Origin of the sequence: Ramlibacter rhizophilus, from assembly GCF_004681965.1 — a bacterium.
Classification (GTDB): domain Bacteria; phylum Pseudomonadota; class Gammaproteobacteria; order Burkholderiales; family Burkholderiaceae_C; genus Ramlibacter; species Ramlibacter rhizophilus.
Genome location: NZ_SMLL01000001.1, coordinates 386,302 through 609,199, shown reverse-complemented (window position 1 = coordinate 609,199; position 222,898 = coordinate 386,302). Strand labels below are relative to the sequence as shown.

Below are 222,898 nucleotides of genomic sequence, written 5' to 3'. Positions count from 1 at the left end.
CGCTTCGCGGGCCGCGGCAACGATCTTGCCCGCGTTGCCGGCCATGTCGCCCACCATGAGATTGAGTTGGGCGCAGCAGATGTTGAGAGCCATAGCCGCAGTGAAAAAAGACTCGAAAGATTATGTCATCCGCGTGTCGGACAGCCCCGCGGGCATCCCGCGCACGGCCTGGAACTCGTTGCTGCAGTCGCAGGGTGACGCCACCCCCTTCATGCGGCACGAGTACCTCGACGCGCTGCACGCGAGCGGCAGCGCCACGCCAGAGAGCGGCTGGACACCGGCCTTCATTGGCTTGTGGCGCGGTGACGAGCTGCACGGCGCCTGCGCGCTGTACCTCAAGGACCATTCCTACGGCGAGTACGTCTTCGACTGGGCCTGGGCCAATGCCTACGAGCAGCATGGCCTGGCCTACTACCCCAAGGCCCTGGTGGCAGTGCCCTTCACGCCCGTGCCGGGGCCGCGCCTGCTGGCGCGCAGCGACGCCGCGCGCGACGCGCTGGTGCAGGGGCTGCTGTCATGGTGCCGGCGCCAGCCGCTGTCCTCGCTGCACCTGCTGTTCCTCTCGGAGCAGGACGCCGCCGCCTGCGATCGCGCCGGGCTGATGGCGCGCCACACGGTGCAGTTCCACTGGCTCAACGCCGCGCCGGGATCGGGCCGCCCCTATGCGGACTTCGACGAGTTCCTTGCCTCGCTCGCGCAGGACAAGCGCAAGAAGATCCGCCAGGAGCGGCGCAAGGTCGCCGAGGCCGGCGTGGAGTTCCGCGTGCTGGCCGGGGCGCAGATCACGCCGGCCGACTGGGACTTCTTCTACCGCTGCTATGCGCGCACCTACCGCGAACACGGCAACGCGCCCTACCTCACGCGCGACTTCTTCCGGCGCGTCGCGCACGACATGCCCGGGGAATGGGTGCTCTTCGTCGCCACGCGCGAAGGCCGGCCCATCGCCTGCAGCCTGGTCGCAGTCGATGGCCAGGCGGCCTATGGCCGCTACTGGGGTGCCCTGGAGCGGGTCGATTGCCTGCACTTCGACACTTGCTACTACCAGCCGATCGAGTGGTGCATCGCCCAGGGCCTCGCGCGCTTCGAGGGCGGCGCGCAGGGCGAGCACAAGATGGCGCGCGCCCTGATGCCGGTGCGCACCACCAGCGCCCACTGGCTCGCGCACCCGGCTTTCAGCGACGCCGTCGAGCGCTTCCTGGAGCGTGAAGACAAGGGCATCGGCCAGTACCTGGAGCACCTGGCGCTGCGCAGCCCGTTTCGCAGGCAGGATGACGGGGAGCCGGGGGCGACCTGAGCCCGCTAGAACGAACGCCCGGACCATGCCGGGCGTTTCTGCATGAGCCGCGGCGTTCAGCCGTGCTGCTTCGCGTACGCGGCAATCCCGTCGGCAACTTCCTTCTTGGCCGATTCCGGGCCTTCCCAGCCCAGCACCTTCACCCACTTGCCTGCTTCCAGGTCCTTGTAGTGCTCGAAGAAGTGCGCGATGGTCTTCAGGCGCAGCGGGTTCATGTCCTCGGGCTTTTGCCAGTGGGTGTAGATGGGCAGGATCTTGTCGATGGGAACGGCCAGTACCTTGGCGTCGTCGCCGGCCTCGTCCTGCATCTTGAGGATGCCGATGGGGCGGCAGGGCACCACCACGCCGGGGATCAGGGGCACCGGCGTGATGACCAGCACGTCCACCGGGTCGCCGTCGCCGCTCAAGGTCTTGGGCACGTAGCCGTAGTTGGTCGGGTAGTGCATGGCCGTGCTCATGAAACGGTCCACGAAGATGGCGCCCGACTCCTTGTCGACCTCGTACTTCACGGGATCGGCGTTCATCGGGATCTCGATGATCACGTTGAACGCATCGGGAGCATGCTTGCCGGGGGAAACGAGGTCGAGGGACATGGGTTTGTGGTTCGAATGACTTCGGAGAAACCCTGATTTTAGTTTCCGCACCGCATCAAACCCGAACCAGGCTCGTCGGTTCCGGCGGCTTCGCTTGTATATTGCGCCGGTTGGCCAATCGTCTCCCGTCCGGTGGGGAGCCACGAGGAAGCAACGCAGCGGGGGTGCCGCTTGCGTTGCCCCCTCCAAGCTCAACAAGACGTAGGAGAAGAAACATGACTGGCAACTCGGCGCTGATCCTGGCGCTGGTCTGTGGGCTGGCCGCCGTGGTGTACGGCATCTGGGCCCGCGGCTGGATTCTCAAGCAAGACCCGGGCAACGCCCGCATGCAGGAAATCGCCTCGGCCATCCAGGCCGGCGCGGCGGCCTATCTCGCGCGGCAGTACAAGACCATTGCGGCGGTAGGCATCGTGCTGGCCATCCTGATCGGCATCTTCCTCGGCCTGAGCTCTGCCATCGGCTTCATCATCGGCGCCGTCCTCTCGGGCGCCTGCGGCTTCATCGGCATGAACGTCTCGGTTCGCGCCAACGTGCGCACGGCGCAGGCGGCCACGCGCGGCATCGGCCCGGCGCTGGACGTGGCCTTCCGCGGCGGCGCCATCACCGGCATGCTGGTGGTCGGCCTGGGCCTGCTGGGCGTCACGGCCTTCTACTGGTTCCTGGTGGGCAACGGCAACCTCACGCCCGACCGGCGGCTGGACACCCTGCTCAACCCGCTGATCGGTTTCGCCTTCGGCTCCTCGCTCATCTCCATCTTCGCGCGCCTGGGTGGCGGCATCTTCACCAAGGGCGCCGACGTGGGCGCCGACCTGGTGGGCAAGGTGGAGGCCGGCATCCCCGAGGACGACCCGCGCAACCCGGCGGTGATTGCCGACAACGTGGGCGACAACGTCGGCGACTGCGCCGGCATGGCCGCCGACCTGTTCGAGACCTACGCCGTCACGCTCATCGCCACCATGGTGCTGGGCTCGCTGCTGGTGGCGGCCGCGCCGGTGAACGCGGTGCTCTATCCCCTGGTGCTGGGGGGCGTGTCCATCCTCGCGTCCATCGTCGGCTGCTTCTTCGTGCGCGCCAGGCCGGGCATGACCAACGTGATGCCGGCCCTCTACCGAGGCCTGGCCGTTGCCGGCGTCCTGTCGCTGATCGCCTTCTACTTCGTGACCATCGCGGTCATCCCGGACAACGCCATCACGCAGACCGGCTCGCAGCTTCGCCTGTGGGGCGCCTGTGCCGTCGGCCTCATCCTCACCGGCGTGCTGGTCTGGATCACCGAGTACTACACCGGCACGCAGTACAAGCCGGTGCGCCACATCGCCCAGGCCTCCACCACCGGGCACGGCACCAACATCATCGCGGGCCTGGGCGTGTCCATGCGCTCCACCGCCTGGCCGGTGCTGTTCGTGTGCGCGGCCATCTACGCGGCCTACGCGCTGGCGGGCCTGTACGGCGTGGCGATCGCCGCCACCGCCATGCTGAGCATGGCGGGCATCGTGGTCGCCCTGGACGCCTACGGCCCCATCACCGACAACGCCGGCGGCATCGCCGAAATGTCCGAAATGCCGGCCTCCGTGCGTGCCGTCACCGACCCGCTCGACGCCGTGGGCAACACCACCAAGGCCGTGACCAAGGGCTATGCCATCGGCTCCGCGGGCCTGGCGGCCCTGGTGCTGTTCGCCGACTACACGCACAAGCTGGAGTCCTACGGCAGCGTGATCCGCTTCGACCTGTCCGACCCCATGGTCATCATCGGCCTGTTCATCGGCGGCCTGGTGCCCTACCTGTTCGGCGCCATGGCCATGGAAGCCGTGGGCCGCGCGGCCGGCGCCGTGGTGGTGGAGGTTCGGCGCCAGTTCAGCACCATCCAGGGCATCATGGAAGGCACGGCCAAGCCCGAGTACGGCAGGGCGGTGGACATGCTGACCACGGCCGCCATCAAGGAGATGATCATCCCCTCGCTGCTGCCGGTGGTCGTTCCCATCCTCGTGGGCCTGATCCTCGGCCCGGCGGCGCTCGGCGGCGTGCTGCTCGGCACCATCGTCACCGGCCTGTTCGTCGCGCTGTCCATGTGCACGGGCGGCGGCGCCTGGGACAACGCCAAGAAGTACATCGAAGACGGCCACCACGGCGGCAAGGGCTCCGAGGCGCACAAGGCTGCCGTCACCGGCGACACCGTGGGCGACCCCTACAAGGACACCGCCGGCCCTGCGGTCAACCCGCTGATCAAGATCATCAACATCGTGGCCCTGCTGATCGCGCCGCTGGTGGTGCAGTTCCACGGCACGGGCGTGGCTTCGCCGATGCCCACCACACCCGACGTGCTGATCGTGGTGCCGCCGGCCCGCTGACCGACGCCCGCGCTTCGTGAAAGGCAAGGCCCGCCCCCGGCGGGCCTTGTCGCTTTTCGAGGGGACGCGGTCTTATCATCGATCGACCCATGACCGCCCTCGCCGTCCGCCGCCTCCTCATCGACCTCGATGCGCCCATCGCGCGCCACTGGTGCGCGGGGGACGCTTTCCGCACGGCTTTGTTCAACGCGCTCTCCATGAGCTTTCCCGTGGGCGAGCAGTTCTTCATCGACGCGGTGCGTGACGGCTTCGAGGCGCTCCCCGCGGCGCTCAAGCCGCGCTTTGCCGAGGAGGTGCGCGGCTTCGTGGGCCAGGAGGCCACGCACCGGCGCGTGCACGGTCTCTTCAACGCCCACCTGGAGCGGCAGGGCCTGCGCAACACCTGGGGACCGCGGGCAGCCGAGCGACAGAAGCTGCTCAAGGGCGAGGACCTGCGCCATCGCCTGGCGGTCACCGCCGCCTACGAACACTTCACCGCCATCCTGGCCGACTGGCTGCTGCACCACCCCGAGGTGTTGGGCACGGAGGATGCACGCCTGGCCACGCTCTGGCTCTGGCACAGCGCCGAGGAGAGCGAGCACAAGAGCACGGCCTTCGACCTGTACCAGGCCCTCGACGGCAATCACGCCTGGCGCCTGAAGTGGTTCCGGCGCGTGACGATCATGTTCGTCGGCGACACGCTGCGGCAGACCGTGCGCAACCTGCATCACGATGGCACCCTCTGGCGCTGGTCCACCTGGCGCAGCGCCGCGGCTCATCTTTTCGGGCGGAGCGGCCTGGTGATCGAGACCCTGGACCCCTGGCGCGCCTACCGCCGCGCCGACTTCCATCCCCGGCAGCTGGACACGGACCTGGCCGAGCGCTGGCTGCGGGAGAACGCCGGGCAGTTCCGCATCGTCTGACCCGGCAGCGGCGCACAATCGGGCGCCATGCAGTACCACTTCATCGCCAACGCAGCGCAGGAAGGCTCCTCGGGCCGCACCCTGCCGGTCATCGATCCTTCGGACGGCCAGCCTTTCGACGAACTCCAGCGCGGCACCGCGCAGGACATCGACCGGGCCGTGCAGGCGGCAAGGCACTGCTTCGACACGGAGTGGTCGAAGCTCGCGGCCGCCGAGCGCGGGCGCCTGCTGATGCGCCTGGCCGCCACCCTGTCCGAACACGTGGAGGAACTCGCGGCCATCGAGCAGCGCGACTGCGGCAAGCCCACCAAGCAGGCGCGCGCCGATGCCATGGCGCTGGTGCGCTACTTCGAGTTCTACGCCGGCGCCTGCGACAAGCTGCACGGCGACACGCTGCCCTACCAGGAGGGCTACACCGTGCTCACCTGGCGCGAACCACACGGCGTCACCGGGCACATCATCCCCTGGAACTACCCCATGCAGATCTTCGGCCGCAGCGTGGGAGGCGCGCTGGCGGCCGGCAACGCCTGCGTGGTCAAGCCCTCGGAGGACGCCTGCCTGTCGCTGCTGCGCGTGGCGCAGCTCGCGGCGGACTGCGGCTTTCCGCCGGGCGCCATCAACATCGTCACGGGCTACGGGCACGAAGTGGGCGACGCGCTGGCGCGGCATCCGGGCATCGACCACATCAGCTTCACCGGCAGCCCGCGCGTGGGCACGCTGATCCAGCAGGTGGCCGCCGAGCGGCACTGCCCGGTCACGCTGGAGCTGGGCGGCAAGAGCCCGCAGATCGTCTTCGACGACGCGGATCTCGACGCCGTGATGCCGGCCGTGGTCAATGCCATCGTGCAGAACGCCGGGCAGACCTGCTCGGCCGGCTCGCGCCTGCTGGTGCAGCGCTCCATCTACGAGCCGGTGCTGGACCGGCTGGGCGCCATCTTCTCGGCCCTGCGCGTCGGGCCGGCCGCCATGGACCTGGAGGTGGGCCCCTTGATCCGCGCGAGCCAGCAGCAGCGGGTGTGGGACTTCCTCTCCGACGCCCACGCCGCGAACATCCCCACGGTGGCCCAGGGCGAGGTCGTGGACGAGGCGCCCGACACCGGCTTCTACCAGGCCCCTACCCTGCTGCGCGACGTGCCGGTCTCGCACCGGCTCGCTCAGGAGGAAGTCTTCGGCCCCGTGCTCGCCGCCATGAGCTTCCGGGACGAGGACCATGCGGTCGAACTGGCCAATGCCACGCAATTCGGCCTGGTCGCCGGCGTCTGGACCCGCGACGGCGGCCGCCAGCTGCGCATGGCCCGGCGCGTGCGCAGCGGCCAGGTCTTCATCAACAACTACGGCGCGGGCGGCGGGGTGGAGCTGCCCTTCGGCGGGGTGAAGTCCTCGGGCTACGGGAGAGAGAAGGGCTTCGAGGCGCTGCTGGGGTTCACCACGCTCAAGACGGTGGCGATACGGCACGGGTGATCGGCGGTCCGAGTTCCACGGCGACATGACCACCTAACACCTTCGTATCGCTCACACCGTCTCCGCCACAATCGCGCCCCAGGAGACAAGCATGCGAGTTCAGAACAAATCCATCATCGTCACCGGCGCCGGCGGCGGCATCGGTGAAGGCATCGCGCGCCGCCTGGCCGAAGAAGGCGCGCTCGTCGTCGTCAACGACATCGACGCGGTCAAGGGCCAGGCGGTGACGCAGGCCATCGTCGCGGCCGGTGGCCAAGCCTCCTTCTTCCAGGCCGACGTCACCCGCTCGGCCGACATGCAGGCCCTGGTCGCGGCCGCCGTCGAGCGCCACGGCAAGCTCGACGTCATGGTCAACAACGCCGGCTGGACGCACCGCAACCGGCCGGCGCTGGAAGTGAGCGAGGACGAGTTCGACCGCTGCTACGCCATCAACGTCAAGAGCATCTACCTGGCCACCATCCACGCCGTACCGGCCTTCCGTGCCAACGGAGGCGGCAGCTTCATCAACATCGCCTCCACCGCCGGCATCCGGCCCCGCCCCGGGCTCGCCTGGTACAACGGCTCCAAGGGCGCGGTCATCACCACCAGCAAGTCGCTGGCCGCCGAGTTCGGGCCGGAGAACATCCGGGTCAACTGCATCAACCCGGTGTTCAATCCCGACACGGGCCTCGCGGCCGAGTTCGCGGGCGGCCCGCTCGACGAGGCCCGGCGCGCGAAGTTCCTGGCCACCATTCCGCTCGGCCGTTTCTCCACGGCGCTGGACGTGGCCAACGCCGCGCTGTACCTCGCCAGCGACGAGGCAGCGTTCATCTCGGGCGTGTGCATCGAGGTGGACGGCGCGCGCTGCGTGTGATGCGTGCCCCCACCCCCGGCCCCACATTCCTTTCGGCACGACAATCGGCCCATGGCTGAACGCGTCATTCCCCTGGTGGCCCACCGCCCCGCCGCACGGCAGGTCGCCATTCCGGCGCAGCCGCAGCCACCCGCAGGGCTGCTGCAGGACACCCTGGCGCGCCCCCTGCGCGACCTGCGCATCAGCGTCACCGACCGCTGCAACTTCCGCTGCAGCTACTGCATGCCCAAGGAGGTGTTCGACAAGAACTACCCCTACCTGCCGCATGCCTCGCTGCTCAGCTTCGAGGAGATCACCCGGCTCGCACGGCAGTTCGTCGCCCACGGCGTGCGCAAGATCCGCCTGACCGGCGGCGAGCCGCTGCTGCGCAAGAACATCGAGGTGCTGATCGAGCAGCTCGCGGCCCTGCGCACGCCCGAGGGGCAGCCGCTGGACCTGACCCTCACCACCAACGGTTCGCTGCTCGCGCGCAAGGCCGCCAGCCTCAAGGCCGCCGGCCTGCAGCGCGTCACTGTGAGCCTGGACGGGCTGGACGACGTGGTCTTCCGCCGCATGAACGACGTGGACTTCCCGGTGGCCGAGGTGCTGGCCGGCATCGACGCCGCCAAGGCCGCGGGCCTGGGGCCCATCAAGGTCAACATGGTGGTCAAGCGCGGCACCAACGAGCACGAGATCGTGCCCATGGCGCGCCACTTCCGCGGCACGGGCCACGTGCTGCGCTTCATCGAATACATGGACGTGGGCGCCACCAACGGCTGGCGCATGGACGAAGTGCTGCCCTCGGCCGAGGTGGTGCGCCTGATCGATCGCGAACTCCCCCTGGTGCCTCTGGAAGCCGCCGCGCCCGGCGAGACCGCGCAGCGCTGGGCCTATGCGGACGGCAGCGGCGAGGTCGGCGTCATCAGCAGCGTGACGCAGGCTTTCTGCGGCGACTGCAATCGCGCGCGCCTGTCCACCGAGGGGCAGCTGTACCTGTGCCTCTTCGCCAGCCAGGGCCATGACCTGCGCGCGCTGCTGCGCGGCGACGCAACGGACGAACAGATCGCCGCGGCCATCGCGGGCATCTGGCAGGGTCGCACGGACCGCTACTCGCAGCTGCGCGGCCTGCAGGCGCCGGACAGCAGCGCCCCGGGTCCGCGGCGCGTCGAAATGAGCTACATCGGAGGCTGATTCTTGGATCCGCACGACATCACCGGCCTGATCCTCGCCGGCGGCCGCGGCAGCCGCATGGGCGGCGTGGACAAGGGCCTGCAGAACTTCAACGGCCTGCCGCTGGCGGCGCACACGCTGATGGGCCTGGCCCCGCAGGTCGGCGAAGTCATGATCAACGCCAACCGCAACCTGGCCGCCTACGAGTCCATGGGCGTGCCGGTCTGGCCCGACGCCCTGCCCGACTTCGCCGGCCCGCTGGCCGGCTTTCTCACCGGGCTGGAGCACTGCGAAACGGCCTTCCTCGCCACCGTGCCCTGCGACACGCCGAACTTCCCGGCCGACCTGGTGCAGCGCCTGGGCGAGGCCCTGCTGGCCCAGGACGCGGAAATCGCCATGGCCACGGCCCCCGAGGACGACGGCCAGCTTCGCCCCCAGCCCGTCTTCTGCCTGATGCGGCGCGAGCTGCTGGAGAGCCTGGTGCGCTTCACGCACGAGGGCGGCCGCAAGATCGACGCCTGGACCGCGCGCCACCGCACGGTGCTCGTCCCCTTCGACCGCGAGGGCGACGACCCGCGCGCCTTCTTCAACGCCAACACGCTGGACGAGCTGCGCCGGCTGCAGATGCGATGAACTCGCTGGACGAGATCGCGGCGCGGCTGCAGGGCTATGACCCGCAGTCGCTCAGTGCGGACGCCGTGGGCGAGTTCCTCGCGCACCTGGTGGACCCGGTGGCGGACACAGAAACCGTGGCCCTGGCGGATGCCCTGGGCCGCGTGCTCGCCCGGGACCTGGTCTCGCCCTTGAGCGTGCCGCCGCACGACAACTCCGCGATGGACGGCTTCGCCTTCGACGGGGCGCAGTTGCGCGAAGACGCGCCGCTGTCGCTGGAGGTCGTCGGCACCGCGCTGGCCGGCGCCGCCTGGCAGGGCACCGTGGGCCCGGGCCAGGCGGTGAAGATCATGACCGGCGCCATCATGCCCGCCGGCCTGGACACGGTCGTGCCGCAGGAGGTGACCACGCAGGATGCCGATGGCCGCGTGATCGTGCCCGGCGGCGTGCTGCGCCGCGGCGACAACCGGCGCCTCAAGGGCGAGGACCTGGCCGAAGGACGCCCCGCCCTCCTGGCCGGCGAGCGCCTCGGCCCCGCCGCCTGCGGCCTGGTGGCCAGCCTGGGCATCGGTGAGCTGCCGGTCGTGCGGCGCCTGAAGGTCGCGTACTTCTCCACCGGCGACGAGATCCTGTCCCTGGGCGAGCCCCCGCGCGAAGGCGCGGTGTACGACAGCAACCGCTACACCGTGCGGGCGCTGCTCGCGCGCCTGGGCTGCGAGGTGCTGGACCTGGGCGTGGTCCGCGACGACCCCGCGCTGCTCGAAGCGGCCTTCATCCGCGCGGCGGACCAGGCCGACGCCATCATCACCAGCGGCGGCGTGAGCGTGGGCGAGGCCGACTTCACCAAGGCCATGATGAAGAAGCTGGGCGACGTGGCCTTCTGGCGCATCGCCATGCGCCCAGGCCGACCCATGGCCGTAGGCCGCATCCGCCGCCCGGATCGCAGCTCGGTTCTTTTCGGGCTGCCGGGCAACCCCGTGGCGGTGATGGTCACCTTCCTGGCCTTCGTGCGCCCGGCCCTCTTGCGCATGATGGGCGCACACCCGGAGCCCACGCTGTACCTGCGGGCCCGCAGCACCGAGGCCCTGCGCAAGAAGCCCGGCCGCACCGAGTACCAGCGCGGCATCGTCACCCGCCGCGCGGACGGCGTTCTGGAGGTGCGCACCACCGGCAACCAGGGCTCGGGCGTGCTCAGCTCCATGGTGCAGGCCAATGGCCTCATCGTCCTGCACCACGGGCAGGCGGGCGTGGCGCCTGGCGACGAGGTGGACGTGATGATGTTCGAGGGCGCGTTGTAGGTCTAGCCTCCGCTCGTCCTGCGCCCGGGGAAGGGCTTTGGCAGGCTCTCGACAAGCGGCGGATCCACGGACTCCGTCGGGGCCTCCACCGTTCGGCCTGAGCCCTGTCGAAGCCCATCGCGCGAGACCGCCACGCGAGCCCTTCGACAGGCTCAGGGCGAACGGATGTTCAGTGTGAACAGGCCCTAGTCCAGGCCCGCGCTCCACCGGTCTCCCCAGCCTCTGCGCACCTGCTCCAGGTCGCGCCGGTCGCGCTTGGTGGGGCGCCCCTGCTCGATGGACAGCGAGGGCTCGCGTGCGAGGCGCCGCTGCTCGGCGGCTCGCTCCCGGCCGGCCATGCTGTCGGCGGTCTCCTCGTAGAGCTGCTGCGCGACGGGGGCGGGGCCGCGCTGGGCGGACAGGCCGCGGACCACCACGGTGCGCGTGACCGCCTCGTGCCGGATCGACACCGTGTCGCCCGCCTTCACTTCCCGTGCGGCCTTGGCCTGCTGGCCGTTGACCTCCACCCGTCCCTTGCCGATCTCCTCAGCGGCGAGCGACCGCGTCTTGTAGAAGCGTGCAGCCCACAGCCATTTGTCGATTCGAAGTCTGTCCATTCCTGTTCGGTTGCCTGGCGATAGGCCATTGTCAACCAGCGACGCGCGGCCGGATAGCGCGAGCGCAGCCCGGAAGCGGCGTGGCCCGTGCTGTGTCGAACTTTGCCGACAGCGATGCCAGCATTTGCCGACTCTGGCACGCACCCGAACCCCACGAGCAAATGGCGCGGCGCGGTCCAGCATGGAAGCGGTCACCTCGCGACTGCCGCCGGGAGCCGCCATGAACGCCCTCGCTCGAAAACTGACCCTGTCCCTGCTCACCGTCGCCCTCACCGGCGCCGTCGGCCTCACCTGTGCGCCCGATGTTCAAGCTGCAGGTGGCGGTGGCGGTGGAGGCGGCGGAGGGGGTGGTGGCGGAGGGGGCGGGGGCGGTGGAGGAGGCGGCGGCGGTGATGGCGGTGGCGGCCCCGGTGACGGCTCGGCCGGCGGCCCCGTAGGCATGTCGCTGGGCTTCGCGCCGAGCCGGGTGGAACGCGCCACGGTTGTGACGCCGCCGGCGCGCTCACCGGCCATCGTCACACCCGCGGTGGTCGCGGTGCCCGCCGCCGTCGTCGTGCCGCGCTCACCCGCTGCCGTGGTCGCCGCGCCGCGCGCCGCCAGCACGATGAGGTCCGCCGTGGGCGCTGCGGCCGCCGGCACCGTGGCGGCCGCCGACAGCGCCCGCATGGGCGCAGCGCCGGATGCGGCGTCCGCACAGCGCATCGTCATCCCCGATTCCGGCGGCCTGCCTGTGGCGGCCACGCCCTTTCCGGTCGAACCGCTGGACCAGCGCGCCATCGGGCGCCCCCTGCCGCCCCTGGAGTAGGCCGCCCGCGCTCGGCGTACCATCGGCCGATGGCACCCGAAGACACCCTGCCGCGCGACGGCCAGAGCATCCTCGCCCTGGCCGCGCGCTCGATGTTCCAGCTGTTTTCCAACATCAGCCAAGGCATGTTCCTGGTCGATCGCAGCGGCACCGTTGTCTGGGTCAACGAGGGCTACAAGCGTTTCCTTCCGGCACTCGGCTTCAGCTCGGTGGAGCAGTTCGTGGGCCACAAGGTCGAAGACGTGGTCCCCAACACCCAGATGCGCCGCGTCTTGGAGACCGGCGAGCCGATCCTCGTCGACCTGCTCACCAACCGCGCCGGCACCTTCGTGGTCAGCCGCATCCCCCTGCGTGACGAGGCCGACGGCAAGATCATCGGGGCCATCGGCATCGTGCTCTTCGACCACCCGGAGACCACCCTGCAGCCGCTGATCCAGAAGTTCGCGCACCTGCAAAGCGACCTGGACGATGCCCGGCGCGAGCTCGCGCGCCAGCGGCGCAACAAGTACACCCTGGCGAGCTTCGTCGGCGGCAGCGCCGCCGCGGTGGAGGTCAAGCGGCAGGCGCGGCGCGCGGCGCAGTCGGCCAGCCCCGTGCTGCTGCTGGGGGAGACCGGCACCGGCAAGGAGCTGCTCGCCCATGCCATCCACGCGCTGTCCGCGCGCTCCTCGGGGCCGCTGGTCAGCATCAACATCGCGGCCGTGCCCGAAACCCTCCTGGAGGCCGAATTCTTCGGCGTGGCGCCCGGCGCCTACACCGGCGCCGAGCGCAAGGGCCGGGACGGCAAGTTCAAGCTGGCCGACGGGGGCACCCTGTTCCTGGACGAAATCGGCGACATGCCGCCCAGCCTGCAGCCCAAGCTGCTGCGGGCCCTGCAGGAGGGCGAGATCGAGCCCCTGGGCTCCAACAAGCTGCTGCGCTTCGACGCCCGCGTGATCGCCGCGACCTCGCGCGACCTCGGCCAGCTGGTGCGCGAAGGCAAGTTCCGCGAAGACCTCTACTACCGGCTTAACGTGCTGCCGGTCCGGGTGCCGCCCCTGCGCGAGCGGCAGGCCGACATTCCCGCGCTGGTCGAGGCGCTGGGCGAGGAGATCGCGCTGCGCAACGGCATGCCGCCGCCCGAGCTCGATCCCGCCGCCCTGGCCTTGCTGGCTGCGCAGCCCTGGCGCGGCAACATCCGCGAGCTGCGCAATGTGCTGGAACAGGCCGCCCTGCGCTGCGACGCCGACCGCATCGGCACCGCGGACCTGATGAGCGTGTTGCGCGAATCGGGCCTGCCCGGGGTGGTCACGACCGGGGCGCCACCGCCGTCCATGCCTGTGCCGTCCGCGGATGCGCCGGCCGGCACCCTGCGGCCCCTGTGCGAGCAGGTCGCCGCAGTGGAACAGCAGGCCATCCAGACCGCCCTCCTCCACACCGGCGGCAACAAGCTGGCGGCTGCACGGCTGCTCGGGATCTCGCGGGCGACGCTCTACGAACGCCTGATGAAAATGCCTGAAATTCAGACATTGCCTGAGATTCAGACACTCCAACTGTCTGATAACGAGACACTTCGCCCGCACTGACCGGACCGTCTCCTTGTAAATCAAGGACTTGCGCGTTGGCACGATGAATGCAATAGCAGCGCGGGTCCGAACATATTCACACAGGAGACATCCATGCAACGCCGCACCCTGATCGCACTGGCCGCCCTCGCCGCGAGCACCTTCGCCTCGCCCTTCGCGCTGGCCCAATCCGGCAACGAGATCAAGATCGCCCACGTGTACAGCCGCACCGGCCCCCTGGAGGCCTACGGCAAGCAGACGCAGGCCGGCCTGCTGATGGGCCTGGAGTACGCCACCGGCGGCACCATGGCCGTCAATGGCAAGAAGATCACCGTGATCGAGAAGGACGACCAGGGCAAGCCCGACCTGGGCAAGTCGCTGCTGGCCACCGCCTACTCGGACGACAAGGCGGACCTCGCCGTCGGCCCCACCTCCTCCGGCGTCGCGCTGGCCATGCTGCCCGTGGCCGAGGAATACAAGAAGATCCTGCTGGTCGAGCCGGCCGTGGCCGACTCCATCACCGGCGACAAGTGGAACAAGTACGTCTTCCGCACCGGCCGCAACAGCTCGCAGGACGCCATCTCCAACGCCGTCGCGCTGGACAAGCCCGGCACCGTCATCGCCACTCTGGGCCAGGACTACGCCTTCGGCCGTGACGGCGTGAAGGCCTTCAAGGAGTCGATCAAGAACGCCAAGATCGTCCACGAGGAGTACCTGCCGGCCAACACCACCGACTTCACCGCCGGTGCGCAGCGCCTGATCGACAAGCTCAAGGACCAGCCGGGCAAGAAGGTGATCTGGATCATCTGGGCCGGCGCCGGCAACCCCTTCAAGATCGCCGACCTGGACCTCAAGCGCCACGGCATCGAGATCGCCACCGGCGGCAACATCCTGCCGGCCATGGTCGCCTACAACCAGTTCCCCGGCATGGAAGGCGCCACCTACTACTACCACCAGTTCCCGAAGAACGCGGCCAACGACTGGCTGGTCAAGGAACACCAGAGCCGCTTCAGCAGCCCGCCCGACTTCTTCACCGCAGGCGGCTTCTCCGCCGCCATGGCGATCGTGAGCGCGCTCAAGAAGACCAACGGCGACACCGGCACCAACAAGCTGATCTCGGCCATGGAAGGCATGACCTTCGACACGCCCAAGGGTCCCATGACCTTCCGCAAGGAAGCCCACCAGGCCATGCAGTCCATGTACCACTTCAAGGTCTCGCCCAACGCCAAGCCGGGCGGCGCCGTGGACCTGCAGCTGGTCAAGGAACTCAAGCCGTCCGAGATGGACGTGCCGGTGCGCACCAAGCCGCAGTAAGGCCTGCCGCTGCATGAACCCTCCCCCTGGGGGAGGGCTGGTTGGGGGCTTCGCGCGCCGGCCACGCCGCTTCACGCGCGGCCCCCATCCCTGCCTTCCCCCAGAGGGGAAGGAGTCTTCTTCCTCCTCCTCACAGGCTGTGGCCATGAGCCTTCTCGCCACCCAGGACCTCACCATCCGCTTCGGCGGTCACGTGGCGGTCGATGCGGTGACCTGCTCGTTCGAGCCGGGCACCCTCACGGCAATCGTCGGACCCAACGGGGCCGGCAAGACCACCTACTTCAACCTGATCTCGGGCCAGCTCAAGGCATCGGCGGGCCGCGTGTCGCTCAATGGCCGCGACCTGTCGGGCCTGTCGGCTTCGCAGCGCACGCGTGCCGGACTGGGCCGGGCCTTCCAGCTCACGAATCTCTTTCCGCGCCTGTCGGTGCTGGAGAACGTGCGCCTGGCCGTGCAGGCCAGCCGCGAGGGAAGCCACCGGCGCGGGCTGAACCTGCTGTCCATCTGGAGCGACCACGAAGCGCTCACCGCCCGGGCCCGCGAGATCCTGGAACAGGTGGCGCTTTTGCCCAAGCAGGACGAGCTCGTTTCGGCCCTGCCGCACGGCGACCAGCGCAAGCTGGAAGTGGCCCTGCTCATGGCCCTGGAGCCGCAGGTCTTCATGTTCGACGAGCCCACGGCCGGCATGAACGCCGCCGAGGCCCCCGTGATCCTGGACCTGATCCGGCGCCTGAAGGCCGACAAGCGCAAGACCATCCTGCTGGTGGAACACAAGATGGACGTGGTGCGGGAACTCGCCGACCGCATCATCGTGCTGCACAACGGCGCGCTGGTGGCCGACGGCAAGCCGGCCGAGGTGATCGCGCTGCCCGTGGTGCAGGAGGCCTACCTGGGGGCGAGCAGCCCCTCGGCCGAAGGAGCCCACCCATGAGCGCCAACCTCCTGACCCTCTCCGGCGTCCACACCCACATCGCCGCCTACCACATCCTGCACGGCGTGGACCTGGTCGTGCCGCGCGGCCAGCTCACCATGCTGCTCGGGCGCAATGGCGCGGGCAAGACCACCACGCTGCGCACCGTCATGGGCCTGTGGCAGGCCTCGGCCGGGCGCATCACGCTGGGCGACCAGGACATCACGCGCCTGTCCACGCCGCAGATCGCCTCGCTGGGCGTGGCCTACGTGCCCGAGAACATGGGCATCTTCGCGGACCTCACCGTCAAGGAAAACATGCTGCTGGCGGCCCGCTCGGCGCAGCGCGCCAGCCAGATCGACGAGGCCCGGCTGCAGTGGATCTTCAAGCTCTTTCCCGCCGTGGAGAAGTTCTGGAACCACCCGGCGGGCAAGCTCTCGGGCGGGCAGAAGCAGATGCTGGCCGTCTCGCGGGCCATCGTCGAGCCGCGCGAGCTGCTGATCGTGGACGAGCCGAGCAAGGGCCTCGCGCCCGCCATCATCAACAACATGATCGAGGCCTTCGGCCAGCTCAAGGCCAGCGGCGTGACCATCCTGCTGGTGGAGCAGAACTTCAACTTCGCCAAGCGCCTGGGCGACCGGGTGGCGGTGATGGACAACGGACAGATCGTCCATGCCGGCGCCATGAAGGAGCTGGCCGAGGACGAATCGCTGCAGCAGAAGCTGCTGGGACTCGCGCTATGAAGCTCGCCGAATTCGACTGGAAACCCCTGGCCCTGGTGCCGGCCCTCGCCGCCCTGGTGCTGCCCTTCATCGGCTCGGGCTCGACCTGGCTCACGCTCACGGTGGCGGGCCTGGCCATGGGCATGATCATCTTCATCATCGCCTCGGGCCTCACGCTGGTGTTCGGCCTCATGGACGTGCTGAACTTCGGCCACGGCGTGTTCATCGCGCTGGGCGCCTTCGTGGCCACCAGCGTGCTGGGCGCCATGGGCGACTACACCGCCTCGGGCAGCCTCTGGGTCAACATGATGGCGGTGTTCCCCGCCATGCTGGTGGCCATGCTGGTGGCCGGCGTGCTGGGCCTGGCCTTCGAGCGCTTCATCGTGCGGCCGGTGTACGGCAACCACCTCAAGCAGATCCTCATCACCATGGGCGGCCTCATCATCGGCGAGGAGCTGATCAAGGTGATCTGGGGGCCGCTGCAGATCCCGCTGCCCCTGCCCGAAGGCATGCGCGGTGCCATTCTGGTGGGCGATGCGGCGGTGGAGAAGTACCGTGTCATCGCCGTGGTCGTCGGCGTGGCCGTCTTCGCGGCGCTGCTGTGGACGCTCACGCGCACCAAGATCGGCCTCCTGATCCGCGCCGGCGTGCAGGACCGCGAGATGGTCGAGTCGATGGGCTACGGCATCCGCAAGCTGTTCATCGGCGTGTTCGTGATGGGCAGCGCGCTCGCCGGCCTGGGCGGCGTGATGTGGGGCCTGTACCAGCAGAACGTGGTGCCGCAGATGGGCGCGCAGGTCAACGTGCTGATCTTCATCGTGCTGATCATCGGCGGCCTGGGCTCCACCACCGGCGCGCTGGTGGGCGCCCTGCTGGTGGGCCTGATGGCCAACTACACCGGCTTCCTGGTGCCCAAGGTGGCTCTGTTTTCCAACATCGCGCTCATGATGGCCATCCTGCTGTGGCGGCCGCAGGGCGTCTATGCCTTGAACCGCTGAAGGAGCCGACATGCTGACCCGACTCCTCTCCCGCGACCTGCCCCGCAGCCGGCCCCTGGCCTTCATCCTGCTGGCGATCGTGGTCGCCCTGGCCTTCGCGCCCTTCCTCTTTCCCGGGGTCAAGGCGCTGAACGTGGCGGCCAAGGTGCTGATCTTCATCGTGCTGGTCGCCAGCTTCGACCTGCTCCTGGGCTACACCGGCATCGTGAGCTTCGCGCACACCATGTTCTTCGGCATCGGCGCCTACGGCGTGGCCATCGCTTCCACGCGGCTGGGGGCGGGCTGGGGCTCGCTGGGCATGGGCATCGGCGCGGCGCTGGCGCTGTCATTCGTGCTGGCGCTGGCCATCGGCCTCTTTTCGCTGCGGGTGCGGGCGATCTTCTTTTCCATGATCACGCTGGCCTTCGCCGCGGCCTTCCAGACCCTGGCCTCGCAGCTGTCGGAGTTCACCGGCGGCGAGGACGGCCTGAGCTTCAAGGTGCCGGCGCTGCTGTCGCCGAGCTTCGAGCCCTTCGAGAACCCGGTCTTCGGCGTGATGATCGACGGGCGGCTCCTGTGCTACTGGCTCCTCTTCGCGGTGGCACTGGGCCTGTTCCTCCTGATGCTGCGCATCGTGAATTCGCCCTTCGGCCGCGTGCTGCAGGCCATTCGCGAGAACGAGTTCCGCGCCGAGGCCATCGGCTACCGGGTGGTGGTGTACCGCACGGTCTCCAGCATTCTCTCGGCCCTCTTCGCCACGCTGGCCGGCACCATGCTGGCGCTCTGGCTTCGCTACAACGGGCCGGACACCTCGCTGTCCTTCGAGATCATGGTGGACGTGCTGCTGATCGTCGTCATCGGCGGCATGGGCACGCTGTACGGTGCGGTGATCGGCTCGGCCCTCTTCGTCGTCGCGCAAAGCTACCTGCAGGACCTGCTCCGCCTGGGGCACGAGGCCGCCGCCAGCGTGCCGGCCCTGGCCGCCCTGCTCTCGCCCGACCGCTGGCTGCTCTGGCTGGGCGTGCTCTTCGTGCTGTCGGTGTACTACTTCCCCACCGGCGTGGTGGGCCGGCTGCGCGCGCTGGCCGTGAGCCGCGCGGGCGTGAAGCCGCCGCCCCCGAACTCCAGCGCCACGAACACCGCCAACGCCACGCCGGCGCGCGCGAGGTGAGCATGCGCCCGAGCTCGCACTACCTCACCTGCGCCGGCCGCCAGATCCACTACACGCTCTGGGGCGCCTCGAACCCGGAGACCGTCATCGCCTGGCACGGCCTCGCGCGCACGGGTCGCGACATGGACGAACTGGCCGAGTCGCTCTCGGACCGCTGGCGCGTCATCTGCCCGGACACCATCGGGCGCGGCCTGTCGCAGTGGAGCCCGGACCCCACCGGCGAGTACCAGCTCGCCTTCTATGCGCGCATCGCCGCGGAGCTGATGGACCGGCTGGAGATCGCGCAGGCCCACTGGGTCGGCACGTCCATGGGCGGGGCCATCGGCACCGTGTGCGCCGGCGGCCTCGCGCAGCCGCAACTGGCCGGCCGCATCCGCAGCCTGGTCCTCAACGACAACGCGCCGCGCCTGGCGCAGCCGGCCATCGAGCGCATCCGCCAGTACGCCGGCAACCCGCCCGCCTTCGACACGGTGACCGAGCTGGAGGCCTTCTTCCGGCAGGTGTACAAGCCCTATGGGTGGCTCAGCGACGCGCAGTGGCGGCGCCTGACGGAAACCTCCACCCGCCGCCTGCCCGACGGGCGCGTCACGCCGCACTACGACCCGGCCATGGTGCGCCAGTTCATCGACCACCCGAACGACTACGAACTCTGGACGCACTACGACGCCATCCGCGTGCCCGTGCTGTGCCTGCGCGGCGCCGAGTCGGACCTGGTGCTGCCGGACGCCACCGAGGAAATGCTGCGCCGCGGCCCCGGTGCGCTGGGCCTGGCCAAGGTGGTGGAGATCCCGGGCTGCGGGCATGCGCCGGCGCTGAACGTGCCGGAGCAACTGCGGCTGGTGCGGGGGTTCATCGACGCGGCGGCGGGGTGAAGAGCGATCTGGTCGTGGCAAACTCCTGGCATGGCGCCGCTCGACATCGTCCCGAGCGGCAGACCGCCCGCCTGGAGGCCCCACATGACAACCGTGCAGATCACCTTGCCTGACCAGCTCGCGCAGGAGGCTCAGCGCGCGGGCCTGCTGTCGCCGGCGAATCTGGAGCGCTGGCTGCGCGATCAGCTCAAGACGCAGCGGGTCGATGAATTCTTCGCGGCCATGGACCGCATGGCCGAAGTCAATGATCCCGCGGTCATGTCTCCCGACGAAGTCGCCCAGGAAATCGCCGCCATGCGCGCCGAACGGCGCGCGAGAAACGCAAACTGAAGCGCCGCTCGGTGCGGGTCGTGCTCGATACGAACGTCGTGGCCTCGGCCATCCTGTGGGGCGGCACGCCGCGCCTGCTGCTGCAGGCCGCGCGCGAGGAGCGCGTTCAGCTTTTCACCAGCCCGCCGATGCTGGCCGAACTCACGGACATCCTCGCCCGGAGCAAGTTCGCTGAGAAGATCGCTGCCTCCAAGCTCACCATCGATCAGATCGTCGACGGGTATGCGCAGCTCACGGCGCTCGTGCGGCCAGCGGCGACGCCTCGGATAGCGCCCGATCCCGATGACGATGTGGTCATCGGGACGGCCATCGCGGCGCGCGCCGACTTGCTCGTCACCGGGGACAAGCCGCTGCTCAGAGTCACCGAGCATCAGGGCGTCAGGGTCGTCGGAGTTCCCCAGGCCATCGCCCACATCGGAACGGCCGCGGCCTGAAGACCAAGGCCCCGACGCCCGCGTCACGAGACCGGAACATTGAACGGCCACACTGCGCTCCATTCATGGAGGCCCGATGTGAACGACCGCAACAAGACATCCTCGATGCTGCAGCGAACCGCGGTGATCCTCGCCGTGACCGCGGCGTCCTACGGGCTGCAGGTGCCGCAGCCGGCCCAGCGCTGGAGCGCCCGCAGCGCCGCGGCGGACTTCCCGCGCGCGCCCGCGCCGGGCCTGGGCCTGTCCCTCAACGCCCCGGCGCGCCCGCGTACTCCGGACTTCCCTTGACCTGCTCGCGCGTGAGGTTCACGTAGAGCTTGCGTTCGCCCCAGTCCACGCGGTGCAGGGTGCGCGCGTCGAGGGCGACATGCTTGCCGGGCAGCCAGTTGCGCGTGTCCACCACCAGCTGCTCGATGCGCCAGGAGCCGCCCTCGAAGAGCAGGTCGGACAGGTGGCCGATGGCGCCGTCCACCGCCTCGATGTGGTAGCCCGTGACCTCGTGGGCGCTGCGCAGGTGCGGATCGGCCGCGTCGCGCTCGGCCTGCAGGCGCTCGCGCTGCACCGGGTCGCTCGTGGCGCCATCGCTCGCCTCGGCCGCGTACCCGCCCGCGACGCCTGCCGCCGACGCGGGCGTGGCATAGGCCAGCGGGTAGGCCATGGATCCCCACAAGCCGAAGCCGGTCCAGTAGTAGGGGTACTGGTAGTAGTCGTAGTGCTCGATCTCCTGCTGGCGCGAGACCGGTTTGTCGGTGTCCACGCCGGGGGCCTTCTCGACCTGCTCGCGCGTGAGGTTCGCGACCAGGCGGCGTGCGTCGCGGTCGAGCTGCTCCACGGCGTGCGGCGACACCAGCACGCGCCGGCCTGAGATCCAGCCACCGGTGTCCACCACCAGGTGGCGCACGGCGAGGCGCTCGTCGTCGAAGTAGAGGTCGTGGACGCGGCCGATCTTCCCGTCGCGCGCGTGCACGTCGTAGCCGGACAATTCCTTGGCACTCATCAGCATGGCTTGTTCTCCTTGAGGGTTTTCCTCTTGGAGGCGATGGCGCCGGGGCCGTTCGCGTCCAGTTGTCACCCCAGGTACAGCCGCGACGTGCTCTTGACCTCTTCCATGACCGCGTAGGTGCGCGTCTCGCGCACGCCCGGCAGCTGCCACAGCACCGCGCCGGCGAAGCGGCGGTAGGCGTCCATGTCGGCCGCGCGGGTCTTGAGCAGGTAGTCGAAGCCGCCCGCCACCATGTGGCACTCCAGGATGGCCGGCTGGGCCTGGACCGCGGCCTTGAAGGCCTCGAAGACATTGGGGGTCGTGCGGTCCAGCAGCACCTCCACGAACACCAGCAGGCCCGCGCCGAGCAGGTTCGGGTCCAGCCGCGCCTCGTAGCCCCGGATGTAGCCCTCGCGCGTGAGCCGCTGCACGCGGGCCAGCACGGCCGTGGGCGACAGCGCCACCGTCTCGGCCAGCTTGAGGTTGCTGATGCGGCCATCCTCCTGCAAGGTCGTGAGGATGCGAAGGTCGATTCGGTCCAGGGTGGCGGGCATGCCGTGAATCATTCGGTGAAACCGTGAAAAAACCGAACGATAAACCAGGAGACGCGCGCGACCATCGCATTCATCTCGGCTACATCCACACCCCCTTCGTGACCTGCTCGCCTGCTCCCTTCGCCGGCTTCCACCCGGCCGCTCCGTTCACGTCGGCCTTGCGCGAGGCCATCACGCGCGCCACCCGTCGCCCCGAGCCGCAGGCCGTGGCCGAGGTGCTGGACGCCGCGCGGCTGGACGAGGCCACGGCGGCCGCGGTCCAGCGCCTGGGCCGCCGCATCGCCGAGGGCGTGCGCCGGCGCCAGCGCGAGGCCGGAAGCGGTGCCCTGGTGCAGGGCCTGCTGCAGGAGTACGCCCTGTCCTCGCAGGAAGGCGTGGCCCTGATGTGCCTGGCCGAGGCCCTGCTGCGCATCCCGGATGCGGCCACGCGCGATGCGCTGATCCGCGACAAGCTCGCGCAGGGCGACTGGGGCCGGCACCTGGGCCGAAGCCCCTCGCTCTTCGTCAACGCCGCCACCTGGGGCCTGCTGGTGACCGGCCGGCTCACCGCCACCCACAGCGAATCGGGCCTGGGCGCCGCGCTGGGCAAGCTGCTGGCGCGCGGCGGCGAGCCCCTGATCCGCAAGGGCGTGGACCTGGCCATGCGCCTCATGGGCGAGCAGTTCGTCACCGGAGAGACCATCGAGGAGGCGCTGCGCCGCGCCGCACCGCGCGAAGCCGAGGGTTTTCGCTACTCCTTCGACATGCTGGGCGAAGCCGCGCTCACCGAGGCCGACGCGCAGCGCTACCTGCTCGCCTACGAGCACGCGATCCACGCCATCGGCCGGGCCGCGCGCGGCCGCGGCGTGCTGGACGGGCCCGGCATCTCGATCAAGCTCTCGGCCCTGCACCCGCGCTACAGCCGCGCGCAGCAGGCACGCGTGATGGGCGAGCTGTACCCGCGCCTGCTCGGTCTGTGCCGGCTTGCGCGGGGCTACGACATCGGCCTGAACATCGACGCCGAGGAAGCCGAGCGCCTGTCGCTGTCGCTGGACCTGCTGGAGCGGCTCTGCCAGGAGCCGGACCTGGCCGGCTGGACGGGGCTGGGCTTCGTGGTGCAGGCCTACCAGAAGCGCTGCCCGGCGGTCATCGACTGGCTGGTGGACCTCGCGCGGCGCAGCGGGCGGCGCCTGATGGTGCGCCTGGTCAAGGGTGCCTACTGGGACGCGGAGATCAAGCGCGCGCAGCTCGACGGCCTGGACGACTACCCGGTGTACACGCGCAAGGTCCACACCGACGCGGCCTACCTCGCCTGTGCGCGCCAGCTGCTGGCCGCGCCGGACGCCGTGTTCCCGCAGTTCGCCACGCACAACGCGCACACCCTGGCCGCGGTGTATGAGCTGGCCGGGCCGGCGCGCTACGAACCCGGCCAGTACGAGTTCCAGTGCCTGCACGGCATGGGCGAGCCGCTGTACGAGCAGGTGGTCGGCCGGCAGGCCCAGGGCGGCCTGGGGCGTGCCTGCCGCATCTACGCGCCCGTGGGCACGCACGAAACCCTGCTGGCCTACCTGGTGCGCCGCCTGCTGGAAAACGGCGCCAACAGCTCCTTCGTGCACCGCATCGCGGACCCGGCCCTGAGCCTGGACGAGCTGCTGCGCGAGCCAGCCGCGCAGATCGACGAGAGCGCCGCGCGCGAGGGTGCGCCCGGCCTGCCCCACCCGGCCATTCCCCTGCCGCGCGCGCTCTTCGGGCCCACGCGCCTGAACTCGCGCGGGCTGGACCTCGCCGACGAACATACGCTGGATCGCCTGCAGGCGTGCTTCCAGGGCACCGTCGCCCAGGGCTGGAGCGCGCCGCCCCTGCTCGCCGCCGACACCCGCCCGGCCACCGACGCGGTGCGCAACCCCGCCGCGCACGCGGACGTCGTGGGCCACACCCGCGAAGCGGACGATGACGAGGTCGAACGCGCGCTCGCCGAAGCGGACCGTGCCGCCCCCTCGTGGTCGGCCGTTCCCGCGAGCGAACGGGCGAGCCTCCTGGAGCGCGCCGCGGACCGCCTGGAGGACGACATGCCCCGCCTCATGGCGCTCCTGGTCCGCGAAGCCGGCAAGACCGCCGCCAACGCGGTCGCCGAGGTGCGCGAGGCGGTGGACTTCCTGCGCTACTACGCCGGGCAGGCCCGCGACCACCTGGGGGAAGGCGAGGTGCGCCCGCTCGGCGCCGTGGTGTGCATCAGCCCCTGGAACTTCCCGCTGGCCATCTTCTGCGGCCAGGTCGCGGCGGCGCTCGCGGCCGGCAACACGGTGCTGGCCAAGCCGGCGGAACAGACGCCGCTCATCGCGGCCGAAGCGGTGCGCGCGCTGTGGGATGCGGGTGTCCCGCGCGCAGCGGTGCAGCTGCTGCCCGGACGCGGGGAGACCGTGGGCGCGCGGCTGGTGGGCGACGCGCGGGTGCAGGGCGTGCTCTTCACCGGATCGACCGAGGTGGCGCGGCTGCTGCAGCGGCAGCTCGCCGGGCGACTGGGCCCGCAGGGACGGCCCGTTCCCCTGGTCGCCGAGACCGGCGGCCAGAACGCGATGATCGTGGACTCCTCGGCCCTGCCCGAGCAGGTGGTGGCCGACGTGATCGGCTCGGCCTTCGACAGCGCCGGCCAGCGCTGCTCGGCGCTGCGCGTGCTGTGCGTGCAGCGCGAGCTGGCACCGCGGGTGCGCGACATGCTGCTCGGGGCCATGGCCGAACTGCAGCTCGGCCGCACCGACCGATTGGCGGTGGACGTGGGCCCGGTCATTGACGAGGACGCGCGACGCGGCATCGAGGCGCACCTGGCGCGCATGCGGGCCCAGGGCCGGGCGGTGCACCAGGTCGCGCGCGCCGGGCAGGATGCGGCGGGCGGCAGCTTCGTCACGCCCGCGCTGGTCGAACTGGACCGCCTCGACACGCTGGACCGCGAGGTCTTCGGCCCGGTGCTGCACCTCCTGAGCTTCGAGCGCGAGCGCCTGGGCGAGCTGCTCGCGCAGATCGAGCGCACCGGCTATGCGCTCACCCTGGGCCTGCACACCCGCATCGACGAAACGGTGGCCCAGGTGCTCGCCGCCGCGCGCGCGGGCAACGTCTACGTGAACCGCAACATGGTCGGCGCCGTGGTCGGCGTGCAGCCCTTCGGTGGCGAAGGCCTCTCGGGCACCGGGCCGAAGGCCGGCGGGCCGTTGTACCTGTACCGGCTGCTCGCGCAGGCGCCACGGGACGTGCTCGGGCGCGCCCTGGCGCAGCCCGGCGTGCGGACCGCGGCGGTGCCCTCCCCCGCGCGCCCGGCCCTCGCCTCGCTCACCGCCTGGGCCGCCGGCCACCCGCGCCTGGAGGCGGCCTGCCGCCGCTTCGCGCAGGCGGCGGTGGCCGATGGCGGCATCGTCCTGCCCGGCCCGACCGGCGAACGCAACGCGTACCGGATCGCCCCGCGGGACGCGGTGCTGTGCCTGGCCGAGGATGACGCGGACCGCCTGGTGCAACTCGCCGCCGTCCTCGCAGTCGGAAGCCGCGCGGTCTGGCCCGGGTCCTCGCACGCCCTCGCCTCCCGGTTTCCGGCCGCGGTGCGGGCCTGCATCGACCTCGTGGAGGACTGGGCCGCCCCGGATGCGCCCTTCGACGCCGTGCTGTTCCACGGTGATGCCCCGGGTGTGCAGGCCGTGCAGCAGGTCCTGGCCGATCGCCCGGGCCCGATCGTGAACGTGGAGCGCCTTGCACCGGGCGAGGATGAAGTCCGCCTGGAGCGGCTGGTGGTGGAGCGCAGCACCAGCATCAACACCGCGGCCGCGGGCGGCAATGCGACGCTGATGTCGCTGGAGACGTGAAGCGAGGAAACCCGCTGACATACAGCTGGGCGGGCCGCCCCGACGTGCGCGCTGTGGCTTCCTACGGCGCCACGCGCCCCGGCCGGTCAGGCGGCAGCGTGCGGATGTGGACGATGTCGGGACGGGCCAGCGCAACCGCCGGCCACCCATTCAAGGAGATTCGACATGGTCCCCATCATCCTCTGGCTGCTCGGCGTGCCACTGGTTCTGATCGTCTTGTTGATGCTGTTCGGCGTGCTGTGAGCAGCGTACACCGTTCGCATTGAGGCCCCTTCCCCCTCTGGGGGAAGGCTGGGATGGGGGCTGCGCGAAAAGCAGCGCAGTCGGCGCACGCGGCCCCCGCCCCCACCCTCCCCCAGAGGGGGAGGGGGTCGATCAGTCCGCCACGCGACCGCGCCAGAACTGCAGGATCTCCCGGCCCAGGGCCTGCGCATCCGGCGCACCGGTGTCGAACTGCGCCACCACGGACATGTGGTTGTGCCCTTCGCACTGCACCACGCGCGGCGCAGCGCCGTCGCGCGCGGCCAGCGCCTCGGCGAAGGCCAGGCCATAGAGGTCCAGCAGCGGGTTTTCGTATTGGGCGATCACCACCATCGCCGGCACCGGGCAACGCTGCGCGTGCGTGAGGGGCGAGCGGGCTTCGTACAGCGAGGCGTCCTCGCCGAAATAGGCACGCACGCCGTGCGCGTTCGGGTTCACCGGCAGCACGTCGGCCTTCAGCCGCGCCGACACCAGCACCAGCGCGCGCGCGCGGCAGCCCGTGAGTGGCAGCGCCGGGTCCATGGCGTAGCTGGCCACGTGCGTGCCGCCGGCCGAATGACCGATCAGGAGGATGCGCCGCGCGTCGCCGCCGTGCCCCTCGATGTTCCGCGCCACCCATTCCAGGGCGGCGGCCACGTCCAGTGCGCCTTGCGGATACGCCGCGCGCGGGGCCGGCCGGTACTCCACGTTCACGCCCACGAATCCCTGCCGCGCAAACCACAGCAGCACGTTGTCGTACACGCCCTCCGGTGCCGACTTGTCGCCCCGCACGAAGGCGCCGCCATGCACGAACACGACGACATCGGCGCCCGCCGCGCCCCGCGGTGCGAAGACGTCCAGGACCTGCCGGGGGTCGTCCCCATAGGCCAGGTCGCGGCAGACGCGGATGCCCTCGCGCGGCTGCGCGAGCAGCACGGGTGCGTAGAGTTCCTTGACTTCCTGGCTGTGGCGCCCGATGTCCTGGGCCCAGCGCGGACCGATGCGGTCCAGGGCCGCGCGAATGTGTTGCTGCGCCTGCGCTGCGGCGGACTCGTTCCTCATGCCTTCCATGCAATGGCCTCGACTTCGACCTGCCATTGTGGCCGGGCCAGGGCGGCCACCACCACGAGGGTCGAAGCGGGCCGCGCGTCGCCCAGGAACTTCGCGCGCACGGGACCGAGCCGGGCGACCTGCGCCGCGTCGGTGAGGAAGGTGCTGACCTTGACCAGGTCCTGCACGCCCATGCCGGCTTCGGACAGCAGCGCCACGAGGTTCTGCCAGCAGACTTCCGCCTGGCCCTCGAAGTGCTCGGGGATGCTGCCGTCCGGCCGCACGCCGACCTGGCCCGACACATGCAGCCAGCGCCCGCCCGAGGGTGCCAGCACCGCCTGGCTGTACGGGCCGCCCGGCGCGGCGACGCTGGGCGGGTTGAGCGCCTTCAGGCCGTCGCTCATTTCACCAGCCCGGCCTTCTGCACCACGCCGGTCCACTTGTCCGCCTCGGCGCGGACGAACGTGCCGTAGTCCTGCACGCTGCCCGTCTCGGGCTCGGCGCCCATGTCACGCAGGCGCTTCTGGATGTCGGGCGACTTGAGGATGGCGGTGAGCTCGGTGTTGAGCTTCTGGACCACCGGCGCCGGCGTGGCGGCCGGCGCGAAGATGCCGAACCAGGCCGTGACCTCGTAGTCCGGCAGGCCGCTCTCGCGGGCGGTGGGCACCTCGGGCAGCAAGGCGCTGCGCTCGCGCGAGGTCACCGCCAGCGGCTTGAGCTTGCCCGACTGCACGTTGGGCAAGGCGGTGGCCAGCAGGTCGAACATCAGCGGCACGTGGCCGGACAGCACGTCGTTGAGCGCCGGGGCGCTGCCCTTGTAGGGGACGTGCAGCAGGTCCACCTTGCCTGCGCTGGCCATCAGCTCGCCGGCCAGGTGATTGGACGTGCCCGGCCCCGCCGAGGCATACCCGATCTTGCCGGGCTGCGCACGGGCCATGCCCAGCACGTCGTTCACGTTCTTCACCGGCACCGAGGGATGCGCGACCAGCACGAAGGGAATGGCCGCCACCGGCGAGACCGCCGCGAAGTCCTTCACCGGGTCGTAGCCCACCTTGTTCATGGCGGGGTTGATGGCCTGCGAGCTCACCGTGCCGAGCAGCAGGGTGTATCCGTCGGCCGGCGAACTGGCCACCGCCTTGGCGCCGATGGCGGTGCCGGCGCCCGGCTTGTTCTCCACGATCACGTTCTGGCCGATGCGCTCGCCCAGCTTCTGTCCCAGCGTGCGCGCCAGGATGTCGGCCGAGCCGCCCGGCGGATACGGCACGACCAGGGTGACCGGCTTGGCCGGCCAGGTCTGCGCATGCAGCGCGGGTGCGACCAGGGCCGCGGTGGCGATCAGGGCCGAAGACACGAAGGCAGGGAACATGGCGATCTCCTGGGTTGCATCAATGCATGCGGGCGGCCTGGTCCACTTCAGGCACCGCCGGGATCTCGACCCCGTAGGGCGCGACGTCCTCGCGGATCTGCTCCAGCGCGCGGCGGATGATCGCCACCTCCTCGTCCGGATGGGTCGCGCCCAGGCCGTGCTCGGAGGCCAGGGCCCGATTGCGACCGGCGCGGCGGCGCTCCTCCTCGGGCAGGTTGACCACCGCGTACACGCCGTTGAGCAGGCTGCCGCGCAGCTTCTTGGCCACCTTGGCGCCCAGGAGCTGCTTTTCCTCCACCGGCAGGTCGCTGAAGAAGCGCCGCATGATGATGCGCCCGAACTGGATGTGCCGCGCCTCGTCGCGCAGGATGAGCTGGCAGGCGCCGCGGATCGAGCGGAAGCGTGCGTTCTCGTAGCGCGCCTGCAGCAGCTCGCCCGAGAGCTGCTCGAAGAGCGTGTTCACGGCCAGGCCGGCGAAGAAGCTCATGGCCTTTTCGTCGCGCTCGTCGTGGAAGCGCGGGATCACGGCCTTGAAATAGTCGGCGCGCGGCTCGGTCTGGTAGCCGCCCAGGGCCTGCGCCACGCGCACCGAGGCCTCGTGGTGGCGCAGTTCCTCGGCGATGAAGTTGACGATGTGCTGTTTGATCTCCAGCGGCTGGTGGTCGAAGATGGCATCGCGCAGTCGCTCGGCGCCATAGGGCAAGGCGCCGTGCTCCATCCAGGCGCGAAGGCTCCACCACTCGGCGCCCGCCTGCCGCAGCTCGGGAGATAGGTCGGCTTCCTGCAGGTCCGAGAAGTCGATGTCGGCCGGCGACCAGGCCAGCTCGCGCGCCTGGTCGCACAGGCGCTGCACCTCGGGAAATTCCGTGACCCAGCGGATGGGGTACGGGTTCGGAACGGGGGCGATCTCTTCCAGCATGGAAGCCTGCATACGGGGGTCCTCTCGGTAGGGCTTGCGAAGCCATGGTGCGGTGCCTGCCGGGGTGGCGTCCAATACCGTTGGCGGGCCGGCGTGATAGCTTTGGCGAATCACGAGCTTTTCCGGGAGTGCCATGGACCTGCGCCAGCTTCGACAGTTCGTTGCCGTCGCCGAGGAGCGCAGCTTCCGCCGCGCCGCCGAGCGCCTGCACGTCTCGCAGCCACCGCTGAGCGTGGCCGTGCAGCGCCTGGAGGACGACGTCGGCGCCCGGCTGCTGGACCGCGACCGGCAGGGCGTGCGGCTCACGCCGGCCGGCGAGGCCTTCCTGCTCGAAGCGCGCCGCACCCTCGCGCACGCCCAGGTGGCGGTGGAGATCGCGCAGCGCGCCGCCAGCGGCAAGCTGGGAACGCTGCGCCTGTCCTTCGTTCCCAGCGCCGGGCTGAACGTGCTGCCCCAGCTGCTGCGGGCCTTCCGGCGCACCCACCCGGACGTGAAGCTGATCCTCTCGGGCGACACCACCGCCGCGCAGATGGCCGCGCTGGCGCAAGGCAGCACGGACCTGGGTATCGTCGTGCCGCCGCTGAACGAAGCGCGCGGGCTGAAGATGGAGGTGTTGCGGCAGGAGGAGCTGGTGCTGGCCGTGCCCCTGGAGCACGCCCTGGCCGGGCAGGAGCGCGTGCAGCTCAAGGACCTGGCGCAGGAGGACTTCGTGGGCTTCCCGACCAAGGAAGGCCCGGGCTTCGAAAGCGCCGTGATGGCCGCCTGCCAGGAATGCGGCTTCATCCCCCGCTTCGTGCAGACGGCCTCGCAGATGCAGGCCATCCTGGCGCTGGTGGCGGCGGGCCTCGGCGTGGCCCTGGTGCCCCAGGCCCTGTGCGCCGTGCACATGGACGGGGTGCGTTTCCTGCGCGTTCGCAAGCGGCAGGCGGCGCTTCGCTATGCGCTCGGCCTGGCCTACAGCCCGGACAACCCCAATCCGGCGCTGGCGGCGTTCCTGGGCGTGGCGCGGCGGTCCGAGGTCCGCGTCGGGCGTTGAAGAGCGACGGTGCGCCTCAGGCGCCGCGCGCCCGGTAGCGCTGCGCCAGCCGGGGCAGCAGCAGCACCATCAGCACCACCACCAGCAGCGTGAGCGACATGGGCCGCTGCAGGAAGACCAGCGGGCTGCCCTCGCCGATGGAGATGGCGTTGCGAAGCTGCGCCTCGGCCAGCGGGCCCAGGATCATGCCCACCACCACGGGCGCGGTGGGGAAGTCGAAGCGGCGCATGACCAGGCCCAGCAGGCCGATGCCCCAGAGCAGGTACAGGTCGAAGGCGCTCTGGCGCATGCCGTAGGCCCCCACGGTCGCGAAGATCAGGATGCCGGCGTACAGCTGCGGGCGCGGGATCTTGAGCAGCTTGACCCACAGGCCCACCATCGGCAGGTTCAGCACCAGCAGCATGAGGTTGCCGATATAGAGCGAGGCGATCAGCGCCCACACCAGGGCCGCCGAGGACGTGAACAGCTGCGGCCCGGGCTGGATGCCGTAGTTCTGGAAGGCGCCCAGGAGCACCGCCGTGGTGTTGGAGGTGGGGATGCCCAGCGTCAGCAGCGGAATGAGCGCCGCGGTCACGCTGGCGTTGTTGGCGGCCTCGGGCCCCGCCACGCCTTCGATCGCGCCGCGCCCACCGAACTCGGCCCGGTGTTCGCCCTTGGCCAGCTTCTTCTCCGTGGCGTAGCTGAGGAAGGTGGGAATCTCGGTGCCGCCGGCCGGGATGCAGCCGAAGGGCGTGCCGATGGCGGTGCCGCGCAGCCAGGCCGGAACCGAACGCCGCCAGTCGCTCGCGCTCATGTGCACACGGCTCATGGGGTTGCGCTTTTCGATCACGCGACCTTCGAAGAGCGCCACGTGCAGCACCTCGGCCACGGCGAAGAGGCCCACGGCCACCAGCACGATCTCGATGCCGTCCAGCAGCTCGGGCGTGTTCAGCGTGTAGCGCGGCTGGCCGGAGATCTGGTCCAGGCCCACGGTGCCGATGGCCAGGCCGAGGATCAGCGCCGTGATCCCGCGCAGCGTGCTCTGGCCGAGCACCGCGCTCACCGTCGTGAAGGCCAGCACCATCAGCATGAAGTACTCGGGCGGGCCGAGCCGCACCGCGAAGTTGGCCACCCAGGGCGCGAACAGCGTGACGATGACCGTGGCGATGGTGCCCGCGACGAAGGAGCCGATGGCCGAGGTGGCCAGGGCGGCACCCGCGCGGCCGCTCTTGGCCATGCGGTTGCCTTCCATGGCCGTGACCATGGTGCCGGTCTCGCCCGGCGTGTTCAGCAGGATGGAGGTGGTCGAGCCGCCGTACATCGCGCCGTAGTAGATGCCGGCGAAGAAGATCATCGACGAGGCCACCTCCACCTTGGTGGTGATGGGCAGCAGCATGGCCACGGCGACGGCCGGACCGATGCCCGGGAGCACGCCCACGGCCGTGCCGAGCGCGCAGCCCACCAGGGCCCACAGCAGGTTGGCCGGCGTGGCCGCGACCGCGAAGCCGGCCCACAGGGCGTTGAGCAGTTCGGCCATCAGATCCACCCCGTCGCGGTCAGGCCTGGCAGGCTGATGCCGAGGAATTGCGTGAAGGCCCAGTACACCGGCCCGGCGACCGCCGCGCCGCCGGCCAGGTCCACTGCCCAGGTGCGGGCGCCGACGGCCTGTCCCGCCGCACGCCGCAAGCCCTGCGCCGCGAGGAGGTAGCACAGGGTGCAGGCGAGCACGAAGCCGATGGTGGTGATGAGCGCCGCGCTGGCGAGCAGCCCCGCCGACACCCAGGCCAGGCCCGGCCACCAGGGCCGCGCCGCCACGGGATCGTCGGGCAGCTCACGGAAGCCGCCGGTGAAGGCCTCGCGCAGCAGCATGAGGCCGCAGACGACCAGCCCCACCGACACCAGCCAGGGCAGGAAGTTGGGGCCCACGCCGCCATAGCCGGCCGAGGAGGAGATGCCGATCGCACCCACCGCCAGGGCCAGCCCCAGCAGGACGATGCCGCCGGCGACGACGGCCTGGGCGCGGCGCCCGGACGCTGCCGGGCCGGCACCCGCGGGCGCCGTCTCAGTGCCCGGCGTTCCTGCCGCGGCCAGCACGCGGTCGCTCGTGGCCCGCGGATGCTCGGCGCCCACCTCAGACCATCCCGGACTTGACCATGGTGGCGCGCAGGCTGGCGAATTCGTCGTCCACGAACTTCTCGAAGGCCGGGCCGGCGAGCACGGCCGGCGTCCAGTTGTTCTTCTCCAGGGCCTCCTGCCAGGCCTTGGTCTTGACGGCGGCCAGGACCATGTCGGTGACCTGCTTGCGCTGGGCCTCGCTGAGGTTGGGCGCGCCGTAGACGCCGCGCCAGTTGCCGATCTCCACGTTGATGCCCTGCTCCTTGAGCGTGGGCACGTTCACGCCCTTCAGGCGCGCACCCGAGGTGACGGCGATGGGCTTCATCTTGCCGGCCGCGATGTGCTCGGCGAACTCGCTGTAGCCGCTGCCGCCCACGGTGACGTTGCCGCCCAGGATGGCGGCCACGGCCTCGCCGCCGCCCCGGAAGGCGACGTAGTTGATCTTCGCCGGATCGACGCCCACGTCGCGCGCGATCATGGCCGCGGCGATATGCTCGGTGGAGCCGCGCGAGCCGCCGCCCCACTTGACGCTGCCCGGGTCCTTCTTGAGCTGGGCCACCACGTCGGCCATGGTCTTGAACGGCGAGTTGGCCGGCAGCACGAAGACGTTGTATTCGCTGGTCAGGCGCGCGATGGGCGTGGCCTGCGACAGGCTCACCGGCGGCTTGCCGGTGATGATGCCGCCCAGCATCACCGCGCCCATGACCATCAGCGCGTTCGGGTCGCCCTTGTTCGCATTGACGAACTGCGCCAGGCCCAGCGCGCCGGCGGCGCCGCCCTTGTTCTCGAAGTTCACGCTGTCGGCGACCTTGGCGTCCTGCAGGGCGCGGCCCAGGGCGCGGCCGGTGGTGTCCCAGCCGCCGCCGGGGTTGGCCGGGATCATCATCTTCACGTTCGCCGCCGCCCGCGCGGACAGCGGCAGGGCACCGGCGGCGGCCAGCGCGGCCAGGGACTTGAGGAAGGTGTCTCGACGCATGGATGTCTCCTGAGGTTGTGGGGCGAGGCGATGGTGTGCCCCCCCGCTGTCATTCGGCTGTCGCGGATGCCTAGGGAAAACACCAGCTGCCGCCTCGCGACAATCGGCTCGCCATGCACCTGCTCCTGGTCGAAGACGATCCCTCGATGCGCCAGACGCTGGACCGCGCGCTCAGCCGGCGCGGCCTGCGGGTCAGCGCCTGCGAGGACGGGCACGAGGCCTTGCAGGCCTGGCAGGGCCTCGCACCCGACGTGGTGGTGCTGGACCTCAGCCTGCCCGGGCTCGACGGGCTGCAGGTGCTGGAGCGCGGGCGGCAGGCGGGCCTGGACACACCCGTGCTGATCCTCACCGCCCGGGGCACCGTGGGCGACCGCATCCTGGGACTGAACGCCGGCGCGGACGACTACCTGCCCAAGCCCTTCGACCTGGACGAGCTGGAGGCGCGCGTGCGGGCCCTCGCCCGCCGCCGCGCCGGCCCGCCAGCCCCGGACGCGGGCCGCAGCGCGGTGGGCTCGCTCGTGCTGGACAAGGCCAGCGGCGCCGTGCACCACGAGGGCCGCGTGCTCGAACTCACCCCGCGGGAGACCGCGCTGCTGCAGGCGCTCATGGTCCGGCCGGGCCATGCGGTCCCGAAGGAACGCCTGTTCGAGCTGGTCTTCCCGGGTCAGTCCGAGGTGCAGTACGAAGCCGTGGAAGTGGTCGTCTATCGCCTGCGCAAGAAGCTCGCGCCCACCGGGGTCACGCTCATGACGCTGCGCGGCCTGGGCTACCTGCTCAAGGCGTCCTGAGGCGCCGATGCCCATGCGCTCCGCCTCCCTGCGCCGCCGGCTGCTGGTAGGCATCCTCGTGCCGCTGGTGCTGCTTTTGGCGCTCAACGGCGCCATGCTCTATGCGCGGGCCCTGGCGGCCGTCAACACCGCCTACGACCGCACCTTGCTGGCCTCGGCCAAGACCATCGGCGAGCAGCTGGAGGTGGTGGGCTACGACGGCGCGGCGCGCCTGCGGGCCACCGTGCCCTACTCCGCCCTGGAAGCCTTCGAGGCGGACAACCGCAGCCGCATGGTGTACCGGGTTTCCGACCTGCAGGGCGAGTGGGTGTCGGGCTACGACGAGCTGCCCTTCTGGCGCGGCACCCTGCCCGCCCGACCGCCCTACGCGGCGCTGGTGGACTTCTACGACGCGCGCTACCAGGGCCTGCCGGTGCGCATGGCCGTGCTGCTGCAACCCGTGTCCAGCGCGCAGGGCCGGGCCATGGCCGTGGTGCAGGTGGCCGAGACGCTGGAGCTGCGCCAGGCGCTGGCGCAGCAGATCCTGATCGACACCCTCTGGCGGCAGGCGGTGGTCCTGGCGGTGGTGGCCGCCGTGGTGGTGCTGGTCGTGCAGCGCACGACGCGCCCCGTGCGCCAGCTCTCGCAGCAGCTGCGCGAGCGGCCCGAAGGCGACCTGCGCCCGCTGGTGGCGGGCGATGCGCCGCGCGAACTGCAGCCCCTGGTGGAAGCCACGAATTCCGTGATGGCCCGGCTGACCCAGCTGCTGGACAACCAGAAGCGCTTCGTGCGCGACACCGCGCACCAGCTGCGCACGCCCCTGGCCGTGCTGCGCACGCAGCTGCAGTCGGCCCTGCGCGGCGACGTCGAACCGCAGCGCGCGCTGGCGGAGATCAACGCCACCGTGGACCGCGCGACGGCCCTGGCCAACCAGATGCTCTCGCTGGCGAAGGTGGAGCAGCTGCGCCAGCGGCCCGATGCCGGCGTGAACGACCTGGCCGCCCTGGTGCGCGCCGTGGCCCTGGAGCTCTCGCCGCTCATTGCCGACAAGGACATCGACTTCGCCATCGAGACCGAGCCCGCTCCCGTGGCGGCGCACGAATGGATGCTCAGCGAGCTGGCCCGCAACCTGCTGCACAACGCCGTCCGCCACAGCCCCGCGCAGGGCATGCTGGTGGTGCGCGTGGAGGCCGAGCCCGGCTGGGCCGTGCTGCAGGTGTGCGACAGCGGCCCGGGCCTGCCGCCGGGACTGCGCGAGCGCCTCTTCCAGCCCTTCTCGCCGGGCGACGCCCGCGCGGGCTCCGGCCTGGGCCTTGCGATCTGCCACGAGATCGTGCAGGCGCTCGGCGGCACGATCAGCCTGGTGGACCGTGCCGAGGGCGGGCGCACCCAAGGCCTGGACGCGACGGTGCGGCTGCCGCTGGCCGAAGTCCGCGCCGCCTGAACGGCCGCGTCATCCGGGGGCGCCCGGACGCCCGGCACCCCGGCTGCGGCGCCAGTGCTCGCGCTGCTCGGGCGTGAGCACCTCCTCCATCTGCCGGCGGGCCTGCAGCGAGTTCTCGAACATCTGGCGATGCAGCGCGGCGAGCGCGTCGTAGTTGCCGCGTTCCTGCTGCTCACTGGCGGCGCCGCCGCCGGCCCCCATGAGCTGCTGCGCGCGTTCCATCAGCGGCCACTGCCGCTGCGCCAGGTCCTGCTGGATGGCCGCCATGCGCTTGCGTTGATCTTCGCTGAGCGTGGCCGCGATCGCGTCGAGGCCAGGACCGCCGCCACCCATCATTCCCGGACCCATGCCCCCGCTGGGGCCACCCATCATTCCCGGACCCATGCCCCCGCCGGGGCCGGCCATCATTCCTGCGCCCATGCCGTATCCGGGTCCGTAGGCGCCCATCACGCCAGGGCCCATGCCGCCAGGGCCCATGCCGGGAGCCATCACGCCAGGGCCCATCACGGCGGGGCCGATGCGCGCCTGCGGGCCAGGCCCGGCGGCCTGCGGCGCGCTGCAGCCGGCAGCCATCACAGCCGCGGCGGTCAGAATCGCTGAGAGTGCACGTTCCATGAGAGTCTCCTGATGGCTGCGACGCATGCACCCTAGCCAGCCCGAGGCCAACGCGATTTGACGGCGATCAAGCGCGGGGAAGTCCGTCGGTCGCCGCACCGCTGCGCAGTAATCGTGCGGCCGATCAGATCAGCGCCACCGACGCGGCACACGCGGCGGCCACGCCTCCCATGAGCACGCCCTGCGTCATGCGCGCGGGCGATTCGATCCACCCCCACGCCACCACGACCGTGGCCGCCAGGGCCCCCGCAGCGATGGCGACGGGGGACCGAAGCATTGTGGCGCCGAGATGCTGATTCGCAAGCAGCCCCAGGCCACCGATCAGCGCTGCGGCGACCAGCGGCACCAGCGCCTTGGCGCCAGGCGAGGCTCGTGCCGGGCTGCGGCCACCCGGCGTCGGCGCAGGCAGTGCGGACCATGCGGAAGTGCACATCCGATTCACCTGCGCAGGGTGGCTTCATCCGGACTGGAGGGCTGCCCCGGAAAAACGATTGCTTCTGACACGATGCACTCCTGTTCGCCTTGAAGAAGCATGCATCGTCAACATTGACATCGTGTCAATGTCAATCCCGGAAGTGAAAGCAACCGCACGGCGCGTGCGGGATTGGCACTGCCCCGGAGCCCGGCCCGGCGTGCGCACCGGCCTACTTGCGCGTGTAGATCTGGTCGAAGCTGCCGCCGTCCGCGAAATGCCGCCCGGACGCCTGCTCCCAGCCGCCGAAGGCCTGATCCACCGTGAACAGCTCCAGCGTCGGGAACTGCCTGGCGTACCGGGCCTGCGCCTGCCGCGAAGCGGCCGGGCGGTAGAAGTGGCGGGCCACGATGTCCTGCCCTTCTTCGGAATACAGGTACCTGAGGTAAGCCTCGGCCACGGCACGCGTGCCCTTCCTGTCCACGACGCGGTCCACGACCGCGACCGCGGGTTCGGCGAGGATGCCGAGTGACGGCGTCAGCAGTTCGAACCTGCCGGGGAACTCCTTCGCGAGCAGGTGGGCCTCGTTCTCCCAAGCAATGAGCACGTCGCCCATGCGGCGCTGCGCAAACGTGATGGAGGCGCCGCGCGCACCCGTATCCAGCACGGGCACGTTGCCATAGAGCCGGCTCACGAACTCCCTGGCCTGCGCATCGCCCCCGTGGCGGCGGCGGGCGTACTCCCAGGCGGCGAGATAGTTCCAGCGTGCACCGCCGGAGGTCTTGGGATTGGGCGTGATCACGCCGATGCCGGGCCGGGCCAGGTCCTCCCAGTCCTTGATGCCCTTGGGGTTGCCGGCCCGGACCACCAGGACGACGGTGGACGTGTAGGGCGAGGCATTGTTCGGCAAGCGCTTCTGCCAGCCGGGCTGGACGAAGCCCCCATGCCGCACCAACGCCTCGGTGTCCCCCGCCAGCGCCAGCGTTGCCACGTCCGCCTCCAGCCCGTCGAGGATGGATCGCGCCTGCTTGCCCGAGCCCCCGTGCGACTGCTTGACGACCACCACCTGCCCCGTGCGTGCCTTCCACTCGCGGGCGAAGGCGGCATTGAACTCGGCGTACAGCTCGCGCGTGGGGTCGTAGGAGACGTTGAGCAGTTCGATGCGTTGTTGCGCCGTGGCAATGCCAACGCCCGCCGGGAGAAGGAATGCCGCAGGAAAGCGGACGATGGCGCGCCGAGAAAGCATGAGGAATCCGTGCGTTGTCGAAGGGAAGCCGATTGTGTGAAGCCCAGCGGGAAAAAGAGAACGATGGATTTCTCACATGCTCATTCGGATATGCATATCGGAATTCCCGGCCCGGTCGCATCAGAATGGACCCGTGCCCTCCAGGCCCCATGCAGCAGCAACTTCCCGCGGAGTACGGCAATGCGACAGATCGAGTTCTGGCTGGAATACGCGAGCACCTGCTCGTACCTGACCGTATGACCGTGGACTCCACGGCAGGGAGCTCACCATCACGCGGCGAATGAATTTCACTGCCGTTTCGGGTGCCGTGGTGCTGGCGCTGGCCGCGGGGCCGACCTGCGCGGCATCCGGGCAGGTCGGCGCGCAGGCGGCGCCGGCGTCTGCCTCCGGCGCTGGCGAAGCGGCTCCCGTGGAGACTCGGGCCACGGTGCGCTCATGGATCGAAGACGAGGGCGGACGCCTGTACGTGCACCTCAAGATCGTGCCCCGCGCGAAGCTGCCCTTCACGACCCTGCGCTTTCGCGTGCGCGACCGGCGCCTGCTCGACGATCTGCGCGAGGGCACCAGCGTGAAGTTCCGGGCCGAGCGCATCGAGGGGGAGAACACGCTCGTGACGATCCGCGCCGTTCCTCCCTGCGAACGGTTCCAGCGCTGCGATTGATTCGGGGCGCTGAGCTGATGGGGCGCGAGGCCCGGGCGCTTGCGTCGCGCACCCCACGCAGGAGCGGCCCGCGTTGCTACAGTCGGCCGATGCTCCGACCCGTGGCCGCCCTGCTCCTGGCACTTGCATGGGGAGGTCCGGCCGCTGCACAGACGCAGCACCGCCCGCCCCTGCCGGAACTGCTGCAGCGCGCGGGCGCGGCGAACGAGCGCGGCGCGCCTGATTCGACCCGGCTCGACGCCGCCGCCACGCGCAGCCAGCAGCTGCCCTTCTTCCGGTCGGTGATGGCCGCCCCGCTGGAGGCGCCCTACCGCCTTGGCGTGCTGGGCGACGCAGTGCGCGCTGCCGCGGCCTCGCCGCACCAGTCGATCAGCCTGGTGGGCCCGCTGGCGGGCCTGCAGGTGCAACGCGGCGTGGACGCCGTGACGCCGGCGATTGACGCGCAGTTGGCGCGCGCCGCCGATCCACTCGCGGCCAGCCTGGCCTGGATGGCCGACACGCCCGCCGCAGCCGGATGGGTTCCGACGCTGCCGGACGCGGCCGTGTTGCCGAATCCCTTGCGCCACGAGCTCGCCCGCGTGATCGCTGCCATGTCGCAGGCCTACCGCTTCCAGCAGCGCGCCTTCGAGCGCCTTGCGCCGGGCGTGTCGGCGCAGCTGCTTCGGCAGCAGGCGCTGGAAGACCGGCTCGCCCTCTTCGAGACCCCCGACTTCCGGCAGCTGCTGCCGCTCGTCGAACGCGAAGCGCTCCTGGCCGGCATGCTCGACCTGGTGGCCGCGGTCGAACGCCTGCAGGCCTTCGTGAAGGACCAGGCCGCGCTGCCCGCGGTGGCCTGGTCGCTGCAGACGCCCTTGGGCTGGATCGTGGTGGACACCACGGGCCGCGACAACCGACACGTTCTCGAGGACGCCTTGCTGGTGCTGGACGTGGGCGGCGACGATGACTACGAGTTCCTCGCGCGCAGCGACACGCACCGCCTCAGCGTGCTCCTGGACCATGGCGGCAAGGACCGCTACGTGAGCGTCGCGCCAGGCGCCGATCCGTCGAGCGCGACGCTCGGCTACGGCATCCTCTGGGACACCGAAGGCGACGACCGCTACCAGGGCACCCGGCAGGCACAGGCCGCGGCGCTTTTCGGCGCAGCCCTGCTCGTCGATGGCGGTGGCGACAACCGCTTCGTGGCCGGCAGCCGTTCGCAGGCCTATGCGCTCGGCGGCTTCGCGGTCCTGCTCACCGGCGGCGGCAAGGACAGCTTCGAGGCACAGACCTATTCCCAGGCGACGGGCGGGCCGCTCGGCGTGGCGCTGCTGGTGGACACGGGGGGCAACGATCGCTACGCCCTCACGAACGAACCGCTGGTGCGCCCTTCGCCGCAGTTGCCGGATCGGAACGCCTCCATGGGACAAGGCGCTGGCTATGGCATGCGCGGGGTGTTCTTCGACGGCCGCTCGCTCGCCGGCGGCATCGGGCTGTTGCTCGACCTGGCCGGCAACGACCGCTACGAGGCGCAGGTGTTCGCGCAGGGCGTGGGCTACTACCAGGGCCTGGGCATGCTGCTGGACGACGGCGGCGACGACCAGTTCGAAGCGGCCTGGTACGCCATGGGTGCCGCGGCCCACGAAGCGGCCGGGGTGTTGCTCAAGCGCGGCACGGGCAAGGATGCCTACCGCACCAGTCACCCGATCACGCTGGGCTCCGCGCACGACCTGTCGGTCGGCGTGTTCGTGGACGAGGGCGGGGACGACGACTACGCCGCCGGCACGATGAGCCTGGGCGTCGCGCACGCCAACAGCACCGGCCTCTTCGTCGATGCTGCGGGCAAGGACCACTACCGCCTTGCCACGCCCGACTGCCGCGCGCTGGGCGCCGCCTACCAGCCGGCGTGGGGCAACGTTCGCGAGAGCCTGCCGAACCTGGGCCTCTTCCTGGACCTTGGCGGCATCGACCGCTACCCCGCGCATTGCGCCCGCGCGGCGAACGACGGCCTCTGGCCCGGCCCGCGCGCATGGCCGCAGCTGGACCTGCCCAGCGAAGCCGCAGCCGGCATGGACGGCGACTGGCCGCTTCCATTCGCGCTGCGTCTGCGCACGCGGCCACGCCCCGAAGCGGCCGAGTGAGTTCGGCCACCAGGCCGCGACACCACGCGCCTTGTCAGGGCGCCGGAACCCGCAGCGCTATCCCAGCGTGAGCAGCCACTCGTGCGCCGCATCGGCCACCTGCTGGTGGCGGTCGGTGTAGATGTGGTCGCAGTCCTCGACCATCACGCGCCGCACCGAAGGCGCGTTGGACAACGCGCGCTCGAAGTCGATGGAAAAGGACAGCTGCGGCTTCTCATGGTCACCGGCGAGCAGGAAGACCGGCACGCGGATGCGGTCCGCATAGCGCAGCGCCGTCGTGGCCGCATCCGGTCCGTACTTGTTGATGTAGGTCCGAAAGCACATCAGCCCCTTCATCGCGGGCGTGTTGGTGGGCATGTCCACGTGCATCAGCTCCTCGCCCCGGCCTTGCGCCACCATCTCCTGGCAGCGCGCCAGGAGGCGCTGGTGCGCCGGCCAGTCCCAGACCTTTTCGTCGGGCAGGCGCGGCGAGGAGAACATCGCCAGCGCGACGACCTCGTCGGCGGGGGCATGGGCCTGCGTGTACGCCGCCTTCAGGCCGCCCAGGCTGTGGCCGGCGATCACGATGCGCCGGTGCCCCCGTTCGCGCAGCCAGCGCTGGCCGGCCTGGAAGTCCAGCACGCAGTCCTCGATGGTCTCGTAGGCCGCGCCGACCCAGCGGCGATCGCCCGGGTTCATGGCCACCCAGTCGTGGCCCCGGTTGTTGATCATCGCCACGCCCCAGCCGCGCGCCGCGACGCGCTGCAGCGCGCCCCAGAGGCCCGAGAGGGTGAAGGAGTTGCCCACCCCGTGGGTGGCCAGCAGCACCGGCGCCTGCGGGTCGCGCGGCGGCAGCCAGGCGAGCTGCAGCGTGACCGCGTCCTCGGTGAGGAGGGTGTGGATCTCCACCTGCACGGCGTCAGTCCGCCTTGATGTCCGCGGCCTTGACCACCTTGGCCCAGCGGGCCAGGTCATCGCTCGTGAGCTTGGCCAGGTCCTGCGGCGAGCCGGTGAGCGTGGACAGGCCCTGCTTGGACAGCACCTCCTTCAGCTCGGGCGAGGCCAGCAGCGCATTCACGTCGCGATTGAGCTGCGACACGACCGCGGGCGGCGTGCCGGCCGGGGCGTACATGCCGTACCAGATGTCGGCGTCGAAGTCCTTCACGCCACTGGCCTCGGCCACCGAGGGCACGTCCGGCGTGGTCTCGGCGCGCTGCTTGCCCCCGGAGGCCAGCATGACCAGCCGGCCCGCCTTCACCTGCGCCTGCGCCACGTGGATCGGCAGGAACATCAGCTTGACCTGGCCGCCCAGCACGTCCTTCACGGCGCCCGGGGTGCCGCTGTAGGGGATGTGGGTGAGGTTCACGCCCGTGCCCTGCTTGAACAGCTCCATCGCCAAGTGGTGCGGCGTGCCGTTGCCGGGCGAGGCGTAGTTGATCTCGCCGGGCTTGGCCTTGGCCATGGCCAGCAGCTCGGCCACGTTCTTGACGCCCAGGCTCGGGTGCGCCACCAGCGCCAGCCGACCGATGGCCAGCGGCGCGATGGGCTGCAGGTCCTTGACCGGGTCGTAGTTGGCGTTGGGACGCAGTGCCTTGTTCAGCACCAGCGTGTTGGCCGTGACCATGATGGTGTGGCCGTCCGCGGGCGAGGCGGCGACGTGCTGCGTGCCGATGGCGGAACTGGCACCGTTGCGGTTGTCCACCACCACCGGCTGGCCCCACTTGTCGGCCAGCTTCTGGCCGATGGTGCGGCCCAGGATGTCCGGTCCCGTGCCGGGCCCGAAGGGGACCACCAGCTTGACGGCCGTGGAGGGGTACTTGTCCTGCGCCGATGCCGGCAGGACGGCGCCGGCCAGCAGGGCGGCGCCTGCGATGGCCGCGGTCAGTCGCAGGGCCGAGCGGCGTGCGGCGGAAGGGGTGTGGATCAGGTTCATCTTCGTCTCCGTTAAATAGGTCGTATGGACATGCCGCGCGGGTGCGCGGATGGCGGCTCGGACGGCTAGCCAGCGCGGCCCTGGGCCAGGGCCAGCACGCGGCGCGCCTGGTCGATCGAGCAAGTGGGTTCATGGCCGACCCAGGCCACGAAGTGGTCCGGCCGTACCAGCACCCACTGCGCGCCGTAGCGATCTGCTTCACCGCCGGCGGCTTCCTGCACCAGCTGCAGTGGCAGGCCCTGTTCGGCCGCCGCGTCCCGGAAAGCCTGGGTGGCCTGGGCATCGGCACCCAGCGCGAGCAAGGTGAAGCCGGGGCCGAGCGTTTCGAACACATTGCGCCCATCGGCCAGCACGGCCGGCGCCAGGTGGTGCCCGGCACGGGCCTCGAAGCGGTGCGAGCCCTTGGCGCTGCAGCGGGCCTCGCCCGTACCGGGCCACACCACGGGCGAGCCCTCGTAGTGCGGCTCGAAGGCGTTCACCTCGCCCACCGCGCCCTGCGCGCGCGCCTGCCAGGCGGCCTCGAAGCCGGCGCGATCGCGCGCCGGGTCGTGGGCCTCCAGGAACTGCTTGTCGTCGGCGATGGACTTGGCGATGAAGTCGTCGATGGTGGAGGCGAACACCGGACGCCGCTCGGCGTCGTAGGTGTCCAGCAGCGCCTGCGCGCCCCAGCCCTGCAGCGTGGCGGCCAGCTTCCAGCCCAGGTTGCGCGCGTCCTCCAGCCCGGAGTTGACGCCGTAGCCACCATAAGGCGGGTGGCTGTGCGCGGCGTCGCCGGCGATGAACACCCGGCCGGCCCGGTAGCGGTCGGCGATGGCGAAGCGCAGGTCCCAGAAGCCGATGTGCTCGAAGTCCACCTCGAAGTCCGCACCCACCGCCTCGTTCAGGAAGCGCTTGAAGTCGAAGTTCTCGGCCGTGGTGCCGACGGGCACCGGCGCGTGGAAGAACCAGGTGCTGCCCAGGTCCACCCGGCCCAGGAACTTCCAGTAGCCCTCCAGCTCGGGCTGCAGCACGTTGTAGTAGCTCTTGCCCGGGTAGCGCTGCAGCAGCTCGTGCAGCTGGCGCGACTTGAACACCAGCAGCACCATCACGCGGTCGTGGTCGGTGCGCGTCTGGGTGATGCCGGCCTGCTCGCGCACGCTGGAACGCGCGCCGTCGCAGCCCACCGCATAGGCCGCACGCAGCGTGCGCCGGCCCTCGCCGCGGCGTTCGCGGACGTTCACCGTCACGCCCTCGGCGTCCTGCGACAGCGTCTCGGCGTCCCAGCCGTAGAGGGTCTCCACGCTGGGCAGTTGCGCCGCGCGCGCGCGCAGCACCGCCTCGGTGGCGTACTGCGGCAGGCGCTCGTTGGCAGTGAAGTAGAAGGGCTTGACCAGCTCCCGCTGCAGCCAATCGTAGTGGTAGGGCCCCAGCAGGCTGCCGTAGGCGGTCAGGCCGCCGATGCCGTACTCCGCGGGAATGGTGCGCGCGGCGCGCAAGGCCTTTTCCGCACCCCAGAAGTGGAAGTGCTCCATGGTGCGCTGCGTGAGGTTCTGCCCCTTCGGGATGGGCTGCGGCTGCGCGTAGCGCTCCACCACCGTGCAGCGGATGCCGCGCTGGCCCAGTTCGATCGCAAGGCCCATGCCGACGGGGCCGCCGCCGACGATCACCACGCCGGCGTCCTGCTGGCCGGCCGTTGTCCTGTCCGTAGTCATCTTGCTCCAAGTCCGGTGCAACCGGCGCCCACGGCGCCGCGCTGCCACACAATTGGAAGCCGTTCCTTGACATGAATCAAACGGAACATTCTGATGAACTATTCAGGGAAGTTGATGAATGTGAGCAGCCGCCAGCTGCTCGCCTTCCTGGAAATCTGCCGGCTGCAGAGCTTCGCCCGCGCGGCCGAAACCATTCCGCTGTCGCCTTCCGGCGTGAGCATGCTGGTCAAGGAACTGGAGGAGCAGGTGGGCGCGCGCCTGTTCGAGCGGACCACCCGTTCGGTCACGCTGACCGAGGCGGGCCGCCGCCTGCAACCCGTGGCCGAACGCATCGTCGGCGAGCTGCGCAGCCTGGAGGCCGTGATCGGCGGCGCGCAGGAGGCGGTGCGCTCGCGCCTTGACGTGGCGGCCACGCCCATGGTGGCGGCAACCCTGCTGCCGGCCGTGGTGCGCCGCTTCGCCGAGACCCATCGCAACGTCCGGGTACGGCTGGCCGACGTGGACGTGAACATGGTGCGCCGCCGGGTGCTGGAGGAAGAGGCGGACATCGGCCTGGGCTTCTTCATCAAGCCGGCCGCGGGCCTGGTGCGCGAGCCGGTGTGCCGCTTCAGGCTGATGCGCATCAGCCCGCCCGGCACGCAGCCCCCCGGCCTGGGCCCGAGCCGCCCCTGGAGCAGCCTCAAGGGCCTGCCGCTGGTGAGCCTGCCCACGGACAACCCGATCCAGGCGCTGATCGAGAAGCACCTGGGCCGCCTGGGCAGCCAGCCGCAGGACCGCCCGCGCATGAACCTCATCAGCACGCTCATCGGCATGGTGCAGGCCGGGCACGGACATGCCATCGTCCCGTCCTTCGTGCTGGACGAGTGCGTGCGCCACGGGCTGAGCGTGGCCATGCTCGTGGAGCCGGCGGTGCACCTGGACCTGTTCCTCGTCTCGCGGCGGGGCGCGGCGGGCAAGCCGGCGGCGGCGGACTTCGCGCAGGCCCTGAAGGCGGCTGCAGCCCGGCTGGCCGGCTAGCCGGTACATTGGACCGCCCTGTCCTGGAGGTCCTTATGCATCGGGTGATCGTCGTCGCATTGGCGAGTGTTCTCGTGAGCGGCTGTGGCTGGTTCGAGCGGAAGTTCACGGCCAACCTCACCGGCTACGCCGTCTCCTGCGTGGACGGCGTGGCCTACCTTCAGTTCCCGAGCGGCGTGACGGTGCAGTACGACCGCAGCGGGCGCATCAAGACCTGCTGAGCCCCAAGCCGTGTTCTCGCACGTCTTCCATCGACGGGAAGCGGCGCGCGTACCACGCGCACGGATACGGCGTACTGCAGGAACACGAAGGGCAACCAGCTCTGCGGGGTCTGCCACGCCGGGCCGGCATGAGAAGTGGGGGAGTGAGTTCAGGACGCCTTTCCGCGAAGCGACGGCAGTGTGCTGCTGTCCTTGGGGAGGGTCCTGGCGGAAACGGAGGGATTCGAACCCTCGATGCGGCTCTACACCGCATACTCCCTTAGCAGGGGAGCACCTTCGGCCTCTCGGTCACGTTTCCTGTGCAGGGGCTGGATGATAACCCAAGCCCGGGGCAGTTCAGCTCTCCGGCTGGTCGAGATCGAAGGCGCGGTGCAGGGCGCGCACGGCCAGCTCCATGTACTTCTCGTCGATGACGACCGAAGTCTTGATCTCGCTGGTGGAGATCATCTGGATGTTGATGCCCTCCTCCGACAGCGCGCGGAACATCTTGCTGGCGATGCCCACGTGGCTGCGCATGCCGATGCCCACGATGCTGACCTTGCAGATGCGGGTGTCGCCCTCGATCTGGTCCGTGCCCAGGCTGGGCAGCACCTTGGTCTTGAGCAGGTCCACGGTGCGCGCGTAGTCGTTGCGGTGCACCGTGAAGCTGAAGTCGGTTTTGCCGTCCTTGGAGATGTTCTGGATGATGACGTCCACCTCGATGTTGGCGTCGGCCACCGCACCCAGGATGGTGTAGGCGATGCCGGGCTTGTCGGGCACGCCCAGCACGGAGATCTTGGCCTCGTCGCGGTTGAACGCGATGCCGGAGACAACGGCTTGTTCCATTTGTTCGTCTTCCTCAAAAGTGATCAAGGTGCCGGAGTGGGCTTCTTCCTCGATCGGGATGTCCCAGGGTGTGAAGCTGGACAGCACGCGCAGGGGCACGCGGTACTTGCCCGCGAACTCCACTGAGCGGATCTGCAGCACCTTGGAGCCCATGGAGGCCATCTCGAGCATTTCCTCGAAGCTGACCGACGACAGGCGCCGTGCCTCGGGCACCACGCGCGGATCGGTGGTGTAGACGCCGTCCACGTCCGTGTAGATCAGGCATTCGGCCGCCTGCATGGCAGCGGCCACCGCCACCGCCGAGGTGTCGCTGCCGCCACGGCCGAGCGTGGTGATGTTGCCCTTCTCGTCCACGCCCTGGAAGCCCGTGATGACGACGACCTTGCCGGCGGCAAGATCAGCGCGGACCTTCTTGTCCTCGATGGATTCGATGCGGGCCTTGGTGTAGGCGCTGTTGGTGCGCACCGGCACCTGCCAGCCCGCGTAGCTCACCGCCTCCAGGCCCTCGGCCTGCAGGGCGATGGCCAGCAGGCCGACCGAGACCTGCTCGCCCGTGGAGGCCAGCATGTCCAGCTCGCGCAGCAGGGCATCGGAGGAGCGCGCGGGCGACAGCTCCTTGGCCAGGCCGAGCAGGCGGTTGGTCTCGCCGCTCATGGCGCTGGGCACCACGACCATCTGGTGGCCTGCCCGCGCCCACTTGGCCACGCGCTTGGCGACGTTGCGGATGCGCTCGGTCGAGCCCATCGACGTGCCGCCGTATTTGTGAACGATCAATGCCATGGAAAAGAAGAGAAAGGCGCGCGGGCGGCAAGGCTGGAAGTCGCTGGCCGCAAGGACGGGGCGTCCTGCGCAAAAGCGGCGAAATTATATCGCCGGGTGCCAGGCCAGCCGCGGGCCTTCGCGTTCGACGCGGCCGGAGGCGACCTTGATGCGGATGCCATGGCCGCGCGTGCGGCAGGCCTGCACCTGGTCCAGCAGTTCCTCCAGTTGCGCGCTGCTGCAGGCCACGCCGTGGCCGGCAGCGAGCCAATGGCGCAGCAGGTTGGCCTGGCGCTCGCGGGGCAGGCGCTGCAGGGCCGCGATGTCCGGGTCGCCCTGCATGGCGGACAGGTCGTCCTGCGCCAGCGCGTGCAGCAGCCGCTGCGCCTGCGCCGCGTGCCGGGCCGAGCGCGCGAAGGTGTCGCGAAAGGCCGGGAAGGCCGCTTCCAGCGCGGGCATGAGCCCGTGGCGGATGCGGTTGCGCGTGAGGCCGGTGTCGGCGTTGCTCGGGTCCTCGATCCAGCCCTGTCCCTGGGTTCGCAGCCATTCCCGCAGCACCGGCCCGGGCAGGCGCAGCAGGGGGCGCAGGAAGGTGACGCCGTCGCGTTCGAAGGACGGCGCCATGCCGGCCAGGCCGGGCAGGCCCGCGCCGCGGCTCAGCGCCAGCAGCAGCGTCTCCACCTGGTCGTCCGCGTGCTGGCCGAGCAGCACCGTGCGCAGGCCATGGGCCTGCGCCACGCGCGCGAGGGCTTCGTAGCGGGCACGGCGGGCGGCATCCTCGGGGCTGTCGCCGGGCGCGTGGCGCGCATCGACGCGCTCGACGTGGATCGGCACGCCCAGGCATTCGCAGACCTGCGCGCAATGGCGCTCGAAGTCGTCGGCCGCGGCCTGCAGGCCATGGTGGACATGCAGGGCCTGCACCTGGCCGGGCCGCAGCCGCGCGGCGGCGAGGAGAAGCGCCGTGGAATCGGCACCGCCGCTGTAGGCCACGCCCAGCGGCACGCCCACGGGCACGTCGGCGAGCGCGGCCTCCACGGGCCCGCGCGCCGGGGAGGACGACTCAGAGGGCTTCGGCCTTGGTGTCGTTGAAGCGGCCATAGCTTTGCAGCCGCTCGTAGCGCCGGTCCAGCAGCTCGCGCGGCTTGAGGTCGGCCACCTGGCGCCAGGCGTCGTTGAGGGCGCGCTTGAGGAGCGCGGCCATGTGGCGGTGGTCGCGGTGGGCACCGCCCACCGGCTCGCTCACGATCTTGTCGACCAGGCCCAGGGCCTTGAGGCGATGCGCCGTGATGCCCATGGCATCGGCCGCGTCCTGGGCCTTGTCGGCGGTCTTCCAGAGGATGGAGGCGCAGCCTTCGGGGCTGATGACCGAATACACGGAGTACTGCAGCATGAGCACCTGGTCGGCCACCGAGATGGCCAGCGCGCCGCCGGAGCCGCCCTCGCCGATGATGGTGGTGATGATGGGCACCTGCAGCTGCGCCATCTCGAAGATGTTGCGGCCGATGGCTTCCGACTGGCCGCGTTCCTCGGCGTCGATGCCGGGGTAGGCGCCGGGCGTGTCCACGAAGGTGAAGACCGGCAGCTTGAACTTCTCGGCGGTCTTCATGAGGCGCAGCGCCTTGCGGTAGCCCTCGGGCCGGCTCATGCCGAAGTTGCGGGCGGCGCGCTCGCGCGTGTCACGCCCCTTCTGGTGGCCCAGCACCATGCAGGCGTGGCCGTTGAAGCGGGCCAGGCCGCCGACGATGGACTTGTCGTCGGCGAAATGGCGGTCGCCGTGCATCTCGACGAACTGCGTGAAGATTTCGCCCACGTAGTCCAGCGTGTACGGCCGTTCGGGATGGCGCGCGATCTTGGTGATCTGCCAGGGGGTGAGCTCGCTGTAGATGTCCTTGGTCAGCTGCTGGCTCTTCTTGGAGAGCTGGTCGATCTCCTCGGAGATGTCCACCGCCGACTCGGTCTGCACGTAGCGCAGTTCTTCGATCTTGGTTTCGAGCTCGGCGATGGGCTGCTCGAAATCGAGAAAGGTTCGTTTGGCCAAGAGGACCTCGATTGTTTTCTGGGGAGCCGCGCGCGGGGGCTCCGGACCCTAATACTCGACCGGCAGCGGATCGAGCGACCGCCAAATATACCAAGTGGCCACGCTGCAAAAAGGGGCCCAGGCGGCCGCCACCTCGCGGGCGTCGCTGCGGCTGACGGCCTCGCCGGAGAAATAGTTCTTGCTGATGCCGTTGATGAGGCCGATGTCGTCCAGCGGCAGCACGTTGGGGCGCATGAGGTGGAAGATGAGGAACATCTCCGCCGTCCAGCGGCCGATGCCGCGGATGTCCACCAGCTCCGCGATGACGGCCTCGTCGTCCATGTCGTCCCAGGCGCTGGCCTTGATGGCGCCGGAGTCGAAGTGCAGGGCCAGGTCCACCAGGTACTCGATCTTGCGCGCCGACAGGCCCGCCGCGCGCATGTCGTCCACCTTCAGGCGCAGCACGTCCGCCGGGGCCATCTTGCGCGGCAGCAGCGCGAAGCGGTCCCAGACGCTCTGCGCCGCCTTCACGGAAATCTGCTGGCCGACGATGCTGCGCGCCAGCGTGGTGAAGGCGTCGCCGCGCGAACGCAGGCAGGCGTCGCCGAACTGCGGGATGAGGCGCTTCATCACGCGGTCCTTGCGCGCCAGGTGCTTGCAGGCCTCCTGCCAGTAGGGAGGCTGCACGACCTCCACGGGGCTGCCGGTCGCGTCGCTCATGGCGCGGCCTCCCAGGTGGTGCCGGTGGGCGAGTCCTTGAGCACGATGCCCTGCGCGAGCAGCTCGGAGCGGATGCGGTCGGCGGTGGCGAAGTCCCGGGCCTGCTTGGCGGCGGCACGCTCGGCGATGCGCTGCTCGATGCCGCCGGCGTCCAGCGCCGCCCCGCCCTGCAGGAACGCACGCGGCTCGCCCTGCAGCAGCCCCAGGCAGCCGCCCAGTGCCTTGAGCAGGCCCGCGAGCGGTGCCGAGCGCGTGCGATTGACCTCGCCCGCCAGCTCGAAGAGCACCGCCACCGCCTCGGGCGTGCCGAAGTCGTTGTCCATGGCGGCCTTGAAGCGCGCGGCATGGGGCTCCTGCCAGTCGATGGCCAGCATCGGTGCCGGTGCCACCGCGTCCAGCGCGGTGTAGAGGCGCCGCAGCGCATTGCGCGCGTCGTCCAGGTGCACGTCGCTGTAGTTCAGCGGGCTGCGGTAGTCCGCGCGCACGATGAAGAAGCGCAGCGTTTCGGCGTCGAACTTCTGCAGCACCTCGCGGATGGTGAAGAAGTTGCCCAGCGACTTGGACATCTTCTCGTTGTCGATGTTGACGAAGCCGTTGTGCATCCACACGCGCGCGAGGGCCTTGCCGTGCGCGCCTTCGCTCTGCGCGATCTCGTTCTCGTGGTGCGGGAAGATGAGGTCGGCCCCGCCGGCATGGATGTCGAAGGTTTCGCCGAGCAGCGCGCAGGACATGGCCGAGCATTCGATGTGCCACCCGGGGCGGCCGCGGCCGTAGGGGCTGTCCCACTGCGCGTCCTGCGGCTCGGTGGGCTTGGCGGACTTCCAGAGCACGAAGTCCAGCGGGTCTTCCTTGCCGTCCAGCACGGCCACGCGCTCGCCGGCGTGCAGCTCGTCCAGCGACTTGCCCGAGAGCTTGCCGTAGCCGGGGAAGCGGCGCACGGCGTAGTTGACGTCGCCGGAGGTGGCGCGGTAGGCGAGCTTGCGCTGTTCCAGGGAGCGCACGATGTCCAGCATCTGGGGCACGTAGTCGGTGGCGCGCGGCTCGTGGTCCGGGCGGGCGATGCCCAGCGCGTCGAAGTCGCGGTGCATCTCGCCGATCATCCGGTCGGTGAGTGCGCGCACGGGCTCGCCGTTCTCCACCGCGCGGCGGATGATCTTGTCGTCGATGTCGGTGATGTTGCGAACGTAGGTGACGCGCAGCCCGCTGGCCTGCAGCCAGCGCCGCACCACGTCGAAGGCCACGTTGGCGCGGGCATGGCCGACATGGCACAGGTCGTAGACGGTGATGCCGCACAGGTACATGCGCACATGCCCGGGGTCGATCGGAGCGAAGTCCTCGGCCGCCCGCGAGAGCGTGTTGTGGATGCGCAGACTCATGAATGCTCACGGCCGCTGCACGCGGGCAGGGCCGATGGATACGGTGGGTTCGGGTGTTCTTGTTCGGGCCGCAGCGGGTGCCGGCGCTGCATGGCGCAAGGCAGCCCGTGGCTACAATCCGCCGCAGTATATAACCCCCCGCGGCTTGCAAAGGCGCGGTTTTCGCGCGATGCCCCACGGCCTGCCCCTGTTCTTTCGACGCCTGCGCGCCCTGCTGGCGGCCACGCTTTTGCTGGCCGTTTCGCAGGCCTGGGCCGACGCCTATTCGGAGGTCCGGCAGCTCGTGTCCGCCGGCCAGCTCGAGCAGGCCCTGGGCCGTGCCGACCAGTACCTGGCCGGCCAGCCGCGCGATCCGCAGATGCGTTTCCTGCGCGGCGTGATCCTCACGCAGAGCGGCCGCACGCCGGAGGCCATCGGCGCCTTCGAACGCCTGACCCAGGACTACCCCGAGTTGCCCGAGCCGTACAACAACCTTGCCGTCCTCTATGCCCAGCAGAACGAGCTGGACAAGGCGCGCACCGCGCTCGAGATGGCCGTGCGCACCAACCCCGGCTATGCCGTGGCGCATGAGAACCTGGGCGATATCTACGTGCGCATGGCCGGGCAGTCCTACGGACGTGCGGCGCAGGTCGATCCGGCAGCGGCGGCCACGGTCGCGCCCAAGCTCGCGCTCGTGCGGGAACTGCTGGAGCCGCGCAAGGCTCCTTCCCGCAGGCCCGCGGCACCGCCGCGCAACTAGGCCCCCCACGCCGGGCCCTGCCCGGTGTACCCTGCCGGGCGGTCCCACCCGCGCGGCCTGCCAAGCACAGCAAGAAGCATCAAGGAGTCTTCCGCCATGAACCGATCGCCGCACGGGCTGAACCGCCGCGCCGCCACCGTCCTGCTGGCCGCGGCCGCGGCCCTGTCGCCCTGGGCCGCGCAAGCGCAGGGCACACCCGAAGCCCCGCGCGTGAAGCTGGAGACCAGCGCCGGCGACATCGTCATCGAGCTGTATCCGGACAAGGCGCCCAAGACGGTGGCCAACTTCCTGCAGTACGTGCGCGACAAGCACTACGAGGGAACCATCTTCCACCGCGTCATCGACAGCTTCATGATCCAGGGTGGCGGCTACGACACCCGCTACAACGAGAAGCCCACGCGCGCTCCGTTGCGCCACGAAGGACGCGAGGCCCTGGCCGCGGGCGGCCCGCGCAACGTGGTGGGCACCGTGGCCATGGCCCGCACCAGCGACCCGCATTCGGCCTCGGCGCAGTTCTTCATCAATACCAAGGACAACGCCTTCCTCGACCCCACGCTCATTCCGCCCGGCGACCCGGTGCCGAAGTTCGAATTCCAGGGCCGCGTGTACGAGAACGTGCCGCGCGCCTCGCTCGAGCGCTCGCCGCAGCTGTTCGGCTACACCGTCTTCGGCAAGGTGGTCAGCGGCATGGACGTGGTCAAGAAGATCGAATCCGTCAAGACCGGCGCGGGCGGGCCCTTCCCGTCCGACGTTCCCAGAACCCCGGTGGTCATCAAGTCGGCCACCCTGATCAAGGAGTAATCACCATGCCCCAGCACAAAGTCGAACTGCACATCACCGATTACGGCGTCGTCACGCTCGAACTCGACGGCGACAAGGCACCCAAGACGGTCGCCAACTTCCTGAGCTACGTGAAGAAGGGCCACTACGACGGCACCATCTTCCACCGCGTCATTCCCGGCTTCATGGTCCAGGGCGGCGGCTTCACGGCCGGCATGGAGCAAAAGCCCACCGACGCCACGATCGAGAACGAGGCGAACAACGGCCTGAAGAACGACAAGTACACCGTGGCCATGGCCCGCACCCAGGCCCCGCACTCGGCCTCGGCGCAGTTCTTCATCAACGTGGCCGACAACGCCTTCCTCAATCACACCGCGCCCAGCGCCCAGGGCTGGGGCTATGCCGTCTTCGGCCGCGTGGTCTCGGGCACCGAGGTGGTGGACCGCATCGCCGGCGTGAAGACCGGCCGGCGTGGCTTCCACGACGACGTGCCCAAGGACGACGTCCTCATCGCCAAGGCCGTCGAGGCCTGAGCAAGCGAGGCAGCGTGGACGCGGCCGCCCCTGCCCCCATCGCCGAACTGGAGGCATCCGGGGACTGGGGGGCCGTCGACTTCATCTCCGACCTGCACCTGCAGGCGCAGGTGCCCACCACCTTCGAGGCCCTGGACGAGTACCTGGCGCACACGCCGGCGCAGGCGGTCTTCGTGCTCGGCGACCTGTTCGAGGCCTGGGTCGGTGACGACGCCGCGGCCGAGCCCGGCTACGAGGCCGACTGCGCCGCCCTGCTCGCCTCGGCGGCCCGGCGCCGGCCGCTCTTCTTCATGGCCGGCAACCGCGACTTCCTGGTCGGGCAGGACCTGGCCAGGCTTTGCGGCATCGGCCTGCTGCACGATCCCACCGTGCTCGTCTTCGGCGGCCATCGCTGGCTGCTCTCGCACGGCGACGCGCTGTGTACCGGCGACGCGGCATACCAGCAGTACCGCGCGCAGGTGCGCGACCCCGCGTGGATGGCGCAGTTCCTGCGCAAGCCCCTCGCGCAGCGCCACGCCATGGCCCGGCAGATGCGCGACGCCAGCCGCGACCACCAGCGCGGCCTTCCCGCCTATGCCGACGTGGACGCCGCGAGCGCGCGCGATGCGCTGCGCGCGGCGCGCGCGGACACCTTGATCCACGGCCACACGCACCGGCCCGGCGAGCACGCGCTGGGCGAGGGGCTGCGCCGCATCGTCCTGAGCGACTGGGACCTGCAGGCCAGCCCACCGCGTGCCCAGGTGCTGCGCCTGTCACGCGGCGGCGGCCTGGACCGCATCGACCTGCGCTGATGTTCGGCTGGCTGCGCCGGCGGCTGCCCCCGCCCCAGATCCCCGAGTCGCTGTGGCGCGGCGTTCTGCGCGACTACCCCTTCCTGGCCGCGCGTTCCCCGGCCGAGCGCGAGCGCCTGCGCGAGATGAGCGCGCGCTTCCTGCAGGACAAGGAGTTCAACGGCGTACACGGCCTGGAGATCACCGACGAGACCGCCCTGGCCATCGCTGCCCAGGCCGTGCTGCCGGTGCTGCACCTGGGCCTGTCCTGGTACGACGACTTCGTGGGCATCGTGGTCCACCCCGGCGAGGCGCTCGCCCGCCGCACGGCCACCGACGAAGCGGGCGTGGTGCACCAGTACGACGAGGTCCTGGCCGGCGAAGCCATGGACCGCGGGCCGGTGATGCTGTCCTGGTCCGACGTGAAGGCCGGCGGGCGCCTGGCGCACGAGGGCTACAACCTCGTCATCCACGAGTTCGCCCACAAGCTGGACCTGCGCGACGGCGCGGCCGACGGCTGCCCTCCCCTGCGTTCCGCCCACGGCCGGCAGGCCTGGCTCACGGTGCTGCGGGAGGACTACGACCGATTCCGTGAACAGGTGGTGATGGCCGAACGCTTCGGCGCCGAGGCGCCCTGGCTCAACGCGTATGGCGCCACGGACCACGGCGAGTTCTTCGCCGTGGCCTGCGAGGCCTACTTCGTCAACCGCGAACGCTTCGCGCGCGAGTTTCCCCGGCTGCTCGCGCTGTTCGACGGCTTCTTCCAGCCGGCGGCGTGAACCCCTCGGGCGACCCGATGGTCGCCCCGAGGTTCCCGCTTCAGCCGCGCAGCAGCACCTTCAGCACGTTCTGCAGCCGCCGCGCCACGTTCGGCTGGTGCGCCGAGGCGAACACGCGGGCCGCGTCCTGGCCCCAGGTCTGGGCGGGCGACGGGTCGTTGCGCCGCGTGAGCAGCTGCAGCTGGAACGCACGGCGGGCGTCGAGGTGCTCGGCGGGCGTGGGGACCTCGGCCGCGATCTCCAGGCGCAGCAGGGCCTCGGAAGCGTCACCGGACGGCCCCGACTGCAGGGCCTGGACCCAGCTGCCGCGCACCGCGGGGCTGACGGCCCGACCCAGCTCGCTCTGGCTGGGCACCTGGTCCGGCGCACGCTGTTCCCAGGCGCCCAGCAGCTGGCCCAGGGCCTCGCCGTGCGCCTGCGCGGCCAGCTTGCGCAAGGCCTGCTGGGCATGGTCCAGCGCATCGCGCTGGGCGCGAAAGGCCACGTCGCCCAGGCGCGGCCCGCGGTCCTCGGCCGCGCGGTCGCCGAAGCGGCCGCCCCGGCCGGCGTCCCGGCCGCCATCACGGCCAAAGCCGGCGCCGCGCTCGCCCGGCCGCCCTGCCCCGGGGCCACCCGGCTTGCGGTCCCCGAAGCGGCCGCCCCGGCCGGGCTGCGCCGGCTCGTCGCGCTTCATGCCCGGGCGGTCGTCCCCGCGCCGGGCCACCACGGGCTTGGGCGCCGGCTTGGGCGGCGGGGGCGCGGCCGCGGTGTCGCCCTCGGTGCCCTCGGTGCCCTCCGCGGGCGCAGCGTCGGAATCGGTCGCGGCGTCGGCGGCAGGCGCCCCCTCCGGCGCGGACGCCGGGGCGGCGGCAGCGGCCTGGGCCCGCTCGGCCGCCTGGCCCTTCAGTGCCGCATCCAGGGCCGCCATGGCGGTGCGGATCTTCTGCGCGTCGCCGCTGGCGTTGGCGGCTTCCAGGGCCTTGGAGCACTCCAGCACGGCGCGGTCGCGCTCGCTCAGCGAGGCGGCCGCGCGTTCGCGCTCCTCGCTCTTGCGGTTGAATGCGTCGTCGATGGGCTTGCGGAAGGCCTCCCAGAGCTTCTGCTCCTGCTTGCGCTCCAGCGGAACCGCCTGCGCCTCGGCCTGCCAGCGCTGCTGCAGCGACCTGACCGCATCGATGCGCAGGGCCGGCTGCGCGCCCAGCGCCTTGGCCTCCTCGATCATGGCGTGCCGGCGCTCCAGGCTCTGCTTCTGCACGCCGGCCAGCGGCGCCTCGGCGGCGGCCAGGGCCTCCTTCCACTGCGGCTGGAGTTCGGCGAAGGCTTTCTCGCTCAGGTGCCCGGCCTCGCGCCAGCGCGACTCGAACTGGTGGAGGGCGCGCGCGAAGGCCTTCCAGTCGGCCTGGGCACCGCCCTCGTTGCCGGCCGCCCAGGCCCGCAGCTCCTCGATGAGCGCGAGGCGGCGCGCGCGGTGCTCGGCGGACTCGGTCTTGACCTTCTCCAGCCAGGCCTCGACCACCTTGTAGGCCTCGTTGCAGGCGTGGTCGAAACGCTTCCACAGCGCGTGGTTGGGTGCACCGCCCTGGTCCAGCTTCTTCCACTGGTCGCGCAGGCTGCGCAGTTCCTCCTGCATGCGGCGACCACCGTAGCGGGGCTTGCGCTCCACGGCGGCCGGTGCGGCACGCCCGCCCCGGGCCTTGCGGGCAGGAGCGGCCTCGGAGCCGGCGCCGGATGCCGGTGCGGCAGCGGCTTCGCTCGCCGGTGTGGCGGCCTGCGCAGCGGCGTCGGTATCGGCTTCGCCGGCGGTTTCGGCTTCCGGCGCGGAGGCGGCTTCGGCTTCCGGCGCGGAGGCGGCTTCGGCTTCCGGCGAGGCGGCCTCTGCAACGGGCTCCTGCTCGGGGGCGGCCTGTGCGATGGGCTGCTGCTCAGGCGCGGGCGCGGCGACTTCTTCGGTCCGCGCGGCCTCGTCCGGGCCGGGCATTTCGCCTGCGACCGCAGTCGGCACCTCGCTGCTGGCGGGAGTCTCGTCTTTGGACGGCGCCTGCGTCGCCTCGCCAGCCCGTGAGGCCGGCGCACCCCGGACCGGCACCGACTCGAACAGGTTCTCCGCCTTGGCGACCAGTTCCTGGCGCAGCTGGTCCGTGCGCCAGCGCTGCCAGCCTTCCATCTCGCCGGCGGCGGCGAGCGCGGCGTGCGCCTCGCTCTCCAGCTTGTCGTCGACCAGGCGGCCATGCTCCTTGAGCGCGGTGCGCAGGGCGGCGGCGGCGTCGGTGCTCGCCTTGCCGTGGCCTTCGGTCACTTCCTTCTGCAGGCGGGCCAGGGCCGCGGACACGGCCTCGTTGGCGTGCGCGCGCGCCTGCGGATCGACCTTGGGCTTGCCGGGCTTGGCGGGCGGCGCCTCGGGCGGCAGGCCCCGGGCAGCGCGGACCTCGTCGGCCCACACGGGCACGGGCGGCAGCGGCGCAGCAGGATCGGCGTCGGCGGCGGCCGTCTGGGACAGCGCCGTCTGGAAGGCTTCCCAGACCAGCTGGAGCTGGCTGCGCGAGGCGTCCAGCAAGGGCGGAAAGCGGGCATCCACGCTCACCCAGCCGGGGTCCTGCACCAGCGCGTCGGCCTGGGACTGCCAGTCGGGCACGTCCACGCGCAGGGCCTCGGCGGCAGCCTGTGCATCGCGCCAGGGCTTGGTGGACAGGACTTCGATGCGCTGCGCGAGCAGCACGGCCGCTTCGCGCTGGACCTGCACGCGGTGCTGGAGGTCCTCGATGCCGCGGATGCGCTCGGCCAGTTGCGCCTTGAGGCCCGCCAGCGGCTCGCGGCTCAGGGGCGCACCGGCCTTGGCGGCGTCGCGCTGCCAGGCCATGGCGTCGGCGATGTTGAGCTTGGGCTGGGCCAGCAGGCCCTCGGCCTTGGCGCTCCATTCGGCGGCGATGGCCTCCTGGCCCTTGGCGCGCTTGATCTCGTCGAGCCGCTCGCGCACCACGCGCGCCGCGCCCTTGTCACGGCTGCTGAGTTCGCGGAACACCAGCTGCATCTGCTCGGCTTCGGGCTCGGAGGCCAGCCATTCGCGCAGGCGGGACGCGCGCTCGCCGGAGGTCGGCGCGGTGAAGGCCCCTCCGGTCAATGCGTCGAGCGCCTGGATGTCGTGGGGTTTGAGCGTGGCTTGATTCACTGGCTTATCTCGGGTCGCTCGGACGGCGACCGCATGAAGGGCAAACCGCTATTCTCGCCGCGATTGCGCAGTGCTCCGCGCCGAAACGCAGCTCGGGGACATGAAGAAGGCCCGGTACGGCGGTGATGCCGAGCCGGGCCTTCGGAGCAGCGGGCGCCAAGCCCGGCTGCGGCGGCGCTGCGAAAGCATCTTGTTTCGCAGCGCACGGGAAGCAACGATTGCTTCCGGATGGTGCCGTTTCGCCTTCAGCGTCCCGGCGATGCCCGCATGACGCGGACGCAGCGGAATTTACGCCGGCGCCCCCGGACCACCTAATTCCGACAATCAATCGAGAAATGGCTTCCGATTGCCAGATCGCGATGACGCGCCCCTATCCCACGCGGCCAATCGGCGCCTGCTGACGTTTGCTTGCAATTTTTCACGGTATTTTGGGAACTTCCACGGTAAACCCGTATAACGATTTGGTCTTTTATGCTTGACCAGTTATTTTGCCCGTGCCTAGAATCCGCCGCCCTGGCCGAGCCAGGGTTCGCTCTTTCCGCTGCCGACCCCGGCGAGGTCTGAAGCGCCGCGCAGGAGGCAATGCATGCGCGCCCTTGCAGACCGCATCCCCATCAGAACGAGAAGACGCGCCGGCCAGGTGTCCGGCAGCGCCTTCCGCGTGAGAAAGGAAGTGCTATGACAGCGTCGAACGAGATTCTCAGCGGCCTGCGCGTGTTCGCATCGGACGTGGCCCAGGGATTCCTCGACATCACCCACAACGGCTTTGCCCTGCTCGGGCTGGCCACGGTCGTGGCCGCGCTCGCGCTGGGCGTGCGGCCCGACCTGCGCGAAACCGGCGAGACGCACCTGGCCGGCTGGCTGCAGGCGCGCAAGGCCGACGCCATGGGACTGGTGCCGGACCTCACCGGCATCCTGCGGGCCACCGCCGCCGACCCCGGCGAGCTGCCCAAGCAGCAGGCCGCCGTGGCTTTCTGGCTGAGCCGCAAGTACCGCGTCGCGCCGGAGCCGATCAGCGCGCTGGTGGCGGAGGCCTACCAGCTGGGCGTCAAGGCCAAGGTGGACCCCACGCTGATCCTGGCCGTGATGGCCATCGAATCGGGCTTCAATCCCTTCGCCCAGAGCCCCGTGGGCGCGCAGGGCCTCATGCAGGTCATGACCAAGGTCCACGGCGAGAAATACGACCTCTTCGGCGGCAAGCACGCCGCCTTCGACCCTGTCTCCAACCTGCGCGTGGGCGTGCGGGTGCTGCAGGAGTGCATCCAGCGCGCCGGCTCCGTCGAGGCCGGCCTGAAGTGGTACGTGGGCGCGGCCAACCTGCCGGACGACAACGGCTACGCCGAGAAGGTGCTGGCCGAGCACGAGCGCCTGCGCCAGGTGGCCGCCGGCCGCAACATCTCGCCCTTTGCCTCCCCGTCGCTGCGCACCCAGGTCCCGGCCCAGCCCGAGGCGCCGGGCCCCGAGCAGGCGCGCGTCGCCTCGCTCTCCTGAGGAAAACCCTGGGCTACACTCGCGCGGTACGCGACTGGCGATAGGCGCGGCGCCGGCGGCACACCCCGCGCCGGCGGCCACGGCCGACGTGGGTCACCACGGGGAAGCGTGCCACCGCACTGGCGGTGTTCAGCCGTTCGCCTGGGCAGCCCTTGTTCGTGAACAGGGAACACCGTCTCTCAGGACTGCCGCCATGTACGACCGCCACATCCTCATCGAGCAAACCGACCCCGAACTCTTCGCCGCGATCCAGGCCGAGAACCGCCGCCAGGAAGAGCACATCGAGCTGATCGCCAGCGAGAACTACGCCTCGCCCGCCGTGATGGCGGCCCAGGGCACGCAGCTGACCAACAAGTACGCCGAGGGCTACCCCGGCAAGCGCTACTACGGCGGCTGCGAGAACGTGGACATCGCCGAGCAGCTGGCGCTCTCGCGCCTGAAGCAGCTCTTCGGTGCCGAGGCCGCCAACGTGCAGCCGCACTCGGGCGCCCAGGCCAACGAGGCCGTGTTCCTCGCCTTCCTCAAGCCGGGCGACACCATCATGGGCATGAGCCTGGCCGAAGGCGGCCACCTGACCCACGGCATGGCGCTCAACATGAGCGGCAAGTGGTTCAACGTGGTCTCCTACGGCCTGAACGACAAGGAAGAGATCGACTACGACGCCATGGAACGCAAGGCGCGCGAGAGCCGGCCCAAGCTGATCATCGCGGGCGCCTCGGCCTATGCGCTGCGCATCGACTTCGAGCGCTTCGCCCGCGTGGCCCGCGAGGTCGGGGCGATCTTCATGGTGGACATGGCGCACTACGCCGGCCTCATCGCCGCGGGCGTCTATCCCAACCCGGTGCCGCACGCGGACGTGGTCACCTCCACCACGCACAAGAGCCTGCGCGGCCCGCGCGGCGGCATCATCCTCATGAAGCCGGAGCACGAGAAGGCCATCAACAGCGCCATCTTCCCCGGCCTGCAGGGCGGCCCGCTGATGCACGTCATCGCGGCCAAGGCGGTGGCCTTCAAGGAAGCCCTGGCGCCGGAGTTCAAGACCTACCAGCAGCAGGTGGTGAAGAACGCGCAGGTCGTGGCCGAGACGCTGGTGCAGCGCGGCCTTCGCATCGTGAGCGGCCGCACCGAAAGCCACGTGATGCTGGTGGACCTGCGGGCCAAGGGCATCACCGGCAAGGAAGCCGAGGCGGTGCTGGGCGAAGCCCACATGACCATCAACAAGAACGCCATCCCCAACGACCCGGAAAAGCCCATGGTCACCAGCGGCGTTCGCATCGGAACGCCCGCCATGACCACGCGCGGCTTCAAGGAAGAAGAGGCGCGCATCACCGCCAACCTCCTCGCCGACGTGCTGGACAATCCGCGCGATGCCGCCAACCTGCAGGCGGTGCGCGAGAAGGTCAACGCCCTCACGCGCCGCTTTCCGGTCTACCGCTGAGAAGCGCCTGAACCTGCCATGAAATGCCCCTTCTGCGGCAACGCCGAAACCCAGGTGGTCGAGACGCGTGTCGCCGAAGACGGCGAGTCGATCCGCCGGCGGCGCCAGTGCGCGCACTGCGAGAAGCGCTTCACCACCTACGAGCGGCCCGACGTGGCCTTCCCCGCCGTGGTGAAGAAGGACGGCCGGCGGGTCGAGTACGACCGCGGCCGGCTGCTGGGCTCCATGAAGCTCGCGCTGCGCAAGCGCCCGGTCAGCACCGAGCAGGTGGACCGGGCCGTCGAGCGCATCGAGGAGAAGCTCCTGAACATGGGCGTGCGGGAGATTGCGTCGTCCGCCGTCGGGGAGCTGGTGATGCGCGAGCTGAAGAAGCTGGACAAGGTTGCCTACGTGCGCTTTGCCAGCGTCTACCGCAGCTTCGAGGACGTGCGGGACTTCACGGCGTTGATCAAGACGGACATCTGAGGCCGCATCAGGCGGCGATTACGCAACCAAAAGCCTGATTTGTGTTGCCTTTCGGGTGACATTTCCCGCATAGTCGCGGGATGCCGCGCCCATCCTGGTCTGCCCGGCCCGCGGCCTTGCTGCGCGGGCTCACGCTCATCGAGCTCATGGTGGGCATCGCCATCCTCGTCGTGCTCGCCACGCTGGCCGCTCCATCCTTCCTGCGGCAGATCCATACGGCCCGCCTGTCCGCCGCCAGCAGCGATCTGATGGCCACCCTGGCCCGCGCGCGCGGCGAAGCCATCCGCCGCGGCCAGCGCATCACCGTCTGCCGCAGCCAGGACGGCAGCACCTGCAGCACCGACGCCGCCCAGCGCTGGGACACCGGCTGGCTCGTCTTCCAGGACACCAATGCCAACAGCGCCCTCGATACCGGCGAAGCGGTGCTGTCGCGCACGCCTGCGGCAGGCACGCAGCTTCTCGTGCGGGGCAACCTGGCCTTCCAGGACCGCATCTTCTTCCGGCCCAGCGGCGAAGCGTCCGGCAACGGCACGCTGCGCGTCTGCAGCACGGCCAGCTCCCTGCCGGACGCGGAGCGGGCGCGCGACCTGGTGGTCATCCGGACCGGCCGCGTGGTCCTCACCACGCCGGCGGCGGTCAGCAGTGCCTGCGAAGCCAAGTCATGAGCCACCGCTTACGTCCCGGGCCGCCCCTTCGCCGCGTGCGCGGCGTTTCCCTCATCGAAGTCATGGTGGCGGTGCTGATCCTGGCCTTCGCCCTGATCGGCCTGGCCGCCCTCCAGACCCGTGCGCTGCGCGCGAACGTCGGCGCGCTCCAGCGCAGCCAGGCCAGCATGATGAGCCAGTACCTGCTGGACGTGCTGCGGGTCGATCGTGACCAGGCACGCGCTGGCGCCTACGGGACCGGCAGCAACTTCGTCTGCCTGTCGGCCGGGCTCGCCAGCAGCCATGCCTTGGCCCAGGACAGCCTGCAGCAGTGGCTCGCCGACGTGAAGGCCGGACTGGGCTCGGCCGACGACACCAGCACCTGCGTGCGGGTGGCCTGCCAGGCCGACTACCTGTGCAGCGTGGAAATCCGCTGGGACGACAGCGCTGCGGGCGGCTCGGCCGAACAGGCCTTCCGGCTCGACTCGAGGATCTGATGGACGCCCACCTGCGTAGCGCTTTCGGCAAGCCCGCTCGGGCTCTGGCCCTCTCCCCCTCGACGGCGCGCCACCAGCGGCCCCGCAAAGCGGGTTCCGCGTCGGCCCGCGAACCGGCGCCTGCGTTTTCCCAGCGCGGCGTCGGCCTGGTGGAACTCATGGTGGCCCTGCTGCTGGGTCTGCTGGTGATCGGCGGCGTCCTGAGCATCTACCTGAGCAACCGCGTCGCCTACCGCGACACCGAGCAGCTCGCGCGCCTGCAGGAGAACGCGCGATTCGCCTTCGACCTGCTGATGCGGGAAGCGCGGGACACCGGCCTGTCCCCCTGCGGCTCGCCCCTGCGCGCCAACGTGCTGCGCACCGCCGGAAACCCCACCGTGGCCTGGTGGGCCGATACCGACGCCGGCTTCGTGCGCGGCTATGACGGCACCGAAGACAGCGCGCCCATCGTCGCCTTCGGCAACGCGGCGGCCCAGCGCGCGAGCGGCACCGACGCCGTGCTGCTGCTTCGCCCGGGCGGCGCCGAGACAGGCTACGGACGCATCGCGAGCCACGACGCGGCGGCGCCCGCCTTCACCCTGGCGGACAAGGGCGGCCTGGAAAGCGACGACCTGGTCCTGCTCTGCGACGCCTTCAGCGCGTCCCTGCTGCAGGTCGGTGCGCTCTCGGGCTCCGCCCTCGCCTACGGCGCCGCGCCCTACCTCAATTGCAGCACCAGCCTGGGAAGCCTCGCTGCGGGCTGCACGCAGGCCCAGGACAAGACCTTCGCCAGCGGCGCCCTGCTCGTGCGCTGGGACCCGGCCTTCTGGTACGTGGGCACGAACAGCCGGGGCGGCCGCTCGCTGTACCGCCGAGGACTCCAGAAGAGCAAGACCACCGCGCCCGCGACGATCGACGTTGTCCCTGAAGAAATCATCCCCGGCGTGGCCGACATGCAGATCGACTACCTCACCCGCGCCGCGAACGGCAGCGTGAGCGGCCCCTGGCGCACGGCCAAGGACTTCGCGGGCCTGTGGAACAACCCGGCCGCCGAAGTGATCGCGCTGCGCGTGCGGCTCACGCTGGCCAGCGACTCGGTCCTTGGCACGGATGGCAAGCCGCTGTCGCGACAGCTGGTGGCCGTCGCGGCGCTGCGCAACGCGGTGAAGTAAGCGATGCACAGCCCCGGTCCGATGATCGCCCCGCATGCCCTCACCGCCCGAAAGCGCCGCCGCGCCCAGCGCGGCATGGTGGTCATCGTGAGCCTGGTGCTGCTGGCGGTCATGCTGGTCCTGGGCCTGGCCAGCCTACGCCTCGTGCTGCACGAGGAGCGCATGGCCGGCCAGGCGCTCGACCGGGCCGCGACCTTCCAGGCTGCCGAGGCGGCCCTGCGGGACGTGGAACAGCGCCTGGAGCAGCTGCGCCCCACGCCCGCGCCCGCGGGGGGGCCCTGCACGGATGTGACGGGCGCCGGCCTGTCGGTGCGCGCCTGCCCTGCACCGGCAGACGGCAGCCTGCGCTGGAAGACCGCACCGGCGGCCGAGTGGTCCGATGCGCAGACCGTCGGCGCGGGGGCCCTGACCTTCACACCCCGGTACCTCGCCGAATACCTGGGCGGCGCTTTCCCCTGCGGCCCGAACCCGTCCGACCCGGCCACCTGCAAGCGCTATCGCATCACCGCGCGGGCGGGTGGCACCGACGGTCGGGCCGAAGTCGTCCTGGAGTCGATCTATGCGACCGAATGAGAGTCCTCGTCTGCCTGGCACACCGCCGAAGCGCCGATGCCCTTCACCGATGCGAAGCCTCCTGGCCATCGTCGCCGCAGCCCTGGCAACCACGGCCTGGGGCCTCACCATTCCGCCGGTGCCGCTGTCCGTGCAACAGTCGGCCCCGCCGCTGGTCATGCTGGTGTCGGGCAAGGACCACCGGCTGTTCTACGAGGCCTACAACGATGCGAGCGACATCGATGGGGATGGGACGCTGGACATCCGGTTCAAGCCGGGGATCACGTATCTGGGGCTGTTCAACCCCAACTACTGCTACACCTATGGGGTCCCGTCATTGCCGCAAGGCTTCACACCGACGAGGACTACCCCCGATGGCCGCTGCGTCGGTCAGTGGTCGGGGAACTGGCTCAACTACGTCACCACCAGCCGTATCGACGCACTGCGCGTCGTGCTGTACGGAGGCATGCGGGACGTTGACACCGAGACCCAAACCGTCCTGCGCCGCGCCTACATTCCCCAGGACGCGCATTCCTGGGCCAAGGAATACACAAGCGAGGCGGTCGACGCCTACCGCATCAGCGACTACACACCGGTTCCGCAGCCGAACGCGGGCAAGCGTCACTTCTTCGGCAACGTCACGCGCACGAACGGGGTGGACTGCAGTGTGCTCGCCAACTGCAGCAACCTGCCGCCCTGGCTTTCGGTCGTGGAAAACTCGACTAGCCGCGTGTGGAAGTGGGCATCTAGCGAGGCGCCAGTGCTCGCCGATGTGCAAAGGCTGGAAGAGAACCCGACCCCACGGCGAACGAACTACACCGTCCGCGTCTCCGTCTGCACCCCCGGCTTCACTCAAGGCTGCAAGCAATACCCCAGTGGCACCAACAAACCGACGGGGCTCCTGCACGAGTACGGCGAGTCGGGAGCCATGCAGTTCGGGCTCCTGACTGGCAGCTACGACAACAGCATGGCGGGCGGGCGGCTGCGCAAGGTGATCTCGTCTTTCACTGACGAAGTCAATGCCCGGACTGGTCAATTCACCGGTGCGACCGGCATCGTGCGCAGCTATGACGCACTGCGCATTCGTGACCACAACAACGGCATGACCAACCCTCGGTACCGCGGCCCGTTCCTCACGGACCGCGGTCCGCTTCCGGGCGAATTCCCCGATTGGGGTAATCCCGTGGGCGAGATGATGTATGAAGCCTTGCGCTACTTCGCGGGCAAGCGCCAGCCCACCTCAACCTACGCAGGCGGCGGCCGCGCCATGGACGACGCCGTCGGCCTTCCCGCTCCCGCATGGGACGACCCCTTCGACAAGATCAACAGCGCCGCCAAGGCGCCGCTGTGCGGGAAGCGTCGGCCCGAACTTTCTCCTCCGCGTCCAGCCAGGACATGGCCGGTCTAAAAGGATGGTTCGTGGACTTCTCACAGCCCGGCCTGAAGGGCGAGCGGATCGTCACCGAATCCCGCGTCGTCGACCTCGGCCTGCCCGTGCTCCTCGCGGCCTCCATGTACCCCGTCACCAATGACCCCTGCACCCCCGGCGGACGGGGCTTCCTGAACGTGCTGGACCCCTTCACTGGCGCCGGACTGGACACCGGCGTGCTCGACACGGACCGTGACGGATCGATGGACAACGATCGGATCGGCGCCCGCTTCATCGGCTCCGTCGACCTGGACGTGGGCGTACCGACCCAGCCACAGCTGATGCGCCGCCCCGACGGCGGCGCCACGATCCTGGTCGGCGGAAGTGGCGACAGCACCGGCACCCAGGGGCCGAGCATCGGGCAGGTGGACACCGGCCCCGGCGCGGCCAAGACCCTCAAGTTCAAAGGCCGCCTGGCCTGGCGCGAGGTGGTGAAGGAATGAGCTCCCAGCACACCCCGGCCGCACGCAGCCGCCCCACCCCCGCCCGCGGCTTCACCCTCATCGAACTCATGATCGCCGTCGCGATCGTCGGCCTCCTCGCCGCCATCGCCTACCCTGGCTACCAGTCGCACGTGCGCAAGAGCCGCCGCACGCTTGCGGCCGCCTGCCTGCAGGAAATCGCGCAGCAGATGGAGCGCCGCTACACCACGCAGATGACCTACCTGGGCAACACGCTGCCGCAGACGCGCTGCGTGACTGACCTGGCCGGCCACTACGAGCTGCGCTTCGCCACCGGCCAGCCCCAGGCCGCCACCTTCGTGCTCCAGGCCGAGCCGCAGGGGGCCCAGCAGCAGGACACCCCGTGCGGCACCCTGAGCCTGGACGAGTCCGGCGGGCGGGATCGCACGGGCGGTGCCGATGTAAAGTCCTGCTGGCCCTGAGCTTTGCACCCCACGACCTTGCCCCTTCCTCCTTCCGACCCCACCGAGCCGCTGCCGGACCCCATGGCCCGCGCCCTCGCTCTGGCCGAGCAGTCCCTCTACATCTCCAGCCCCAACCCCCACGTGGGCTGCGTGATCGTCGACGCCGCCGGCCGCCTGCTCGGGGAAGGCTTCACCCAGGCCGCCGGGCAGGCGCATGCCGAGGTCATGGCCCTGCGCGATGCGCAGGCCCGCGGGAACGAGGTGCGGGGCGCCACCGCCTACGTCACCCTGGAGCCCTGTTCGCACCACGGCCGCACCGGCCCCTGCTGCGAGGCGCTGGCCGGCGCCGGCATCGCCCGCGTGGTCGCCAGCCTGCAGGACCCCAACCCCAAGGTCGGCGGCCGGGGCTTCGAGCGCCTGCGCGCGGCCGGCATCGCCGTGGAGGTCGGCCCGGGCGCCGAGGCCTCTCGCGAGCTGAACATCGGCTTTTTCAGCCGCATGGTCCGTGGCACGCCCTGGGTGCGCATGAAGATCGCCGCCTCGCTGGACGGCACCACGGCCCTGGGCAACGGGGCCAGCCAGTGGATCACCTCCGCTGCGGCGCGGGCCGACGGCCACGCCTGGCGCGCCCGGGCCTGTGCCGTGCTCACGGGCATCGGCACCGTGCTGGAGGACGACCCGCGCCTGGATGTGCGGGAAGTCCCCACGCCGCGCCAGCCCCGGCTGGTGGTGGTGGACAGCCGCCTGGAGCTTCCGCGCTCGGCCAGGCTCCTGCAGACGGGGCGCGAGGTGCTGGTCTATGCCGCCGTGGACGACAGCCCGGCCCGCCGCATCCTGGAGAGCGAAGGCGCCAGCGTGATCGCCCTGCCCGGCGACCACGGCAAGGTGGACCTGGCCGCCATGCTGCGCGACCTGGCCGCCCGCGAGGTGAACGAGCTGCACGTGGAGGCCGGTTTCAAGCTCAACGGTTCGCTGGTGCGCGAAGGGCTCGTCGATGAGTTCCTGCTGTACCTCGCGCCGCGCCTGCTCGGGCCCGGCCGCGGGCTGGCCGCCATCGGGCCCTTCGACGCGCTGGCCCAGGGCGTGCCGCTCGCGTTCCGCGGCGTGCAGCCGGTCGGCCCGGACCTGCGCGTGCTCGCCCGCATCCCCGGCCGCGACGCGTTCTGAGCCCCCTCGGGGAGCGGGGCGGCAATCCCTGCGAAAATACCGCGATGTTCACCGGCATCATCACCGGCGTGGGGCGCATCGCCGCCGTCCACGACCTCGGAAGCTCCTTGCAGCACGGCAAGCGCCTCACCGTCCAGGCGCCCGCCGGCTACCTGGACGACGTGGGCCTGGGTGACAGCATCGCGCTCAATGGCGCCTGCATGACGGTCACCTCGCTGGACGCCGCGGCCGCCCGCTTCACCATCGACATCTCCGCAGAATCGCTCGCCTGCACCGCGGGCCTGTCCGAAGCCGGGGGCGAGGTCAACCTGGAAAAGGCCCTCCGTGCGCACGACCGCCTGGGCGGGCACATCGTCTCGGGGCACGTGGACGGCATCGGCCAGGTGACGCGCTTCGAGCCCGCGGGCGAGAGCGTGGAGCTGTGCCTGCTCGCACCCGCCGCCCTCGGGCGCTACCTCGCCTTCAAGGGCTCCATCACCGTCAACGGCGTGAGCCTCACCGTCAACCGCGTGCGCGACCTGCCCGAAGGCTGCGAGATCAGCATCAACCTCATTCCCCACACGGTGGAGAACACGGCCCTGCGCAGCTTGCGAAGCGGCCAGGCCGTCAACCTGGAAATCGACCTCATCGCGCGCTATGTCGAGCGCATGCTCGCCGGCGCCCCCTCCCTGAAAGCCACGCCATGAACGCCGCCCTTCTCAGCCCCCTGGCGCCGGTCGCCATCTCGCCGGTCGAGGACATCGTCGCCGAGCTGCGCGCCGGCCGCATGGTGATCCTGGTGGACGAGGAAGACCGCGAGAACGAGGGTGACCTCGTCCTCGCCGCCGACCACGTCACGCCCGAGGCCATCAACTTCATGGCCCGCTTCGGCCGCGGCCTGATCTGCCTGACCCTCACGCGCGAGCGCTGCGAGCGCCTGCGCCTGCCGCCCATGGTCACGCGCAACGGCACCAAGCACGCCACCGCCTTCACGGTCTCCATCGAAGCCGCCGAGGGCGTGACCACCGGCATCAGCGCCGCCGACCGCGCCCGCACCGTCCGTGCCGCCGTGGGCGCGAACGCGCGCGCCGAAGACCTGGTGCAGCCGGGCCACATCTTCCCGCTGCAGGCGGTGGACGGCGGCGTCCTCATGCGCGCCGGCCACACCGAGGCCGGTTGCGACCTGGCCCACATGGCCGGCCTCACGCCCGCCGCCGTCATCTGCGAGATCATGAAGGACGACGGCACCATGGCCCGCCTGCCGGACCTGCAGTCCTTCGCCGCCGAACACGGCCTGAAGATCGGCACCATCGCCGACCTGATCGAGTACCGCAGCCGCCACGAAAGCCTGGTGCGCAAGCTGGGCTCGCGTCCGCTGCAGACCGCCCACGGCCTCTTCACCGCGCACGCCTGGCGCGACGAGCCCAGCGCCGGCCTGCACCTGGCCCTGGTCATGGGCGAGTGGGGCCCCGAGGACATCGTGCCGGTGCGCGTGCACGAGCCGCTGTCGGTGCTGGACGCCCTGGAAGTCGGGCGCCCCCTGCACTCCTGGCCACTGGACCGCAGCCTGGCGCACATCGCCCGCGAAGGCCGCGGCGTGGTGGTGCTGCTCAATGGCGGCGAGTCGGCCGAGCAGCTGCTGGAGCAGTTCGAGGGCACGGCGCGGCCGGCCCAGGCGCCCGAGCGCGGGCGCATGGACCTGCGCACCTATGGCATCGGGGCGCAGATCCTGCGCGAATGCGGCGTGCACCGCATGGCGCTCATGGGCGCACCGCGCCGCATGCCCAGCATGGCGGGCTACGGCCTCGAAGTCACCGGTTACCTCAATCCCTCCTGAAAGTCCGCGTCCGTTCCCCGATGGACGCCGCAAAACGAAAGAACCCCATTCATGTTTGGCGCTGACAAAGGCCAGGCCCCCCGCCTCGACGGCAAGGGCCTGCGCATCGGCATCGTGCAGGCACGCTTCAACGAGAGCGTCACCAACGCCCTGGCGGCCGCCTGCCTGGGCGAGCTGGAGCGGCTGGGCGTCGCCTCGGCCGACATCACCCACCTGTTCGTCCCCGGCGCGCTGGAGATCCCCATCGCGCTGCAGGGCCTGGCGCAGACCGGCCGCTTCGACGCGCTGATCGCCCTGGGCTGCATCATCCGCGGCGAGACCTACCACTTCGAGCTGGTGGCCAACGAGTCGGCCGCCGGCGTGACCCGCGTGGGGCTGGACCAGCGCCTGCCCATCGCCAACGTGATCCTCACCACCGAGAACATGGCCCAGGCCATCGCCCGCCAGACGGACAAGGGCGTGGACGCCGCCCGCGTGGTGGTCGAGATGGCACGCCTGCTGGACGGCATCGAATGAGCGACGACACCCAGGACGCCGGCGGCAACGCGCGCCCGCCCCGACCGCCGCGGCCCCTGTCCGGCCCGGGCCTGACCAGCACCGGTGCGCGCAAGGCCTCGGCCAAGTCGGCCCGCACGCGCGCGCGCGAGTTCGCGCTGCAGGGCCTGTACCAGCACCTCGTGGGCGGCAACGAGCCCGAGGCCATCGACCGCTTCACCCGTGACCTCTCCGGCTTCCACAAGGCCGACTCGTCGCACTACGACGCCCTGCTGCACGGCGCCATCCGCGAGGGCGAACAGCTCGACGCGCTGATCGTGCCGCTCCTGGACCGCAAGCTGGAGCTGCTCTCGCCCATCGAGCGGGCCATCATGTGGATCGGCGCCTGGGAGTTCCAGCACGCCCTGGACGTGCCCTGGCGCGTGGTCCTCAACGAATGCATCGAGCTGGCCAAGGAGTTCGGCGGCACCGACGGCTACAAGTACGTCAACGCGGTGCTCAACGGCCTGGCCCCGACCCTGCGGCCGCAGGAGACCGAGGCCGACCGGAACCGCAGCAAAGGACCCTGAAGGATGCGCATCGCCGGCCGCGCCGAACGCATCGAGCCCTTCTACGTGATGGAGGTGGCCAAGGCCGCCGAGCGCCTGGCGCGCGAGAGCGCCGCCAGCGACCGGCCCATGGTCTTCCTGAACATCGGCGAGCCGGACTTCACGGCGCCGCCGGCCGTGCAGGCGGCGGCCGAGCGCGCCATCCGGGACGGCCGCACGCAGTACACCGCCGCCTGCGGCCTGCCCGCGCTGCGCGAGCGCATCGCGGCCTGGTACGGCGAGCGCTTCGGCGTGCAGGTGCCGGCGCGGCGCATCGTGGTCACGGCCGGCGCCTCGGCCGCGCTGCAGCTGGCCTGCCTGGCGCTGGTCGATCCGGGCGACGAGATCCTCATGCCGGACCCCTCCTATCCCTGCAACCGGCAGTTCGTGAGCGCCGCCGAGGGCCGCGCCGTGCTGCTGCCCACGGATGCGGCGGGGCGCTTCCAGCTCACGGCCGGGCAGGTGGAGGCGGCCTGGGGGCCGCGCACGCGCGGCGTGCTGCTGGCCTCGCCCTCCAACCCGACCGGCACCTCCATCCACCCGGCCGAGCTCGCGCGCATCCACGCCTTCGTGCGGGCGCGCGGCGGGATCACGCTGCTGGACGAGATCTACCTGGGCCTGAGCTACGACGAGACCTTCGGCCACACCGGGCTGGCGCTGGGCGAGGACCTCATCAGCGTCAACAGCTTTTCCAAGTACTTCAGCATGACCGGCTGGCGCCTGGGCTGGCTGGTGGTCCCCGAGGCGCTGGTGCCGGTGGTGGAGCGCCTGGCGCAGAACCTCTTCATCTGCCCCAGCACGGTGGCGCAGCATGCGGCGCTGGCCTGCTTCGAGCCGGACAGCATCGCCGAGTACGAGCGCCGCCGCGGCGAGTTCAAGGCGCGGCGCGACTTCTTCATTCCCCAGCTGGAGCAGCTCGGCCTGCCCGTGCCGGTGGTGCCGGACGGCGCTTTCTACGCCTGGGCCGACTGCAGCGCCTGGGCGCAGCGCTGGGGCCTTCCGGGCAGTTGGGAGTTCGCCTTCGAGCTCATGAAGCGGGCGCACGTGGCCGTCACGCCGGGGCGCGACTTCGGCCAGCATGCCACGCAGCGTTTCGTGCGCTTCAGCACGGCCAGCTCGCTGGCGCACCTGCAGGAGGCCGTGGCGCGCATGAAGGCCTTGCACGAGGACGCGGCATGAGCTTCGAGTTCCCCATCCGGGTTTACTGGGAAGACACGGACGCCGGCGGCATCGTCTTCTACGCCAACTACCTGAAGTTCTTCGAGCGTGCGCGCACCGAGTGGCTGCGCGCCCTGGGCATCGCGCAGGGCAAGCTGCGCGAGGACACGGGCGGCGCCTTCGTCGTCAGCGAAACCTCGGTGCGCTACCTGCGCCCGGCCCGGCTGGACGATGAACTCATCGTTACGGCCCGGCTCGAAGCGGCAGGGCAAGCTTCGGTCGTCGTGGCTCAGCAGGCCCGGCTGCGCAGTTCGGGCGCCGTGCTGGCCGAAGGCAGCATCCGCATCGGCTGGGTGGACCTTTCGACGCTGCGGCCTGCCAGAATGCCTTCCGTTCTCATCGAAACACTGGTCAATACGAGATGAATCAAGAAATGTCCATCATTCAACTGGTGCTGGGCGCCAGCTGGGTGGTGCAAGCGGTCATGCTGCTGCTGGTGGGCGTGTCCATCGCGAGCTGGGCCGCCATCTTCCAGAAGCTCTTCGCGCTCAAGCGCGTGAAGTCCCTCAACGAGGACTTCGAGGCCAAGTTCTGGTCCGGCACCAGCCTGAACGAGCTGTTCGCCGCGGCGGCGCAGCATCCGCGCAGCGCCGGCCCCATGGAGCGCATCTTCGCCTCGGGCATGCGCGAGTTCCAGAAGCTGCGCGCCGGTCGCATCCAGGACCCCGGCACCCTGCTGGACGGCGCCCGCCGCGCCATGCGCGCGAGCTTCCAGCGCGAGGTGGACGCGGTGGAAAGCCACCTGTCCTTCCTGGCCTCGGTGGGCTCGGTCTCGCCCTATGTGGGCCTGTTCGGCACCGTGTGGGGGATCATGCACGCCTTCACCGGGCTGGCCAGCCTGCAGCAGGTCACGCTCTCCAGCGTCGCACCCGGCATCGCGGAGGCGCTGGTGGCCACGGCCATCGGCCTGTTCGCCGCCATTCCCGCGGTGCTGGCCTACAACCGCTTCTCGCGCGACATCGACCGCGTGGCCATGCGCCTGGAGACCTTCATCGAGGAGTTCTCCAACATCCTGCAGCGCAACGCCGGCGCGAGCCTGGCGGCGGGCATGGCCGGCCATGCCGCGACGCCGCACGCCGCGGCCGTGAATGCCGCGCCGGCCGGCGGCGCCCCAGCCGCCGCCGCCACCCAGCCGGTGCGCTGACATGCCGAACGTCGCCTCCCGTGGCCGCGGCCGGCGCGCGATGAACGAGATCAACATGGTCCCCTTCATCGACGTGATGCTGGTGCTGCTGATCATCTTCATGGTCACGGCGCCGCTGATCACGCCCAGCACCATCGACCTGCCCTCCATCGGCAACGCCAACCGACAGCCCGACGAGAAGATCGAGATCGTCGTCGGCAAGGACGAAAGCCTGGAGCTGCGCGTGGACGCGCAGAAGCAGACCCTCGCCCTGGGCGAGGTGCGCGACGCCGTGCTGCGCGCGCAGACCGGCAAGCCGGCGGGCAGCACCGCGGTGGTCATCAGCGCCGACCGCAGCGTGCGCTACGAAGTCGTGGTCAAGGTCATGGACACCCTGCAGCGCGCGGGGGTCCAGCGCGTGGGCCTGTCGGTCCAGCTCGCTCCATGAGGAACCCGCCCTCCGTGACAGCCCCCAGCGACCGCTACGCTCCTCCTCCACCGCCCGGCCGGGCCCGTTCCATCAGCCTGGCGGTGCTCGTGCACCTGGCCCTGATCGGCGCGCTCACCTGGGGCGTGAACTGGCGCCACGACGCCACCGTGGTGGCCGAGGCCGAACTGTGGGCGCCGACGCCGCAGCAGGCCGCGCCCAAGCCCATCGAGCCGCCACCGCCGCCGCCTGCGCCGCCCCCCGCACCCGCGCCGCCCCCCCCGGCCCCGCCGCCGCCCGCGCCGCGCCCGTCCGAGGCCGACATCGCGCTTCAGCAGGAAAAGGAACGCCTGGCCGCGGAGCGCCGACGCCAGCAGGAAGCCGAGGAGAAGCGCCAGGCCGAACTGGCCGAGGCCAAGCGCCGCGAGGCCGAAGCTGAGCGCGAGCGCCAGCGCAAGCTGGCCGCCGAGAAGGCCGAGCGAGAAAAGCAGGAGCGCCTGGAGGCCGAGAAGGCCGAGGCGCGCCGCAAGGAGCTGGCCGAGCAGAAGAAGGCCGAGGAACGCAAGCGCGAGCTGGCGGAGCAACAGCGCCGCGAAGCCGAACGCAAGCGCGAGGTCGCCGAGCGCCAGGCACGCGAGCGCGAGCAGCAGGAGGCCAAGCGCCTGGAGCAGATCCGCGAGGAGCAGATGCGCCGGATCCAGGGCCTGGCCGGCGCCACGGGCGGCCCCGGCGACACCGGCACGGCCGAACGCTCGGCCGGCCCCTCGCAAAGCTACGCCGGCCGCATCCGCGCCCGGGTCAAGCCCAACATCGTCTTCACCGACGACGTGGCGGGCAACCCGAGTGCCGAGGTGGAGGTGCGCATGGCGCCGGACGGCACCATCACGGCTCGCCGCATCACCAAGGCGAGCGGCAGCAAGTCCTGGGACGAAGCCGTGCTGCGCGCCCTCGACCGCACGCAGACCCTGCCGCGCGACGAGAACGGGCGGGTGCACAGCCCGCTGATCATCGAGTTCCGGCCCAAGGGGTGAAGGAAGTCACTCGCCAAGGCGGGGGCTGCCTGGACGAGGCTCGCGTCGTTCGGTCGGACTGATCTCCTTCCCCCTCCGGGGGAAGGCTGGGATGGGGGCTTGTGGGAAGCGGCACCACTGGCGCGCGTGGCCCCCACCCCTGCCCTCCCCCAAAGGGGGAGGGAGTTTGCGCCGCGCTGCGTCAGTGCTCCGACTCGCGATGCTTGGCCGGGAACGGGTACGCGCCGCCCATCGCCGCCCCCTCCTTGGCCGGGATCCGCAGCGATAGCAGCATGGTCGCGGCCAGCACCACCACCGTCACGCCCAGCGACCAGGCCACGGGGATCTTGTAGATGTCGATCAGCAGCATCTTGGTGCCGATGAACACCAGCACGATGGCCAGGCCGTAGGACAGCAGGTGGAACTTCTCGTGCATCCCCGCCAGCAGGAAGTACATCGCTCGCAGGCCCAGGATGGCGAAGACGTTGGAGGTGAGCACGATGAAGGGGTCGGTCGTGATGGCGAAAATGGCCGGGATGGAATCCACCGCGAAGATCACGTCCACCACGCCGATCAGCAGGATGACCACGAAGAGCGGCGTGGCCATGCGCACGCCGTTGACCATGGTGAAGAAGCGCTCGCCGTCGTAGCCAGGAGCGATCTTCATGCGCTTGTTGATCCAGCGCAGCGCCGGGTTGTTCTCCAGGTCGGGTTCCTGGCCGGCGGCCCACCACATCTTGAAGCCGGTGAACACCAGGAAGGCGCCGAAGACGTAGAGCACCCAGTGGAACTGCGTGACCAGCCAGGCGCCCACCAGGATCATGCCCGCGCGCAGCACCAGGGCACCCAGGATGCCGATCATCAGCACCCGCTTCTGGTAGGCCGCCGGCACGCCGAAGTAGGTGAACAGCATCAGGAAGACGAAGATGTTGTCCACCGCCAGCGCTTTCTCCACCAGGTAGCCGGTGATGAACTCCAGCGCCTTGCCGTTGGCCAGCGCCTCGCGCGCGGGGTCGGTGGACAGGCCGCCCAGGTACCACCAGAGCAGGCCGACGAACACGAAGGACACGGCGACCCAGATCAGGGACCAGATGCCGGCCTCCTTCATGGACACGCTGTGCGCGCCCTGTTTGCTGAGCGCGAAGAAGTCGATGAGAAGCGCGACCACCACGAAGATGGCGAACACGCTCCACATCAGCGGGGTACCGATGGACATGGTTGCTTTCCGAAGAACCGGCGAGCCGGCGGGTTTGGGGATTTGCCCGTCGGTCTCGCGAGCGCCAGGCCATTGCAGCCAGGCGTCCTGCGGCACCGGAAACCTGGGCGAACCCAGGGACTTCGTATTGACGGCGCCGCAGCAGGGAAGGCCATGAGCCTTCACCAGCGCTACTCCCCTTCGGAGGCCGGCGGATTCTAGCGCAGCAAGCCGCCGCCGTGGCAGGCGGCGACAAAAAGGGCCTGCCCTACTGCAGCGGCTCCTTGAGCGCCTTGGGGATCGCCAGGGGGAGCACGGGGACGCCTTCTTCCAGCAAGGCCTGGGCTTCGGCGGGCGTGGCTTGCCCGCGGATGCCGCGTTCTTCGGTCTCGCCGTGGTGCATGCGGCGGGCTTCCTCGGCGAAGCGCTCGCCGACGTCCTCGGTGGAAGCGAGGACCTGGCGCACCGCCTGGAGGTAGGCGGCCTGCAGGGCGGCGGGCGTGACGCTCGCCATGTCCTGGCGGGCGGCAGGCGCCGCGGGCGGCGTGGCGCCCAGGTTCAGGCGCGGCGCGCTGGGGAGCTTGCTCACCTGCGCGTCACCGCACAGCGGGCACTCCACCAGGCCGCGCGCGCGCTGGTCCTGGAAGTCGTCCTCGGAGCCGAACCAGCCCTCGAACACGTGGCTGGCGGCGCATTGCAGGTTGAGCACCTTCATGACGGTGCAGATTGTGCCTGCCAGTCCAGAACCCAAGCCCCCGACAGAACTTCGCGCAGCCACAGGGCGCCGGTGAGGGTCTTGGCGTCGGTGACGCGGCCGTCGCGGCACCAGGCCAGCAGCTCGTCCGGCGTGGCGCTGATGACCTCCACGAACTCCTCGTCGTCGAGCTGCGGGCGTCCGGGCTTGAGGCCGCGGGCGAACCAGATCTCGATGAACTCGTCCGAGTAGCCGATGCAGGGATGCAGCCGCCCCGCCCTCGCCCACTCGCGGGCGGTGTAGCCGGTCTCCTCCAGCAGCTCGCGTCGTGCGCAGGCCAGCGGTTCTTCGCCCGGCGAGAGCTTGCCGGCCGGGAACTCGGTCATCACCTGGCCCACCGGGTGGCGCCACTGGCGCTCCAGCACCACGCGCCCGTCCTCCAGCAGCGGCACCATCATCACGGCGCCCGGATGGCGCACGTACTCGCGTGTGGCGGTGCCCCCGTCAGGCAGCCGCACGGTGTCGCGGACCACGTGCAGGAAGCTGCCGCGCAGCAGTTCCTCGGTCTGCACGGTGCGCTCGGTCAGGTGCGGATCAACCTCCATCTCACTTCTCCATCACAGATGCACACCCAGGACGCACGAGCCAGCGGGGGTGCCATTCGCGGGCCACCGCGGAACCGGCTTTGCCGGGCCGCTGGTGGCGCCCCCTCGGGGGGAGAGGGCGAATGCCCGAGGGGGCCCGCCGCAGGCGCTTCGGGGGGGACTCGTTCAATGCCGGTGCTTGTAGAGGTAGCGCCAGACGAAGCCGGGGAATGCCAGCGTGAGGAACAGGGAGCCCGTGATGGCGTAGAACTCCCAGCCCTGCGGCGCGATCTGTCCGGCCCGGCGCTCCAGCAGCAGGGCGACCCCGCCGACAAGGAAGTACAGCACCAGCAGCTCCAGCACGCGCAGGCCCAGCCCCTTGGGGCCATGCAGCCGGACCAGCCCGAACAGGCGCTCGGTGAAGAACGGCAGGTTGGCCGCCAGCAGGGCGAGCACGATCACCAGCCAGATCGACGCGGTCTGCGTCATGGCATGCCACGCACGGCGTTCAACCGGCCAGCGTGCGCACGACCGCTTCGCCGCACAGCGCCATGAGCCCGCCGGGCAGGATGCCCAGGACCAGCACCAGCGCGCCGTTGAGCGAGAGCACGGCCCGCACATGGCCCGGCGCCGTCACGCGGGTGGCGGTCAGCGGCGCGTCGAAGTACATGACCTTGACCACGCGCAGGTAGTAGAAGGCGCCGATGAGCGATGCCAGCACCGCGAAGACGGCCAGGCCGATGTACAGCCCCTCGCCCGAGGCCACCAGCGCCTGCAGCACCGTGAGCTTGGCGTAGAAGCCCACCAGCGGCGGGATGCCGGCCAGCGAGAACATGCAGATGGCCATGATGCCGGCGTAGAGCGGGCTGCGCTGGTTCAGGCCCGCGAGGTCGGCGATTTCCTCGCTCTCGAAGCCCTCGCGCGCCAGCAGCAGGATGATGCCGAAGGTCGCCAGCGTGGTGAGCACATAGGTCACCACGTAGAACATGGACGCGCTGTAGGCGTTGTAGGCGTTGGCCAGGCTGCCGCCGACGAAGCCGGCCGTCAGGCCCAGCAGCACGAAGCCCATCTGCGAGATGGTGGAGTAGGCCAGCATGCGCTTGAGGTTGGTCTGCGCGATGGCGGCCAGGTTGCCCACCAGCAGCGAGGCGACGGACAGCACCATCAGCATCTGCTGCCAGTCGATGGCCAGCGGCAGGAGGCCTTCCACCAGCAGGCGGATGGCGATGGCGAAGGCGGCGAGTTCGGGCGCCGCGCCGATCATCAGCGTGACGGCCGTGGGCGCGCCCTGGTACACGTCCGGCACCCACATGTGGAAGGGCACCGCCCCGAGCTTGAAGGCCAGGCCCGCGACGATGAACACCAGCCCGAAGACCAGCACGTCATGGCGGATGCGGCCGCTCGCGATGGCCTCGAACACGCGCGAGATGTCCAGGGACCCGGTGGCGCCGTACAGCATGGAGATGCCATAGAGCAGGAAGCCCGAGGCCATGGCGCCCAGCACGAAGTACTTCATGGCCGCCTCGGTGGCGCGCTCGTGGTCGCGGCGCAGGGCCACCAGGGCATAGCTGGAAAGCGTGAGCAGCTCCAGCCCCAGGTAGATCGCCAGGAAGTTGCTGCCGGAGATCATCACGAAGATGCCCAGCAGCGAGAACAGCGAGAGCGTGAAGAGCTCGCCGCCGCGCAGCATGTCGCGCTCGGCCGCATAGGGGCGGCCGTACACCAGCGTGACCAGCACGGCCAGGGCCGAGAAGGCCTTGAGCCAGTTGCCCATCGGGTCGCTCACGACCATGCCGCCGAAGCCGTAGAGGCTGCCGCCCGTGAGGGCGAACTCCACGCACAGCCAGGTGACCACGGCCAACGTGCCCAGGCTCAGCCAGTAGGTGAGGCCGCGCAGGCGGCTTTTGACGCCCAGGTCCACCATGGCGATGACGCAGGCCATCACCAGCAGCAGGATTTCGGGCGCGACGACGTAGAGGCTCAGTGTGTCCAGCATGGAAGGGGCCGCCTGGGGGTCAGTTCAACTTGGACGCGGCCACATGGCGCAGCAGTTCCGAGACGGAGACGTTCATCACGTCGGTGAAGGGCTTGGGATAGATGCCCATGTACAGCACGGCGATGGCCAGCGCGCCCAGCATGAGGAACTCGCGGCTGTTGATGTCCGTGAGCTGGCGCACGTCGTCGTTGACCACCGGGCCGAGGTAGACGCGCTTGAACATCCACAGCGTGTAGGCCGCTCCGAAGATCAGCGCCGTCGCGGCCGCCAGACCCAGGCCGAAGTGCGCCTGCGTGGCGCCCAGGATCACCATCCACTCGCCCACGAAGCCGGCGGTGGCCGGCAGGCCGCAGTTGGCCATGGCGAAGAGCAGCGCGAAAGCGGTGAAGTTCGGCATGGTGTTGACCACCCCGCCGTAGCTTGCGATCTCGCGCGAGTGCACCCGGTCGTACAGCACGCCGATGCACAGGAACATGGCGCCCGAGACGAAGCCGTGGGCGATCATCTGCACCAGCCCGCCGGCCACGCCGAGCGGGTTGAAGATGAAGAAGCCCAGCGTGACGAAGCCCATGTGCGCCACCGACGAATAGGCCACCAGCTTCTTCATGTCCTGCTGCACCATGGCCACCAGGCCCACGTAGATCACCGCCACCAGCGACAGCGCGATCATCAGCCAGGCCCACTCGCGCGCCGCATCGGGCGCGATGGGCATGGAAAAGCGCAGGAAGCCGTAGGCCCCGAGCTTGAGCATGATGGCCGCCAGCACCGCGGAGCCGCCGGTGGGCGCTTCAACGTGAACGTCGGGCAGCCAGGTATGCACCGGCCACATGGGCACCTTCACCGCGAAGGCCGCGAAGAAGGCGAAGAACAGCAGCGTCTGCACGCCCGCGGGCAGCGGCAGGCGGTGCCAGGCCAGGATGTCGAAGCTGCCGCCGGCCGCCCAGAACAGGTAGATGAGCGCCACCAGCATCAGCAGCGAGCCGAGCAGCGTGTACAGGAAGAACTTGAAGGCGGCGTAGATCTTCCGCGGGCCGCCCCAGATGCCGATGATCAGGTACATCGGGATCAGCGTGGCCTCGAAGAAGACGTAGAACAGCATCGCGTCCAGCGCGCTGAAGACGCCGATCATCAGGCCCGAGAGGATCAGGAACGCGCCCATGTACTGGTTGACGCGCTCGGTGATGGCCTCCCAGGCGGAGATCACCACGATGACCGTGATGAAGGCCGTGAGCAGCACGAACCACAGCGACAGGCCATCGACGCCCAGCGTGTAGTTGATGTTGAAGCGGTCGATCCAGGGCGCGCTCTCGACGAACTGCATGGCGGCCGTGCTGTTGTCGAAGCGCGCGTACAGCGGCAGCGTGACCAGGAACCCGAGGACCGATCCGATCAGCGCGATCCAGCGCACGGCGCGCGCCTGCTCGTCACGGCCCAGCGCCAGCAAGGCGGCGCCGAAGGCGATCGGGGTCCAGATCGCAAGGCTTAGCAAACCCATTTTTCTTCTTCTCCTAGTTGCCCAGCCAGGCCGACCACGGTGCGACGAACCACGTCAGCAGGACGAACAGGCCGACGATCATCGCCAGCGCGTAGTGATAGAGGTAACCCGTCTGCAGCCGCCGCGTGACGGCGGCGAAGGCACCCACCAGGCGGGCACTGCCGTTGACGGCCGCACCGTCGATCACGGCCTGGTCCCCGCCCTTCCACAGCGCGATGCCCAGACCACGAGCCCCGCGGGCGAGGATGTTCTCGTTGATCCAGTCCATGTAGTACTTGTTGTCCAGCAACCGGTACAGCGGCCCCACGCGCGCCTTGATGGCCGCGGGCAGCGCGGGATTGACCAGGTACATGTACCAGGCGAGGACCACGCCGGCCAGCGCCAGCCAGAAGGGCGCCGTCTGGACGCCGTGCAGCGCCATGGCCACCGGCCCGTGCCAGATCTCGGACAGGCGCGCCATGGCCGGATGGCGGGCGGCATCCACGAAGATGGCGTCCTTCAGGAAGTCGCCGTGGACGACCGGCCCGAGCGTGAAGTAGCCGATGACCACCGAAGGGATCGCCAGCAGCAGCAGCGGCACCGTCACCACCCAGGGCGACTCGTGCGGCTTGTCGTGCGCGGCGTGGCCGTGGTCGTGGTCCTTGTGGGAGACGTCGGGCTCCTCGTCCGAGAAGTGGGCGTGGTGCGCGTCCGGGTTCTGGTCGTAGCGCTCCTTGCCGTGGAAGACGAGGAAGTACATCCGGAAGGAATAGAAGGCGGTGACGAACACCCCGGCCAGCACCGCGAAGTAGGCGAAGCCCGCAGCCGGCAGGTTGCTGAAGTGGGCCGCCTCGATGATGCTGTCCTTGGAGTAGAAGCCCGAGAAGAACGGCGTTCCGATCAGCGCCAGCGACCCCAGCAGCGAAGTGATCCAGGTGATCCCCATGTACTTGCGCAGGCCGCCCATCCAGCGGATGTCCTGGTTGTGGTGCACGCCCATGATCACGGAGCCGGCGCCCAGGAACAGCAGGGCCTTGAAGAAGGCGTGCGTCATGAGGTGGAACACCGCGACCGAGTAGGCCGACACGCCCAGGGCCACGGTCATGTAGCCCAGCTGCGAGAGCGTGGAATAGGCCACCACGCGCTTGATGTCGTTCTGGATGATGCCCAGGAAGCCCATGAAGAGCGCGGTGATGGCGCCGATAACGAGCACGAAGTTCAGGGCCGTGTCGCTCTGCTCGAAAAGCGGCGACATGCGCGCGACCATGAAGATGCCGGCCGTCACCATGGTGGCCGCGTGGATCAGGGCCGAGATGGGCGTGGGGCCTTCCATGGAGTCGGGCAGCCACACGTGCAGCGGGAACTGCGCGCTCTTGCCCATGGCGCCGATGAACAGGCAGATGCAGATGACGGTGATCAGCATCCACTCGGTGCCGGGAAAGCCCAGGCGCGCCAGCTCCGGCACGCGGGCGAACACCTCGGTGTAGTTGAGGGTGCCGGCGTAGGCGGCAATGAGGCCGATGCCCAGGATGAAGCCGAAGTCGCCGACGCGGTTGACCAGGAAGGCCTTGAGGTTGGCGAAGATGGCGCTCGGCTTGTTGTACCAGAACCCGATCAGCAGGTAGGAGACCAGGCCCACCGCTTCCCAGCCGAAGAACAGCTGCAGGAAGTTGTTGCTCATCACGAGCATCATCATCGCGAAGGTGAAGAGCGAGATGTACGCGAAGAAGCGGTTGTAGCCCTCGTCCTCCTCCATGTAGCCGATGGTGTAGATGTGCACCATGAGGGACACGAAGGTCACCACGCACATCATCATGGCCGTGAGGCCATCGACCATGAAGCCGATCTCCATGCGCAGGCCGCCGACGACCATCCATTCGTAGATGGTCTCGTTGAAGCGGGCGCCATCGACCGCGACGCTGCGCAGCGTCATGGCCGAGAGGATGAAGGCCACCAGCACGCCCAGGATGGTGAGGCTGTGCGACAGCCGCCGTCCGAACCAGTTGCCGCCGAAGGTGGTACCGAAGATCCCCGCGAGCACGGCGCCGGCCAGCGGGGCCAGCGCAGCGGCGAGCAGGGTCGATGCAGAAAGGGTCTGGCTCATGTTCTTCTTGGAATGGGCAGGCGCGCGGGTGCGCTGCTTAGCCCTTGAGGGTGTTCAGTTCTTCGACGTTGATGTTCGACTTATTGCGGAACAGCAGCACCAGGATGGCCAGTCCGATGGCCGACTCCGCCGCCGCGACGGTGAGGATGAAGAACACGAACACCTGCCCGTGCATGTCGCCCAGGTAGTAGGAGAAGGCGACGAAGTTCATGTTGACGGCCAGCAGCATGAGCTCGATGGCCATGAGCAGCACGATCAGATTGCGGCGGTTCAGGAAGATGCCGACCACCGACAGCGCGAACAGCATCGCGCCCAGCGTGAGGTAGTGTCCGAGCGTGAGCGTCATGCCTTGGCCTCCGGGGCGGGGGTCTCGGGGGGCGGGGGCGGCGCCGCGACGGTGGGCGCCACCTTGACGATGCGCAGGCGGTCGCTGGCCTTCACGCGCACGGCCTGGGCCGGGTCGTAGGCGCGCGAGTCCTTGCGCTGGCGCAGCGTCAGCGCGATGGCCGCGACGATGGCCACCAGCAGGATGACCGCCGCCACCTCCAGCGGGTACAGGTACTCGGAATACAGCAGCTTGCCCAGCTCGCGGGTGTTGGAATAGTCCGGTGCGGCAGCCACGGCCGCGCCGGCGGCGATGCGGCCCTCCTCGCCGATGCGAAAGCCCCCCATCAGCACGGCCGCCATCTCCAGCGCGATGACGGCGCCGATGATGCCGGCCAGCGGGAAGTGCTTCCAGAAGCCGCCGCGCAGGCGGTCCATGTCGATGTCCAGCATCATCACCACGAACAGGAACAGCACCATCACCGCGCCCACGTACACCAGCACCAGCGTGATGGCGAGGAACTCCGCCTGCAGCATCAGCCACACCGCCGCGGCCTGCGAGAACGCCAGGACCAGGTAGAGGGCGGCGTACACGGGGTTCTTGGCCGTGATGACGCGGAAGGCTGCGAACAGCAGCACCGCGGAGAAGAGATAGAAGAGACCGGTCTTGACGTCCATGGTTGTTCTTGCGTGCTTGGTGCGCGTCAGCGGTAGCGGGCGTCCGCGGCCCTGTTGGCCGCGATCTCGGCCTCGTAGCGGTCGCCCACGGCCAGCAGCATGTCCTTGGTGAAGTACAGGTCGCCGCGCTTCTCGCCGTGGTATTCGAGGATGTTGGTCTCCACGATGGAATCGACCGGGCAGCTTTCCTCGCAGAAGCCGCAGAAGATGCACTTGGTCAGGTCGATGTCGTAGCGCGTGGTGCGGCGGGTGCCGTCGGCGCGCTGGTCGGACTCGATGGTGATGGCCAGCGCCGGGCACACCGCCTCGCACAGCTTGCAGGCGATGCAGCGCTCCTCGCCGTTCTCGTAGCGGCGCAGCGCGTGCAGGCCGCGAAAGCGCGGACTCAGCGGCGTCTTCTCCTCCGGGAACTGCACGGTGATCTTGCGGCTGAAGGCGTACTTGCCGGTGATGGCCATGCCCTTGAACAGCTCGATCAGCATGAAGCTGGAGAGGAAGTCCTTGAGCGAAAACGCGGACGGACGTTCAGCGGTTTGCGTTGACATAGTGTTTAGCGTCGAAGCCCCGGGGCTCAGGGCAGCGGCTTCCAGATGTTGTAGGGCGTCTGCATCCACAGGCCGACCACGACCAGCCACACCAGCGTCACCGGGATGAAGATCTTCCAGCCCAGGCGCATGATCTGGTCGTAGCGGTAGCGCGGGAACGTCGAGCGCACCCACAGGAACACGGTGACGACCATGAAGGTCTTGATGCCCAGCCAGATCCAGCCGGGAATGGCGTTGAGGATGGGCGCGTCGATGGGGGGCAGCCAGCCGCCCAGGAACAGCGTGACGCCCAGGATGGACACCAGCCACATGTTGGCGTACTCGGCCAGGAAGAACATGGCGAAGCTCATGCCCGAGTACTCGATCATGTGGCCGGCGACGATCTCCGATTCGCCTTCCACCACGTCGAAGGGGTGGCGGTTGGTCTCGGCCAGGCCCGAGATGAAATAGACCACGAAGATCGGCAGCAGCGGCAGCCAGTTCCAGGAGAGGAAGTTCAGGCCCATGGCGGCGAAGGTGCCGCGGTCCTGGCCCAGCACGATCTGCGTCATGTTCAGCGTGCCCGAGACCATGAGCACGACCACCATGCAGAAGCCCATGGCGATCTCGTAGCTCACGATCTGCGCCGAGGCGCGCAGCGCGCCCAGGAAGGCGTACTTGGAGTTGGACGCCCAGCCCGCGATCACCACGCCATAGACCTCCAGCGAGGTGATCGCCAGCAGGAACAGCAGGCCGGCGTTGATGTTGGCCAGCGCCGCCTCGGGGCCGAAGGGGATCACCACCCAGGCGACCAGCGCCGGCATGATGGTCATGATCGGCCCGAGCAGGAACAGCCCCTTGTTGGCCGCCGTGGGAATGATGATTTCCTTGGTCAGCAGCTTGAGCGCGTCCGCGATCGGCTGCAGCAGGCCGAGCGGGCCGATGCGGTTGGGGCCGACGCGGATCTGCGTGAAGCCGATGGCCTTGCGCTCCCAGAGCGTGAGGTAGGCCACCGCGCCCATGAGCGGCAGCACCAGGGCGATGATCTTGATCAGGTTCCAGACCACCGGCCAGCCCACGGTGGTCCACCAGGGCGCGGCGAGCAGGCCTTGGCCGAAGAGGTACAGCTCGTTGATCATGCGCCCACCTCCTCGGCCTGGCCGGCCGCGGCCCGCGCGGCCCGCGCGTCGGCCGTGAGCTGCAGCGAGGGCGCGCGGCGCACGAGGGAATCGAGCTGGTAGATGGACGCCGTAGCCGGGCGACCGGGCGCTTCGGCCAGGTCGATGGCGGCCGCCGTGCGGTTGTCCAGGTGCTCTGCCCGCACGAATTCCTGCGACAGGTCCTCGCTGCCGCGCGCGGCGACGAGCACGTCCTGCGCGGACTCGAAGTCGAAGCCCGGCAGGCCCAGCAGATTGCCCAGCACGCGCAGCACCTTCCAGCCGGGCCGGGTCTCGGCCAGGGGCTTGACCACGGCGTGGAAGCTCTGCACGCGCCCTTCGGCGTTGACGAAGGTGCCGGGCGTTTCGCTGAAGGGTGCGATCGGCAGCAGAACGTCGCTGATGTCGCGGTTGGCCTTGAAGGGACTGAGCGTGACGACCATCTCGGCCTGGCCCAGCGCCTGCGCGGCGGCCGTGCCGCCGGCGGCGTCGAAGGCCGGCTCGGTGTTCAGCAGCAGGGCCGCCTTGAGCGCGCCGGGGGCGAGCATCTGGCCGGCGGTCAGGCCGCCCTGCCCCGGCACGGCCTTGACCAGCTGGGCACCGACGGTGTTGGCGGCCTCGGTGAGGTAGCCCACGGCCGCGCCGGTGTGCTCGCCGATCCACTGCGCCAGCGCCAGCAGCGAGCCGGCCTTGGCGTGGTGCGCGGCGGCATTGCCCAGGAGGATGGCCTTGCGCTCGCCGGAGAGGAGCGACTTGGCGATCGCCACCCACGGATCGGACGCTGTCCGTTCGGACTGAGCCCCCACCCGTTCGGGCCGAGCCTGTCGAAGCCCTTCGACAAGCTCAGGGCGAACGGAAGGTGGCGGCGAGACGCCCTTCTCCTGCGCCACCGCCAGCGCGATGGCCCCGAGCGCCTGCGCCCACCGGCCAGCCGGCACCACGGCCCGGGCCTGCAGCGCCATCGCCCAGTCCTCGTCCGAATCGTGCACCACGCTGACCTGCGCACCCTTGCGCGTGGCCGCACGCACGCGCAGCGAAAAGAGCGGGTGGTCCTTGCGCAGGTTGGAGCCGACCACCAGCACGCGCTGCAGCTCGGACAGCGCGGCGATGGGCATTCCCAGCCAGCGCACGCCCTCGGCTTGAGCGAACTCCGCATGGCGCAGGCGGTGGTCGATGTTCTCGCTGCCCAGGCCGCGCACCAGCGCGCCGGCGAGGAACAGTTCTTCCACGGTGCTGTGCGGGCTCACCAGCGCGCCGATGCTGGCCGCGCCGTGGTCGGCCTTGATCTGCTTGAGGCCGTTGGCCACGTATTCCAGCGCGGTCTGCCAGTCCACCGTCTTCCACTCGCCGCCCTGCTTGAGCATGGGGGCGGTGAGCCGGTCGGGACCGTCCAGGGCTTCGTAGGAGAAGCGGTCGCGGTCGGCCAGCCAGCACTCGTTGACCGCCTCGTTCTCCAGCGGCAGCACGCGCATGACCTTGTGGCTCTTGACCTGCACGATCAGGTTGGCACCGGTGGAGTCGTGCGGGCTCACGCTCTTGCGGCGCGAGAGTTCCCAGTTGCGGGCGCTGTAGCGGAAGGGCTTGCTGGTGAGCGCGCCGACCGGGCACAAATCGATCATGTTGCCGGAGACTTCCGAATCCACGGTGTCGTTCAGCACGGTGGTGATCTCCGAGTGCTCGCCGCGGTGGATCATGCCCAGCTCCATCACGCCGGCCACTTCCTGGCCGAAGCGCACGCAGCGGGTGCAGTGGATGCAGCGGCTCATCTCCTCCATGGAGATGAGCGGGCCCACGTCCTTGTGCAGCACCACGCGCTTTTCTTCCTCGTAGCGCGAGGCGGAGCCGCCGTAGCCCACGGCCAGGTCCTGCAGCTGGCATTCGCCGCCCTGGTCGCAGATGGGGCAGTCCAGCGGGTGATTGATCAGGAGGAACTCCATCACCGACTGCTGCGCCTTCACGGCCTTGTCGCTGCGGGTGCGCACGATCATGCCGTTGGTCACCGGCGTGGCGCAGGCGGGCATGGGCTTGGGCGCCTTCTCCACATCCACGAGGCACATGCGGCAGTTGGCCGCGATGGAGAGCTTCTTGTGGTAGCAGAAATGCGGGACGTAGGTGCCCGCCTTCTCGGCCGCATGCATGACCATGCTGCCTTCGGCGATCTCCACCTTCTTTCCGTCGAGTTCGATTTCAACCATGTTGTCGTGCTTTCGGGATCAGCCGCGGGCGCCGGCGGGCACCGGGACCTGGCCGTCCGAGGTGGGCAGGTTCGGGCGCGCGATCTTGGCCTCGAACTCGTGCCGGAAGTGCTTGATCATGGCCCGCACCGGCATGGCCGCCGCGTCGCCGAGCGCGCAGATGGTGCGGCCCTGGATGTTGTCGGCCACCGAGTTGAGCAGCTCGATGTCCGAGGGCTTGCCGTGGCCGTTGTGGATGCGGTCCACCACGCGCCACAGCCAGCCCGTGCCTTCGCGGCAGGGCGTGCACTGGCCGCAGGACTCGTGCATGTAGAAGTAGGACAGGCGCAGCAGGCTTTCCACCATGTCGCGCGTCTCGTCCATGACGATCACCGCGCCGGAGCCGAGCATGGAGCCCGCTTTGGCGATGGAGTCGTAGTCCATGGTGCAGCCCATCATGATCTCGGCCGGCAGCACCGGCGCGGACGACCCACCCGGGATCACGGCCTTGAGCTTGCGGCCGCCGCGCACCCCGCCGCAAAGCTCCAGCAGCTTCGAGAAGGGCGTGCCCAGGGGGATCTCGTAGTTGCCGGGCAGCTCCACGTCGCCGGAGACCGAGAAGATCTTGGTGCCGCCGTTGTTCGGCTTGCCGCGCTCCAGGTAGGCCTGGCCGCCGTTGCGGATGATCCAGGGCACCGCCGCGAAAGTTTCGGTGTTGTTGATGGTGGTGGGCTTGCCGTACAGGCCGAAGCTGGCCGGGAACGGCGGCTTGAAGCGGGGCTGCCCCTTCTTGCCTTCCAGCGATTCCAGCAGCGCGGTTTCCTCGCCGCAGATGTAGGCGCCGAAGCCATGGAAGGCATGCAGCTGGAAGCTGAAGTTGCTGCCCAGGATCTTGTCGCCCAGCAGGCCCGCCGCCCTCGCCTCTTCCAGCGCTTCCTCGAAGCGCTCGTAGGTCTGGAAGATCTCGCCGTGGATGTAGTTGTAGCCCACGGAGATGCCCATCGCGTAGGCGGCGATGGCCATGCCCTCGATCACGATGTGCGGGTTGTAGTGCAGGATGTCCCGGTCCTTGCAGGTGCCGGGCTCGCCCTCGTCGGAGTTGCACACCAGGTACTTCTGCCCCGGAAACTGGCGCGGCATGAAGCTCCACTTCAGGCCCGTGGGGAAGCCCGCGCCACCGCGTCCGCGCAGGGCACTTTCCTTCACCGTCGCGATCACCTGGTCCTGGGTGAGGGGCTCGCCCCCGTCCTTGCCCAGGATCTTGCGCAGCGCCTGGTAGCCGCCGCGCGCTTCATAGTCGGCCAGGCGCCAGTTGGTGCCGTCCAGGCCCGCATAGATCTGGGGCTCGATATGGCGGCCATGGAAGCAGGTCTGCACCCCGGTGGCCTGGAACTGCGCGAGCACTTGGTCTGCGTTCATCGGGCCGGCTCCGTGTTCTTCAAGCCCTCGACCAGCTGGTCGAGCTTGTCGTTGCTCATGAAGCTGCACATGGTGCGGTCGTTCACCAGCATGACCGGCGCGTCGGCGCAGGCGCCCAGGCATTCGGACTGCTGCAGCGTGAAGACGCCGTCGGCCGTGGTCTCGCCCATGGCGATGCCCAGGCGCTGCTCCAGGTGGTGCAGCGCGTGGCCGCCGCCGCGCAGCTGGCACGGCAGGTTGGTGCAGACGTTGAACTTGTAGCGGCCGACCGGCCGCTGGTTGTACATGTTGTAGAAGGTCGTGACCTCGTGCACCGCGATGGGCGGAAGGCCCAGGTACTCGGCCACGGCCTTCTCGCTCTCGGGGCTCACGTGGCCCTCCTGCTGCTGCACGATGGCCAGGCAGGCCATGACGGCGGACTGCCGCTGCTCGGGCGGGTACTTGGCGACTTCACGGTCGAAGCGGGCACGCATGGCCGCGGAAAGGACGTAAGAAACTTCAGCCACGACATGGCTCCATTGCATGGTTCAGGGCCACCGCGGAACCGGCTTTGCCGGGCCGCTGGTGGCGCCCCCTTGAGGGGGGAGCGCCGAAGGCGCTTCGGGGGGGAGCCTTCATCGGTCAATTTCTCCGAAGACGATGTCCATCGTTCCGATGATGGCCACCGCGTCGGCAATCATGTGGCCGCGGCCCATCTCGTCGAGCGCCGCGAGGTGCGGGAAGCCCGGGGCGCGGATCTTCAGGCGATAAGGCTTGTTGGCGCCGTCGCTCACGATGTAGATGCCGAACTCGCCCTTGGGGTGCTCCACCGCCGCGTACGCTTCGCCCTCGGGGACGCGGAAGCCCTCCGAGAACAGCTTGAAGTGGTGGATCAGTTCTTCCATGTTGGCCTTCATCGACTCGCGGTCGGGTGGGGCCACCTTGTGGTTGTCGGTGATGACCGGGCCGGGGTTGGCGCGCAGCCAGGCCACGCACTGCTGGATGAGGCGGTTGGACTCGCGCATCTCCTGCACGCGCACCAGGTAGCGGTCGTAGCAGTCGCCGGTCTTGCCCACGGGGATGTCGAAGTCCAGGTGCTCGTACACCTCGTAGGGCTGCGTCTTGCGCAGGTCCCAGGCGATGCCGCTGCCGCGCAGCATGGGCCCGGTGAAGCCCAGGTTGAGCGCGCGTTCGGGCGTGACCACGCCCACGCCCACGGTGCGCTGCTTCCAGATGCGGTTGTCGGTGAGCAGGGTCTCGTACTCGTCCACGTAGCCGGGGAAGCGGCGCGTGAAGGCCTCGATGAAATCGAGCAGCGAACCCTGGCGGTCGGCATTGAGCTCGCGGATGGCCCGCTCGTTCTTGATCTTGCTGACCTTGTACTGCGGCATGCTGTCCGGAAGGTCCCGATAGACCCCGCCCGGGCGGAAGTAGGCCGCGTGCATGCGCGCGCCGGAGACCGCCTCGTACATGTCGAACAGGTCTTCCCGCTCGCGGAAGCAGTAGATCAGCATGTTCATCGCACCGATGTCCAGGCCGTGCGCGCCGAGCCACAGCAGGTGGTTCATGAGGCGCGTGATCTCCGCGAACATGACGCGGATGTACTGGGCACGGATCGGCACTTCCAGGCCGAGGAGCTTCTCGATGGCCAGGCAGTAGGCGTGCTCGTTGCACATCATCGAGACGTAATCCAGCCGGTCCATGTAGGGCAGCGACTGGATGTAGGTCTTGGTCTCGGCCAGCTTCTCGGTGGCGCGGTGCAGCAGGCCGATGTGCGGGTCGGCCCGCTGGATCACTTCGCCGTCCAGTTCCAGCACCAGGCGCAGCACGCCGTGGGCAGCCGGGTGCTGCGGGCCGAAGTTCAACGTGTAGTTCTTGATCTCAGCCATCGCTCAATTCCTCAGCCCGTAGTTGTCCTCGCGGATGATCCGCGGGGTGATCTCGCGCGGCTCGATGGTCACGGGCTGGTAGATCACGCGCTGGCGCTCGGGGTCGTAGCGCATCTCGACTTCGCCGGAGACCGGGAAATCCTTGCGGAACGGGTGGCCGATGAAGCCGTAGTCGGTGAGGATGCGGCGCAGGTCGGGGTGGCCTTCGAAGACGATGCCGAACAGGTCGAAGGCCTCACGTTCGAACCAGTTCACGGACGCCCAGACGTTCATCAGGGAGTCCACCACCGGGAGCTCGTCGTCAGCCGCGAAGACCTTCAGCCGTACGCGCTGGTTCAGGCTCACCGACAGCAGGTGGACGACGACGGCGTAGCGCGGACCGTCCCACGCGCCATTGCGGTACTCCGAGTAGTCCACCCCACACAGGTCGACGAGCTGCTCGAACTGGCAGCCGGGCGCGTCGCGCAGCATGGCGGCGGCCTTCAGGTAGTTCTCGGGCGTGACGAGCACGCTGACTTCCCCCAGTGCGAGCTCGACCCGCTTGGCCAGGGGGCCCAGGGTGTCGGTGAGGGTCTGGTGCAGCGCCTGGGGGTCGATGGCGAAGGGCGTGGTCGTCATGCGATGTCCTTCACGCCCGGGCGATGGTCTGCGTGCGGCGGATCTTCTGCTGCAGCTGGATGATCCCGTACAGCAGGGCCTCGGCCGTGGGCGGGCAGCCCGGCACGTACACGTCCACGGGCACGATGCGGTCGCAGCCGCGCACGACCGAATAGCTGTAGTGGTAGTAGCCGCCGCCGTTGGCGCAGGAGCCCATGGAGAGGACCCAGCGCGGCTCGGGCATCTGGTCGTACACGCGGCGCAGGGCCGGCGCCATCTTGTTGCACAGCGTGCCCGCCACGATCATGAGGTCGGACTGGCGCGGGCTGGGCCGGAACAGCATGCCGAAGCGGTCGATGTCGTAGCGGGCCGCGCCCGCGTGCATCATCTCCACGGCGCAGCACGCCAGGCCGAAGGTCATGGGCCAGAGCGAGCCGGTCTTGGCCCAGTTGATGACCGTGTCCACCGTGGTGGTCACGAAGCCCTTGTCGGTAAAGCCTTGAGTTGCCATGTTTGTTTCCCGTGCGGAACCGGGCGCACGCGACGTTGGCGCGCGCCGTGCCGCTTATTCCCAGTCGAGCGCGCCCTTCTTCCACTCGTAGACGAAGCCGACCACGAGGATGAGAAGGAAGACCATCATGGCCCAGAAGCCCACGGGACCGATGTCGTGCAGCGCCACGGCCCAGGGGAAGAGGAAGGCGATCTCGAGGTCGAACAGGATGAAGAGGATGGCGACGAGGTAGTAGCGCACGTCGAACTTCATGCGTGCGTTCTCGAAGGCCTCGAAGCCGCATTCGTAGGCCGAGTACTTGGCCGCGTCGGGCTTGTGGAAGCCCGCACCGCGGGCGAAGAGATGACCGAGCAACTGCGGAACGACCCCGACGCCGATGCCCACGAGAATGAACAAGAGGACGGGGAGGTACTGTTCTAGGTTCATCTTGGCGCCCGGGTCACGGAATCAGGCCCGTGGCTATGCCACGGGCCTGTCCTTTGTGTTGGTGCCGTCGGCGAGACTCGAACTCGCACAGCTTTCGCCACTACCCCCTCAAGATAGCGTGTCTACCAATTTCACCACGACGGCGGTTTTGAGCTGTCTCACGCAAGGCGCTCAAGAGGCTTTGATCCGCTGACCGAATCAGCTGCTCTTCTTGTATTTCCTGCCTTGCCAGACAGCCTCAGAGTTTACCCTGAAACGGTGGCGCATCCCGGGCTGCAGCGCCAAGAATTTCGCAGGGATCAGCGGGTCGGGATCTGCCCGGCTCCGCCCGAGCCGGCAGGCGCGCCGGGTGCGGCAGGCGCGGGTGCACCCGGCACGGGAGCGGGTGCGGTCGTCCCCGGAATCTGGGCCGCGCCCGTGGGCGGGGCGGCAGGCGCCGGGGCGGCCGGCGGCACGGCCTGGGAACGCTCGAGCACGCTGCCCGAATCCACCGGGCGCGCCCCGCCGAAATAGGCCAGCCCCAGGGTGCAGATGAAGAAGACCGTGGCGAGCACGGCGGTGGTGCGCGAGAGGAAGTTCGCGCTGCCGCTGGCGCCGAACAGGCTGCCCGAGCCGCCGCTGCCGAAGGCCGCGCCCATGTCGGCGCCCTTGCCGTGCTGGATGAGGATGAGCCCGATCATGGCCAGGGCCGAGAGCAGCTGGATTGCCAGGATGGCAGTGAAGAGGAAGTTCATGAAAGAGTCGCTTGGATGGGAAGGCCGTTCAGGCGCGTGCGGCGCTTGCCGCCGAGATGATCTGCAGGAAGTCGGCGGACTTCAGCGAGGCGCCGCCGATGAGACCGCCGTCGATGTCCGGCTGGGCCAGCAGGCTGGCCGCGTTGGCCGCGTTCATGCTGCCGCCGTAGAGGATGTGCACGCGCTCGCTGTGCGGCGTGGCGGCATGCAGCTGGGCACGCAGGACCGCATGCACCTGCTGCGCCTGCTCGGGCGTGGCGGTGCGGCCGGTGCCGATGGCCCAGACCGGTTCGTAGGCCACCACGATCTCGCTGATGCAGTGCCCGTTGAGGTGGATCACGGCGGCCAGCTGGCGCTTGACCACTTCTTCCGTGCGGCCGGCCTCGCGCTCCTGCAGCGTCTCGCCCAGGCACACGATGGGCGTGATGCCGTGCGCGAGCGCCGCGCGGGCCTTCTCGGCCACCAGGGTGTCGGACTCGCCGTGGTACTGGCGCCGCTCGGAGTGGCCCACGATGGCATAGCGCACGCCGAATTCCTTGAGCATGAGCGCGGACACTTCGCCCGTGAAGGCGCCCTGCTCGTGCGCCGACACGTCCTGCGCGCCCAGCTCCAGGGCGCTGTGGTGGCGCAGCATCTGCACCTGCGCCAGGTACGGCGCCGGCACGCAGACCGCCACCTGGCAGCCGCCCTCGGGCAGGCCGCCCACGACATCGCGCACGAGGCGGTCGTTGGCCTCGATGCTGCCGTTCATCTTCCAGTTGCCGGCGATGAGTTTCTTCTTCATGGGTCCTCGGGTCTCGTTCACCAGGTCAGCACGATCTTTCCGATGTGCTGGTTCGACTCCATCAGGGCATGCGCCTGGGGCGCGTCCTCGGCCGCGAAGGTGCTGTGGATCACAGGCCGGATGGCGCCTGATTCCAGCAACGGCCACACGCGTTCCTTCAGCGACGCGGCGATGGCCGCCTTGAAGGCCACCGGACGCGGACGCAGGGTCGAGCCGGTGATCTGCAGGCGCCGGCGCAGCACCAGGCCGGCGTTGAAGCCGGCCTGCACGCCGCCCTGCACCGCGATGATGACCAGCCGGCCGTCCTCGGCCAGGCACTCGACCTCGCGGGCCACATAGTCGCCCGCCACCATGTCCAGGATGACGTTCACGCCCGCGCCGCCGGTGAGGCGCTTGGCCTCGGCGACGAAGTCCTGCGTGCGGTAGTTGATGGCGTGGTCCGCGCCCAGCTGCAGGCAGGCGGCGCACTTGTCGTCGCTGCCGGCCGTGACGATCACGGTGGCACCCAGCGCCTTGGCCATCTGGATGGCCGTGACGCCGATGCCGCTGGAGCCGCCCTGCACCAGCAGCGTCTCGCCGGGGGCGAGGCGCGCGCGGTCGAAGACATTGCTCCAGACGGTGAAGAAGGTCTCGGGCAGCGAGGCGGCCTCCACGTCCGACAGGCCGGCCGGCACGGGCAGGCACTGGCCCACGGGCGCCACGCACAGCTGCGCGTAGCCGCCACCGGCCACCAGCGCACAGACACGCTCGCCGGCCGAGAGGCCGGCCGCGGCCATGGCATCGGCATCACCATCGACGATGACGCCGGCGACCTCCAGGCCCGGCAGGTCCGAGGCGCCGGGGGGCACCGGGTAGTGGCCCTTGCGCTGCAGGACGTCGGGCCGGTTCACGCCGCTCGCGGCGACGCGGATCAGGACCTCGCCGGGCCCGGGCACGGGATCGGGACGCTCGACGGCCCGCAGGACCTGCGGGTCGCCGTACTGGCTGATTTCAACGGCTTTCATGGCGGTCGCGACGGGTAGCAGCCGGACGGGGAAGGGCAGGCCCGCGCACGGGCCTGCCGCGAAGCAGGATCAGAGATCCTGCGGCTCGGACAGCGCCGGCTGCGCATCGCGCGCCGGACGCTCGATGAGCGCCTTCATGGACAGCTTGACACGGCCCTTCTCGTCGGTCTCCAGCACCTTCACGCGCACCACCTGGCCTTCGCTCAGGTAGTCGGAGACCTTCTCCACGCGCTCGTGCGCGATCTGGCTGATGTGCAGCAGGCCGTCCTTGCCGGGCAGCAGGTTCACCAGGGCGCCGAAGTCCAGCAGCTTGGTGATGGGGCCTTCGTAGATCTTGCCGATCTCGACGACCGCCGTGAGCTGCTCGATGCGGCGCTTGGCCTCGTCGGCCTTCTCGCTGTCGGTGGAAGCGATGGTGATGGTGCCGTCTTCGGCGATGTCGATCTGCGTGCCGGTCTCCTCGGTCAGCGCGCGGATGACGGCGCCGCCCTTGCCGATCACGTCGCGGATCTTCTCCGGATTGATCTTCATGGTGTACAGGCGCGGCGCGAAGTTGCTCACCTCGGCCTTGGCCTCGCCCATGGCTTCCTGCATCTTGCCCAGGATGTGCATGCGCGCTTCCTTGGCCTGCGCCAGGGCGACCTGCATGATCTCCTTGGTGATGCCCTGGATCTTGATGTCCATCTGCAGGGCGGTGATGCCGTTGGTGGTGCCGGCCACCTTGAAGTCCATGTCGCCCAGGTGGTCCTCGTCACCCAGGATGTCGGTCAGCACCGCGAAGCGGTTGCCTTCCTTGATCAGGCCCATGGCGATGCCCGCCACGTGCGCCTTCATGGGCACGCCCGCGTCCATCATGGATAGGCAGCCGCCGCAGACCGACGCCATGGACGAGGAGCCGTTGGACTCCGTGATCTCCGACACCACGCGGATGGTGTAGGGGAACTCCTCCTTGGTCGGCAGGCAGGCGATGAGGGCGCGCTTGGCCAGGCGGCCGTGGCCGACCTCGCGGCGCTTGGTGGAGCCCATGCGGCCCACTTCGCCGGTGGCGAAGGGAGGCATGTTGTAGTGGAACAGGAAGCGGTCCTCGAACTCGCCGGCCAGCGCGTCGATGCGCTGCGCGTCGCGCTCGGTGCCCAGGGTGGTGACCACCAGCGCCTGCGTCTCGCCGCGCGTGAACAGCGCCGAGCCGTGGGTGCGCGGCAGCACGCCGTTGCGGATCTCGATGGGGCGCACGGTGCGCGTGTCACGGCCGTCGATGCGCGGCTCGCCGGCCAGGATCTGGCTGCGCACGATGCCGGCTTCCACGTTGAACAGCAGCTCGTCCACCTTGACGCCGTCGAACTCGGTGCCCTGGGCCTTGAGCGCCTCGTGCACGGAGGCCGTGGCCTCGCGCAGGGCCTGCGTGCGGGCCTGCTTGCTGCGGATCTGGTAGGCCGCGCGCAGCTTGTCCTCGGCCAGCTGGGTGACGGTGGCGATGAAGCCCTCGTCGCGCGCGGGCGGCTGCCAGTCCCAGGCGGGCTTGCCCGCTTCACGCACGAGTTCGTGGATGGCGTCGATGGCGACCTTCCCCTGCTCGTGGCCGAAGACCACGGCGCCGAGCATGACTTCCTCGGGCAGCTGCTGCGCCTCGGACTCGACCATCAGCACGGCGGCCTCGGTGCCCGCGACGACCAGGTCCATCAGCGATTCCTTGCGCTGGGTCTGGCCGGGGTTGAGCACGTACTCGCCGTTGATGTAGCCCACGCGCGCCGCGCCGATGGGGCCGGCAAAGGGGATGCCCGAGATCGCCAGCGCAGCGCTGGTCGCGATCATGGCGGCGATGTCGGCGTCCACCTCGGGGTTCAGCGAGAGCGTGTGGATGACGACATGGACTTCGTTGAAGAAGCCTTCGGGGAAGAGCGGGCGGATCGGGCGATCGATCAGGCGCGAGGTCAGCGTCTCCAGCTCGCTGGGCTTGGCTTCACGCTTGAAGAAGCTGCCGGGGATCTTGCCGGCCGCGTAGGTCTTCTCGATGTAGTCGACGGTCAGCGGAAAGAAGTCCTGGCCCGGCTTGGCGGACTTGGACGCGACCACGGTGGCAAGCACCACGGTGTCGTCGATATCGACCAGCACGGCACCGGAAGCCTGGCGGGCGATCTCGCCGGTCTCCAGCTTGACCTGATGCTGGCCCCACTGGAAGGTCTTGGTGGATTTCTTGAAGATGCTCATGTGCGTTCTCTCTCTCTGGTGGAGGAGAGGCATCGGGCGAATACGATGCCATTCCCTAGGAGCTCGGGAAGCCCCAACCCCTAAGGAATGACACAGCGCGTATCCGTCTTCCGTCTCTCCGAAGTAAAACGCGCCTGAGTCAGCGGTCAGACCAACTCAGGCGCGTCTCGCGGGTTCCGGCCTTACTTGCGCAGACCCAGCTTGCCGATCAGCGCGGTGTAGCGCTCGGCGTCCTTGTTCTTCAGGTAGGCCAGCAGGCTCTTGCGGCGGTTGACCATGCGCAGCAGGCCGCGGCGGCCGTGGTGGTCCTTGGCATGCGTCTTGAAGTGGGGGGTCAGCTCGTTGATGCGTGCGGTCAGCAGCGCAACCTGGACTTCGGGGCTGCCAGTGTCGTTGGCACCGCGCGCGTGCGCCTGGACGACTTCGGCCTTGTTGAGGGCGGTCATGGGGATTCCTGGATAGGTATGAACTTGCGTTGGATGCTGGAATGCGGCTCCAACGTGCGGGTGTCCTGCGCAGAACGGGCCGCGCAGAACCGCCGGATTATAGCGGGCCGGGGATTTCCGCCCAGCGCGCGTGTCACCCCTGCCGAGCCAGCCACCCTGCCAGGCGCTCCACGCCCTCTTCCAGCCGCGACAGCTCCCGCGTGGCGAAGCACCAGCGCAGCCAACCTTCGGCCTCGGGGGCGAAGGCGCTGCCCGGGGCCAGCCCCAGGCCGGCCTCGCGCACCAGGCGCTTGGCCACACCGAGCGAATCGCCCTGCCCCGCCAGCTGGAAAAAGGCATACATGCCGCCGCGGGCCGGCGAGACGCTCACCTGTGGCAAGGCCTGCAGCCGGGGCACCAGCGCGTCGCGGCAGCGGCGCAGGTGCGCCACCACGCGCGGCGTGACCTCGTCGGCCCGCGCCAGCGCAGCCAGCGCCGCACGCTGCGTGAACACGCTGGCGCAGGAGGTGTTGAATTCGATGAGCTTGCCGATGGACTCGACCAGGGCCGGCGGCAGCACCAGCCAGCCGAGCCGCCAGCCGGTCATGAGGAAGCTCTTGGAAAAGCTGTGCGCCACGACCAGCCGGTCCTCGGGCGCGGCGATGTCCAGGAAGCTGGGGGCGCAGCCCTTTGCGCTGTCTTCAAAGTAGAGCCGCTCGTACACCTCGTCCGCCAGGATCCAGGTGCCGGTACGGCGGCAGTGCGCCAGGATGGCGAGCTGCTCCTGGCGCGTGAGCGTCCAGCCGGTGGGGTTGTTGGGTGCGTTCAGCACCAGCAGGCGCGTGGCGGGCGTCACGGCGTCCAGCAGGGCCTGCAGGTCCAGCGTCCACGCGCCCTCGACCGGCCGAAGCGGCACGGTGCAGACCTTCGCGCCCATGATCAGCGGCTGCGCCACCAGGTTGGGCCACACCGGCGTGACCGCCACCACCTCGTCGCCCGCGTCCACCAGCGCCTGCACCGCCAGCATCAGGGCATTGACGCCGCCGGAGGTGACGGCAATGCGGCCGGCCTCCATGGGCCCGTGCAGCGTGCTGGCGTAGCCGGCCAGCGCCTCGCGCAGCTCGGGCAGGCCGAGGTTGTGCGCGTAGAAGGTCTCGCCCCGGCGCAGCGACTCGATGGCTGCCTCGCGGATGAACTCCGGCGTGACCTCGTCGCTCTCGCCGAACCAGAAGGCCAGCACGTCGCTGCGGCCGATGCCGGCGTTGGCCACCTCGCGGATGCGGGAGGCTTCGAGGTCGAGGATGGCGGTGCGCACGGTACTGCTCCGGGGCTCAGAAGCTGTGAATGGATTCGGCGCGCCCGAAGCGGTCGCCAGAAGGTGGCCGATCAAGGCGCAAAGCGCAGGCATAGCTTGAGCTATGGCGAGCATTTGCAACGCGGAGGGGCCGCGTTCTGGCGGCCGAGGCGGGTGTGCTGAATTCGTTCACAGCTTCTTTAATCAGGCCGGATCATGCGGCAGCTGCTCGCCATTTCCGCCTGGGAGGCCTCGATGCGGCGGATGACGCGAAAGCCGTAGCCCGAACCTTCCACGTCGAACTTGACGCCCGGCGCACCCTGGCGGTCCATCACGCCCACCACCAGCGGCTGCTGGAACTGGTGGTCGGCCGCGCGCATGCGGCCTTCCTGGCCGTGGAAGGCCACGCGCACGTTCTCGAGCTGCCGCGCCACCGCCACGGCCTCCGTGGTTCCGGCCTTGTCCAGCGCCTGGGCGAGTGCCTCCACCAGCAGCTGCATGCGCATGTGCACGTAGTCGTCCTGCGGGCGGGGAAAGCGCTGGCGGAAGGACTGGTAGAAGGCCTCGCTCTCGGCGGTCGGCACGTTGGGCAGCCAGTCCGCGACGGCGACCACACGGCCGATGCCGGCGTCCCCGATAGCCGCCGGCGCACCCAGGGCATTGCCGTAGAAGGTGTAGAACTTGCCTTCGTAGCCGGCGTCGCGCGCGGCCTTCACCAGCAGCGTGAGGTCGTTGCCCCAGTTGCCCGTGATCACGGCCTGCGCACCGCTCGCCCTGATCTTGGCGGCGTAGGGCGCGAAGTCCTTGACACGCCCCAGGGGGTGCAGCTCGTCGCCCACGATGCGAACGTCCGGACGCTGCGCGCCCAGCTGCCGGCGGGCCTCGCGCAGCACGGCCTGGCCGAAGCTGTAGTCCTGCCCGAACAGATACACGCTCTCCAGCGCCTGGTCGGCCTTGATCACCTGCATGAGCGCCGCCATGCGCATGTCGGCATGAGCGTCGAAGCGGAAGTGCCAGAAGCTGCACTTCTCGTTGGTGAGGATGGGATCGACCGCCGAGTAGTTGAGGAAGATGACGCGGCGCTGCGGCTCGCGCTCGTTGTGCTTGTCGATGGCCTCGATCAAGGCCGCGGCCACGGCGGACGAATTGCCCTGCACCACGATGCGCGCGCCGTCGTCGATGGCCGCGCGCAGCGCGGACAGCGCCTCCTCGGTCTGGCCCTTGCTGTCATGGCGCACCAGCACGAGCGGCCGGGCACCGCCGGCCAGGCGCACGCCGCCGCGCTGGTTCACGCGCTCGACGGCCCAGGCCAGGTTGCGGAAGACGGATTCGCCCGTGTTGGCGAAGGCGCCCGAAAGCGCCTCGATCATCGCGATCTTCACGGGAGCGGCAGGGGCCTGCGCGTGGGCCAGGACGGGCAGAGATAAGGCTGCCGCCAGCGATTTCAATACGTGGCGACGATGGTGTCGGACGGACATGGTTCCCCCTTGAAAAGAACGCCCGGGCTCGCAGATCGGATGTCATGCGGCCAGGCTGTTTTGAACGAGTCGAAGCCGCGGGATTTTAAGTGAATCGTTCAACCCGTCCTCTCATCCAGGAGCCCACCATGTTCTTCGCCCCCGTCGTCCGCACCCGCGCCGTGATGCCCTCTCGTTCCTTCGACCGCAGCTTCGAGCGCTTCGTGAGCGATGCCTTCTTCACCAAGCCCACGCAGGGCCCGAGCCTGCAGGAAGACGAGAAGGCCTGGACGGTCACCCTGGACGTGCCCGGCGTCGCCCGCGACGACCTGTCCATCAACGTCGAAGGCCCGGTCGTGCGCATCGAAACGCGCAAGGAAGCCGCCCGCCAGTACAAGGCCGCCTACGAGCTGCCGCAGGACATCGACGTCGATGCCACCGAAGCCAAGCTGGAAAACGGCGTGCTGACGCTGAAGCTGGCCAAGCAGCAGCCGGTGAGCCGGGCGCGGCAGATTCCGCTGGGCTGAAGCGAAAGCACCCCAGACAACACGGAGCCGGCGCCTGCCGGCTCTTTTTTTTGCCGAACGGCTGAGCGAGACGCTCAAGCGAACCGTTTTGAACTACAAATCGGATGCCGGCTTACTGTAGAGCTCGGCGCTCCAGGAGCGCGTCTTGACCTTCCTGACCGCACGACTCAGCCCGTCCTCCGCCTCGACTCGGCCCGGTCCTTCGGGAACCGGTCCCGAGCGGGCTGGCGAAGGCCGTTGGGGCGCGCGCCGCGTGGCCGTGACCGAAGCGCCCCCCGAACTGCTGCAGGCGCAGGCGCGGGCGCGCGCCTCGAAGGCCGAGAACTCCAATGTGGATGCGGGAAGTTGTCCGGCGGACCGCAAGGCGGCAGCGGTGAAGGCGGGGCCCGGCACCCCCAGCTTTCACGCCAGCCGAGGGCGTACCGGCGTCCCACCCTACCAGCCGCGCGAGCGGCCCCTCACGGACGGCAAGCACTTCCTCGCCACGCTGCGCATGGAGCCCAAGGCGGACGTGGTGCTTGCCGGCCTCACCATGCACAAGCGCTCGACCGGTCTGAGGAACGTGGTGGGCAAACTGGACGCCTACCACGGCAACCTCACACTCGTGAACGGCCGTCGCAATCCTGCGCCGCATGCCGAGTCGCTGCGTAGGGCCGTGATCGAGCTCGAAGCAGCGCTGGAGGATTACGGCCGCAAACACGCCCATCGGCACAAGGAGCCCATGAAAGAGCTGCTGGCCCAGGTGCACAAGGAGAGGCGCGCGGTGGAGTCCTTGTGCGGGATGCTCGACACCCTACCGCGCGACGGGACGTTTCCGGCACAGCACATGCTCGAATTGCTGCGCGACGGCGTGGCGCCCGAACACATCATCCATGGCATCGCCGCCAGCCGCTCGGCCACGCAGATCTTCGTGGCCAGCGCCTGCGAGCGCGCCAGGGTCTGCGTCGGCGTCCTGACCGAGAACACGCCCTTTACCGAGGCCGCCCATGTGCCGGACCGCCGCGCCGAGCTGGGCTCGGGAGCGGTGAACACCGTCTGGCGCGCGGACTTTCGCATCGGCGGCAAGACCGTGCCCATGGTGTTCAAGCCGGAAAATCCGGGGGGCGACATCGGCATCGCGGCCAAGGCGGCGGGCATCGAGGCGCAGTCCCCGAACTTCGCCGGCCGGGCACGCGCGACCTACCTGTGCAGCCAAGCCCTGGGCCTGTCGCTGGTGCCACCCACCGACGTGACGATTCTGCATGGGCAGGTGGGCAGCGTGATGGGGCTCGTCAACGGCTGCCAGCCGATCTCCATCGGGTCCGTGCGCATCGAGTTGCCGCCGAAACTGGCCGAGGGCTTGCGAACGCGCCCGGACGCTCTGACGGCGTATGCGCTCCAGTGCGGCTGTACTGCGGCGTCGATCGCAGGCAACGTGCTCCAGCTCGAACGGCGTGTGCAGGTGCCGGTGTTCCACGAGGAAGGACTTCCACGGACCGGCCCTGCAGGGCATCCATTGACGCAGCCGCGGGATCTTCCGATCCGCATCGCACTGCCGGTGGACAGCGGCACCTTCCGCAGGGACATGGTGAGCGCGCAGTGGTTGGACTGCTTCACGCGCCAGGTGGATCGCACCTCCATGAATTTCATGCTCGTGCCACGCCAGGACGGTGGTTTCGACCTGCGGCTCATCGACAACGACGCGAGCTTCGGTACCAACATACGGGCCACCGACAAGATCGAACCCAAGACCACCAAGGCGACGCATCGCACGAACCTGCCCTTGCGGATCGACCGCAGCCAGTTCGACGCCTTCATGAGCCTGGACGTCGTCGACGCCCTGGCACGAGCGCTGCACGGCCCGCTGGACGACGCTTCCGTGGAAATCACGCGCAAGGACGCGCTCGCCTTCAAGGAGATCCTCAAGGAGTACGAAGGCCGTGGCTGGGTGCTGGAGACTGACGCGCAGTGGGCCTCGCCGGAGGTGGCAGCGGCACTCGGCATCGACCATGACGGCTCGCGGCTGAGAGATGCCTTGAAGGCCACGCCTTCCGAGCGTTGGCGGCAGCGCAACGCAGCGGCGAAACTGCAGCAGCGCGCCGATGTCACCAGCTACGTCGCGCGCGAGGCCATGGAACAGGGCATCCTGCAGTGGGAGCGGGGCGTGCTGAAGACCGCCCCGCAGGAGCTTCTCGGCTTGCCGGCGCTGTTCGACCTGGCCGAACTGCAGACGCTTGCGCGGGGGGACACGGGCGCCGTGGAAACCAAGGCCCGCCGCGGTCCGGATGGGGCTCAGCGCATGGAGGGATGACGCCTGGCGTGTGAGAGAACAGGATGGGCGCTGCGGCGCCCTTTGTCATTTCTGGCAGGGGCGCGGCGCAGAAAAGGGGACGACCACGTCGGGCTGAGCTAGGCTCGGCTCGACTGAATCCAAATTCATTACTCCAATGGACGCACTCAGCCGCCTCGCGCGCCGCCCTTCCGAGAGCTCGGGCTCCTCCCCGGCCTCACCAACTACATCGCGTGGGAAGGACGACAAGGCCACGCCGCCGAAGCGCCTGTCCCTCTTCGGGCTTCGTCCCACGGCACTCGGTCCGCGGCCAGATCCGACCAGCCCCTCGGCGCTCGCCAGCCCGAAGTCACCACCCGAAGCCGGTTCTCCGAGTCCGCGCCGGGTCACCGACCGCGCCGCCGTCACGCTCGCTGCGAGCGATGTGCGCGTGGGCGACCCGTTTCCGGACCGCGCGTGGCTGGACCGGCAGGCGCAGGCGCAAGGCATCAAGCCCACGAAGGACGTCGTCATCGGAGGCAAGCTGGTGTGGCGGCACGGGCAGACCTACAAGCACGTCTGCTCCGCCCTGCAGACCTACCACGACTGCCCGATCGACGAGCTGGTGGCTCGCCAGAGCGCCCTGCTCGGCCTGCGTCAGGCCGTCGATACCTACCTCGGGAAAAAGCCCGCCGGCAAGTACGAAGGCATCGTCCGCACGCTCGGCACGCACCTGGTCGCCGAAGAACAAAGACTCGCGAAGAGGATCGAGGACGCCCGGGCGCGCGGACAGCAGTCCCCCTCGATCGCGGACGTGCTCCAGCCCGCACCGGGCCTGGTCGATGCCGCCGACCCGGGCGACGATGCGGCGGCCACCCCGCCGTCGGACGCCAAGTCGGCCCTTGCCACCCGCTCGGCCAGCATGAGCGTTTCGCGCTCCGACATCAGCACCAGTCCGCTCTCGGAGGCGCTCGGCCTACCGGAAACCAACTTGTACGCCGCGACGGCTTCGGCCACCAAGCTGTTGCACACGCTTCCCACCAGCGGCTTGCTGCACGCTTCGCTGCTGACCACCGGAGCGACCAACGGTGACATCCTCAAGCCCGATGTGGTCGTCGGCGGCCTGGTGATCAAGCAGAACTCGAAGACGATGGCTCGGCTGCTCGGCTCACTGGACCGCTACCACGCGCTGCCCTCCCATCAGCTCCGGGCGCGCATGCTTGCCCTGCAGGAGGTGGAGCGGAACGTCGAGGCGTACATGAACAAGCGGACAGCCCGCTACCGGGACGCTCCCGCCTTCATGGACTTCCGCACGAGATTGGCTGAGGAACTGCGCATTCTCACGGCAGTGATGGCCATCACCGTGGAGGCCGAATGGCAGCGTGACACCGGGCAAGTTCCCTCGCCCCTTGACCCGGTCCCACAGCTCAACGCCCAGGACGCCGCCGAGCTGTTCCGAGCCGGCCTGCCCAAGGAAGCCATCGCCCGCGGACTTGCGATGCACCTGTCGCGCGAGCAGATCATGGTGCAGCTCGCGCCCTGCGCAAGGGCGCGGGTGCCCTACACGGCGGTGAAACTGAGTGCGGCTGCGAGCCGCTCGACCGTCGTGCCGGACTCTCTGCGCAAACTGGGCAGCGGCGCGGTCGCCACGGTCTGGCGCATGGACCTGCAAAGCGGCGACGAGACGCTCGCCATGGTCTTCAAGCCCGAGCCTTCGCCAAAGACCGACATCGGCGAGATGGCCCGTGCTTCCGGCATTCCTGCAGACAAGCCCAATCTCAGCGGCCGGTCGGCCGCCGCTTATCTGTGCAGCAAGCATCTGGGCCTGGACCTGGTTCCTCCCACCGTGGTCGCCATTGCCGACATCGACGGCAGCCTCGAAGCCGGGAGCCTCATGGAATTCGTGGACGGCTTCCAGCTCGTCTCCGAAGGAGCCGCCAACCGCCGCCTCACCGCCGATCAGGCGCGCCTGATCGGCGGCCATCCGCAGGTGCTGCAGGACTATGCCCACGAATGCGGCTGCACCTCCGCCCGGCTGGACGGGGCGGTGCTGCGCCTGGAGCGGCGCGTCCAGGTGAGGCACGACCGCGAAGGAAATCCACTTCCGGAGGGCGAGATCCGCTACGTCCCGGCTCTCATCCGCATGGCGCTACCTCACGCGGACGGGCGCCTGCGCCGCTTGCTCGCGGACGCGCAGCTGTTCAGCCGCTTCATCCGCGACGGCGACCGCAGCCCCATGAACTTCATGTTCACGGTGGACGAAGACGGTCGCCTCTCACCGCGCTTCATCAACAACGACGTGAGCTTCGGCCCCGGCTGGACCGTGCGCTGCGAACCCGGCACGTCCATCGCGGAGCGGCGCGTCGAACTGCCGCGTGTGGTCAGTCGCTCACTGAAGGACGCGTTCGACGGATCGTCGGAAGAACTGGGCATGGGGCTGGAAGCCGTGCTGGGCAGCACCCACCTGGCGCAATCCGTGATAGAGGACATCTCCAAGGTGAGGGCCCTGCTCGCGACCCACGATGCGGACGGCCGCATCCTCGACTCGGACGCGGACTGGGAGTCACCCTCCGTCACCCAGGCCTTGGGCCTGAACCTGGCCGGCGCCGAATACCTCGCGGCCCTGGCGTTGCGAGACGACAAGGGCCAGCCTTCCCGCACGCGGGCAGAGGCCCGGATCAAGACCTTGACGTCGCTCGCCAGGACGCGCGGCTACCAGGCCCGCGAAGCCATGGAGGAACGGGCGCTGGAGCTGGACTGGACCGCCATCCGACTGAATGCCCAGGGCAAGCAGGAGCCGCCCGAAAAGTATTTCGGCCTGACCGCCCTGTTCGACTTCGACGAACTGATGCAACGCATCCGCGCTGCCAGCACGGACACGAAAGCCGGACCCGCCGCGTCGGCCGCTGCGGCGAAGCCAGCCACAGAAGGCAGTCCAGCGAGCTAAGCCGCCAGCACCGCCCCCAGCTCCCACCGCGGCCGCACGTCGAAGGCATAGGACCCGCTGGCCGCCTCCACGCCCGACTGCAGCCGCATCGCCGCCGCCATGGCGATCATGGCGCCGTTGTCGGTGCACAGGGACAGCTCCGGGTAGTGCACCCGCACCCCGCGCCGGGCGCAAGCGGCATCGAGCTGTTCGCGCAGCAGCCGGTTGGCCCCCACCCCGCCGGCGACCACGATGCGCTTGAGCCCCGTGGCCTTCAGCGCCGCCAGGGACTTCTTCACCAGCACCTCCACGATGGCGGCCTGGGTGGACGCCGCCAGGTCGGCCTTGCGCGCGGGCAGCTCCGGCCCGAGCTTCTTCGCCTGCGTGAGCACGGCGGTCTTCAGGCCGGCGAAGGAAAAATCCAGGTCGCCGCTATGCAGCAGGGGGCGCGGCAGCTTGAAAGCCTCCGGGTCGCCCTCCTGCGCCAGCCGGGACAGGGCCGGCCCGCCCGGGTAGCCCAGGCCCATCAGCTTGGCCGACTTGTCGAAGGCCTCGCCGGCGGCGTCGTCGATGGTCTCGCCCAGAAGCGCGTAGCGGCCCACCCCGTCCACGCGCATCAGCTGCGTGTGGCCACCGGAGACCAGCAGCGCCACGAAGGGAAACTCCGGCGGATCGGCGCTGAGGAAGGGCGAGAGCAGGTGCCCCTCCAGGTGATGCACCCCCAGCACCGGCACGTCCAGCGCCGCGCCCAGGGCGCAGGCCACGCCCGCCCCCACCAGCAGCGCGCCGGCCAGGCCCGGGCCCCGGGTGTAGGCCACCACGTCCACGTCGGCCAGCGGCAGGCCCGTTCGCGCCAGCACCTCGCCGGCCAGCGGCAGCACGCGGCGGATGTGGTCGCGGCTGGCGAGCTCGGGCACCACGCCGCCGTAGGCCTGGTGCATCTCCACCTGGCTGTGCAGGGCGTGCGCCAGCAGGCGCGGCACGCCCTCGCCTTCCGACTCGACCAGGGCCACGCCGGTCTCGTCGCACGAGGATTCGATTCCCAGGACAAGCATCGCGGCAGTGTAGCGGGCGGCCTGATTTCCACGCCTGGGCACGCTTGTTGCAGCGGGCTCGGCGATGACCTCCGCCTTCGCCTTCCTGCTCGCCTCGCGCCAGTGCGAAATCGCTGAACTGGAGCAGCTCGCACGCAGCTGCGAGCTGGTGGGCGCGGTGGCCCGGCTGGTGCACGCCCTGCAGCGCGAGCGCGGCATCAGCAATGTCTTCCTCAGCTCCCGGGGGCAGCGCTTCGCCCGCCAGCGTCGCGAGCAACAGGCCGAATGCGAGCGCGCCGAAGCCGGCCTGCGGCAGTGGCTGGATGCGCTGGAGACCTCGGCCACGCCCGTGGGCAACGGCTCGCGCCTGTTCAGCCGCATCGCGCTGGTGCTGCACGCGCTGGAAGGCCTGCCCGCGCTGCGCGAGCGCATCACCGGCCACGAGCTGGTCGCCGCGGAGGCGACCGCCGCCTTCAGCGTGCTGATCGCCAGCCTGCTGGCCGTGGTGTTCGAGGCGGCGGACAGCGCCACGGACCCGGACGTCTCGCGCGCGCTGGTCGCCCTGCTGCACCTGATGCAGGGCAAGGAGTTCGCCGGCCAGGAACGTGCGCTCGGGGCGCGGTCCTTCGCCACCGGGCACATCGACGCGGCCGGGCAGCAGCAGTGGCGCCACCTGATCGAATCGCAGCAGTCCTGCCTGCAGGTCTTCGCCGATTTTAGCCAGGCTGAAGGCGCGCCGGCGGGTGTCGCCAGCCCGCCCTCCCCCGGGTCCGCCGACCTGGCGCGCCTGCGGCATCTGGGTTGCACCGGAGACGGCGCGCTGGACAGCGCCTTCAGCGACGCCTGGTACGAGACCTGCACCCGCCGCATCGACGACCTGCACGCCGACGAGGACCGCCTCGCCCGGCACCTGCGCACGCTGTGCGAGCGACGCATCGCGCAAGCCCGCGAGGACCTGAGCGACCAGCGCGCCGTGCTCGACCGCCTGCTCGGCCAGGCCCGCCCGGTCGAGCCCGACGCGCCCGCGCCCCTGGGTCGGCAGCTCGGGCGCGCCGTCTTCGAGATGGCGCAGACGCAGTCCCGGCGGCTGCAAGACCTGTCCGGGGAGCTGGAAGCCGCGCGGGCGCGCCTGAACGACCGCAAGACCATCGAACGTGCCAAGGGCCTGCTCATGGCCCACCGCCAGATCAGCGAGGACGAGGCCTACAAAGCGCTGCGCCAGCTGGCCATGAACCAGAACAAGCGGCTGGTGGATGTGGCCGAGGCGCTGCTGTCGCTGGCCGAGGTGCTCCCCGCTCGGGACAGGCCCTTCGACGGGGCTCAGGACGGCGCGAAGAAATCTTCATTCGGCTGAGGCACCTTCCCCCTCTGGGGGAAGGCTGGGATGGGGGCCTCGCGGAAAGCAGCGCGGTCGGCGCACGCGGCCCCCACCCCTACCCTCCCCCAGAGGGGGAGGGAGTGGCTTCGAGCACCTCGGATGGGGAGCGCAACCCGAACGGCTTTGGGGCACGTTGACGCATTCCGTGCGCTGCACCGCACAAAAACCGTGCACGGCGCCAGCCATTCCCCAGGTCGTTGCCCACGCAGCGGGTCGGACGACGCTGGCACGGTACCTGCTTAATCGAGTCACGAGCGACGCCAAGGACGGCGTCGCCCCTGATCGGACAACGGCGTCCATCACCCCGTGCCTGGCGTGCGAGCGCGCCAGGCACGGAGCGATGGACGTCGTTTCTTTTTTCCTCGTCTGCAAACCCTGGAGTCCCCATGCAAAGCAAATCGAACACGGTGTCCCGCCGTACCGTCATCAAGGGCTCGGCCGCGCTGGGCGCGGCCAGCCTCGCCGGCGGGCTGTGGCCCCTTGCCGCCGCGGCCCAGGGCACCGCCCTGGAGACCAAGGCCGCCAAGCTGGGCTTCATCGCGCTGACCGATGCGGCGCCCTTGTTCGTGGCGGACGAGAAAGGCTTCTTCAAGAAGCACGGCATGACCGAGGTGGAAGTCCTCAAGCAATCCTCCTGGGGCACCACGCGCGACAACATCGTGCTGGGCTCCAAGAACAACGGCATCGACGGCGCGCACATCCTCACGCCCATGCCCTACCTGATCTCCACCGGCGCCGTCACGCCCAACAACGTGCCGGTGCCCATGAACATCCTGGCGCGCCTGAACCTGGGCGGCCAGTGCATCTCGGTGGGCAACGAGTACATGGACCTGAAGGTCGGCCTGGACACGCGCGAGTTCAAGAAGGCGCTGCAGGCCAAGGCGGCCAAGACCGGCAAGCCGGTCGCCGCGGCCATGACCTTCCCGGGCGGCACGCACGACATGTGGATGCGCTACTGGCTCGCCGCCGGCGGCATCGATCCGAACAAGGACATCTCCACCATCGTCGTGCCGCCGGCGCAGATGGTGGCGAACATGAAGGTGGGCAGCATGGACACCTTCTGCGTCTGCGAACCGTGGAACCACCAGCTCATTCACCAGAAGATCGGCTACACCGCCAACACCACCAGCGAGATCTGGCAGAACCACCCCGAGAAGGCCTTCGCCCTGCGCGCCGACTACGTGCAGGCCAACCCCAACGCCACCCGCGCCCTGCTCAAGGCGGTGATGGAAGCGCAGATGTACTGCGAGGACCCGAAGAACCGAGCCGAGGTCGCCGAGATCTGCTCGCGCCGCCGCTGGATCAACGCGCCGCTGGCCGACATCGTGGACCGCATGAAGGGCGACTTCGACTACGGCACGGGCCGCGTGGTCTCCAACAGCCCGCACCAGATGCGCTACTGGAAGGACCAGGCGAGCTACCCCTTCCAGAGCCACGACCTGTGGTTCCTCACCGAGAACATCCGCTGGGGCTACCTGCCCCCCAACCTGGACACCAAGGCGCTGATCGCCAAGGTCAACCGCGAAGACCTGTGGCGCGTGGCCGCCAAGGAGCTGGGCGTCGCGGCCTCGGACATCCCCACCTCCACCTCGCGCGGCGTGGAGAAGTTCTTCGACGGCAAGGTGTTCGATCCGGCCAACCCCAAGGCCTACCTGGACAGCCTGTCCATCAAGTACCTCAAGAGCGCCTGAAGGAGCAGCCATGCACCCCACGCACACCCTGGAGCCGATCCGGCTCGCCCCGGCCGGCCGCAGCCCCATGGCACTCGCCTTGCTGCAGGCCCTGCGCGGCGTCGCGGCGCGCGTGCTGCCGCCGCTCATCGTCATCGGCGTGCTCGCGCTGATCTGGCATGTGCTGGGCTCGCGCCCCGGCGCCGCCCTGCCCGGCCCGCTCAAGGTGATCGAGGACACCTGGGAGCTGATCGTCGATCCGTTCTACAACAACGGCGGCAATGACGTCGGCATGGGCTGGCAGCTGCTGGCCAGCCTCCAGCGCGTGGCCTACGGCTACTCGCTGGCCGTGATCGCGGGCGTGAGCCTGGGGGTGCTGGTGGGCCAGTCCACCTGGGCGCTGCGCGGGCTCGATCCGCTGTTCCAGGTGCTGCGCACCGTGCCACCGCTCGCCTGGCTGCCGATCTCGCTGGCGGGCTTCCGCGACGGCCATCCCTCGGCCATCTTCGTGATCTTCATCACCTCCATCTGGCCGATCATCATCAACACCTCGGTGGGCATCCGAAACATCCCGGAGGACTACCGCAACGTCGCCCGCGTGATCCGCCTCAACGGCCTGGAGTACTTCGGCAAGATCATGCTGCCGGCCGCCGCCCCGTACATCTTCTCGGGCCTGCGCATCGGGGTCGGCCTGTCGTGGCTGGCGATCATCGCGGCCGAGATGCTGATCGGCGGCGTGGGCATCGGCTTCTTCATCTGGGACGCGTGGAACTCGTCCCGCATCAGCGACATCATCCTGGCCCTGGTCTACGTCGGCCTGGTCGGCTTCACGCTGGACCGCCTCGTCGCCCTGGTCGGCCACCGCATCACCCGCGGCACCTCCGCGAGCTGAAGGAGAACCCCTCATGGACGACGACAAGAACTACCTCTCCCTGTCCAAGGTGGACATGGTGTTCACCGGCAACGGCGGCACCAACCCGGTACTCAAGGGCATCGACCTGGACGTGCGGCGCGGCGAATACATCTCGCTGATCGGCCATTCCGGCTGCGGCAAGTCCACCGTGCTGAACATCGTGGCGGGCCTGCTCGAGGCCACCTCCGGCGGCGTGCTGCTGGCCGGCCGCGAGGTGAGCGGCCCGGGCCCGGACCGCGCCGTGGTGTTCCAGAACCATTCGCTCCTGCCCTGGCTCACGGTCTACCAGAACGTGGAAATCGCCGTGGACAAGATCTTCGGGCGCAGCCGCAGCAAGGCCGAGCGCCGCGAGTGGATCCTGCACAACCTGGCCATGGTCAACATGAGCCACGCGCTGGACCGCCTGCCCTCGCAGATCTCCGGGGGCATGAAGCAGCGCGTGGGCATCGCCCGCGCGCTGGCCATGGAACCCAAGGTGCTGCTGCTGGACGAGCCCTTCGGCGCGCTGGACGCCCTCACCCGCGCCCACCTGCAAGACGAGGTGATCCGCATCCAGGCCGAACTGGGCAACACCGTGCTCATGATCACGCACGACGTGGACGAGGCCGTGCTCATGTCCGACCGCGTGGTCATGATGACCAACGGACCGGCCGCCACCATCGGCCAGATCCTCACCGTGGACCTGCCGCGGCCGCGCAGCCGCATCGAGCTGGTCGAGAACCCCACCTACAACCACTGCCGGCAGGAGATCCTGAGCTTCCTGTACGAGAAGCAGCGCAAGGTGGAGCCGATCAGCCCGGCGCGCTCCATGAAGGCCCGCACGCGCGAGCCGGCGGCCTTGCAGGCTTGAGAAGGCCTTGGACACCTTCCCCCTCTGGGGGAAGGCTGGGATGGGGGCCACGAGAGAAGTGGCCTGGCCGGCGCGGGCCCCCACCCCAACCCTCCCCCAGAGGGGGAGGGAGCTTTCGCAATCCCTCGCAGGAACCCACCCATGAAAAAGATGAAGCTCGTGATGGTCGGCAACGGCATGGCCGGCGTGCGCACGCTGGAGGAGTTGCTCAAGCTCGCACCCGACCTGTACGACATCAGCGTCTTCGGCGCCGAGCCGCACCCCAACTACAACCGCATCCTGCTGTCCCCGGTGCTCGCGGGCGAGCAGACCGTCCAGGACATCATCCTCAACCCTCTCGCCTGGTACGAGGACAACGGCATCCGCCTGCACGCGGGCAGGAAGGTGGTGGAGGTGGACCGCGTGCGCCGCATCGTGCGCGCCGAGGACGGCACCGAGGAGACCTACGACCGCCTCCTCATGGCCACCGGCTCCAACCCCTTCATCCTCCCCGTGCCGGGCCGGGAGCTGGAAGGCGTGATCGCCTACCGCGATATCGCCGACACCGAGGCCATGATCGAGGCGGCGCGCACGCATCGCCATGCCGTGGTCATCGGCGGCGGCCTGCTCGGGCTGGAGGCGGCCAACGGCCTGAAGCTGCGCGGCATGCAGGTCACCGTGGTGCACGTGAACGACTGGCTGATGGAGCGCCAGCTCGACGCCACCGCCGCCCGGCTGCTGCAGCAGTCGCTCACGGAGCGCGGGCTCGACTTCCTCATCGGCGCGCACACCGAGGCCCTGCTCGGCGGCGAGGACGGCCGCGTCAAGGCAGTGCGCTTCAAGGACGGCCGCGAAGTGCCGGCCGACCTGGTGGTCATGTGCGTGGGCATCCGCCCCAACACCGAACTGGCCGAGCGCATGCGCCTGCATTGCCAGCGCGGCATCGTGGTCACCGACACCCTGCAGACCGTGACCGACGCGCGCATCTATGCCGTGGGCGAGTGCGCGGCGCACCGGGGCGTGGCCTACGGCCTGGTCGCGCCGCTCTTCGAGCAGGCCAAGGTGGCGGCCAACCACCTGGCGCAGTTCGGCATCGGCCGCTACGGCGGCTCGCTCACCTCCACCAAGCTCAAGGTCACGGGCATCGACCTGTTCTCGGCGGGTGACTTCATGGGCGGTGACGGCACCGAGGCGATCGTCATGTCCGATCCCTTCGGCGGCGTCTACAAGAAGCTGGTCATCAAGGACGACAAGCTGGTGGGCGCATGCCTCTACGGCGACACGGTGGACGGCAGCTGGTACTTCAAGCTGCTGCGCGAGGGCCGCCCCATCGGCGACATCCGCGACAAGCTGATGTTCGGCGAATCGAACCTGGGCGACGTGGGCCACGAGGGCCACAGCAAGGCCGCCGCCATGGCCGACGACGCGGAAGTCTGCGGCTGCAACGGCGTGAACAAGGGCGCGATCTGCAAGGCCATCAAGGACAAGGGCCTGTTCACCCTGGACGAGGTGCGCAAGCACACCAAGGCCAGCGCGAGCTGCGGCTCCTGCACGGGCCTCGTGGAGCAGATCATCATGTTCACGGCCGGTGGCGACTACTCCGCCACACCGCGCAAGAAGGCGGTGTGCGGCTGCACGGACCACTCGCACCAGGACGTGCGCGAGGCCATCCGCGCGAACAAGCTCCTGACCATCGCCGACACCCAGCGCTTCCTGGAATGGCGCACGCCCAACGGCTGCGCCACCTGCCGGCCGGCCCTCAACTACTACCTGATCTCCACCTGGCCCAAGGAAGCGCTGGACGACCCGCAGAGCCGCTTCATCAACGAGCGTGCGCACGCCAACATCCAGAAGGACGGCACCTACTCCGTGGTGCCGCGCATGTGGGGCGGCGAGACCACGGCCGACGAACTGCGCCGCATCGCGGACGCGGTGGACAAGTACAAGATCCCCACGGTGAAGGTCACGGGCGGCCAGCGCATCGACCTGCTGGGCGTGAAGAAGGAGGACCTGCCCGCCGTCTGGCGCGACATCGGCATGCCCTCGGGCCATGCCTACGCCAAGGGCTTGCGCACGGTGAAGACCTGCGTGGGCAGCGAGTGGTGCCGCTTCGGCACGCAGGACTCCACCCAGATGGGCAAGGACCTGGAGCGGGCCCTCTGGCGCATGTACGCGCCGCACAAGGTCAAGCTCGCCGTGTCCGGGTGCCCCCGCAACTGCGCGGAGGCCGGCATCAAGGACGTGGGCGTGATCGGCGTCGATTCCGGCTGGGAGATCTACGTGGCGGGCAACGGCGGCATCAAGACCGAGGTGGCGCAGTTCCTGTGCAAGCTCAAGACCGCCGACGAGGTGCTGGAGTACAGCGGCGCCTTCCTGCAGCTGTATCGCGAGGAGGGCTGGTACCTGGAGCGCACGGTGCACTACGTCTCGCGCGTGGGCCTGGACTACGTCAAGCAGAAGATCCTGGAGGACCACGAAGGCCGCAAGGCCCTGTGGGAGCGGCTGCAGTTCTCGCTGGATGGCGAGCCCGACCCCTGGTTCGAGTTCGACAAGGCGCGGGTGGACACCCGCCAGTTCCACAAGATCGAGGCGGTGAAGGCATGAACATGAACCTGAACGACTGGACGCTGGTGTGCCGCGTCGAGGACATCCCCGTGCTGGGCTCGCGCCGCGTCGAGCGCGCGCGCGGCATGGACGTGGCGGTGTTCCGCAATGACGCAGGCCAGGTCTTTGCCCTCCTGGACCGCTGCCCGCACAAGGGCGGTCCGCTCTCGCAGGGCATCGTCTTCGGCACGCGCGTGGCCTGCCCGCTGCACAACTGGTCCATCGGCCTGGACGACGGCTGCGCGCAGGCGCCCGACGAGGGCTGCACGCCACGGTTTTCGGTGCGCGTGGAGGACGGGGCGGTGTATTTGAGCGCGGTGGAACTGGCCAGCGTGGCGGTGGATGTGGTGGCGCCGGTGGCGGGGCCGGCGCGGCGGATGGCGGTTGTCACGCGATGACGCGGCGACGCTTCGCTTCCGCTCCCGTCGCAGCCCTTCGACAAGCTCAGGGCGAACGGGGTCAGGTTCGGGGCGCACCACCCTGCTCCATTCGGGCTGAGCCTGTCGAAGCCCCTGCGCACAAGCCATGACCACCCGCTCCACCTGCCCTTATTGTGGGGTCGGCTGCGGCGTCCTCATCGACACCGAGGACGGCCGCATCACCAACGTGCGCGGCGACCCCGAGCACCCCGCCAACTTCGGGCGCCTGTGCACCAAGGGCTCGACCCTGCACCTGACGGCCTCGCAGGCCATCACCCAGCATGCGCGCCTGCTGCACCCGCAGTTGCGCAGCACGCGCGGCGAGGCGCTGCGGCGCGTGGGCTGGGACGAGGCGCTGGACCATGCGGCGCAGCAGTTCGCGTCAACCGTCCGCGAACACGGCCCCGACGCCGTCGGCTTCTACGTCTCCGGCCAGCTCCTCACCGAGGACTACTACGTCTTCAACAAGCTGGCCAAGGGCCTGGTCGGCACCAACAACATCGACACCAACTCGCGGCTTTGCATGAGCAGCGCGGTGGCCGGCTACAAGCTCACGCTGGGCGCCGACGCGCCGCCCGCCTGCTACGAGGACGTGCGGCACGCCGACTGCCTCTTCATCGCGGGCAGCAACGCCGCCTGGGCGCATCCGGTGCTGTTTCGCCGCATCGAGGACGCCCGCGCCGAGCGGCCCGGCATGAAGGTCATCGTCTGCGACCCGCGCCGCACCGCCACCGCGGAATCCGCGGACCTGCACCTGCCCCTGCAGCCTGGCACGGACGTGATGCTGTTCAACGGCCTGCTGCACATCATGCTCTGGGAGGGCTGGACACGGCCCGACTGGATCGCGCGGCACACCAGCGGCTTCGAGGCGCTGAAGGCCCGCGTGCGCGAATGCACGCCCGAAGCGGTCGCGCGCGTGTGTGGCCTCCGGCAGGAAGACCTGGTCACCGCCGCGCGCTGGTTCGCCACCTCGCCCGCCACGCTGAGCCTCTATTGCCAGGGCCTGAACCAGTCCACCAGCGGCACGGCCAAGAACGCGGCGCTGATCAACCTGCACCTGGCCACAGCGCAGATCGGACGGCCGGGCGCCGGGCCGTTCTCGCTCACCGGCCAGCCCAACGCCATGGGCGGACGCGAAGTCGGCGGCCTGGCCAACCTGCTGTCCGCGCACCGCGATCTCGCCAACCCCACGCATCGCGCCGAAGTCGCCGCGCTCTGGGGCGTTCCCTGCGTGCCCGAGCGGCCCGGCAGGACGGCGGTGGAGATGTTCCAGGCGGCCGCCGACGGCGAGATCAAGGCGCTGTGGATCGCCTGCACCAACCCCGCGCAGTCCATGCCGGACCAGGCCACCGTGCGCCGCGCGCTCGAACGCGCCGAGTTCGTCGTCGTGCAGGAGGCCTTCGCCACCACCGCCACCTGCGAGTTCGCCGACCTGCTGCTGCCCGCCTCCACCTGGGGCGAGAAGGACGGCACCGTCACCAACAGCGAGCGGCGCATCAGCCGCGTGCGGCCCGCCGTCGCCGCGGCGGGCGAGGCGCGGCACGACTGGCGCATCGCGGTGGACTTCGCGCAGCGGCTCGAAGCGGCACTGCGCCCCGGTGCCGCCACCCTGTTTCCCTACGCGACGCCCGAGTCCATCTGGATGGAGCACCGCGAGTCCACGCGGGGACGCGACCTGGACATCACGGGCCTGAGCTACGCCCGCTTGGACGAAGCGCCGCAGCAATGGCCCCTGCCCGAAGGCGCCCGCGAGGGCCGCGCCCGCCTCTACGAGGACGGCGTCTTCCCCACGGCCGACGGCCGCGCCCGATTCGCGGACGTGGGCTACAAGCCACTGGCCGAGGCGCGCGAGTCGCGCTATCCCTTCTCGCTCATCACCGGGCGGCTGCGCGACCAGTGGCATGGCATGAGCCGCACGGGCACGCTGGGCCGCCTCTTCGGCCACGTGCCCGAGCCGGTGGTGCAGCTGCATCCGCAGGACATGGAACGCCGCGGCTGGAAGGACGGCGAGCTGCTGCAGCTCACCTCACGCCGCGCTAGCGTCATCGTGCCGGTCGCCGCCAGCGACTCCGTGGGCCTGTCGCAGGCCTTCATGGGCATGCACTGGGGCAGCGAGTTCCTCGGCGGCATGGGCCAGGACGGCCGCCCCATCGCGGGCGTCAATGCGCTCACCACCTCGGACCATTGCCCGGGCTCGAAGCAGCCGGAGCTCAAGCACGCCGCGGTGAAGATCGTGCGGGCCGAGCTGCCCTGGACCCTGCTGGGCACGGCCTGGCTGCCACCGGATGAGGCCACGCCCGGCCGCACGCGCCTGCAGGCGCTCATGACGCGCTTTCCCTTCGCCACCTGCGTGCCCTTCGGCCACGAGCGCAGCGGCCTGCTGTTCCGCGCGGCGGCCTTCGAGGCGCCCCCGGCCGCGCTGCTGGACGAGCTCGAAGCGGTGCTCGGCCTGCGGGACGCCTTGCGCTACGAGGACGCGCGCCAGGGTCAGCGCCGCGTCGTGCGCCTCGCGCGGGACGGCGGGCAGGCGCGGCTGGAAGGCTTCCTGCTCGCCGGCGACACCCGCTCGCAGGCCTGGATCGCCGAGCTGCTGCGAAGCGGCGCCCCGGCCCAGGCCTTCGGCCGCCTGCTGCTCGCCCCGGGCGCCACGGCCCCCGCGAACCTGCCCGCGCGCTCGGCCCAGGTCTGCACCTGCTTCGATGTGGACGAGGCCGCCATCCGGGGCGCGCTGGCCCGCTGCCAGGGCGACGCCCCGGCGCGCCTGGCCCAGCTGCAAGGCGAGCTGCGCTGCGGCACCAACTGCGGCTCCTGCATTCCCGAACTCAAGCGCCTGGTCGGGACAGAAATCAGCTTATCGCCGGAAGTCATGAACCATCCTTGACAATGGGCGCAATGGGCAGCATCAGTCACTACATCCGCGAGATCGGCCGGGGCAAGCAAGGCGCCCGCCCGCTCACGCGCGATCAGGCGGCGGACCTCTTCGGGCAGGTGCTCGACGGCACCGTGACCGACCTGGAACTGGGCGCCTTCTGCATCGCCATGCGCACCAAGGGCGAGACGCCCGAGGAGATGGCTGGCTTCCTGGACGCCACGGCCGAGCGCATGGTGCGCGTGCCCGCCGCCGAGCGGCCCGTGGTCGTCATCCCCAGCTACAACGGCGCGCGCAAGCTGCCGGTGCTCACCCCCCTGCTGGGCCTGCTGCTGGCGCGGCGGGGCCTTCCCGTCCTGATCCACGGCACGGCCACCGAAGACCGGCGCGTGGCCGTCGCCGCCGTGCTGGATGCGCTGGACATCGCTCAGCGCAGCGCCCCCACGGCCGTGCGGACGGGCGAGCTCGCCTTCATCGCCACCGAGCAGCTGTGCCCCGGCCTCAAGCGCCTGCTGGAGGTGCGCCGCACCATCGGCCTGCGCAACTCGGCGCACAGCCTGGTCAAGCTGATGAACCCCTGCGAGGGCGCGGCGGTCATCGTCAGCAGCTACACCCATCCCGAGTACGCGGTCTCCATGGCCGAGGTGTTCCAGCGCGTACGCGCCACCGCGCTGCTGCTGCGCGGCACCGAGGGCGAGGTCGTGGCCGACGCGCGCCGGCTGCCGGCCATGGACGGCTTCGTGCGCGGCGAGCGCATCGCCCTGGAGGCGGGCCGCAAGGGCACGCTGGACCTGCTGCCCGAGCTGCCCCCGGGCACCGACCCGCAGGCCACGGCCGACTACATCCGCGCCGTGCTCGCGGGCGAGCGGCCGGTGCCCGAGTCGGTGCAGGTGCAGGTGGAACACATCTTGCGTCTGGCCTCGGCATGATGCATTCACGCGGCAAGGTCACCCTGGTCGGCGCCGGTCCCGGCGACCCCGAACTGCTCACGCTCAAGGCCGTCAAAGCCATTCAACAGGCCACCGTGCTGCTGGTGGACGACCTGGTCAGCGACGGCGTGCTCGCCTATGCGGCGCCCGGCGCACGCATCGTGCACGTGGGCAAGCGCGGCGGCTGCCGCAGCACCCCGCAGTCCTTCATCGAGCGGCTCATGATCACCGCCGCGCACGAAGGCGAGCAGGTCGTGCGCCTCAAGGGCGGCGACCCCTTCGTCTTCGGCCGCGGCGGCGAGGAGCTGGAACACCTGCGCGAAGCCGGCGTGGAGGTGCACGTGGTCAACGGCATCACCGCGGGCCTCGCGGCCGTGAGCTCGCTGGGCGTGCCGCTCACGCACCGCGACCATGCGCACGGCGTCGTCTTCGTCACTGGCCACGCCAAGCCGGGCGACGAGGGCATCGACTGGGCGGCCCTCGCCACCACCGCTCGCCAGGCCCGGCTCACGCTGGTCATCTACATGGGCGTGAGCGGTGTAGACACCATCCAGCAGGGCCTGCTGCGCGGGCTGCCTGCCAGCACCCCGGCGGCCGTCATCCAGCACGCCAGCCTGCCGCAGCAGCGGCAGGTCACCACGCCGCTGGGCCAGCTCGCCGCCACTGTCGCCCGCGACGGGCTCGCCAGTCCGGCCGTCATCGTGGTGGGCGACGTGCTCACTGGCATAGCCGCTGCCAGCGAGCAAGCCCGCCGCAGCGCCGCCGGCTGAGCCTGCGCGCGCAGGGTGCGGGAATCTTGCTGCTAGAATTGCGCTCGTTTGTGGGGGGGTAGCTCAGCTGGGAGAGCGTCGCGTTCGCAATGCGAAGGTCGGGAGTTCGATCCTCCTCCTCTCCACCACAATGTTCCTAAGGCCTTGTTCTACAAGGCCTTTTTCTTTTTCCGGCAGCCACTTCGACGAACGTCATCCAAGTTCGTCCAAGAAAGGACCTGCCGTGACTCCAACTTCGCTCGCTTCTTGGACAGGCATGTCCAACTCCGAAGCTGCTGCTGATCCCGCGATCCAGGCGCCTCAAGCCGCGACGCCAGGCGCTGCTCGCCCATGGCGTCCGCGCTCCGCCGCCAGCCATCTCACGCGCACGCCCGCGGGCGTATACCACATGCGGCTCGTGATTCCGGCGCACGTGCGCGCACTTCACCCCGAACTGCCAGGCGAGCTGCGGCGCTCAACAAAAACGTCCGATCGATGCCAGGCCTTGCGAAGTGCGCGCGAAATGTGCCGAGAATTGGTAACCAGCTTGGAACAGAAAGGTGATGCCATGCTGGGAACAAACGGGGCAGCGCAGGGGCAGCCCAAACAGGGGTTTCGGATCGAGTGGGTCGACGGGGCCGTGAGCATGGAGCTCTACCCCGGGGCGCAGCTCGAAACCATCCGGCTCTACACGCGCGTGATCGAGCAGTTTGCTGCTCCAGCGGCGAACAGGGCCACCCAGCTGCCGCCCGAGCCGGCAGCTGTCGAACAGACTACGACCATTGCGCCCGAGACGCGCTCTGATCATGTCGATCAGGAATCAACGGGGACGTCAGATACTGGCGCCCAGTCACCAGAGCCCAGCGCAGATCACAGTGACAAGCCCGAGTGGCTCAGCGAAGCCATCCTGCGCTGGCGCGCGGAGGGCGGAGTGACCTTCTCGGACACCACCTGGATCTACTCCTATGAGCCGAGCTTTCGCCAATTCGTCGAACTGCTCGGCGACACCCGCCGCGATGTTGCCCAGGAAGACGGCACGATCACGCCGTCGAAGCTCGACATCCGCTTGGCGGACCTGACGCGACGGCATTTCGTGCAGCTTCACGAACAGATGAAGCTCATGCCGCAACGCCAAGGCAAGCGCAATGACGGCATCGAAGCCAAAGAGGTGATTCGGCGGGCGATCGCAGAGCGCGCCAGGCCGCAGAGCACCGAGAACGTCGCGAAGAAGCTTCGGCACGCGCTTCCGTGCGTGCGGTTCCTTAAAAAGAAGGGCTGGATCAACGAGGCATTGCTCGACGAATTCACGATTCAGCTGAAGGACGCAGATGCGCGCGTGAGCAAGGCCAAGAAGAAATTCAAGAAGGGCAAGGCAGGTGCCGTCGGCCTGACGCGAGAGGAGATGCGCAGGACGTATGTATCCGAGGCATACCTCCAGGGAGCGATTGAATGCGACTGGAAGCACTGGATCGATCCCCTTCGCATCTACAGCGCGGCGCGTGTCAGCGAAATCGCCCAGCTGCTCACGAGCGACATCATCTACATCTGCGGCGTCCCATGCATCTCATTCGTGGACGATTCGCCTGAAGACGAAGATAACGAAGCCCATACGGGCGGGGCCTTGAGCAAAGCACGGACGGAGGAGGAGTACCGCCGCTTGAAGAACACCGCATCGCGGCGTGTCATTCCCGTCGCGCCGCAGCTGATCAAGATGGGGTTCCTGGATTTCGTGCAACACCGCAGGGAATTGGTCGGCAAGGTTCCCGGACCGCTGTTCTTCGGCTTGAAGTGGGAGGCGAAGTCTGGCTACGGCCGTAAACCATCCGAACACACGCTGGAGCTGCTAAAGACCGCCGGCGTCTGGCAGAAACGCAGGAAGGTAGGTCACAGCCTCAGGGCCACCTGCGCACAGCACCTGGATCGCCTGGGCATGCAGCTGGAGGACATCCAGAGGTACCTGGGCCACTCCACGGGCACCGAGCTCGAAGAATCCTACATGGAAGGCGACGAAGGCCCCGCGTACCCCGCGGAACGCATCGCCAAGCTGCTGGAGCAACTCGATTTTGGCGTGCAGTTTCCGACTTGGGCCGAAGTGCTCAAGCTGCGGGAACAGTGCGCGAGAGAGCAGCAGCTGTCCCGCAAGAACGGATATGCGCGGATGCGCATGACGGTCGCCGATAAGGATGGCGTTGTGCACGCCTGAAGGGATAACGGAATAACGGGATAACGGCAGGCGTTATCGGCAACATGGGAGTCTCAGGATGGAAACGGTGACGATCACGGTCAAGAAGGTTACGGAAGACAGTGTGGCCAAGGCATGCGCAGAACTCACCAAAGAAGGCCTCAAGCCGACAGTGAATGCAGTGAGGGCGCGGCTCGGCGGGGCATCCCCAAACGAGGTCGCGCCCCTGATCAAGGTGTGGAAGGGAAAGCAGCCTGCTGTCGCCCGTGAAGAGATCATGCTGGATCCCTCGATCGCGCGGCTGATCGCGCAGCAGATGGTCTCGCTCGCTACAAATGCCGCCCAGGCTGCCGAAGTGCGCGCGGCGGAGGCGGAGGAGAACGTGCAAACCCTCACAGAGAACGGCCAGCTGCTGGAGCTCCGTATCACGCAGCTGCAGGCGCAACTGGAAGCCTGCCAGGCACAGGTGCAGCAGCAGCGAGGGCAGCTCGCCGAACGGGCGCAAGAGATTGAAACACTTCGCAACGACTGCCGTGCCGCAATGCAGGCCAGCGAGACCAAGTCTGCTAGCGAGAGGGCAGCCGCTGAGGGCCTGAGGCAAGAACTTGTTCGCGCCCAGATTCGCATCGACTCGATCGGCGGCCTGGAGAAGGCACTCGCGGCCGCTCAGGATCAGTTAAAAGAAGCCCGTGAGGCCCTCGCTGCTGCCCAGCAGTCTGCCGCAGTCTCAGAGGCTCGCACCGTGGCCGCGACCGAGCGCGCGCAGCAGGCGGAGGCCCGCGAGGGCACACTTCAGCGTGAGACTGCTCAATTGCGCGAAGAGGTGGCTAAAGGGCATTCCAGCGCGCAGCAGCTCGCCGCGACCCTCGCGACTATGAGCGCCACCCTCGCCGCGTCCACGTGCGTGGAGCACAACAGGAAAATCAAAGACGGCGCGAGCGAGCTCGCGACCGGCGGCCTGCAATCTCGCAACCAGAAGACGGCGCAATCCAAGACCAGCTGACTCCGGCCCGCCCCCCCGGGCCAGCCGTTTTCAGGCTGACTCGAGAACGCCCGCTCCTACCGAAAGCAGCCCTCATGGCTTCGTCGACGCCTGCTACGACGTCGTGAAGATGGAGGCGTCCACGCAGTCGGTTGAGTTGAAGGCCGCCGACAAGAGCGGGAAGAAGTGATGGACGACGGAGTCGCCCAAACGCGCGCCGGCCTGTGGAGCGCGGTGGAGACACTGTTCGCCACGTCGAGTACCTGGTGTGCTGCGCGATTCCCGCGCTCCTGGTCGCCTTCGGCGCGGGCGCGGCGCTATCCTCGCAGCGGCCCGGGCCAGGCGAGCCGGAGGAGGGTCACCCTCAGTGTCGGTGCGAGCTGCCGACGTGGCTGCGCTGCGCCCCTCGGCCCTTCGAGGCGCCTCTGGCCCCTCTGTCCAGCGTATCGAGGATGCCGCAAGAAGCGCCCGCGGCGTCGCACTGGGACCGCAGCTCGCGCAGCTCGGCTTGCAGCTTCTTCAACTCGCGAATGCGCTCAGCCACGTGCTCCATGTGCTCGTCGATGAGCTCGTTGACCTCGACGCAATGCGCCGACGGATCCTCCTTGAAGCGCAGCAGCGCGCGAATCTCGTCGAGCGTCATGTCGAGCGATCGGCACCGGCGAATGAACGCGAGTCGGCGCAGGTGCTCGTCGCCATAGCGCCGGTAGTTCGACTCCGTACGCGCGGGCTCGGGCAAGAGCCCCTCGCGCTCGTAGTAGCGGATGGTCTCCGCCTGGGTGCCGGTGGCTTTTGCCAAGTCTCCGATCTTCATGTTCGCTCCTGTCCAACCCCGGCCTGGCGGCCGGCTGCGCCGCTTGACTCTGTAGCGGCTATAAGCTTTCCAATTGGAGCATGAAAGCAAGAAGCCAACCCTCGGTCAAAGTCGACGCGTGCTGCGCGCCCTCACAGCCCGTCGTTTGCTGCGCGCCATCCAAGCCGGACCCCTGCTGCGAGGCGGCGCCGCCAAGCGCAGCGGCGAGATCCTGCCGCGGCGAGACGTCCCCAAGAGTTGCTCCGGACGCCCCTGGCTCGGCTGCCGCTCGGCTCTACCGCATACCGACGATGGATTGCAGCTCCGAGGAGTCCGAGATTCGCCGCGCGTTGGAAAAGGTCGCCGGGGTGCGCTCGCTGGGGTTCCAGCTCGGGGCCCGGCAGCTGCGCATCGACGCCGACGCGGCGGCCTTCGCTCCGGCCTTGGACGCCATCCGCAAGGCGGGCTTCGACCCGCAGCCGCTCGACGCGCCTGAGCTTGCCGCGCGGACGGGAGCGGCGGACGACCATGGCCACGAGCCGGAGGCCGGGGCCAAGCGCCTGGGCTTCGCGCTGGCTTTCGCCGTCGGCGCGGAGGCCGTGTCGTTCCTGGCTCCCGAGGCTCTGCCTTGGAAGATCGCGGGGATGGCTCTGGCCGCCGTCGCCATCTGGCTGTCGGGACTCGACGTCTACAAGAAGGGCATGGCCGCCCTGTTCCGCGGCAAGCTCAACATCAACGCGCTGATGTCGGTGGCGGTCACCGGCGCCTTCTTCATCGGCGAATGGCCGGAGGCCGCCATGGTCATGGCGCTCTACGCCATCGCCGAGCTCATCGAGGCGCGCGCGGTCGACCGCGCCAGGAACTCCATCAAGGACCTGCTCGACATGGCTCCCGAGAAGGCCTTGACGCTATCTGCCGACGGGTCCTGGGCGGAGAGGCCCGCGGCTGAGATCGCGGTGGGCGCGATCGTGCGCGCGCGCCCCGGCGAGCGCGTCGCGCTCGACGGGGTCGTGATCAGGGGCGAGAGCGCCGTGAACCAGGCGCCGATCACCGGCGAGAGCATCCCGGTGGACAAGTCGCCGGGCGACCAGGTCTTCGCCGGGACGATCAACGAGACCGGCGAGATCGAATTCCGGGTGTCGGCCGCCTCGGCCAACACGACGCTCGCGCGCATCATCCATGCCGTCGAGCAGGCGCAAGGCGCGCGCGCGCCCACCCAGCGCTTCGTCGACCGCTTCGCCGCGGTCTACACGCCCGCCGTCTTCGCGATCGCGGTGGCCACCGCCGTCCTGCTGCCTTGGCTCGCCGGCGCCGCGTGGCTGGAATCCATCTACAAGGCGCTCGTGCTGCTCGTGATCGCCTGCCCCTGCGCGCTGGTGATCTCGACGCCGGTGACGGTGGTCAGCGGACTGTCGGCCGCGGCTCGCCGCGGCATTCTTGTCAAGGGGGGCACCTTCCTTGAGCAAGCGCGCCTGCTCAAAGCCGTAGCTCTCGACAAGACCGGCACCATCACCGAGGGCAAACCGCGCCTGGTCGACTTCAAGGCCTGGGGCGGCGCCGACGAGGGCCGCGCCAAGCGCCTGGCGGCGGCGCTGGCCTCGCGCTCGGACCATCCCGTGTCGAAGGCGATCGCCGCGGGGATCGCGCTTGAAGTCCCCTCGGTCGACGACTTCAACGCCCTGGCCGGGCGCGGGGTCGAAGGCTCCGTCGAGGGCGAGCGTCTCTTGCTTGGCAACCACCGCGTGATGCACGAGCGCGGGCTCTGCGGCCCCGAGCTCGAAGCCGAGCTCTCGCGCCACGAGTCGCAAGGCCGCACGATCACGATGCTCGCCGGCGCCTCTGGAGTCCTGGGTTTGTTCGCGGTGGCCGACACCATCAAGGAGAGCTCGCGGACCGCCATATCGGACCTCGCCAAGCTGGGCGTGGCCTCCGTCATGCTCACCGGCGACAACCAGGCGACCGCGCGGTCGATCGCCAAGGAGGCCGGCATCGGCGACGCGCGCGGCGACCTGCTGCCGGAAGCCAAGCTCGACGCCATCCGCGACATGCAGAAGCGCTACGGGGCGGTGGGCATGACCGGCGACGGCATCAACGACGCGCCGGCGCTCGCCCAGGCCGACGTCGGATTCGCCATGGGCGCGGCCGGCACCGACACGGCCATGGAGGCGGCCGACGTCGTCATCATGAACGACGACCTGCGCCGCGTCGCCGAGACGGTGAGCCTCTCGCGCAGGACCCACGCCATTTTGTGGCAGAACATCGCCTTCGCCCTGGGCGTCAAGTCCGTGTTCCTCGCCTGGGCCGTGTTCGGCGACGCGAGCATGTGGATGGCCGTCTTCGCCGACATGGGCGCGAGCTTGCTGGTGGTGGCCAACGGCTTGCGGCTTCTCGGCGGCCAGCGCTCCGACGAGCGCGGGGGTGCGTGACGTGGACGCCCACGACGCGCTCGCGACGCGAAGCTCGGCGGCTTTGTCCGAGCGGCCGCGCACCGCTCTTCCTTGGCTGGCGCTGTCCGCCTGCGCTCTGGCGGCCGACTTTGCCACCAAAGCCTTGGTGCGCGCCCGGATGGTCGAAGGCGAGTCGACGCCGCTCGCGCCCTTCTTCAACCTCGTCTCCGCGAGGAACGCGGGCGCCGCGTTCAGTTTCCTCGCGGACGCCGGCGGCTGGCAGCGTCACTTCTTCGTCGCTCTCGCGCTCGTGGTTTCGGCGCTCCTCGCTTGGATGCTGAGCGCCAAGCGCGCGCGCCTCGATGCCTTCGCCTACAGCATGATCCTGGGCGGCGCCGTTGGCAACGCCATCGACCGGCTCGCCTTCGGCGCGGTCACCGACTTCCTGGACTTCCACTGGGCCGGCTGGCATTGGCCGGCTTTCAACGTCGCCGACGTCGCCATCTGCCTGGGCGCGGCTTGCCTGGTGGCCAGTTCCTTCAAACCCTCGGGCGCGCAGCCTTCCGCGTCCGGGGCGGAGCGGGCAGGCAGGCGGGAGCCGACATGAAAGCATGGATCGTGGAGCTTGAGACCCGGTTGCCGGCGCGCGCGGCCGAGGTGGTCGCGTTGGCGAAGACCTCCGATCAGCTGCTGCGCGTGGCGGCGCCTTTAGTGAAGTTCCGGGCGGCGTCGCCCCCCGAGCTGCCGCGGATATGGGAGCCGGGGACTTACTGGGTGCGGTTGTCGCTCTTTGGATGGATTCCGATGGGCAAGCAAGCGATCGTCATCTCGTATCCCGCGAGCCCGGCGGGGATCTTCGCGTTGCGCGACGACGGCCACAGCGCGCTTGTCGCCCGCTGGGATCATTTGATCACGATCCAGGACGCGGGACGCGATTGCGTCTACCGGGACCGCGTGTCGATCGAAGCCGGATGGAGGACGCCTTTCGTCTGGGCCTTCGCCAGCCTCTTCTACCGCCACAGACAGTGGCGCTGGCGAAAGCTGCTCGCCGAGCGCCGGCCCGTTTCCGCCGGAGGCGGCGCGTAGAAGCTCGCATGGGCCCTCGGGCAAGGCGCCGCCGACGCGCCTAGGGCTTTCTAGATCCCCACGCTTCGCGCTGGCGGCGCCGCGCGAGCCGCCGCACCAGCTTCTCGCTGTAAGACTTCTCGCGGGGCGCCTTCTTCGCGGGATGGCGCCCGCGCCAGCCTCGCAGCAGGAAGTAGCCCACGACCACGGCGCCTACGACGGCGAGCCAGACGATCAAGAGCACCACCCCCACCTCGTAGCTCACCAACCCTGGGCGCATCGGACGGTCCTTCCTCGCATCAATTGGCGACGCCAGCGACGCCAGGCTGGCCACCCTCGAACTCTGCTAGGGCGGCGCGCCGAGCTTCGCCCTCTCCGGTGGGCTCGCCCAGATCGCGACGGGCTGTTCGCCTCGAATCGGCGTCGTGCTTGCGCGCGGCCGCCCCGATGGTGAATCCAACCGTGGTGACGCCGCCTGCGCTGGTGGCGAAAGCGCGCCCGCCATGCATGCCCGCGATGGCCGCGACGATCGCCAGCCCCAGGCCGTGGCGCCCGCAGCCCCCCGACCGCGGCTCTTCCCCGCGGTAGAAGCGGTCGAACATCCGGCGCAGCGCGTCCGGAGGGATCGGCGCGCCGGGGTTGGACACGCTGACTCGCGGGCAGCCGGCGCCGGCGTCCACGCGCAACGCGATCGTCGAGCCCTCGTCCGAATGCCGGATGGCGTTTCCCAGAAGATTCGACAGCGCCCGCCGCACGAGGCCGGCGTCGAAGCTCGCGAGCGCGTCGCCATCGACGCGCGCCTCCAATCCGGCCTCGGCCAGCGCGGCCTCGTGGAATTCGACCGCCGTGATCGCCTGCTCTCGAAGGGACGCCGGAGGCGAGGCGCGCGCGATCTCTCCGCCGTCGGCGCGCGCGAGAAAAAGCATGTCGTTGACGATCCCCGACAGGCGCTGGAGCTCCTCCAAGTTCGATTCCAGGACGGAGCGCAACGCTTCGGGGGATCTCGGCCGCCTCAACGCCACCTCGGTCTGCCCCATCAGGGTCGTCAACGGGGTGCGCAGCTCGTGCGCCACGTCGGCGTTGAAAGCCTCGAGTTGCCGGTAGGCGCCGTCGAGCCGCGACAGCAGCGCGTTGAACTCGTCGACCCACGGCATGAGCTCTTCGACGGAGCGCTCCATCGACAGTCGCGCGCCTGACAGCCGCTCGGCGCCGAGTTCGCGCGTTTGCCGCGCCAGGTCGAACAGCGGGAGCATGGTTCGGCGCGTGAGCCAGAAAGCGGATGCGCAGACCGACAGCGAGCCGACGAAGGTGGCCGCCACTAGAAGCCAGGCCAATCCGGACAGCAGCTCCTCGTCCTGCGTTCGGTCCATCTGGATCGAGCCCGAGGCGACGCGGCCGCCGAGCGCGCCCGCCGGAGCGTCGAACCTCGCCGCCAGATGCGGCGCGCGCCGTGGATCGCCGGAGCTTTGGAACGCCACCGCCCCGTCGGCGCCGAACAGCGTGACGCGCATGTCGTCGTGGGCGGCGAAGAACTCGGCCAGCTTGTGGCGCATGGCCGCCTCGTCCCCGGTGCTCGCGGCCTCTTGGACCAGGCCGCTGACCAGCGCCACTTTCCGACCGAGCTCCGCCTCCGCCTTGCGAGCCAAGTGCGACGCCGAGGCCGCGTAGATGGCCCCGCTCAGCGCCCCGAAGCCGAGCATCGTCAACGCGGCGAAAAGCCACGAGAGCCTCCATCGCAACGAATGAGGCTTCGCTTGCATCGTCACGCGCGCTCCTCCAACACGTAGCCCATGCCCCGAGCCGTGTGCAGCAGCTTCGTTTCGAACGGGTCGTCCAACTTGGCGCGCAAGCGCCTCACCGCGACATCCACGACGTTGGTGTCGCTGTCGAAGTTCATGTCCCAGACCTGCTCCGCCAAAACAGTCCGCGAGAGGATCTCGCCGCGCCGGCGCAGCAGAAGCGCGAGCAAGGCGAACTCTTTGGCGGTCAGGTCGAGCCGCCGCCCCGCCCGGGAAGCTTTGCGCTTGATCAGATCCACTTCGAGATCGGCCAAGCGATGGGAGCTCCGCTCGAGGCGCCCGTTTCCGACGCGGCGCAGCAGGGCGTCGACGCGAGCGAGAAGCTCGGAGAACGCGAACGGCTTGGCCAAGTAGTCGTCGGCGCCGGCGCGCAGCCCGCGGACCCGGTCCTCTACGCTGTCGCGGGCCGTGAGCATCAGCACCGGCGTGTCCTTGGCCTTGCGGATCGCGGAGAGCACCGCGAAGCCGTCGATCCCCGGCAGCATCGCGTCGAGCAACACCAAGTCGTAGTCGCCCTCCACGGCCAAGTGCCTGCCGTCGATGCCGTCGCGCGCGACGTCGACGACGAACCCCTGCTCGCCCAATCCCTTCGAGAGATAGGCGCTCAGCTTGGGCTCGTCCTCGACCACCAGCAGCTTCATGGCGCGCGCCTCCCGCCCGCCTGGCTCGACATTGCGCGCTTGTAATCCTCTTGTTCGCTTCCTGTCCGCGTCGGTTTCGCAAACTTGGATTCGCGGCGCGCAGATCGCAAGCGCGATTCGCGGCGCCGCGCGCAACCACCAAGGAGATTTCCATGAAAGCCAAGACCCTTCTCGCCACCTTCGCTTGCCTCGCCGCCGCTGCTCCCGCCTTCGCCGGCCAAGTGATCCACGGGGCGAACACCGAAATGGGCTACACGGTCCACCCCGATCACGCGTCGCAAGGCCTCACCCGCGAGCAGGTGCGCGCCGAGCTCATGGCCGCCAAGGCCCACCCGAGCTGGGCGCAGCTGCGCGTCGGCGCGTCGCCGACGAGCTTCCAGTCCAAGCTCTCGCGCGCCGAGGTGGAGGCCGAGCTGCTGCGCGCCCAGATGCACCCGACGTGGAACGCCCGGCGCGTGGGCGCGCCGGTGTCCATGGATTGACGCCGACGCGGCGCGCCGTGCGAAAACCCCGCGCGCGCCCGGGCGGCGGGGCTTCTCCACGCGCTCATGCGCCTCGCGTCGGCGCGTCATTGGCCGCCCTCCTCTTTCGCTTCCTTCGTGCCCCGGTGGCCCGCCTCCTCGCCGGCGGCGTCGATCTCGATGGTGACGTGCTCGAAGGCCTCCGCGTCGAGCAAAGCCCGGGTGGCCGCCTTCGCTCCCGAGATCTGCTCGGGCGAAGCGTCCGGCTTCATCGCGAGGTGGGTGGTCAGCACATGGCTCTGGCCGTCGATCGACCAGCTGTGGGTGTGGCGCGCCTCGGCGACCCCTGGGATGAGCCGCGCCTCGCGCTCGAACTCCTCCACGTCGAAGCCCGCCGGCGCGCGCTGCAAGAAGACCCAGAAAAACTGCCGCAGCGTGCGCGCGACGTTGAACAGCACGAAGAGCGAGATGCCGATCGAGAGCAGCGGATCGATGATCGGCAAGTTCCACACGCTCATGACGCCCGCGCCGACGAGGACCGCGACCCAGCCCAGCGTGTCCTCCAAGAGGTGCCAGCTGACCACGCGCTCGGTCAGCGACGAGCCCTTGCGCACGCGCAGCACCGCGGCTCCATTGAAGGCGACGCCGAGAACCGCCAGAACCATCATCCCCTGCGCGTTCACCGGCTGCGGGTCGAACAGGCGCCCCGCGGCATTCCAGAGCACGAAGGAGATGCCGATCACCAGGACGAACGCGGTGATCAGGCCTCCGAGCAGCGCGTAGCGCCGGTAGCCGTAGGTGTTCCGAGGCGTGCGCCCCTTGCGCGCCACGCGGTCGAAATGCCACGCAAGGCCCAGCGAGATCGAATCGCCCAGGTCGTGCACGGCGTCCGAGAGGATCGCGATGCTGTTGGTCCAGAGTCCCCCCGCGAACTCGATGAGCGTGAAGGCGAGATTGAGGGCGAAGGCCACGGCCAGGTTGCCGCCGCCGCCGTGGACGTGCGCGCCTCCGGCGTGGCTGTGTCCGCCGTGGCTGCCCCCGTGGCCATGGCCGTGGCCTTCGCCCTCGCTCACTTGCCGGCCCTCGCGATCGGCGGCGCGCAGCCACGCAGGTTCGTCAGAACCTGGTCGCCTTCCTTGGGCTCCCGGCCGGGCTCCACCGGCGCGACGACGTGGCGGTGCTTGCCCATGTTCTGGACCGCCACGACGGCGAAGCGCCCCGGCGCCTCGCGCCCCGCGCCGTCGTCGCGATAGCGGCAGTCGTAAGACTGCCGGTAGCCGAGCTCGGCGGCCGAGCCGACCTTCTCGACCTTGCCTTCGCGCCAGCCGTCGCTCCAAGCCCGGCCGCCCTCGAACACGGGATTCGAGGCGCAGCCGGCGAGGGCCGCGGCCGCCCCGATCAGAAGAAGGAGGCGGGGGTTCATCATTTCACCTCGAAGCGGGCGGTGGCGGCGCTCTTGCCGGCCAAGGTCACCGAGGCGATGCCCTTGGTGCCCTTGGCCACTTTGAACGATCCCTTGGCCTCGAGCTTGTCGCCGGCGGGCGCCAAGTCGACCTCGGTCTTCTCGCTGCCGTTCAGAAGCGTCACCTTGCCCTTGGCGCCGTCGAGCTTCACCGGTTTGCCGTGGTCGCCGACGTAGACCTGGATCAGATCGGGCTTGGCGACGATCTCGAAGTCGAGCGCCTTGGTCTCGACAAAGATCCCGCCATGCTTGGCGGAGTGGTCGTCCTTCTGCGCGAAGGCGGGCGCGGCGAGCGCGACGGCGGCGGCGACGAGGATGGTTTTGATTTTCATGGGTAGCTCCTTTGGTGGTGGTTGAAACGGAATCAGTAAGCTTCGGAGCCCGACTGGGCCACGAGGTTTTCAATGGGACCCCGCCCGAACAGCTTGACCATCGCGGGGGTCAAAAACGAGTCGAGCAGGGTCGAGGTGATGAGGCCCGAGAAGATCACGACGGCGACCGGGTGCAGGATCTCGGTGCCGGGGCGGTCGGCCTCGAAGAGCAAGGGCGAGAGCGCGAGGGCGGCCACGAGCGCCGTCATCAGCACGGGAGTCAGCCGCTCGAGGCTGCCTCGCGCGAGCATCTTGTCGCCGAAGCTCTCGCCCTCGAACGCGCACAGGTTCACGTAGTGGGAGACCTTCATGATGCCGTTGCGGATCGCGATGCCCGCGAGCGTGATGAAGCCCACGAGAGCGGCCACCGACAGCGGCTGGCCCGAGAGCCACAGACCGAACACCGCTCCCACCAGGGCCAAGGGGATGTTGGCCATGATGATGCCGGCCAGGGCCGCCGACTTGTAGCGCGAGTAGAGGATCAGGAAGATCAGCGCCACCGACGCGATCGAGAGCAACCCGATGAGGCGGCTCGCTTCCTCCTGCGCCTGGAACTGGCCGCCGATGGTAACGAAGTAGCCCTCGGGCAGCTTGGCCTCCGCCGCCGCCTGGCGGATGTCGGCCACGACGTCCGAGAGCGCGCGGCCCTGGGCGTTGGCCGAGATCACGATGCGCCGCCTCCCGTCGTCGCGGCTGATCTGGTTCGGCCCGTCGGATTCCTCGACCACGGCGAGCTGCGAGAGCGGCACGCGCCCAGCAGGCGTGTCGATCATCAGGTTGCGCAGCCCCTCCATGCCGCGCGCCGACTCGGGCAGGCGCAGCACCAGATCGAACCTTCGGCTGCCCTCCACGATCTGCGCGACCTTCTCCCCGTCGATCATCATTTGCAGCTCGCGCAGGAGCTTGGCCGCCGGCAGCCCGTATGACGCCGCCTTGTCGTAGTCGACCCGCACCTTAATCTGGGGCGTGAGCACCTGCTTTTCGACTTCCAGGTCCACCACGCCCTCGATGCGAGAGAGGCGCTGGCGCAGCGCCTCGGCTTGCCCGCGCAGGGTGTCGAGGTCGTCGCCGAAGATCTTGATCGCGATCTGCGTGCGCACGCCCGAGAGCATGTGGTCGATCCGGTGGCTGATCGGCTGTCCGATGCCGATGGCCGCCGGCAGCGCCGAGACGCGCGAACGCAGGTCCGCGTAGATCTCCTCGACGCTGCGATCGCTGCGTTTGAGCTTCACGTCGAGCTCGGACACGTGCACGCCCTCGGCGTGCTCGTCGAGCTCCGCGCGCCCGCTCCTGCGTCCCACATGCTCGACCTCCGGCACCGCCCTGAGATTCGTCTCGGCGACCGCGCCGATGCGCGCGCTCTCCGCCAAGGTCGTGCCGGGGTTGAGCCTGAGGCCCACCAGCGCCACGCCCTCGTTGAACGGCGGCAGGAAGGTCGTCGGGAAGAAGGGCACGGCGGCGGCGGCGACGAGCGCCGCGACGGCTCCCGTGACCACCCAGGCCTTGGGAGCGGCCAGCACTTTGGCGAGCCCCCGCTCGTAGCGGGCTTTGAGCCACGCCTGCGCCTTGGTGTCGCCGTGATCCAGCGAGCCCATCTTCGGCAGCAGGTAGTAGCACATGACCGGAGTCACCGTCACCGACACCAGCATCGAGGCCAAGAGCGACACGATGTAGGCGACGGCCAAGGGCTGCATCAAGCGCCCCTCGATCCCGGGCAGGAAGAAGAGGGGCATGAGGACCAGGACGATGATCACCGTCGCGATCACGATGGCGGACCTGACCTCCAACGTCGCCTTGGCGATCAGCTCCAAGGGGCCCATGCGGTGCTCCGGATGCGCCTGCCGATCCATCTTCAAGCGCCGCAAGACGTTCTCCACGCCCACCACCGCGTCGTCCACTAGGCCGCCGATGGCGATCGTGAGGCCTCCCAGCGTCATCGTGTTGATGGAGAAGCCAAAGTATTTGAAGACCAGCGCGGTGATCATCACCGACAGGGGGATCGCCGTCAGCGCGATGACCGTGGTCCGGACGTTCATCAAGAACAGGTAGAGCACGCCCGCCACGACGAAGGCCGCCGCCAGGAACTTGCCTTGCAGCGTGTTCACCGACGCCTCGATGAAGCTCGCCTGCCGCATCGTGACCATGGGCGCGCCCATGCCCGGCGGCAAGCTCGCCTTGAAGCCGGCCAGGGCCTCCTCGACCCGGTTGGTGAGCTTCACCGTGTCGGCGTCGGGCTGCTTCTGAACGCCCAGCAGCACCGCGGGCTTGCCGTTGTAGCCGGCGTCGCCGCGCTTGATGGCCGGCGCGAAGGAGACCGACGCGACCTGCGAGAGCAGGATCGGCTGCCCGGAGCGATACCCCACCGGAAGCCGCTGCAAGTCCTCGATCCGCGTCGTGCGCCCGATGTTGCGGATCAGGTATTCGCGCGAATTCAGCTCCAGGAAGCCACCGCTGGTGTTGGCCGAGAAGCCCTTGACGGCCTCCTCGACGTTCTCGACGGTGATGCCGAGGGCGGACATCCTGGCCGTGTCGGGCTGCACCTGGTATTGGCGCACCTCGCCCCCGATGGGCACCACCTGCGCGACTCCCGGAATGGTGAGCAGGCGCGGGCGCACGACGAAGTCCGCGTATTCGCGCACCGCCATCGGGCTGATCTTGGCCGGGTCGATGGGCAGCGCCACGGTCATGATCTCGCCCATGATCGAGCTCACCGGCCCCATGGCCACGTGGTCGACGCCCTGCGGCAATTGCTCGCGCGCGACGGAGAGCCGCTCGCCCACCATTTGGCGCGCGCGGTAGATGTCCGTCTTCCAGTCGAAGGTGACGTAGACGAAGGCGAGGCCCACGCTGGACACCGAGCGGATGCTCTCCACGCCCGGAATGCCGCCCATGGCGGTCTCCAAGGGCACCGTGATGAGCTGCTCGACCTCCTCCGGCGCCATGCCGCCGGCCTCGGCCTGCACGGTGACGGTGGGCTTGTTCAGGTCCGGGAAGACGTCCACGGGCATCTGGACCAGCACGAACAGGCCATAGGCCATGAGGACCACGGCCCCCACCAGCGCGATCAGGCGGTTCGCGAGCGACGATTTGACTAGCCAATCGAACATCGCGACCTCACCTGACTTGGTTGACCAAGGCCGCGCCTTGGGTCACCACGCGCTCGCCGGCTTTGAGGCCGTCGGTCACCGCCATGTTCGCGCCGTCCAAGGGCGAGACGCGCACCGTCCGCGGCTGGAAGACTTCGGCGCCGGTGTGCACCCAGACCATGTCCTGGTTGCTCGGGCTCTTCACCACCGCCGCGGCGGGCACGGCCACGCCCTTGACCATCGTCCGGGTGTGGACCAGCACCTTCACCGGCTGGTTGACGGCCAAGGGGACCGCGGAGTTGCCAGCGGTGCGGAATTGAAGCGGTATGGCGCCTTCGCGCTGCGCGCGTCCGGCGCCCAAAAGCCGCAGCGGCACGCTGACGCCCGGCGCGGGGCTGGCGCTGGCAGCCCCGACGTTCGACAGCAGGCTCATGTCGAAGACCAGGGCCTCGACGACGAGCTTGGAGGGGTCGACGATCTCGAAGAGAGCCTCGCGCGCGTCGACGACTTGTCCGGCGACCGCGTTGGAGGCCGAGATCACGCCGGAGATGGGGGCCACGAGCGTCTCGGAGGCTGAGACGGAAGCGCCCACGGCCGCCAGGCGCTGCTGCAAGCTCACGACGTCCGAGCGCGCGGCTTCGATCTCCTTGGCCGGCACGGTGCCTTCGAGCTCGGAGAGCCGCGCGACGCGCCTGCGGGCGAGATCCAGCTGCGCGCGCAGCTCGGCGGCCTGAGCCTGCTGGTTCGCTCGCTCGATCGCGGAGGCCGACGAGCGCACCACCGCCAGCGCCTCGCCCTTCCGGACGAATTGGCCCAGGGACGGCAGCCCGCGCGGGCCCGCTTCGAGGCGTCCGGCTTGGGTGGGCTGCACGCGCCCCCCGGCGTTCGGATCCATGGAGACCCTGCCGGTGAGCTCGATGGTCTGCGCTGCGGGGCGCTCCTCGGCGAGCTGCGTGCGCACCGCGAGTTGCCGCTGCGAGTTCTTCGGCAGGAACACGCTGCCGTCGGGCAGGCGCTTGGGGGAGTTGCTGGTCGGCGCAGGCGCCGACTCGCCGTGGTTGTGCTCGGGGCCGGCGAAGGCCGGGGACGCGAGGAGCGCGAAAAGGCAGGCGCAGGCCGCGATGATGTGCTTGTTCTTCATGTCCGTGTCCTCAGGCGCGGCGACGCGCGAATTGGCGGCGGGCGAAGAGCGCGGCGGCCGCGAGGGCCAGGGCGGCCGCGCCATAGGCGGCCCAGCGCGCCCAGGGGCGCGCCGCCTGCGCCTCTTCGGCGTGGGAGTCTTCGATGTGGAGTTCTCCGGCGAGCAGGTCGGTGTCGGAGCCCGCGCTGACGGTGAAGGAGAAGGGCAGCTCGCCGGGCTTGGAGAGCGCGTCGAACTTCACCACGTAGGTGCCGTCCGGCTGCGGCGCGGCGACCCCCTTGTTCGAGCCCGCCTCGTATTCGATCTTGGCGTTCGCCACTGGCTCGTTGGTGGCGTAGCGGTCGAGATAGACCGTCATCTGGCCTTTTTCGACCACGCCCACCAGCTCGAACAGGTCCGAGTGCGCCTGCACGCGCGGGCTCGCTTGGCCCTCGGCCCCCGCGGGTGCGGCGTCGTGGTTGTGGCCCTCGCCGGCCAGAGCCGGCGCGATCGCCGTGCACGAGAGCGCCAGCGCCGCGAGGGCGGAGCGAAATGCGGGGAGAAGCTTCATGATCATGGCATGGCCCCGTTGGCCTGATTGAGTTTGGACAGGGCGCGTCGCGCCTCGATGGATGCCCGCGCGCGCGCGAGCTCGGCTTCGAACCTTTCGGCGTCGGCGCGCAGGCGCGTGGGCAGGTCGGTCTCGCCCAGCCGGTGCGACTTGGCGATCAGCTCCTGGGCCGCGCGGGCGAAGCGCTCGCGCTCGGTCGCGAGGCGCTCGGCGCGCCGCGCAGACTCGAGCTCGGCCAAGGCCGCTTCGCGTTCGGAGCCGACTTGGCGCCTCGCCGCGTCGAGCTCCGCCTCGGCCGCGTCGAGCTCGGCGCGCGCCGCGGCAATCCGAGCGCCGTTGCGGATGTCGCCCCCAAGCGGCACGCGCAGCGAGAGCCTCACGGAGCTCTCGGTGGGCGCGCCGCCGCCCGGGCGCTCGCGAATGACTCCGACGCCGACCTCCATCGGGTCGCGCCGGTCGGCCTCGGCCACCTCGAGCCTGGAGCGAGCCGCCCGCGCCTGCGCCTCGGCCGCCCGCGCCAAGGGATGCTCCCCTACGGGCCCTTGCGCCTCGTCGAGCGCAGCCGGCTGGGCGAGCCCCGTGAGCGCGCGCCAATTCGCCAGCGACCGGGCCAACGCGCCCTCGGCCGCCGCCCGGGCGGACTCCGCCTCGCGCAGCGCCGAGCTCGCGCGCAGCGCGTCGACCCGCGCGCTCTCTCCCGCCTTGACGCGCCGCTCGGTGTCGGCGGCCAACGCCTGCGCCTCGGACGCCTTGCGGCTGGCGAGCTCGCGCTCGACTTCGGCCAAGGCGGCCGCGGCCGCGAGCTCGCGCGCGTCGGAGGCGAGCTTCAACCTCGCGGCCGCCACCTGCGCCGAGAGCGATGCTCGATCGGCCTCGACCTGCGCCGCGGTCGCCGAGCGCAGCCTGGGCTGCCAGAGGGGCGCCGAGATCTCGGCCTCGGTCTCCTGCGCGCCGCTGGCGGCTCCGCGGCCGGTCTTGTGGGCGAGGGACACGGTTGGGGGGCCGGCCAGGAAATTGCCGGCGGCGCGGGCGCGGGCGTCGAGCTCGGCCTGCCGGCTAGCGAGCGCCCGAGCCTGGGGGCTCAGCGCCCAAGCCGCGTCGACGGCCTCGCGCAAAGTGGGAGGCGCTGTCTGCGCGCCAACGGAACAAGCGAGCGCGAGCGCGCCGACGAGCGCGGCCGTCCGCGGCCGCGGGGAAAAAGGAAACATCGAGTTCTCCGAAGGTCGAAACTAACGACTGCTTCGGCGAACCGCGAGGAAGATGGGTTGGTATGTCGCGGCCCGCCGTCAGGCGGCGGGCCAATTGGGACGCTCGATCCGGGAGAGGACTTCGCCCAAGGGAGGCGCGGCGCCCGAATGCGCGGGCATTTGCGTGCAGGCTGCGGCGGCGAACTCGGGATCCGCCTGGCCCATGATGTGGTGCAGGCCGTGGCAGTTGTGCGCCGCTCCGCAGCACGCGTCGGCGATCTTCTCGCTCTGGGAGTCCGACTTCTCGCCGGCCGCCTCGGCATGGAAATGGCCTCCCTGCTCGGCCGCCGCGACGGCGAGCGCCACGAGGCGCTCGTCGTCGCAAAAATGCGTGGCCGCCCAGCTCATTTGCATGGGCAGCACCAGCGCGAGCAACAAAAGCAGGAAGCGTCTCATCGGCGGAAGCATTGTATCGGGATCGACCATCTCACGACCAAGAGGGCGGCGCAAGGCCTTTACGCTCAGCCGGCGGATGGCGCGCGCGTAGGCCGGGGCCTCACGCCGAGGGCTCGCGCGCCGCCCGATCGCACGCGCTCCACGTTCGCGTTCATCCAGCGGCGCACCACGGCCTGGAACAGCCACTTCTTGGCGCCCGAGAGGTTCGCGCCGTGCTTGGCGTAGAACGAATCCGGGTCATCGAACACGCCGAAATCGTGGTTGATGCCGTCCTTCTGGATGTAGGTGTTGTCGCCCGTCCAATCGACCTGAGGGTTCTTCAAATCGGGGGTCGCCGCCCCGAAGCCGCAGAAGGCTCCCTCGTGGTCGGCGAACATCTCTTGAAGCTTCGAGAGATAGGCCTTGTCCAGGATGAATCCCTCGAGCTCGATCCAGCGGCCGTCGATCAGGACCTCGACCCAACTGTGGATGATGTCGCGGGGAGCTAGGAGGTAGGCCACGCCCGTGATGGCGCCCTTCTGCAAGGCCTTGTCGATGGTGAAGCCGTGGAAGCGGCAGGGGATGCCCGACGCTCGCAGCAGCGCCATGAACAGCGATCCCTTCGTGTTGCACTGGCCAATGCCGTCAGCGAGCACGCGCGACGCCGGCAAGTCGTCCGCCAGGTTGTAACCGAAAGCGATCTCGTCGCGCACAAACTCATAGATCGCTCCGACCCGCTCGCGCTGCGGCAGATCACGCCACCCTCGCTCGCGGATCAGCCCCTGGATGCTTGGGTGCTCGAAGTCGAGCATGTTTGTCTCTCGCAGCAGTTTCTGGCTATCCATCGCGGGCTCCACTTGTTGATCTCGCGTCGCCGGTCCGCGGCGTCGTAAAGTCATTGGAAACCTTGTAGCCGGTAGAGGGTCAAGACCGCTCAACGATGTCGGCTTCCGAAAGCTGCCGTAGTCCCTACCCCACGCTGGGGCGCAACCTCAGAATCCGGCCAGGCACCCGGCCTGTGTGGGCAGCTCGGAACTTGCAGGTGCTCTGGGAGGCGCTAGCGCGCTGGGACTGATGGAACAAGCATCGGAAGATGCCCCGCGCCAGTCACTGGAACGTCCGCTGCCGACGCCGTCCAGCAGCTCGCTCAAGTGCAGTTGGTGGTTCGCCGCAAGAGCCACGAGCTCTTCGCCCCCTTAACACGTGCATGGCCACGAACAACCGTGGCCACCCACGCTGAACCATGGAAATGCCCGGACCCGTGCAGTCTTCCCCGCGGATCCGTGCGCACACACGGCAAACCGTGCGGACCAACGCTGATTTGTGCACACGCACGTTTCCTCGTGCAGCAAGGCGATCAGGGGGCCGTCACTGCCTGGCGCCGCGCCGACACAATCACGCCGGCCAAGTGCACAGATTGGGATCGCCCCCACTACATCGGGTTTCCAACGAGACACCCTGGCGCTTCTCAAGACTCGATGTGGGTACAGCCTTGGGGCATGCGCCTCTACACAGCAGACGTATCCGCCCGACCATTGATCGGAGTCTGTTGCTATGGATCATTGGTCTAACGTATCCAACTCGAGCGATTCAACTGGATCGAATCGATTGCGAAGAATGCCAACACGGCGGATACAGGTCCGTCCTACAGTTGATCAAAGCAGCTTCAAGGGCGCACTGGCGCGAATCCATCGATTCGGCATGGCACAGCGGCACCGAAGTCAACTACGTACTCGATGGTCTCCTGCAAGCGAAGGGACCACGCACTGGAGGACAGGGACATGGCTACGTCATCGCATGCGGCACCGGCCGCGAAGGGGCCTACGGGCCCGATGATCTTCAACGGGATCGAAAAACCCTACTTCGTCTTCGCTGGTATCGGCGACGCCGATGACTACCGCAACGAAGCGGCCTTCGTCCACGTGGCGCCCGTCCGCGGGTTGAGCAGCGCTCAACCCCACGGTATAGAGGCGGTCGCAGACGAAGGGCTGTTCGCTCCCTCGTCGTTGGTCGGAGGTGGATCGTGAGCACCGCGGCCGCCAAGCAGCGAGCCAAGGTCCGGGCCAAGAAAAAAGGCGGAGTGCGCCCGACCCGGCCGATGGGGGAGACCACCGGCGGCGGGCTGAACCAGTTCATGCACGGAACGCTGGTGGCTATCTCGGCCAACCAGCCGACCCGCGCCCTGGAGGACATCGTGGGCGAGGCGTTGCGGCTGCTCAACGACTTGATGGAGCCGAAGCCCACTCCCACGCGCAAGTACGTGCAGCACCTGGACAGCCAGGACATCGAGCCGCTCGAGCCTATCGTGGTCCACGGCCCGGACGTTGAGCGCATGAAGGAGTGGTTCCACGAGCACATACAGGCAGCCGGCCAGAACGTCTCGCCGCAGACCTGGTGGCGCCCGCCGAAGCCAGGCAAGGGCCAGCACCACATGGAGATGACACTCGAGCCGTCCACACCGGAGGCGGTGACGCGTGTGCCTGTGGAGGGACCGTATACAAAGCTACGCCGGCAGTCGACACGCCTGCCTACCGTGCTCTCCATAGTCATGGGCTACACCGCCGCGTACAGGGAGGGCGACGCTCAATTCAGTCTGTGGAGGGAACTGATCAAGACGTGGTTGATCGGCGAGTTCGGTGAATTCCGGCCCGCCCGCGCAGCGCGTTTACCCGGCACGCAAGGGCCCGATGATCCAGGCGAGGAAGGTGACCTTGGCGAGGCGGGGCTCGTGTCCCTCGTGCTCCACCGGGACGAGAAGCTCGCGCATGCGCACGCCATCATTGCCGACCCGCAGGCGTTTCCCATCAAGTACCTGGACCCGGGGGTCGTCTCAAGGGCGCGCGCAGCCGCGCGAGGCGACTCGGCGGACCAGGACGGCACCTGGTACAGGGTGGGCTGGATGCAGGCGCAGGATCGGTTCCACGAGGTGGTGGGCAAGCCCCTGGGCTGGAACCGCAAGGCGGACGTGAACTACGAGCGCTACACCAGCGATGTGGCTGTGGCTCGCCGCAAGCTGGATCTGCGCGCGAAGGAGCTGGAGGAGACCTGGCGCTCGCGGCTGTCGGTGCTCGATGACGCGGAGGCCGCGGCCAGGCAGAAGCTCGCCGAGGCCAACGCTCGCCTGGCGCAGGTTGCAATAAAGGAAGGCGAGCTGAACCAGATGCAGCTCAAATGGCGTCAGGCCTTGGAGAAGCGCCAGCGCGAGCTGAAGGACGAGGCGAACAAGCTGGCCGAGGAGCGCCGGCAGTTCGAGGCCGACCGCGACAGGCAACGCCAGGAACTGGCGCATCGGGCTGCGGATCTCGAGCGGGAGCGCGCGAAGAGCAGCGCGCTGCAGGAGATGCTCGACGCACTTGAGGCTCGTCAGGATGAGGCCATTGAGCACCTGGAAGAGCGAGTCGAGGCAGGCAAGATTGACCGTGGCGAGGCTCGGCGCCTGATACACATCCTGCGTGGCGGCGAGATCCCCTTCGGCATCGGCGACACCCTGCGCCCTGCTCCTCGCCCCTGATCGTTGCATGCAACGCGGCTGAACGCGTAAGGCTGGGCGGGCGTGACCCGCACCTTCGGCAGCGCCTCGGTGACCGCGGCCGGCCACGATGCCCTGTCACGGCTTGCGAGCCGACGAAGTCGGACTCCGCGTCAGGGCATGTCAGCCAAGCAGGCCCCGCAGCTCATTCCGCATGGGCCTTGCTGCCATATGCGCATCGCGCTCCCCCTCGGCCCAGTCACTTGCGGCGTCCCGCGCCTGGAGCACCGCCTCCCACTTCGCGCGCTGCTCAGCGAATCCGTCGGTGGGCGCGACCACCACTGGCTCGGAGAGATCAAAGTCGAGGGGCTCCGATGAGGGGGAAGGCACAGAGGCGGGCGGCGTCTCCACGTCCCGATTCGCGGGCGACACCATTGCAACCGACGGGGCCTTCGGGCTCCACGAAGCGCTCGCGAGCGATGCATTCGATGCCAATGGATCCACCGGCGACGGCCCTGATGCAGGTGTGTTCAATGGCGTCGAAGCCTCTTGACTGGCGGCGAAGCCAGCCAGAAGGCGCGCGCGCAGCCAGTCGTTGCGGTGATGCTCCGGCCTCGCAGCCAAGGCATCCAGGACGGACGCGTCCGCGGGGCGTGCCAGTGGCACGTACAGCTCCATGGCCTTCGCCGCTGGGTCAGCGTTCTCATCGACGTCCGCAGCTGGCGGCTTGTGTGTCAGGCCCAGTGCGAGGAGTTCGCCGACACGGACCTTGACGTGGTGCCGTCGTGGCTTCAATGACAGGAGGTGGACGATCAGGCGTGCCTCGATGTCGATGTGGCGTCTCAGCGTGAGCCGCACGTTGTGCTTGTCCATGGTCTCTCACCAGCTCTTGCCACCTTCACCCGGGTGAAGGTGGCCTCGATCCATCAGAGTAGCCGTTCAACCATCACAAACGCGTGCCGGATACATGAATCGGACGGAAAAGATCAGCCGTTCTTATCGGTTGCAGCATTACTCAAGGCATGCGCGCTCACCTCGGTGGACGGTTTCGCCCGAGCGGTGCTGCATGCCGTGGCGCCCTTGCAACAAGGCAATCCGCGCGTTTTCAGGCGATGCGGCCCAAAAATGAGGTTGTGATGGTGAGCTGAATACACGCTGCGCGATTTCGAGCGCTAGGCGTCCGGCGCGAGAAAAAATGTTCGTCCGAACGCTCCAATCTCCGTCGACGCAAGGCGCGCTTGGCCCTATAGTTCCCTTTATCGACAGCACAGATGGTGTCGCTCCGTTCGCGGAGATGCTTCGATAAGTCCAGTTGATCTGGAACCATCCGGCCCGCAAGGGCTGCTCCGTTCGCGGAGATGCTTCGATAAGTCCAGTTGATCTGGCAGGTCTGAAAGGACCTTCTCCGTTCGCGGAGTACGATCGCACCGATTCCATCGGCACGGTCGGGGAAATGGGGTTGTCTGAGAGGGCAACCCCATTTTTTTTGCTCAGCACCGAGATCAGGTGCGAACGAGGAGAGCTCGAACTCGAAGTCGCTCGCTGTCGTTGTCTGCGCCAGCCGCCCTGTTGAAACCGGTTCAACAATGCGGCCTCGTGAGTGCTTCAGCCCGGAAAGCAGGGGGACCAGCGGTCCGGCGAGAAGCCGAAGTGAGCGAGCACCAGCGTGTCGTTCTCACCTTCGCGCTCTCCTCTCGCCGGCACCTGGCTTCGCCTTGGAGGCTTGCTTGCTGCTGCTGGGACGAGTTGTCGCCTCATCGTCCACATATTCGGCAAGCTCTCCCAACGTACACCCAAAAAATTTGCATAGGCGAGACATGTTGTCCGCCGTGAGGTTCGCTCCTGGCTGATTCAGCACACGCGAGACAGTGCTGCGATGGATGCCTGTCTGCTCGGAGATCTCACCGATGTCGATCCGGCGTCCGACCTCCACGCTCTTCTTCAGTATCAGCTCGGTCAGGTGAAAGCGAATCATGCTGCGTCCTCCTCGCCGATGACTGTAGCCGCTGAATGTCGCACATATGCGACGTTGAGACGCATGAACATGTCAAGCGCTTGCCCAAAAACCCCGGAGCGCGGGATGATGCATATATGCGACGCAGTGTCGCGTATATAGGAGACTGAATGAGCTTCTCGGCAGTTGATCCCTGCTCGCCCTTCCGGCAGATGGACCAAGGAGCGTGCGCACCGACTCACGAACGCAGTACCTCTCAGGCTCGTGCCGCAGCGCGCACTGTGGATCAGATGATGGCGGTGACCACGATGCGGACGCCGTTCGCCATGAGCCCGTATTCCAAGCGAACGATTCCCAATGAGGCCGACGTGGGTTGGGCCGCGGGCATCCTGGATGGCGAAGGCTGCATTCACATTGCCTGCCAGACCTTCCCTGCGACATCGAAGCGCCGCCCCAACTACCGGCTCCGTGTCCACATCGCTCAAACCAGCCGTACTCTCCTTGAGGAATTTGAGTGGGTGGTCGGGATCTGCGGCACCATCACGCAGCCCGAAGTGACCAACAAGCAAAGGCGCGTTTGCTACTCGCTGAGCTATGACGGGCTCAGCGCCTTCGCCGTCGTGGAGTTCTTGTTTGAGCATCTTCGCCGCAAACGCCCCCATGCACTGGAGGTCAAGAACTTCCGGCGTGAGTGCGACATCCATACGCATCCGGGACCGGACGGCCATCCGCCGGAGGTCTGGCAGCGCCGCGAGTGGTACTACAAGCGGATCCGGGCCCTCAACCGGGGAGATGCGTGAACCCCGTGCGTCCTTCGGCTGAAATGCGATTGCGGCGAGTCTGTTCGGCCGGTCTGGTCGACAAAGAACTTATCGGGATGCGGCCCGGCCTGCGGACCACGCCGCTGCGTGACTCGCAGGTGCGCAACGCTGGCTTCAGCGAGCTGCGCAAGCTCAAGTGAACAAGGCAGTACGCCAGCATGCGTGCACCTCGATCTGCCGATCGCGATCTAGCCTTGCAGCTTGCAGCCGTCCGAGCCTTGGCGCGCGACGTTCCGCCGAAGGAACCTGAAATGCGCGCCCGCGGTGCCCGGATCGGAGAACTCGTGCGCGAGCCTCGCGAGGAGGACTCCGGGCTCGCTGCGCCGGAGCAGAGCGAATCTCCTTGGCCTACCCGGCCACTCTTCCGGACTGAAGACATGGCGGAGCGTCTGGCCTGGGCGCGCCGCCTGCGGCACGACACTCAGGCGGGGCTCGTGCCGGAACTGGAGCGCGCCTCCAAGGCGGGCGCGATGCGCCGCGTCGGAGTGCCCGGTTCCTCTCTGGCTTTCCAGGAACTCAGGGATCAGTTCCCCAACTTCAAGGACGTACTGGAGTTCGTCTGGCGCCGGGCGCTGTTGGCGGGCACGGTTGCCGGTGCGGAGTTCCGGCTGCCGCCACTGCTGCTCAATGGCCCACCCGGATGCGGCAAGACGGCGTTCGCCGAACGATTAGCCCAGTGGCTGCAGGTACCCATCGCGCGCGTGGACATGTCCAGCCTCCATGCAAGCTTCGCCATCACGGGGCTTGACGCCGGCTATAGCACTGGCAACCCCGGTATCGTTTGGAATCTGCTGCAAGGCGAGTGCCTGTCCCCGGTCGTCCTGCTCGACGAAATCGACAAAACGCGCGCACTGAACTCCGAGACCGGGTGCACGTTCTTGCTGGGGCTCCTCGAGCCGGTCACGGCCTGCCGCTTCCGGGACGCTTTCGTGGGGCTGCCGATCGACGCTTCGTACGTTCAATGGGTCGCAACGAGCAACGATCTGTCCTTGGTTGACGCCCCCCTTCGTTCGCGGTTTCGCGTCTTCGATGTCCGACAGCCTGAGGGCGACGAGTGCGTGCAGGTCGTGCGCAGCGTGTACCGAGCATTGCGAGAACGTGAAGCCTGGGCCAGGAGCTTCCCCGAGGAGTTGCCAGTTCCGGTTCTTGATGCACTGGTCGGGCGTACGGCTCGCGACGTATGGCAGGCGCTTGAAGATGCGTGCGCTGCGGCTGTGGCTGACGGGCGCCGCGAACTCCGGGGCGCGGACGTTCCGCCCGAACGATCCAGCCGAGGCCGGCCGATGGGCTTTGTTCCGGTTCAGCACACCAGGAGCCTGCCGTGACGATCGACTGCCCTACCCGGAACGCTCAGACCTGCCAAGACCGGTTCGCTTACACAGACAGCTGGTCGCGCCTCAATCGTCACGTGGAGCTAATTCCGATGGGGTGGCAGCGGCTTTACTCGGACCTCCGCTTCACCCTGGCCGTCATCTCGACGAAGAAGCGTTGCACGATCGAGATCGCGGGTGCGTGGGAAGAAGACGGGCTACTTCAGGTGCAGTCGGACACGACAGATCGTGTGGTTCAAGGGGTGCTGCGAAAGGCCCGAGTCAGGGCAATGCATACCTGCATGGAGTGCGGCAAGCCTGGCAAACAGCGCGAGCTGGACGAATGGCGACAGGCCACCTTGTGTGGGTCATGTGCAGGCCCGCGGCTGCTGGCGCTGGAGATCGCACGGCTCATCGCGCTGGAGCGATGTGGCTCGGTGGACCTGCGAAAAGAGCTGCAATCGTCCCCGTCGGCGCGGTTGGTGCGCGCCGCCGCTGAATCCGCGGCCCTCGCTTGCAATCTGCCCGCCACCTTCGTGCTGGAGAAGCTTGGTCGCAAAGGGCAGCTTCGGTGGCTGGAGAGGCTCAAGGAGCGGGCGCAGCAAGAGTCACTGGAATGACCGTCGTCAACGGCTGGTCGAACTTAGCAAAGGCAGCACCGGACATGTATGCCAAGTTGATGTGTTTTGTGTACTGGGCATTGGTATGTGGGCCCGCAGTGCTGGGCATCTTGGCCCTATGGCGGGAACGCTGCGGTGCACGCTCACCAGCAACTGGCGACCCTTAGGGTGCACCCTGGGGGCTGACAAGTAGGCGGGCGCGCCGTCGCGTCACCTGGCAGGAGTCCAGCCGTCACAGTGCGAGCGAGGTCAGCCTCGGTGCGAATCAGAGAGCGACCTCAGCAACATAGGCGCCAACTGTCTGCAGCAGGCGTGCTTCCACATAGGGCCAATCCAATCGCTCCTGTTCGAGCCGAACGCCGTGCGACCCGCTCCACCCGGGCCACTCATTCGCGAGCAATTCTTCATAAAGTCCCCGCTCTTCCGCCGTCAGCCGCTCGCGCGCGGCCCGACCGTTGACCGTGCCCTCCGCGACCCACCGGTCGCGAAAATGCAAGAGTGTCGCGTGCTCCATCAACACAGAGCGCACGTTTGGAAATACACCGCGTGCCAGCGACAGGATCTCTAGCCCATCAGTGTCGATGTCTCCCCAATAGAAGGTCTGCGAACGAGAAGCCCAGGGAAACGCGCCTGCCAAAGTGACCGCGCGACCGAGCCCGACCACAGCAACCGTGGCCTTCATCTCTGGCAGGCTGTAGGCGGACGCGAGATTTTCGACGAACAGTGTTGCTCGCGGCGCCCAATTCAAGCTAGCAAGCTCCGATACTGGCGCCTGGAAGTCGCGGACACCACCAATCGACTTCCGCAATTCCGGATCGAGAACCATGACGCGGACCCTGGATTCCGGTGTGCGCAGTCCACACAAGCGCAGGAAGTCCCTCTCTGAGTCGCCGCCTGCATCTATTGCGCCTCTCAAGCTGCAAACCAGGGCTGCCACTGCACGCCTCTGGCCGCTTTCGATCCACTTTGTATCGAGACCGAGAATTGGCAGTTGCCGCAAGTAGAGGCCGCTGTCCGGATTGGCCAGTACCCAGGTCGCGACGGCGACCAAACGTTCGACATCAGCGTCGCTGGCCGCTTCTAGCCAGTCATACAGGCGCCCCAGGCCCGCTGAATCCGTCAACTGGGGCCAAGTTCGCATCAACATCGCCCTTCGCTGCACCACGCGATTCCAGGCCGGCGCGTGGCCCGCAAAGTCAGCAACCGCGCTGGGGGAGACGAACTCGATCCGCACCGGCAGGGTCTGCGCGCCGATCCCTCGCATCTGGAACGTCTCTCGGTCGACCCTCACACCAGCCGGAAGTTGCACTGACGACCAGGCGCTGGTCCAACGCGTAACATCGTCAAGCCGGGCACGAATGTCCGTGCCGGAGGGTGGGTCCAGCCCACGCACGAGGGGCCACGTGCCGCCGCCATCGATCCAGACCCGCCGATTCCGGGTCCAGCGTTGGGCGGCCCAGGCGACGGCCTCAGGCGGGAACAGCACGCTCCGTCCTTTCGCCACCTGGTTCCATTGCGCTGTAGTCGATCGTTCCAGTCAGATCGTCATACTGCAGGGGCACCGCGTTGGACCGATCACCCCGACGCGCGTAGACCCACACAGCGCCACCGACATAGGGCTCGATCGTCTGCACCATCTTTCCCGGCGTTGCCACGATGATCTGGAAACCGAGCTCGCGAAAAACGTTAAGAGCGGCTTCCGTAAAGTCGGGGTCAGATCGGTCGAACGCCTCGTCAACGACAACCGTCGCGAATTGCGGCAGGGTTCCTCCAGGCTGGGCCAGTTGATAGCGAAGCGCAGCAGCCATGCAGGTGGCGGCCAGCTTCTGCTTCTGCCCGCCCGACTTGCCGTCGCTGCCGCTGTAGACCTGCTCGACCTGCCCTGTGGCGCGCGTGATCTCGTGCGCGTCGAACTGCACGTGCTGGCGCACGTCGAGCACCCGGGCCCGCCACCGGATGTCCTCGGAACGGTCGCTACCAAGGCGTTCGGCAATCTTTCTCAATCGCTCGAAACGCAGATTCGCCGTATCGGAACCGTCCACGTTCGCGACTTCACTCATCGCGACGGCAAGCTCCCGGCGGAACGCTTTCGATTCTTCCGGTTCGCAATCGACCCGATGGAGGAACAGGTAGGTCCCGGGGTTATATGCTGTGCGCTCCAGGCTGCTGTTGACAGCCAACAGCCGCTTGGCCATGTCAGCGCGTTCGCTTGTGAGACTCTGCGATAAGAGCGTGAGCTGATGGCTGTTGTGCTCCTGTAGTTCCTGCAAGAACCGCTCCCAAGTCCGGGAGACACCCTCCACCAGCAGATTCGTCAGGTGCTGGTCGAAAAAGTCGAAGCTGTCCAGCACAGGGTCGTGACCCTGGGTGGCGGCTTGCCATTCGGTCTTCGCGCAAAACTCGGTCAGGGCATTCACGATCTTCTGCCGCTCTTCCAGCTGTGACGCTTCGTTGAGCTGCATCGCACGGCTCGCCTCTTGCCGCAGCCAGTTCAATTCTCGGTCATAGGTTTCGGGCGTACTCTCCCAGGAACGTTTCGCGCGCATTTGATGGATCGCATCGCTTTGCGTCGGCGTGAGCGCGACGACCGGAAGACTGGCGAGTCGCTCACGCTCGCGCGTCCAGCCTTCGACCTGCTGCTGCAGAGACTGAACACTGGCGCGCTGTTCGGCCCAACTCTCTTGGGCTTCCTGTCTGTCCTTCAACGTTCGCGCGACCTCGGCCTGCAAATGCGCCAGACGCGGACTCCCATCCTTAAGCGCGCGGAGCCTCGCCCCCGTTTCGAGAACCTCCTTCTGCGCGCCCGCCTCGTCCAGCTCGGCCCATGACAGCCCGCGGATTGCCACGAACGCCTGATAGCGCCTGCCTGCCTCCTTCGTTTCTCTCTCGTGCGCATCGATCACCGCCTGCGCCGCAGCAATTTGGCGGTTCAAGTCGGTCAACTGTCCGTGCAGACTTGCGGCTCGTGCCGTTGTGTCGGTGCCGAGGACCCACTTACTGCGGTTGTCCAGAGCAGTCCGATCATCCTTCAGGTAGTTTTCACCGGCACGCCGAATTTGGCCGTTCAAGGAAAGCGCTCGTGGGTGCAGCGCAAGTTCATCAGCAGCTTCGACGCAGGCGAAATCAAATTGCCTGTGGATTTCGTTGACCAACCAGTGGCTGAACTCGTGGCTGGCCGTTTCGACCTTGGCGGCCGCATTCGATGGGAGGCGCGCGCGCGCGACCTCCGTTACGGGCCGTACCGGTCGGTACGTGAGTCGACCTCGCAAGTTGTGAGTGTCGACCACGCGTCGCACCGCATCCAGTCTCTCAGCGGGAACCAGCATGGTCACGCCAAATCCGCCCATCAGCCGCTCCAAAGCCCCCTGCCAACGCCGCTCGGCTGGTTTGACCGACATAAGTTCGGCGGCAAAGGGGAACGTGTCGATCTCCACGTTCAATGCACGCGCGAGCAGCGTGCGGATGTCCTGTTGCTCCGCCGGCACATTCGAGCGTGGCACCCGTGCAAGCGCCGCGAGCTGGTTCTGAACCTCCTCCAAGGGCTTTTTCAGCGCCGCCTGAGTGCCCACAGCGTCTCGCAGCGCACGCGTGTCCATCTGCGGTCCCTGCTCTGCAGCCTGAATGGACTCGCCCTGCAACTGAGCGAACTCGTGCTCGCTCGCGGGAGTCATGCGCCCCAGCGCAGCGCAGGCGGCCGCCAACGTTCGGGCGTGCAGCACGGCGGTCTGTTGGCGCTCGCGCGCTTGCTTCAGCGCCTCGTCCAGGCGCCGCAGTTCATCACCGCCGCCCAATGCCTCTTGCCGGATGGCCTCTTCGTGCTTCTTCTCCGCCTCCGCCAGCGCGCCCTCGCGCAGGGTGAGCAGCGCACGTCGGGTTTGCAGCGTGGGCGCTGCCTCAGCCAACGCGCGATCGTGAACCTCTATCGCAAGCGGTGTCTCAAGCAGGCCGACACCATCGGCGACCTCTTTGCAGCGCGTTGCCTCCAATGCCAGCGCCTGCAGCCTCTGGTTCGCTTCACGCGCAGGCATCAGGACGTCTCGCTGACCGGTCGCGGTGACCCAATCGCCGTGCGCTTCACTAAGCTTCTGGAACTGGTTCACGACATTCCGGGACACTTCAAAGGTGCGGGGTTCTTCGAGCATGAATTCACGCAGAAACGCCGTGATGCTGTCCACGCTTTTCGTCGACTGGGTCTTGTGCAGCAGTAGCAACGCCATGTCGTCGCGGATACCCAAGGCTTTGGTGAACGCTGCCATATAGCGCGAGAAGGCTTCGAACGGCTCCACGCCAGCGGCCTTGAGAGTTCGATGCAGCCGCGTGGTGTCAAAGTCGGACTCCGCGAAGAAATCCAGGTCGCGTACGTCGAACTCGCGCTCCACCAAGAGATAACGGCGGTGCAGATCGCTGCTCGCGCCCCGAACCCAATACAGGTGCACCAGCGTGACCACCTGACCAGCCGGGTTTCGGTAGACCTCCGCAATGGACGACCAGGTCGTGCCAGGCCGAAGCAACTTGGCTACTCCCCGACCGTCCTCACCTTGCGCAGTGCCCCAAACGCCGCGTACATAGTTCAGAACGGATCGATCGTCGGCGGTTTTGCCCGAGTCGCGTGAGGCCTGGTTCAATCGAAGCCGTTGCGGCGGCGTGAGCAGGACCGAGTGCGCATCAAAGATGGTCGACTTGCCTGAGCCAGAGTGCCCCACGAACAGCTGGCCGCGCTCGGGCACATCGAGGCTCAGAAGCCCATGGTATGTGCCCCAGTCCTTCAGTTGGATGCGAGAGAGGCGGAACTGCCGCCTCCGCTCCTCTTCGAGGAGCCGGTCTGAAGACGGAGCGAGCGCGGGCTTTTCATCGCCGGCTTCGGGCAGCTCAATCTGCTGCAGCACCTTGTCCATGGTACTCATCGCGCCTCCGCCGAAACGCGTTCGGCTCGCAGCCGCTCATACGTAGCCCGAAGGGCCTCCAGTTGCTCCGCAGGCAACAGCAATGCCAGAGTCGGCGACACCTCGTAGCGGTCCGTGCTGCCAGGGATTGGCCGCAGGATGCTGACCTTCTTGAGCGTTTCGACTACGGCGGCACATTGCTTGCTGAAGCGTGCCTTGTCGCTGCTGGCAGGATCCTGGTAAGCACCAAGGTCCGCGATGAACTCGGCACCGCCTATAACCGCCCGTTGTCCGGTGCTCGCCGCATTCGTCAGTGCGGCCCGCAGGATCAACAGCCCGGCTGACTGCAGGAAAGTGAGCGGCTGGCGGCGCAGCAAGATTGGAATATCGGCCTCTCCATGCTGCGGAACCTGACGGACGAATGCGACGCGATTGCCATCGTCCACCGTCAGGTCCAGAAAGAGGTCGCTTAAGCGAGACCGGAGCACCTCCTCATCACGTTTGAGCACCAGCCATAGCTTAGGTTGTCGCTCTCCATCAACGCTGGGCCCTGCCAACAAGGCCACAAGAGCCCGTCGCGTTTCGCCGCGCAGCTCTCCTCGATCCCCTGGGAACAGCAGTCGGTCAGAGGTCGGCGCCACCCCACCCGCCCAAGCGGCCGCGCTGGGAAGATCCGCGTCCAACACCAGATCGGCGCGCTCGCCAGACTCTTCGCTCTCTCCATCATCGTCGCCTGGCTCGGCTTCCGCGTCGATTGTCGGCGGCGTTGCTGCAGGGGGCTGCTTACGGAGAAAGGCTGGAATCTGGTCTTCGTCACTTGATTGCATCGAGGCACTCCAGCGTCAGGGTGTAGCGCGGCGCCCACGCTGCGCGCGGCACGCCATCCATTCCGATCCACTCCAGCAATTCCGAATCATGGTCGTCCTGCCCGTGGCGAAGGGTGAGTTGCAGGTAACCCAGCACCGTACCTAGTCCTTGCGATGCCGGATAGGCCTGTAGCAGTGCACCCGCGCTCGCGCGGCCGACCGCCCCTAGATATTCGCGAATGTTGGCCTTGATGCTGCGCATATCGACTTCGGCACGCAGCACCATGCGGCGCAGCTCCTCCGGGGAGGCGAGCTCCGGCACATGGTCTTCGATTCGACTGGCAGTTGCAGCAGCGGCTGGATCGTGCAGATTCCACTGTGAAAGCGAACGGACGCCAGCGCTGGTCCGGTCGAAGCTCAGGCCGATTTCCTCGTTGGGTCGAAGCGTGCCAACCAAAGCAGTAGCAGCCCGGTGCGCCTGGCTCACCAACTGCATGATCCGGCGTTGCTGCGCATACTCGCGACTGCGCACGTAGGCGTGAAGCCCGGCGACGAAGCGTCCACGCACTTCGTGAACGTCGCTTGCTTGATCCAGCAGCCGCGCCTTCAACGTCTCCAGCGACAAGCGCTCGTCGAAGGAAAGCCTTGCTGCAAAAGGTCGATTCGCCAGGACGTGCGCCGTTTCTTCGAACAAACTAGCCTCGGACGCATTCATCAAGAGTGTCCAGAACGCTTGGAACGCGCGACCAGCATCGGTCTCACGCAGGACATCAATGCCGTCAAGCAGTCGCTCCACCAGTTCACGGCGAGAGCCCTCGTGCTGCAGCAGCCGCTTGCGCAGATCCAGATGGATGACCTCGAACTGATCCCGGACGCGGTCGAAATCGCCAAGGAGCTGTTCGGCCTGAGCGATGATTTCCCGCGCGCGCTCCGCAGCGCGGTCCTCGTCGATCGACAACATGCGGCCTGCCTCGGCCTCCGCGATACGGTACTCGATCGCTGCCTTCTCCGCGTGGAGAGCAGCCAACCGGGCCTGCGGGTTGTCGTCGGTGAGTTCGTCCAGTTCGCGCATCAACGCACGCACCGAGGCGAGCCGGCTCTCTAGACGAACACCGCCAGTGCTGTCGAAGGTGGTGGGCCGCCAGGCATCAATGATGCGCATCGCACTGCCCGCTGCCACGGTGAGGCTGTAGTGTTCTTCCTGGGCGCCCTGCGGGTAATCGCGTCGCAGCCAGCCGTTGGTTACCCAGTCGGTCGCATAGCCCTGCGCCGGCTGCGATGGCTCGACTCCCGCCGAACGCAGTGATTCCAGCATCCCATCAAGCTTTGCATGAAGTGCTGACGCGTTGATCTGCCGGCTGCCGCCGCCAGGAAACAGCGCCGTCAAACAAACGCATATCAGTGGCGCAGTGTCAGCGCCTAGCAGCTTCCAGGCGGCGCCCTCGCGGAGGCGCTTCAGATCCTGATAGCGCGCGATGGTGGAGGTTTCGCTCACAGGGGACGACGAGATGCCGGGCACCAGAGAATGTCGCGAAACACCAACCTGCCCATTGTTCCCTCCACCTTGGTCGTGTAGGTTCAACTCTAACGCAGCTCACGGGCCTAGCACAGGTCTGCTCTCTAGTGTTCTTCCCGTGGGAGGGTATGGCAAACGATCAACTTGCTTGACAATGTCTCGGAGGAGGTAGGCAAGGTGAAGGTCGTACAACTTTCCGTCAGGAACTTTCGGGGTATCAAGTCTGCGGATCTCCAGTTTGACGGCCACACACTTCTGGTGGGCCCGAACAACGTCGGCAAGAGCACGATTTGCGAGGCTTTAGACCTCGTACTCGGCCCAGATCGAATCTCCCGGTTCCCACCAGTCGAGGAGTTCGATTTTCATAACGCGAACTACCTTCAAACACCTGTTGCCGAGGGCGCCGAGCCAACACCAATCCCCATTCGGATAGCGGTCGTCCTAATCGACATCAACGCCGAAATCGAAAACCGATGCGGCCAGCACCTCGAGTTTTGGCACACCGCCGAACGCCGCATCCTGGGCGCCGGGGAAGTCGCCGAAGCCAACGCGCCGTTGGTAGTCAGCTGCCTTCGCTTGGAGACTCAAGCCCGGTACAACCCTGAAGAGGACGAGTTTGAGGCGCAAACGTACTTCACGCATAGCCCGAACGCCGAGCCGGATGAACTGGATCGAGTTCGTCGCGAAGTCAAGCGCCTCTTTGGGTTCCTCTACCTCCGCGCGGTTCGTACCGGCTCACGTGCGCTCAGTTTGGAGCGCGGCTCTCTGCTGGACTTGATTCTCAGACTCAGAGGCACTCGGGCTGGTTTATGGGAGAAGACGATCGAGCGCCTTCGTGCTCTAGACATCGAGCAAGACGCCGCCAACCTGCAGCCTGTCCTACATTCGATCGAAGCACGCCTGGGCAAGTACATCGCCACAAACGTTGCGGGTCGGACCACCAAGCTTCATGTTTCGCAGCTGACCCGAGAGCACCTGCGCAAAACCGTCAGCTTCTTTCTGGCCGTGTCGCAGGACCAACAGCCCGTGCCCTTTCAGCAGGTCGGCACCGGCACGCTGAACGTGCTGGTCCTTGCACTGCTTTCGTTCATCGCTGAATTGAAGCCGTCGTCGGTAATCTTCGCGATGGAAGAGCCCGAGATTGCATTGCCTCCGCATACCCAGCGCCGTATTGCCGACTACCTCCTGGGCAAGACAACACAGGCATTCGCCACATCCCACTCGCCCTTCGTCATCGAGCGCTTCGAGCCCGAGCAGACCCTGCTGCTCTCGCGCGGTCCGGATTCCAGCGTTGTAGGTCAGAGGGTCTCCGAGTCCTCTGGGTTGAAGGGCAACGACTTCCGCAGGTATGCCCGACGAGGCTTAACGGAGTGCATGCTTGGCAAGGGTGCAATCGTTGTCGAAGGACTGACAGAGTTTCACGCGCTTCCAGTGGTTGCCAGGAAGATGGAGGAGGCCAACGAAGACCTGCATCCGCTCGACATCGCTGGCGTCGCCTTCTTTGACGCCGAAACAGAGGGTCAGATGCCAAAGTTCGGCAACTTCTTCAAGAGTCTGGGGTTAAAGACCTTCGGTTTTTATGACCTCGCTCACCGCACGCCCCAGAAGAAGCAGGAGCTGTCTAATGCCTACGACATCGACTGTGAGCACGCGTACGCGGGGTTTGAAGCGCTCGTTTCCGCGGAGGTGCCCATCGATCGGCTGTGGGCGTTCCTTGACGATCTACGCGAGACCGGAGACTGCGGAAACTTCGTTATACCTGCTGCGCGCCCCGCCGACGATGCGGTGCGCGGCTTGGTAATGAGCGCGCTGAAGGGGAACAAAGGCGCGGGATGGGCGGCGAGACTGCTTGATGGATGCGAGCTCCACGAGTTGCCTGCGACGGTGACAGCCTTCCTCGGACAGGTCTACGCCAGCTTCCCCAAGCCTGCTGAAGTGGCGCTGGACGCGGAAGCTGATGCCGCTGCGCCGCAGGTGCCAGCGGAACCTGGCGCTGAAGTCGCGCCTGCCTGACGGAAGCTCGCCGTGCAAATCTGCGAGCTGCGTCAGAGCCTGCTCGATTGCGATGGACATGCGCTCGTACTAGGCGGACCTGGAAGCGGCAAGACCACCATCGCGCTGAAGAAGGCGGTGGTCAGGATCAACTCCGGCCTCGCTCCAGGGCAGTCAGTGCTGTTCCTCAGCTTCTCTCGGGCAGCTGTAGCAAGGCTGGGCGAGGCCATGAAGCAGGAAGTACCCAAGGCGCAGCGCAGTCAACTGAGCATGCAGACGTTCCACTCTTTCTTCTGGGCGCTGCTTTCCACTCATGCCTACCTGCTGGGAGTCCCAAGGAAACTGAGAATCCTTCTGCCACAAGACGAACAGGTCGAGTACGGGTCTATCCGGTCGCGGGACAGGAATCCCCAAAATCCGGAATGGCGTGCCTGGTTAGAGAGGCGCGAGGAGATGTTCAGGCGAGACGGCCGGATCGCGTTTGACCTCTTTGCCAGAAACGCGGAAGTGCTGCTAGCGCGCAGCCAACATGTCCGCCGCCTCATTACCCAGCGACACCCGCTGATCATCGTTGACGAAGCGCAGGACACCGATGCCCACGCGTGGCGGTGCATCGAGCTGCTGGCCGAGACTGCTCAGATCGTCTGCCTGGCCGACCTGGAGCAACAGATCTTCGACTACCTCCCTGGAATCGGGCCTGAGCGCGTGGACGCCATCAGGCAGGCCTTGGTCCCGTTGGAGATCGACCTCGGGCGTCAGAACCACCGCAGCGTCGGTACTGAAATCGCGCTGTTCGGCCAAGACATCCTTGCAGGGCGCGCCAGAGGTACGCCGTACGTTGGCGTCTCGTGTTTCGGGTACGACCCACGGCGTAGACCGCAGAAGGCCGCGTTGCGAATGGCGCTTGGGATGCTCCAGCGTGCGATCAAGGCCGCGACCGGCCGCTATGGCCGCAACGTTGCGATCTTGACGCATTCGGGAGCCTCGGCGGCGAGAATCTCTGCGGCGCTGAACAGCGAGCCCAAACCCGTGCGACACAAGCTCGCTTTCGACGAAGCGGAGGCCATGTTGACGGCACGATTTGCCGCATTCCTCTTGGAGCCGAAGGCCGAAGCAACCCGCAGGGAAGACCTCGCGCTTGCACTTGAGCTACTCGCGACCTCCAAAGCGGCGGCGGGCCTTGCCGCTGCCACCCAGTGGCGGGGGTGGGCTGCGCGGGTTCGCCAGGGTCGCGAGCCACGTGCTCAGTTCGTTCAAGCGGTGGCCGGGGTGATCGACTCAGTTCGTAGTGCAGCCTTCACAGGCGACCCGGCTAGGGACTGGTCGTCCATTAAGCGCCTGCTGCGCGACTCTGGGGACCCCGAACTGCTCACCGCAGCCAAAAACCTAGACTACCTCGTGGCCTTCAACCGGGGCCGACGGATCAGCGCCGGGCTCGGTGCAATTTGGACGCGTGATGGCCGATATACGCGCGCACGCGACGCGCTCGACCTCGCCCTCGCCCAGGACCAGATACTCGGCGGTGTCGATGATCCCCCGGGCCTGCAGGTGATGACCATCCACAAGTCGAAGGGCAAGCAGTTCGACGGTGTGATCGTCATCCGGGAGGGGCGGCACGACGGGCAGCGTCAAGTCTCCTCGTTCGTCTGGTGGGACGATACGCCGCCGTATCGACGCAGCCGGAAAATCCTGCGGGTTGCGGTCACCAGGTCGAGGGTGCACACCTTGATCCTGGAGCACTTTTTTCCGCGCTGCCCGATCTTTGCCGGGCACAACTTGTAGGGCGGTAGAGCGCTCCGTTGCATGCAGCACTGCTGAGCCACCCTAGAGTTGGACGTGGCGCTGTGATACACTCCAAGTCGTTGTCCCCGCCGACGTCGAAGGGCTGGCTGATCGAAGCTAAGTCCTTGTCAGACAAGGCCCGTGGATACATTTGTGGCTGAGTCGGAGCGATCCTCCTCCTCTCCACCACAATCTTCCTAAGGCCTTGTTCTACAAGGCCTTTTTCTTTTGGGCGGCAAGCACTTCGATCCGTATCGAAGTTTTCATCCAACTTGCCGTCCAACATGCATCCAACTCCGCCCCCGGCCTGGACGTACGCATCCAAGAACGCACAGACGCCCCTGCAGCAGCACTTGCATGACGCCTCGACCGGCCATAGCACCGCTGGCGCTGGTCCCGGCGAGCCGGCACCTGACGTTCTCCTTCGAGTCGGCGGCGCCGCGGCGACGAGCCAAGGACCGGGCGTTTCGCGAAACGCCAATGGAACCCAGTGGCAACTGCGCCCGGATGCCTCGCACCTGGTGCGCGCCGCCAATGGCGTGTACTACCTGCGCCTGGGGTCCCCGAACGCGTGCGAGCCATCCACCCTGGCCTTCCCGGGGAGCTGCGTCGCTCAACAAAAACCACCTTAAAGGGCCCGCCTTGCGGAAGGCGCGCGACATGTGCGCAGAATTGGCGACCAGCTTGAACCCGATTGCGTCCGACATGCTGGTGCCCTCCCCTGCTTCCCCGCTTGCTTCCCCGCTCGCGGCCCTGCCTGCCGATCGGCAGGGTTTCCGCCTCGAATACGTCAACGGCAGGGTGCACACGGAAATCTTCCCGGGTGCCAACGCCGAGACCCTGGGGCTCACGGCTCGCGTGCTGCCGCTGTTTGCGCAGCAGCCGGCGCAGCCCGCGCCCGCTGCCAATGCTGCGGCATTCGCGCCGTTCCCGCCGGGCGCGGCCGGCACAAGCACCGACTCGCGCCATGCCGTCCGCGCAGAGCCGGATGCCACAGCGTTGCCCCGAACAGCAGCTATCGATGGCGAGCACTCGCCGAGTGCAGACCGTGCAGACACAGGCACCGCTCCTGCCCGCGAACCCCCGATTTCCAAAACCGCTTGCGGAGCCCGAGCACGTCTCGGGGCCGAAAAGCTCGTTTGGCTGCTCGATGCCATTCAGGACTGGCGCAAGAACGGCGCGACCCGCTTTTCCGCGCAGACATGGAAGTTCGCGTATGCGCCGAGCTTTCGAGTCCTTCGCGAGCTGCTCGGTACCGAGCGGCGCGCCATCGTTCAGCCTGACAACAAGATCACCCCGAATGTCCTCGACATTCGCCTTTCTGGCCGCGCCGCCCGAAAGGTGCCGGTCAGGCGTGGATCACGCCGCGAGGCGCTCAGCCAGGAAGTCGAGCCGATCCTGACCCCAGAAGCGTTCGCCGTCGACGATGAACGTGGGCGAGCCGAACACCTGCGCGTCGATGGCTCGCGCGGTGTTGTCCAAGAACTGCGCCTGGACTTCCGGTGCCTGCGCGCGGCGCACGAGCGATGTGCCGTCGAGGCCGGCCTGGTCCGCGAGCTGGGCCAGCGTGGCCCAGTCGGCGATGTTCTGGTCGTCCAGCCAGATGGCGCGCAGCAAGTAATGCGAGAGCGAGAGCGCATCGTGGCCTGCCGCCGCGGCGGCGATCAGCAGTCGGCTAGAGGGCCCCCGGTCCACCGGGTAGTGGCGCGGCTCCAGGGTGATGGGCACGCCCAAGCGGCGCGACCAGCGCGCGAGTTCGAGCTGCCGGTAAGTCTGGCGGGCCCTCGAGCGCTGCGGGAACGGCGTGCCGCCCGTGGCGGAGAACACCGTGCTCAGGTCCATGGGCAGCACGTCGACGGCAACCGCCGTCTGCCGGACCAGCTCCGCGAAGCGAGCGCTGCCCAGCCAGGTCCACGGGCTGGCGGTGCTGATCCAGTACTGGAGGCTGCGTGGCAAGGCGGCGTCCTTCTCGTCAGCGACTGGTGATCTCGGACGCGCGCAGCGGCATGCCCATTTCCCGCAGGACCCGCTGCACGCGGCCCACCGGCACCCGGCGCACGGGCACGCCCTCCTCCACCGCGATGGCGGCGGCGATCCCGGCGGCCTGACCCGTGGCCATGCAGGCTGGCATGTTGCGCGAGCGTGCGTGCGCCTCGTGGTCGGCGGAGATGCAGCGCCCCGCGACGAGAAGCTGCTCCACGTCGCGGGGCAACAAGCAGCGGTAGGGAATCTCGTAGGGCGGCATGCTCTGGAAATCGACGTCGCCGCCCTTGGGGTCGTGGATGTCGAGGGCCGAAGAGTCGGCGGCGATCGTGTCCTCGAACGTGGTCTCGCCTCGCGAATCGCGTCCGGTGAGGGTGTACTCGCCCAAGATGTGCCGGGTCTCGCGAACGCCGAGGATCGGAGACACCTGGCCCAGGCGCGCCTGCTCGAAGCCGGGCACGCGCTCCCTGAGGAAGCGGCAGACGCCGTCGATCTGGCGGTAGCACTCCAGAATGGCCGCCGTGAACGCCGCCGGCGAGAAGACGTCCACACCCAGCACGCGGGTGGCATTCACGTACATCTGCCCGTCGGCAGTCTTGAGCGTAATGTTGTCGCGCTGCAGGCGCACGCCGGTCTCCTCCTGAAAGCGGCGCAGCATGCCGTTGAAGCCGGTGAGCCAGAGGCCGTAGGCCAAACCCTCCTCGTCCTGCGGTATCGCGCGCGCAGGCACGTCGTCGCAGCTGCGGGCCCAGTCGGCCAGCCGCACGAGGTCGACGTTCTTCATGATGAAGTACATCGACACCGGCTGCATCCGGGCCTCGGCTTCGCCGGAGCCCATCACGAAGGGCGCGTTCGCCTTGGCGGCCATGTCCGCATCGGCGGAGCAGTCGATCAGCACCTTCGTGCCTACGAACTGCCGCCCGCCCTTGCTCTCGATGACCACGCCGGTGACGGTGCCGTCCTCGACCACCGGTGCCGACACGAAGGTCTCGAAGAGTATCTGCACGCCCGCCTCGACGCACAGCCTGGTGAGCAGCATCTTCATCATCTCTGGGTCCACCGGAGAGGCGATGCGCACGCCGCCAGTCTTAGTGGTTGCCATATAGTCGTCACCGGCGGCGCCGACCGAGCGCGCGAGGTTCCACAGCTCCAGGGGCAGGCCGCCCAGCAGCGCGCCGGAGGGCTTGGTGTTCAGTCCGAGTGTGAGGATGCCGCCGAGCGAGCCGAAGCGCTCGATCAGCACCACCTTGCGTCCGCGCCGAGCCGCAGCAATGGCCGCGATCGGGCCAGTCGTTCCGCCGCCGACGACAACCACCTCGGCCTCCATCAGCACGGGAATGGAGCGCGCCGGCTCCTCGATATGCGTCCTGCTCATTCGGTTTCCTTGTTTCGGCTCAGCGCCATCAGTCGATCTTCGCGTTCGAGTCCTTGACCGCCTTCGCCCACTTGGCGATCTCGTTGCGGTTCCAGGCGGCGAATTCTTCGCGGCTATTGCCGACGACCACCGCGCCGGACGCCGCGAGCTTTTCCTTCACTTCCGGCATACGCAGAACGGCCACCAGGTCCGTGTGGATCTTCTGCACGATGGCGTCGGGCGTTCCGGTCGGCACCAGCGCGCCGATCCAGGACACCGCCTCGAAGCCGGGCAAGCCTTGTTCGGCCATCGTGGGCACCTCGGGTAGGGTCGAGGCGCGCTGTGCGCTCGTGACAGCGATCGGCTTGAGCTTGCCGTTCTTGACGTGGTTGGTGACCGCGACGATGTTGTCGAACATCAGTGCGACCTGCCCGCCGAACATGTCGTTGTAGGCCGCCGGCGTACCCTTGTACGGCACGTGGACCAGATCGCTGCCGGTGGCGCTCTTGAACATCTCGCCGGCCAGGTGGTTGGAGGTGCCCACGCCGCCGGAGCCGAAGTTCAGCTTTCCGGGATTGGCCTTGGCGTAGGTGACCAGTTCCTTCACGTCCTTGACCGGCACCGAGGGGCTGGCCACCAGCACCAGCGGCGTGGTCGCCACCAGTGTGATGGGCGTGAAGTCCTTGAGGTAGTCGTAATTCAGCTTGCTGTAGAGAGTGGTGCTGATGGCGTTAGCCACGGTCCCGAAGAAGATGGTGTAGCCGTCGGCCGGCGCCCGCGCCGCGAGTTCCGAGCCGAGGTTGCCGCCTGCGCCCGGGCGGTTCTCGATGACCACAGGCTGACCCCACTTCTCCGAGAGTTTCTGGCCCACAGCGCGTGCGATCACGTCCGTGGCGCTCGCGGCGGGGAAGCCGAAGAGGATCTTCACCGGCTTGGTGGGCCACTCCTGGGCGGCGGCTTGGGACGACGCGAACACGGCGGCGGCGGCAAGGGTGGCGATCAGAGGCCGGAAGGTCATGCTTGTCTCCTAGTGGCGGAACGGCCCGTGGGCGGGCGGGAAGAATTGCTGCAATACTGCATTGCTATATAGCACCTGTCAAGCGCAGCCCTGTACCATGCGCGCAAGCTCGCCATGAACCCATCCACGCCCGACCCTTCCGAGATGCTCGACCGGTATGCGCGACCGAGCATGCCCGGGGTGTCCAAGTACGCGCAGCTTCGCGAGACGCTCTGCGCCGCCATCCGGGGCGGGCACTGGAAGCCCGGCAGCCAGCTGCCGACCGAGCGCGAACTGACTCGCCTCACCGGCTTCAGCCTGGGCACGGTGCAGCGGGCGCTGCGGGAACTCTCGGACGAAGGGATGGTGGTGCGCACGCAGGGCAGCGGCACCTACGTGGCCGAAGGCCGCAGCGCCATCGACGCGCCACTGCACCTGCGTTTTTTGGGACGCGAGGGCGAGCCGACCTTCCTGCCGCTGTACCCGAAGGTGCTCGCGCGTGAACGCACCGCCGAGCGCGGTCCGTGGTCGGAGTGGCTGCGGCAGACCGGCGCCGACGTGGTGCGCATCTCGCGACGCATCAGCGTCTTCCATGAGTTCACGCTGTTCAACCGGTTCTACTTCAACGCATCGACCTTCCCCATCATCGCGGCGGCGCCGCTGTCCAAGCTCGATGGCGCGAACCTCAAGCAGCTCCTGGGCAGCGAGATCAACATGCCCGTGACCGCCATCCGACAGCGCCTGTCCTTCGTCAAGTTCCCCGAACAGGCCGCGCTCGCGGCCGACGTGAAGCCCGGCACGCGCGGCATGCTGCTCGAGAGTGCGGCCATGGCCGGGCGCGAGCCGCTGTACTTCCTGGAGTCGTTCATTCCGCCGAATGACCGGCGGCTGGACGTGTCGTCGCAGTAGGCGACCGGGATCTGGCGCAGGCCGGCCTGGGGCGACCCCCCATCGCTTCGCGCCCTGTCCGCACCGTGGCCCGCCCGGTGGCCGTGACCATGCCGCGCGAACTGGGCCAGCCGGTGTTCATCGAGAACAAGGGCGGCGCGGACGGCGGCACCGGCATGGCACAGGTGGCAAAGTCGCCGGCCGACGGCCGACGGCTACGAACATGAGCAGCCTTTGGAAATTGGTACGTTGAACAAATTCGAGGTGTTCGGATTCGGAACTGCTCACCAGCTCAACGTGGCAAGTTGGCGGCGACAGCTAACTGTCCATCCGGGCGGCAAGCAACCCCATACCCAGGGGGGCTTGAGGCGGATCGGCCGCTTCTGCCGGAAGCAGCCATCGGGAGCTACGCATATGTCGCTTGGCGGCAGCGTGGGGCACCACCTGGAACCGGCACCTCACAGTGCGGCGGCTTGGCCTGGTTCTCCTGGCAACTAGCACCTATCATGGATAAGCTGTTTTTGCAGCTGCTGGCTTTACAGTAGGGCTGCAAACCAAGGAGCGCATTTAGGAGGCAAGCCGACAGTGCCGAATGGAAGGGCCTTTCCAAGGCGGCGGAGCATGCCGGTGCCGAGCGGCATCTACAAGCCCACGATCATGCCGCACTGGTGTACTGGAGTAGGGAGGAGTTCCTGCAGGCCATCGTGCCCTTCATCGCAGAAGGTTTGCAGGCCGGGGACCTAGTCGTACATGTCTTCCACGAAGAACCCGCCGAGCCGGTCGTCGAAGGCCTGGAAGCGCTGGGCTTGGACGTGGCCGCCGAGATCGCCAACGGCAAGCTGATGCTGCTGACCGCGGCACATGCCTTTGCGCCGGCAGGTCGCTTCGACCTTGAAGAAGCAACGACCGGGCTCAAGGACATGATCCAGTCGGCCTGCAATGCAGGCGCGCCGCGCGTGCGATTCTCGGTGGACCTCAGTTACGTGCTTTCAGGTACGCCAGGAATCGAAGATTTCATGACCTTCGATTCGCGTGCCAACGAAGAAATCTTTCCCTCATTCCCGTTCATCTGTATCTGCGCCTACGACGCCACCCGCGGCGTGAACGCGCTGGTCGAGGATATGTTCGTGACGCACCCGCTGGTATTCGTCAGGGGCATTCCTATGGTCAACCCGTACTACCAGCCTTGGCAGCAAGTCACCGGGCAGGCAGCCTACCTTGCTCGGTGGAAAGACCGCTACAGCGCGGCGGTTGGCAGTGCACGAACCTGACCAGAAACCAGCCGCGGTTCCGTATCGCGCCCTGTTCGAAGGCGGCAAAGCGGCTTCCGCATTCGAGCAGCTTCGCCAAACGCGACAACAGGTTGACAGCATCCTGCAGGTGGTGGTCGGCGACGACGGCGTACTGGTGCAGGATTTCTCCGGGCGCATAGCCTATGCCAATGGGCCGGCAGCCACGATGCTAGGCGCCGCCACGCCGGAGCAGTTGTTGCGGATGCCGCGCGACCAGTTGCTAGCCACCTTGGTGATCCGGGACGAAGAGGGCAACGACCACTCGGGTGAACTGCCGGGAACCAGCGTACTGCAGGGTGCCGGCACGTCGGAGCGCACCCTGCAGTTCATCTCGGCGGCGCGGGGGGAGCGCTGGGTCAGGGTTCGCACGTCTGCCATGCGGGACGACCAAGGGCTCATCGTCTCCAGCGTCACCGTCTTGCGTGATGTGACGGATGCGCGGCGAACGGCCGACTTCCGCGAAAACCTGCTCGGCATCGCCAGCCATGATCTGCGTGGACCGCTGTCGGCAATCGCCATGGGGGCCGCCGGCATCGCCCGCCGGTCCGAAACGCTCGATCCCGTAGTAGCCAAGCTGGTTCTGCTAATCCAGTCCTCAGCGGACAAAGCAGTCCGCATGGTGCACGACCTGCTCGATCTTGCACAAGCCCGGCTCGGCGGGGGCATCCCTGTTTCACTGCGCGAGATCGACGCCGGCGCCCTGCTCGCCAGCATCGTGGACGAGCTGTCGGCCATTCATCCCGAGCGCGACATTGTGATCCGCAGCACTCCGGCGCGCACGGTGCACTGGGACCCCGATCGCATCAGCCAGGTGGTCGCCAACCTGGTGGCCAACGCCGTGACCTATGGCGATGCGGACCGGCCGGTGACCGTCGCCATGCTCGAGGCGCAGGAACAGGTTGCGATCACGGTCCACAACCATGGCCCGGAAATCGGCGCGGAGCAGATCGAGCGCATGTTCCAGCCCTTCGTCCGCGGCAGCCAAGTTGGGCGCCACCAACGCAGCGTGGGACTCGGGCTTTACATCGTCAAAGAGATCGTGGCCGCACATGGAGGAACGGTATCGGTGGCCTCCGCGCGCGAGGCAGGAACCAGATTCACTGTGCACCTGCCGACAAAACCCAATCCGGGATGACTCCCCGAGGCCTGGCCGGCTGAATCGATGTGTTCAAGGCGTGCGTGACCACATTGCGCGCGGTAGAGGACAGCGTCAGCTGGCCTCTACCGCGCGCTCACGTACGACAACTTCTCCGGAGCTCCCGGTCCGGTCACGAGCGGCAAACGTTCACCTAGTGGCGATGTGACGCTAGCCTCGTGGCTCCCCTAGTGACAGAGGCTTCCTGAGGGTGGATGACCGCTCCTGGTCGGCAGCGGACCTCAAAGCAGGTGGGGGAACCCGAACGATTCCGCGACAGATGGGGTTCGACGGTGTGCAGCGCGAGGCACGACTCGCATACATTTTTTTGTGGCGCCGCTACGCTGCTGCCGCTCCCGGCGGCGCACCAGGCCTTCTTGCGTCTCCGGGAATCGATTGACGCGGCTTACTTCGGCGAGTTGGGAAAGTGAGGGAGTTTCTCGTCCAGGCACACCCAGGGTTGTGCGCGAGATGTCCAGATGTCCAGCATTGGCGCGAAGGTAGACAGATCGTCGAGAGAAGGAAAGCGGATCGAAGTGAACTGCGAGTTCGCTTCGCTACGGGTGAACAGAGGGCTGCCGCAGTCGCCACAAAAGCTGCGGGTCGTCATACCGCTGCTTGCGCGAACGTCGTAGGTCTTGGGGGAGCCTTGGACCTCGAGATCCGAGCTCATGACGACCACGCCGGACGCGAACGGAGCACCGCTTGAGCGCTGGCAGTCAGCGCAATGGCAGTTCAGCATTGCGATGGGCTCACTTTTGCATCGGTAGCGGACCGAACCGCAGGCGCACTTCCCTGAAAATTCTGAATTCATTCGCCAGATTATCCGGGGCCCGCACAAAGCTGATGCCCGCTCCTGGCCGATAGCCGTTGTCGATCTGCGCCGGTCCGCGTGTCCCTCCGCCCGCAGCCTGGGCGTTATGCTGCCCGGGTGATTTCCATCCCGGCACCCATGCGCGCGGGCGAGCAGCTGTTCCTGCCCTTCACCTCGCCGACTGGATCTACGAGCTGAAGTTCGACGGCTACCGGTGCATGGCCGGAATCGACGCGAGCAGCCACGACCCGCTTGCACAGCAGATGCGCAGCCCTGACACGCGTGTGCGCCAGTGACAAAAGCGGGAAACGAATGCACCTCGTGTTATCCCGAGATCGTGCGCGACCTGGATCTCCTGCCCGCCCGCATGTCATCGATGGCGAAGCTTGTGTACTCCGAGAAGACGGCACGAGCGATATCAACCAGCTGCAAAGCCGCGCCCGGCGAAGGAGGCGGGTGCCCGGAGCACCACCGGTAACCCTGTGCTGCTTTGACCTTCTGGTCTGCAACGGCAAGCCCCCGATGCACCTGCCGCTGACGCGGCGCAAGAAGTTGCTGCGCGAGCTCATCGCATTGATTGACGATCCTAAGCGAGCGCTGCTCTTCGTCCAGGACCTACCCGCAGACGCCGATCTATTCCAGTCCATGACCCTGCCCAAGAATGCAGGCGGATTGGGCCTCGAGATCGAAGGTGTCGTTGCCGAACGGCGGAACAGCAGCTACCGCCCCGGCGTGCGTTCCGACGATGGCGCAAGATCAAGCGTCCCGGGTGGAACGAAGGGCGACTCTGGCGGTCATGATCCCGGAGCGAGCCTGGACGAAGCTGGGCCCCCTCGCAGAGACTCGCGTCCGTTATCGACTCGAACCAACCATCGCCCATCCGAAGGAAACTCGGCATACCACGCTTCGCCAGTCGCGTTGGCCGGCTTTCCTAGATGCTTCAGAAAAGGGGGAGGTCACTCGTCCGCGGCTTCGGGGCCCTGGAACTACCTGCTAAAGCGAGCAATGCATGTGGACCTTGGTGAATGCCTGACCGTCCACGAGAATCGCGCGCGGCTCGCTGCCGAAGGCGCGGAACCCGGCGCGTTCGTACAGACGCAGGGCCGCCTCGTTGCCGCAGGTCACCGTGAGCACGAGGTCCTGCAATCCCTCGCTTCGTGCATGCGCGAACAGCGCTTCTAGCAACATGGCGCCGATGCCACGCCTGCCGGCCTCGGGCGCCACGTACATGGCCACGACAGTTCCCTTGTGCCTCGCCTTGGCGCGCACGCTGCGCTCCAGGCCCGCCATGCCGACCAGGCCGAGCTCAATACCGAACGCTCCCCAGAACGCCGCAGTCGCCGACGCCAAACGGCGTGCACTCTCATCCAGCGGCACGCGGCTGTCCTCTTCCCAGCTCGAAGTGAACGCGTCCGGGTGCTCCTTCAGAGCGCGCAATCTGAGCGCTCTGAAGGCGGCAGCATCAGTGGCGACGAGCCGGCGAATGTGCATGTCCGATTATTGGCCCGAAGGCAGGCAGTCATGAGGGCGCCAGAGGTCTGCTGTTCGGTTGAGGCCTGGGGAGATGGTTCAGTACCATGCACGGCCGCTCAGCACTGCTGGCGGCTAAGTTAGCACCTGAGGACGCACTGTCGCTCTATTTCAACTACGCGACCCGGGTCGCCGGGCAACCCGCTCGGTTGGTCCTTACGCCCGTGCCTGAAATCCTCCTAAGTGCCTTCGTCGAGCGTGCAAGCGAACAGCTGCCTTGGTTCGCCGTGGTGCTGCTGGTTTTGGCGGCCATCACGTCCCTTGTTTCCCGCGAACGCAGCCGCCGGCTTGGCCTCACCAGATTCCTGCTCGGCTACCTGTGCATCGCGGCCGTGCCGCTCTTTGGCGTGATCGAGCTGCGGTCGGCGCTACGCGAGGGCCTGGAACAAGCCGGCCATGGTTGGTGGGCCACGTTTTGGCTCAGCCTGTTCTTGATGGTGACCTTCATCGTCGTGGCGCAGTGGGTCGTGCGCCGCATGCCGCCGACCCGCGGGTGGCTACGGGACTATCGTCAGGCCGGCCGCGACATCTGGCGCGACCGGCTGGCGCGCTGGTTGGGCATCCGTTCGCGCGATTGATGACGTGCGCGAACTAGATCTCTGTCTGCTCCTTGATCTCGAGTGCGTCGTGGACGTTTGTCCCCAGAGCCTCAGAGATCACCTGGTGTTTCCAGGCGGCGGCCGTAGCGCGCGATTCACCATTTCGACAGCGCCTCACACCTAGGACTGTCAGCCGCGATAGAAGTACGGATCCAGGACAGACACTTCCGTGATCGTGTCCACCGGCAGCTGGTTACGCTGGGCGACGGTCCGGATTGCCTCCGGTGAAGGCGCGTCGTAGATGCAGAAGGTGTGCTTCTTGTCGGGCGTCACGTACGAATGGACCCATGTCACGCCTTCGGTGGCGTTGCGTTCCACGACACCCAGGCACGCCTTCGCGCCGTCGGCGTTCTGCGGGATGGACAGTCCGTGGGGGAAACTGCGCTCTACCATATAGCGGGGCATGATTGGACTCCTTGAGTGGCACGGTCTTCATGACCGTGGGTTCATCCTAGAAACGCCCCACCCACGCGGCGAGGGCACTCTTCACCCAGATTTCGGGCCGGGCCTACCTATTTAGGGGGGGCGTCAACTGGAGCCGCCGCGCGGCTCGCACGGCCTCGGCACGTCCGCGCACGCCGAGCTTGGCGCATAGGGATTCAACGTGGTGGTCCACTGTTCGGTGGGACCTCGACAGTCTGGAGGCGATCTCGGGCGTCGTCAGCTGTTGGGCAAGCAGCGCCAGCACTTCGACTTCGCGACGGGTGAGCCCCGCCGGATGCGCTCGGGTGGTGGCCAGCGGCCCTCGAGGCACAGCGGGGACTCCTTCGGTCCGCATCTGGCGGCGCAGCCGCTGCGCCAAGGGATGCGCGCCCATTGCGTCCAGCATTCGCAGCGCACGGCGCCGCGCCGGTGCGTCACCCTCGGAAAGACTTCTGGCATGCTCGTAGGGGCAGCCCATCGTCTGCCACACGGCCGCAGCTTGCCGCCAGTCCCCGACCACCTGCAAGTCGAACGGTGTCATGCCGCTGCTGCTCACCTCTGCACGCCCCGCGCGCCAGGCCCAGTAAGCCAGCTCGCCGCTGAACCAGGTGTGCCCCTTCGCCACGGCCAGCGTATGCACTGATGCGGCTTCGGCAGCCGCCCGAACATCGTCGCCAACCAGCCATGCAGCCTCGGCACGCGCCGCCCGCACGGGAGCGAGCCGCTGCAACGTGCCCGAGCGCTGCGCCAGTTCCAGCGCCTCGTCCAGCGCGTCCGATGCGCCCGGATCACCGCGCCGGGTGCGCAGGCGCCCGAGGGCGACCAGGGCCATCACGCGACTGGTCGATCCATGGGGCTCGCGTGCGAGGACCCGCAACGCGAGCGGACCCGCTTGATCCCACTCGCCGCGATAGACATGGCAGATGGCGCGCCATGCCTCCAGGTAATTCGCCAGCCTGTCCAGGTCGTGCGTGCGGGCGCAAGCAAGTCCCTCGTCGATCCACCGCTCCGCGTTCTCGAAACGGTGCAGCTCGCCCGATGCCGTGCCGATCATGAGGTAGGCGTCGACAAGCGCGACACCGCCGTCATCGAGGGCACGGGCAATTTCCATGCTGCGTTCGATGAGCAAGCAGCCTGCATCGTAGTCGGAGAAGATCGTCGCGCTCCCGACCGTCTTGTAGGCCTGCGCTTGAAGCACGTCATCGTCCATGCGCGCAAGTGCCAGCGCCTGCCTGCCGGCAGCGACGGCCTGCTCATGGTCCCGGTTGAGCATGTGCAGGTACGACGCGATCGCGAATGCGCGCGCTTGTACAGCCTGGTTCCCGCACTCGGCCGCCACCGCGAGCGCCTCGCGACACGACGAATCGGCTTCGGCATTGCGAAGCGCGCGCACCAGTGGCATCGCAAGTTCGGCGAGGCATGCCGCACGGGCTGCCTGGTCGCCCTGGCGCTCGAATATGGCCGCCGCTTCACGATAAGCGCGGGCGGCCTCGTCGAGTTCGCTGAGCTCGAAACAAGCTGCCGCCAGGCAACGCAGGAGCTCAGCACGACCCGTTGCCGTCAGCTGTTCGCCGTGCGCGAGCGCGGCCCTGGCATGCGAGGCCGCTTCCCGGTTCGCTCCGCGCGCCGCGGCTTGGCGCGCCGCCAGAGGGCACCAGCGCAGCACGGCCGCCAGGTTCCGCGCTCGCCCTGCGTGGTGCGCGAGTTGGGCCACGAGCGTGGAATCCGGGTCTTCTTGTTCAAGCGCAGCAAGCACCTCCTCGTGCAGGGAGACCGCCAGCGCCTCGGGCAGGTCGCATTCGATCGCGGTTCGCGCCAGCTCATGTCGAAATCGAACCGTCGGACCATTCCTCAACAGCAGCCCCGCCGAAATGCAACTATCGAGGTCGGAACCACACGTAGGCCGCAGGCGCTCAAGGAAGGCAAGCTCCACATGTCGCGGAAAGATGGCCACCAGTTCTATGAACTCCCTGGCGCTCCCGGGTAGTCTGAACACCTTGCCGAGCACGGCGTCCTGCACGCTGGCCGGAAGCGCCTGCGAGGCTCTATGGCGCAGCAGCTCCGCGACGAAGAACGGGTTGCCGTTTGTGACGGCGTGCAGCCGTCGCGCGTCAGCCTCCGCCTGATTGGACCACCGGCTGACGGCCTCCAAGGAGAGCGGGGTCAGTTCTATCCGTAACACGTGCGCCGCAGGAAGGTCCGCCAGCATGGCTCTCACCTTGCGCCACGACGGCTCGTCGTACCGACTGCTGAGCAGTAGCAAGGCCCTCCGCCGGTGAATTCGCCGGCCTGCAAACCTGATGAAATCGAACGTGGCGTCGTCCGCCCAGTGCACGTCATCTATGACGATGACTCCGGGCCACTCGCCACTGGCCGCTTCGTCGAGCACCGACGCGAACATTGCACCGCGGTCGGAACCGCCCAGCACCGCGCGGAGCCGGCTGCCCGCTGCGTCGGCGAAGTCATAGAGCGGGCCGAGCGGTCGGGGCGTCGTGAGCGCCTCACAGCCGCCCCACAGGACGATCCCACGATGGCGACGCACGAAATCGTCCAGCAACGCCGTCTTGCCGATGCCAGCTTCTCCTAACACAAGCACCGTCGACCCTGCGCCGTCTCGCGCGCGAGCCCGCGCTGCCTCGAGTCCGGCAATCGCATGCTCCCGTTCGAGCAAGTTCGCCATGGTCGCAGCAGTTTATTCGAGAGTTCAATCCACCGGCTCGGCAGCTTGTCGACACACCTGCGCCTAGCGCAGCGCGGCACGCATTCGGCTTCAGCCCCATCGCACAGCCCAGCAGCTGACGTCCGTTGCCAGCTATGCGGCCGAGACCGCTCCTGGGGAGCAGACACAAGCATGGACCGGAGGCAGGCACTATGTGCCCGCCACAAGGGCGCCGTTCGTTAGCGCCAGGGCGATATGGGTCGCCCCAAACCCACCGGCGGATCCCGGCCCTTCCGTCCTCAGGCGAAGTCGACCACCGGCCGGACAGTCAGCGTCTCAAGCCGAAGCACTAGAGTCCGCTTGCATTGCTGCACGCCGCCAGCCATGCCCAGCGGCTGGCTGCACGCGTAAGCGTTGCGTGCGCGGCGGCGTGCCGGCGGGTTTGGTGACATTCGGAACACCCGTCACACGGACCGGCTGGTCACTCCGAAAGGGCGGCGGGCCGGTGGGCGTCCAAGCCGGCCCGCGCATTGCAGAGACACGCTGATCGACGTCACCGGCCTCTCATGCGAGGACGCTCACCGGCGCAACGCCACATGACGGCACCTTGCCAAGGGCTGCCGCTTCAGGAGTTCGTAAATGACCATGACCGTGGGCGGCCTGACCTCGGCCTACTCAAGGCAGCCGACAGAGGTGCCCGCATGCGCCCCGCGTTGCGCCGAGCGGCAGGAGCTGGGGCAGCAGGCCTGCCCCAGCTCCTGCTGCGGGTCGGACGCGGGACGTGCGCGCAGGCGGCGATCTGCAGTCCCTTGCAAGAGGCGCTCCTGAGGGCAAATGACACAGGGCTCACGTCGTCATGAACCGCATTCTGGCGCGGGGGCGATTGCCGATCTCCCAGCTGCGCACCCGCGGTAAACCGCTAACGGCCGCTCACCGTCGAGATGCCCACCTCGCAGGTCAGGCTCCCATCGGGTGCGAATTCCTGCCACCGGTCGGCGATCTCCCGCTCCAGGGCGCAGCGGCTGGCCTCGTTAGCTTTCGCAACCACATCGGCGAGAGGCGTGCTGAACACGTACTGCCACAGGAAGTCCCTGATGGGTGGCAAGCCGAGCTTGGTCGTGGTCCTGTGCACCTCGACATGGTGGAAGCCGGCACCCTGCATCAGCTCGCGCAGCTCCTGCTCATCGCTCAGCGAAAACACGATGTGGACAAACGAGGACGCTCGTGCGTCGATATGCCGGCCGAGCGCATCCGCCAACACGTCGAACAAGGGCGGCGTCGGCCCGGGCAGATTGAGTACGAGCCGGCCGGCGCGGGCAAGGACCCGCCGCATTTCCCGCAATGCGCCGAGCTTGTTCGGAACGAACTGGAGTCCCATCTGGCACAACACAACGTCAAACGTGGCATCGGGGAACGGAATTGCTTCGGCGCTGCCCTCGCGCCAATCGATCGCAAGCTTCGGCGTCACCGAACGCGCCACGGCCAACATGCCTGGATTGACGTCCAGACCAACGACCGAGCCTTCGGCGCCCACCCGCTGCGCTGCAAGCCTCGTCACAACACCGGTACCGCACGCCACGTCGAGAGCACGCTCTCCGGCCCTGGGGGTACTGACCTCGATGAGATCTGCGGCCAGCGGAGCCGCAATGCTTGGCACGAAATACCGTTCGTAGTTTTCGGCCGCGGTGCCAACGTAGGCCTGCTCGAGCGTTCGCTCGTTTGTCATGATGATCTCCTTCAAACAGTCGGAGTTCCAGACTAGAGACGAGGCGGGCAGGCCGCATCCTCCATAGGAGCCAATGTGGTGCAGTTGCCGATGGTTCGAATTGACCAATCGGCCATCAGATGAGCCCATGCTCGAACGCGAAAGCACTGGCCGCCGTGCGCGATGCGACTCCCAGCTTTCCCAGGATGCTGCTCAGGTGCCTGGCGACGGTGTGCTCACTGATGAACAGCCGAGCGGCGATTTCACGGTTGGACTGGCCCTTCGCCACGAGCCTGAGCACCTCGAGCTCCCGACGACTGAGAAGGTGGCTCGGCGCGGCACCGGCACTGGCGAACTTGCCGACCTCGGCCAGAGCGGGCGTGGCGCCTAGCCGCTCGAAGGTCCGCGCTGCCGCTTCGAAGTGACTGTGCGCAGTGTCCTCGTCGCCCAGAGCGAGGCAAGCGCGTCCAATCAGCACGCGAACCTCGGCCGATTCATAGATGGAGTCGAGCTCCTGCCACTGCTGCCAGGCATCGCGGAGGACGGCAAGTGCAGCCTGCGCGTCATCTTGAGCCAGAAGTACAGTTCCGGTGGCCTTGCCGGACCACGCGTGAAGAACCAAGGCACCCACGTCTGCAGCGATCGATTCAAGCTCGACGGCAGCCTGCCTGGCCGCCTCGACATCCCCGGTTGCGATCATGATTTCCACACAGGCGTGGAGCACGAGGGGGCGCGTGGCCGCACCGCGTATCCCGTGGCCATGGCTCGCCTCGCGTGTCACCCGGCTGATGGCGGCCTTAGCTACGTCGAAGTCCCGCTGCGCCAGGCGTAGCAGGGACAGGCCAGGCTGTGGCTCGGTTCCGCGGCGACCCGCCTCTCCGTACATCTCCTCAGCGAGCGAAAACTTTCCCCGCAGGCGATGGAGCTCGGCCAGCTGGTAGTACGCGCGCCCAGAGACCGGGCCGCGTCGCGTCGCGAACAACTCGACCGCGCGCTGTGCTTCTGTCATGGCGGCGGACCACTCCCCTTCCAGTTGCAGGATTTCGGAGCGGTGGACGAGGCACTCTCCTCGATAGGGCACGAGGTCAGGCTGCTCGGCGCACCATTCGTCCAGCGCTCGCGTCCACTCCTTGCAACGGCGCAGATCGAACAGGCGCTGGCAGGTCAGAATCACTGCACAGTAGACAATGCCTGCGGCCATGGCGGACACCTCGCCGGCAGCGACGGTGACCATCGCCTCGTCAAGCCGCGGCACGCCGTCGGCGGCTCGCCCGATCTGGATCAGAGCCTGTCCTTGGCCGAGGAGGCTCATCGCCATCAGGTCCGGGGCCTTGAACCGAACGGCCCGAGAAATGGCATGCCCGAAGATCGCGCATGCGTTCTCTGCATGTCCTTGGCCCAACTGCGCCAAGCCGGACAGCACGTCGACGTACCCCTGCTCGGCGCAATCGGGGCACGTTCCGACAATCCGCTGGATCCGTGCAAGCCAGCCGGTGCTCTGCGCGATATCGCCGCCAAGCAGGGCATTTAAACTCAGCCAGAACGCCCAACGCGCCGCCCGCTCGGGCGCGCCTGCGTCCATCGAGACGTAGTGCGCACGCATGAAGAGCGCCGTCGCGTCAGCGTCCCGGCCGATGAGGTACGCCGCCTGTGCCAGGCGCTCGAGGTCTGCAGGCTCCAATGGAGATTCGGCGTCGCCAGCCTTCAGCTGTCGAAACGCCTCCTTCCATTCCCGGCGCAGGAAAGCCTGCCTGCCAAGCTCGATCGAGGTGGCCATCTTCGCGCCAGTATGCCCCCTTTGGCGCCATCGCCGCCGTTGGCGCCGCATCGCTGCGAGCCCAACACCGAAAGCAGAGCAGCACTAATAACCCAGCGATGGCTCACCCCGACGCGCGGTGGGTCCTGCAGGACCCACACGGTGACGGCGATGATCGCGAGGTACACGTCCCAGGGGATCAACCGCGGGCTGGAAGGCAGCCGGCGCCAGGGTGCCACCATCGACGAGTCACTGCAGGTGCGATTCCGGTCGCGGGCTGCGGTGCGCTGCGTAATTGGCTCGCTCAGGCCCTCGCTGAGGTGTTTGAGACGTTCCCAGGTCCACGCGTGAGAGCTGTCATTGCTATGGCGTTCAGCACCGGCGATGCGCCCGAGCAGAAGCAGACGCTAGACACGTCCTGGCAGCTTCGCGTCGAACAGCAGCGGAACATTCTCGATCGCGCGATTGCGCGCGGCGAAGCCTTCTTTCGTGGTGCCTGGTCACTGTGCTTTTCCTTGCGTCGCAGGGCTACTGGCGCAAGCGGCCTCGCACTTCCAGCAACCTGAGTCGACGGCTGCTCTTGGCCCAGCAGCGGACGCGTCGATGGAAAATTGGCCGAGCAGGTGCCGAACAATTGCGCGGTGAATCGGTCGGAGCGATTGCTGCTGGTTGAACCCGGCAAACGCCGGGCTTGGAACCCAGCGGCGCGGGCGACCTCAGAGCATGCGCGGCAGCCAGAGTGCCAGCTGCGGAAAGGCGATCACCAGCGCAATCACCAACAGCGCGCAGCCGATGTAGGGCAGCGCCGCCATGGCCACCGTGCGCAGGCTCGTTCCCGGGGGCGCGATTCCCAGCATGATGAACAGCAGCAGCCCGAACGGCGGCGTGGTGAAGCCCACCTCGAACAGCAGCAGCAGAATGAGGCAGAACCAGACCAGATCCATCTGCAGGCTGGTCGCCAGCGGCAGGAAGATGGGCAGCGTGACCAGCATCATCGAGACCTGGTCCATAAACATGCCCAGCACCAGCACTACGCCGGCGATGGCGATCAGGACCGCGTACGGGGACAGATCGAAGGACAGTGCCCACTGGATAAAACCGGCGCTGGCGCCGGTAAAGGCCAGCACCTGCGCGTAGGTGCTGGAGGCGGAGATGATGAGGAAGGTCATGCCGGTGACCTTCATTGCGTCCCGGAGGCTGTCCCACACGATCGCCCAGCGGAAGCGGCGGTACGCCAGCAGCAGGCTGACCACGCCAAGGCATCCCAGCGCCGCCGACTCGGTGGGGGAGGCGATACCCAGCAGGATGGTGCCCACCACCAGGAAGACGATCACGCCCATGGGCACCACGTTGCGCGCAATCGCGAGCAGCTTCTCGCGCAAGGTGCTTCGCGGCGCATCGTAATGCGGCGCAGCCTGCGGGTCCAGGCGCGCCTGCAGCGTGATCAGCAGCATGTACGACAGCGCGAGCAGCAGGCCGGGAATCGCGCCGGCGACCAGCAGCGCGCCCACGTTGACCTGCGCGAGGGACCCGATCAGCACCGCGAGCGCCGAGGGCGGGATGATGACGGCGAGCCCGCCGGCCCCGAGCACCGGGCCGTAGGCCATGTGCGGCTTGTAGCCACGGCGCAGCATGTCCGGCACCATGGCCGTCCCCATCATGGCCGTGTTCGCCAGGCTCGAGCCCGAAAGGGCCGCGAAGACGGCCCCCGCCAGCACCACCAGGTACGACAGGCGTGCGCGCAGGTTGCCGATGCACAGGTCGATGGCGCCGAACACACCCGCCGCTAGGCCCGAGCGGAAGAAGAGGCTCCCCATGATGAGGAACAGCGGCATCGGCGTGAGCGCGTAAACCGCGACCGCGCTCGGGAAGTTGGCCACCATTTGCGAGACGCCGACCAGCCCGCCGAAGAACAGGTAGATGCAGACGATATTGGTGAGGAAGAACGCGAAGGCGACCGGCAGCCCGATGCCCATGGCCAGCAGGATGAGGCCCACCATCAGGGCCAGCGGCAGCTCCCATGACATCAGTAGCCCCCGCGCGCCTGGGCGTCGGCGCGGTACAGCGAGTCGTGCCCGAGCAGCATCCGCAGCCATTCGAGCGCGGACAGGCCGAAGCCCAGCACCATGGGCAGGAACACCACCCAGCGCGGCATGTCGTAGGTGCCGGTGACGAAGGCGCCAGTGCGCACCGACTCGGCCAGGTGCTGCCAGCCGATCCAGCCGAGCCACGTACTGATGGCGATGCAGGCGAGGTAAACGAACCGTTCTAGGGCCCGCTGTGCCCACGCGGGCAGCGGTGCCCGCAGGAACTCCACGAACACGTGGCCCTTTTCACGCACCAGGGCCGCCATGGGCAGGAACGTGGCGTAGAGCAGGATGGATTCGGCCACCTGCGGCACCCAGGCCAGGGGCCGCAGGCCCGCCGCCCGCACGCCAACGTCGGCGCTCACGATCAGCACCAGTGCGCCGAGCAGCAGCACGGCCAGCCGGGCGAGCGCGTCGGCGGCCAGCCCGGTGAAACGGAAGACGAGGTTCACCGGGGCGGCGGGCGCGTCAGTCGAACTTGGCCTTGAGCGCGGGTACGTTGCTCGGGTCGCGCTTGTTCATGCGCTCCCAGGTGACGCGGCTGGCGGCGTCCTCGTAGCGCTTGCGGGCCTCGCCGGAGAGCGTCACGACCTTCATGCCCTTGCCGATCATGGCCTCGCCCTCGGCCTTGGTCCCGGCCAGGTTGGCGTCGTAGCTCGCGCGCTCGTACTCGATGGCGGTGTCCTGCAGGATCTTCTGCGCCTGGGGCGAGAGGCTGTCCCACTTGCGCTTGTTCATCGTGATGAGCACGTCGGCCTGCAGGAAGGACGGGTCGATGCGGTGCTTGGTGAACTTGTCCCAGCCGAAGCTGGAGTAGCCTAGAACCGTGTAGGCATTGGCATTGACGAGGCCGCGCTCCAGGGAGGTGTAGGTCTCGCCCGGGGGCTGCACCACCGGCGTGGCTCCGAGGGCGTCCAGGAAGTCGCGGTACAGCGGAGCGCTGCGCACCTTGAGCTTGCTCCAGTCCACGCCGCCGTCGGCCGTGCGCGCGGGCTCGTCCACGGTGAACACATGGAAGCCCGTGCCGGCGTCCACGTGGGCGAGGATCTTGGCGTTGCCCTTCTCGCCAAAGATCCGGTCGATGAGGGCGAAGCCGCCGTTCTCGCGAAGCTCCCAGGGCTTCTTGCGGGTGGCGGAGAAGACCTCCCCCTCGGGAATCAGGTTCAGGTAGAACCCGGGCGGCGCGTCCAGCATGTCGATGAGGCCGTTCTTCTGCGCCTCGCCCAGCTGCATCACGGGCATGACCTCGGGCCCCCCCCGCACCTGGATGCGCACCACGCCCTTGCCGCGGGTGTTCACCAGGTCCACGTACTTCAGGAAGCTCTTGGCGTAGCCGTTCTGCGCCGGCGTGAAGTGGACGGCGTTGATCACCGCCTCCTGCGCCTGGGCCAGGAACGCGGCGCCACCGAGCACCACGCCGGCAAGGCAGCGCCGGGCGAACAAACGAGCAATCATGGAAACGCGCTCCTGGAAGTGAACTGCACGAATCACTTTAATCCTGAACATTCCAGGTTCAAAGGGTATATTCATCCGGGAAAACGAGAGGAGACACCATGGACAGCGCGCCTGCACGTCATCGCATCTGGGCCCAGGGAGCAACCGACCATGAGGGTCACGCCCCGTACCTGTCGAAGTTGCTGCCGCACCTGAAGGCCTGCACCGACCCGGACTTCGAGGTCGACTTCCACACCATCACGCCCTCGGTCACCACGGTGCACGCGCTGTCCGAGTTCCGCTTCGCGCACGAGGTGATCCGCGGCGCGGTGCGGGCCGAGCGCGAGGGCTACGCGGCGTTCTACATGAACCACTTCCAGGACGTTGGCCTGTTCGAGGCCCGCGCCGCGGTGGGAATTCCGGTGCTGGGCCTGGGCGAGAGCACGCTGCTGCATGCCTGCACCTTGGGCCGCCGGCTGGGGCTGCTGTGCATCAATCAGGGCTTCGTAGCCACCCACTGGGACCAGCTCGCCCGCTACGGCCTCAAGGAACGCGTGGTCGGCGTGCGCGCCGTGGACGCGTCCATCGCCGACTGGATGGAAGCCTTCCGCTCACCCGAGCGGAAGGCCGCGCTCTGGCAGGTTTTCCAGCGTGAGGCGCGGGTGCTGATCGACGCGGGGGCCGATGTCATCGTGCCCACCGGCGGCATCCCGATGATGCTGTTCGGCGCCGAGCAGGGCGCCAACGTTGACGGCGCGCCCGTCGTCAACGGCTGCACGGTGGTGATCAAGTGCGCCGAGATGGCCGTGAAGTTGCGCCGGCTGGAAGGACTCGGGCCGAGCCGGCTGCCGCAGTCCGGCTTCGCCCTCCCCTCGGACCAGACGCTGCGCGAGTTCCTGGACCACCGCTAGGCGCGCCCCTCAGGCCACGAGCACGGCGCGCCCGCGCCCGCGCCGCTGGGCCAGCTGCTCCAGCACCGCGCCGCCCGCGGCGAGTGGCAGGGTCTCAACCGTGAGCCTGAGCGCGCCGCTCGCCAGCCGCGCCAGCAGATCCGGCGCGCGCTGGCGCGCGATCTCCTCCCGGCGCACCATGTTCAAGGGTAGCAGCGCCACATCGGCCAGCATGAGCCGCGGCAGGTCCAGCGTGAGCTGCGTGCCGGCGGTGTAGCCCACCAGCACCGCGCGCCCGCCGGGCGCCACGCCCTTGAGCGCCGCCGGAAGCACCTCGCCGCCCACGGTGTCGATCAGGAGCGACGCCTGCGGCTGGAGCTCGTCGAGCCCGACGCATTCCACGCCCTCGGGCCGCGTCGACCGCGGCCCCATCACCGCGCGCACGCGGGCCCCGGCCAGCCGCGCGAGCTGGCAGGCCAGCGAACCGACGGCCCCGCTCGCACCCGTGACCAGCACCTCCTGGGCGGGCGCCCAGCCGCCGAGCTCGTGCAGCGCGCACCAGGCGGAGGTGGCAGGCGAGAAGAACGCCGCCCCGGTTTCGAACGACACCCCCTCGGGCAACTCGCCCATGCTCTCGTCATGCGCCTCAACAATCTCGCGCCAGGTGCCGTCGCGCCGCGTCCCAAGGCCGCCGCCGCGCAGCCATACGCGCGTGCCGGGCCGGAATCGCTCGCTCTCCAGCACAGTGCCCGAGGCTTCCGTCCCGGGCACATAAGGCAGGCTGGGCCGCAGCGGAAACCGGCCGCCCCAGACGGTGGCGTCGATGTGCCCGACGCTCGCGGCCTTCAGCCGCACCAGCGAGTGGCCCGGCGTGCGCAGGGGCGGCTCGAGGTCTTCCCACACGGGCCGCTGGCCCCAGGCGTGGACACGCAGTGCTTTCATGGACATTCCGTTTCATGTAACCGGCCGCCGCGCGCGCGAGGCCGTGGGGGCCGATTCTGAAGCCGGCAGGGCGACGAAGCCCTCCCGATAGAAGATCAACAAGTCTCAGTCCGAAATGTGCCTTGCCGCCGGGCCGGAACATGACTTTCGCGTGTGTTGCAGCCTGCATAGTGCACATGAGTAATCTTCCCTTGTAACCGCGCTCTCGGAGTCTTCAGCCATTTCTCAGTATCTCGACGAAGTCTTCCCCGGACAGGGGCGCGCGTTTGTGCTCGCCTGGCTGCATCAGAGTCGACCGGCGCGCGGTTGACCGCTTGGCTGTCAGAGGCCGGCCCTCGAGCGGACATGTGATCTCCCGCTACAGGGCGCCTCCGCTCCGAGGTTCCGCGCGCTGGCATGTACAGGGGCGCGGTCGAAGTTTGGCATTCGACACTGAACGTCAACTGGGCAGACTTGCACGCCAGGAGCCGGCGCGCCTTCCCCGACAAGCACGCGAAAGATAGGAGGTCTTGTGGATCGTTCGGCCGCTCCTGGCCGGAAGCAGCCGTAGGGTTCGAAAGCCCAGCCGTATATTGTTGGGATGACGACTCCCCTCACCAAGTTCGATGTTGCGAGCCGGCAGCTCGCCACAGCGATCAGACTTTTCTTCGATGGCGCTGATCCGATCTCGGTGTTTTCGCTTGCCGCGAATGCATGGGAAGTCATCGATGTCTTGTGCACACGTGCTCGTGTCACAAGTGCGTCGACGCAAACCCGCGGGCACCTCACAGCGGGGAAGGACTTAAAGCGCGACTACATCAACTCCCCCTTCCGCAACTTCTTCAAGCACGCTGACCGCGATCCGGATGCCGTGCTCGAGGATTTCTAAGCGCCCAAGGTCGACCCAGTGCTGTTCTTGGCCGTGGAGGACTACATCCGCATGCGCGGCAGGTCGCCGGTGGAGTTCCAGGTGTTCCAGCTTTGGTTTCTAGCTTGTCATCCAGAGAAGATCGCAAGCGACCGAGCGGGTGATGTTCTGATCGCCGCAGACCGGATGCTCCCGGGCATTGCAACCCTTGCGAGGGAACGCCAGATTGCTTTGGGCCACCGTGCGCTGCAACTTGCGTTCACGGATGCTGGCGTTCTGAACGACGCGCGTACAGAGCCGACCTACTGACTGCAGCACTCCTGTTGTTCACGGCAAAGGTCCGCTCCCGACCCAAAGCCGATATCCCGGCCGTGAGCTCGTCGCCCCGGAGCGGTCGCTTAATTACGGGCCAAGTCCTTCGAGGGAGGTCTCGTCAAGAAGCCCGGATTCGCCACTTCAGCCAGAGGTAGCGGCAGCCTGGCACGCATGCTAGTCATTGCCTGACGGTTTACGATTCCTATGCACAATGGGTCCATGGTGAAAAGGGCGAAGGTCGTGGTTTTCGGCTCGCCAATGGCGGTGGGTCATGTTCGTCCGCTGATGCCGCTGGCGGCGCGGCTCGTCGCACGCGGCTTCGACGTGGTCTGGGCCATCAGCGGCGATGCGAGCGAACCCGCATCGGACTGGAAAGAGCCCTTCGCACAGATGGGCGTCACCTTCGTCGACGTCGACGCGGTCGCTCCCTTCGCACGCAACGACGCGTTTCCGACGGCGAGCGCTACGTCGGTCTATCTGCGCGCGCTCGCCCGTGCGAACGACGTGGCCGAGGGCGCCGCGAACGCGATCGCAGTCGCCGTCGCTGGACGCACCGTGGTCGCCGGCGTGAACGACTACTTCGCCCTCTGGGCGTACGTCGCGATGCGCAAGCTCGGGATTGATCGGATCAAGACGGTCGTCAGCTCATTTCCTTCGTCACTCAGCGCGCCGTCGCTCGACGTGGGGGCGTCAGACCCGGCCGTGCAAAGGGAGCTCGCAGACCTCCGTTCGCGCCACGCCGACGTCAGCGGGCTCGACCGGCCGCTTCGAGCCGGCCTCATTCCCGACGATCCTTCCGTGGAGGTACTGGGTTTCTCCTCGAAGGATCTGTGCCTCGATCCGCCCGACTACGTGCGCCTCGTCGGCGCGCACGTTGATGCGCTGCCGTCGGTGGACGATCTCGGCTCCGCCCCACATGAGCATCAGGCGCTCGTAAACCGGCTTCGCGCGGCACGCGAGAGCGGTGCTCGCGTGGTGCTTCTCTCGGTCGGCACCATCGTGACGAAGGTCGCGCTGCGCAGGGGGCCGCCCTATAGTCATGCGCTGAAGCATCTCTATTCCAGCGTGGCGCGGGCCGCCCTGGGCGCCGGCGCGGTCGTCATAGCGTCGACCACGGTCGGGCAGCCGGAGGACTTCGGCGTGGACGAGGCCACGCTCGGGAAAGACACGCGGGATCGCGTCATCGCGATGTCATTCGTCCCTCAGCCGCTTCTCTTCGCTCATGGCCTCGTCGACGTCATGCTCATGCACGGCGGCGCGAACACCTTCCATGAGACGGTGCTTGCGGGAGTTCCGGTGCTCGTCTGGCCGGTGTTCGGCGATCAGGAGAGCGTCGCGGAGACAGCCGGCAAGCTCGGCATCGGCGTCCCCATCGAGTCGCTGATGTACCCGAACCTCGCCGGCGCGCAATCGCTCGCGCGCATCACGGAGGAGATCCTCCCGAAAATGCTCGCGCCGGGCGAGAGCGCGTGGAAGGCGGCGGCGGTACGCCTCGCCGAGCGCGTGAAAGGCGGAGACGGCCTCGACACCGCCGTCGCGCTTGTCACCGGCTAGCCGGCGAGCAGGTCTTCGCCCTTCGTTCAGTGCGTCGGCCGGATGCCGGCTCGCGGATCACCGGGCCGATGGCCGCCCGGGCCTCGAAGCAGACAGTCTGGGAGTTCCGCTTCTGGCCGAAAGCTGCCCCCAAAGCCTAGGCCGCAGAGGGCGTGGGCCGCCGTCGAAGCTGTAGCGCGATGGCGTCTCTGCCGGTGTGGGGTCCGCCAGCGCAACGTCCCGTAGCGAACGACGTCGGCGACCTCGCGGAGTCAATGAACTTGGCCGGGAGCCCTCTCACGGCTCGCTCCCTCCGTAGAGCCGGATCCCAGCAAGACACCATATGCCGCGCAGTAAGCCGCAAAGATGATGACGTTGAGCCAAGACATGGGTGGCATGTCGGGGATCGTGAGCACACGAATCAGCGCAACCGCAAGGCCAGCCAAGGACGCAATGAGCGTTCCGAGCACGATGGGAAGCCGGCCTTCGTAGGCCAGCGCACTGGCGAGCCAATTCGAGGTCGCCACGCCGATCAGCAATGCGCCATACAGCATGCTGTTGTAGACGCCTGAGGTGTTCATCGGCTCGGCGCCGTACACCGCCATCAGCCCATTTGGCGTCAGCAGGAGCGCAATGCCGAACAGGAACGCGACGGCCGCCGCGACCTTCATGATGGTGACGTGACGCATGCCGGAATCTCCTTGCGGTCTCACAGTATTCGGGCAGCGAACGGCCGCCAACACAAGGGATGGAAAGTCCTGCTGCGCGGGTGCGCTTTGTCCTAGGACGAGAACACGACGTCACGCCGTGGCAGCGCGTCCGGATCCTCACTCATTTGCACTATTGCTCCAGTCCCTGAAGCGTCCGACATTCGAATCCTGGATGCACTGCGCATGCTCTGCGACGAACAAGGAGACGGTCGTGTCCCACGAACTCAAGCGCGCATTGATCTTGATCGTTTCCGGATCGCTGGCGGCCTGCGGTGGCGGTGGCGACGCAGGGGAGAGCGTGATCGGATCCGATGCAGCCTCGGCCGCCCCGCCCACGGCGGTTGCACCGCCACCTTCAGCCTCCCGGCCCGTTCCAGCACCACCGCCCGCCGGGCCCTCGCCGGCACCGCAACCAAACCCAACGCCGCCACCTGGCCCTGGCGGGCCCACTGCGCCGCCCCCGTCCGCACCGCGGCCGCCCAGCCCACCACCCACACAATCTCCGGCGCCAGCACCAGCACCAGCACCAGCACCCGCACCATCTCCGGGCCCGGCCCCGGCGCCCGCGCCGTCACCAGTGACGCCGGGCGGCATCGTCTCGAGTCAGGGCATCGGGCTCCATGACAACGCGTCAGCCCTTCAGGTGACGCTGACCATCGAGCGCGAGCCCTCGCCGCCAGGCACCTACTTCTGGGCGCAGCAGTTCATGCCCGCCGGGCCCGTGGACCACGGCGGGTACTTCGGCTTGCAGACCGGCGGCACCATTGGCAACCAGGTCGTGGGCAAGATGCTCATCTTCTCCATCTGGAACGCGGTCGAGGCGCAGGCAGGACCTTCGGCCACGGCGCAGCCTTTTGGCGGGGAGGGCATCGGCTACAGCGTCCGGAGGGCCTTTGCCTGGCAGGAGAACGTGCCTTACACCTTCCGCATGCAAAGGCAGGCCGATCCGCTCTGGTGGGCCCTCGACATCTCCGCCCCAGGCATGGAGCCGATCCACCTCGGACGCATCCGTGTGACGCAGCAGGTCGGCTTGGGACACTGGCTGCCGCAGTTCACCGAGTACTTCACCCAGCTGCCAGGCTGCCATGCAATGCCGCCGGCCCGGGCGGTGTTTTCCAACCTGATGTTCGACCAGTACCAGGTCGCAGCGCAGGACCCGACGACCTACGGGCCGTGCCGGGATTGGGCCCGCAGCACCATCGTGAACGGCGCCTCCGTTCACGAGACCGGCATCGCTTCCGCTGAGCAGTAGCTCACCGCCTCACGAGGCACATAGTCAGCCCACCACCTCGCGAGCAACCCCCTGAAGGACGCTCGAGGGCGTCATGCCAAAGGTTGCGCGGAACGTGCGGCTGAAGTGCGACGAGTCGGCGAACGCGCCCTGCAGCGCCGCGTCGGTCAGGCTCATGAGGGGCCCGGCCCCCGTCATCGCGGCGCGCACCTGGCACCAGATCCGGTAGCTGCGAAAACTCACCCCCGCCTCTTCGCGAAAGAGGTGATTGAAGCGCGAAGGCGATAGTCCGACCGCCTGTGCAAGCCCTCCACGCGCCCAGGGCTGGTCGCCCACGCGGCGCAGCGCCTGCAGGCTGCGCGCCACGCGCGGATCGAGGCCCGCGGCGGCCGTTTCCACGGGAAGGCGCAGAAGCTGCGGCAGGTCGAAGGCCCGCAGGCGCCCCTCCATCGGGCTGCATGCGCCTACGGGGATGGCGACATCGAACAGCACACCGCCTTCGCGCGCCAGCAGCGGCCGCAGGCATTGCACCTCGGGCGCATCGGGCTCCATGTAAACGAGCGCCACCTGCTCGCCGCAAGGGTCGAACACATGTTCGACACCGATGTCCACCAGCACGCTGCGGCAGTGTTCGACCCGACCGTGGGCAAGGTGCACCGCGAAGCGGCCCGACAGGCCCACGAGCAGGGCGACGGCTGCGTGGCGGTGCAGGCCGGTTGCCGCCAGCTCGCCGACGTAGAGCGCCCGGTCAGGCGCCATGGTCAAGCGGTTGCCGCGTGCCATAGCCCAAACGTGCAAGCGGTCCACGTCGCCCGCCGGTAAGGTCGCGCCAGCCTCGGAAGGTCCGCGACAGTCCTGCGGCGCACGACCGATGAATTCACCTGGATCTGCATCGATGAAACGAGTCCTGTTGTTCGCCCTTGTCGGCGCCATCGTGGCGCTGGTCTTCGCATGGCATGCCACGCCTGCGCTCTTCCTGCACCCGCTGCTTTCGGTGAACCGCGGCCTGTCGGGCCTGCAGGCGCACACGATCGGCGCAGCCGGACACCGGGTGCATTATCTTGCCGGCGGCCCCGACGGCGTGGGCACGCCCATCGTGATGCTGCACGGGATTTTCGCGGAGAAGGACCACTGGGTCGAGTTCGCCCGGCCGCTCACAGGCACCTGGCGTGTCATCGCGCCGGACCTGCCGGGCTTTGGCGACAGTGGGCGGCATGCGCACGAGCCCTATCACTACGAAGCGCAGGTCGCCCGGCTGCGCGCACTCCTGGACGCATTGCAGCTGCAGCGCGTGCATCTCGCGGGAAGCTCGATGGGCGGCACGCTGGCGGTGCTCTTCGCGCAGGAATACCCGGAGCGGGTGGCGAGCGTGGCGCTGATCGGCTCGCCCCATGGCCTGCGCACACCCAAGCCGAGCACGATGGATACGCTGATCGATGCGGGCCAGGCGCCGCTGGTCGCCGCAACACCCGAACAGTTCGACCGGATGATGGACCTGCTCTTTGCGCGCCAGCCGTGGATTCCCTTCCCCGTTCTGCAGCGCGCGATGTCCTCAGCGAAGCGCGATGCACCGTCCAATCTGCGCGTGTGGCACGAGCAGCTGCAGCACCGCTACCTGCTGGACGCACGCATCGGCAGCCTGCGTGCGCCGACGCTGGCGCTCTGGGGCGAGGCCGACCAGGTCTTCCATCCGAGCGGCATGCAGCGCCTGCGCGATCACTTGCCCGGCGCCCGCATCGAGGCGCTCCCCGGACTGGGACACCTGCCCATGATGGAAGCGCCGCGCGACACCGCCGAAGCCTACGCGCGCTTCCTGCGGTCCCTTCCGCCGCCGGCTGGCCTTTCGGCCCGTTCTGCGCGGCCTTGAGCTTTCTCCCCAACTTCCTCCACCTGTTCCTGGAACACCATGTCTCCGACTCCTTCCCATTCCGTCGCACGGTCCTTCCTCGAAAGCCGGCAAGCGCATGCACCCCAGCGCCGTAAGTTCCTGTCCTGGTTGTCCGGCGCGACGACCGCTTTGGCCGTGCCGAGCCTTCTCAGCGCGTGTGGCGGCGGCGATTCGGCCGGCAGCAGCGGCGACAAGGAAGTACCCAGCGACGCCCGCACGGTGACGCTCGCAGCCGTGGAGGCCAAGTCCGTCGACCTGGACGCGCAGCCCATGCCTGCGGTGGACAGGCTGCATGCCCTGGCGGCCTTCATGAAGGCCGATCCCGCTTACACCGAAGTCGGCGTCGAGGAAACTGCGCTGTGCGTGTGGGGGGTCTTCGCCGATGGACGGCTGCACATCATCGACAGCAGCAGCCGTCCGGTCCCGGCACCTGCCGTCGCCGAAGACGCTTCCGCCCGGGCAGTCGCGAAGGCAGCCGCGCCGGTGGAGTTGCCGGGCGCAAAGCCTGCGCGGTTGCTGCACTCATTTGGGAACAACTTCGTCGGGCAGGACGTGGTGACGCGGATGTCGTCCTGGCTCACGGCGCAGGACTACGGGGTGCGCAGCGGCCGCGAAGGCGATGCGCGCCTCACCACCTTGCGCAGCGTCAACGGTGACGGCTTCTTCTATATCAACACCCATGGTGGCGTGAAGCGCACCCGCGAGAACGACCCCGCCTCGCCGCTGTTCTTCTCGATCCAGTCCTCCACGCTGGTCGATCCGGCGCTGGAGAACCTGCCTGAGATGCGGGACGACTTCGCCAACCAGCGCCTCACCTACTACAACGCGCCCAACGGCGTCACGTCCACCTCGCGCGACACGCGGTACGGCATCACCGTCCATTTCGTCGAGCGCTACTGGTCTTTCGCGCCCGACAGCGTGGTGATCATCAACGCCTGCAACAGCGCGAACCCACGCTTGGCGTCCAGCTTCCTGAATGCCTGCCTGAACAAGGGCGCTGGCGTGTGCCTGGGCTGGACCGAGGTCGTAGGCGACCCCGCGGTGTACGACGCACCGGCCTACCTGGTCGACCGCCTGCTCGGTGCGAATCAGGAACACCCTGAAGTTCCCAAGCAGCGCCCGTTCGCCTGGGACCCGGTTCTGGCCGAGATGCGCCGCGAAGGCCGCGATGCTTCCCGGCACCCGGAGACGGGCGGCGAAGCGCGCTTCTTCGCGCAGTTCCGGGGCACGGTGCAGACACTGGCGCCCAGCATTCACCACTTGGAGGTCGATGAATTCAAGGGCCTGCTCCTCGTCATCGGCGAGTTCGGTTCGAAACGGGGGACGGTCCGGATCGGCGAGCACGACGCCGTCATCGAGTCGTGGTCACGCAACGAAGTGCGCGTGCGGCTTGCGCAACCTGGCGAAAGCGGCTCCCATGGCCCGGTCGTAGTGGAAGTGGACAAGCACACGAGCAACGCGCGTTGGCTGACGCTGTGGACCCTGCGCATGCGACTGCAACAGCACAGCCCGGGCAGCACGGCTCTCAGGGTCGCGGGGACCTCGACCGTGTTCCTGCGCGGCGACGTTGCGCCGGTGCGCGATCGTCCCGGCCAGGATCCGCAGAAGGTCCGCCGCTATGCAGCGGCGACCGGGAACTCGCACTTTCCGTTGCGGGCCGAAGGCAGCTTCAGCGGAATCACCTGGAGCGGCGACATGAACTACATGGGCGTTCCCTCCAGCTCTCCCGCCCAGGTGCTCTCCTGCCGTGCACTGCTGGACGCGGATGCGGGCGTGGGCGCCATCGGACTGGCCTTGGGTCACGGTCCCGGCGACGGATTTCTCCAATCGATCTCCGGCATTCCGGACAGCCGCTTCGGGGTCAACCTCGGCCTGCTGGACGGATTCGAGCGCTTCCCCAGCACGCAAGACGGCATCCCCGATGTGCCGCTGATGGCGCTGCGGTTCGCATTCGCTGCGGACTACGCCATCCCCGCCAGGCATTTCACGGACGCGGCGATGGCCCTGTCGATCGATTGGGAGCGGGTCGAACCGCTGTCTGCGCCTACGCCAAGGGACCGGATCTAGTCCGGAGTTGCGGGCGATGCCTTCGCGCAGACTGCTGCGCGTGGCGCACGAGTGGCTGCTCGGGCCCGGCAGCAGCAATCCTGCCCCGCGGTCCCCATACCGTGAGGGCCGCTTCCGACCCACGGCGGCCATCGACTTCGACCCGTCGCATATCCGGGTGGGATCGTGACCTGCCCCGCCGGGCTCCGACTGCGCGTGCTGATCACCGACTTGCCGTCCCACCATGCATCCAACTCAGCCCCTGGCCTGGACACAGCCGCTCTAAATCTCGTAGCGACTCACTGCCGCCTCGTCCCACTCGATCCCTAGGCCGGGACCTTGGGCGGTCACGCAGCCGTCGACCAAGGGGCACGGGCGGGCCAGAACGGCCGAACCGAAGTCCATGTACTCCAGCCAATCGCATGTCGGCGTTACGGCCAGCACATGCGCACTAGCCTCAATGAACAGGTGGCTGGACACGGGCATGGATGCTGCTCGCGCCAGGCCCATCACACTGAGCCAGCCTGTCACGCCGCCGATCTTCATCAGGTCCGGCATCATGCGGTCGCAGGCGCCCGCCGTCAGCGCCCGCTCGGCGTCACGCGCGAACCACCAGTTCTCCCCCGTCTGGATCGGTATCGTCGAGCGCGAGCGCACTTGCGCGTGCCCGTGCAGGTCCTCTGCGGCAACCGGCTCTTCCACCCATTCCAGCCCGAACGGCTCCAGCGCCTTCACGCGACGCATCGCCTCGCCAGGAGTCAGGCTCTGGTTGTAGTCCACCATCAACGCCGTCGTGCCGCCGACGATGTTCCGTACTTCACGCACGGTGGCCACGTCGTGGTCCAGCGATCCACCTCCCAGCTTGATCTTGATCCCGCGGAACCCGAGCTCGATGCTGCGTGCGAGTTCCGCCGCATCCTTCGCCGGATCGACGAGGCCCCAGCTGTCGTAAGCGCGAACCGGTCGTGGGGCGCCGCCGAGCAGCGTCGCCACGGGACAGCCAGCCGCCTGGCCAAGGGCATCCCAGAACGCCATATCAAGGCCCGAGATCAACATGCCCAGCAGGCCCTGCACTCCCAACAGCCGGAACTGACGCTCCAACTGCTCCTGCCGCGCCAGCGGTACCACCGGCTGACCGCGCAGCAGGGGGGCCAGCTGCGCTGAAAGCGCGAGCAGCGGCTGTAGCGCGAGCGGCGTGTAGACAAACAGGTAGGCCCGGCCGGTGACACCTTGCCCGGTAGTGACATCGAGCAGCACCAACGGTGACGCGTCGATGCTGCCCGAGGCTGTGCGAATGGGGCGGCTCAGCGGCGCAACCACGGCCCTGGCTCGGATATCGCTGATGACGAGATGGTCCATCCAGAGCCCTTTCAGCTTAGGCCCAGCGTGCAAGTTCGCAGTCTATCCGCGCAGCACAGGCCGCCGCAAAGAAGCCCGTATCACGGTAACCCGCCAGTCATTGCCGACCCAGGGTCGCCCGGCACATGGAGCGCGCGGTGCCCTCCACCCGACCTCATCCAAGCAATCGAGCGCAGCTCATCGAGCACCGCCGCCGTTCCTGCCTCCAGCAAGCCGGGTGCCTAAAGCATGTACCCGATGTCAGAAGCGCCGGTGGGGTAGGCGAACATGGTCGTCTTCAGGTCCTCTGCCGTGAGGCCGTGGCGAATCGCGAGCGCGAAGAGGTTAATCACCTCGTCCACGTGCGGCCCGACCAGGTGTGCGCCCAGGACAAGATCCGTCGCCTCGTCGACCAGGACCTTGTAGCCGTAGACCTTCTCGGCGGCTTGGCGTGCGCTGAACCACGTCGGGACGAGATCGCTCTTCATGCGGAACTTCAACCCACGCGCTCGGGCCTCGGCTTCGGAGAGCCCCACCGCCGCAATCGGCGGCAGGGTGAAGGCCACGCTGGGCACGCCCCGGTAGTCCGGCCGCTGGTGGTTGCCTTGCAGGAGATTCGCCGCCACGGCCTTCGCGTCGTGGCTCGACACCGGCGTCAGGGGCGGCCCCACCGCGGCGGCGTCACCGGCGGCATAGACGGCCGGGTTCGATACGCTTTGCAGGAACTCGTTCAGCTTCAGCCTCCCGCGCTCCACTTCCACGCCGGCCGCCGCCAGGTCGAGCGAGCCCAGCGCGGGAACGCGGCCGGCCGCGTGCAGGACAGCATCGGCCTCGACGGCGAATGGCGCGCCGCCCGCGACGCCCCGCGCGCGAAAGCCGCCTGCCGTCTTCTCGACGCCTTCCACCGAAGCTCCCACGCGAACGTCAACGCCCAGCTCCCGGAACGACGCCATCGCCCAGCTCACGATGTCCGGGTCGAATTGCTTCAACAGCCGCTCGCCGTGCTGCAGGATGGTGACCTGCGCGCCGGCTCTGGCCGCGATGTGCGAGAACTCGGCGGCGACGTAGCCGCCCCCCACCATGGCGATGCGGGGGGGCAGCCGCTCCAATGCCATGAAGCCCTCGTTGTCCAGCAAGTGCTCCTCGCCCGGTATCCCGAGCCGCGCGGGCTCCGCGCCGGTGGCGATCACGACGCGCTTGGCTTCGAGGCGTCCTGCGCCCTCGACCTCCACCGACGCCGGCCCGACGAAGCGGGCCACGCCTTTGAAGGCCTCGATCCCCTTCTCCGCGTAGCGCACCTCGTTCTTCGTCGGCACGGGGTCCGTCAAGGATCGCTTGAACCGGATGAGCTCGCCCCAGTCGATCCGTGCCTCGCCCACGACGCCCTTGCCGCGCATGCGGCGGGCGTGATCAACGGCAGACGCGCCGCCGATCAGCATCTTCTTGGGGTCGCAGCCGCGCAGCGCGCACGTGCCGCCGAAGGGGCGCGAGTCGACGACCGCCACGCGCCACCCGGCGGCCCTGACGCGCATGGAGACGACCATGGCGGCCGTCCCGGTTCCGATCACCACCAGGTCGTACTCGTGGGACATGAGCTGCTTTCGGAGTTGGGCGGCTAACCGCAGCAGCCGCGGCCTTCGGCCTGCACGGGCGGGCAAGACTCGGTGCCATGGGAGCAGAACACGCAGCAGTCGCCCGCCTTCGGTTTCAGGACAGTGCGGCAGCCCTCGCACTCATAGAACCAGAAGTCCTTCGGGATGCGTCGGCGAACTCCGTCGACAGGCGGCGTTTCCGTGTTCATGGCCTAAGGTTAGGTCCGTAGCCCAGTACGGTTCAAGCTCATGGGAGCCGCGGAAAATGACAAGCTCACCATCGGCGGGCTCGCGGCAGCCGCGGGCGCGTCGGTGGAGACCCTCCGCTTCTATCAAGGCCCTGGTGCCCGAGCCCAACCGTCCTCAGGGCGGTATTCGCCGCTGCGGCGACATGCTACGGCGTCACTCGTGAGCGGGACGCTCTGGGGGTGCCCTTGCGCGGTGCGACCTTCAGCTCACTGAAGAACGAATACAGCCGGTCCGCGCTCGCGGACAGGGTGCGGCCCTTGCGGCGAATCAGGCCCACCTTGCGCGTGACCACCGGATCGACCAGCGGCACGCTCGCCAGCAGCGGATGCTCGGCGCCGGGCATGGCGATCGACGGGACCACCGCCACGCCGAGTCCCGCTTCCACCAGGCCGAGCATGGTCGTGACATGCTGCGTTTCATAGATGCTGTGGGGCCGGTCGGCAAGACCGGACAGCGCCTGGTCCAGCAGCAGCCGGTTCCCTGAAGACTTGCTCACCGTGATGTAGTCGTAACGGGCAAGCTCCGACCAGGAGACCTTGCGCTTGCGCGCCAACTCATGGTCACGCCGGCAGGCGGCGACGAAGCGCTCCTCGATCAGGGGGCTGAACTCGATGTCCGGCTCCTGTCCGCCCACGAAGTTCAGGCCAAAGTCGGCGTCGCCTTCGGAGACGGCGCGCAGGACCTCGTTCGCGCTCGCATCCAGGACCCGCACGCGCACCTTCGGATAGCGCTCGTGGTAGCGGGAGATCACCTTGGGCATGAAGTAGTAGGCGGCCGACGGCACGCAGGCCACCGTGACTTCCCCCATTCGGGTGCCAGCCACTCCCCGGATGCCCAGCAAGGTCTGGTCGAGGTCGTCCAACAACTGCTGCACCTTGCGGTCGAACTCGCGACCCACCGAGGTGAGGCTCACCTGGCGGGTGGTTCGTTCGAGCAGGCGCACGCCCAGCGCTTCCTCCAGCTTCTCGATGCGCCGGCTGAAGGCGGGTTGCGACACGTGCAAGGCGGCAGCTGCCTTGCGGAAGCTGCTGAGTTCAGCCACCGCGCGGAACGCCTGGAGGTCGTTGAGGTTGAAGTTGAGGGCCATGCGTCGGATGCTGCCTTTGCAGCTCGTTTGATTGATCGACAGTTTGCATCAATGCATCGGAAATGAGCAATTCACAGGTTCGAGCGAAGAACGGACCATTCGCATCCAGCCGGTTCAAGGCGCACGCGGACCGTCCCCCACACACTTCGCCCCCATTGGAGACACACACATGCAGATCGGAAAATTCCTGGCGCTGAACGCGCTGGCCACCGCCGCGGTCCTGGCTTGCGGCCCGGCAGCGGCTGCCTACCCCGAGAAGACGATCACCATCGTCGTGCCCACCGCGGCCGGCGGCGGCAACGATGCCATGGCCCGGGTCCTCGGGCAGGCGATGTCGGCCAAGCTCAAGCAGTCGATCGTCGTGGACAACAAGGCGGGCGCGAACGGCTCGATCGCCAGCGAGTTCGTGATGCGCGCACCGCCCGATGGCTACACCCTCATGCTGGGCTACATCGCCACGCATGCGATGAACCCCTCCCTGCAGAAGCTGCGGTACGACCCGGTAAAAGACTTCGAGCCGGTAGGCATGATCGGATCGTCGGCCACCCTGATGGTGGTGAACCCCGGCGTCAAGGCGGCCAACGCCGCGGAACTCGTGGCCATCGCGAAGGCCACGCCCGACAAGGTGAGCTATGCCTCCGCCGGCAATGGCACCGCACCGCACTTCGCCGCGGAGATGTTCAAGCTGGCCACCGGCGCGCCCCTGCTGCACATCCCGTACAAGGGATCGGCGCCCGCGCTGAACGACACCCTTGGAGGGCAGACGCAGGTGATGTTCCCCAGCCTGTTCACCTCGGTGCCTTACGTGAAGAGCGGCAAGCTCAAGGCCCTCGGCGTGGCGGGCAACAAGCGGTCGGCCCTCTTGCCGAATGTGCCGACCTTGAAGGAGCAGGGCATCGAGAACGTCGACGTTTCGCAGTGGTACGCCTTGTTTGCGCCGGCCAAGACGCCAGCCGCCACCGTGGAGCAGCTGAACAAGGTGCTCAACGAAGTGTTGGCCGATCCGGCCGTCGTCAAGCGGCTCGAAGAGCACGGCCTGGAGGTGACGAAGATGTCGCCCGACCAGCTGCGCACCTACGTGCAGGAGGAGCAGGTCAAGTGGAAGAAGGTTGTGCAGGCCGCCAAGCTCACCGCGGATTGAGATGAACCGAGTCCTTCCTTGTGTGCTGATGCGCGCGGGCACCTCGCGCGGCCCTTTCTTCCTGAAGGAGTGGCTGCCGCAGGATGAAGAGGCGCGGGACCAGGCCCTCATCGGGGCGATCGGCGCCTCGGATCCGCTGCAGCTCGACGGCGTGGGCGGCGGCAGCACCCTGAACAGCAAGGTGGCCATCGTGTCGCGCTCCAGCCGGCCCGGCTGCGACCTCGACTACCTGTTCGCGCAGGTCGGCGTGGGGCATCGCTCGGTGGACACGCGGCCGAATTGCGGCAACATGCTCTCGGGAGTGGCACCCTTCGCCATCGAGCAGGGTCTGATCGACGCACAGGACGGGACCACGCGGGTGCGGGTCTACAACGTCAACACCGGCTCGCGCATCGACGTCACGGTGCGGACCCCCGGCGGACGCGTGACCTACGAAGGCGAGGCGCGCATCGACGGTGTCGCCGGCACTGCCGCGCCCATCCTGCTGAATTTCCTCGACGCCTGGGGCGCCGTCACGGGCCAGGTCTTCCCCACCGGCCGGCGCATCGACACGATCGACGGCGTCGAGGTGACCTGCATCGATGCGGCCATGCCCTTGATGATCGTGCGCGCCGCCGACCTGGGCGTGACCGGCCGTGAGAAGCCCGAGGCGCTGGACGCCGAGCCGGCGCTGCTGCAGCGGCTGGAAGCGCTGCGGCTGAAGGCCGGCGCGATGATGGGGCTGGGCGATGTCTCGAACAGCGTCGTTCCCAAGCCCGTCCTGGTCAGCGCCGGCGACACGCCGGACAGCATCACCTCGCGGTACTTCACGCCGCGCCGCTGCCATGCGTCGCATGCCGTGACGGGCGCCATCGGCGTGCTCAGCGCCTTCGCGCTGCCCGGTACGGTGGCCAGCGGCGACCATCGCATGCCTGGGCGCTATCCGCTCACGCTGCTGCACCCGGCAGGGCGGATCGACGTCGAGGTGGAGCTGGAAGGAAGCGGCGACAGCGCCCGGGTCACCTCGGCTGCGCTGGTGCGCACCGCGCGCAAGATCATGCAGGGGAACATGCACCTGCCCGAGTACGTGTTCTCGCGCCCGGACGAAGCGCCCGTGGAAGCGGAGGCTGCCGTGTCCCGCCGGCCGGTCACGCTCATCGTGCCGACCCGGGCCGGCGGCGGCAACGACACGATCGCCCGCATCATCGCGGGCAAGCTCGCGCCCTTGCTGGGGCAGGAGGTGCTGGTCGACAACCGCGCGGGCGCGAACGGCGCCATCTCCAGCGAGTTCGTCGCCCGGGCTGCGCCCGATGGCCACACGCTCATGCTCGGCTACATCGGCACGCACGCGATGAATCCGGCCTTGCAGAAGCTCGGCTACGACCCCGTCGCGGGCTTCGTGCCCATCGGACTCATCGGCTCGTCACCGACGCTGCTGGTGACGAACGCGCAGTCGGGCATCGCCGACGTGCATACCCTCGTGCAGCGCCTGCGACGATCGCCGGGCAGCCTGCGCTACGCGTCCGCCGGAGATGGCACGCCGCCGCACTTTGCCGCCGAACTGTTCCAGCTCAGCACGGGCACGCGCATGGAATCCCGCACCTCGCAGGGCGCCGCACCCGCGGTGCTCGACACCATCGACGGCCGCACCCAGCTCATGTTTCCCAGCCTGTTCACGGCCTCTCCCTTCATCGGCGCCGGAACCCTGCGCGCCCTGGCCGTCGCGGGGCCGCAGCGGATCGCGGCGCTCCCCGAGGTGCCGACGCTCGCCGAAGCGGGCGTCGATGGCGTGGAGGTGACGCAGTGGTATGGGCTGTTCGCGCCGGCCGGCACGCCCGCTGCGGTCGCCCTGCGCCTGAACCGGCTGCTCAATGCCGTGCTGCAGGACCCTGAGGTCGTCGCCCGCATGGAGCGCCAGGGCGCCCGCGTGGAGGCCGGACCACCGTCGGCGCTGGCCACGCGCGTGAGTGCCGAACTGCACCGGTGGCAGGCGGTGGTGGCGAAGGGGCGACTGACCACCCACGAGCCGCGCGCCTTTGTCCTTGAAGAAGCGAACTGAACAATCACATGACCCAGGGCCTGACTCACCTGCGAGACTGGATCGGCCGGACCGAGACGGTTCGCGACGCCATTTATCCGACGCCCGTGCGCGCCCTCTCGGCCACCCTGGATCGCCCGGCGGGCGGAGAAGAACCCGGTGCGCTGCTGCCGCCCCTGTGGCACTGGCTCTACTTCCTGCCCATGCACCGCCAGTCGGAAATCGGTTCGGACGGTCATGCCAGGCGCGGCGGCTTCCTTCCGCCCGTGCCACTGCCCCGGCGCATGTGGGCCGGCGGCCAGTTCGAGTTCCGAGCGCCCATCCGGATCGGCGATCGTGCCGTTCGCACGTCCACCATCGACGACGTGACCATCAAGAGCGGGCGCAGCGGCCAGCTGGTCTTCGTCAAGGTGCGGCACGAGGTTCGTTGCGGGGACGCCGCCGAAGCAGCACTGGTCGAATTCCACGACATCGTGTACCGAGAGGCCAAGCAGCCGCACGACGTGCCCCCTCCCCCCCTTGCCGCCCCCACCAGCGCGAGCTGGCGCCGAACCATCGAGCCCGATGACGTGCTGCTGTTTCGCTACTCGGCACTCACCTTCAACGGCCACCGCATCCACTACGACCGCCGCTACGTCACCGAGGTGGAAGGCTATCCGGGCCTGGTGGTGCACGGGCCGCTGATCGCAACACTGCTGATGGACCTGCTGCGTCGCGAGATGCCCGATGCCGATGTGGCCGGCTTCCACTTCAAGGCCGTGCGGCCGGTCTTTGACCTCCATCCCTTCCAGGTGAACGGCCAGCCGGCCGCCGACGGCAAGACCGTGCGCCTGTTCGCGTCGGACCACGAGGGCTGGCTGGCCATGGATGCCACCGCCGTCCTTCGGTGACCGGATCTCCACACAGGAAGCAGAACATGCAGCCGCTGCAAGGTTTGACCGTCGTCACGCTGGAACACGCCATCGCCGCGCCCTTCGCCACCCGTCAGCTGGCCGACCTGGGCGCGCGGGTGATCAAGATCGAACGTCCCGGATCGGGCGACTTCGCGCGCGGCTACGACGAGCGCGTGCGCGGCCTGTCGTCGCACTTTGTCTGGACAAATCGGTCCAAGGAAAGCCTCACCCTGGACGTCAAGCACCCGCAGGCCGCGCGCATCCTCGAGCGGCTGGTACTGGAGAAGGCGGACGTGGTCGTGCAGAACCTGGCACCCGGCGCCGCCGCGCGCCTGGGGCTGGGCTATGACCGGCTCGCGCCACTCAAGCCGAGCTTGATCGTGTGCGACATCTCCGGCTATGGCGATGACCCGCAACGCACCGGCACGTACCGCGACAAGAAGGCCTATGACCTCCTGATCCAGAGCGAGTCCGGCTTCGTCTCCGTGACCGGAACGCCCGACGAGCCGGTCAAGGCCGGGCCGTCGATCGCCGACATCGCCGCGGGCATGTACGCCTACAGCAACATACTGGCCGCGCTGCTGCAGCGTGGGCAGACCGGCAGGGGCCGGCGCATCGACATTTCCATGCTGGAGGCGCTGGTCGAGTGGACGAGCTACCCGCTGTACTACGCGTTCGAGGGTGCAGCACCCCCGCCTCGCACCGGTGCCAGCCACGCCACCATCTATCCGTATGGCCTGTTCCCCGCAGGCGATGGCACCCATGTCATGCTGGGCTTGCAGAACGAACGCGAGTGGGTGAGCTTCTGCGACAAGGTCCTGCAGCGGCCAGAGCTGGCGCAGGACCCGCGCTTCACCGCCAACTTCAGGCGAGTGGCTCAGCGGGATGCGCTGCGGGCGATCATCGTCGAGGCTTTCATGCCGCTCACGGGTGCGCAGGTTGTCGAGCGGCTCGAAGCAGCGCAGATCGCCAGTGCCCAAGTCAACACCATGGACGACGTGTGGCGGCACCCGCAGTTGAAGGCGCGCGGCCGCTGGACCGAGGTCGGCTCGCCTGCGGGCCCCTTGCCGGCCCTGCTGCCTCCGGGCAGCTGGGATGATGGTCCGCGCATGGACCCCATCCCGGCACTGGGCGAGCACACGGACCTGATCCTGCGTGAACTGGGGTATGCCCCCGGTGCGATCGCGGCGCTGCGCGAGGCCAAAGCCGTTTGAGGGTGAGCACGATGTCCAACCCCGTTCAGGCGGCTCGCACCTTCCTCTTCGTGCCGGGCACGCGACCGGAGCGTTTCGCCAAGGCACTGGCCATGGCGGCCGACCCGGATCGACCGGCCGGTCGTGCTGCAGGCGCAGCGCACCCTCGGCTGGCGCGCGAGTAACCCGCATGCGCCAACCCCTTCAAAGACGTACCACCATGGCAGCCACCATCATCGATTCGCGCATCTTCGGCGATATGTTCAGCGACCGCCGCATGCGCGAGGTCTGGTCCGACGAGAACCGCACCGCCAAGTACCTGGACATCGAGCGAGCACTGGCCAAGGTGCAGGGCGAGCTGGGCATCATCCCGCGCGAGGCGGCCGACGAGATCGTCCGCAACTGCAACCTCGGGCAGATCGACTGGGCCAGGCTCAAGGCCAAGACCGAGCAGATCGGCTATCCCATCATCGCCGTCGTCAATCAGATCAACGAGAACTGCCGGGACGGCCTGGGCGAGTACTGCCACTGGGGCGCCACCACGCAGGACATCACCGACACCGCCTGCGTGCTGCAGATGCGCGAAGGCCTGGCCCTGGTCGAGCAGGACCTCGACGAGATCGCCGACGCCTTGGCCGCGCTGGCGCGCAAGTACCGCGATACGCCCATCATCGGCCGCTCCAACCTGCAGCAGGCCACGCCCATCACCTTCGGCTACAAAATGGCGTGCATCCTCGCGGGCATCGACCGCCATCGCGAGCGCCTGCAGCAGCTCAAGCCGCGGGTGCTGATGGGGGAGTTCGGCGGCGCGTCCGGAACGCTGTCCTCGCTGGAGAAGGGCGCCATGCAAACGCAGGCCGCCTTGATGAAGGAACTCGGCCTGGCCCAGCCGCTGATTTCCTGGCACACCGTGCGCGACACGATCGCGGAAGTCGGCGCCTTCCTGGGCCTGGTCGGCGGCTCGCTCGGCAAGATCGCCATGGACGTGAAGCTGATGATGCAGACCGAAGTGGCCGAGGTCTTCGAGCCCTATGCCTACGGCCGCGGATCGTCATCGACCATGCCGCAGAAGCGCAATCCCATCTCGTGCCTGTACATCCACGCCAACGTTTCGGTGGCCCGGCAGCACGCGGCCGCCTTGATGGACGCGATGGTGGCGGACCACGAGCGCTCCACCGGGCCCTGGGAAATCGAATGGGTCTCACTGCCCGAGATCTTCTGCCTGATCTCCGGAGCGCTCATGCAGACCAGGTTCGTGCTCAAGGGGCTGGAGGTGGACGCGAAGCGCATGCGCGCCAACATCGACCTGACGCACGGGCTGGTGATGTCCGAGGCAGTGATGATGGGCCTGGGTCCCTTCATCGGCCGCGAGGTGGCGCACGACCTGGTGTATGACCTGTGCCGCAGGGCCCTGGCCGAAAGCCGGCCGCTGGTCGAGGTGCTGTCGGAGACACCGGAGATCACGCGGCACGTGAGCCGGAGTCAACTGGAGGCGATGTGCGATCCGGTGAACTACCTCGGTCAGGCAGGGGTGATGGTGGATCGGGTTTTGGAGGGGCGGCCCTGAAGGCGCTGCGGTTCAAGGGGAGGCCGATGGTCCATGGCGTCCCGCCCGTCCCGGGCGCACGCCCACCTTGCGCAGCGCCTGCGCGAAGGCCTGCACGAGCGGGGCTGGCGCTTGCTCCGTACGACGCGTGTACAGGCCCAGCGAGGGTAGCGCCACGCCCGGCGTGACGGCCAGCCGGCGGACTTCACCGCGAGCGAGTTCGTCGCGCGCGTGTTCGAAGCGGACCGCCGCCAGGAGGGTGGAATCCAGTCGCAGCACGGTTCCCACGGAGACCGACGAAAGCACCTCGATGGCCGGCTCGGGCGGCTCCAGCCCGTGGTTGAGGAAAGCGGTCATCAGCGCCTGCCGCACCAGCGTGTCCCTGGGCGGCGCGACCCAGGGCAGCGCATGCACATCGGCCCACCGCAGCTTGCGCGTGCGCGCCAGGACGTGCCCCGCCGCGCACAGAACGCACAGTTCGTCCTCCAGCAGCAGCTCGGGTTTGAGCAGGGACAGCAGGTCGCTGGTCAGCACCTCGGGGGTGATGGCGCCGAACACGCAGTCGAGCTCGCCATCGAGCAGGCGCTGGATCATGTCGCGTACACGGCCCTCGTGGATCTGCACGCGCGCAGCCGGCATGTGCTCGCGCAGCCGCACCACGGCCTGGGGGACCGCTGCCGTCACCGACAGGGTACCGATGCGAAGCACGCCGTCGGCCCCGTTGCGCAGCGCGTCCACCTCGTCCTTGCCGTGCGCCAGCTCGCCCAGCATGACCCTGGCGCGGTAGGTCACCGCCTGGCCCAGCGCATTGGGGGACAGGCCCTGAGCACTGCGCTCGAACAGGCGCGCACCGAACCCGGCTTCCAGCTCGCCGAGCATCTTGCTGAGCGCCGGCTGGCTCAGGTGCAGGCGGCCGGAGGCGGCTCGCATGGTTCCGGCCTCGGCAAGGGCCACCAGCAGCTCGAGGTGGCGCAGCCGCAGGCGACGCACGAGGTAGTCGGGACGTTCAGTCACTGGGCGATGTTCGAATGCCTTGCAGCCGGTGATCAGGAAGGGCGATCAGGAAAGGTGATCAGCCGTTCCGGATTATCGAATTTTCAGCGAATGCGTTGCGGCCTATCGTGCAGCCATGTCCACTGCCTCTTCCGGCCCCGCCGGTCCCGCCGCGGCACCGCTCGCGGGCGTGCGCGTCATCGACCTGGGCCAATACATCGCCGGCCCCGGGGCCGCCATGGTGCTCGCCGAACTGGGCGCCAGCGTTACCAAGATCGAGCCGCTCGCCGGTGACCAGGCGCGTCACATCGGCCGCTACGGCGAATCGATGGTCCGCGCCTACAACCGCGGCAAGCGCTCGATTGCGCTGGACCTCAAGAGCGACGCCGGACGGGAAGTGGCGTGGCGGCTGATCGCCGGCAGTGACGTCGTCATCCAGAACCTGCGGCCAGGCGCCGTGGACAAGCTCGGGCTCGGGCCCGCCGAGGTCCGCACGCGGCATCCGCGGATCATCTACCTGTCCATCGCCGGCTTTCCGGGTGCCGGGCCGTCCCGCGACCGGCCGGGCTACGACATCGCGGCACAGGCAGAAAGTGGCCTGATGTCGGTCACGGGCGAGCCTGACCGGCTGCCGCAGAAGGTGGGCGTGCCCATCGTGGATGCCGCGGCCGCTCACGTGGGCGCGCAGGCCGTGCTGGCCGCGCTGTACGGGCGCGAGCGCACCGGCCGGGGCGAGACGCTGGAGACCTCGCTGCTGGAGACCGCGCTGCACCTGCAGGCGGCGACCTGGTGCGAGTACCTGGGCGGCGGCCCCGAACCGACCCGCATTGGCGACGGCCAGCCCCACAACGCGCCCGCTTCCGACGTCGTGCCCACGCGTGACGGCCACATCGTGCTGTCCGCCTATGCCGAGGAGCACTGGCGCCGGTTCTGCCGCGTGATGGGGCGCGAGGAGCTGGCCAGCGATCCGCGCTTCGCCACCAACGCCAGCCGCGTGGCTCATCGCGCCGAGCTGCGCGCGGTCCTGAAGGACTGCTTGTCCGGCTACAGCAGCGAGGAATGCGTGGACCTCCTGGGGCGCAACCAGATCGTCACCGGCGCCGTGCGGCGGTACAGCGACGTGCTGGCCGGAGCCGACATGCAGGCGAGCGGCATGGTGGTCGACGCCCGTGGGGCGGAAGGCGGCGGCTATCGGGCTCTCGGGCTGCCGTATCGCCTGGGGCAGGCGCCGCAGCCCGCGCCGCCGGCGGCGCCCGAATGCGGTGCCGATGGCGCCGCCGTGCTGGCCGATGCAGGCTATACCCAGGAAGACATCAGTGCCCTGCGCGCCGCTGGCGTGGTCGCCTGAATCGCCATGAACACGACATCGGCTCCCCTCCCCGCCCGCGAGGCGGCGCATGCTGCGGTGATCCAGACGCTGCCCCTGTACGAGATGATGCGCATGCGAGCGGCCACGACCGCGCGCCGGCATCCCCGGCTCGGCTTCGCCAGTGACGACCGCGCGTCCCGCATGCGCTGGGTGAACCAGTTCACGCACACCCATCGCAAGCTGGGGCCGGACGACCGCGAAGTCGTGAGTCCGAACAACGACACCGTGTACAGCAATGCCTGGCTGGACCTCTCGCAGGGGCCCGTGCTGATCGACACGCCCGACATGGGCGACCGCTACTGGGTGCTGGGCCTGCTGGACGCCTGGACCAATCCCTTCGCCTACGTCGGCCGGCGCAGCACCGGCAACCGGCCCCAGCGCACCCTGGTGCACGGCCCGGGCTGGGGCGGTGTAGTGCCTGCCGGCGTGGACACCGTGATCGCGGCGCCGGGTCAGGACGTGTGGATCATCGGTCGCATCCTGGTGGACGACGACCCTGCCGACCTGGCGCTCGTGCGCGAACTCCAGCTGCGCATCGCCGCGCTCAGGCTCGACGGCAGCGACGCGGCCATGCGCGTCGACACGCGGCTCGATGGCGGCACGACCAACGCGCCAGATGCATCCCTTTATCGCGCCATCGTCGACGAGGCGCTCGCCCGCAATCCGGTGCCCCGGGGCGAGAAGCTGGCTTGGCCCGTGGACCCGGACGAGCTGGCCTCGGCCTTGCCGCGCGTCTTCGAGCAGCTGCGCCAGGCGCAGCAGCCGCACGCCCTGGGCGGCGGCTGGGCGCTGCAGGTCGCGGTGCGTGAGCACTGGGGCGACGATGTGCTGACCCGCGCGCGAATCGCGCGCAATTTCATCGGCGCGCTCGGCATGGAAGAGGCCATGTACCCGACGGCGGAAGTGGACGCCGACGGCGAGCCCCTGCACGGATCGCACGCCTACGCGCTGCGCTTCGAGCACGGCCACGGCCTGCAGGTGGGCGCCTTCTGGTCGCTCACCATGTACCGCCGCAGCGACTGCCTGTTCGTGGCCAACCCGATCGGGCGCTACTCCATCGGCGACCGCACGCCCGGCCTGAAAGAGGAGGCGGATGGCAGCCTGGTGATCCGCCTGCAGACGGATGATCCGGGGCCGGGCTTCAACTGGTTGCCGGCACCGCACGATGAACCGTTCTACGTCGTGCTGCGCCTGTACCAGCCGCGCGCCGACCACCTGCAGTACCGCTATGCCTACCCCCCCCTGCGCCGACTGTGAACCGGCCGCAGGGGAGCCGAACGACCCACCAAAGGAGACACGCATGCACCCCATCACCCGCCGCCACCTGCTGGGCGCCGCCGCCGCGGCGACGCTCGCACCCCTGAACCTGCCCGCCCTGGCGCAGGCCTGGCCCACCCGCCCCGTCAAGCTGATCTGCCCCTATGCCCCGGGCGGCTCCAGCGACATCCTCACGCGGGTGCTCGGCGATGCCTTGACACAGCGGCTGGGGCAGTCCCTGGTGGTGGAGAACCGTGCCGGCGCCGGCACGCGCATCGCCAACGAATACGTGGCCAAGGCGCCTGCCGACGGCTACACCATCCTCCATGCCGCCGCACCCATCGCCATCGGAGAGGCGCTGTACCCGAACCTGCCCTACGACCTGCACAAGAGCTTCGAGCCCATCGTCAGCACGGCCATCGCGCCGCTGTTCCTGGTGGTCAACGCCGAAGCGCCCTACAAGACCGTGGCGGAGTTCGTACAGTGGGGCAAGGCGAACCCGAAGGGCTTCACCTTCGGCTCGCCCGGCTCCGGCTCGGCGCCCCACCTCACGGCCGAAATGTTCATCCGCGCCAGCGGCGCGAAGGGCCTGGTCGCCCAGTTCAAGGGAGATGCGCCGGCGTACACCGAGCTGCTGGCCGGCCGCATCGATGCGACCCTCACCGCCATTTCCACCGCGGTGCCGCACATCCAGGCCGGCAAGCTGCGTGTGCTGGCGGTCGCGAACGAGGCGCGCACGCCCCTGCGGCCCGAGGTGCCGACCTTCGTCGAGTCGGGCTTCAAGGACGTCGTGGGCTACGGCTGGTACGGCCTCATGGCCCCCGCGGGAACGCCAGCGGCGGTGGTGCAGCGCCTGAACACGGAGGCGAACGCCGCGATCGCCGACGCCGAGGTCAAGAAGAAGGCGGAAGCGGCCGGCCTGCAGCTGAGGGGCGGTACGCAGGCGGCCTACAAGGCCTTCCTGGAAGCCGAGGCGGCCAAGTGGGCGCAGGTGATCAAGGCAGCCGGGATCAAGGGCGAGTGACCCGGGGCTGCCTCAGGATCTCCCGCGCCATCACGATCTTCATGATCTCCGTGGAGCGCCGCGTGCACCGCAGGCCCGAGGCACGGCGGGGTGCCGCGCGAGTTGCCTATCATTGCGGCTCTTCAATTCCATTTCCATGCAGCAACTCATGACCCTGCTCGCCCGCCCTCTTCGCTCCCTCGGCTTCGCCGCTGCCCTGGCCGTGGCCACCCTGCCTGCCGGCGTCCTGGCGCAAGGAACGCCCGTGCCCGGCACCTACAAGATCGACCCGGCCCATTCGGGCGCGTTCTTCGAGGTCGGCCACCTGGGCGGGATCAGCCGCTTCATGGGTCGGTTCAACGACATCTCGGGCGAAGTCGTCGTGGACGCGCCCGCCAAGAGCCGCGTCAAGGCGGACATCAAGACGGAAAGCGTCGACAGCAACCACGAGGGACTGGACAAGCACCTCAAGAGCCCCGACTTCTTCAGCGTCGTGCAGTACCCCACCATGAGCTTCGCCTCGACGGCCGTGGCACTGAACGCCTCCGGCGAAGGCACGCTGGCCGGCAACCTGACGATCCGCGGCGTCACCCAGCCCGTGACCTTCAAGCTCAAGCAGATCGGGGTCGGCAAGGGCATGCGCGGCGACGACCGCGTGGGCTACGTGGCCACGACCACCATCAAGCGCTCCGACTTCGGCATGACCTACGGCGTGCCGAAGGCGGCCACCGACGAAGTGGACCTGCGCATCAACATCGAAGCCATCAAGCAGTGATGCCCCGCGAGCCAATGAGACGGCGCCGGCCGGAGGCTGCGCATGCCTGATACCGGCTTTGTCGTGCCGCTGCTCTGGCAAAGCGCCCTCCTGCCCTTCCTGGTCGCGCTCGCCGTGCTGGCCGCAGTGGGCAAGGCGGGCGCCACCGGCGCCGCGGCCCCGGCCGCCGTTGCGGCTGGCGTGCTCGCGTCCTTTGCAGCGGCGCTCGGTGGGCAGTGGTCGCCGGCTCCCAAGGTGGCCTTGGACTGGCTGCCGTGGATCGTGCTCGCGGCCGCCGTGCTGGCGGTCGCCATTGAAGCCGCGAGCGCCGCGGCGACGCGCGGTGCGGCCCGCGCGGTGGTGGCCTTGGGGGCATGCGCACTGACCGTATGGCCGGCAGCCGCCAGCCTCGAGTTGGCGCAGGTCGTGCTCGTGGCGATCGTCGCCGCTGCGCTGATCGTTCTGACCTGGACCGCACAGGCCCGCGGTGGCTTGGGCGGGCCGGTTCAGCCGCTGCTCCTGGCCGTCATTGCCGGTGGCGCGGGGCTGGCGCTGCTCGTGGACTCGAGCCAGTCGGTCGGCCGGCTCGCAGGCGCGCTCGGCTGTGCGCTCCTGGGCTGTGCGCTGCTCGCCCGGCGCTGGCCGTTCACGCCCTCGGCGGCCGGACTCGCCGTGCTGGTGCTGGGCGTCCTGCTGTTGAACGCCTACGTCTACGCCGGCTTTCCGCTGCACTACCTGGCCCTGCTGTTCGTGGCGCTGTTGGCCGCCCCGGTGGTCGGCGCCCTGGCACGCTCCCGAGGCACGAGCGGCTCCCCGGTGGGCCGCAACGCCCTGGCCGCCGTGCTGGCCACGCTACCCGTGGCGATCGTCGTGGTCCTGGCTGTCAAGGCCATGCAGGACGCCGGCGGCTACTGATCCGCGATGCCCCTGGCTCATGACATCAGCCCAGGGGCAGCGTCAGGGTCTCGATCCAATTGGGACCAGGGCCAAGCCCGATGCGGTCGCACGGCGCCAGGTCGCCGGTGCGGGGGTCGAGCGCCAGCGAACTGAGGTGATGGCTGGCCTGTCCGGCTACCAGGACATGGCGGCCGTCCGGTGACAGCTGCATGCCGCGTGGTTGCGCTTCGACGTCGGCCTGCGCGCGCAGCGCGAGCAGGCCGTCATCGCGCTCGACCGCGAACACGCTCAGGGTGGAGGAACGGCGCTCGGTCGCCAGCAGCCAGCGGCCGTCGGGCGACAGCCGCAGCTCGGCAGCCCATGGTTCCCCGGAGAAGCCCGCCGGCAGGCATGAGACGCGCTGCAGCGCGGTGAGCGCGCCAGTGGCGGGCTCGCAGCTGAATACGTCGATGCCTGCATCGAGCTCGTTGAGCAGGTACAGCCGCGTTCCTTGGGCGTTGAACACCAGGTGCCGAGGGCCGGCGCCGGGGCGCACCGCGATCACGGGCGGTTCGGTGGGCGTGAGCGCGCCGGTCTGCTCGTCGAAGAGGTATCGATGCAGGCAGTCTGCCCCCAGTGCGGTGGCGAGGACGAAGCGGTTGGCCGGATCTGCGACGACGCAGTGGGCATGGCGGCCGGTGGGCCACACCCGGTCAGCGCCGAACGCCCTGCCCTGCGGGTCAACCGGCCCCACCGCAACGCAGTCGCCGCCATAGGAGGCCGACAGGAGCCACCGTCCGCTTCGATCACAGGACAGGTAGGCCATGCTCTCGGGCAAGGGGGCTTCGTGCACGCATTCCAGATCGCCCTGCGGCGCAATGGCCAGCGTGACCACCGCCAGCGGCTCGCTGCGGCGGGCCACGTACAGGCACCGCAAGCGCGGGTGGCGGGCCATCGGCATCAGCATGCCGCCCAGGGCCAGCACCTGTCGCCGCTGCAGTCTGCCGCTGACGGCGTCCAGCGACAGCGCGTGGATCTCGCCGCTGTCGGCACAGGAGACGAGCACCAGGCTGCTCATCGCGGCCAGCCCTTCACAGGCCCATGGCGCGCGGCAGCCACAGCGACAGCGCGGGCAGGTAGGTCACCATCATCAGCACCAGGAACAAGGCGACGAAAAAGGGCATCATGGCCTGCGTCACCACGCCGATCTTGAGCTTGGCCACCGCGCTGCCGACGAAGAGCACGGTGCCCACGGGCGGGGTGATCAGCCCGATGCCCAGGTTGACCATCATGATCATCCCGAAATGCACGGGGTCGACCCCCAGCAGCTTGACCACCGGCAGCAGGATCGGCGTGAGGATCAGGATCAGCGGCGACATGTCCATCAGCGTTCCCAGCAGCAGCAGCAGCACGTTGAGAAGCGCCAGGATCACGTACTTGTTGTCCGACAGGCCGGTGATGAAGCCGGTGATCTTCATCGGCACCTGCATCAGCGTCATCATGTAGCCGAAGGCCGCGGCGAAGCCGATCAGGATCATGACCACGGTCACGGTCTTGACCGTGCGATGGACCAGCTTGGGCAGGTCGCGCCACTTGTAGTCGCGATAGACGAACATGGTCACGAAGAAGGCCCACAGCACGGCGATGGATGCCGACTCGTTGGCGGTGAACACACCGGACAGGATGCCTCCCAGGATGATGACCATCGTCATCAGTCCCCACATGGCTTCGCCGGCGATCTTGAGCGCCTGGCGCAGCGGGATCACCTCGCCCTTGGGATAGTTGTGCTTGCGGGCCTTGAGCAGGCACAGCGCCGCCAGCGTGAGCCCCATCAGCAAGCCTGGCACCACCCCGGCCATGAACAACGCAGCGATCGACACGGAACCGCCTGCCGCAAGCGAATACAGCACCGCGTTGTGGCTGGGCGGAATCAGGATGGCCTGCACCGAGCCGCTGACCGTGACGGCAGTGGCAAAGGGTCGGGGATAGCCCTTCTTCTCCATCTCGGGGATCAGCACCGTGCCCACCGAGGCCGTGTCGGCCACCGAGGAGCCGGAGATCGCACCGAAGAAGGTGGACGCCAGGATGTTCACCAGCGACAGCCCACCGCGGATGAACCCCACCAGCACCCCGGCAAAGGCAACCAGCCGCCGTGCCATGCCGCCCTCGGCCATGATGGCGCCCGCCAGCACGAAGAAGGGAATCGCCAGCAGGGAGAACTTGTTGACCCCGGCGGCGATCTGCACCATCACCGCGTCCAGCGGAATGTCGATCCACAGCGCGCCGACCAGCGCCGCCAGGCCCAACGAATAGGCGACCGGCACGCCGATCAGCATGAGCAGCATGAAGCTGCCGATCAGGACGACAGCGTCCATGTCAGTGCCCTCCCTCGGCAGCGGCGCCGCTGACCAGCGGACGGCCGTCCTGCGGGCCGTGCAGGCGCCGCTCGATGACGAACAGCAGCGTGGCCAGGCTGCCGATCGGAAGCGCGGCATAGGTGACGCCCACCGGCAGCCAGGGCAGCTCGGCCACCGACTGGCCCAGGGTCGCCAGGCACAGGCGCGTGCCGTACCAGGCCACGAACGCACTGGCCACCATCACCAGCACGTCCACCGCGGCGGCGGCGAGCGACTGCAGCGGACGCGGGAGCACGTCGGTCAGCATGGTCACGGCGATGTGCGCATTGGCGCGGTACCCGGCAGCCGCGCCGATGAAGGTGAACACCATCATCAGCAGGATGGCGATGGGCTCGGGCCACTGCGAGCCGGTGCCCAGAACATACCGCGTGAACACCCCCCACGGAATGATGAGCGACATCAGGAAGATCGCAAGGCCCGAGGTCCAGACGCAGGCGAGGTAGAGCCTGTCCATCAGGCGCGTGTAGGGGTGGTCCATGGTCTAAGCGGTGATGTGCATGCGTTGCGATGCGCGACCGCCCGGGCGAACCGGGCAGTCATTGGCTTCCAGGGCAGCGACTTACTTGACCGCGTCGATGCGGGCCATCAGCTCGGCGAACTGGGCACCGTACTTGGCGCGCACCGGGGCGGTGGCGTCGTAGAAAGGCTTGGTGTCGATGTTGATGAACTCCACGCCCTCGGCCTTGAGCTTGGCGGTGGATTCGGCCACGGCGGCGTCCCACAGCTTGCGCTGCTCCATCTGCGCCTCGCGGGCGCTGCGCTTGAACAGCTCGCGGTCCGCAGGCGAGAGCTTGTCCCAGGTCACCTTGGACACGACCAGGATCTCGGGAATGATCAGGTGGTGGGTCTGCGTGTAGTACTTGGCGCCGGCCTTGTAGTGGTTCGCGGTGTACAGGCTGGGCGGGTTGTTCTCGGCGCCGTCGAGCACACCGGTCTGGAGTGCGGTGAAGACCTCCCCGTAGCCCATGCTGATGCCGTTGCCGCCCATGGCGTTCATGGTGTCCACGAACAGCGGGTTGCCCATCATGCGCACCTTCTGGCCTTTGAGGTCCTCGGGCTTGCGCACCGGTTTCTTGGTGTAGAGGCTGCGCGAGCCGCCGTCCATCCAGGCCAGCGCCACGAGCCGGGCGGGCGAGGCGCTGATCTTGTCCAGCAGTTCCTGGCCGATCGGGCCGTCGATCACCGCGCGCATGTGGGCGATGTCACGGAACACGAAGGGCATGTTGAAAACGTTGACCTCGGGCACCACCGGGCCGACGGGCCCCAGGGACGTGCGCAGCACCTGGATGGCGCCCAGCTGGGTCTGCTCGATCATTTCCTTCTCGCCGCCCAGCACGCTGCCCGGGAACATCTGGAACTTGATCCGCCCGTTCGTGCCGGCCTCGATCTTCTTGCCCATGTTCTCCACGGCCACCACCGTGGGATAGCCGGCGGGGTGCACGTCGGCCGCCTTCATGGTCTGGGCCTGGGCAGCCAGGGGAGCGAAATGCAGTGCGGCGGCGGCCAGGCCGGCGAGCACGGTTCGGCGCAAGAACATGGAATGTCTCCTGAGTGGTGTGTCGTGGGTGGGAGGTCAGATGTCCGGCTTCACTCGAAAGGGCCGGTACGCACGAAAGCCCCGCCCTGGTAGAGCGAAGCCGGATCGTCCAGGTCCACCTGCGGCTCGGCCTCTTCGAGCGCGTGGCGGTACACGTCGGAGTTGTCGCGAGGGCGAAAGCCCAGGTGGCGCGCCTTGCGGTTGTCGTAGAACGCCGAGCTGTTGTCCGAGATGCCATAGACCACGCTCCAGCCCACCACCGGCGCGGTGAGACTGGCGACCACGAGGTGCTCCAGGTCGTCATAGGACATCCACGTGGACAGCATGCGGCGGTTCTTCGGCTCGGGGAAGGACGAACCGATGCGCGCCACCACGGTTTCGATGCCGTAGCGGTCGAAGTAAAGGCGCGCCAAGTCCTCACCGAAGGCCTTGGACAGTCCGTACAGTCCATCGGGACGCGGCGGGGTGTCGGCATCGATGACCTGGTCCTGGCGGTAGAAGCCCGTCACGTGGTTCGAGCTGGCGAAGAAGACGCGCTTGATGCCGTGCTTGCGGGCCCCTTCGTACAGGTTGTAGGCGCCCACGATGTTGGCCGAAAGGATCGGTTCCCAGGGCTGCTCGGTGGACACGCCGCCGAGGTGGACCACGGCGTCCACCCCCTCCAGCATCGCGTGCACAGCGGCCTTGTCGGCCAGGTCCGTCTGCACGCACTCCTCGCCGGCACCCGCCTCGCCCAGCGGGTCGATGTCCGACAGGCGCAATGCAATGCAGTAGGGCTTCAGGCGCCTGCGCAGTTCGCGGCCCAGCCCGCCGGCGGCGCCGGTCAGCAGCAGTCGCTTGAATCGGAAGGCAGGCTTGGATGGCATGTCGGGCTGATCGCAATCGGGATGAGACAGAAGAGACGAGCTTTCGCTGGCTGGCTGCACGGCTGTGGGCCACGGACTCTCCCGAACGACGGGAGATGAATCGTTTACCTCGCTGAGCCGATGCAGCATGGCAGGCTGCCTGCTCCAAGACTCCACAGCGCTAACCATCCGGCTGTTAAACGTTTAACTTTGATGCGTCGAATTTTCTGGTGCGGTCAAGCCGGTGTCAATGCGCCGATGCCTAGGGTTTGCCCGAACCCGACCCTCGTGCCGCCGTCGAGTCGCGCGGCACCAGGCGGGTCGCGATGGTCTCGTGCAGCGCGAGGTCCGACTCACCGGCCAACAGGCCGAGCAGATGCCGCGCGGCCGCTTCGCCCGTCGCCTCGCTGCCGGTGTCCACGCTCGTGAGGGAGGGCGTGGTGTAGCGGCCGTACGCGATGTTGTCGAAGCCCGCGATGGACACCTGCTGCGGCACGCGGAAGCCGAGCGCCCGGGCCTCGGCCATCAGGCCAAGCGCAAGCAGGTCGTTGTAGGCCACCACGGCCTCGGGAGTCTGCGCATCGAGCAGCACGCTGGAAGCGATACGCTCACCCTCCTCCGCCACGGGAGCGGGAACGTCGAAGCACTGCAGCGAAGCCTTGGTGCCCTGGAAGGCCGCGCGCAGCCCCTCCCACCGATCCTTGCTCCAGGGCGCGGCACCAAAGCCCACGTAGCTGATGCGGCGGTGGCCCAACTCGCGCAGATGGCGGCCCAGCATGAGTCCGCTCGCGTGGTTGTCGCAGCCCACGCTGTGCAAGCCCGGGCGTGGGGCGAGTCCGCCGTAGAACACGACCGGCTTGCGCGCCCACTCGCGCAGCCACTCGACCACGGCCACCGGCATGCGCGCGCTGACGATGAGGCCATCCACCTGCGGAAGCAGCGCCTGCAGCAGCGCCAACTCCGGCGCGCGGCTCTCGGCCGCATCGGCGAAAAGCAGGTTCATTCCGGCCTCGGCCGCCGCGCGGGATGCGCCTTTCACGAAACTCGTGAAGTGCGGATTGCGGATGTCCATGATGACGATGCCGAGGTTGCCCGTGCGGCCCGTGATCATTCCGCGCGCGAGTGGGTTCGTCCGGTAGCCCAGTTGCTGGATGGCGGCCGTGATGCGGGCCTCCACCTCGCGGCTGAACCGCTGGCCGCCGTTGACGAACTTCGAGACGGTTGCCGTGGACACGGCCGCGGCGTGGGCCACGTCCCGAATCGTGGCGGCCTTGCGCAGCGGCGGCAATTCCGCGGCTGCGTCGCGGGGAGATGGAGCGGCCGCCTTGATCATGGACGGCAACTGTACTCAATCCTTCCGGGGCATTCCTAAAATCGCCCGATGGATTCGCGCTTCGATCATCTTGGCCTGCTGGTGCGGGAACTGGCGGACGGCTCACGCGTGGTGGTCAGCCGCTTCGGCGGGCACGTTTTGTCCTGGTTCGCAGGTGGCCGCGAACGGCTCTACCTGAGTCGCAACGCGATCGCCGATGGGTGCCAGCCGATCCGCGGCGGCGTGCCGGTGTGCTTTCCGCAGTTCTCGAGCCGGGGGACGCTTGCGAAGCATGGATTCGCGCGCACCCGCGTGTGGTCCGAGGTGCCGTCCGCGGCGGCCGACACGATCCACCTCCGGCTTGTCGAGGACGCGGAGTCCCTGCGGCTGTGGCCCCGTCACTTCGCCCTCGACCTGCACGTGAGGCTACACCCACAGGCCCTCGATGTAGAACTGGCCGTCTGCAATACCGGAGGGGATCCATGGTCCGTCACAGGCGCGCTTCACACCTATATTCGGATCGAGGACTTGCACGCGACACGGCTGCTCGGCCTGGAGGGATTGCGCGTGGAAGACATGCTCTGCCGCACGTTCACCACATCGCTTCGCGACAGCCCGGACCTCTCGCACCCCATCGACAGCGTGTACCACGACGTCACCGGGCCACTGGAGCTGCGGGACCTGCGCCAGTGCGTTCGCATCGAACAAAGCGGCTTCGCGGACGCAGTCGTCTGGAATCCGGGCGAGGTCGCGGCAGCCCGGATCGCCGACATCGGCCCGGGCGAGGAGCGTGAGTTCCTCTGCGTGGAGGCAGCCCAGGTGCAATCGCCCGTGCTTCTCGAAGCGGGACAGTCGTGGCTCGGGCGACAGGTTCTCCGCATTTCCTGAGTCCGCCCGGTGGAGCCCGGTTTCGGAGAGCGCCGTCTGCTCCTGGCGCAAGCGGCTACGCACGAGCGACTAAGGAAACTCACGGTGTGCCGTTCGTACTTCCGGGTTCGACTCGATCATCCGCTGTCAACGCTTCAGCACGTCCCGCCATTCGGGATGGCGGGCAATTTGAGCCTTGGCAAACGGGCACAGCGGGATCACGACGCGCCCCTGCGCCCGCGCGTCTTCCACGCCGCGGCGCACCAGCGCCAGACCAACTCCGCGGCCGCGCAGCGCGTCCGGTACGTCGGTGTGATCGATGATGATCATCCGTTCGCCGGTGCGCGAATAGGTCATTTCGGCTTCGTGGCCGTCCAGCCGCACAAGGTAGCGCCCCTTGGACAATCCCTCTTCCCGTGCGATCTCGAATCCGTCTTTCGGCATGTCGGTCATGACCGTTGCTCCTTCTGTTCCCCAACAGCCTGGAGCGCGCGCGGTTGGCGTGGCTCACCGATCGCGCATTCGAGTGCGCTGACATTCCAGCCGCCGAGGTCGGCGGCCGCTCGGTAGGTGCTTTCCAGGAACGCCATCAACGCCGCTTCCGGATCGGCGGCCCGCCGCACCACGTCGTACGGCAGAAGAAACTCACCAAGTTCCTTGCTGTAGAAGGCGCCCACGGGCGCGACGTGCGCTTCGGCAAACCCCGCCGGAGCGGGATACGCGTAGGAGTAGAAGGCTGGGTAATCGATCGGCCCGCCGCCCGGCCAGAACCCGGCAGAGGACACCTCATGGCTGTAGGCCTCGCGCGTGACGTCGTCGGGCAGCGCGGGGATGCCGCCTGGGTGCATGGGCGCGTCTCGCCCGGAGAAGCGCGTCACCGCCAAGTCAAAGCTGCCCCAGAACAGGTGCACAGGGCTGGCCTTGCCCAGGAAGCCCGTGCGGAAGCGCTTCAACAGGCGGTCGGCCAACACGCTCGCGCGGAAGAAGCGGCTGACGGCATCGCGGTCGTAGGGCCGCTCGGCGCGATCCTCGACAAAGGGCACAGCATCCGGCACCTCGTTCGGCCGGCCGTGGAGAGCGGGCGTGGCCCCCAGTTCGCCGAGCAGCCCGAGGAAGTGCGCGTGGAAATCGGCTACCGACATCGGGCCCAGGGCAAATCGCGCCATCCTCCCGTCGGTCGTTGCGCCCACCACCGCGTGATCGACGAGGTCGAGGGTGATCTCCACTCCGCCCGGTTCATCAGGCACGAGCGAGGTGGTGAAGCCGCGCGCATTCACATAGAGCGTTGCCTGCCAGGAATGGTTCTGCCAGGGAGCCCGGGCGAAGCGGTACTTGCCGATCATCTGCGCGTACAGGTGCAGCGCCGAACAGGTCTCGCGCCAGGGCGGATAAGGTATGTCGGGCCAGATCGAACTCATGCGTCTGCCTTTCCTGCGTGGGATGCCAGATCGAGGCCGGTCAGCCCGTTCCCCGGGGGCGGTGCGTGATCGCCCTCGCGGAAATCGTAAACGAGGCGAGGAACGAGGAGAGGCCCCATGACCACGATTCTCGGCCTCTCCGGCAGCCTGGGCTCCGGCTCGATTCGTGGCCAAACCTTGCGCAGCGCAGCTGCTTAAATAAGCGGCAATCTGCTGCGAGCCAGCACTGGCGCGGGCTGGCGGCAGAAGCGCACCGGTGCATTCACAGAGTTGTCCACAGAAGCTGTGGGGATTGCCGCGAAACGCATCTGCCGCTGATCGCACCGCTGTGCGCCTCGTTCAGGTGCCGCCCACTGTCTTTGTCTGCGCAGCGCGGAACGCCCGCTCCAGGGTGTCGGCACTTGCAAGCTCTTTCTGAATGCGTGCGGCGGCCTCAGGAGCGCGGTCCGCTGGGTCTTCGATCGCGAGTTCGAGCAGCGTCAACGCATAGGTCAGGCGCTCTCCGTGAAGAGCGCCCAGCGCGTGCATCAAATGAACGGACTCCCAAGCATCGGGCTCCCGTCCATCTTTTCGGATTTCGCCGAGCACCTGCAGCGCGAACGTGACGACGACCTGGTTCTTCTGCTCCCCGTTCATCTCGCGGAAGGCGCGGTCTGTGGGGGCAAGGCTGTAAAGCTGCTCTCGATTCATGATCCGGTGATTATCCGCGTGTAAGGTGCTCAAGAGCGAACTGCGGGGAGTTCGCTCTCGGCCGCTCCTCGGCCGCTCCTTGGTCGCTGCTGCCCGCAGCCTGGGGCCGGTGATGCTGCTGCGGGCACCTGGAAGCACAAGTTGCTGAAGACATTGACGTGCGGGCAGTCGATAGACTGAGGACTTGGACACCGGCGCGCTCGCGTCATCAGCAAAGCGAGCGGTGCATGTGGATTTTGGTGAATGCACGGCCGTCCACGAGAACTGCCCGCGGCTCACTGCCGAAGGCGCGGAACCCGCAGCGCTCGTACAAACGCAGGGCCACTTCGTTGCCGCGGGTTACGGTCAACACGAGATCCTGCAATCCCTCGCTTCGCGCATGCGCAATTGCCGTGTCGATCAACATGGCGCCGAGGCCGCGACTGCTCGCCTCCGGTGCCACGTACATGGCCACGATCGTGCCTTTGTGCCGCTCCTTGGCGCGCCCGCCGCGCTCCAGGCCAGCCATGCCGACAAGCCCGAGCTTCGTGTCGAACGCGCCCCAGAACGCGGACGTTGCCGACTCCAAGCGCCTTGTGCTCTGGTCCAGCGGCAAGTGGCGATCCTCTTCCCAGCTGGAAGTGAACGCTTCCGGGTGGTCCTTCAGCGCGCGCAGTCTGAGCTCGCGAAAGGCAGCAGCATCCGTGGCGACGAGTCGGCGAATCTGCATGTCCGATTATCCCCGCAGGCAGCCGGCAGTGACGGGGGCGCCAGAGGTCCGCTGGCCGAACGCGAGGTCGAGACCTTCCCGCCCAGCATCCGACCTCACTTCCGATCGCAGCAATAAGAAGCCCAGAGGCGCCAGTGAATTGGTCGCCAAGACAGCGACAAGCTCCGGATAGACGTGACGCTGATTGGGCCAATAGCCGTGCTTCGTCTTGAAGCCATTGATGGCCTCGAACACCCGCTGGATCACGCCGCCAGCATCCTTGACCAAGGCATTCATGTGTTCGGTCCTCTTTGCACCTGATCGACGCACTCTAGCGTGTCCCATTCGCCAGCTTCAGGGTCGCCGGTAGCTGCGGGACTGGGAGGCGCCATAGGGTCGGCGATCATCGGCGCTCTCCAGGAAGGTGAGTTACACCTGTTTCCCTGCCTCTTCGGATACGGCGCTTGCGAGCGCGGTACCCCGGGCAATCCGCTCCCGGGATTGACCGAGCATCGAGGCCACGCAAGCGGCGGACACGTCCCGTCTCGACCTCCGCTGGACGGGCAACGCGAGGTCTCGCATCGTCCCAGCGTTCACACTAGAACTTGCACTGTGTCGCGGTCTTCTGCGCCGAGGGCTCGGGCGCGCGTTTCATGGACACGGGATCTAGACGGAACACCCGCACGGAGCAATAACGTCCATCCAAAGAGAAGACTGCTTCGTAGAGTCCATCCTTCTGCGGTTCAAAAGCAATAGTGACTTGGCAATGCAGATCGTATAGGGGGCGGGCGTCGTGCTGCATCACCCTGAAATGGTTGATAACGCGCCGACCGGCGGGCACCATCACGGTCTTTGCAGGACTCCTGGCCTCAACTTTGCCCACCAGGCTGTCAAGAGTGGGCGCCGTTGAACTGCCGATGGACCCCAGCAGTGCTATGCCATCGCACCGTTCCGACTGATACATGTATGCGTCGCCCGACCTGATTCCGTCTCCAGCAACGTACCTCACGGTCGCCGTCGGACCGGCAGTCGGCGCAACGTACGTGGCTGCGCAACCGCAAAGAATCAAGGAACAACTGGCGATCAGTACCGGCAGCTTCATGGTCGATCAAGTTTAGGCCAGTTGTGAAAGCGCTGGCTCTCCCTCGTCGCCGGCGCAGGTGCGGGACCGCCACGGGCAACGCAGTGAGTCATAAGGCGGCCATGGCCGGAATGCGAAAGCTCGCCGCGGGGCGGAACTGACAAGCCCATGTGATGCGCTCTCATCCGGCTGATAGACATCACGTTTCAACGCTTGTCCGCTTCTGGCCGAAAGCAGGGTCGCCGTCTCTACTCGCGCCGAGCAAGGCAGAAGTGGACACGGCACTCGGTGGTGTGACCTCGGGCGGAGAGGCAATCCAGCAGCTCCGCCTTGATCTGCAAACCCGCATCGAGCGCTCGCTCCCGCATCAGCCGCATGCGATCCAGCCTCGCCTCCCACGCCACCAGGACGTCCGGATCGGCGGGCCCCGAGAACGAGAGTTCGCGGTCGGGGAGGATGTCGACCTTGCGCACTTGGAATCCGCAGGTCACGAGATGGTCGGCAAGCTTGCCGCCCATGTCGAAGTCGTAGCGGCCGGCTTGGCGGCTGTCGTGCGCGTACTTCTTCAGGAAGTCGCAGGCGCCGGATGAAAGCGGCTGGTGGTCGAACATGCCCGACACCTCGGTCAGTGCGATCCAGCCACCCGGGCGCAGCAGCTCTCGCCACTTGGAGAGCACCGCCGGCAGATCTGGAAAGTACGCGGCGACGAAGCTCGCCCAGATACCATCGAACGGAGCTTGAACCTGCGGATCGCGAATGTCCCCCCGCGTGAACGTCGCACCTGGGACGCCGCGCGAACGGGCGCGCGCAAGCAGTTCCTCGTTGCCGTCTATCCCTACAACCTGCGCGCCTCGCGCGGCCAGGTCGCGCGACTGCTCGCCGATGGCGCACCCCAGATCGAGCACGCGCGTGCCCGCAAGCGACGGGAGCGGCCCGTAAGCCTGCTGCCACGACCTCCAGCGGTACTGCTGCTCGTACTGGGATGCGAGGTCCATGGACGCCATTAGAGCAGCTGAGGGTCAGCAAGTCCGCTTCCGACCCGAAGCAGGCGTCGCTTTCCGCTCAAGACGTGGCAAAACGCATCTCTTCCCCTATCGCTTGTCTTCGAAGTCCCTCTGTGTCAGGCTAGTTGTCGCGCTTGAATCTCAACTTTGGCGGGAGAACCTGCGCTTCGCTCAGGTGCGCCGTCTCCAGCACGGCGTGGAATTTGCGGGCACTGCTCCTGTCGTCCTCGAAACGGAAGGCGCAGTTCCTATCAATGCGGCATCGGCTTTCCGCTAGGCTCGTGCGACCGGTTCAGCCGCATCATGAGGAGCGATCAGCCGATGCGCAACGACAAGAAGCAGAACGACAAGAAGCAGAACGACAGGAAGTCCGCTGGATTCGTCCTGGTTCGCGGAGCCCGCGAGCACAACCTGAAGAACGTCGATCTCGACGTGCCTCGCGACGCCCTGGTCGTCTTCAGCGGCGTGTCGGGGTCGGGCAAGTCATCGCTGGCGTTCGGCACCCTCTACGCCGAAGCGCAACGGCGGTACCTGGAATCGGTGGCGCCGTACGCGCGTCGCCTGATGGACCAGGTCGGCGTGCCCGCAGTGGACAGCATCGACGGGCTGCCGCCAGCCATCGCCTTGCAGCAGCAGCGCGGAAGCCCCAATGCGAGGTCGTCGGTGGGCAGCGTGACCACGCTTTCCAGCCTGCTGCGCATGCTGTACTCGCGCGCCGGCAGCTACCCGCCCGGGCAGCCGATGCTGTTCGCGGAAGACTTCTCGCCGAACAGCCCGCAAGGCGCTTGTCCCGGCTGCCACGGCCTGGGCCACGTCTTCGAGGTGACCGAAGAAACCATGGTGCCCGACCCGACGCTCACGATCCGCGATCGCGCGGTGGCTGCATGGCCGCCGGCGTGGCATGGCCAGAACCTGCGCGACATCCTCGTTTCTCTGGGGCACGACATCGACAAGCCGTGGCACAAGCTGCCCCGGAAGACGCGCGACTGGATCCTGTACACGGAAGAACAACCCACGGTGCCGGTCTATGCAGGCTTCAGCCCCGAGGAGACGCGGCAAGCGCTTGCCAGCGGGATCGAGCCGAGCTACCAGGGCACTTTCATGGGCGCTCGAAAGTACGTCCTGCACACGTTCGCGACCACGCAAAGCGCACAGATGAAAAGGCGCGTCTCGCGCTTCATGCGCCCGAGCCTGTGCCCGCAGTGCAAGGGCAAGCGGCTCAAGCGCGAATCCCTGTCCGTGAAGTTTGCCGGCATGGACCTGGCCGAGATGTCCGCCCTGCCCTTGCAGCGGCTTGTCGAGATCCTGCGGCCGGCGGTGGATGCGCGGATGGACGAAGAGCGGCTTCCTGCACCCATCGACGCCGCTGCCATGAAGGCCTCGGCCGCCGCCGAGCGCGCACGCCGCCTCACGGCAGGAGGTGCCGCCCATGACGCGTCGCCTGACGTCCGGCGCACGCCCAACCTCTCCGAAGAAAAACGCATCGCGGCGCAGCGCATCGCATCGGCGGTCTCGCAGCGCGTCGAGACATTGGTCGGCCTCGGACTCGGGTATCTGTCCCTCGACCGCAGTACGCCGACCTTGTCGCCGGGCGAGCTTCAGCGCCTGCGCCTGGCCACCCAGATCAGGTCGAACCTGTTCGGCGTGGTGTACGTGCTGGACGAGCCGTCCGCAGGCCTCCACCCCGCCGATGCCGAGTCGCTCTACGCAGCCTTCGACGCCCTGAAGCAGGCCGGGAACACGTTGTTCGTCGTCGAGCACGACCTGCATTTGATCCGGCGCGCGGACTGGCTGGTGGACGTCGGCCCCGACGCCGGCGAAAAAGGCGGCCGCATCCTCTACAGCGGCCCGCCGGAAGGCCTGCAGGACGTGACCGCTTCCCACACGGCGCGCTACCTGTTCGGCACGGCGCCTGTCGCGCGCGACGCGCGCGCGCAGGCCCGCGTGGCCCGGGACTACCTCCGGCTGGAGGGGATCCGGCACAACAACCTCCACGGCGTCGACGCCGCCTTCCCCATCGGTGCCTTGACGACGGTGACGGGCGTGTCCGGGTCGGGAAAGTCGAGCCTGGTGAGCCATGCCCTGGTCGACCTGGTGTCGGCCCATCTCGGCCAGGAAGTGGCGCGTGAGGACCAGGGCGATGGCGAGGGCGAAGGTCCGGTTTCGTCCATGCGGGCAGCGGGTCGTCTGGCGGGCGGCCAGGACGCCATCCGACGCCTCGTCGTGGTCGACCAGAAGCCGATCGGCCGCACGCCCCGCTCGAACCTTGCGACCTACACGGGATTGTTCGACGACGTGCGCAAGCTGTTCGCATCGACACGCGCGGCCAGGGCACGCAGGTACGACGCGGGCCGCTTCTCGTTCAACGTCGCCAAGGGCCGCTGCGACACCTGCGAGGGCGAGGGCTTCGTGAGCGTGGAGATGCTGTTCATGCCCAGCGTCTATGCACCCTGCCCGAAGTGCCATGGCGCCCGGTACAACGAGGCCACGCTGAGCATCCTGTGGAACGGCAAGTCGATCGCCGACGTGCTCGGCTTGACGGTCGAGGCTGCCAGGGCGTTCTTTGCAGACCAGCCGTCGATTGCGCGAAGCCTGTCGGTACTCGAAGACATCGGGCTGGGCTACCTGCGCCTGGGACAGCCTGCGACCGAGCTCTCGGGCGGCGAAGCCCAGCGCATCAAGCTGGGCACCGAACTGCAGCGTTCCCAGCGCGGCTCGACGCTGTACGTCCTGGACGAGCCGACAACCGGCCTGCATCCGGCCGACGTGGACCGCCTCATGCGGCAACTTCATGCCTTGGTCGATGCACGCAACACCGTGGTGCTGGTCGAACACGATGTCCGCGTGATGGCGCAAAGCGACTGGATCATCGACCTCGGACCTGGGGCGGGCGCCGAGGGAGGCCGCATCGTCGCGAGTGGCACCGTCGAGACGGTCGTGGCGAACAAGCTCAGTCGCACTGCGCCGTACCTGAGGGAGGCATGGGCCCAGCGCGTCTGAGCGCGAGCGCAGCAGCGTCGGGCGGTCGCTGGAAGCGCCGGTCCTCACCTGTCCACGGCTGCGGAGGGCACCTGGAATCGTCGCTGGCCCTGCAGCAGATCCGCCACTACGCAGGCGCTGCCGGCAGCCAGGGTTCGGCACGCTTGGTGGCTCGCCGCTCTCCATGATCATCTCGTGCTCCAGCGAAACCCGGTCGACCTCGCCGTTGAGCAGCGCCGAGAAGCTGCGGCGGTGGCTGACGGGCGCCGCGGAGCCCCACGCGTCACCCTCCCTCCTGCGCGCGGCGCCCGGGTCGTCGCCACGGAGGTCGAGCGGTTCGCATCCGCCGCGCGAGCGTTCAACGGCTTCGCCGGCCCCGAACGTTCGCGGACGTAGCCGTCAGGCCTGCGCAGCCCATGGCTCATGGCCGCTTTGACGACCTTTGTGCGCCAGTCCTGGGGCAACTCCGCACCTGCCGTTTCCACGTTCGACGTGCAAGCACAAGCAGGCAGCAGGCGGCGGTCAGCGGCGTTCACGACCGCAGCTCCGCCTGTGCCCCCGACGAGATTGCCGGCTCTCGCCTGGCCGCAGACGGGCTTCAGGCCGTTACCGGCGACATGACCTTCTCCGGCGTCATCGGCAGCACCCGGGTCCTGCGCCCGGTGGCATGCCAGATCGCATTGGAGATCGCGGCCGCGACTCCCAGCCCGCCGATCTCGCCCACGCCTTTGGCGCCCAGGCGGCTGACGATGCGATCGTCTTCCGGCACGAAGATGACCTCCAGCGAATGGACATCCGCGTTCACCGGCACGTGGTAATTGGCCAGGTCCACGGTCATGAAGCGGCCGAGCCCGTGATCGATCAAGGTACCCTCATGCAGCGCCTGTCCGATGCCCCAGACGATGCCGCCCAGGACCTGGCTGCGGGCCGTGAGCTCGTTGATGATCCGGCCGCAAGCCACCGCGCTCACCACCCGCGTGACGCGCACGGTGCCCATGGCCTCGTCCACCCGCACCTCGCAGAACACCGCCGAATGGGCGGCGCGCTGGTAGCGGCCCTGCTCGTCCTCGTCCGGCTCCAGGTGGAAGTGCGCCTCCAGCGTGCCGACGCCTGCGCCCGCCAGCACCTGGTGCAGGCCCAGCCCATCGCCCGTCGAATTGCGCAGCCGCACGCTGCCGCCGATGAACTCCACGTCCGCGAACTCGCTGCCGGCCAGCGGTGACCCGGCCATCGCTCGCGCGAGCTGCCAGACCTTCTTGCGCAGCTTCTCGCAGGCACCATCCACCGCCGAGCCGACGCTGGCCACGTGCGAAGACCCGCCTTCCGTCGGCGCCTGGGGCAGGCGCGTGTCGGCGATGTGCACGCGCACGTCGTCCAGCCGCATACCCAGCGCGGCCGCCGCAAGCTGCGCCAGCACCGTGCTGGTGCCGGTGCCGATGTCGCTGGCCGCCGTTTCCACGTCAACACAGCCATCGGCATGCCACACCACCCGCGCCTGCGCTTCCTGCTGCTCGGCGATCCATTGCCCGCTGGCCATGCCCCAGCCAATCAGTTCGTGGCCCTCGCGCATGCTGCGCGGCTGCGGGGGGCGCCGCGACCAGCCGAAGCGCTCCGCCGCGAGCAGGTAGCACTCGCGTAGCTTCTTGCTGGAATACGGCTTGTCGCCGGATGGCGAACGCTCGGCGTGGTTGTGCAGGCGCAGCGCCAGCGGGTCCATTCCCAGCGCCTGCGCCAGTTCGTCCATGGCGACCTCCAGCGCGAACAGGCCGCTGGCCGCCCCCGGTGCCCGCATGTCCAGCGGCGTCGGCAGATCCAGCGGCAGCACGCGATAGTCGCCGCGCAGGTTCTCGCAGCGATAAAGCGTGCCCGACCATCGCGTGACCATCTCGGTGAAGTCGCTCACGCGCGAGGTTTCGCCTACCGCCTCGTGGATCAGCGCCTGGAGCGTGCCGTCGCGCGCTGCGCCCAGTCGCACCCGCTGCCAGATCTCCGGCCGATGCCCGAAGGTGAACATCTGCTGGCGCGTCAGCACCACCCGCACCGCCCGCCGCAGGTGCAACGCGCCGACGATCGCCAGCAGCAGGTTGTACTGCGGCCGCAGACCGGAACCGAAGGCGCCGCCCACGAACGTGTTCAGCAGCGTCAGCTGGCTCTCCGGCAAGCCGAACACCTTCGCCAGCCGCTTGCGGGTCGCGTAGCCGCCCTGGTTCTTGTCGTGGATGGTGAGCCTGCCATCGCCCTCGAAGATCACCGTGCTGGCGTGCAGTTCCATCGGGTTGTGGTGCTCGACGGCCTGGTGGAATTCGGCGTCCGTCTTCACGGGCGCGATGGCGAAAGCCGCGTCGGCGTCGCCGCGCGGCGTGGGCGGCGCCGTGTCTTCGTCGAGCTCGTAGGGGGCGCGGCCATCGGCGCGGCGCCGCAGCAGGTCGGTCGCGTGTGGCTGCCGCTCGTAGTCGATGCGCACCAAACCGGCCGCGTAGCGCGCCGCTTCCCAACTCTGCGCCAGCACCAACGCCACCGGCTGGCCGGCATAGTGCACCCTGTCGCTCACCAGCGGCTTGACCGGCACGGTGGAGAAATCCTCGCCTGACCCGAAATAGTGCGCGAGCTGCGGCGCCTCGCTGGGCTGGCCGTGCCACAGCACATCCAGCACACCGCGCACCGCCCGCGCCTGCGCATCGTGCACGGCCAGGATGCGTCCGCGGGGAATGGCGGCATTGACCACGACGCCATGCACGAGGCCGTCCACGGTGATCTCGGCGGCATAGCGAGCCTGCCCGGTCACTTTCGCACGCCCGTCGATGCGCGGGACGGGATCGCCCAAGGCGACGAAGCCGGCCCCATCGGCGGCCACCGGCTGCAGCGGCGTCGCGGGGCCGGCGCTCATGGTGCATCCTCCGCGTGCTGGGTGACCGTGCCGGCAGTGGCGAGCGCCAACGCGCGGACGATGGCCCGCCGCGCCAGCGGGATCTTGAACGCGTTGCTGCCCTCGCCCGCGCCCTGCGGCACGGCACCCTGCAGCAGTGCGTCGGCGGCGCGCGCGAACGATGCTTCCTTCGCCGGCTGGCCGACCAGCAGCGCTTCGGCGGCCGGATCGCGCCAGGGCTTGTGGGCCACGCCGCCGAG

At 68.4% G+C, this 222,898-nt stretch carries 209 protein-coding genes, 3 tRNA genes, 1 pseudogene and 1 riboswitch (2 of these 214 running past the window's edge); of the genes and pseudogenes, 107 read left to right on the top strand and 106 right to left on the bottom strand.

Translation table 11 applies throughout. The features are described 5' to 3' along the window. On the bottom strand, positions 1-93 hold the 5' portion of the coding sequence (locus EZ242_RS02910) for an NAD+ synthase (protein ID WP_135283596.1). The gene continues 1,572 nt to the left of window position 1, outside the view; only the first 93 of its 1,665 coding nucleotides appear in the window; its start codon is at positions 91-93; the stop codon falls past the left edge of the window. On the opposite strand from EZ242_RS02910, the gene EZ242_RS02905 reads away from it, so the two are divergent. Then, entirely contained in the window at positions 80-1,294 is a 1,215-nt protein-coding gene (locus EZ242_RS02905) for a GNAT family N-acetyltransferase (RefSeq protein ID WP_135283595.1), read from the top strand. The genes EZ242_RS02910 and EZ242_RS02905 overlap by 14 nt on opposite strands. Before the next feature lie 56 nt (positions 1,295-1,350). On the opposite strand, the gene ppa is transcribed toward EZ242_RS02905, so the two are convergent. After that, the gene (gene ppa, locus EZ242_RS02900) at positions 1,351-1,887 is read right to left on the bottom strand and encodes an inorganic diphosphatase (protein ID WP_135283594.1); all 537 of its coding nucleotides are present in this window, start codon (positions 1,885-1,887) and stop codon (positions 1,351-1,353) included. Between the two features lie 215 nt (positions 1,888-2,102). On the opposite strand from ppa, the gene EZ242_RS02895 reads away from it, so the two are divergent. The 7 genes from EZ242_RS02895 (at position 2,103) to moeA (ending at position 10,507) form a co-directional block, all read left to right on the top strand. Further along, positions 2,103-4,232, top strand: coding sequence for a sodium-translocating pyrophosphatase (locus EZ242_RS02895; RefSeq protein ID WP_135283593.1), 2,130 nt, complete (start codon positions 2,103-2,105; stop codon positions 4,230-4,232). Between the two features lie 89 nt (positions 4,233-4,321). After that, positions 4,322-5,134 carry a metal-dependent hydrolase gene (locus tag EZ242_RS02890; RefSeq protein WP_135283592.1) on the top strand — a complete coding sequence of 271 codons (813 nt, stop codon included), beginning with the start codon at positions 4,322-4,324 and terminating at the stop codon, positions 5,132-5,134. A gap of 27 nt (positions 5,135-5,161) precedes the next feature. Then, the gene (locus EZ242_RS02885) at positions 5,162-6,595 is read left to right on the top strand and encodes an aldehyde dehydrogenase family protein (RefSeq protein ID WP_135283591.1); all 1,434 of its coding nucleotides are present in this window, start codon (positions 5,162-5,164) and stop codon (positions 6,593-6,595) included. A 91-nt stretch (positions 6,596-6,686) separates the two neighbouring features. Next, positions 6,687-7,448 (top strand): SDR family oxidoreductase, encoded by a 762-nt coding sequence (locus EZ242_RS02880; RefSeq protein WP_135283590.1) that lies wholly within the window; start codon positions 6,687-6,689, stop codon positions 7,446-7,448. A gap of 51 nt (positions 7,449-7,499) precedes the next feature. Next, positions 7,500-8,618, top strand: a complete 1,119-nt coding sequence (gene moaA, locus EZ242_RS02875; RefSeq protein WP_135283589.1) for a GTP 3',8-cyclase MoaA — start codon at positions 7,500-7,502, stop codon at positions 8,616-8,618. Between the two features lie 3 nt (positions 8,619-8,621). After that, a complete protein-coding gene (gene mobA / locus EZ242_RS02870; protein ID WP_135283588.1) occupies positions 8,622-9,230 on the top strand; it encodes a molybdenum cofactor guanylyltransferase MobA in 609 nt (202 codons plus the stop codon). After that, positions 9,227-10,507 carry a molybdopterin molybdotransferase MoeA gene (gene moeA, locus EZ242_RS02865; protein ID WP_135283587.1) on the top strand — a complete coding sequence of 427 codons (1,281 nt, stop codon included), beginning with the start codon at positions 9,227-9,229 and terminating at the stop codon, positions 10,505-10,507. The genes mobA and moeA overlap by 4 nt, the downstream gene beginning before the upstream one ends. 185 nt (positions 10,508-10,692) lie before the next feature. Here moeA and EZ242_RS02860 read toward each other — a convergent pair whose 3' ends face one another. Then, on the bottom strand, positions 10,693-11,103 hold the full coding sequence (locus EZ242_RS02860; protein ID WP_135283586.1) for an RNA-binding S4 domain-containing protein: 411 nt from the start codon (positions 11,101-11,103) through the stop codon (positions 10,693-10,695). A gap of 220 nt (positions 11,104-11,323) precedes the next feature. Here EZ242_RS02860 and EZ242_RS22200 point away from each other — a divergent pair, with 220 nt between their 5' ends. The 11 genes from EZ242_RS22200 to EZ242_RS02800 all read left to right on the top strand — a co-directional run bounded on the left by EZ242_RS22200 (position 11,324) and on the right by EZ242_RS02800 (position 20,470). After that, a complete protein-coding gene (locus EZ242_RS22200; protein ID WP_205960581.1) occupies positions 11,324-11,908 on the top strand; it encodes a hypothetical protein in 585 nt (194 codons plus the stop codon). Positions 11,909-11,937: 29 nt separating this feature from the next. Then, positions 11,938-13,473 (top strand): sigma-54 interaction domain-containing protein, encoded by a 1,536-nt coding sequence (locus EZ242_RS02845; protein WP_135283584.1) that lies wholly within the window; start codon positions 11,938-11,940, stop codon positions 13,471-13,473. Positions 13,474-13,566: 93 nt separating this feature from the next. Next, positions 13,567-14,766, top strand: a complete 1,200-nt coding sequence (locus EZ242_RS02840) for a substrate-binding domain-containing protein (protein WP_135283583.1) — start codon at positions 13,567-13,569, stop codon at positions 14,764-14,766. 145 nt (positions 14,767-14,911) lie between these two features. Beyond that, positions 14,912-15,697 carry an ABC transporter ATP-binding protein gene (locus EZ242_RS02835; RefSeq protein ID WP_135283582.1) on the top strand — a complete coding sequence of 262 codons (786 nt, stop codon included), beginning with the start codon at positions 14,912-14,914 and terminating at the stop codon, positions 15,695-15,697. Next, positions 15,694-16,419 carry an ABC transporter ATP-binding protein gene (locus EZ242_RS02830; protein WP_135283581.1) on the top strand — a complete coding sequence of 242 codons (726 nt, stop codon included), beginning with the start codon at positions 15,694-15,696 and terminating at the stop codon, positions 16,417-16,419. The genes EZ242_RS02835 and EZ242_RS02830 overlap by 4 nt, the downstream gene beginning before the upstream one ends. After that, a complete protein-coding gene (locus EZ242_RS02825) occupies positions 16,416-17,396 on the top strand; it encodes a branched-chain amino acid ABC transporter permease (protein WP_135283580.1) in 981 nt (326 codons plus the stop codon). Before EZ242_RS02830 ends, EZ242_RS02825 begins: the two co-directional genes overlap by 4 nt. A 10-nt stretch (positions 17,397-17,406) precedes the next feature. After that, complete coding sequence (locus EZ242_RS02820; protein ID WP_135283579.1) at positions 17,407-18,546, top strand: branched-chain amino acid ABC transporter permease; 1,140 nt, start codon at positions 17,407-17,409, stop codon at positions 18,544-18,546. Positions 18,547-18,548: 2 nt separating this feature from the next. After that, positions 18,549-19,418 (top strand): alpha/beta fold hydrolase, encoded by an 870-nt coding sequence (locus tag EZ242_RS02815; RefSeq protein ID WP_135283578.1) that lies wholly within the window; start codon positions 18,549-18,551, stop codon positions 19,416-19,418. Between the two features lie 84 nt (positions 19,419-19,502). Further along, positions 19,503-19,748: a hypothetical protein gene (locus EZ242_RS02810; protein WP_135283577.1), complete on the top strand. Its 246-nt coding sequence runs from the start codon at positions 19,503-19,505 to the stop codon at positions 19,746-19,748. Positions 19,749-19,759: 11 nt separating this feature from the next. Further along, positions 19,760-20,182 (top strand): putative toxin-antitoxin system toxin component, PIN family, encoded by a 423-nt coding sequence (locus EZ242_RS02805; protein WP_167784623.1) that lies wholly within the window; start codon positions 19,760-19,762, stop codon positions 20,180-20,182. A 105-nt stretch (positions 20,183-20,287) separates the two neighbouring features. Further along, a complete protein-coding gene (locus tag EZ242_RS02800; RefSeq protein ID WP_167784622.1) occupies positions 20,288-20,470 on the top strand; it encodes a hypothetical protein in 183 nt (60 codons plus the stop codon). Here the strand turns inward: EZ242_RS02800 and EZ242_RS02795 are convergent. Both EZ242_RS02795 and EZ242_RS02790 read right to left on the bottom strand, forming a co-directional pair. Then, on the bottom strand, positions 20,430-21,185 hold the full coding sequence (locus EZ242_RS02795) for a PRC-barrel domain containing protein (RefSeq protein WP_135283574.1): 756 nt from the start codon (positions 21,183-21,185) through the stop codon (positions 20,430-20,432). The two genes, EZ242_RS02800 and EZ242_RS02795, sit on opposite strands and share 41 nt — an antisense overlap. A gap of 65 nt (positions 21,186-21,250) precedes the next feature. Next, positions 21,251-21,718 (bottom strand): Lrp/AsnC ligand binding domain-containing protein, encoded by a 468-nt coding sequence (locus EZ242_RS02790; RefSeq protein ID WP_240786961.1) that lies wholly within the window; start codon positions 21,716-21,718, stop codon positions 21,251-21,253. A gap of 83 nt (positions 21,719-21,801) precedes the next feature. On the opposite strand from EZ242_RS02790, the gene putA reads away from it, so the two are divergent. Then, positions 21,802-25,545, top strand: coding sequence for a trifunctional transcriptional regulator/proline dehydrogenase/L-glutamate gamma-semialdehyde dehydrogenase (gene putA / locus EZ242_RS02785; protein ID WP_420821229.1), 3,744 nt, complete (start codon positions 21,802-21,804; stop codon positions 25,543-25,545). Positions 25,546-25,920: 375 nt separating this feature from the next. Here the strand turns inward: putA and EZ242_RS02780 are convergent, their stop codons facing one another. The 4 genes from EZ242_RS02780 to EZ242_RS02765 are packed head-to-tail and all read right to left on the bottom strand — an operon-like array spanning position 25,921 to position 29,132. Then, a complete protein-coding gene (locus EZ242_RS02780; protein WP_135283572.1) occupies positions 25,921-26,847 on the bottom strand; it encodes an alpha/beta hydrolase in 927 nt (308 codons plus the stop codon). Beyond that, positions 26,844-27,239, bottom strand: coding sequence for a RidA family protein (locus EZ242_RS02775; RefSeq protein ID WP_135283571.1), 396 nt, complete (start codon positions 27,237-27,239; stop codon positions 26,844-26,846). Before EZ242_RS02775 ends, EZ242_RS02780 begins: the two co-directional genes overlap by 4 nt. Further along, positions 27,236-28,201 carry a Bug family tripartite tricarboxylate transporter substrate binding protein gene (locus EZ242_RS02770; protein WP_135283570.1) on the bottom strand — a complete coding sequence of 322 codons (966 nt, stop codon included), beginning with the start codon at positions 28,199-28,201 and terminating at the stop codon, positions 27,236-27,238. Before EZ242_RS02770 ends, EZ242_RS02775 begins: the two co-directional genes overlap by 4 nt. Before the next feature lie 19 nt (positions 28,202-28,220). Continuing rightward, the gene (locus EZ242_RS02765) at positions 28,221-29,132 is read right to left on the bottom strand and encodes a ferritin family protein (protein ID WP_135283569.1); all 912 of its coding nucleotides are present in this window, start codon (positions 29,130-29,132) and stop codon (positions 28,221-28,223) included. A 121-nt stretch (positions 29,133-29,253) separates the two neighbouring features. On the opposite strand from EZ242_RS02765, the gene EZ242_RS02760 reads away from it, so the two are divergent. Next, a complete protein-coding gene (locus EZ242_RS02760; protein ID WP_135283568.1) occupies positions 29,254-30,156 on the top strand; it encodes a LysR family transcriptional regulator in 903 nt (300 codons plus the stop codon). Positions 30,157-30,172: 16 nt separating this feature from the next. On the opposite strand, the gene EZ242_RS02755 is transcribed toward EZ242_RS02760, so the two are convergent. From EZ242_RS02755 to EZ242_RS02745, 3 genes are read right to left on the bottom strand one after another with little or no spacing between them, the layout of a single operon-like run. Continuing rightward, positions 30,173-31,672: a tripartite tricarboxylate transporter permease gene (locus EZ242_RS02755; RefSeq protein ID WP_135283567.1), complete on the bottom strand. Its 1,500-nt coding sequence runs from the start codon at positions 31,670-31,672 to the stop codon at positions 30,173-30,175. Beyond that, positions 31,672-32,226 carry a tripartite tricarboxylate transporter TctB family protein gene (locus tag EZ242_RS02750; protein ID WP_135283967.1) on the bottom strand — a complete coding sequence of 185 codons (555 nt, stop codon included), beginning with the start codon at positions 32,224-32,226 and terminating at the stop codon, positions 31,672-31,674. The genes EZ242_RS02755 and EZ242_RS02750 overlap by 1 nt, the downstream gene beginning before the upstream one ends. Positions 32,227-32,266: 40 nt before the next feature. Beyond that, positions 32,267-33,226, bottom strand: a complete 960-nt coding sequence (locus EZ242_RS02745; protein WP_135283566.1) for a Bug family tripartite tricarboxylate transporter substrate binding protein — start codon at positions 33,224-33,226, stop codon at positions 32,267-32,269. A gap of 113 nt (positions 33,227-33,339) precedes the next feature. On the opposite strand from EZ242_RS02745, the gene EZ242_RS02740 reads away from it, so the two are divergent. Further along, positions 33,340-34,014 carry a response regulator transcription factor gene (locus EZ242_RS02740; RefSeq protein WP_135283565.1) on the top strand — a complete coding sequence of 225 codons (675 nt, stop codon included), beginning with the start codon at positions 33,340-33,342 and terminating at the stop codon, positions 34,012-34,014. Between the two features lie 13 nt (positions 34,015-34,027). Beyond that, on the top strand, positions 34,028-35,437 hold the full coding sequence (locus tag EZ242_RS02735; RefSeq protein WP_240786960.1) for a sensor histidine kinase: 1,410 nt from the start codon (positions 34,028-34,030) through the stop codon (positions 35,435-35,437). Positions 35,438-35,446: 9 nt separating this feature from the next. On the opposite strand, the gene EZ242_RS02730 is transcribed toward EZ242_RS02735, so the two are convergent. The 3 genes from EZ242_RS02730 to EZ242_RS02720 form a co-directional block, all read right to left on the bottom strand. Beyond that, positions 35,447-36,052, bottom strand: a complete 606-nt coding sequence (locus tag EZ242_RS02730; protein ID WP_135283563.1) for a hypothetical protein — start codon at positions 36,050-36,052, stop codon at positions 35,447-35,449. A gap of 124 nt (positions 36,053-36,176) precedes the next feature. Continuing rightward, positions 36,177-36,485: a hypothetical protein gene (locus tag EZ242_RS02725; RefSeq protein ID WP_135283562.1), complete on the bottom strand. Its 309-nt coding sequence runs from the start codon at positions 36,483-36,485 to the stop codon at positions 36,177-36,179. Positions 36,486-36,696: 211 nt separating this feature from the next. After that, the gene (locus EZ242_RS02720) at positions 36,697-37,710 is read right to left on the bottom strand and encodes a sulfate ABC transporter substrate-binding protein (RefSeq protein WP_135283561.1); all 1,014 of its coding nucleotides are present in this window, start codon (positions 37,708-37,710) and stop codon (positions 36,697-36,699) included. 280 nt (positions 37,711-37,990) lie between these two features. Between EZ242_RS02720 and EZ242_RS02715 the strand changes: the two genes are divergently transcribed. Both EZ242_RS02715 and EZ242_RS02710 read left to right on the top strand, forming a co-directional pair. Then, on the top strand, positions 37,991-38,371 hold the full coding sequence (locus EZ242_RS02715; protein WP_135283560.1) for a copper-binding protein: 381 nt from the start codon (positions 37,991-37,993) through the stop codon (positions 38,369-38,371). An 89-nt stretch (positions 38,372-38,460) separates the two neighbouring features. Further along, on the top strand, positions 38,461-40,488 hold the full coding sequence (locus EZ242_RS02710) for a hypothetical protein (RefSeq protein WP_135283559.1): 2,028 nt from the start codon (positions 38,461-38,463) through the stop codon (positions 40,486-40,488). Positions 40,489-40,545: 57 nt separating this feature from the next. Here EZ242_RS02710 and EZ242_RS02705 read toward each other — a convergent pair whose 3' ends face one another. The 3 genes from EZ242_RS02705 to EZ242_RS02695 all read right to left on the bottom strand — a co-directional run bounded on the left by EZ242_RS02705 (position 40,546) and on the right by EZ242_RS02695 (position 44,091). Next, positions 40,546-41,382 (bottom strand): alpha/beta hydrolase, encoded by an 837-nt coding sequence (locus EZ242_RS02705; RefSeq protein WP_167784621.1) that lies wholly within the window; start codon positions 41,380-41,382, stop codon positions 40,546-40,548. Between the two features lie 4 nt (positions 41,383-41,386). Next, complete coding sequence (locus EZ242_RS02700) at positions 41,387-42,400, bottom strand: tripartite tricarboxylate transporter substrate binding protein (RefSeq protein ID WP_135283557.1); 1,014 nt, start codon at positions 42,398-42,400, stop codon at positions 41,387-41,389. A gap of 65 nt (positions 42,401-42,465) precedes the next feature. Further along, entirely contained in the window at positions 42,466-44,091 is a 1,626-nt protein-coding gene (locus EZ242_RS02695) for an FAD-dependent monooxygenase (RefSeq protein ID WP_135283556.1), read from the bottom strand. Positions 44,092-44,205: 114 nt separating this feature from the next. Between EZ242_RS02695 and EZ242_RS02690 the strand changes: the two genes are divergently transcribed. Then, positions 44,206-45,108, top strand: a complete 903-nt coding sequence (locus tag EZ242_RS02690) for a LysR family transcriptional regulator (RefSeq protein WP_135283966.1) — start codon at positions 44,206-44,208, stop codon at positions 45,106-45,108. 35 nt (positions 45,109-45,143) lie between these two features. Beyond that, positions 45,144-45,329, top strand: coding sequence for a hypothetical protein (locus EZ242_RS02685; protein ID WP_135283555.1), 186 nt, complete (start codon positions 45,144-45,146; stop codon positions 45,327-45,329). 205 nt (positions 45,330-45,534) lie between these two features. Here the strand turns inward: EZ242_RS02685 and EZ242_RS02680 are convergent. The 6 genes from EZ242_RS02680 to cysS all read right to left on the bottom strand — a co-directional run bounded on the left by EZ242_RS02680 (position 45,535) and on the right by cysS (position 51,026). Next, a tRNA-Ser gene (locus EZ242_RS02680) sits at positions 45,535-45,627 on the bottom strand. Between the two features lie 38 nt (positions 45,628-45,665). After that, positions 45,666-46,934, bottom strand: a complete 1,269-nt coding sequence (locus tag EZ242_RS02675) for an aspartate kinase (protein WP_135283554.1) — start codon at positions 46,932-46,934, stop codon at positions 45,666-45,668. Between the two features lie 84 nt (positions 46,935-47,018). Continuing rightward, positions 47,019-47,948 (bottom strand): tRNA lysidine(34) synthetase TilS, encoded by a 930-nt coding sequence (gene tilS / locus EZ242_RS02670; protein WP_240786959.1) that lies wholly within the window; start codon positions 47,946-47,948, stop codon positions 47,019-47,021. A 25-nt stretch (positions 47,949-47,973) separates the two neighbouring features. Continuing rightward, positions 47,974-48,951, bottom strand: a complete 978-nt coding sequence (locus EZ242_RS02665) for an acetyl-CoA carboxylase carboxyltransferase subunit alpha (RefSeq protein ID WP_135283552.1) — start codon at positions 48,949-48,951, stop codon at positions 47,974-47,976. Positions 48,952-48,999: 48 nt separating this feature from the next. Next, positions 49,000-49,650, bottom strand: a complete 651-nt coding sequence (locus EZ242_RS02660; RefSeq protein ID WP_135283551.1) for a DNA-3-methyladenine glycosylase family protein — start codon at positions 49,648-49,650, stop codon at positions 49,000-49,002. Then, complete coding sequence (gene cysS, locus EZ242_RS02655) at positions 49,647-51,026, bottom strand: cysteine--tRNA ligase (RefSeq protein ID WP_135283550.1); 1,380 nt, start codon at positions 51,024-51,026, stop codon at positions 49,647-49,649. Before cysS ends, EZ242_RS02660 begins: the two co-directional genes overlap by 4 nt. Before the next feature lie 169 nt (positions 51,027-51,195). On the opposite strand from cysS, the gene EZ242_RS02650 reads away from it, so the two are divergent. The 5 genes from EZ242_RS02650 (at position 51,196) to EZ242_RS02630 (ending at position 54,627) form a co-directional block, all read left to right on the top strand. Then, entirely contained in the window at positions 51,196-51,765 is a 570-nt protein-coding gene (locus EZ242_RS02650) for a tetratricopeptide repeat protein (protein WP_135283549.1), read from the top strand. Between the two features lie 96 nt (positions 51,766-51,861). Continuing rightward, on the top strand, positions 51,862-52,566 hold the full coding sequence (locus tag EZ242_RS02645) for a peptidylprolyl isomerase (RefSeq protein ID WP_135283548.1): 705 nt from the start codon (positions 51,862-51,864) through the stop codon (positions 52,564-52,566). A gap of 5 nt (positions 52,567-52,571) precedes the next feature. Further along, entirely contained in the window at positions 52,572-53,078 is a 507-nt protein-coding gene (locus tag EZ242_RS02640) for a peptidylprolyl isomerase (protein ID WP_135283547.1), read from the top strand. A gap of 14 nt (positions 53,079-53,092) precedes the next feature. Further along, positions 53,093-53,869: a UDP-2,3-diacylglucosamine diphosphatase gene (locus tag EZ242_RS02635; protein ID WP_135283546.1), complete on the top strand. Its 777-nt coding sequence runs from the start codon at positions 53,093-53,095 to the stop codon at positions 53,867-53,869. Beyond that, positions 53,869-54,627: a M90 family metallopeptidase gene (locus tag EZ242_RS02630; protein ID WP_135283545.1), complete on the top strand. Its 759-nt coding sequence runs from the start codon at positions 53,869-53,871 to the stop codon at positions 54,625-54,627. Before EZ242_RS02635 ends, EZ242_RS02630 begins: the two co-directional genes overlap by 1 nt. Positions 54,628-54,667: 40 nt before the next feature. Here the strand turns inward: EZ242_RS02630 and EZ242_RS02625 are convergent, their stop codons facing one another. Next, positions 54,668-57,772: a DUF349 domain-containing protein gene (locus EZ242_RS02625; protein WP_240786958.1), complete on the bottom strand. Its 3,105-nt coding sequence runs from the start codon at positions 57,770-57,772 to the stop codon at positions 54,668-54,670. Between the two features lie 678 nt (positions 57,773-58,450). Between EZ242_RS02625 and EZ242_RS02620 the strand changes: the two genes are divergently transcribed. From EZ242_RS02620 to tolA, 20 genes are all read left to right on the top strand, one after another. After that, positions 58,451-59,263 (top strand): lytic transglycosylase domain-containing protein, encoded by an 813-nt coding sequence (locus EZ242_RS02620; protein ID WP_135283544.1) that lies wholly within the window; start codon positions 58,451-58,453, stop codon positions 59,261-59,263. Positions 59,264-59,283: 20 nt separating this feature from the next. Continuing rightward, a riboswitch (ZMP/ZTP riboswitch) is annotated at positions 59,284-59,417 on the top strand. 39 nt (positions 59,418-59,456) lie between these two features. Further along, the gene (gene glyA / locus EZ242_RS02615; RefSeq protein WP_135283543.1) at positions 59,457-60,701 is read left to right on the top strand and encodes a serine hydroxymethyltransferase; all 1,245 of its coding nucleotides are present in this window, start codon (positions 59,457-59,459) and stop codon (positions 60,699-60,701) included. An 18-nt stretch (positions 60,702-60,719) separates the two neighbouring features. After that, positions 60,720-61,166: a transcriptional regulator NrdR gene (gene nrdR, locus EZ242_RS02610; protein ID WP_135283542.1), complete on the top strand. Its 447-nt coding sequence runs from the start codon at positions 60,720-60,722 to the stop codon at positions 61,164-61,166. Positions 61,167-61,246: 80 nt separating this feature from the next. Continuing rightward, complete coding sequence (locus tag EZ242_RS02605) at positions 61,247-61,831, top strand: GspH/FimT family pseudopilin (RefSeq protein WP_135283541.1); 585 nt, start codon at positions 61,247-61,249, stop codon at positions 61,829-61,831. Beyond that, the gene (pilV, locus tag EZ242_RS02600) at positions 61,828-62,307 is read left to right on the top strand and encodes a type IV pilus modification protein PilV (RefSeq protein WP_135283540.1); all 480 of its coding nucleotides are present in this window, start codon (positions 61,828-61,830) and stop codon (positions 62,305-62,307) included. Before EZ242_RS02605 ends, pilV begins: the two co-directional genes overlap by 4 nt. Continuing rightward, positions 62,307-63,458, top strand: coding sequence for a PilW family protein (locus EZ242_RS02595; RefSeq protein WP_135283539.1), 1,152 nt, complete (start codon positions 62,307-62,309; stop codon positions 63,456-63,458). Before pilV ends, EZ242_RS02595 begins: the two co-directional genes overlap by 1 nt. A gap of 3 nt (positions 63,459-63,461) precedes the next feature. Further along, positions 63,462-64,031 carry a pilus assembly PilX family protein gene (locus EZ242_RS02590; protein WP_135283538.1) on the top strand — a complete coding sequence of 190 codons (570 nt, stop codon included), beginning with the start codon at positions 63,462-63,464 and terminating at the stop codon, positions 64,029-64,031. Positions 64,032-64,080: 49 nt separating this feature from the next. Beyond that, positions 64,081-65,418, top strand: a complete 1,338-nt coding sequence (locus EZ242_RS02585) for a hypothetical protein (RefSeq protein ID WP_135283537.1) — start codon at positions 64,081-64,083, stop codon at positions 65,416-65,418. Between the two features lie 11 nt (positions 65,419-65,429). Then, positions 65,430-65,882, top strand: a complete 453-nt coding sequence (locus tag EZ242_RS02580) for a hypothetical protein (protein WP_135283536.1) — start codon at positions 65,430-65,432, stop codon at positions 65,880-65,882. After that, complete coding sequence (locus tag EZ242_RS02575) at positions 65,879-66,322, top strand: type IV pilin protein (protein WP_135283535.1); 444 nt, start codon at positions 65,879-65,881, stop codon at positions 66,320-66,322. Before EZ242_RS02580 ends, EZ242_RS02575 begins: the two co-directional genes overlap by 4 nt. Before the next feature lie 63 nt (positions 66,323-66,385). After that, the gene (gene ribD / locus EZ242_RS02570; protein WP_135283964.1) at positions 66,386-67,471 is read left to right on the top strand and encodes a bifunctional diaminohydroxyphosphoribosylaminopyrimidine deaminase/5-amino-6-(5-phosphoribosylamino)uracil reductase RibD; all 1,086 of its coding nucleotides are present in this window, start codon (positions 66,386-66,388) and stop codon (positions 67,469-67,471) included. Between the two features lie 44 nt (positions 67,472-67,515). After that, positions 67,516-68,157 carry a riboflavin synthase gene (locus tag EZ242_RS02565; protein WP_135283534.1) on the top strand — a complete coding sequence of 214 codons (642 nt, stop codon included), beginning with the start codon at positions 67,516-67,518 and terminating at the stop codon, positions 68,155-68,157. After that, entirely contained in the window at positions 68,154-69,287 is a 1,134-nt protein-coding gene (gene ribBA, locus EZ242_RS02560; protein ID WP_135283533.1) for a bifunctional 3,4-dihydroxy-2-butanone-4-phosphate synthase/GTP cyclohydrolase II, read from the top strand. The genes EZ242_RS02565 and ribBA overlap by 4 nt, the downstream gene beginning before the upstream one ends. A 51-nt stretch (positions 69,288-69,338) precedes the next feature. Next, positions 69,339-69,803 carry a 6,7-dimethyl-8-ribityllumazine synthase gene (ribH, locus tag EZ242_RS02555; protein WP_135283532.1) on the top strand — a complete coding sequence of 155 codons (465 nt, stop codon included), beginning with the start codon at positions 69,339-69,341 and terminating at the stop codon, positions 69,801-69,803. Then, a complete protein-coding gene (nusB, locus tag EZ242_RS02550) occupies positions 69,800-70,351 on the top strand; it encodes a transcription antitermination factor NusB (protein ID WP_135283531.1) in 552 nt (183 codons plus the stop codon). The genes ribH and nusB overlap by 4 nt, the downstream gene beginning before the upstream one ends. Before the next feature lie 3 nt (positions 70,352-70,354). Then, positions 70,355-71,548 carry a pyridoxal phosphate-dependent aminotransferase gene (locus EZ242_RS02545; protein WP_135283530.1) on the top strand — a complete coding sequence of 398 codons (1,194 nt, stop codon included), beginning with the start codon at positions 70,355-70,357 and terminating at the stop codon, positions 71,546-71,548. Further along, complete coding sequence (gene ybgC / locus EZ242_RS02540) at positions 71,545-71,952, top strand: tol-pal system-associated acyl-CoA thioesterase (RefSeq protein WP_135283529.1); 408 nt, start codon at positions 71,545-71,547, stop codon at positions 71,950-71,952. The genes EZ242_RS02545 and ybgC overlap by 4 nt, the downstream gene beginning before the upstream one ends. Then, on the top strand, positions 71,949-72,731 hold the full coding sequence (gene tolQ, locus EZ242_RS02535) for a protein TolQ (protein ID WP_135283528.1): 783 nt from the start codon (positions 71,949-71,951) through the stop codon (positions 72,729-72,731). The genes ybgC and tolQ overlap by 4 nt, the downstream gene beginning before the upstream one ends. 1 nt (position 72,732) lies before the next feature. Next, on the top strand, positions 72,733-73,158 hold the full coding sequence (locus EZ242_RS02530) for an ExbD/TolR family protein (RefSeq protein WP_135283527.1): 426 nt from the start codon (positions 72,733-72,735) through the stop codon (positions 73,156-73,158). Next, positions 73,155-74,168 (top strand): cell envelope integrity protein TolA, encoded by a 1,014-nt coding sequence (gene tolA, locus EZ242_RS02525; protein WP_135283526.1) that lies wholly within the window; start codon positions 73,155-73,157, stop codon positions 74,166-74,168. The genes EZ242_RS02530 and tolA overlap by 4 nt, the downstream gene beginning before the upstream one ends. A 181-nt stretch (positions 74,169-74,349) precedes the next feature. Here the strand turns inward: tolA and EZ242_RS02520 are convergent, their stop codons facing one another. The 26 genes from EZ242_RS02520 to EZ242_RS02395 all read right to left on the bottom strand — a co-directional run bounded on the left by EZ242_RS02520 (position 74,350) and on the right by EZ242_RS02395 (position 99,799). Beyond that, positions 74,350-75,363 (bottom strand): TerC family protein, encoded by a 1,014-nt coding sequence (locus EZ242_RS02520; protein WP_135283525.1) that lies wholly within the window; start codon positions 75,361-75,363, stop codon positions 74,350-74,352. A gap of 247 nt (positions 75,364-75,610) precedes the next feature. Then, positions 75,611-76,057: a DUF1178 family protein gene (locus EZ242_RS02515; protein WP_135283524.1), complete on the bottom strand. Its 447-nt coding sequence runs from the start codon at positions 76,055-76,057 to the stop codon at positions 75,611-75,613. Then, positions 76,054-76,641, bottom strand: a complete 588-nt coding sequence (locus tag EZ242_RS02510; RefSeq protein WP_135283523.1) for an NUDIX domain-containing protein — start codon at positions 76,639-76,641, stop codon at positions 76,054-76,056. The genes EZ242_RS02515 and EZ242_RS02510 overlap by 4 nt, the downstream gene beginning before the upstream one ends. Before the next feature lie 165 nt (positions 76,642-76,806). Next, complete coding sequence (locus EZ242_RS02505) at positions 76,807-77,109, bottom strand: DUF2818 family protein (protein WP_135283522.1); 303 nt, start codon at positions 77,107-77,109, stop codon at positions 76,807-76,809. A 19-nt stretch (positions 77,110-77,128) separates the two neighbouring features. Continuing rightward, entirely contained in the window at positions 77,129-78,616 is a 1,488-nt protein-coding gene (nuoN, locus tag EZ242_RS02500; protein WP_135283521.1) for an NADH-quinone oxidoreductase subunit NuoN, read from the bottom strand. 19 nt (positions 78,617-78,635) lie between these two features. Further along, a complete protein-coding gene (locus tag EZ242_RS02495) occupies positions 78,636-80,111 on the bottom strand; it encodes an NADH-quinone oxidoreductase subunit M (protein WP_135283520.1) in 1,476 nt (491 codons plus the stop codon). Positions 80,112-80,124: 13 nt separating this feature from the next. Then, entirely contained in the window at positions 80,125-82,194 is a 2,070-nt protein-coding gene (nuoL, locus tag EZ242_RS02490; protein ID WP_135283519.1) for an NADH-quinone oxidoreductase subunit L, read from the bottom strand. 37 nt (positions 82,195-82,231) lie between these two features. Continuing rightward, complete coding sequence (gene nuoK, locus EZ242_RS02485) at positions 82,232-82,540, bottom strand: NADH-quinone oxidoreductase subunit NuoK (RefSeq protein WP_135283518.1); 309 nt, start codon at positions 82,538-82,540, stop codon at positions 82,232-82,234. Beyond that, complete coding sequence (locus tag EZ242_RS02480; RefSeq protein ID WP_135283517.1) at positions 82,537-83,196, bottom strand: NADH-quinone oxidoreductase subunit J; 660 nt, start codon at positions 83,194-83,196, stop codon at positions 82,537-82,539. The genes nuoK and EZ242_RS02480 overlap by 4 nt, the downstream gene beginning before the upstream one ends. A gap of 26 nt (positions 83,197-83,222) precedes the next feature. Next, on the bottom strand, positions 83,223-83,741 hold the full coding sequence (gene nuoI, locus EZ242_RS02475; RefSeq protein WP_135283516.1) for an NADH-quinone oxidoreductase subunit NuoI: 519 nt from the start codon (positions 83,739-83,741) through the stop codon (positions 83,223-83,225). A 26-nt stretch (positions 83,742-83,767) separates the two neighbouring features. Continuing rightward, entirely contained in the window at positions 83,768-84,859 is a 1,092-nt protein-coding gene (gene nuoH / locus EZ242_RS02470) for an NADH-quinone oxidoreductase subunit NuoH (protein ID WP_135283515.1), read from the bottom strand. Continuing rightward, positions 84,856-87,072 (bottom strand): NADH-quinone oxidoreductase subunit NuoG, encoded by a 2,217-nt coding sequence (gene nuoG, locus EZ242_RS02465; RefSeq protein WP_135283514.1) that lies wholly within the window; start codon positions 87,070-87,072, stop codon positions 84,856-84,858. The genes nuoH and nuoG overlap by 4 nt, the downstream gene beginning before the upstream one ends. Positions 87,073-87,090: 18 nt before the next feature. After that, entirely contained in the window at positions 87,091-88,470 is a 1,380-nt protein-coding gene (gene nuoF, locus EZ242_RS02460; protein ID WP_135283513.1) for an NADH-quinone oxidoreductase subunit NuoF, read from the bottom strand. Next, a complete protein-coding gene (gene nuoE / locus EZ242_RS02455; RefSeq protein ID WP_240786982.1) occupies positions 88,467-88,943 on the bottom strand; it encodes an NADH-quinone oxidoreductase subunit NuoE in 477 nt (158 codons plus the stop codon). The genes nuoF and nuoE overlap by 4 nt, the downstream gene beginning before the upstream one ends. Before the next feature lie 141 nt (positions 88,944-89,084). After that, the gene (locus EZ242_RS02450; protein WP_135283511.1) at positions 89,085-90,338 is read right to left on the bottom strand and encodes an NADH-quinone oxidoreductase subunit D; all 1,254 of its coding nucleotides are present in this window, start codon (positions 90,336-90,338) and stop codon (positions 89,085-89,087) included. Between the two features lie 3 nt (positions 90,339-90,341). Then, complete coding sequence (locus tag EZ242_RS02445; protein WP_135283510.1) at positions 90,342-90,956, bottom strand: NADH-quinone oxidoreductase subunit C; 615 nt, start codon at positions 90,954-90,956, stop codon at positions 90,342-90,344. Between the two features lie 10 nt (positions 90,957-90,966). Beyond that, positions 90,967-91,446: a NuoB/complex I 20 kDa subunit family protein gene (locus EZ242_RS02440; RefSeq protein ID WP_135283509.1), complete on the bottom strand. Its 480-nt coding sequence runs from the start codon at positions 91,444-91,446 to the stop codon at positions 90,967-90,969. 54 nt (positions 91,447-91,500) lie between these two features. Then, complete coding sequence (locus tag EZ242_RS02435) at positions 91,501-91,872, bottom strand: NADH-quinone oxidoreductase subunit A (protein WP_135283508.1); 372 nt, start codon at positions 91,870-91,872, stop codon at positions 91,501-91,503. 59 nt (positions 91,873-91,931) lie between these two features. Continuing rightward, positions 91,932-92,016: transfer RNA gene (locus EZ242_RS02430), tRNA-Leu, on the bottom strand. Positions 92,017-92,171: 155 nt separating this feature from the next. Beyond that, positions 92,172-92,606 carry a preprotein translocase subunit SecG gene (gene secG, locus EZ242_RS02425; RefSeq protein ID WP_135283507.1) on the bottom strand — a complete coding sequence of 145 codons (435 nt, stop codon included), beginning with the start codon at positions 92,604-92,606 and terminating at the stop codon, positions 92,172-92,174. A gap of 28 nt (positions 92,607-92,634) precedes the next feature. Continuing rightward, on the bottom strand, positions 92,635-93,390 hold the full coding sequence (gene tpiA / locus EZ242_RS02420; RefSeq protein ID WP_135283506.1) for a triose-phosphate isomerase: 756 nt from the start codon (positions 93,388-93,390) through the stop codon (positions 92,635-92,637). Positions 93,391-93,407: 17 nt separating this feature from the next. After that, on the bottom strand, positions 93,408-94,394 hold the full coding sequence (locus EZ242_RS02415; protein WP_135283505.1) for an NAD(P)H-quinone oxidoreductase: 987 nt from the start codon (positions 94,392-94,394) through the stop codon (positions 93,408-93,410). A gap of 69 nt (positions 94,395-94,463) precedes the next feature. Continuing rightward, positions 94,464-96,602 (bottom strand): polyribonucleotide nucleotidyltransferase, encoded by a 2,139-nt coding sequence (gene pnp, locus EZ242_RS02410; protein ID WP_135283504.1) that lies wholly within the window; start codon positions 96,600-96,602, stop codon positions 94,464-94,466. Positions 96,603-96,784: 182 nt separating this feature from the next. Beyond that, on the bottom strand, positions 96,785-97,048 hold the full coding sequence (rpsO, locus tag EZ242_RS02405; RefSeq protein WP_135283503.1) for a 30S ribosomal protein S15: 264 nt from the start codon (positions 97,046-97,048) through the stop codon (positions 96,785-96,787). Positions 97,049-97,181: 133 nt separating this feature from the next. Next, positions 97,182-98,402: a pyridoxal phosphate-dependent aminotransferase gene (locus EZ242_RS02400; RefSeq protein ID WP_420821228.1), complete on the bottom strand. Its 1,221-nt coding sequence runs from the start codon at positions 98,400-98,402 to the stop codon at positions 97,182-97,184. Positions 98,403-98,521: 119 nt separating this feature from the next. Next, on the bottom strand, positions 98,522-99,799 hold the full coding sequence (locus EZ242_RS02395; RefSeq protein WP_135283501.1) for a branched-chain amino acid ABC transporter substrate-binding protein: 1,278 nt from the start codon (positions 99,797-99,799) through the stop codon (positions 98,522-98,524). Between the two features lie 128 nt (positions 99,800-99,927). Between EZ242_RS02395 and EZ242_RS02390 the strand changes: the two genes are divergently transcribed. The 3 genes from EZ242_RS02390 to EZ242_RS02380 all read left to right on the top strand — a co-directional run bounded on the left by EZ242_RS02390 (position 99,928) and on the right by EZ242_RS02380 (position 105,500). Continuing rightward, positions 99,928-100,305: an Hsp20/alpha crystallin family protein gene (locus EZ242_RS02390; RefSeq protein ID WP_135283500.1), complete on the top strand. Its 378-nt coding sequence runs from the start codon at positions 99,928-99,930 to the stop codon at positions 100,303-100,305. A gap of 145 nt (positions 100,306-100,450) precedes the next feature. Next, entirely contained in the window at positions 100,451-102,595 is a 2,145-nt protein-coding gene (locus tag EZ242_RS02385; RefSeq protein WP_135283499.1) for a hypothetical protein, read from the top strand. A 136-nt stretch (positions 102,596-102,731) separates the two neighbouring features. After that, complete coding sequence (locus EZ242_RS02380) at positions 102,732-105,500, top strand: hypothetical protein (protein ID WP_135283498.1); 2,769 nt, start codon at positions 102,732-102,734, stop codon at positions 105,498-105,500. Here EZ242_RS02380 and tsaD read toward each other — a convergent pair. Continuing rightward, positions 105,497-106,534, bottom strand: coding sequence for a tRNA (adenosine(37)-N6)-threonylcarbamoyltransferase complex transferase subunit TsaD (gene tsaD / locus EZ242_RS02375; protein ID WP_135283497.1), 1,038 nt, complete (start codon positions 106,532-106,534; stop codon positions 105,497-105,499). The two genes, EZ242_RS02380 and tsaD, sit on opposite strands and share 4 nt — an antisense overlap. 64 nt (positions 106,535-106,598) lie before the next feature. Between tsaD and EZ242_RS02370 the strand changes: the two genes are divergently transcribed. The 12 genes from EZ242_RS02370 to EZ242_RS02315 all read left to right on the top strand — a co-directional run bounded on the left by EZ242_RS02370 (position 106,599) and on the right by EZ242_RS02315 (position 122,058). Continuing rightward, complete coding sequence (locus tag EZ242_RS02370; RefSeq protein ID WP_135283496.1) at positions 106,599-107,867, top strand: nitrate regulatory protein; 1,269 nt, start codon at positions 106,599-106,601, stop codon at positions 107,865-107,867. Positions 107,868-108,277: 410 nt separating this feature from the next. Continuing rightward, the gene (locus tag EZ242_RS02365) at positions 108,278-109,582 is read left to right on the top strand and encodes a CmpA/NrtA family ABC transporter substrate-binding protein (protein ID WP_135283495.1); all 1,305 of its coding nucleotides are present in this window, start codon (positions 108,278-108,280) and stop codon (positions 109,580-109,582) included. Between the two features lie 10 nt (positions 109,583-109,592). After that, on the top strand, positions 109,593-110,453 hold the full coding sequence (ntrB, locus tag EZ242_RS02360) for a nitrate ABC transporter permease (RefSeq protein WP_135283494.1): 861 nt from the start codon (positions 109,593-109,595) through the stop codon (positions 110,451-110,453). A 13-nt stretch (positions 110,454-110,466) separates the two neighbouring features. Beyond that, positions 110,467-111,324, top strand: coding sequence for an ABC transporter ATP-binding protein (locus EZ242_RS02355; RefSeq protein WP_135283493.1), 858 nt, complete (start codon positions 110,467-110,469; stop codon positions 111,322-111,324). 141 nt (positions 111,325-111,465) lie between these two features. Further along, the gene (gene nirB / locus EZ242_RS02350) at positions 111,466-113,907 is read left to right on the top strand and encodes a nitrite reductase large subunit NirB (RefSeq protein WP_135283492.1); all 2,442 of its coding nucleotides are present in this window, start codon (positions 111,466-111,468) and stop codon (positions 113,905-113,907) included. Further along, complete coding sequence (nirD, locus tag EZ242_RS02345; RefSeq protein ID WP_135283491.1) at positions 113,904-114,305, top strand: nitrite reductase small subunit NirD; 402 nt, start codon at positions 113,904-113,906, stop codon at positions 114,303-114,305. Before nirB ends, nirD begins: the two co-directional genes overlap by 4 nt. A 127-nt stretch (positions 114,306-114,432) precedes the next feature. After that, entirely contained in the window at positions 114,433-117,207 is a 2,775-nt protein-coding gene (locus tag EZ242_RS02340) for a nitrate reductase (RefSeq protein ID WP_135283490.1), read from the top strand. An 11-nt stretch (positions 117,208-117,218) separates the two neighbouring features. Continuing rightward, on the top strand, positions 117,219-118,124 hold the full coding sequence (ybiB, locus tag EZ242_RS02335; protein ID WP_135283489.1) for a DNA-binding protein YbiB: 906 nt from the start codon (positions 117,219-117,221) through the stop codon (positions 118,122-118,124). Further along, positions 118,121-118,894, top strand: a complete 774-nt coding sequence (gene cobA, locus EZ242_RS02330) for a uroporphyrinogen-III C-methyltransferase (protein WP_135283488.1) — start codon at positions 118,121-118,123, stop codon at positions 118,892-118,894. Before ybiB ends, cobA begins: the two co-directional genes overlap by 4 nt. Before the next feature lie 52 nt (positions 118,895-118,946). Then, positions 118,947-119,022, top strand: a tRNA-Ala gene (locus EZ242_RS02325). A 128-nt stretch (positions 119,023-119,150) separates the two neighbouring features. After that, positions 119,151-121,076, top strand: a complete 1,926-nt coding sequence (locus EZ242_RS02320; RefSeq protein ID WP_167784620.1) for a site-specific integrase — start codon at positions 119,151-119,153, stop codon at positions 121,074-121,076. 67 nt (positions 121,077-121,143) lie between these two features. Then, on the top strand, positions 121,144-122,058 hold the full coding sequence (locus EZ242_RS02315; protein ID WP_135283486.1) for a DNA-binding protein: 915 nt from the start codon (positions 121,144-121,146) through the stop codon (positions 122,056-122,058). Between the two features lie 343 nt (positions 122,059-122,401). Here the strand turns inward: EZ242_RS02315 and cadR are convergent, their stop codons facing one another. Beyond that, entirely contained in the window at positions 122,402-122,851 is a 450-nt protein-coding gene (gene cadR, locus EZ242_RS02310; protein WP_135283485.1) for a Cd(II)/Pb(II)-responsive transcriptional regulator, read from the bottom strand. 290 nt (positions 122,852-123,141) lie between these two features. On the opposite strand from cadR, the gene EZ242_RS02305 reads away from it, so the two are divergent. The 3 genes from EZ242_RS02305 to EZ242_RS02295 are packed head-to-tail and all read left to right on the top strand — an operon-like array spanning position 123,142 to position 126,303. Continuing rightward, entirely contained in the window at positions 123,142-125,256 is a 2,115-nt protein-coding gene (locus EZ242_RS02305) for a heavy metal translocating P-type ATPase (RefSeq protein WP_135283484.1), read from the top strand. Between the two features lies 1 nt (position 125,257). Then, on the top strand, positions 125,258-125,824 hold the full coding sequence (gene lspA, locus EZ242_RS02300; protein ID WP_240786956.1) for a signal peptidase II: 567 nt from the start codon (positions 125,258-125,260) through the stop codon (positions 125,822-125,824). Continuing rightward, the gene (locus EZ242_RS02295; protein WP_135283482.1) at positions 125,821-126,303 is read left to right on the top strand and encodes a hypothetical protein; all 483 of its coding nucleotides are present in this window, start codon (positions 125,821-125,823) and stop codon (positions 126,301-126,303) included. Before lspA ends, EZ242_RS02295 begins: the two co-directional genes overlap by 4 nt. Before the next feature lie 40 nt (positions 126,304-126,343). Here the strand turns inward: EZ242_RS02295 and EZ242_RS02290 are convergent, their stop codons facing one another. From EZ242_RS02290 to EZ242_RS02280, 3 genes are read right to left on the bottom strand one after another with little or no spacing between them, the layout of a single operon-like run. Then, a complete protein-coding gene (locus EZ242_RS02290; RefSeq protein WP_135283481.1) occupies positions 126,344-126,562 on the bottom strand; it encodes a hypothetical protein in 219 nt (72 codons plus the stop codon). A gap of 19 nt (positions 126,563-126,581) precedes the next feature. Further along, complete coding sequence (locus tag EZ242_RS02285) at positions 126,582-128,042, bottom strand: heavy metal sensor histidine kinase (RefSeq protein ID WP_240786980.1); 1,461 nt, start codon at positions 128,040-128,042, stop codon at positions 126,582-126,584. Positions 128,043-128,044: 2 nt separating this feature from the next. Further along, positions 128,045-128,722, bottom strand: coding sequence for a heavy metal response regulator transcription factor (locus EZ242_RS02280; RefSeq protein ID WP_135283479.1), 678 nt, complete (start codon positions 128,720-128,722; stop codon positions 128,045-128,047). A 152-nt stretch (positions 128,723-128,874) separates the two neighbouring features. Between EZ242_RS02280 and EZ242_RS02275 the strand changes: the two genes are divergently transcribed. Continuing rightward, on the top strand, positions 128,875-129,204 hold the full coding sequence (locus EZ242_RS02275; protein WP_135283478.1) for a DUF4148 domain-containing protein: 330 nt from the start codon (positions 128,875-128,877) through the stop codon (positions 129,202-129,204). Between the two features lie 86 nt (positions 129,205-129,290). Here EZ242_RS02275 and EZ242_RS02270 read toward each other — a convergent pair whose 3' ends face one another. From EZ242_RS02270 to EZ242_RS02230, 9 genes are all read right to left on the bottom strand, one after another. Next, positions 129,291-130,154 carry a cation diffusion facilitator family transporter gene (locus tag EZ242_RS02270; protein WP_205960580.1) on the bottom strand — a complete coding sequence of 288 codons (864 nt, stop codon included), beginning with the start codon at positions 130,152-130,154 and terminating at the stop codon, positions 129,291-129,293. 98 nt (positions 130,155-130,252) lie between these two features. Then, the gene (locus EZ242_RS02265; protein ID WP_135283476.1) at positions 130,253-130,606 is read right to left on the bottom strand and encodes a hypothetical protein; all 354 of its coding nucleotides are present in this window, start codon (positions 130,604-130,606) and stop codon (positions 130,253-130,255) included. After that, the gene (locus EZ242_RS02260; RefSeq protein WP_135283475.1) at positions 130,606-130,977 is read right to left on the bottom strand and encodes a hypothetical protein; all 372 of its coding nucleotides are present in this window, start codon (positions 130,975-130,977) and stop codon (positions 130,606-130,608) included. The genes EZ242_RS02265 and EZ242_RS02260 overlap by 1 nt, the downstream gene beginning before the upstream one ends. A 32-nt stretch (positions 130,978-131,009) precedes the next feature. Continuing rightward, the gene (locus EZ242_RS02255) at positions 131,010-134,123 is read right to left on the bottom strand and encodes an efflux RND transporter permease subunit (protein WP_135283474.1); all 3,114 of its coding nucleotides are present in this window, start codon (positions 134,121-134,123) and stop codon (positions 131,010-131,012) included. 7 nt (positions 134,124-134,130) lie between these two features. Then, positions 134,131-135,243 carry an efflux RND transporter periplasmic adaptor subunit gene (locus EZ242_RS02250; RefSeq protein WP_135283473.1) on the bottom strand — a complete coding sequence of 371 codons (1,113 nt, stop codon included), beginning with the start codon at positions 135,241-135,243 and terminating at the stop codon, positions 134,131-134,133. Positions 135,244-135,253: 10 nt separating this feature from the next. After that, entirely contained in the window at positions 135,254-135,793 is a 540-nt protein-coding gene (locus tag EZ242_RS02245) for a hypothetical protein (RefSeq protein WP_240786955.1), read from the bottom strand. A gap of 2 nt (positions 135,794-135,795) precedes the next feature. After that, positions 135,796-136,785: a TolC family protein gene (locus tag EZ242_RS02240; protein ID WP_167784619.1), complete on the bottom strand. Its 990-nt coding sequence runs from the start codon at positions 136,783-136,785 to the stop codon at positions 135,796-135,798. 294 nt (positions 136,786-137,079) lie between these two features. Then, positions 137,080-137,436, bottom strand: coding sequence for a hypothetical protein (locus EZ242_RS02235; RefSeq protein ID WP_135283471.1), 357 nt, complete (start codon positions 137,434-137,436; stop codon positions 137,080-137,082). A 65-nt stretch (positions 137,437-137,501) separates the two neighbouring features. Then, positions 137,502-138,227, bottom strand: coding sequence for a transglutaminase-like domain-containing protein (locus EZ242_RS02230; protein ID WP_240786954.1), 726 nt, complete (start codon positions 138,225-138,227; stop codon positions 137,502-137,504). A gap of 1,020 nt (positions 138,228-139,247) precedes the next feature. On the opposite strand from EZ242_RS02230, the gene EZ242_RS02225 reads away from it, so the two are divergent. Then, positions 139,248-139,442, top strand: a complete 195-nt coding sequence (locus tag EZ242_RS02225; protein ID WP_135283469.1) for a hypothetical protein — start codon at positions 139,248-139,250, stop codon at positions 139,440-139,442. Then, positions 139,439-140,926, top strand: a complete 1,488-nt coding sequence (locus tag EZ242_RS02220) for a hypothetical protein (protein ID WP_135283468.1) — start codon at positions 139,439-139,441, stop codon at positions 140,924-140,926. Before EZ242_RS02225 ends, EZ242_RS02220 begins: the two co-directional genes overlap by 4 nt. A gap of 141 nt (positions 140,927-141,067) precedes the next feature. Here EZ242_RS02220 and EZ242_RS02215 read toward each other — a convergent pair whose 3' ends face one another. Both EZ242_RS02215 and EZ242_RS02210 read right to left on the bottom strand, forming a co-directional pair. Then, a complete protein-coding gene (locus tag EZ242_RS02215; protein ID WP_135283467.1) occupies positions 141,068-141,757 on the bottom strand; it encodes a hypothetical protein in 690 nt (229 codons plus the stop codon). Between the two features lie 802 nt (positions 141,758-142,559). Further along, positions 142,560-142,859 (bottom strand): helix-turn-helix domain-containing protein, encoded by a 300-nt coding sequence (locus EZ242_RS02210; protein ID WP_135283466.1) that lies wholly within the window; start codon positions 142,857-142,859, stop codon positions 142,560-142,562. Between the two features lie 149 nt (positions 142,860-143,008). Here EZ242_RS02210 and EZ242_RS02205 point away from each other — a divergent pair, with 149 nt between their 5' ends. The 4 genes from EZ242_RS02205 to EZ242_RS02195 all read left to right on the top strand — a co-directional run bounded on the left by EZ242_RS02205 (position 143,009) and on the right by EZ242_RS02195 (position 145,589). Beyond that, complete coding sequence (locus EZ242_RS02205) at positions 143,009-143,638, top strand: hypothetical protein (RefSeq protein ID WP_135283465.1); 630 nt, start codon at positions 143,009-143,011, stop codon at positions 143,636-143,638. Next, positions 143,635-143,799 carry a hypothetical protein gene (locus EZ242_RS21900; protein WP_167784618.1) on the top strand — a complete coding sequence of 55 codons (165 nt, stop codon included), beginning with the start codon at positions 143,635-143,637 and terminating at the stop codon, positions 143,797-143,799. Before EZ242_RS02205 ends, EZ242_RS21900 begins: the two co-directional genes overlap by 4 nt. 237 nt (positions 143,800-144,036) lie before the next feature. Continuing rightward, positions 144,037-144,984, top strand: coding sequence for an AAA family ATPase (locus tag EZ242_RS02200; RefSeq protein WP_167784617.1), 948 nt, complete (start codon positions 144,037-144,039; stop codon positions 144,982-144,984). Then, positions 144,981-145,589, top strand: a complete 609-nt coding sequence (locus EZ242_RS02195; protein ID WP_135283463.1) for a hypothetical protein — start codon at positions 144,981-144,983, stop codon at positions 145,587-145,589. Before EZ242_RS02200 ends, EZ242_RS02195 begins: the two co-directional genes overlap by 4 nt. A 265-nt stretch (positions 145,590-145,854) precedes the next feature. On the opposite strand, the gene EZ242_RS02190 is transcribed toward EZ242_RS02195, so the two are convergent. From EZ242_RS02190 to EZ242_RS02175, 4 genes are read right to left on the bottom strand one after another with little or no spacing between them, the layout of a single operon-like run. After that, positions 145,855-147,075, bottom strand: a complete 1,221-nt coding sequence (locus EZ242_RS02190) for a Wadjet anti-phage system protein JetD domain-containing protein (RefSeq protein WP_167784616.1) — start codon at positions 147,073-147,075, stop codon at positions 145,855-145,857. Next, positions 147,059-150,484, bottom strand: coding sequence for an ATP-binding protein (locus tag EZ242_RS02185; protein WP_167784615.1), 3,426 nt, complete (start codon positions 150,482-150,484; stop codon positions 147,059-147,061). Before EZ242_RS02185 ends, EZ242_RS02190 begins: the two co-directional genes overlap by 17 nt. A 5-nt stretch (positions 150,485-150,489) precedes the next feature. Further along, positions 150,490-151,299 (bottom strand): DUF4194 domain-containing protein, encoded by an 810-nt coding sequence (locus tag EZ242_RS02180; RefSeq protein ID WP_135283460.1) that lies wholly within the window; start codon positions 151,297-151,299, stop codon positions 150,490-150,492. Beyond that, positions 151,286-152,797, bottom strand: coding sequence for a DUF3375 domain-containing protein (locus tag EZ242_RS02175; protein ID WP_167784614.1), 1,512 nt, complete (start codon positions 152,795-152,797; stop codon positions 151,286-151,288). Before EZ242_RS02175 ends, EZ242_RS02180 begins: the two co-directional genes overlap by 14 nt. Positions 152,798-152,971: 174 nt before the next feature. On the opposite strand from EZ242_RS02175, the gene EZ242_RS02170 reads away from it, so the two are divergent. Next, positions 152,972-154,807, top strand: a complete 1,836-nt coding sequence (locus tag EZ242_RS02170; protein WP_135283458.1) for an ATP-dependent nuclease — start codon at positions 152,972-152,974, stop codon at positions 154,805-154,807. Between the two features lie 12 nt (positions 154,808-154,819). Beyond that, positions 154,820-156,568, top strand: coding sequence for a UvrD-helicase domain-containing protein (locus tag EZ242_RS02165; RefSeq protein ID WP_135283457.1), 1,749 nt, complete (start codon positions 154,820-154,822; stop codon positions 156,566-156,568). Between the two features lie 1,359 nt (positions 156,569-157,927). Here EZ242_RS02165 and EZ242_RS02160 read toward each other — a convergent pair. The 3 genes from EZ242_RS02160 to EZ242_RS02150 all read right to left on the bottom strand — a co-directional run bounded on the left by EZ242_RS02160 (position 157,928) and on the right by EZ242_RS02150 (position 160,923). Continuing rightward, positions 157,928-158,524: a 2-hydroxychromene-2-carboxylate isomerase gene (locus EZ242_RS02160; RefSeq protein ID WP_135283456.1), complete on the bottom strand. Its 597-nt coding sequence runs from the start codon at positions 158,522-158,524 to the stop codon at positions 157,928-157,930. Between the two features lie 16 nt (positions 158,525-158,540). Continuing rightward, positions 158,541-159,878, bottom strand: a complete 1,338-nt coding sequence (locus EZ242_RS02155; RefSeq protein ID WP_240786979.1) for an FAD-dependent oxidoreductase — start codon at positions 159,876-159,878, stop codon at positions 158,541-158,543. Positions 159,879-159,954: 76 nt separating this feature from the next. Continuing rightward, on the bottom strand, positions 159,955-160,923 hold the full coding sequence (locus tag EZ242_RS02150; RefSeq protein WP_135283454.1) for a Bug family tripartite tricarboxylate transporter substrate binding protein: 969 nt from the start codon (positions 160,921-160,923) through the stop codon (positions 159,955-159,957). Between the two features lie 114 nt (positions 160,924-161,037). Between EZ242_RS02150 and EZ242_RS02145 the strand changes: the two genes are divergently transcribed. The 4 genes from EZ242_RS02145 to EZ242_RS02130 all read left to right on the top strand — a co-directional run bounded on the left by EZ242_RS02145 (position 161,038) and on the right by EZ242_RS02130 (position 164,217). Then, positions 161,038-161,811, top strand: a complete 774-nt coding sequence (locus EZ242_RS02145) for a GntR family transcriptional regulator (RefSeq protein WP_135283453.1) — start codon at positions 161,038-161,040, stop codon at positions 161,809-161,811. A 65-nt stretch (positions 161,812-161,876) separates the two neighbouring features. Further along, complete coding sequence (locus EZ242_RS02140) at positions 161,877-162,017, top strand: tripartite tricarboxylate transporter substrate-binding protein (protein ID WP_420821218.1); 141 nt, start codon at positions 161,877-161,879, stop codon at positions 162,015-162,017. A gap of 438 nt (positions 162,018-162,455) precedes the next feature. Further along, complete coding sequence (locus EZ242_RS02135) at positions 162,456-163,061, top strand: MEDS domain-containing protein (protein ID WP_135283452.1); 606 nt, start codon at positions 162,456-162,458, stop codon at positions 163,059-163,061. Continuing rightward, positions 163,048-164,217: a PAS domain-containing sensor histidine kinase gene (locus tag EZ242_RS02130; RefSeq protein WP_167784612.1), complete on the top strand. Its 1,170-nt coding sequence runs from the start codon at positions 163,048-163,050 to the stop codon at positions 164,215-164,217. The genes EZ242_RS02135 and EZ242_RS02130 overlap by 14 nt, the downstream gene beginning before the upstream one ends. A gap of 406 nt (positions 164,218-164,623) precedes the next feature. Here the strand turns inward: EZ242_RS02130 and EZ242_RS22625 are convergent, their stop codons facing one another. Next, positions 164,624-165,031, bottom strand: a complete 408-nt coding sequence (locus EZ242_RS22625; protein ID WP_135283450.1) for a GFA family protein — start codon at positions 165,029-165,031, stop codon at positions 164,624-164,626. Between the two features lie 312 nt (positions 165,032-165,343). Here EZ242_RS22625 and EZ242_RS22620 point away from each other — a divergent pair. Then, positions 165,344-165,763 (top strand): annotated as a pseudogene (locus EZ242_RS22620) (ATP-dependent DNA ligase); the annotation flags it as partial. Between the two features lie 261 nt (positions 165,764-166,024). On the opposite strand, the gene EZ242_RS02115 reads toward EZ242_RS22620, so the two are convergent. After that, positions 166,025-166,522, bottom strand: a complete 498-nt coding sequence (locus tag EZ242_RS02115; RefSeq protein ID WP_135283448.1) for a GNAT family N-acetyltransferase — start codon at positions 166,520-166,522, stop codon at positions 166,025-166,027. An 86-nt stretch (positions 166,523-166,608) separates the two neighbouring features. On the opposite strand from EZ242_RS02115, the gene EZ242_RS02110 reads away from it, so the two are divergent. Continuing rightward, complete coding sequence (locus EZ242_RS02110; RefSeq protein WP_135283447.1) at positions 166,609-167,139, top strand: hypothetical protein; 531 nt, start codon at positions 166,609-166,611, stop codon at positions 167,137-167,139. A gap of 150 nt (positions 167,140-167,289) precedes the next feature. Here EZ242_RS02110 and EZ242_RS02105 read toward each other — a convergent pair whose 3' ends face one another. The 4 genes from EZ242_RS02105 to EZ242_RS22320 all read right to left on the bottom strand — a co-directional run bounded on the left by EZ242_RS02105 (position 167,290) and on the right by EZ242_RS22320 (position 173,724). Then, positions 167,290-167,565: a DUF4242 domain-containing protein gene (locus EZ242_RS02105; RefSeq protein ID WP_135283446.1), complete on the bottom strand. Its 276-nt coding sequence runs from the start codon at positions 167,563-167,565 to the stop codon at positions 167,290-167,292. Between the two features lie 103 nt (positions 167,566-167,668). Then, on the bottom strand, positions 167,669-170,263 hold the full coding sequence (locus tag EZ242_RS22505; RefSeq protein ID WP_135283445.1) for an AAA family ATPase: 2,595 nt from the start codon (positions 170,261-170,263) through the stop codon (positions 167,669-167,671). Between the two features lie 898 nt (positions 170,264-171,161). Then, positions 171,162-171,983: a methyltransferase domain-containing protein gene (locus EZ242_RS02095; RefSeq protein WP_167784611.1), complete on the bottom strand. Its 822-nt coding sequence runs from the start codon at positions 171,981-171,983 to the stop codon at positions 171,162-171,164. Positions 171,984-172,083: 100 nt separating this feature from the next. Continuing rightward, positions 172,084-173,724, bottom strand: coding sequence for a response regulator transcription factor (locus EZ242_RS22320; RefSeq protein WP_240786952.1), 1,641 nt, complete (start codon positions 173,722-173,724; stop codon positions 172,084-172,086). Between the two features lie 344 nt (positions 173,725-174,068). Here EZ242_RS22320 and EZ242_RS02085 point away from each other — a divergent pair, with 344 nt between their 5' ends. Beyond that, positions 174,069-174,269: a hypothetical protein gene (locus EZ242_RS02085; protein ID WP_135283442.1), complete on the top strand. Its 201-nt coding sequence runs from the start codon at positions 174,069-174,071 to the stop codon at positions 174,267-174,269. 150 nt (positions 174,270-174,419) lie between these two features. Here EZ242_RS02085 and EZ242_RS02080 read toward each other — a convergent pair whose 3' ends face one another. From EZ242_RS02080 to dctP, 3 genes are read right to left on the bottom strand one after another with little or no spacing between them, the layout of a single operon-like run. Further along, positions 174,420-175,730: a TRAP transporter large permease gene (locus EZ242_RS02080; protein WP_135283441.1), complete on the bottom strand. Its 1,311-nt coding sequence runs from the start codon at positions 175,728-175,730 to the stop codon at positions 174,420-174,422. Further along, complete coding sequence (locus tag EZ242_RS02075; protein ID WP_135283440.1) at positions 175,730-176,242, bottom strand: TRAP transporter small permease; 513 nt, start codon at positions 176,240-176,242, stop codon at positions 175,730-175,732. Before EZ242_RS02075 ends, EZ242_RS02080 begins: the two co-directional genes overlap by 1 nt. Positions 176,243-176,258: 16 nt before the next feature. Continuing rightward, a complete protein-coding gene (dctP, locus tag EZ242_RS02070; RefSeq protein WP_167784610.1) occupies positions 176,259-177,245 on the bottom strand; it encodes a TRAP transporter substrate-binding protein DctP in 987 nt (328 codons plus the stop codon). A gap of 98 nt (positions 177,246-177,343) precedes the next feature. Between dctP and EZ242_RS02065 the strand changes: the two genes are divergently transcribed. After that, positions 177,344-178,135, top strand: coding sequence for an aspartate/glutamate racemase family protein (locus tag EZ242_RS02065; RefSeq protein WP_135283438.1), 792 nt, complete (start codon positions 177,344-177,346; stop codon positions 178,133-178,135). 9 nt (positions 178,136-178,144) lie between these two features. Here the strand turns inward: EZ242_RS02065 and EZ242_RS02060 are convergent, their stop codons facing one another. Next, positions 178,145-179,056, bottom strand: a complete 912-nt coding sequence (locus EZ242_RS02060) for a quinone oxidoreductase family protein (RefSeq protein WP_135283437.1) — start codon at positions 179,054-179,056, stop codon at positions 178,145-178,147. A 580-nt stretch (positions 179,057-179,636) separates the two neighbouring features. Between EZ242_RS02060 and EZ242_RS22315 the strand changes: the two genes are divergently transcribed. From EZ242_RS22315 to EZ242_RS02050, 3 genes are all read left to right on the top strand, one after another. Further along, positions 179,637-179,924 (top strand): hypothetical protein, encoded by a 288-nt coding sequence (locus EZ242_RS22315; RefSeq protein WP_240786951.1) that lies wholly within the window; start codon positions 179,637-179,639, stop codon positions 179,922-179,924. A gap of 18 nt (positions 179,925-179,942) precedes the next feature. Continuing rightward, a complete protein-coding gene (locus EZ242_RS22310; protein WP_240786950.1) occupies positions 179,943-180,212 on the top strand; it encodes a hypothetical protein in 270 nt (89 codons plus the stop codon). Between the two features lie 225 nt (positions 180,213-180,437). After that, complete coding sequence (locus tag EZ242_RS02050) at positions 180,438-181,772, top strand: glycosyltransferase (protein ID WP_167784609.1); 1,335 nt, start codon at positions 180,438-180,440, stop codon at positions 181,770-181,772. Positions 181,773-182,023: 251 nt separating this feature from the next. Here EZ242_RS02050 and EZ242_RS02045 read toward each other — a convergent pair whose 3' ends face one another. Beyond that, the gene (locus tag EZ242_RS02045; RefSeq protein WP_135283435.1) at positions 182,024-182,440 is read right to left on the bottom strand and encodes a hypothetical protein; all 417 of its coding nucleotides are present in this window, start codon (positions 182,438-182,440) and stop codon (positions 182,024-182,026) included. Between the two features lie 598 nt (positions 182,441-183,038). Between EZ242_RS02045 and EZ242_RS02040 the strand changes: the two genes are divergently transcribed. Next, positions 183,039-183,713: a DUF3472 domain-containing protein gene (locus tag EZ242_RS02040; protein ID WP_167784608.1), complete on the top strand. Its 675-nt coding sequence runs from the start codon at positions 183,039-183,041 to the stop codon at positions 183,711-183,713. Positions 183,714-183,737: 24 nt separating this feature from the next. Here the strand turns inward: EZ242_RS02040 and EZ242_RS02035 are convergent, their stop codons facing one another. Next, positions 183,738-184,475, bottom strand: coding sequence for a helix-turn-helix transcriptional regulator (locus EZ242_RS02035; protein WP_135283433.1), 738 nt, complete (start codon positions 184,473-184,475; stop codon positions 183,738-183,740). A 112-nt stretch (positions 184,476-184,587) separates the two neighbouring features. On the opposite strand from EZ242_RS02035, the gene EZ242_RS02030 reads away from it, so the two are divergent. The 3 genes from EZ242_RS02030 to EZ242_RS21895 are packed head-to-tail and all read left to right on the top strand — an operon-like array spanning position 184,588 to position 187,816. Then, a complete protein-coding gene (locus EZ242_RS02030) occupies positions 184,588-185,559 on the top strand; it encodes an alpha/beta fold hydrolase (protein WP_135283432.1) in 972 nt (323 codons plus the stop codon). Positions 185,560-185,598: 39 nt separating this feature from the next. Next, the gene (locus tag EZ242_RS02025) at positions 185,599-187,647 is read left to right on the top strand and encodes a hypothetical protein (protein ID WP_135283431.1); all 2,049 of its coding nucleotides are present in this window, start codon (positions 185,599-185,601) and stop codon (positions 187,645-187,647) included. Between the two features lie 16 nt (positions 187,648-187,663). Next, a complete protein-coding gene (locus EZ242_RS21895) occupies positions 187,664-187,816 on the top strand; it encodes a hypothetical protein (RefSeq protein ID WP_167784607.1) in 153 nt (50 codons plus the stop codon). Positions 187,817-187,908: 92 nt separating this feature from the next. Here the strand turns inward: EZ242_RS21895 and EZ242_RS02020 are convergent, their stop codons facing one another. The 4 genes from EZ242_RS02020 to EZ242_RS02000 all read right to left on the bottom strand — a co-directional run bounded on the left by EZ242_RS02020 (position 187,909) and on the right by EZ242_RS02000 (position 191,892). Then, positions 187,909-188,985 (bottom strand): enolase C-terminal domain-like protein, encoded by a 1,077-nt coding sequence (locus EZ242_RS02020; RefSeq protein WP_135283430.1) that lies wholly within the window; start codon positions 188,983-188,985, stop codon positions 187,909-187,911. A 221-nt stretch (positions 188,986-189,206) separates the two neighbouring features. Continuing rightward, a complete protein-coding gene (locus tag EZ242_RS02015; protein WP_135283429.1) occupies positions 189,207-190,556 on the bottom strand; it encodes a dihydrolipoyl dehydrogenase family protein in 1,350 nt (449 codons plus the stop codon). Between the two features lie 23 nt (positions 190,557-190,579). Continuing rightward, positions 190,580-190,765, bottom strand: a complete 186-nt coding sequence (locus tag EZ242_RS22305; protein WP_135283428.1) for a GDCCVxC domain-containing (seleno)protein — start codon at positions 190,763-190,765, stop codon at positions 190,580-190,582. A gap of 185 nt (positions 190,766-190,950) precedes the next feature. Then, positions 190,951-191,892: a LysR family transcriptional regulator gene (locus EZ242_RS02000; protein WP_135283427.1), complete on the bottom strand. Its 942-nt coding sequence runs from the start codon at positions 191,890-191,892 to the stop codon at positions 190,951-190,953. A 169-nt stretch (positions 191,893-192,061) separates the two neighbouring features. Here EZ242_RS02000 and EZ242_RS01995 point away from each other — a divergent pair, with 169 nt between their 5' ends. The 6 genes from EZ242_RS01995 to EZ242_RS01970 are packed head-to-tail and all read left to right on the top strand — an operon-like array spanning position 192,062 to position 198,703. Next, entirely contained in the window at positions 192,062-193,033 is a 972-nt protein-coding gene (locus tag EZ242_RS01995) for a Bug family tripartite tricarboxylate transporter substrate binding protein (protein ID WP_135283426.1), read from the top strand. 1 nt (position 193,034) lies between these two features. Beyond that, complete coding sequence (locus EZ242_RS01990; RefSeq protein WP_135283425.1) at positions 193,035-195,071, top strand: 4-oxalomesaconate tautomerase; 2,037 nt, start codon at positions 193,035-193,037, stop codon at positions 195,069-195,071. Between the two features lie 8 nt (positions 195,072-195,079). Further along, positions 195,080-195,940 carry an HTD2 family dehydratase gene (locus EZ242_RS01985; RefSeq protein WP_135283424.1) on the top strand — a complete coding sequence of 287 codons (861 nt, stop codon included), beginning with the start codon at positions 195,080-195,082 and terminating at the stop codon, positions 195,938-195,940. 26 nt (positions 195,941-195,966) lie between these two features. Next, entirely contained in the window at positions 195,967-197,157 is a 1,191-nt protein-coding gene (locus EZ242_RS01980) for a CaiB/BaiF CoA transferase family protein (RefSeq protein WP_135283423.1), read from the top strand. Between the two features lie 11 nt (positions 197,158-197,168). Beyond that, positions 197,169-197,321: a hypothetical protein gene (locus EZ242_RS22580; RefSeq protein ID WP_338101440.1), complete on the top strand. Its 153-nt coding sequence runs from the start codon at positions 197,169-197,171 to the stop codon at positions 197,319-197,321. Between the two features lie 35 nt (positions 197,322-197,356). After that, entirely contained in the window at positions 197,357-198,703 is a 1,347-nt protein-coding gene (locus EZ242_RS01970) for a class-II fumarase/aspartase family protein (protein ID WP_135283422.1), read from the top strand. Positions 198,704-198,715: 12 nt separating this feature from the next. Here the strand turns inward: EZ242_RS01970 and EZ242_RS01965 are convergent, their stop codons facing one another. After that, entirely contained in the window at positions 198,716-199,696 is a 981-nt protein-coding gene (locus EZ242_RS01965; protein ID WP_135283421.1) for a LysR substrate-binding domain-containing protein, read from the bottom strand. 115 nt (positions 199,697-199,811) lie between these two features. Between EZ242_RS01965 and EZ242_RS01960 the strand changes: the two genes are divergently transcribed. The 5 genes from EZ242_RS01960 (at position 199,812) to EZ242_RS01940 (ending at position 204,973) form a co-directional block, all read left to right on the top strand. Then, positions 199,812-201,023, top strand: coding sequence for a CaiB/BaiF CoA transferase family protein (locus tag EZ242_RS01960; protein WP_135283420.1), 1,212 nt, complete (start codon positions 199,812-199,814; stop codon positions 201,021-201,023). A gap of 6 nt (positions 201,024-201,029) precedes the next feature. Next, a complete protein-coding gene (locus EZ242_RS01955) occupies positions 201,030-202,301 on the top strand; it encodes a DUF1254 domain-containing protein (protein WP_135283419.1) in 1,272 nt (423 codons plus the stop codon). Positions 202,302-202,344: 43 nt separating this feature from the next. After that, positions 202,345-203,325, top strand: a complete 981-nt coding sequence (locus tag EZ242_RS01950) for a Bug family tripartite tricarboxylate transporter substrate binding protein (protein WP_135283418.1) — start codon at positions 202,345-202,347, stop codon at positions 203,323-203,325. Positions 203,326-203,461: 136 nt separating this feature from the next. Then, on the top strand, positions 203,462-204,079 hold the full coding sequence (locus EZ242_RS01945) for a YceI family protein (RefSeq protein WP_205960578.1): 618 nt from the start codon (positions 203,462-203,464) through the stop codon (positions 204,077-204,079). Between the two features lie 42 nt (positions 204,080-204,121). After that, positions 204,122-204,973 carry a hypothetical protein gene (locus tag EZ242_RS01940; protein WP_135283417.1) on the top strand — a complete coding sequence of 284 codons (852 nt, stop codon included), beginning with the start codon at positions 204,122-204,124 and terminating at the stop codon, positions 204,971-204,973. A gap of 25 nt (positions 204,974-204,998) precedes the next feature. Here EZ242_RS01940 and EZ242_RS01935 read toward each other — a convergent pair whose 3' ends face one another. From EZ242_RS01935 to EZ242_RS01910, 6 genes are all read right to left on the bottom strand, one after another. Further along, positions 204,999-206,012: a lactonase family protein gene (locus EZ242_RS01935; protein ID WP_135283416.1), complete on the bottom strand. Its 1,014-nt coding sequence runs from the start codon at positions 206,010-206,012 to the stop codon at positions 204,999-205,001. Between the two features lie 13 nt (positions 206,013-206,025). Then, positions 206,026-207,309 (bottom strand): TRAP transporter large permease, encoded by a 1,284-nt coding sequence (locus EZ242_RS01930; protein WP_135283415.1) that lies wholly within the window; start codon positions 207,307-207,309, stop codon positions 206,026-206,028. Between the two features lies 1 nt (position 207,310). Further along, positions 207,311-207,829: a TRAP transporter small permease gene (locus EZ242_RS01925; protein WP_135283414.1), complete on the bottom strand. Its 519-nt coding sequence runs from the start codon at positions 207,827-207,829 to the stop codon at positions 207,311-207,313. An 81-nt stretch (positions 207,830-207,910) separates the two neighbouring features. Further along, entirely contained in the window at positions 207,911-208,888 is a 978-nt protein-coding gene (locus tag EZ242_RS01920; protein WP_135283413.1) for a TRAP transporter substrate-binding protein, read from the bottom strand. A 50-nt stretch (positions 208,889-208,938) separates the two neighbouring features. Then, positions 208,939-209,754, bottom strand: coding sequence for an NAD-dependent epimerase/dehydratase family protein (locus EZ242_RS01915; protein WP_135283412.1), 816 nt, complete (start codon positions 209,752-209,754; stop codon positions 208,939-208,941). 241 nt (positions 209,755-209,995) lie between these two features. Beyond that, positions 209,996-211,066: a LacI family DNA-binding transcriptional regulator gene (locus EZ242_RS01910; RefSeq protein WP_240786949.1), complete on the bottom strand. Its 1,071-nt coding sequence runs from the start codon at positions 211,064-211,066 to the stop codon at positions 209,996-209,998. A gap of 48 nt (positions 211,067-211,114) precedes the next feature. On the opposite strand from EZ242_RS01910, the gene EZ242_RS01905 reads away from it, so the two are divergent. Further along, the gene (locus EZ242_RS01905) at positions 211,115-211,933 is read left to right on the top strand and encodes a D-hexose-6-phosphate mutarotase (RefSeq protein WP_135283411.1); all 819 of its coding nucleotides are present in this window, start codon (positions 211,115-211,117) and stop codon (positions 211,931-211,933) included. Between the two features lie 126 nt (positions 211,934-212,059). Here the strand turns inward: EZ242_RS01905 and EZ242_RS01900 are convergent, their stop codons facing one another. From EZ242_RS01900 to EZ242_RS01870, 7 genes are all read right to left on the bottom strand, one after another. Further along, entirely contained in the window at positions 212,060-212,365 is a 306-nt protein-coding gene (locus tag EZ242_RS01900) for a GNAT family N-acetyltransferase (RefSeq protein WP_135283410.1), read from the bottom strand. Further along, positions 212,362-213,330 (bottom strand): DUF5996 family protein, encoded by a 969-nt coding sequence (locus tag EZ242_RS01895; RefSeq protein WP_135283409.1) that lies wholly within the window; start codon positions 213,328-213,330, stop codon positions 212,362-212,364. Before EZ242_RS01895 ends, EZ242_RS01900 begins: the two co-directional genes overlap by 4 nt. Before the next feature lie 339 nt (positions 213,331-213,669). Then, positions 213,670-214,020 carry a hypothetical protein gene (locus tag EZ242_RS01890; protein ID WP_135283408.1) on the bottom strand — a complete coding sequence of 117 codons (351 nt, stop codon included), beginning with the start codon at positions 214,018-214,020 and terminating at the stop codon, positions 213,670-213,672. 208 nt (positions 214,021-214,228) lie between these two features. After that, complete coding sequence (locus tag EZ242_RS01885) at positions 214,229-214,729, bottom strand: GNAT family N-acetyltransferase (protein WP_135283407.1); 501 nt, start codon at positions 214,727-214,729, stop codon at positions 214,229-214,231. Positions 214,730-214,735: 6 nt separating this feature from the next. Beyond that, complete coding sequence (locus EZ242_RS01880; RefSeq protein ID WP_135283406.1) at positions 214,736-215,005, bottom strand: hypothetical protein; 270 nt, start codon at positions 215,003-215,005, stop codon at positions 214,736-214,738. A gap of 301 nt (positions 215,006-215,306) precedes the next feature. After that, positions 215,307-215,810, bottom strand: coding sequence for a hypothetical protein (locus EZ242_RS01875; protein WP_135283405.1), 504 nt, complete (start codon positions 215,808-215,810; stop codon positions 215,307-215,309). A 227-nt stretch (positions 215,811-216,037) separates the two neighbouring features. Further along, positions 216,038-216,784 carry a class I SAM-dependent methyltransferase gene (locus EZ242_RS01870; protein ID WP_167784606.1) on the bottom strand — a complete coding sequence of 249 codons (747 nt, stop codon included), beginning with the start codon at positions 216,782-216,784 and terminating at the stop codon, positions 216,038-216,040. A 330-nt stretch (positions 216,785-217,114) separates the two neighbouring features. Here EZ242_RS01870 and EZ242_RS01865 point away from each other — a divergent pair, with 330 nt between their 5' ends. Next, positions 217,115-219,793 carry an excinuclease ABC subunit UvrA gene (locus EZ242_RS01865; RefSeq protein ID WP_135283403.1) on the top strand — a complete coding sequence of 893 codons (2,679 nt, stop codon included), beginning with the start codon at positions 217,115-217,117 and terminating at the stop codon, positions 219,791-219,793. A 577-nt stretch (positions 219,794-220,370) separates the two neighbouring features. On the opposite strand, the gene EZ242_RS01860 is transcribed toward EZ242_RS01865, so the two are convergent. Both EZ242_RS01860 and EZ242_RS01855 read right to left on the bottom strand, forming a co-directional pair. Then, entirely contained in the window at positions 220,371-222,659 is a 2,289-nt protein-coding gene (locus tag EZ242_RS01860) for a xanthine dehydrogenase family protein molybdopterin-binding subunit (RefSeq protein WP_135283402.1), read from the bottom strand. Then, positions 222,656-222,898: the end of an FAD binding domain-containing protein gene (locus EZ242_RS01855; RefSeq protein WP_135283401.1), read on the bottom strand. The gene runs 780 nt beyond the window's last position; only the last 243 of its 1,023 coding nucleotides appear in the window; its start codon lies beyond the right edge, outside the window; it ends in the stop codon at positions 222,656-222,658. Before EZ242_RS01855 ends, EZ242_RS01860 begins: the two co-directional genes overlap by 4 nt.

What these genes read in the sequence shown, in the direction of transcription:
- EZ242_RS02905 (WP_135283595.1), top strand. Translation starts at nt 80, where the DNA reads ATGTTGAGAGCCATAGCCGCAGTGAAAAAAGACTCGAAAGATTATGTC.
- ppa (WP_135283594.1), bottom strand. Translation starts at nt 1,887, where the DNA reads ATGTCCCTCGACCTCGTTTCCCCCGGCAAGCATGCTCCCGATGCGTTC.
- EZ242_RS02895 (WP_135283593.1), top strand. Translation starts at nt 2,103, where the DNA reads ATGACTGGCAACTCGGCGCTGATCCTGGCGCTGGTCTGTGGGCTGGCC.
- EZ242_RS02890 (WP_135283592.1), top strand. Translation starts at nt 4,322, where the DNA reads ATGACCGCCCTCGCCGTCCGCCGCCTCCTCATCGACCTCGATGCGCCC.
- EZ242_RS02885 (WP_135283591.1), top strand. Translation starts at nt 5,162, where the DNA reads ATGCAGTACCACTTCATCGCCAACGCAGCGCAGGAAGGCTCCTCGGGC.
- EZ242_RS02880 (WP_135283590.1), top strand. Translation starts at nt 6,687, where the DNA reads ATGCGAGTTCAGAACAAATCCATCATCGTCACCGGCGCCGGCGGCGGC.
- moaA (WP_135283589.1), top strand. Translation starts at nt 7,500, where the DNA reads ATGGCTGAACGCGTCATTCCCCTGGTGGCCCACCGCCCCGCCGCACGG.
- moeA (WP_135283587.1), top strand. Translation starts at nt 9,227, where the DNA reads ATGAACTCGCTGGACGAGATCGCGGCGCGGCTGCAGGGCTATGACCCG.
- EZ242_RS02860 (WP_135283586.1), bottom strand. Translation starts at nt 11,103, where the DNA reads ATGGACAGACTTCGAATCGACAAATGGCTGTGGGCTGCACGCTTCTAC.
- EZ242_RS22200 (WP_205960581.1), top strand. Translation starts at nt 11,324, where the DNA reads ATGAACGCCCTCGCTCGAAAACTGACCCTGTCCCTGCTCACCGTCGCC.
- EZ242_RS02845 (WP_135283584.1), top strand. Translation starts at nt 11,938, where the DNA reads ATGGCACCCGAAGACACCCTGCCGCGCGACGGCCAGAGCATCCTCGCC.
- EZ242_RS02840 (WP_135283583.1), top strand. Translation starts at nt 13,567, where the DNA reads ATGCAACGCCGCACCCTGATCGCACTGGCCGCCCTCGCCGCGAGCACC.
- EZ242_RS02835 (WP_135283582.1), top strand. Translation starts at nt 14,912, where the DNA reads ATGAGCCTTCTCGCCACCCAGGACCTCACCATCCGCTTCGGCGGTCAC.
- EZ242_RS02830 (WP_135283581.1), top strand. Translation starts at nt 15,694, where the DNA reads ATGAGCGCCAACCTCCTGACCCTCTCCGGCGTCCACACCCACATCGCC.
- EZ242_RS02825 (WP_135283580.1), top strand. Translation starts at nt 16,416, where the DNA reads ATGAAGCTCGCCGAATTCGACTGGAAACCCCTGGCCCTGGTGCCGGCC.
- EZ242_RS02820 (WP_135283579.1), top strand. Translation starts at nt 17,407, where the DNA reads ATGCTGACCCGACTCCTCTCCCGCGACCTGCCCCGCAGCCGGCCCCTG.
- EZ242_RS02815 (WP_135283578.1), top strand. Translation starts at nt 18,549, where the DNA reads ATGCGCCCGAGCTCGCACTACCTCACCTGCGCCGGCCGCCAGATCCAC.
- EZ242_RS02810 (WP_135283577.1), top strand. Translation starts at nt 19,503, where the DNA reads ATGACAACCGTGCAGATCACCTTGCCTGACCAGCTCGCGCAGGAGGCT.
- EZ242_RS02800 (WP_167784622.1), top strand. Translation starts at nt 20,288, where the DNA reads ATGCTGCAGCGAACCGCGGTGATCCTCGCCGTGACCGCGGCGTCCTAC.
- EZ242_RS02795 (WP_135283574.1), bottom strand. Translation starts at nt 21,185, where the DNA reads ATGCTGATGAGTGCCAAGGAATTGTCCGGCTACGACGTGCACGCGCGC.
- EZ242_RS02790 (WP_240786961.1), bottom strand. Translation starts at nt 21,718, where the DNA reads ATGCCCGCCACCCTGGACCGAATCGACCTTCGCATCCTCACGACCTTG.
- EZ242_RS02780 (WP_135283572.1), bottom strand. Translation starts at nt 26,847, where the DNA reads ATGAGGAACGAGTCCGCCGCAGCGCAGGCGCAGCAACACATTCGCGCG.
- EZ242_RS02775 (WP_135283571.1), bottom strand. Translation starts at nt 27,239, where the DNA reads ATGAGCGACGGCCTGAAGGCGCTCAACCCGCCCAGCGTCGCCGCGCCG.
- EZ242_RS02770 (WP_135283570.1), bottom strand. Translation starts at nt 28,201, where the DNA reads ATGTTCCCTGCCTTCGTGTCTTCGGCCCTGATCGCCACCGCGGCCCTG.
- EZ242_RS02765 (WP_135283569.1), bottom strand. Translation starts at nt 29,132, where the DNA reads ATGCAGGCTTCCATGCTGGAAGAGATCGCCCCCGTTCCGAACCCGTAC.
- EZ242_RS02760 (WP_135283568.1), top strand. Translation starts at nt 29,254, where the DNA reads ATGGACCTGCGCCAGCTTCGACAGTTCGTTGCCGTCGCCGAGGAGCGC.
- EZ242_RS02755 (WP_135283567.1), bottom strand. Translation starts at nt 31,672, where the DNA reads ATGGCCGAACTGCTCAACGCCCTGTGGGCCGGCTTCGCGGTCGCGGCC.
- EZ242_RS02745 (WP_135283566.1), bottom strand. Translation starts at nt 33,226, where the DNA reads ATGCGTCGAGACACCTTCCTCAAGTCCCTGGCCGCGCTGGCCGCCGCC.
- EZ242_RS02740 (WP_135283565.1), top strand. Translation starts at nt 33,340, where the DNA reads ATGCACCTGCTCCTGGTCGAAGACGATCCCTCGATGCGCCAGACGCTG.
- EZ242_RS02735 (WP_240786960.1), top strand. Translation starts at nt 34,028, where the DNA reads ATGCGCTCCGCCTCCCTGCGCCGCCGGCTGCTGGTAGGCATCCTCGTG.
- EZ242_RS02730 (WP_135283563.1), bottom strand. Translation starts at nt 36,052, where the DNA reads ATGGAACGTGCACTCTCAGCGATTCTGACCGCCGCGGCTGTGATGGCT.
- EZ242_RS02725 (WP_135283562.1), bottom strand. Translation starts at nt 36,485, where the DNA reads ATGTGCACTTCCGCATGGTCCGCACTGCCTGCGCCGACGCCGGGTGGC.
- EZ242_RS02720 (WP_135283561.1), bottom strand. Translation starts at nt 37,710, where the DNA reads ATGCTTTCTCGGCGCGCCATCGTCCGCTTTCCTGCGGCATTCCTTCTC.
- EZ242_RS02715 (WP_135283560.1), top strand. Translation starts at nt 37,991, where the DNA reads ATGAATTTCACTGCCGTTTCGGGTGCCGTGGTGCTGGCGCTGGCCGCG.
- EZ242_RS02710 (WP_135283559.1), top strand. Translation starts at nt 38,461, where the DNA reads ATGCTCCGACCCGTGGCCGCCCTGCTCCTGGCACTTGCATGGGGAGGT.
- EZ242_RS02700 (WP_135283557.1), bottom strand. Translation starts at nt 42,400, where the DNA reads ATGAACCTGATCCACACCCCTTCCGCCGCACGCCGCTCGGCCCTGCGA.
- EZ242_RS02695 (WP_135283556.1), bottom strand. Translation starts at nt 44,091, where the DNA reads ATGACTACGGACAGGACAACGGCCGGCCAGCAGGACGCCGGCGTGGTG.
- EZ242_RS02690 (WP_135283966.1), top strand. Translation starts at nt 44,206, where the DNA reads ATGAATGTGAGCAGCCGCCAGCTGCTCGCCTTCCTGGAAATCTGCCGG.
- EZ242_RS02685 (WP_135283555.1), top strand. Translation starts at nt 45,144, where the DNA reads ATGCATCGGGTGATCGTCGTCGCATTGGCGAGTGTTCTCGTGAGCGGC.
- EZ242_RS02675 (WP_135283554.1), bottom strand. Translation starts at nt 46,934, where the DNA reads ATGGCATTGATCGTTCACAAATACGGCGGCACGTCGATGGGCTCGACC.
- EZ242_RS02660 (WP_135283551.1), bottom strand. Translation starts at nt 49,650, where the DNA reads ATGAGCGACGCGACCGGCAGCCCCGTGGAGGTCGTGCAGCCTCCCTAC.
- cysS (WP_135283550.1), bottom strand. Translation starts at nt 51,026, where the DNA reads ATGAGTCTGCGCATCCACAACACGCTCTCGCGGGCGGCCGAGGACTTC.
- EZ242_RS02650 (WP_135283549.1), top strand. Translation starts at nt 51,196, where the DNA reads ATGCCCCACGGCCTGCCCCTGTTCTTTCGACGCCTGCGCGCCCTGCTG.
- EZ242_RS02645 (WP_135283548.1), top strand. Translation starts at nt 51,862, where the DNA reads ATGAACCGATCGCCGCACGGGCTGAACCGCCGCGCCGCCACCGTCCTG.
- EZ242_RS02640 (WP_135283547.1), top strand. Translation starts at nt 52,572, where the DNA reads ATGCCCCAGCACAAAGTCGAACTGCACATCACCGATTACGGCGTCGTC.
- EZ242_RS02630 (WP_135283545.1), top strand. Translation starts at nt 53,869, where the DNA reads ATGTTCGGCTGGCTGCGCCGGCGGCTGCCCCCGCCCCAGATCCCCGAG.
- EZ242_RS02620 (WP_135283544.1), top strand. Translation starts at nt 58,451, where the DNA reads ATGACAGCGTCGAACGAGATTCTCAGCGGCCTGCGCGTGTTCGCATCG.
- glyA (WP_135283543.1), top strand. Translation starts at nt 59,457, where the DNA reads ATGTACGACCGCCACATCCTCATCGAGCAAACCGACCCCGAACTCTTC.
- nrdR (WP_135283542.1), top strand. Translation starts at nt 60,720, where the DNA reads ATGAAATGCCCCTTCTGCGGCAACGCCGAAACCCAGGTGGTCGAGACG.
- EZ242_RS02605 (WP_135283541.1), top strand. Translation starts at nt 61,247, where the DNA reads ATGCCGCGCCCATCCTGGTCTGCCCGGCCCGCGGCCTTGCTGCGCGGG.
- pilV (WP_135283540.1), top strand. Translation starts at nt 61,828, where the DNA reads ATGAGCCACCGCTTACGTCCCGGGCCGCCCCTTCGCCGCGTGCGCGGC.
- EZ242_RS02595 (WP_135283539.1), top strand. Translation starts at nt 62,307, where the DNA reads ATGGACGCCCACCTGCGTAGCGCTTTCGGCAAGCCCGCTCGGGCTCTG.
- EZ242_RS02590 (WP_135283538.1), top strand. Translation starts at nt 63,462, where the DNA reads ATGCACAGCCCCGGTCCGATGATCGCCCCGCATGCCCTCACCGCCCGA.
- EZ242_RS02585 (WP_135283537.1), top strand. Translation starts at nt 64,081, where the DNA reads ATGCGAAGCCTCCTGGCCATCGTCGCCGCAGCCCTGGCAACCACGGCC.
- EZ242_RS02575 (WP_135283535.1), top strand. Translation starts at nt 65,879, where the DNA reads ATGAGCTCCCAGCACACCCCGGCCGCACGCAGCCGCCCCACCCCCGCC.
- ribD (WP_135283964.1), top strand. Translation starts at nt 66,386, where the DNA reads ATGGCCCGCGCCCTCGCTCTGGCCGAGCAGTCCCTCTACATCTCCAGC.
- EZ242_RS02565 (WP_135283534.1), top strand. Translation starts at nt 67,516, where the DNA reads ATGTTCACCGGCATCATCACCGGCGTGGGGCGCATCGCCGCCGTCCAC.
- ribBA (WP_135283533.1), top strand. Translation starts at nt 68,154, where the DNA reads ATGAACGCCGCCCTTCTCAGCCCCCTGGCGCCGGTCGCCATCTCGCCG.
- ribH (WP_135283532.1), top strand. Translation starts at nt 69,339, where the DNA reads ATGTTTGGCGCTGACAAAGGCCAGGCCCCCCGCCTCGACGGCAAGGGC.
- nusB (WP_135283531.1), top strand. Translation starts at nt 69,800, where the DNA reads ATGAGCGACGACACCCAGGACGCCGGCGGCAACGCGCGCCCGCCCCGA.
- EZ242_RS02545 (WP_135283530.1), top strand. Translation starts at nt 70,355, where the DNA reads ATGCGCATCGCCGGCCGCGCCGAACGCATCGAGCCCTTCTACGTGATG.
- ybgC (WP_135283529.1), top strand. Translation starts at nt 71,545, where the DNA reads ATGAGCTTCGAGTTCCCCATCCGGGTTTACTGGGAAGACACGGACGCC.
- tolQ (WP_135283528.1), top strand. Translation starts at nt 71,949, where the DNA reads ATGAATCAAGAAATGTCCATCATTCAACTGGTGCTGGGCGCCAGCTGG.
- EZ242_RS02530 (WP_135283527.1), top strand. Translation starts at nt 72,733, where the DNA reads ATGCCGAACGTCGCCTCCCGTGGCCGCGGCCGGCGCGCGATGAACGAG.
- tolA (WP_135283526.1), top strand. Translation starts at nt 73,155, where the DNA reads ATGAGGAACCCGCCCTCCGTGACAGCCCCCAGCGACCGCTACGCTCCT.
- EZ242_RS02520 (WP_135283525.1), bottom strand. Translation starts at nt 75,363, where the DNA reads ATGTCCATCGGTACCCCGCTGATGTGGAGCGTGTTCGCCATCTTCGTG.
- EZ242_RS02515 (WP_135283524.1), bottom strand. Translation starts at nt 76,057, where the DNA reads ATGAAGGTGCTCAACCTGCAATGCGCCGCCAGCCACGTGTTCGAGGGC.
- EZ242_RS02510 (WP_135283523.1), bottom strand. Translation starts at nt 76,641, where the DNA reads ATGGAGGTTGATCCGCACCTGACCGAGCGCACCGTGCAGACCGAGGAA.
- EZ242_RS02505 (WP_135283522.1), bottom strand. Translation starts at nt 77,109, where the DNA reads ATGACGCAGACCGCGTCGATCTGGCTGGTGATCGTGCTCGCCCTGCTG.
- nuoN (WP_135283521.1), bottom strand. Translation starts at nt 78,616, where the DNA reads ATGCTGGACACACTGAGCCTCTACGTCGTCGCGCCCGAAATCCTGCTG.
- EZ242_RS02495 (WP_135283520.1), bottom strand. Translation starts at nt 80,111, where the DNA reads ATGGGTTTGCTAAGCCTTGCGATCTGGACCCCGATCGCCTTCGGCGCC.
- nuoL (WP_135283519.1), bottom strand. Translation starts at nt 82,194, where the DNA reads ATGAGCCAGACCCTTTCTGCATCGACCCTGCTCGCCGCTGCGCTGGCC.
- nuoK (WP_135283518.1), bottom strand. Translation starts at nt 82,540, where the DNA reads ATGACGCTCACGCTCGGACACTACCTCACGCTGGGCGCGATGCTGTTC.
- EZ242_RS02480 (WP_135283517.1), bottom strand. Translation starts at nt 83,196, where the DNA reads ATGGACGTCAAGACCGGTCTCTTCTATCTCTTCTCCGCGGTGCTGCTG.
- nuoI (WP_135283516.1), bottom strand. Translation starts at nt 83,741, where the DNA reads ATGTCAACGCAAACCGCTGAACGTCCGTCCGCGTTTTCGCTCAAGGAC.
- nuoH (WP_135283515.1), bottom strand. Translation starts at nt 84,859, where the DNA reads ATGATCAACGAGCTGTACCTCTTCGGCCAAGGCCTGCTCGCCGCGCCC.
- nuoG (WP_135283514.1), bottom strand. Translation starts at nt 87,072, where the DNA reads ATGGTTGAAATCGAACTCGACGGAAAGAAGGTGGAGATCGCCGAAGGC.
- nuoF (WP_135283513.1), bottom strand. Translation starts at nt 88,470, where the DNA reads ATGAACGCAGACCAAGTGCTCGCGCAGTTCCAGGCCACCGGGGTGCAG.
- nuoE (WP_240786982.1), bottom strand. Translation starts at nt 88,943, where the DNA reads ATGCGTGCCCGCTTCGACCGTGAAGTCGCCAAGTACCCGCCCGAGCAG.
- EZ242_RS02450 (WP_135283511.1), bottom strand. Translation starts at nt 90,338, where the DNA reads ATGGCTGAGATCAAGAACTACACGTTGAACTTCGGCCCGCAGCACCCG.
- EZ242_RS02445 (WP_135283510.1), bottom strand. Translation starts at nt 90,956, where the DNA reads ATGACGACCACGCCCTTCGCCATCGACCCCCAGGCGCTGCACCAGACC.
- EZ242_RS02440 (WP_135283509.1), bottom strand. Translation starts at nt 91,446, where the DNA reads ATGGCAACTCAAGGCTTTACCGACAAGGGCTTCGTGACCACCACGGTG.
- EZ242_RS02435 (WP_135283508.1), bottom strand. Translation starts at nt 91,872, where the DNA reads ATGAACCTAGAACAGTACCTCCCCGTCCTCTTGTTCATTCTCGTGGGC.
- secG (WP_135283507.1), bottom strand. Translation starts at nt 92,606, where the DNA reads ATGAACTTCCTCTTCACTGCCATCCTGGCAATCCAGCTGCTCTCGGCC.
- tpiA (WP_135283506.1), bottom strand. Translation starts at nt 93,390, where the DNA reads ATGAAGAAGAAACTCATCGCCGGCAACTGGAAGATGAACGGCAGCATC.
- EZ242_RS02415 (WP_135283505.1), bottom strand. Translation starts at nt 94,394, where the DNA reads ATGAAAGCCGTTGAAATCAGCCAGTACGGCGACCCGCAGGTCCTGCGG.
- pnp (WP_135283504.1), bottom strand. Translation starts at nt 96,602, where the DNA reads ATGAGCATCTTCAAGAAATCCACCAAGACCTTCCAGTGGGGCCAGCAT.
- rpsO (WP_135283503.1), bottom strand. Translation starts at nt 97,048, where the DNA reads ATGACCGCCCTCAACAAGGCCGAAGTCGTCCAGGCGCACGCGCGCGGT.
- EZ242_RS02395 (WP_135283501.1), bottom strand. Translation starts at nt 99,799, where the DNA reads ATGTCCGTCCGACACCATCGTCGCCACGTATTGAAATCGCTGGCGGCA.
- EZ242_RS02390 (WP_135283500.1), top strand. Translation starts at nt 99,928, where the DNA reads ATGTTCTTCGCCCCCGTCGTCCGCACCCGCGCCGTGATGCCCTCTCGT.
- EZ242_RS02380 (WP_135283498.1), top strand. Translation starts at nt 102,732, where the DNA reads ATGGACGCACTCAGCCGCCTCGCGCGCCGCCCTTCCGAGAGCTCGGGC.
- tsaD (WP_135283497.1), bottom strand. Translation starts at nt 106,534, where the DNA reads ATGCTTGTCCTGGGAATCGAATCCTCGTGCGACGAGACCGGCGTGGCC.
- EZ242_RS02370 (WP_135283496.1), top strand. Translation starts at nt 106,599, where the DNA reads ATGACCTCCGCCTTCGCCTTCCTGCTCGCCTCGCGCCAGTGCGAAATC.
- EZ242_RS02365 (WP_135283495.1), top strand. Translation starts at nt 108,278, where the DNA reads ATGCAAAGCAAATCGAACACGGTGTCCCGCCGTACCGTCATCAAGGGC.
- ntrB (WP_135283494.1), top strand. Translation starts at nt 109,593, where the DNA reads ATGCACCCCACGCACACCCTGGAGCCGATCCGGCTCGCCCCGGCCGGC.
- EZ242_RS02355 (WP_135283493.1), top strand. Translation starts at nt 110,467, where the DNA reads ATGGACGACGACAAGAACTACCTCTCCCTGTCCAAGGTGGACATGGTG.
- nirB (WP_135283492.1), top strand. Translation starts at nt 111,466, where the DNA reads ATGAAAAAGATGAAGCTCGTGATGGTCGGCAACGGCATGGCCGGCGTG.
- nirD (WP_135283491.1), top strand. Translation starts at nt 113,904, where the DNA reads ATGAACATGAACCTGAACGACTGGACGCTGGTGTGCCGCGTCGAGGAC.
- EZ242_RS02340 (WP_135283490.1), top strand. Translation starts at nt 114,433, where the DNA reads ATGACCACCCGCTCCACCTGCCCTTATTGTGGGGTCGGCTGCGGCGTC.
- ybiB (WP_135283489.1), top strand. Translation starts at nt 117,219, where the DNA reads ATGGGCAGCATCAGTCACTACATCCGCGAGATCGGCCGGGGCAAGCAA.
- cobA (WP_135283488.1), top strand. Translation starts at nt 118,121, where the DNA reads ATGATGCATTCACGCGGCAAGGTCACCCTGGTCGGCGCCGGTCCCGGC.
- EZ242_RS02320 (WP_167784620.1), top strand. Translation starts at nt 119,151, where the DNA reads ATGTCCAACTCCGAAGCTGCTGCTGATCCCGCGATCCAGGCGCCTCAA.
- cadR (WP_135283485.1), bottom strand. Translation starts at nt 122,851, where the DNA reads ATGAAGATCGGAGACTTGGCAAAAGCCACCGGCACCCAGGCGGAGACC.
- EZ242_RS02305 (WP_135283484.1), top strand. Translation starts at nt 123,142, where the DNA reads ATGGATTGCAGCTCCGAGGAGTCCGAGATTCGCCGCGCGTTGGAAAAG.
- EZ242_RS02295 (WP_135283482.1), top strand. Translation starts at nt 125,821, where the DNA reads ATGAAAGCATGGATCGTGGAGCTTGAGACCCGGTTGCCGGCGCGCGCG.
- EZ242_RS02290 (WP_135283481.1), bottom strand. Translation starts at nt 126,562, where the DNA reads ATGCGCCCAGGGTTGGTGAGCTACGAGGTGGGGGTGGTGCTCTTGATC.
- EZ242_RS02285 (WP_240786980.1), bottom strand. Translation starts at nt 128,042, where the DNA reads ATGCAAGCGAAGCCTCATTCGTTGCGATGGAGGCTCTCGTGGCTTTTC.
- EZ242_RS02280 (WP_135283479.1), bottom strand. Translation starts at nt 128,722, where the DNA reads ATGAAGCTGCTGGTGGTCGAGGACGAGCCCAAGCTGAGCGCCTATCTC.
- EZ242_RS02275 (WP_135283478.1), top strand. Translation starts at nt 128,875, where the DNA reads ATGAAAGCCAAGACCCTTCTCGCCACCTTCGCTTGCCTCGCCGCCGCT.
- EZ242_RS02265 (WP_135283476.1), bottom strand. Translation starts at nt 130,606, where the DNA reads ATGAACCCCCGCCTCCTTCTTCTGATCGGGGCGGCCGCGGCCCTCGCC.
- EZ242_RS02260 (WP_135283475.1), bottom strand. Translation starts at nt 130,977, where the DNA reads ATGAAAATCAAAACCATCCTCGTCGCCGCCGCCGTCGCGCTCGCCGCG.
- EZ242_RS02255 (WP_135283474.1), bottom strand. Translation starts at nt 134,123, where the DNA reads ATGTTCGATTGGCTAGTCAAATCGTCGCTCGCGAACCGCCTGATCGCG.
- EZ242_RS02250 (WP_135283473.1), bottom strand. Translation starts at nt 135,243, where the DNA reads ATGAAGAACAAGCACATCATCGCGGCCTGCGCCTGCCTTTTCGCGCTC.
- EZ242_RS02245 (WP_240786955.1), bottom strand. Translation starts at nt 135,793, where the DNA reads ATGAAGCTTCTCCCCGCATTTCGCTCCGCCCTCGCGGCGCTGGCGCTC.
- EZ242_RS02235 (WP_135283471.1), bottom strand. Translation starts at nt 137,436, where the DNA reads ATGAGACGCTTCCTGCTTTTGTTGCTCGCGCTGGTGCTGCCCATGCAA.
- EZ242_RS02230 (WP_240786954.1), bottom strand. Translation starts at nt 138,227, where the DNA reads ATGCTCGACTTCGAGCACCCAAGCATCCAGGGGCTGATCCGCGAGCGA.
- EZ242_RS02225 (WP_135283469.1), top strand. Translation starts at nt 139,248, where the DNA reads ATGATCTTCAACGGGATCGAAAAACCCTACTTCGTCTTCGCTGGTATC.
- EZ242_RS02215 (WP_135283467.1), bottom strand. Translation starts at nt 141,757, where the DNA reads ATGGACAAGCACAACGTGCGGCTCACGCTGAGACGCCACATCGACATC.
- EZ242_RS02210 (WP_135283466.1), bottom strand. Translation starts at nt 142,859, where the DNA reads ATGATTCGCTTTCACCTGACCGAGCTGATACTGAAGAAGAGCGTGGAG.
- EZ242_RS02205 (WP_135283465.1), top strand. Translation starts at nt 143,009, where the DNA reads ATGAGCTTCTCGGCAGTTGATCCCTGCTCGCCCTTCCGGCAGATGGAC.
- EZ242_RS02200 (WP_167784617.1), top strand. Translation starts at nt 144,037, where the DNA reads ATGGCGGAGCGTCTGGCCTGGGCGCGCCGCCTGCGGCACGACACTCAG.
- EZ242_RS02185 (WP_167784615.1), bottom strand. Translation starts at nt 150,484, where the DNA reads ATGGACAAGGTGCTGCAGCAGATTGAGCTGCCCGAAGCCGGCGATGAA.
- EZ242_RS02180 (WP_135283460.1), bottom strand. Translation starts at nt 151,299, where the DNA reads ATGCAATCAAGTGACGAAGACCAGATTCCAGCCTTTCTCCGTAAGCAG.
- EZ242_RS02155 (WP_240786979.1), bottom strand. Translation starts at nt 159,878, where the DNA reads ATGGAGGCCGAGGTGGTTGTCGTCGGCGGCGGAACGACTGGCCCGATC.
- EZ242_RS02150 (WP_135283454.1), bottom strand. Translation starts at nt 160,923, where the DNA reads ATGACCTTCCGGCCTCTGATCGCCACCCTTGCCGCCGCCGCCGTGTTC.
- EZ242_RS02145 (WP_135283453.1), top strand. Translation starts at nt 161,038, where the DNA reads ATGAACCCATCCACGCCCGACCCTTCCGAGATGCTCGACCGGTATGCG.
- EZ242_RS22625 (WP_135283450.1), bottom strand. Translation starts at nt 165,031, where the DNA reads ATGAATTCAGAATTTTCAGGGAAGTGCGCCTGCGGTTCGGTCCGCTAC.
- EZ242_RS02115 (WP_135283448.1), bottom strand. Translation starts at nt 166,522, where the DNA reads ATGCACATTCGCCGGCTCGTCGCCACTGATGCTGCCGCCTTCAGAGCG.
- EZ242_RS02110 (WP_135283447.1), top strand. Translation starts at nt 166,609, where the DNA reads ATGCACGGCCGCTCAGCACTGCTGGCGGCTAAGTTAGCACCTGAGGAC.
- EZ242_RS02105 (WP_135283446.1), bottom strand. Translation starts at nt 167,565, where the DNA reads ATGCCCCGCTATATGGTAGAGCGCAGTTTCCCCCACGGACTGTCCATC.
- EZ242_RS22505 (WP_135283445.1), bottom strand. Translation starts at nt 170,263, where the DNA reads ATGGCGAACTTGCTCGAACGGGAGCATGCGATTGCCGGACTCGAGGCA.
- EZ242_RS22320 (WP_240786952.1), bottom strand. Translation starts at nt 173,724, where the DNA reads ATGGCCACCTCGATCGAGCTTGGCAGGCAGGCTTTCCTGCGCCGGGAA.
- EZ242_RS02085 (WP_135283442.1), top strand. Translation starts at nt 174,069, where the DNA reads ATGGCGTTCAGCACCGGCGATGCGCCCGAGCAGAAGCAGACGCTAGAC.
- EZ242_RS02080 (WP_135283441.1), bottom strand. Translation starts at nt 175,730, where the DNA reads ATGTCATGGGAGCTGCCGCTGGCCCTGATGGTGGGCCTCATCCTGCTG.
- dctP (WP_167784610.1), bottom strand. Translation starts at nt 177,245, where the DNA reads ATGATTGCTCGTTTGTTCGCCCGGCGCTGCCTTGCCGGCGTGGTGCTC.
- EZ242_RS02065 (WP_135283438.1), top strand. Translation starts at nt 177,344, where the DNA reads ATGGACAGCGCGCCTGCACGTCATCGCATCTGGGCCCAGGGAGCAACC.
- EZ242_RS02060 (WP_135283437.1), bottom strand. Translation starts at nt 179,056, where the DNA reads ATGAAAGCACTGCGTGTCCACGCCTGGGGCCAGCGGCCCGTGTGGGAA.
- EZ242_RS22315 (WP_240786951.1), top strand. Translation starts at nt 179,637, where the DNA reads ATGACGACTCCCCTCACCAAGTTCGATGTTGCGAGCCGGCAGCTCGCC.
- EZ242_RS02050 (WP_167784609.1), top strand. Translation starts at nt 180,438, where the DNA reads ATGGTGAAAAGGGCGAAGGTCGTGGTTTTCGGCTCGCCAATGGCGGTG.
- EZ242_RS02045 (WP_135283435.1), bottom strand. Translation starts at nt 182,440, where the DNA reads ATGCGTCACGTCACCATCATGAAGGTCGCGGCGGCCGTCGCGTTCCTG.
- EZ242_RS02035 (WP_135283433.1), bottom strand. Translation starts at nt 184,475, where the DNA reads ATGGCACGCGGCAACCGCTTGACCATGGCGCCTGACCGGGCGCTCTAC.
- EZ242_RS02030 (WP_135283432.1), top strand. Translation starts at nt 184,588, where the DNA reads ATGAAACGAGTCCTGTTGTTCGCCCTTGTCGGCGCCATCGTGGCGCTG.
- EZ242_RS02025 (WP_135283431.1), top strand. Translation starts at nt 185,599, where the DNA reads ATGTCTCCGACTCCTTCCCATTCCGTCGCACGGTCCTTCCTCGAAAGC.
- EZ242_RS21895 (WP_167784607.1), top strand. Translation starts at nt 187,664, where the DNA reads ATGCCTTCGCGCAGACTGCTGCGCGTGGCGCACGAGTGGCTGCTCGGG.
- EZ242_RS02020 (WP_135283430.1), bottom strand. Translation starts at nt 188,985, where the DNA reads ATGGACCATCTCGTCATCAGCGATATCCGAGCCAGGGCCGTGGTTGCG.
- EZ242_RS02015 (WP_135283429.1), bottom strand. Translation starts at nt 190,556, where the DNA reads ATGTCCCACGAGTACGACCTGGTGGTGATCGGAACCGGGACGGCCGCC.
- EZ242_RS22305 (WP_135283428.1), bottom strand. Translation starts at nt 190,765, where the DNA reads ATGAACACGGAAACGCCGCCTGTCGACGGAGTTCGCCGACGCATCCCG.
- EZ242_RS02000 (WP_135283427.1), bottom strand. Translation starts at nt 191,892, where the DNA reads ATGGCCCTCAACTTCAACCTCAACGACCTCCAGGCGTTCCGCGCGGTG.
- EZ242_RS01995 (WP_135283426.1), top strand. Translation starts at nt 192,062, where the DNA reads ATGCAGATCGGAAAATTCCTGGCGCTGAACGCGCTGGCCACCGCCGCG.
- EZ242_RS01990 (WP_135283425.1), top strand. Translation starts at nt 193,035, where the DNA reads ATGAACCGAGTCCTTCCTTGTGTGCTGATGCGCGCGGGCACCTCGCGC.
- EZ242_RS01985 (WP_135283424.1), top strand. Translation starts at nt 195,080, where the DNA reads ATGACCCAGGGCCTGACTCACCTGCGAGACTGGATCGGCCGGACCGAG.
- EZ242_RS01980 (WP_135283423.1), top strand. Translation starts at nt 195,967, where the DNA reads ATGCAGCCGCTGCAAGGTTTGACCGTCGTCACGCTGGAACACGCCATC.
- EZ242_RS22580 (WP_338101440.1), top strand. Translation starts at nt 197,169, where the DNA reads ATGTCCAACCCCGTTCAGGCGGCTCGCACCTTCCTCTTCGTGCCGGGC.
- EZ242_RS01970 (WP_135283422.1), top strand. Translation starts at nt 197,357, where the DNA reads ATGGCAGCCACCATCATCGATTCGCGCATCTTCGGCGATATGTTCAGC.
- EZ242_RS01960 (WP_135283420.1), top strand. Translation starts at nt 199,812, where the DNA reads ATGTCCACTGCCTCTTCCGGCCCCGCCGGTCCCGCCGCGGCACCGCTC.
- EZ242_RS01955 (WP_135283419.1), top strand. Translation starts at nt 201,030, where the DNA reads ATGAACACGACATCGGCTCCCCTCCCCGCCCGCGAGGCGGCGCATGCT.
- EZ242_RS01950 (WP_135283418.1), top strand. Translation starts at nt 202,345, where the DNA reads ATGCACCCCATCACCCGCCGCCACCTGCTGGGCGCCGCCGCCGCGGCG.
- EZ242_RS01945 (WP_205960578.1), top strand. Translation starts at nt 203,462, where the DNA reads ATGCAGCAACTCATGACCCTGCTCGCCCGCCCTCTTCGCTCCCTCGGC.
- EZ242_RS01940 (WP_135283417.1), top strand. Translation starts at nt 204,122, where the DNA reads ATGCCTGATACCGGCTTTGTCGTGCCGCTGCTCTGGCAAAGCGCCCTC.
- EZ242_RS01935 (WP_135283416.1), bottom strand. Translation starts at nt 206,012, where the DNA reads ATGAGCAGCCTGGTGCTCGTCTCCTGTGCCGACAGCGGCGAGATCCAC.
- EZ242_RS01930 (WP_135283415.1), bottom strand. Translation starts at nt 207,309, where the DNA reads ATGGACGCTGTCGTCCTGATCGGCAGCTTCATGCTGCTCATGCTGATC.
- EZ242_RS01925 (WP_135283414.1), bottom strand. Translation starts at nt 207,829, where the DNA reads ATGGACCACCCCTACACGCGCCTGATGGACAGGCTCTACCTCGCCTGC.
- EZ242_RS01920 (WP_135283413.1), bottom strand. Translation starts at nt 208,888, where the DNA reads ATGTTCTTGCGCCGAACCGTGCTCGCCGGCCTGGCCGCCGCCGCACTG.
- EZ242_RS01915 (WP_135283412.1), bottom strand. Translation starts at nt 209,754, where the DNA reads ATGCCATCCAAGCCTGCCTTCCGATTCAAGCGACTGCTGCTGACCGGC.
- EZ242_RS01910 (WP_240786949.1), bottom strand. Translation starts at nt 211,066, where the DNA reads ATGATCAAGGCGGCCGCTCCATCTCCCCGCGACGCAGCCGCGGAATTG.
- EZ242_RS01905 (WP_135283411.1), top strand. Translation starts at nt 211,115, where the DNA reads ATGGATTCGCGCTTCGATCATCTTGGCCTGCTGGTGCGGGAACTGGCG.
- EZ242_RS01900 (WP_135283410.1), bottom strand. Translation starts at nt 212,365, where the DNA reads ATGACCGACATGCCGAAAGACGGATTCGAGATCGCACGGGAAGAGGGA.
- EZ242_RS01895 (WP_135283409.1), bottom strand. Translation starts at nt 213,330, where the DNA reads ATGAGTTCGATCTGGCCCGACATACCTTATCCGCCCTGGCGCGAGACC.
- EZ242_RS01890 (WP_135283408.1), bottom strand. Translation starts at nt 214,020, where the DNA reads ATGAATCGAGAGCAGCTTTACAGCCTTGCCCCCACAGACCGCGCCTTC.
- EZ242_RS01885 (WP_135283407.1), bottom strand. Translation starts at nt 214,729, where the DNA reads ATGCAGATTCGCCGACTCGTCGCCACGGATGCTGCTGCCTTTCGCGAG.
- EZ242_RS01880 (WP_135283406.1), bottom strand. Translation starts at nt 215,005, where the DNA reads ATGAATGCCTTGGTCAAGGATGCTGGCGGCGTGATCCAGCGGGTGTTC.
- EZ242_RS01875 (WP_135283405.1), bottom strand. Translation starts at nt 215,810, where the DNA reads ATGAAGCTGCCGGTACTGATCGCCAGTTGTTCCTTGATTCTTTGCGGT.
- EZ242_RS01870 (WP_167784606.1), bottom strand. Translation starts at nt 216,784, where the DNA reads ATGGACCTCGCATCCCAGTACGAGCAGCAGTACCGCTGGAGGTCGTGG.
- EZ242_RS01865 (WP_135283403.1), top strand. Translation starts at nt 217,115, where the DNA reads ATGCGCAACGACAAGAAGCAGAACGACAAGAAGCAGAACGACAGGAAG.
- EZ242_RS01860 (WP_135283402.1), bottom strand. Translation starts at nt 222,659, where the DNA reads ATGAGCGCCGGCCCCGCGACGCCGCTGCAGCCGGTGGCCGCCGATGGG.